This window comes from Alkalimonas cellulosilytica (assembly GCF_036325985.1).
Lineage (GTDB): Bacteria > Pseudomonadota > Gammaproteobacteria > Enterobacterales > Alteromonadaceae > Alkalimonas > Alkalimonas cellulosilytica.
Genome location: NZ_JAUHLI010000007.1, coordinates 1 through 217,645 on the forward strand (window position 1 = coordinate 1; position 217,645 = coordinate 217,645).

Consider the following 217,645-nt stretch of genomic DNA (forward strand, 5'->3'; position numbering starts at 1 on the left):
TTATTAATTTTCTTAGGCATAGGGCTAGAGGCAATAGCGTTTTCACATTTTCCAAACTTCAAGACATTGAAGACACATTAAGAAGACAATGGTCTTCTTTATTTCAAAAATTAATTCAAGAACAGAGAAATAAAGCGTTTGAAGCAAAACGTTTAGATAATCTAACGGAGCAGTTTGAGGATTTGAAGACGGCTATTCTTACATCGATCGGAACAACTAATGAAAGAGATGTTGCAAGAGGAGTAGTAAGATTTAGAAGGTTGATCGATTTCGTCAGATCACTAGGCCTAAAAGATCACAAATTCCTAACAAAAGGGCATCATCCTTGGGATGAACTGCTCCATTATGCCGAAATCGAGAAAATCATAGATGCAGCAGAAATGCCCGAGGAATTTCTTTACCAGAAGCGAAATTTTGGGCCACGACCGAGAATGTTTTTAATCAAAACTGACCGTACATTTTTTGAACTAAGAACTTCTCCAGATTTTTTCCACAGTTTATCTTTAGAGTGGGAGGCGTTTATGGAGCTACCTGAGGATACGCGGGAAATCATAGTAGATGCACTTAGTGAGATGAGACCAGGAATGGGGCCGCTAAGATATATTAGAGAGCCATTTGATTACCACTTGGATAAGTGGCTTCATCAAGAGCGTCTTTTAAAAGATGTTGATGATTTAGATGAAGATCAAAATCATTAATAACAATGCGTTGCACCGAACAAGTCGGTGAAAACGGCGCGATGTTTTCATGGAGGCCAAGTGCGAAAAATAACACGTAGACAGTTCGATGCGTATTGCTATGCCCGGCAGCCATTAATCCGAGTGATAGCAAACGAAGTGGCGTGGTTTGAAGCATTTGATCGAAAAATCCTTGCAGCTGTTACCTTCGATATCACGGATTCTGATTATGGCTATGTAATTCTGGCGCGAGACCTACGGAAGTTGTTTCGCTGCGTAGAGGTAAGCCCCGAATTTTCAGCCACCCAAGAACAGGCCGAAGAGTTCTTGCGGGCTGCCGTTAAAAAATATGAGGACGATGGTCAAGAGGTCTATCCTCAAGGTGATGAAAAAGAAGCACCATACGAAATTTTCGTTCCGGTAGTTGTAGATGACGATCTGCATCCATATTTTCGGGTATTGATTTCGGAGCCTCGGTTTGAAGCTGCGAGAAATTTAATTAGGGAGATTGTGTACAGCTATAAGGATCCTGACGGTCATTACATAAAGGAGTTTCAGACAAACGGGTTCGACGCGCGTCTGTGGGAGCTTTATCTATACGTATATCTTTACGACGAAGGCTTTGAATTCGTCCACGGGAACCCGTCACCCGACTTCCATATATCAAGATTTGGTGATGAATTCTGTATTGAAGCTGTCACCGTAAATCCTGGGCAAGACCCTCGACGCCCCGATGCCGAACCGCCCAAAACCAATGAAGATGCGATCAAGCTCGCAGATGATTATCTTCCGATAAAGTTCGGCAGCTCACTTTATTCAAAGCTACAAAAGAAGTACTGGGAACGAGAGCACGTAAAAGGTAAGCCGCTCATCCTAGCAATTCATGATTACCACATGCCAGGGTCTATGACATGGTCTCGCGTTGGTCTGTCCGAGTATCTATATGGATATCGCACTCGTATTGGTGAAGATGACTATGGACACGGCTTTCCCATAGTCGAGCGTATCGAACAACACGAATGGAATGGCAAGATAATTCCGTCAAACTTCTTCGCTCAGCCCGATGCTGAAAATATCAGTGCGGTTCTCTTCAGTAATGCAGCGACCATTACAAAGTTTAACCGAATGGGTAAGTTAGCAGGCCTTGGCAGCAAAAAAGTAAAGATGGTTAGACAAGGTCTAATGTTTGACCCTGAGCCCAATGCTCTGAAACCAAAAAAATTTACCTTTGATGTTGACGCTGAAGATTATGAAGAGGCTTGGTCCGACAGCATCGTAATGTTCCACAATCTGAACGCGAAAGTTCCGATCAATCCGGAAGCGTTTCCAAACATCACGCACCTGTGGGTTGATGATGAGACAGGCAAATGCTCTGGTATTCATCAACCTTACGGTGTCATTTCGTCGGTAACGATAGTTATAAGCAGTGATGGAACTGGAGACATCGAAGAAAATGGAGAGTGATAATTTGGCATTGATCATTACAATTGGTGGCACCGTTCTTACCGCAATTGGTACTGTAGTCACCCTTTGGCAAGCATCGAAGGTAAAGGCCTATCGTGATCAAATCGCCTTCGATCTAAGAAAGATCCATTTATCTGAGGTTGGCGAATTGCTGAGGCGAGCTCAGGATGAGGGGAGAAAACTCTTATCCCAAGTGCAACAATTAAATCGCGGTAAAAGCATGATAAGTATAGCAGACGACATTCAGTCATACATTGATAAATCGCTCAATCTTCTTCATCTGAATGGGCCTGATACAGACATAAGGAATCAAATCATTGCATCGCAGGAAAAGCTTAGAAACTTTCAGAGCACACATGACGTTAGCAAAAAAAGGCGATTTGTATCGGATATGCACACTCTAATTCAAGATTCCATATCCATGTGTAAAGAACGAATCAGCAATCTTGAATATGGTGACAAAAATGACTGATATAGAAAAAGAAATTGAAAAAATAAAGTTTCAAATTAGCCTAATTGGGGAAACAATTGATCACACAAGCAATCCAATTACTGCACTTGTAATTTCAATGAATTGGAATGCAAAGGACTTAGACTCAGCGCATGATATCTTTGAGAAATATGACAGGCAGCTTGAATCTAGTAAGGAACCGAATTGGCACGAATTTGAGCATGAACTAAGAGAAAAATTCAATATCGGATATCAAACCGTAAAAAGCATTGTGTTAGCGTTTTACAGGAATCACCAATGGACAAGGGTTTGCAAACTCTATGCTCAAGCTTACGAATGTGTGGAGCTTCATGAGATTACTAGGTCAAAGGATTAACTTCTTTTATAACAAAGAAAAAGTTAGCTGCTGACGCCACCGAACTAACTAATGCTCACCGCATTTTGTATGCGTTGCAAAAGAAATAGCATCAAAGTAGGCGCATTCATGGAGATAAAATGAATAAAAAGATTCCATCGTTTTTAAAGTATGCTGCGGTTTTTATGCTAGGTTTTTTAACTAACTTTAGTGGATTTTTAGATAATATTTCCAGCATCCCGGGCTCCTACAAAGAGTTTAAGAAAGTTTATCTATATGATGGGGACTTGCTGGCGGGGAACTGGTCCACGAATAGTGAGTATTTGCTCGGAGCCGGAGAACTAGGGTTGGGTCATAGTCAACCATTACTGATAGTTACGCTCAATGTAAACGAGCACGATGAAGTATCAGGTGAAATTCTCAGTAAAGATATTTGCGACGCACTCCCACTGACATGGGTTATTGCAATACAGAGCTCTGAGCCTACATTGTTTTCTATCTTTTCAAATAGAACGTTTTACGTAAAAAAACTCAAGAATAATCTAATGGAGCCCGTAGCTAAACTGAAGCTTGTTGCTCACGATGACCGAAGAGATACTCTTACGTTCAGACGAATTGATGATAAATATGGAATGCTTCCCGAATACATAATGCTCGCTAAAAACTTACCTGCATTCGAGGCAGATTCTGAGCTTTTATCAGGCTACTGCGCTGACTCGCCCAAACGCTTTAGGGAGGAAATTAGAGAATTGAAGCAAGGCTAAGCGCCTAGCTCAATCGTCTTATGTTGCCTCTTCGGTGTGTTGAGCTTGTTGTAAATCAAGGGCAAAACTAGCGGACTTCGCGAAGCGATCACTTTTTTACTCAAAGAAAGCTGTCATTTCCAGCAAGCCGGTGTTTGAAGTATTAATGCCCGCTTCGCTCTAATAAAACAAAATTGGTAAGCTACCCTGAACATTACTTCTAATGAAAATTTGGCATGCCAAATTTTATCTCAGATAAGTCTCAGTGATTTCAGGCCGAAAATGCCCCATTTCTTGTGAGACAGTTTCCAGCGCAATACCTCGAGTTAGACCCTGCATTTGCAGTTCATACATCCGTTGCTGTGCATAGCTGTGGCGCAAACCATGTGCGCCGCGAGACCAATCGAGAGCGCGCTTTGATGCTGCGCTGAATGAATTAGACCAACGCTGGCCACCAGCAATGTTATACCGGCTTAAATAATTGATATCACGGTCACGAACAGTAACAGGTTGTGCCCTACGGTGCAGTTCTAGCTCGGTTGCTAAATTGGCTGGCAACAATACCTGGCGTATCAAACCGCCCTTCCCTTGCACCGTATAAAGTGTACCGGACCGCCCAGTCCACTTGTGACTATTGGCCGGGCGATTATCAGCTGACCGTTCATCATAACGAGCCAAAGTAAACAGCTCATGTGCTCGTAAACCAGCTGCGTAGCTTATTTGGGTTGCTAAAGCATTTGAGGCTTGCTGTTTAGATGCAACCATCTCGACTTGTCTGTCAGTGTAAGCACGGGATTTCAACACTTGTTGTTGTTCTGATTTAATAACTGGCAAGCGCTGGTTTTCTGGTAGCACCTTACTAACGTGATGCATCATTTTTTGCAGCGCCTGTCGTTCCAGATCCAGTGCTTTCTGGCCTACTAACTGACCGCGCAGCTCCAAGTAAGTAATCGCATCATCTACCTTCATCGCTCGAAGACTTGGCAGCTTCATTTGCCGACAATAGTTTGAAACGGTGGTTAGCGCCTGCTCAAAATTACGAACAGTACCTACAGACTTGATAACAGAGCCCTGCAGCTGTTTCATCACAGCTGCAGCTTGCTTTTCAGGTTTGGCAAATTTAGCCATGGTTGTCTAGCCAGCGTTTAACCGTAGTCCAGGCCACAGAGATTTTTTTGCTTTTAAGCCAACGCTGCAGCTCAGCAATAGAGGCTCCGTGATTACGCAAGTCTACAAGCTCGCCGCGATATAAGTTTAGCTTTGAGTTTTTAAACCGCATTTGGTGGCGATCACGGGTTTCTTTTTTCAACTTGGCCAGCTCTGTTTCAACATCAAATTTTGTCATTGCATCACCTTCCAGGGAATAGAGTTGTAAGAACTACTGACTGGAAACAACCAGTTCAGCGGCAATTAAGCCTATTCGCCCCTGTTCGTTTTAGTAAAAAACCGGCCGGACTGATCTCGCCGAAAATGCAATAGGAAAACGCAGCAATTAAACGCGTTAGATATGAGGATTTACGTGATTGCCCTGAAGGGTGACATATTGAAGGCAGCCAGAAGCGCCTGTTTTGATTTGGGCGTAAGCCCGAGTTACGTTTTAAGTTTAGCGGCTTTGGATTTTCGTTGCAATCTGCAATTAAAAATCTGCGCTTTAGGTGCTCTATGCTCCGCCAGACGCTGTGTACAGCCGTTTTAATGGCGTTGTACACAGCGTCTGGCGGAGCCAGTTAAAGAGGGAGGCCATTGCTCGTGATGCCTCCCTTATGACTTTAGATTGAAAATTTACTGTTATTGATTTTATCTGTAAAGTAAAAGCTACTTGTGCAGCGCTGCGTGCTGCTTACTTATTGATCAGGTGATTATATGGCAGCTCACACTGTTGAATTTCATCCAGTTGGCCAGGGATTGTTTTCCACAGGTACAGTATCGTCTTACGGCAATGGAGAAACATTTCATTATGTATATGACTGCGGTACCAGCAGCTCTAAAAAGTTTTTATCAAACGCCATATCTAGCTACAAAAAAAGTGTTAAGACCTTGGACTTAGTCGTCATATCACACTTCGACAAAGATCATATTAGCGGCCTTATCGAGTTGCTTGAACACCACCCTACTCGAATCCTGATGCTGCCAGCTATTTCACTCTCACAAAAACTAGTAATTGCATTTTCAGAGGGCATCAGCATTGGTAGCCGTTATATGCACTTCATTCTAGATCCTGTCGCCTATCTAACGTCTCATCCAAAGATAAAAGTTCATAATATAATTTTTGTCCCAGCTGACCATGACGAGAAAACTGAGATCATAGAATCTTCAGCAAATGATTTAAGTGAAACAAGAACAAACTGGCCTGAGATGTTGCTCGCTGATCTGAATAAAGCCTCTACGATCGCACGGGATAATTTAACCATCCATACCTTAAAGCAAGGTGGTAGATTAATTCTAAACCAAGTGTTTGAGTTCGTTCCATACAACGATGCACTTTTGAGCACAGTCAGTCGTTCTTTTAAAACTCAAGTAGAGAAAGAAAAAGAAATCCTCTTAAATCAGTCAAGCACCACAACCGATAAAAAGTCTGCATTATCAAAACTCAAGAGTTACTATGACAAACGCTTTGGGAGTGACAGCATAGCTAGGAATATGATTTCTCTTTTCCTTTATACTGGTCCAATAAATGAAACAGTATTATGCAGCGATTTAGAATTTTACAGATATAGATTGAATGACGCTGGTCTAGCATCATGCTTAAAGTCCAAATACATAAAGACCCAACAACCGTCAGTATTATTCACTGGAGATGGCTACTTAAACACACATAAACGGTTGAACAATCTCGCCCAGTATATTGGCACAACCCGACTTAACGATATTGGTTGCTTGCAAGTAATGCACCATGGATCAAAACACAGTTGGCATGATGGGTTAGCCAAAAAGCTGTCTCCTGTCTTGAGTGTGTTTTCATCAGATCCATCGAATCGGCGGCTACAACACCCTCACTTGGAGGTTATTAGGGATTTCCTACCGTACATACCAACTCAAGTTGATAAAGATCACAGGGTGATATTCAGGTCAGAAACTGTTTTTCTACCAAATTTAATAGACTCAGACGGTGCTCCTACTGATAGGACAATATTCTATTAAAAAATATATCATTATTTTGTAAATCAAATAAAAATTAAAAGGGGGGATAAATAGTTTTTACCTGTAGACCAAAACATATAGGTTTTATATCTATACTCTCACTTTATAGTACCAAGCCTATCTATAATACCACTCAGCTTTCTATATTCGACGAATGGCAAAGGTAACTCCCTTGAGCTAGAAATCGCATGCTGATATTTGCTAATTAGCCTTTCTTCAAGTATTGCTGGGGTAAACTGAAGGCCAGCCACTTCTTCAAAAACCATAGGAAAATTTTCATAAATTTTATCCAAGCACACTTTCATAAACTCATTTGCACCAGCTCGAAATTCATAAGCAACACTATTACTTTTCAAAAGATCCTGGTTCGTATCAAAAAGAGATAAAAATTGGCCTATCCGGTCATCTTCCTGTTTTAACTGTTCTTCAATTCTAAGTTCAGATCTCCTCAACGAAGATAAGGTAGCAACCAACATCGAAACACGAGCATGCTTTAAACCCTCTAATGCCTTATCAGCCTCTGCTTTGGCTTCTCTCAGCTTAATAATATTCCCAGCAATCGATACTTCTTGTATATACGGTGCAAACGCTAATGTAAGACTGACAACCGTTGCGGCAACTATTAACGTAACAAACGCAGAGCTCGTTATATAGCTATGTTTTAAAAGCAAGAAACATACCCAGTATGCAACCAGCACAGCAATTACAATCAGAGCCTTCTGAGTTAAAGTTATTTTATTCATTTAAGCACCAAATTTTTAGGCTAAAAATTACTCAATTTAACCAAAGATTTTTTATTCTTGTGTCGCGTATTACGTACAGCATCCCCTGTAACCATCTGATCATAGGGAACATCTAACACGATGTTCATAATGTCAGCTAAAGCATTATGGCTAAACTCAAAATCTCTGGGTAGGTCATTATCGATAGCATCAAATTTCCCATCAAAGGCCAGAACAAAATCTTTAATATCTGAAGCTCTTCCTTGAATCACTTGTTCTGGTAAATCGTAATGCTTTGGCTCTGGCTGTGCTTCTTCAAATGTCGCAATTGCCTCAACAAGATCTGATCTGGTCGGCCAGTATTTCAGATCAAACTGACCTGTCAATCGGCTTAGTTCAGGCTGAATATACAACTTATATAGGTGGTTATCACTGCTTGCCTGGTCTATTAGCTCCCCAATACCTTGATAATCTGCACGCGTAAAGCCTGAACTCTCATAAATTTCACTTTGGCGTCTTAGTTTTTCTGCCAGTTTTCTTGCCAAGGTAACAATATCACTTTGCAAGCCAAGTATTTCTTTGAGTGCAGCCCGTGAATCTGTAATTTGAGCCTTCTGAAAATCTGAGGAAAGCCAAATATGCTCTAAAATAAGCCAGACAGCAGAATTCCCAATCGGCTCACTTAGGCAGTCAGAATAGCCAAAACTCGCTATGATTTCTTCAAATGGTAACTTTAACTCATCAGCTCTATCAATCATGCGCTCCATGACCGGCCAATGCGGCATATGAATTTTCTTTTCCCGATAATCGTTCAGTTCTCGCTGTATGAAGGCTCTACAAAAGCTCGTCGGATTCTCTTTAGGTAATGTCATTTATGCTTCCAAGTCTATGATTCACATACAGCATACCTTGGTTATCTATCGCCTGCCGTATCTGAACAAATAATTTTATCAAACCTTCAGATCGCTCCGATCACCTGAAAAAATTTGGCATGCCAAATTTTTTGCCATTCCGTCCCGACAAAAGGAACCTAAAAACCCCTTCAAACTCACAGGGGTTTTTCGGAGAAATTGTCTGCGTTCTCTGGTTACCATTGTGGCTCATAGTTTCTCATGGGAGTACCTACTATGCCGTCACAACACACCGACCTGATGGATGATGCCGAAGTTGCGTATGCATTGCGGTTTACGAAACGAACGTTACAAAACAGGATCTGCACCCAGCGGAAATACCTGCTCAATGGTATCGATAACGACGAAGTGCGCCGCCTGGCCCCACCATATATGCGGCTTGGCAAACGCAAGAGGTTGTATCTGAGAACAGAGTTCATCAAATGGTTGCAGAAATTTCCTGAAACGGAGTTTAACTAATGCCGGTAGCGAAAAACCCTGCACCATTATTTAAAGCTCCGAGCCACCATAAGCCCAGAACAGCCTTTCAGAAAAAGTGCATTAACTATGCTCGCACAAAAGACCTGGGCCGGTGGGAGGGATTTTACCTGCTGAATAAGGCCGCCATCGGACGGAAGCGAAGATTTAAAAAGATTCTTCGTGATTGCATGCAACAAGTTGCTATTGCCATGCTGCACTACGTCAACGTAGCCGATCTGACGGTCAGAGCCAGTGTAGAGCGTTTGAGTAATGACTGCGGAATAACAACTACATCCAAGGCTGGCAATATTTCGATTAGCCGTGCCAGTCGGTTAATCAAACTGTTGGAAAAGCTGGGCTTTATCATAACGGAGAATTTCCGACCGCCGAATAGCCGCCATTATTTGCCCAAGTTTATAATGCTAACGGCAAGATTTTTTCTGTGGATTGGCATTCGAGAGGATGAACTGCTGAATGCTCAAAATCAGGCAAACCAGAATTTGTCGGCAAGGCCTGATAAGGCCATGCTGATTAAACGTCATTTTAATAATGCTTTATCCGCCAGAGAACAGCAGCTGAAAATCGCAAAGTGGAAGCAGTTGGGACAAAAGCTTAGCGGCCTGAGCGTGGATCAGAAACGACAGCAGATTGCTAAACGCCTGGTTCAGCAAAATGGCCGTGACGCGTATCCATCCGTAGAAAAACTGATCATCGCAGTAAGCCAAAAACTCAGCTACATAGCAAAACTGCTCAAATAACGCCTCTTCTTTACCTCACTGCCCCCCTACTACCAGATTAGCCCTAAATTCAGGCTGCTACGGCACGGTTTCGCGTGGCTACTGCTCAGTTACCAGCCACAGAAGGCTTCTACCCCATCAAAATCGCCCTATTTCACCGATGACTATTCGGCTGATAGCATGAATTGGATGTTATTCACAGTTATCTGCAAGTAGTAAGGGCGGCTAAGTGCGGGAACGACACAGCTAAACTGCATGATCTATTTACTGATCTACAGATAGAATTATTTATGGTTCTACGAAAAAAAATTTCAAGTTGTGGAAAAAAGTTGAAATTCAGGTGCTAGATGAGTGCTATACAGAATGAAACAGAGGAGTTTTATAGCGTATCAGCGATTTAGCTAAGCTGCTAAATCGCTGATATATATTGAATTAGTTGGTCGGTACGAGAGGATTTGAACCTCCGACCCCTGACACCCCATGACAGTGCGCTACCAAGCTGCGCCACGTACCGACTTAGCGCCTATCATACGGATTATCGGGGGAAAATCAATGCTGCAGCGGCTGACTGCAGCAATTTTAGGCAGCTTCAGCCTGCCAGTCGCGGATCGCTGCTGGCAACGCCTGGCTGGTGCTGGTTGGCACTGACAAATTGGGTAAGGGCTGGGAATGCATCCATTGGCCAGAGGTTGCGAAAGGCGATCCAATCCAGTAAGCAATACAGACAAATGGCGGCGTAATTCCAGTCACTGAACGCATCTGCTTGCACCTGTTGCTCCAGCACTGCCAGCACCTCACCCACCCGCTCGCGCTGCAGGTTAAAGAATAGTTTGTCGTCGTTGGTGTCAAAGCCTGAACGCTGGCAAATCAGCAGCTCGACCAATGAGTCATTGGCAGCATTGATCAGAATGATCTGATTCTCTTGCGGCCAGCTCAAAGCCGGCAACGCCAGCTTTTGGCACAAATAGCGGTAGATAAGATTCGAATCGAAAATCACCTGTTCCTGATCCACCAGCATAGGAATTTTGCGAGTGGGGTTTAGCCGGATCAGTGTCGCCCGATCTTGCTCAGAGAAAATATTCAGATTAACGAACTCGTACGATCTATCCGCCAACAGCATACGGATACGGCGCACATACGGGGATGGGATGGATCCAAAAAGTTTCATTGAAAGCTCCTGCGATTACTTGCTGTTAGCAGTTACTGTATACGCTGACTGCGACCGGTTGCAAAAATATGCGTTAAAATGCAAAGTATTTTTCACCTGGCCACTTGCCAGACTATGCAGTTTTATTGCATAATCATCACGCTTCATTTTTGCTTTATTGCTTATCTTTTGGCCCATGCTCTGCATGGGCTTTTTACTTTCTGCATCCTGCTTTAAACAGAACCTAGAAAGCCACGCGCTTGTCGTCTTCACCAATCCGGCTGGCCACAGCACCCGTTTGCTGTTTGTATTTAGCGTCGTCCCGCTTGTTGTAAGGCCGCTCGGCTTCGCCGGTCATCAGCTCAAAATTCAGGGCGCCAATCTTCATATTCGGCCGCAGTGCCAACGGCAATTTGCCGCTGTTGTAAAACTCCAGCACGATATTGCCAGACCAACCCGGATCAATCCGGTGCGCGGTAACATGCACCATCAAACCAAGCCGCGCCAATGAAGAACGTCCATCCAGCCAACCGACAATATCTGCCGGTAAAGTCACTGACTCCAAGGTAACTGCCAAAGCGAGCTCGGCGGGGTGCAGAATAAAAACACCATCGTCGGCAATTTCAATTTCATCACTCATCACCGAGTTCAGTGCTTTATCAACTGCGGCCCGTGGCCCGCTTAAATCGATGTAAGGCGCGGCATGGGCCTGAAACACCCGAAACTTATTGCCCAGGCGAATATCGACACTGACCCCGCTGATCATATCTTTCGCTGGCCTTGGTTCGATGCAAATCCGTCCTTCGTCCAGATAGCGCTCTATATCACGATCACATAATCTCATGCTTGGTTTCCATCGTTTTGGCCTTTGCAGCCAGTCATTATTGCTGTTAATCGTCTCATCAGCTAGTCGTCGCTAAACACGATTTCAGGGCTCTGCTGCTTGCCCGGCAGTGCAGCCAGTTGCTCTATCAATTGCTGCGCCATCTGCAGGTAAGGCAAACACAGGGCATCATCGGCCGGATCCTCGCTTAGCAGCAGCGGTAACCCCTGATCAGCGCACTGCCGAACCCGGCTGTGCAGCGGCAGCTGCGCCAGCACCGGCAGCTGGTAGCGCTGCGCCAACAACTTACCGCCGTCAGTGCCAAAAATAGCCTCCTGATGGCCACAGGCGCTGCATTGATAGTAACTCATATTTTCCACCAAACCGAGCACCGGAATAGACACCTGCTCAAACATGGTAATGGCTTTTTGTGCATCACTCAGTGCCACATCTTGCGGAGTGGTCACAATCACCGCACCGGTGACTGCCAGCTTTTGCGATAAAGTCAGTTGAATATCCCCGGTGCCTGGTGGCATATCGACAATCAGGATATCCAGTTCAGGCCATTGGGTCTCGTGGATCAGCTGCAACAAAGCCTGGCTGGCCATAGGGCCTCGCCAGACGGTGGCTTTTTCCGGCGCAATCAAAAAACCTATCGATTGCACCGCCAAACCACCGATCTGCTGCGGCAACATGGTTTTGCCATCCGGGCTATCGGCTTTGGCCTGCTCAAGCCCCAACATGATTGGAATAGATGGCCCATAAATATCTGCATCCAGAATGCCAGTGCGTAGCCCTTCAGCCTGCAGTGCCATCGCTAAATTGACCGCGGTTGTTGACTTGCCCACCCCCCCCTTGCCGGATGCAACCAGTACCAGGTGACGTACCTGCTGAAAGGCATAGTTCGGTTCACTGTTTTGGGGTGCAGAAGCCGTGGCCGTATTCCTTGCAGCTGGCGCCTGCTCAGCACTGGCTGGCGGTGGCGTTGCCTCATTGTTGGCTTGCTTGGTTGTATTCGTGGGCCCTGGGCGCTTTGAAGAAAACCAGTTGAACATGCAGCTTGTTCCTTTTCTACTTTTTTGTGCCTTGCTTTGGGTGACTTTGTAAAACAAAGCACTTTTTAGGCGGTATCGGCTCCCAATGGGATGCGATTATGCCGCAGGTATTGTATCATCCATCCATTAATTTTCCTGTATTTTGCCAAGAGTTATCATCGATGTCGAAACGCCAGATCCTGATCACCAGTGCTTTGCCTTATGCCAATGGCCCAATCCACCTTGGCCACCTGCTGGAATACATTCAGACCGATATCTGGTCGCGCTTTCAAAAAGGTCGCGGCCATGAGTGCTACTATGTCTGTGCCGACGATGCCCATGGCACCCCCATCATGCTGAAGGCCCAACAGCAAGGCATCAGCCCGGAGCAAATGATTGCCCAAACCAGCATTGAGCACCAGGCAGACTTTCAGGAGTTTGGCGTTGCCTTTGATCAGTACCACTCCACCCACAGCCCGGAGAACCAGGAACTGGCCAACCTGATTTATCAGCGGCTGGATGCAGCAGGTCACATCAAGCGCAAAACCATCAGCCAGTTGTTTGACCCGGAAAAACAAATGTTTTTACCAGATCGTTTTATCAAAGGCGATTGCCCGAAGTGCGGTGCGCTGGATCAAAATGGCGACAGCTGCGATGTCTGCGGCGCCACTTACAGTCCGACGGATGTGAAAAATCCACGCTCGGTGATTTCCGGTGCTACGCCGGTGCTGAAAGACAGCGAGCATTTCTTTTTTGATTTGCCTGCTTTTGAGCAGATGCTGAAAGACTGGACCCGTAGCGGCTCGTTGCAGGAAGAAATGGCCAACAAGCTGCAGGAATGGTTTACCGATGGCTTGCAGATGTGGGATATCAGCCGGGATGCCCCCTATTTTGGCTTTGAAATTCCGGGTGCACCCAACAAGTTCTTTTACGTCTGGCTGGATGCCCCTATCGGCTACCTGGCCAGTTTTAAAGCCTTGTGCCAGCAACAAGGCATCGATTTTGATACGTTCTGGTCCAAAGACTCGACGGCTGAGGTCTACCACTTTATTGGCAAAGACATTATCTATTTCCACAGCCTGTTTTGGCCAGCCATGCTGGAAGGTGCCGGTTTTCGTAAACCGAATGCGGTCTATGCGCACGGCTTTGTCACCGTCAATGGTGCCAAGATGTCCAAGTCCAAGGGCACCTTTATCAAAGCCCGTACTTACCTGGATCACTTAAACCCGGAGTACCTGCGCTATTACTTTGCCTCCAAACTGACCGCTGCCATCACCGATCTGGATTTAAACCTGGATGATTTTGCCCAAAAAGTGAATGCTGATCTGGTGGGCAAAGTGGTCAATATCGCCAGCCGCTGCGCCGGCTTTATCACCAAGCGTTTTGACAGCACCCTGGCCAGCAGTCTGGCTGAGCCTGAGCTGTTCAGCGAGTTCACAGAAGCCGGTGAGCGCATTGCCAGCCATTACGAAAAGCGCGACTACGCCCGCGCCATCCGCGATATTATGGCACTGGCCGATAAGGCCAATCAGTACATCGATGCCAAAGCACCCTGGGTGCTGGTCAAAGATGACAGCAAGCAGCAGGAAGCCCACGATGTTTGCTCGATGGGACTGAACTTGTTCCGGGTGCTGATGCACTATTTAAGCCCGGTATTGCCACAGATGACCGCGCAATCTCAGGCATTTTTGCAGGATAATTTCGGCTGGCACAATTACCAGCAAGCCTTGCTCAGTCATCGGATTGAACCCTTTAAGGCACTGATGCAACGGGTAGAGCCCGCAAAAGTGGCCGCCATGCTGGAAGCCTCGAAAGAAAGCCTGCAACCGCAAGCGGAACAAACTGCGCCGGCAAAGACGGCCACGAAAACAGATACGGCAAAGCCAGTGCAAGCGATTGAACCGATAGCCGACACCATCAGCATTGATGATTTTGCTAAGATTGACTTACGGGTAGCACGTATTGCCCACGCCGAGCCGGTTGAAGGCGCTGATAAGCTAATCCGATTGGAGCTGGATATTGGCAACGAAACACGCCAGGTCTTTGCTGGTATAAAGTCAGCGTACGAGCCGGCGGATTTAATCGGCCGCTATACCGTGATGGTGGCCAACCTGGCACCACGCAAGATGCGCTTTGGCCTGTCTGAGGGCATGGTGCTGGCGGCAGGCCCTGGCGGCAGTGATCTGTTTATTTTATCCCCGGACAGTGGTGCCACCGCCGGCATGCGCGTGAAATAAACCCAATCGCAACAGGGAGTCGTTATGCAGCAAACCGGAACCCTCAGGGCTTTTTCTTCCCTGTATTTCTCCACCTTTTTGATGGTGCTGGGAGCCGGCTTGCTCACCACTTACCTGGGTCTGTTTCTGGCCAAAGAGCAGGTTGATCCGCTATGGATCGGTGCCCTGATGTCTTTTTATTACCTGGGCCTGGTGCTGGGCTCTAAAGTTGGCCATAAACTGATTGCCCGGGTCGGTCATATCCGCGCTTTTGTTGCCAGTGCCGGACTGGTCACCGCATCAGCCCTTGGCCATGGGCTGATCCCTGATTTAACCTTCTGGCTGCTGCTGCGCTTTTTGGTCGGCATGGGCATGATGTGCCAATACATGGTACTGGAAAGCTGGCTGAATGAGCAGGCCGATAACCACCAGCGAGGCACGGTGTTTGCCAGTTACATGATCGTGTCTTATTTTGGCATGGTGGCGGGGCAACTGGTGATTGGCTCTTTCCCGGAGCTCGGCCTGGAGCCCTTACTGCTGGTAGCCATTGGTTTTGCGCTCTCCATTGTGCCAATAGGCATCACCCGGCGCATCCATCCGGCACCTTTGCATTCAGCACCGTTGCAAATCGCTACTTTCTGGCGGCGTATGCCGCAGTCACTGACCACCATCACGGTAGCCGGCATCATTGTGGGTGCCTTTTACGGCCTGGCACCGGCTTACATCAGCAATACCGGCCTGCCGAATGAGAAAGTGGCCTTGTTTATGTCGGTGACCATCATCGCAGGCTTGTTGGCGCAGTGGCCGATGGGCAAGCTGTCTGACCGCATCCCACGTAGCCGGCTGCTGCGCACCAACAGTGCGCTGCTTACGCTGGTAGTGCTGCTGATTGCTTTATTGCCACTTTCTGGCAGCTTTTTGCTGCTTGCTACCTTCTTTTTTGGCTTTCTGGCCTTCTCGCTCTACCCGATCGCAACAGCTCTGGCCAATCAGCATGCAGAGCAGCACGAGCGGGTTTCGCTTTCAGCAGTAATTCTACTCACCTTTGGTGTCGGAGCCTGTTTTGGCCCCATACTGGCATCGGCTTTGATGCAAATGTTGGGTAACTTTATGCTGTATGGCTTTATGGCGTTGTGCAGCTTTGTATTGTTTTTACGCTTGCAGCGGGTCAATTACAGCCAGAAACAAGCCGCCCGCATTGTGGCAGCGCAACTATCCGATGATTATGTGATGGCATCAAGCGATGTGTTCTCCTCCCCTCTGGCCGCAGCTCTGGATCCACGGGTAGATGAACAGATGGTGCAAGAGCAGATGCTGGAACCTAAAACTGAACCGCCACCAAGTGAGCCTGCTGCTGTTGACGAGCAAGACAGCAACCATAATGAGGCGAGCGATGCAACGGAGCCCGCCAATCAGAATGAAGCGGCCCAAGCAGAACCGGCAGAAACGACGGCAGCTGAAGCTACCGACACAAAAATTTCTGAGCATGAAGCTGGTGATGAAAAAAGCCAGACTGAGAGCCTGGCTGCTGAGCAAAACGTCCGCTCTGAAACACAGACAACTGCGCACAACACAGAGGACGATGACGCCGATACCATCGTTACCCGACTGGCAAAACGTCAGCAACAGGACAAGAGCGATTAGATGTTTTGGTTAATGGCTTTATTCCACAAGTTTTGGTTGCGGGCATAGGCAAAGTACTCATCCGGATGCCAGCACTTGGGGATCAGATCCATGTCTTTGCGCTCTTCAAAGTTCGATACCAGTTTCATTAAAATTTCTTTCAGCCGCTCTGGTGTGATCTTTTCCAGTTTTTTTCGTGCCTGCGGAAAAAACAAATTGTTTTCTACCCGCACTGTGCAGCCCATCACAGAAATCTGATACGACAAATTGCGTGTCACCATCCGACACACCGGCACATTCGGGTGGGGTGGATACAAGGAAGTCACGATGGCATACTCATAACGATCCAGATCCTGCCGGTCGGAGTCTTTAGGAATATAGGTAATGCCGTAACCTTGCGGGAAAATACCGGTGATTTGCATCAGGGCATCGGCGGCCTCTTTGCTGCACATGCCTTTTTCCACCGCCTTATCAATCACCAAACCCACTTTGGGCAAGGTTTCGTAACTGTAGTTCTGCTTGGTCGATAACACCACCGAGGTATAAATTTGCGGAATTTTCAATAAATTACCAATACCTTGCTCAGGCTTAACAGAGTTCTTTAGCAAGGTCACCATAAAGCCAAGTTTCTCTTGTTCATTGCGCTCAAACCAGGCCCGCTCATCCTTGCTGTTGCCAATGTAACGATCTTTACCAAGCGCCTGGGTCAGATACTTTAAGCTCTCCTTGTAATTGGTTTGCAGCATGGCTACCCGCTCAGGGTTATCGAGCACCCGAAACTCATTCAGGCTGCCATCCTCACCACAGAGAATACGTTGTGCATCCGGATGCTGCTGGCCAATATCCTGCACCAGGGCGGCCATAATCAAAGGAATTTGCACATCATCACGAAACGGCTGATAACTGCGGCCACCAGTAACTTCAATTTCCTGGCTGCTGTCTTCCTGATAGCGTTTGAGAACATAGCTGTTAGTGATTTGCCCATCCAGCAACAAACGATCGAGTAAACGCAGGGCAAGTACAGCTTTGTACAGGTGTTTGCTTTTCTGATTGCTGCGGGCAATGTTGCTGCCTTCCGTTGGCGATAACAATTGGATGGTTCCCAGCAGCTTCGCCGTCAATAAATTGGTGTCGTCAAAATCATCGCCTTGCACCAGTTCCAGAATGGTGTAGCACAGCTCTTTTAACTGGGTTAACCGCGCCAGACGCAGCTCTTCCAATCCCTGATTCATGCTGCTGAGATTTTTTTCAGCTTGCTGCAGCCGTTGCTCAACTTTAGCTTGATCCGCACCACTGGTTTGCTGCAAACGCTGACGGAATAAATACGCTTCCTGTTCTGCAGCGGTCTGCTGCTCTTGTTGCTTTTCAGCATCGATAAAATACAACAGCGCTTGCTCGTACAGCGAGTCTTTTACTTCAGTTTGATCATAGATTCTGTGAATAAGGGATTGTACAGCTTTGCTGTAACTGGACTTGGCGATTTTTCCCAAGTTCATAGCGGTCGGTTCCTTAGCTTGTGCCAGACGATAGTGTAGCATCCAATGTGGAGCTTGCGATATTCAATACCACCTTACCAATACTCTGGTTGGTCGCCAATAGTTGATGAGCCTGCTCCGCCTCAGACCAAGGCAAGACACTATGCATAACAGGCTGAATCCGGCCAACAGCAAATGCAGCAGCAAAGTCAGCCTGCAGATGCCTGACCAGCTCTGCTTTGTAGTGATCAGAGCGATTACGTAAGGTAGAAAACAGCAGCTGAGCACGCTTTTTGAACCAGGGAGCCATATCAAACTCGGTCTGACGTCCCCCCATTAACGCATAGATTACCACTTTTGCGTCCATCGCCAACAAGGCGGCATCTTTTACCAGATAATCACCAGCTACCGGATCCAATATCAGGTTGACGCCTGTGGGCCATTGCTGCGACAACACAGCAACAAAATCCTGTTGGCGGTAATCAATGGCGAGATCCGCCCCCAGTGCCAGGCAAGCATCGGCTTTTTTCTGGTTTCCAACGGTCACAGCTACTTCAGCGCCGCAGGCTTTGGCCAACTGGATGGCAGCAGTCCCTACACCGCTGGCACCGGCGTGTAACAGAACCCGCTGTCCGGCTTCCAGTTGTCCCAGCTCAAACAGCAATTGATAGGCGGTCAAAAAAACTTCCGGTGCTGCTGCCGCCAGATGCATGCTCCACCCCTTTGGCGTCTGCATCACATGCAAGGCATCTACCCGAACATACTCGGCATAGCCACCTCCCGGCACCAATGCCATCACCGACTTCCCGAGCCAATGGCTAAGATGATCATCGGCCACAGCCACCACCTCCCCACTTGCTTCCAGCCCCAGAATATCGCTTTCATTGGGTTGAGGCGGGTACAAGCCACGACGCTGCATCAAGTCTGCACGATTCACTCCGGCAGCATGCACTTTAAGCAGCAGCTGCCCCGGCAGCAGCGCAGGCAACGACCGGGTCGCAGTGACAAGACAGCTGTTTGCTCCGGGATTCATTACCTCAATGACCTGCATGGAAGGTGGTAAAACCGCAGCCGGATGTATCAATGTTGATGAGGGCATCTATCTCTCCAGAGCTAGTTACAATCTGCAGCCGAACTGAATTCTTAGTGATTTGAACTATACAATCAATAACTTAAAAGCATAGTACACATTAGAAATCCATGTTAGCACATAAAATGCAAGTGCGGAGCACGCATTTTTTTTAGACTTTTTACTAATAAATAAAGAACATTACCTTAAATAAGGCTATTAAAAAACCGGTACCAGGCTGTCATTAAATTAGCAACAACTGAGGAAAAACGAGCCTTTCAGAGGATAAGTTGGGGATAACTCAGGCATAAGCTGGGGACAAAGTTCCTGAAAGCTAGCCAGATGCACGTTGGAACCAAGCAGGAAAAAAGCACTCAAAGTTACTACACTTGAAAACAGTTTCTCCCTGGACATTGTTTTCGATAGCGCACGGCTCATTCCCGATGAGCCATTCCCCTGAGCCCAGAACAGGATTAGTTCTGGGCCTTTTTTTTAGTGTTTTTTTGCCGCGCAGCCTGTGAATAAACGATAAAAATTAGCTGTGGTTTGCTGAGCCAGTTGCTCAATAGAAAGCCCTTTGACATCAGCAATGGCAGCAGCAACATCGGCCACATAAGCGGGCTGATTGGTTTTTCCTCGGTGTGGTACCGGTGCCAGATACGGGGAGTCGGTTTCAATCAAAAGTGCATCCAATGGGATTTTTTTCACCACCTCACGCAGTTCAACGGCATTCTTAAAGGTCATAATGCCGGAAATAGAAATATAAAACCCCATATCAAGAGCAGCCTTCGCCATGTCCCAACTTTCAGTAAAGCAATGCAACACCCCACCAGCCTGATGAGCCTGCTCAGAACGCATCAGTGCCAGAGTATCGGCCCGGGCATCGCGGGTATGGATGATCACAGGCTTGCGTAACTGACAACCGACTTGCAAGTGCTGTATAAAAGCCTCCTGCTGCGACTTTTTACTGTCGGGTGCATAAAAGTAGTCCAGCCCGGTCTCTCCAACAGCCACAACATCTTGCCGTTGGCACAGAGACAATAAAAGCTCTGGGTCCAGTGCATGACTTTGATGCAGCGGGTGCTCTCCACAGGATACAGACACCATCGGATAGGGAGCGACCAATTCTGCCATGGCCTCGAACTCATCCAGGCTGACGGAAACACACAATAAATGCTCAACACCAGCTTGCTGCGCCTTGGCTATCACATCCGGCAGCTCAAGCTTTAATTTATCCCACTCCAGACGGTCCAGATGGCAATGCGAGTCTACAAACACAACAGATCCTGTCACAATTAAAGGGTATAAGTAATTTCCTGACTGGCCTGTAAGCCAGCTACCAATTTGGTAATTTGCTCATTCAGATGGTGCTTATCATCAATAAAAGCCACCCCAACACCAGCCGGGCTGGAGTTCTGCGCACCATGAGGTGTGATCCAGGCCACTTTACCAGTCACCAGAATGGCCTCCAGTGCATCAGGCAGTGTTACACTAAGCGCCAGCGACTGACCCATTTTGTAGGTTTTTGCCGTGCGAACGAACAGCCCGCCCTGCTTTAGAAACGGCATGTAACAACGATACAACTCTTTGATATCCATAAAATCCAGTGGGATTTCTTCCATTGTCCACCTCGATTTAAGCCATGATCCGCTTTAGCTCAATCAGCAAAGCCGTCAGTGCCAGTTGTTTATTTTGCCCTAAAAGCTGTTGTTCGTCACGACACCAATGCTGAAAGCTTTGCAACAACTGCCAATAACGCTGTGGTTGATACCCTCCCAGCCTGGGTAAACGCTCGCGCACAAACCAGCTGAGCAGCATCGGCAACTGTGCTGATTTCATGGCCATTTGCACAGTTTGCGGCAAGCTTGCTTTATCTAGCACATAATACTCCAACTGCAACAGGATGTCAGACGCTTGCTCTACAGATCCCTGCTGCAGCCACTGTAATGCCTCCAATGGTGCGGAGCTAATAAGCGGTCGCAAAAAGTCAGGTAAAACCTGTTCAGTTTGCGCCTGCAACCAGAGCTCAGCTTGCCTCACCTCTGCAACAGCAAGCGGCCATTGCTGGCACCGGCTGAGAATGGTTGGCAACAGCAGTTGAGGCTGATCGCTGGTAAGCAGTAAATAGCCACCACGCGGCGGCTCTTCCAGTGTTTTTAGCAAGGCATTGGCAGCCGCTTCCGTCATCCGCTCCGCCTGGGGCAACACCGCAACCCGGGCCCCGCCTTGTTGGGCATGCTCGTGGAAAAAGCGACTTAATTGACGGATACTGTCGACACCAATACGCCCTTCTGCTTCGGCTGCTTGCCAGTAATCCGGGTGATGCCCTGCCTGAAATAAGTGACAGGCTTTGCACTGACCGCACGGCTTTGGTTGCTGCTCAGAATGACACAGTAAAAATTCAGCCACAGTTTTGGCCAGCGTCTGCTTGCCAAGGCCTCGATTGCCACTGAACAAAATAGCATGCGGAAAACTTTGCTGCTGGTGCAAAGCAGTCAATTGCTGATAACGGCTTTCAAGCCAGGGCAGCATGGCCTTGCTCCCAGTAGGCATCCAGTGCCGCCACAATGCTGTGTTGTACTTCAGCTAAGGGCCTGGAGGCATCAATCACCACGATCCCAGGCTCACTGGCCGCAATCTGCAGGTAGACCTGACGGGTTCGCTGAAAAAAAGCCAGTTGCTCTTGCTCTATACGGTCCAGTTCACCACGCGCCTGAGCCCTGGCCAACCCAATGGCCGCATCAATATCCAGATACAAGGTGAAATCAGGCCTGCAATTGCCAAGCACCGCCTGGCGGATGCCATCAATCAGCTTGTGGTCCAACTGCCGGCCTCCGCCTTGATAAGCGCGGGATGACATGTCATGCCGGTCTGCCAATACCCAGTGACCAGCAGCCAAAGCCGGTTCTATCACATTGCGCAGCAGCTGCACCCGGGCTGCATACATCAGTAACAGCTCGGCTTCCGCCGTCAGTTGCTCTTCATGCACTTGCTTCACCAGAGTACGGATTTGTTCTGCCAGAGGCGTGCCACCAGGCTCACGGGTACACACCACTTGCAGCTGCCTTGCTTCTAGCCATTGCCGGACGGTAGCAACAGCGGTGCTCTTGCCTGCCCCTTCCAGGCCTTCTACCACCAAAAATCGGCCTTTCTCAGTCATTGTTTTGTCCTAAAATATAACGCCGAACTGCCGCATTGTGTTCTTGCAGTGTCTCGGAAAATACATGGGTACCATCCCCCCGGCTGACAAAATAATACAAGGTGGTTTCAGCTGGCTCTGCTGCCGCCCGCAACGAACTACGGCTGACCGAAGCGATAGGCCCGGGCGGTAAACCGTGATGCCGGTAGGTATTGTATGGGTGCGGGTTATTCAAGTCTGCCCGGGTAATGCGGCCACTGAAGTTTTCCAGCCCGTAAATCACCGTTGGATCAGTCTGTAACCGCATATTGCTGCGTAAGCGATTCACAAACACTGAGCTCACCAATGGCTTCTCCGGTTCATGGCCAGCTTCTTTCTCAATGATGGAGGCCAAGATTAACAGTTCATAGGGGTTTTCAAGCGGGTGATCCAAGCTGCGCAGATGCCAGCTTGCTTCCAGCTGTTGCAGCAAGCTCTGATGAGCGCGGCTCAGTAACTGGCTGGCCCGGCTATTGGCGGTGTAATAATAGGTTTCCGGAAAGAACAGTCCTTCAGCTACCTCCGGTGACACCCCCCACTCTTCCGGCCAGCGTAACAGCTGCAGCAGCGACTCTTCGTCGAGATCGTACTGCAGGTAGTCCGCTTGCTGTAAGCGCTCCAGGGTTTGTTGCAACGTTTCCCCTTCACGCCAGGTAAAGGCAAACTGAGCCACCTCCCCCCGCACAAACAGCTCAAGCAGTTGCACCAACGATAAATCGGCGGTTACCCGGTAGGTACCAGCCCGCACTGCAGATAACTCAGGCTGCAGCCAGATGGTGAGCCGCAGCAAATGACAATCTTGTTCATCCAGCAATTGCTGTCGCTGCCACTGCCGGCATAAACCCAGCGCAGAAGCGCCAGCTGGCACGGTGAATAACCTGTCCGTCAGCTGCAATGGCTGCACTGCCAATTGCTGCATTTTATTGTAAATAAGTACAGAGCCAAGAAACAGTAAGGATAAAGCCAATATCACTAAGCGACGTAGCATGCGAGCTCCTGTTGCACCTGCTGCACCGGGGTCAGCTGCAGTGACTTATCTAAAAAAGTGTGAACTGGCAGTACTCCACAAAGCGCATTGCAGCAGAACAAAGCTTCGATCCCCTGCAATTCATCCAATGTCCACTGGACTTGTTCTGCCTGCAATTGCTCCAGCAAAACCTGACGCATCACACCGGCTACACCGGCCTGGTCAAGCGCTGGCGTCAGCCAGCGCCCGGCCCGGTAAAAAAATACATTGGCAGCAATAGCCTCGGTGACAAAACCACGCTGATCCAGCACCAGCAGATCATCCCAGTCGGTAGTCGCCAGCTCTTGCTTTAGTAAAACCTGTTCCAGCCGGTTGTTGTGCTTCAGGCCCGCCAGCAAAGGCTGACAGCCAAGCTGCAATCTGGCCAACCCAAGACGGATTCCCTGTTGCTGTTGCTGCGTGTAATCTGGTAAAGCAGCCGTATTGATATAGATATCCGGGCCTGCAACCCCCAGCGGGCTATAGCCCCGACCGGCGTGGCCGCGAGATAACACCACCTTAAGCACTTGCTCCGGTGCAGAAATGGCTTGCTTCACCTGCTCAGTGAGCTGCTGCCAATCCGGCTCGGTCATGCCAAGGCGCAGCACGCCTTGTTGCAACCGTGCCAGATGCTGAGGCCAAAACTCAGCCACCCCCGCGCGGACCCGGATGGTGGTGAATATGCCGTCACCGAACTGGAAGCTGCGATCGCCTGTGGTAATTCCTGGTTGCACCTGAGAAATCCGTCAAAAAACATACTGCTAGCAAGGTGTATTGCCCTAGAGTATGCATGATCCTGGCACTGAATACCAACCGGAACAGAGGCATCAGAAACCAGCTGCCGAATCATTCAGCAGTCTGCCTTTTTAGCAAATTGATTTGATTCAGGCTGGCACGCAAGGCCGCTGGTTTTATCGGCTTGGCCAAAAACAATAAACCCAACCGCTGCGCCTGTCTGGCCAGATCAGCCTGTGGTGAAGCTGAAACCAGGATACCAGGCACATGCTGCCAGTACACCTGCAACTGCTGATACAAATCCAGGCCATTGCTGTTCTGCCCCAGTTGATAATCTATCAACAGCACATCCGGCGCCGGGTGCTCTGCCGCAAACGCCAGCAGACTTTGTTCATCATAAAACCCCTCTACCTGCTCTATCTGCCACTGCTGCAACAGAACCTTGAGCGCTTCCAGGTTGGTGGCATCGTCATCGACACAAATCACCTTAAGCCCAGCTAAAGCACTGCGCGGCCGGCTGAGCTCCTCGACCGGTCTGGTCATTTGAGTCAGCAGCAATGGCAATGTCAGGCTAAAGACAGTGCCATGACCTGGCCGTGAATGCACCGTGACCCTATGGCCCAGCACCCGTGCCATACGGTGCACCACGGCAAGACCAAGGCCAACCCCTTGCTGGCCTTTGGCCGTAGCATCAATCCGGTAAAAGTCATCAAAGATCCGGGCCAGATCAGGCTCAGCAATGCCTGGGCCGGTATCCCAAACCTGCAACAACAATTGTTCGCCGCGCAACCGGCAGCTCAGTAATACCTTGCCTTTTGGTGTGTACTTGATGGCATTGGACAGCATGTTTTGCACAATACGGCGCAGATAGGTAGCATCACTCAGTACCTGCACATCCTGGCTACGAACTTTGAGCTGCAAGCCTTTTTGCTTGGCCAGTAAACTGTATTCATCGGCGAGATTTGACAGCAGCTCCCCTAAAGCCACCGGCTGCACCGAAGGTTGCAATTTGCCATCATCCAGCTTGGCGATTTCCAGCAAGGTAGATATCAGCTCTTCAGTCGCTTTTAGCGAGTTATCCAGCTGTTGCACGATGTGCTGGTGCTGTTGGTCGTCGTGCCGGCCGGATAAGGCAGCGGTAAATAAGCGCGCGGCATTCAGTGGTTGTAAAATGTCATGGCTGGCCAGTGCCAAAAAGCGGGTTTTTGAAGCGTTAGCTGCTTCAGCTTCCGCTTTGGCCTGCAGCAATTGCTGCTCGGTCAATTTGCGGCGCTCCACTTCGGCCAGCAACTCCTGGTTCATCTCGCTGATGGTCTGCGTCCGCTCCTGCACCCGCTGCTCCAGGTGCTGCTTGGCCTCAGCCAGCGCCTGTACCGCCTGAACATGATCGGTGATATCGGTAAAGCTGGTAACAAAACCACCACCCGGGATTGGATTGCCCCGCATCTCAATCACTTTGCCATCCGGCCGCACCCGCTGGAATACATGCTGGGTGCCATTTTGCATGTGCTGAATGCGTTTATTGACGTGATCTTCAATATCGCCTTTGCCACACAAGCCTCGCTCAGCATTCAGCCGCACAATATCCGCCACTGGCCGGCCTACCCGCACCATGCCATCCGGATAATCGAACATCTCCAGGTAAGCTTTATTCCAGGCCACCAGATTCAAATCACGGTCAACTACACTCACCCCCTGGCTTAAATGCTCCAGGGTAGAAAACAGAATTTTACGCGAAAACTGAATAGCTTGGGTGGTGTCATCAAACAAGGTGACCACATCCTCAAAACCCAGCTGTTTGCCTTCCAACACAGCATTGACCATAGTGGAAGCCGAAGACGCTCCGATGACCCCGGCCAGCTCCCGTTCGACATGCTCGACCAGACGTACACTGGGTTGATCATCCGGGTCCAGCTCCTGCTGCTGACGGCGGCCAAACTCCTGCAAACACTCCAAGGCTCTCTGCTGGCCAACAAAGCGCTCCAGCAAGGTACGTAAATCCGAGTTACGAATTTTAATACGCCGCGCCGGCGTGTCCTGATGATCAATTGGCAGGTTGGGCTTCACAAAAGCCACTGCCTGCAAACGATCTTTTAGTGGCACCCGTGTCAACAAGGATACCAGCACAAAGGCCAGACTATTCAGGCCCAGTGACCAGAACACGCCATGGCTTAAACTATCCGTTTGCAGGCCAAACATCGCTTGTGGATGCAGCCAGCCCAGGCCAAAGGGGCCATTGGCCATGATGTCGGTACGTATCACGCCGGCGCCGACCAGCTGTGGCAACATCAGGGTATAGAACCAGAGCGCAAAGCCGACACCAAGGCCGGCGTAGACCCCACGGGCATTGCCATGGCGCCAGTACAGCCCCCCCACCACAGCTGGTGCCAGCTGAATAGTCAGCGCAAAGGCCAGCAGACCGGTTTCGGCCAGATCGTAATTACGGGCAAAAAACACGTAGTACAGCCAGGACAAAGCCATCACCAGGACGATCATGCTGCGCCGTACCAATAACAGCAGTAAACTGTAATCATGCTGCATACCCTGGCGTTTGGCCCGGCGCAACAAGCCAGGCAATACCACATCGTTACTGATCATGGTACTGAGCGCCAGCGTGGCAATGATAATCATCGAGGTTGCCGCAGAAAAACCACCAATAAATACCAGCGCACTTAAAGTATCCATGCCGGAAGAAGCCGGGATCAGCAGCACAAAGCTATCGGCTTCACTCAAACGCTCCGGGAACATCAGCATGCCGGCCACAGCAATGGGGATCACCACCAGAGTGACCATCAACAGATAACCGGAGAACCAGCGTCTGGCATGGCGCAGGTGTTGGTTGGAGACATTTTCGACAAAGGCGACATGAAATTGGCGTGGTAGCAAAAAGACCGCTGCTGTTGCCAGCAGGGTTTTGGTCAGAAAGCCAACCCAGCCAGTGCCGGCATGTTGCTGTTGCTGCTCATTGGCGTGGCTGACAAAGTGCTGTAAGGCCGAGCGATCGGTATCGAGGAAAAACACATAGACCACTCCGGCCAACAGCAATAAGGCAAAGAGCTTCACCACCGACTCAAAAGCAATGGCCACCATCACGCCGCGGTTTTGCTCAGTCAGATGCACCTTGCGGGTACCAAATAAAATGGCAAAAAAAGCCATCGCCACAGCACTCAGCAAAGCACTGTCCTGATACCAGGCGACAGTGCCGACACTAAAATCCTGTCCCAGCAATACCTGATAGGAGCTGGCAACGGCTTTTAATTGCAAGGAAATATAAGGAATTACCACCACCAGGCACAACAAAGCAACCAACAGCGCTATATTGCGGCGTTTGCCATAGCGGGAGGAAATAAAGTCGGCAATGGAAGTGACGTTGTGTTTTTTCGCCACATACAACAGTTTGAATAAAAACGGCTGGGCGAATACAAACAGCAAAATTGGGCCCAGATAAATCGGAATGTAATCCCAGCCCTGAGTCACAGCGGTGCCAACAGCCCCATAATAAGTCCAGGAGGTGCAATACACCGCCAATGCCAGGCTATAAATTAAGCCCCCATACTTTCGTATCAGACGATCGTCGGCATGCCGCTCACCCCAGTTGGCGATCCAAAACAAGCCGCCTACATACAACAACGCCAGTAATGCTATGGTCCAGGCTGCCACTAGCCGCCCTCCAGTTTATTTTTCTGTTGTTACTTTTGGCCGAACACCGGCCAAAGTCAACCATTTGCCTGGGTTGCTTCGACTAAAGTCGGGCTTTCGCTATTTCTGGCCGCTGCTAGATTAAAACGGATCGGAAGTGAACAAAAAGACAACAATGGGAGCACAACCATGGTAGAGCATAAAAAAAATGCCGCTGCGTACTGGAAGGCCAATCTCAAGCTGATTTGGATCAGCCTGGCGATATGGGCGCTGGTATCCTACGGCTTCGGTATCTTACTCCGCCCGTTACTGAGCGGAATTGCAATCGGTGGCACTGATCTGGGTTTTTGGTTTGCCCAGCAAGGGTCCATTCTCACCTTTATCGCCTTGATCTTCTTCTACGCCTGGAGAATGAACAAGCTGGATAAAGAATTCGGCCTGGACGAGGAGTAAGTCATGAGCCAGTTTGCCATTAACTTAATTTTCGTCGGCGCATCTTTTGCGCTTTATATTGGTATCGCCATCTGGGCACGTGCCGGCTCTACCAAAGAGTTCTACGTGGCCGGTGGTGGTGTGAATCCCATCACCAACGGTATGGCAACCGCCGCCGACTGGATGTCTGCAGCGTCCTTTATTTCCATGGCAGGCCTGATTGCTGCCGGTGGTTACGCCAACTCCAGCTTCCTGATGGGCTGGACCGGTGGCTACGTGCTGCTCGCCATGTTGCTGGCGCCGTACTTACGCAAATTCGGTAAGTTTACTGTACCGGATTTTATCGGTGATCGCTTTTACAGCACTGGTGCCCGCTTAGTAGCTGTCGCTTGTTTGATTATCGCGTCGGTCACCTACGTTATCGGCCAGATGACCGGTGCCGGTGTGGCGTTTTCGCGCTTTTTGGAAGTGGAAAATGATACCGGCCTGCTGATCGCTGCGGTAGTGGTCTTTATGTACGCGGTAATGGGCGGCATGAAAGGCATCACCTACACCCAGGTGGCGCAATACGTGGTGCTGATCATCGCTTACACTATTCCTGCGGTGTTTATTTCACTGCAACTGACCGGTAACCCTATTCCACCACTGGGCCTGTTCTCCACCCATACCGAGTCTGGCATGCCATTGCTGCAAAAGCTGGATGAAGTGGTCCGTGAGCTGGGCTTCCAGGATTACACTGCCGATGTCAGCAACAAACTGAACATGGTGTTATTCACCCTGTCGTTGATGATTGGTACCGCTGGCTTACCACACGTGATCATTCGCTTTTTCACCGTGCCCAAAGTAGCGGATGCACGCTGGTCTGCTGGCTGGGCGCTGGTATTTATTGCCCTGCTGTATCTGACTGCACCAGCAGTTGCTTCCATGGCACGGTTGAACTTGCTGACCACCATTTACCCGGCCGGCCCAACCGCTGAAGCCATCCATTACGATGAGCGTCCGGACTGGATCCGCACCTGGGAAAACACTGGCCTGATCCGCTTTAATGACAAAAACGGTGATGGACGTATCCAGCTGTACAACGATGTACCAGCATTCCAGGAAACGGCTGATGCACGTGGCTGGGCAGGCAATGAGCTGACCGTGAACAACGACATCCTGGTACTGGCCAATCCTGAGATTGCCAACCTGCCAGGCTGGGTCATTGGTCTGATTGCAGCGGGTGGTCTGGCAGCCGCGTTATCCACTGCGGCAGGCTTGTTGCTGGCGATATCCTCAGCCGTCAGTCACGACCTGATCAAGGGCTCCATCAACCCGAACATCAGTGACAAAGGCGAACTGCTGGCCGCACGGATATCGATGGGGGTCGCCATTGTGGTTGCTACCTGGCTCGGTATGAATCCGCCTGGCTTCGCGGCGCAGGTGGTAGCACTGGCCTTTGGTATCGCGGCAGCGTCCATCTTCCCGGCACTGATGATGGGGATCTTCTCCAAGCGGGTCAACAGCAAAGGCGCTATTGCCGGTATGCTGGCGGGTTTAATCAGCACAGTGGTCTACATCTTCCTGTACCTGGGCTGGTTCTTTATCCCTGGCACAGCCACCTTCGCCAATGTGGAAGCCAACTGGGTATTAGGTATCTCCCCGCTGTCGTTCGGTGCTGTCGGTGCTATGATCAACTTTGCCGTTGCTTTCGCAGTCTCTGCGATGACGGAAGAGCCACCGCAAGAAATTCAGGACCTGGTGGAAAGCGTACGCTTCCCGCGTGGTGCCGGTGTCGCTACGGGTCACTAAGCACACTCACTCTGTAATGTTTGGCAGAGTTGTGTAAACTAAACGGGCTTTCCGACAGGAAAGCCCTTTTTTATCCACGAGGTATCTATGTTTTGGGAATTGGTTGCCACAGTATTTGCCGGTCTTGGCGCAGCAGGCCTGGCGTTATCCGCCCGCTGGATCAGCCGGGGGCGATTGGCCCGTTGGTGGATCCCGGTCTCGGCCGGTGTTGGTATGATAGCGTTTCAAATCTACTCAGAATACACCTGGTTCGATCATCAAAAGAGTTTACTTCCTGCTGGCGTTGAAGTCGTGCGCAGCAGCGAGCAAACCGCTTTTTGGCGGCCGTGGAGTTATGTCTTTCCGCAAACCCTGCGTTTTGTCGCCGCTGACTTTACCCGGGCCGATGTGAACCAGATTAATCCTGAGCTGGTGCGGTTGCCGCTGTATTTCTTTGAGCGGCGCATGTCGGCGATTGCTGTCACCACCATCATTCACTGCGGCCAACAAGCCCGGGCAGATGAACATGGCCAGTTGCAGCTACCAGCGCCGGGGGAGACTGTAGCCAATGACTGGTACCGGCTGGAACCGAATGATCCCCTGCTGCAGGCCTGTCGCTAAGGAGTTGCCATCCTGAAGCTTTTTTCCGGGTAACGGCTTAGCTGTTCGACTTCAACTGTTCGACTAAAGTCGTCTGGCGCCCTGGCTGGTCCGTTGCTAGATTAGTAAACGGATAGAAGTCATTGCAGGCACACGATGGAAGTCACTGAAGTTACCAAATTTCTGGCCGAAACCACCCCTTTTGATCAGTTGGATGCTGATCAATTGCAGGTGCTGGCACGGCAGATGTCGGTGTATTACTTCCGTGCTGGTGAAGAAGTCAATACCGATAGCAACCGGCTGATGATAGTGCGCACCGGTGTTTTTTCACTGTACAGCGATCAGCAACAATTGCTGACCAAGCTGCAAAGTGGCGATTTTTATGGCTATCAGCAATTACTCACCGATTTAAGCGATCAGGACACCCTGCTCTGTGATGAAGACGGCCTGGTGTACTGGCTGACCGCCGAAGGCTTTCAGCAAATTCGCTATCAGTTTAAAAACATTGAGCTGTTTTTCCAGCGACTGTTTGGTCGCCGCTTGCATCAGTACAAAGCCCAATCGACCAATCGTTTCACTTTAAAAATCAGCGATGTCGCTAAAGCCCGCAAAGTCAGTATCAGCCCGGATGCAACGGTGCAGCAAGCCGCAGCTCAGATGACCGAACAACGGGTGTCGTCCTTGCTCGTGGAGCAAAACAACAAACTGGTGGGCATTATCACCGACCGGGATCTCCGCAGCCGGGTGGTGGCAGAAGCACTGGCTGCAGATAGCCCTGTCAGTGACGTCATGACCAGCAAGCCACACACCATCGATTTACATGCCTACTTATTTGAAGCTGTGCAGCTGATGAGCCAGCACAACATTCACCATTTGCCCGTGCTCAGGGACGAGCATCTTTTTGGCATGATCACCGCGACCGATGTGATCCGGGCGCAACAAGATCACCCGGTGTATCTGATTGGTGAAATACACCGGCAACACACAGAAGAAGGAATTTTGCAGTGTGCCAGCCAGATTTTGCATTTAAGCCAAAGCCTGAGCAACCAGCAGGTACCGGCCCATGAAGCCAGCCATGTACTGACCACAGTTACCGATGCACTGACCCAAAGCTGGATTAAACTGGCTCTGAAACGCCTGGGGCCTGCCCCATGCGTCTTTACCTGGCTGGGGTTTGGCTCCCAGGCCAGGATGGAGCAAGGCTTAAATGCCGATCAGGACAATGCCCTCTTGTTGGAAAAAGAACCGGAAGGTGAGGTAGCAGCCTACTTTGAGCAACTGGCTAAAATTGTCTGCGATGGTTTGAATGAATGCGGCATTGTCTACTGCCCTGGCAATATCATGGCCAGCAACCCGGAGCTTCGCCTTAGCTTAAAGGGCTGGTCGAAACAGTTTGCCCGTTGGATCCAAACGCCAACCCAGGAGGCTTTGCTCAAATCCAGTATCTTTTTCGATTTACGGCCGATTTATGGCAGCAAAAGCCTGTTTAATGCGCTGCAGCAGGACATCCTGGCCCGCACCAAAGACAAAGCCGTGTTCCTGTACCATTTAAGCCACAATGCACTCAAAGGCACGCCACCGCTCGGCTTTTTCAAAACCTTCACGCTGGAGCGCGATGGCAAACAGAAAAAAGGCCTGGATTTAAAAAAGCGCGGTCTGATCCTGATAACCGATATGGCCCGCATCTACAGCTTAAGCAAGGGCATCAGTGCCATCAATACCCGACAGCGCTTGATCCAACTGGCGCAGCAAAAAGTGATGGATGCCAAAGACAGCCAGAACCTGCTGGACGCTTTCGATGTACTGGCGCAGCTGCGCTGGGACAAGCATCAGCACGATATTTCACAAGGCCATGAGGCATCGAACCTGCTGGACCCAGCTGTGTTATCCGGTCTGCAGCGGCATCAGCTCAAAGATGTGTTTGAAGTAATCAATCAGGCGCAGAGCCAGATGAAATATCGTTTTTGTAGGGAGCTCTGAGAATGTTTGGCTGGTTTAAAAATCCTCCGCTACCGATCAATGAAATCGTACGCAACTATGAGAATAGCCCACTGCCTTCACCGAAAACGTCCTTGTCTGAGGTCAATTTTCTGGTGCTGGATTTGGAACTAACCGGGCTCGACGCCAAAAAAGATCACATCATCAGTGCCGGCTGGGTACCGATTCGCCGCCAGGAAATCATGCTGGGCGACAGCGCCCATTACCTGGTGAAGTCACCGGTTGGGGTCGGCCAGAGCGCCGTGATCCACGGTGTCCACGATCATCAATTAACAACCGGCATCGAGCTGTGCGAGCTAATGAGGTTGCTGCTGCAAACCTACCCGGGCTATGTGCTGGTGGCGCACCATGCCCAGATGGACCTGGCGTTTTTAACCATGGCCTGTGAGCGCTGCTTTGGCCGCAGCCCGAAATTTAAAGCCATTGATACACTGAAAATTGAATGGCAACGCCTCCACAACAAAGGCAAAGTACTGACCCGGGATATGCTGCGCCTTAGCAGCTGCCTGGAGCGGCACAAGTTGCCCAAGGCCCCCCAGCATCATGCACTGGCCGATGCCTTTGCCTGCGCCCAGTTGCTGCTAAGCCAGATTCGTCAGCACAGCAGTAGCATGACGCTGGGCGAGTTGCAGAATTTATCGCGCTAACTGTCGGTCTTGTTCAGCTGAATATCGGCCTCAAAACCAAACAGCTTGCCACTCCAGATAAAAAACAGCCAGACAATCACGCCAAAAGGCAAATAGCCAAAATAACCCAGCAATGGCATTTCCGAAAACAGATGGATCACATTCAGATAAGGAATGTCATAGACCCAGTAATTCGGATTGGTGATGCTGTCGGTAACAAAGTAATTGCTGCCAAAATTCCAGAACTCCCAAAACAAACCATTGAGCATCGACGATACCGCAATCAGCACTCCAGCAGTCCAGTTGCCCTTGGCGATATCGGTAAAAGGCGTCCAGATGTTCAGGCGCTGCAAACAACCGATCAGCACCAGAAAGGGACCTATCCACACTACCCAGAACAGCGGATAAGGCCAGATCACCATCGCTGCCAACAGCAAAAGACCAAGACCAATCAGCACATTGGCATTTAGCGGCATCTTAGGGCCATTCTGGTAACGGGCAACCAGTTTCGGAAAGGTATTGAGCAGGCAATACCATTGAAATAACACCGGCGTCACCGTGCTGTAGGTGAGCAGAAACTCGAAGCTTAGCAGTTGCTGCGACCAGGGTGCTGCCGCCGTATGCGGGTAGTACCAGTTTTCCAACACAAAATAATCGAAAAACTCAAAGTATACCCAACCGACGATAGACACCAAACCAGCTATGGCCAACAACTTGGGCTGGCGGGAAAACAGCGAATTGCCATTATTACGGTGATATACCAGGCCATCCAGCACAAAAATAAAGCCCCACCACAGCGGGGTAAAAGACCAGTACACCAGATTGCCAAACAAGGTGGAATGCGACCACATCAACCACCAGAAAAACAGGGTGACCACAGCGCCAGCCCAGAACCACCAGGGCAATGGCTTTTTCGTCGCAGCAGGGCCAGGTGTCGCCCCTTTAAAACCAAAGACTTTGGGCCAAAGTACCAGTGCGCTGATAAAAACGGCACCAGCGGCAACCAGTAAAAATACCCAAGCATTAAAGCCTGGCGCCTCGCCCTGGAATTGCGGTGGAAAGACGCCAAAACCCGGCGGCAAGTGCTCCGGGTAAACAAACCAAGCCACTGCCAAGGGGACCAGCAGAGTGGCCAGAATAGGCCAGAGTAATTGAATACGCATTGAAGCTCCCTTTATTATCATGGTTTAGGGAGCTTGGCGCACAGCTCAGAACTGGTAACTTAGCTCAATGCCAAGCTGCCTTGCTTCACCACGCAGCTGTGTGTAGGCCCCCAACGCAGCTACAGAGTCAAACTTCAGCTCTGCATATTTCTGATTAAACAGGTTTTTTCCCCACAAAGCCAGCTCCAAATCAGAGCTGAGCTGCCAGCCCAGCCGGCCATGCCAAAGGGCATAACCATCCTGGCGGGCATAGGGATCTTGGTATTGATCGAAATAAATAGCCGATTGGTAGCGAACCCCCAACTGCCAGTGAAGCGCTTGCTCCGCCAACACCAGTTGTTGCTCAATACTGGCTCCAATGGTCCATTTCGGGGTAAAGGGCAAGCGGGTATCAGCCACAAAAACATCGCCCTGTTGGTACTCACCCAATTTGGCCAGCGGAATATAGCCGACACTGAGCTGCAGCTCCGTCTTGGCTGTCGGCCGGTAACGCCAGTCGGACTCAAGTCCGGCAATCCGGCCATCACCGGCATTTTTCAGTACATGGTAAGGCGCTGTGCCACTGCTGATATTGACGAAGGTCTGCTGATCGCGGTAATCGTAGTAAAACAGCGCCAGATCCCAGAATAAACTGGCATCGTTCGAGCGCCAGCGACTGCCCAGCTCCCAGGCGTGCAGGTATTCTGGATCATAGGCTGAGTCGACCGCTTCTTCGGGACTGGAAGAAAAACCAGCATTGTAGCCACCACTTTTATAACCGCGCGAATAACTGTAATACAGGCTGTGCCGTTGGTTCAGCCGCTGGATCAGCGCCAGCTTACCGGTCCACTCGGTATCCGAGACTTTACCGGTCAGATCCCAAAAATCATCCAGGTAAAACGCCACGGTATCCAGATCGGCATTGGCATGATAGCGGGTTTGTTCATCGGTCAAACGCACTCCCGCGGTGAGCTGCCAGTCACTGGAAAGTTGTTGCTCTAGTTGGGCATAAGCCGCTATGGCTTCATTGCGCAAACGGTTACGATAAATGAAAGTAGCAGGCACCGCTGCAAGCTCTGGTACCGCCCTGAAATCACGGAATAAATCCAGCTCATTGTTTTGCACCAGCCGCTCATTCAGGTAAAACAAACCGGCAGTCCAAAAGCGCTCTGGCTGCTGCCAGAACCAGGTGACTTCCTGACTGAAAAACTCGTTATCCGAACCCAATATGCCTTCAATAAACTGGCCCGGTCCATCAGCATCCCAGGAGTGAAAACGGTTAAAGCTTTTGTAGGCCGTGATCGACTTCATGCTGACGCTATCCGATAAAGCACGCTCCAGCTGCAAACTGGTGCCCCAGCTGTCGGTTCGGTTGCGTTTGTCTCCGGTATTAGCACTGGTAGTCCAGTAATCATCACTTGGCACCGCAAAACCAAAGTTATCCACGCAGTCGCGGCTGCCCACTTCGGCCGGACTGCAGCGCTCCCCAGTGGCCAGATCGCGGAAAACACCGGCACTGTAGACCGGCTTGGGCTGACCGGACCAATGCTCGGAATGCAAACGCCACAGCAGCGACCAGCCTTGCCACTCACTGCTTAGCAGCAAGCGGAAGCTGGCCTGCTCCATCCCACCGCCATCAGCGCCGGGAAACAGATTGGTCATGCTGTATTGGTAATCCTGCCAATTAAAAGCAAAACGGGCTGCGGTGTTCTCACTGACAGGGGCATTGACCGCCCCTTGCACACGGTAACTTTGCTGCTCGGCCGCACTGGCACGGATATAGCCAGAAAACTCATGCTCTGGCAGGCGTGATCGCAACAGCACAGCACCACCGGTGGTATTACGACCAAACAAAGTGCCCTGCGGGCCACGCAACACCTCTACCCGCTCCAGGTCGAACAGCTGACCGGTCAGAAAATTTGCACCGCCACTGACTACCTCATCGCTGTATATGGCAATCGGTGAGATGGTCGAGGTGTTGTAATCGAACATACCAACACCGCGCAGGGTAAACGCTGGTGTAGTGCCTTCGGCAGCTGCCTGGCTGGCAATAAAATTCGGTACCAAAGCGGCCAGCTCGACGGCATCTTTAATCTGGCGTTGCTGCAGATAATCGCCATCAATCAGGCTGACAGCCACCGAGACATCGTGCACATCCTGGCTGCGGCGCTGCGCGAACACCTCAATGCGTTCCACCTCATCGGTAGTGGTATTATCGGTAGGCGCAGTTGCGGCTTGAGCAGCCAAAACGGCGGGGCCAAAACAAACCATCGCAACAGCCACTGCCGTTGCAGAAAGGCGAGTTATCATCATAATTTCCTGACTTCGATGCATCCCAGCACAGTCTGTTTGCTGTCGCTACCCCTGCGACAAACGGGCATTTAAGTTATTCGTGAAATAGTATCGGAGTCTTGTTTACAACTCAAACGATAATGCCAGCTGACCATGCAATCTGTCTGCTGCACTTTATTGTTTGCATGAATAGGATTAAGCTTAGGCTGATGAGGTTAAAGGCAGAGACCGATGCACCAACTTGCTGAATTCAGTCCTATCAATGAGCTGGCACCCTTAGGTTCAGAATATCGGCTTTTCGTTGCCGAACACCCACAACTTGGCAAAGTGTTTTTGCTGCAACACCCCAAAGCCTTCGTCAACCAGCAGCAAGCTGAACGACCCGACTTTGTTGCTCCTGTCATCGCGGCCTTTACCGACGATCATTGGCGTTATCTGGTACTATCAGCCACAGCATACCCTCTGAGCTTTAGCCAGTTGCAACAGCGCATTCAGCAAGGTCAGATCAGAGGGTTGAATGCCATCATCAGCCTATCTCAGCTGCTGCAAAAAGCCCATCAAGCCGGCTATATTTTGCGCGAGCTGAATGCTGTGGCGCTGTATTGGTCCGACGATGCCAGTCAGGTGCTACTGCTGCATTGCCCACAGGCCTCAACCATCCAAACCGTCCGACCTGGCTTGAGTAAAACAACACTTGCGTTGCAAAGCTTGCAGACACTGGCCCCTGAGGCAAGCGGCCGGATTAACTGCCCGTTGGATCAGCGGGCTGATTTATACAGCCTTGGAGTGTTGGCTTATGCCCTCTTGGCTGGTGACTTTCCGTTTACCCAGCAAGATGCACTTGCATTAATTCATGCCCATATTGCCAAAGCCCCTCCCCCGCTCACCGAACACCACACAGCCAGGGATGCTCGCTTACAGCAGATTATACAGGCCTTGCTGCAAAAGGATCCTAACCAACGTTATCAATCAGTCACCGCTGTCCTGGCTGACTTTGAGCGCTGCCTTGAGCCCTACAATGAACAAAGCCCATTCGAGCCAGCGCTTTATCAGGGCATGCAACGTTTGCTCTTTCCGGAACACCTTTATGAACGCGAGCAAGATCTGGAAACCCTGGAGCAAGCGTTTCATGAAGCCAGCAGCGGTGCAGGCAGCCAACTGGTGGTGGTACGCGGCTATTCGGGCTCTGGTAAAACCAGCCTGATTGAGCAATTGCCCCCGAAAACCTTGGGCAGTAAAAGCTTTTTTATCCAGGGCAAACAAGATCAATACCTGCAGAGTCGTTTTTACTCGGCGTTAAGTGCTGCTTTGGCACAGCTGGCCGAAGCTATTTTGCAAGAGCCAACGGATGCTTTGCAACGTTGGCGCCACCAACTGCAACAAGCGGCCGGAGAGGACGCCTACCTGTTGTGCGAGCTGGCTCCTGAATGGCAACCAATCCTGCAAGCTGGTCCTAAAGCCACGGCAAGCAATAGCGGCAACACCGAGCTAAGACGCTTTGATCAACTGACTTACCGCTTGCTGCAGGTCGTTGCCAGCCAGGGCTATACGGTGATATTATTTCTGGATGATCTGCAGTGGGCGGATCGGGCGACGCTGCGCTGGCTGGAACAACTGGCCTGCGAGCACGACCAGCAACGACTGTTATTGCTACTCAGTTATCGTGATAATGAGGTGCAGGAGCAGCATCCCTTAAGCTTCACACTGGAAGCACTTACCCGCAGCCCGATGGTTCAACACCAACTGGAGCTAACCCCGTTATCCGCTCAGGCTATTTTGCACTTGTTGGCTGATACCCTCCAAACCAGTACAGAACAGGTTTCGCCTTTGGCTGAGTTGTTGTTGCAAAAAACCAGCGGCAACCCTTTCTATCTCAAACAGCTGATGCAAAAGCTGCACGAAACGCAACTACTACAATACAACGAGACTGCTGGCTGGCATTGGGACAGCAGAGCCATTGCGCAGTTAAACATTACCGACAACCATGCAGCCATTACATCCGAGCGTTTGTCCCGTTATCCAACTAAAATCCAGCGTTTATTTCAATGGATCGCACTCTTGGGTGAAAGTGCCAGTGTCCCTCAACTGGCTGAACTGGCTGAGCTTGGTCTATCGGAACTGGAGCAGCAGCTTTCCGAGGCCATTAACAGCGGCATACTGATTGCGTATACCACAGCGGATGGCAAAACATTGGATGCGATCCGTTTTGCGCATGATCGCCTGCAGCAAGCGGCATTTCAGCTCAGTGATCAAGTCACCTTGCAGCAACTGAACTTGCAGATTGCCCTGCATCAATACGGTAAATTATCCGCAGCACAGCAAGACGCCGACGTTCTGAGTTACATTCATCATTTTAATGCAGCTTTGCCGCTCAGCCTTGAGCATTGTCCTGCCACTCGTCTTGCTGAGCTCAATCTGCTGGCTGGTCAAAAAGCACTTGCCAGCAATGCCTATCACAGCGCGCAGCGTTTGTTGCAACAAGCCAAGGATCTGTTGCAGCAAACATCCAACCAGCTTTTGCAAACAAAGATACTACTTGCACTGGCTCGAAGTGCCTACCTGACGCAGCAGTATGAGCTGGCTTGGGACAATTGCCAGCTGCTAGCCACCATCTGCCAGGATCCGGTGCAGCGTCTGGAAAACTGCCAACAACAAATACTGATTTTGTTTGCAAAGAACCAGCTACACGAAGCCTATCAGCTGGCCAGCCAACAACTAGAGACCGTTGGTGTGCATATTGGTATTGACGAAAGCGTGGTGCAACAGTATCCCCAGCTGCTGCAGGAATACGATGCTGACCATATCCAGGGCTTGCTGCAACAAACCGAAGTCACAGAGCCACTGCAGCTTCAAATCATGGAAATTCTCGGCATGTTGTTCACCGTGGCGTACATTATCAGTCCGCTCCATTACATGACCGTGAGCTATCAGCTGATGGCCATCAGCCTGCGGCAAGGCCATAGCAATGCATCAGCGCTTGGCTATCTCGGTCATGCCATGCATTTGATTGCTCTGTTTGGTCAGTACGACAAAGCCCTGGAGTTTGCTGATCTGGCGCTGCAAGTCGATGCAGGTTTTAGCGGTAAATTCAGGGCTCAGCTGCATTTTCAACGTGCAGCAGCGGTTTTACCCTGGAATGTTTCACTGGCCAGCTCGCTGGCTGCTTTGGATGAAAGTCAGCAACTTGGTTTAAAGGATGGGCAACTCGAGTACGCGGCCCACTCGGTGCTTTTTGCCAGCTTCTACCGGGCTCTGAGTGGTCAACCGCTCCATGACGTTCATCGCTTCGGCGAGCAAAGCATCCAATTTTTGACAGAAAAACAATTCCCATACAACTTGCTCTTTTGTCAGTTATGGCATCAGTCCATTCTGACTCTGCAAGGGCCTGCAGACAGCGGCCACTTGCTGGAAGGCGAGTCCTTCCGGGAGTCTACCCAGTTAGCCGAGCTGCAACAGCCACACAATGTGACCCTGCTGTTTTGTTACCACCTCTTAAAACTGATGCACGCTTACTGGTTTGAAACGGGTCAGGAAGCGGAGCACCTGCAACAAGCAGAGCCGTTAGTTGATGTGGCATTGGCGTTGTACCATCAAACTGAGTTCTATTTTTTCCGGGGATTAACCGCGGCCAGGCAGCTACAGGCAGCCTCTGATGACCCATTGCAGATTTGGCAACAACGGCTGCAAGAGAGCCTGGAAAAACTGCAGAACTGGGCCAGGCAATGCCCGGAGAATTTTCAACATAAGGTGTTGTTATTGCAAGCCGAGCAAGCCGCGTTGATGAATCAACCAGCGGCTTGGCAGCTGTATCAGCAAGCTATCGCAGCGGCTGAGCAGCAGGGGTTTATCCAACACCTGGCGCTGGCTCACGAACGGGCTGCTGCGTATTGGCAAGGGCAACAACAAGCTGCCTATGCCCTTTCACACCGGGCTGCGGCTACCCGCAGCTACCTTAGCTGGCAGTGCCCGGCTAAAGCTGAGCAACTGCAACAAAAATACCCCGAGCTGAATCAACACCCTTTATTGCAGTCTCACCGTGAAAGCCAGGTCAATCAGCAGTTGGATTTGGCATCCGTATTGAAAGCGGCAGAAACCCTGACCGGCCGGGTAGATCTGAATGCTTTTTTACTGCGGATGCTGCAGTTGATGGCTGAAAATGCCGGTGCCGAAGATGCCTGTTTGTTGATGCGAACAGATAAAGAGCAGTTGCAGCTGCAAGCATGCACCATGGCAGAGCCGCCACAGTTGCCCGAAAAGCTGTTGAGTTTGGTGCAGCGCAGCAAAAAAAGCCGCTTGATCAATGATACCCGCCAGAGTCACTTTTTTGCAGCCATGCCCGCCCCGCCAAGCTCCGTTCTTTGTATCCCAATCGTAGTCAATGATAGCTTTCGGGGCCTGCTTTACCTGCAACACCAAAAGTTGAGCGGTGCCTTTCAGCAAGAGCGTATCAAGGTACTGCAACTGCTGGCCAACCAAACGGCCATTTTGTTTGAGAATACCCGTCTATCGCAGCAATTGCTGGAAGCCAATAGAAATCTGGAACAGAAAATTGCCGGCCGTACCCGCGAGCTGGCTCAGGCAAAAATACGGGCTGAAGCCGCTACCGAAGCCAAGTCCGCTTTTCTGGCCAGAATGAGTCATGAAATACGCACACCAATTAATGCGGTGATTGGTTTGAGTCGACTGGCCAGCAAAAACTGTCAGGAGCCGGAGCAACAGGATTACCTGAAAAAAATTCGTGGTTCCGGCGAGATGTTGCTGAGTCTTATCAACGACATTCTGGATTTTTCCAAAGTCGAAGCCGGTAAATTAACGCTGGAAAAAGCACGTTTCTCACTGAGTCAGGTGGTGCAGCAAGCCATTAACATGACCGCTCTCAAAGCCCATAGCAAAGGACTGGAGCTGGTATCGGATTTATCCGCCGAAATTCCGGTTGAACTGATTGGTGACTCGTTGCGGGTCCAGCAGTTATTGGTGAATTTGTTAAATAATGCCATCAAGTTTACTGATACCGGCTCTGTCTGCCTGATGTTACACGGCAACCGCCAACCGGAAGGACGTTACAAGCTGCATGGTTCAGTCACCGATACAGGTATTGGTATGACCATGCAACAGCAACAGAAACTGTTTCAATCCTTCCATCAGGCGGATGAGTCCGTGACCCGTAAATACGGTGGCTCTGGCCTCGGTTTAACCATCTGCAAACAATTGTGCGAGCTGATGCAAGGCGAGATCTGGGTCGAAAGTGAGGCTGGTTACGGTACCACGTTTTACTTCACCATTGAGCTGCAGGCGGCTGCCACACAACCCAGCCAGAAACACAAAGCGCTGGCTAAACGTCAGCTAAAAGCCTTAGTCGTAGACGATATGGCGCTGACGCGAATGGTCTTGCTGAAGCAATTGGATGAGCTGGGAGTGCAAGCTGAGCAATGCAGCAACGGCATGGATGCCATTGAGCGCATAGAAAAAGCCGAAGCCAATCATGCAGCCTATGACTTTATCCTGATGGACTGGCGCATGCCCGGTATGGATGGCATTGAAACAGCGCGCAGCATTCAAAAGCGGCTTGGCTCACGTAGCCCCCATATTCTGATGGTGTCTGCTTACGACAAAGCGCAGGCGAAAGCCAGTATGACGGATGTGCAGATTGAGCAGTTCCTGGAAAAACCGGTCAATTACTCCATGCTGCTGGATGCCATCAGCCCTCTGCTTTACCAGCAGCAAACAGATGGCAGCGAACACAAACCATCCGAGTCGTATCTGGTACCGGATCTCAGCCAGAAGCGTCTGTTGCTGGTGGAGGATCACCTGATAAACCGCCAGGTTGCCCTTGGCTTTTTGCAGGATACCCAAGCGCACATCGACTGCGCGGAAGATGGTTTAGCCGCCTTGCATCTCCTGAAACAGCATCGCTACGATCTGGTTCTGATGGACATTCAGATGCCTCGAATGGATGGCTTAACAGCCTGCCGGAAAATACGCCAGGAATTAAAGCTTACATCTTTGCCGGTGATTGCCATGACAGCGCATGCTTTAGCCGATGATATTGAAAAAAGCCTGGCTGCTGGTATGAATGACCACCTGACCAAACCCATTGAATTGGAAAAACTGTACCAGACGTTACAAAACTACCTGGGTGCCAGACTGATAACACCTCATTCCTCTGTGCAAGACACGTCCAACTCCAGCAGCAACGAGCCAGTGACCACAGAAACCAGCGACCAAGAACCGCTGCTGGATGAACAGAAAGCACGACAGAATCTGAGGCCTCAAGCGAGTATCTACCCTAGCCTGCTGCATATTTTTTATAATGAGCATAAAGACTTGCCAGATAAATTGCATCACCTGCTCCAACATCAGGACGTTGATGCCTTGTTACGGGAAATGCACTCCTTAAAAGCAGCGGCTGCTTACATCGGTGCCTTTGGTATCGCAAGCCAATGCAGTGAGCTCGAAAATCAACTACGGCACCCACCTGCTGAACACGCTGAACTGCCAGCCCTGGTGTTACAACTCGAGCAGCTCTTATCCCTGCTTCGCTCTAAACTGCAGCAGATTGAGCCGCAACCGCAGCAGCAGATCAGCAAGACAGAACTGAAACGTGAGCTTCAGCAACTTCTGCCACTGTTGCAACAATCCGACTTTGCTGCAGAGCAACTGCTTGAACGACTGAAGCCGTTATGCGAGGCATCTGATTTTGCTGCAAAGCTAGCCGAACTAAGCCATACTGTAGCCAATGTTGAATTTGAACAGGCCTGCGAGCAACTCGAGGCTTTGCTCAAGCAACTGCAAGCTGAATAACAAGGATGTGATTGGAATGATGAGTCAAGCAGCCACGTGCAGACAACGCGTCTTGATTATTGACGATCAAAAAACCAACCTGAAAATCCTCGGGGATATCCTGCGCCAGGATGTCGATGTCATACTGGCACAATCCGCCGAGCAAGGTTTGCGTAAAGCCATTGACTACCACCCCGATTTGATTTTGCTCGATGTATTAATGCCGGATATCAGTGGTTTCGAGCTGATTAAAACACTGAAGCATCAAAGTCAGACCAGCAGCATTCCAGTCATCTTTATTACCGCCTTAAATGACAGCAGTCACGAAGAACAAGGCTTGCACCTGGGCGCCTGTGACTACATTTACAAGCCGTTTCATACCGCCATTGTGCAGGCAAGGGTACGTTTGCATTTGCAATTGGCCAGGCAACGGCGGATGTTGGAGCAGTTGGCCCACATCGATCCTCTGACCGGTATCGCTAACCGCCGTAAATACGCCCAGGTGCTTGATCTGTTCTGGCGCAGTGCGGTGCGACAGCAAAGCCCGCTAAGCATCGTGATGCTGGATATTGATCATTTTAAAGAATACAACGACCATTACGGCCACGCAGCAGGTGACAAAATACTGCATCAGGTCGCCAACACTCTTAAAGAAAGCCTGAAGCGGCCCAATGACTTTATCGCCCGTTATGGTGGTGAAGAGTTTGTCATTCTGTTGCCTGAAAGTTCAGAAGAAGGCAGTCGTCAGCTGATTGAGCAGAGCTTGCAACAGGTCACTGATTTGCAAATCCGCCATGACTACTCCCCGGTCAGCGACATCATCACGCTGAGTGCAGGAGGTGTCAGCTGTATGCCTGCTAAGGAGCAACCACTGGAAGCAGCCATCAAACCAGCCGATGACATGCTGTACCAGGCCAAACAACAGGGCAAAAACCGGTTATGTTGGGCATCGTAAGCAGCAAAACAAACAGGGAGCCGAAGCTCCCTGTTGTACTAAACCTAACCGGTGATTAGTTTTTTGCCCGGCTACGGTATTCATCGGTGCGGGTATCGATTTCAATGCGATCACCGGTTTCCACAAAGGCAGGAACCATCAGCTCAAAACCTGTATCCAGCTTGGCTGGCTTCATCACCTTACCTGTGGTATCCCCTTTGGCAGCTGGCTCGGTATAAACCACTTCACGTACCACGATGGTAGGCAAATCAACAGAGATTGGGCGCTCACCGTAAAACACCAGGGTGCACTGCATGCCATCACCTAAGTACTTCAGCGCACTTTCCATGTTTTCCGCTTCAACTTCGTACTGATTGTACTCTTCATCCATAAACACATACATTGGATCAGCATAGTAGGAGTAAGTGACTTCTTTGTTTTCCAGAATCACTTGCTCAAACTTATCATCAGCCCGGTACACAGTTTCAGTTCCCTGGCTATTCAGCAAGTTTTTCAGCTTCATTTTAACCACAGCCGAGTTGCGGCCCGACTTGTTGTATTCCGCTTTTAAAATCACCATTGGCTCACTGGCAACCATAATCACCTGGCCAGCACGCAGCTCTTGAGCAGTTTTCATCATAATAGTAGTTTCTTCTTACTAGGAAAAATTTGGCGTTAGTATAAATTTATTTTCAACAAAACGCACCAGATTCTTTGCCAGATCCTGCTGTTTGCACTGTTCAGTTCGCCAATTCAGGCAATGCTGCTGCCACTGAGGCATGACCTCGACCAGGCGCTGCCAGGGGGGAACAAGTTCACTTTGCTGATTCCAGTGCAACCAAAACTGCCACAGAGCTTGCTGCAAAGATGCAGGCATCTGTTGTGAGAAGAGTTGCCAAAATGCCCTTAACTTATCCAGGTGGGCTTCTTCGGCCTGGCGATACAGTTGCCAAACAAAGGGCTTGCCCGCCCAGATGGCACGTACCAGTGAGTCCTCCCCCCGTACAAAGTTGATATCCGCGCACCAGAGCAATTGATCAAACTGCAACTGACTTATAAAGGGAAGTAGCTGCAGCCTGAGGTTGCCGATGCTGAACGAGCGGTCTTTTGCAAGCTGCGGTATCAAGGTGCGTAGTTCAATTGCCAGGGCCCCTTCAGGCACCAGACAAAGTTGTTCATACTCCTGCTGGCCCCAGGCCGTAAGCAAGGACAGCAATTCGTGATGACTGTAGGCAAAGAGGCAGATCAGTTGCTGGTAACGCTCGGGATGCTGAATGCCCAGCTCAGCTAACAGCTGGCTCTTTCCATCGAGTTCCAGCCAGTTGCTTCTGTTTTCCAGTAAATGATGTTCCCGCAATAAACCACCGGTACCCGGCACAAAGCCGGGAAAGAAAAAGTGTTTTTGCAGCGGCAATTGCGGATGGGGGGATGGCAACGCATGGCAGTCGAGCACCCAATTCTCAGCCGATAAATACTCCAGATTTAACCAGACAGGTTTTGGCTGGGCTGCAGCCATCATGTCTAAATACCATGGTGGCAAATCGCAGGCAAAAGCCTCTATCACGACTTCAGCACAGCCGTTCAGCTTTGCGTACCCAGTCTCATCAGACCCCCAATGCATCACCTCAATGCCGTTACATAATCTCTGCCTGGCGAGCTCGGGCTGAATGTCAGCGCAAATACGCTGAAAGCAGTGCAAATCATCCACCCAAAGCCGAACCTGGCAATGATGCTCTGTGCGCAACTGCTGCGCTAAGCGCCAGCAAATACCAATATCACCAAAGTTATCAATCACCCTGCAAAAAATATCCCAGCGCACCTTCAATGCCCCACGACCAGACGCAGCAAAGCGCCACCAGCAACCCGCAGTGCAAGCACCATAATGGCCAACCAGATCAAGCTGGTCAGCACGGCGAGCAGTGAGTAACCAAAACGGAGCAAACGAATTTTAAGTCGCTGAAAAAAGCCAGACTGGCCATCCAGCACAGGAACCGGCCTGGTAAATAACTTGATGATCAATAAACAGCCAAGCAGCGCCAGCATCAGCAGTAACCAGAACAGCACTGAGCTTTGATGCGGCCGATCTGCCCCTGCCAGCTGCCAGAAAAACAGCAGGCCCGATGCAACTGCCATCAATACAATCAACCAGAAAGCGGGATTGAGAAAGGTAGCAATTCGATGATAGAAATTCAGCATAGTTAAGGTCCTTTCACTAGTGCTAAGCGCGTTGTGTTGGCTGATGCAACGGAGGATACAGAGCCAGTAAACCTGAGTCACCCTGCATATCACCAATCACCCACACCTGTTCAAAAGGATGCGATTTCGGTAAGTGAAGTTTCGGAAAATGCGCCAGCATCTCTTCTTTAGTCCACAACGGGTTAGCATTGCGGATTACCAGCCAGACCCGTTCACTGTCGTAACTTTTCTCGGCTTTGCTGGCCAGTAAGCTGTTTAATGCAGCGACCAGTCTGGCTTCTGCCGGCATCCGCATCAACTGCAGCAACTCGCGGTGGGTATGAGCGCTCAACTCTCGCCCAAGAATATGCATGGCTTCAGCTTCACTGCCATACAGGTGTGCAATTTCTAAATCCAGTTTTTGGTCGTCGTAGTAACAGGAAACATCTGGCCGGCGCGGGGCATTGTGCCAGATGTGGCGCATGGTGATACCAAAACGCCGCTCATACAAACGCATAAAAATGCGGGCTGCCTCGTGTTCCAGCTCTATTTTTTCGTCCCGACCGGACACCATTCACTTGCCTCCATCGCCTCTTGCCTGCCTGGTTACCAGATCAGCTGCGCCAAAGTTTGACTAAGCATTTCAAAATAGTACGCAATTTTCCCTCGCTCGACTAGGCTTAAAGGCAGGTCACCTCACCAAACAACCTTTAACTCTAGCTTGTGAGGTGCCTGTTCAATCCGATCCATACTTGAATCAGGGAGAAAAAGATGCAACGTATTATTGGCATAGCCGCCCTTGTCGCCGGTGCTATTTTACTTTACTTTGCTTACACCGAATACAACTCAACGGCCTCGCAAATCACCGAGGCGATTACTGGTAACCCAACTGACAACACCGTGCTGTACCTGATCGGCGGTGTGGTCGCTGTCATCATCGGTTTGGGATTACTGCTAAGAAAAGGTCGCTAAATAGCCCTACAGGCTGCCGCACCTATTTTTTGCCGAGGTTATGGCTACCAAAACAGAAGGGCCATCCGATGGATGGCCCTTTCTCTTAGGCGTGTCCGCGCTTAAAACGCGTCAGACCAACTGTCCCGCAAACCGACGGTACGGTTAAATACCAACTGTTCTTTGGTTGAGTCTTTACTATCCGCGCAGTAGTACCCTTCCCGCTCAAATTGATAGGCTTGCCCGGCAACAGCATGCTGCAAAGAAGGCTCTACCCAGCCTTGCTTCACCAGCAACGACTCTGGGTTCACAGACAACAAAAAGTCATCTTCAGCGGCAGGATTTGGCACACTGAACAGGCGATCATAGACCCGAAACTCGGCGGCTTTGGCCTGGCTGGCTTCCACCCAATGGATCACACCACGTACTTTGCGACCATCGGCCGGATTTTCACCAAGCGTTTCCGGCAGATAACTACACAATAGTTCTACGACCTCACCATCGGCATTTTTAACCACTTCGTCGGCTTGAATCACATAGGCATTGCGCAGCCGTACACAACCGCCGGTGACCAAACGCTTGTATTTTTTGTTGGCCTCCTCCCGAAAGTCGGCCTGATCAATATACACTACTTTACCAAAGGGTAACTTGCGCTGCCCCAGGCTATCATCATTAGGATGGTTGGCTACATCCAGCCACTGCAGCTCGCCATCCGGGTAATTGGTAATCGTGACTTTCAGCGGTTCCAGCACCGCCATGGCACGAGGTGCCCGCACATTCAAATCATCCCGGATGCACGACTCTAGCGCACTTAGTTCAATGATGTTGTCCTGCTTGGTGACACCAATGCGTTTGGCAAACTCACGAATCGACTCCGGTGTGTAACCGCGACGACGCAAACCGGCAATGGTCGGCATGCGCGGATCATCCCAACCCTGCACCACTTGCTTTTCTACCAGAGTTTGCAGCTTGCGCTTACTCATCACCGTGTATTCCAGATTCAAGCGGGAAAACTCAATCTGCTGCGGATGACAATCAATGCTGATGTTGTCCAGGATCCAGTCGTACAGGCGGCGGTTGTCCTGAAACTCAAGCGTACAGAGCGAGTGCGTAATGCCTTCCAGTGCATCCGAAATGCAGTGGGTAAAATCGTACATCGGGTAGATGCACCATTTATCGCCAGTCTGATGATGATGAGCAAACTTCACCCGGTAAATCACCGGATCGCGCATGCAGATAAAAGGCGAACTCATATCAATCTTGGCCCGCAGTGAGCACTCACCTTCTTTAAAACCACCGGCACGCATTTTTTCAAACAAGGCCAGGTTCTCTTCCGGCGTGGTATCGCGGCTTGGGCTGTGCTTACCCGGCTTGGTGAGACTACCCCGGTACTCCCGCATTTCTTCAGCATTTAAGAAACACACATAAGCCAGGCCTTTTTGAATCAGTTCAACGGCAAAGCCGTACAATTGATCAAAGTAGTCCGACGAATAATGCACCGGCTCTTGCCAGTCAAACCCCAGCCATTTCACATCCTGCTGGATGGAATGAACAAAGTCGATGTTCTCTTTTTCCGGGTTGGTGTCATCAAAGCGCAGATTGCAACTGCCCTGATAATCCGCAGCAATGCCAAAATTTAAACAAATCGATTTTGCATGGCCAATATGCAAAAAACCATTGGGCTCGGGTGGAAAACGGGTATGCACCGAGTTGTGCTTGCCGCTGGCTAAATCTTTATCGATGATTTGACGAATAAAATTACTGGGGCGATGATCTACGTCCGCCATAATGAGTCAGGTCCTCTGAATTGCACTTTATCGTAAGATGCTAAAAATTTTCGCTATTATAGCATTGGAAAACCAAGCTGCTAGCACTCCGGTTAATCTTTATGATAGGCAATAATATTCAATGCCTTACGGGTCATTAGTACAGGATAAAACCCAGGTGTTAACACATATTAGCTACTTTTTAATTTGACCTGTGACTATTGAAGTGGCTAGTATCATAGAGTGTTTGCTTTACACTGCACATCAAATCTTATTTAGAAAAAATTAAAAAAGTCTGTTCACAAGGCTTCCTGGGAGTTACCACATGTTTATCCAAAATAAGACCAATAAAGCCGTGCAGCTTGCGCTAGCTTTTGGTGCAGCTTCGCTGCTCGCTGTGCCAGCTGCAGTCTCAGCTGAAACTGAAGAAAACCAAGAGGCAACCGAAATTCGCCCAGAGCGTATTCAGGTTGTCGGTTCGCGTATCCGTACCGATGGTATTGATAGTGCCACTCCGATTGAGATTATCAGCTCTGAAATTGTTGCTTCGCAAGGTTTAACCACCGTAGGTGAGTTATTGCGAACTGCGACTGTTGCCAGTGGTTCTAACCAGCTGGTTTCTGCCATGTCTGTCGGTTCAGTGACCGAAGGTGGTGCAGGTAACGAGTCGATTTCCATGCGTGGCCTTGGAGCCAACCGTACTCTGGTTCTGTTAAACGGCCGTCGGGCTGGTCCTGCCGGCACCCGTGGTCAGGTCAATGCCTTCGATATGAATGCTTTGCCGGTATCCATTGTTGAGCGCGTTGAAGTCCTCAAAGATGGTGCCTCTTCCCTGTATGGCTCAGATGCAGTTGCCGGTGTAATCAACATCATTACCAAACGTGGTGATGACTCCAGCGTTAACTTCAGCATGAACCAGCCGTTTGAGTCCGGTGGCGAGCGTTTCCGGATTGATGCGACCTATGGCAAAACATTTGATCGTGGCTCATTCCGGGTCGTTGCAGATTACCGGTACGACAAAGAGTTAGCCCGTGGCGACCGTAAACACTTTGATTGCAGCGAGCGCTACATTTTTACCGCAGATGGCAGTGAGCGGCTGGATCCAATCGATCCGCGCACCGGTCAAATCCACTGTAGTGATCTGCCTTACGGCATGTGGCTATGGAATGCCGGTGCGGGTAACTACCTGGCAACCATCAACTCTTTCGATTATGATGGCCTCCATGCAGCTGCTGGTCGTACTCCATACACAGCAGTTAATCCTGGTGATATTTCCACGCCAAATGGCTGGTACCCGGTGGGTTACGATGCCGAATCCGATGGCTGGCTGGATACAAACCATCCGTTTCTTCGTCTGGCGACAATGAACCCGGAGAATAAGGTTGCTTCTGTTTATGGCCAGTTTAATTACGATTTGACTGACAACATTTCTTTTTACTCCGAGTTAATGCACAACCGTCGTCAAACCACCATCAATGGTTATCGCCAGTTCTGGGAACCCTTTATTCCTGCCTGGTTCGGCTTAGTTGACGGTTGGGATGGTGATGTATACCTCGATCCGACCACAGTGACCGATCATTCTGGTAACGTCACCACCATCAATTACACCCGTGGTGTGATTGGTTTTGAAGGCAGCTTGGGCGATTGGGACTGGGACGTCAGTTATCAGCGCAGCCTAAACCGTGGTAACTACGATACCAAGATTATCTTGGAAGATGCGTTGGTGATGGCTTCTGATGCGATCTGGGGCGACCCGTGTGAAGGCGAGTTTACACCTATTTCGAATCGCCCTTGCTACGCAGTACCATTCTTCGATCCAGAATACATTCGTGGTAACCACAACCAGCAAACCAAGGACTTCCTGTACGGGATGGACTATGGCCGTACCATCTACAAACAAGACACCCTGGATGCTTACATCACAGGTGATGTGTTTGAATTGCCCGCGGGCAGCATTGCAACCGCAGTTGGTTTAGCGTATCAAACGGATGAAATCAAAGATACTCCCGGAGAAAATACCCTGGCCAATAACTCCTGGGGTATGACCGGTGCTGGTGTGACAGCTGGTAAATCCAACACCAAAGCGGTGTATGGTGAGGTAAAAATTCCGCTATTGAATGATCTGCCGCTGGTAGAGTTCATGGAACTGACTGCATCTGCCCGTTACACCGATGTTTCTACCTATGGTAGCGGCACGACCTACAAAGCCGGTTTATTCTGGGAAATTGGCCAGGGCTTTAGTTTGCGTGCTGGCCGTGGTACCTCCTTCCGTGCACCAGCCTTGTTTGAGCTGTTCCTGGACAACCAGACCAGTTTCTTTGATCAGCGTAACGATCCATGCTGGAACTGGGGCGCACGGGAAGATGATGGCAGCATCAATCCAAACGTAGCAGCGAACTGTGCTGCCGATGGTGTTCCTCGTGATTATGCGCAGGACTTTGGTTCAGGTACTCAGATCACCGGTGGTGGTGCTGGTGTGCTTGAAGCAGAAACATCCGTATCCAAAAATATCGGCTTAGTCTACACCAGTCGCAACAATGTGTTTGCAGCGTCCATGGATTACTACGATGTCGTCATTGATGATCAAGTATCGGATGTTGGTGGTATCAACGTACTGAACCTGTGTTATGCCTCTGAAAACTTTGGTAATGAGCCATTCTGTGACCAGGTAACTCGTCGTCCGGGTACCGGTGGTGACTGGGGTATCGATACAGTTCGTGGTGGTTACGTGAACGTAGCACAGCAAAAAGTTCGCGGTGTCGACTTCGTGCTGTCCTACAATGACGACACGCCATTTGGTCACCTGCGTATGACACTGAACCACTCACTGCAAATTGAGCGTTCGTTCAAGCAGTTCCCAGACAGTGATCCTATCCAGTACATCGGTCGTTTGGGTAATCCGCGTCATTCAGGTACGCTTTACAACACCTTACGCCGTGATGACTGGACCTTCAACTGGAACATCACCTACTACAGCAAAGTAAACGATTACGATCGCTTTGCAGATGGTCCGTTCTTCAACTACCGTGGCACGCCAGCGCGTCGGGTATTTGAAGCACCAACCACCATCTACCACACCTTCTCAGCCAGCACTGGCTTTGATAATGGTCTGGATCTGACTGTGGGTGTCGCTAACGCCTTCGATAAGAAGCCGCCTGTAACTAGTACTTCATCTGCTATTGCCAACGTTGGTAATGCGCTGTTGTACTCACAGTACGATCAGTTTGGCCGTCGTGTCTTTATGAACTTGTCGTACAACTTCTAAAGGTTGTATAGCAGTAACTATAAAACCAGCCTTCGGGCTGGTTTTTTATTGTTGCTTATAAAATAAACCACGAACAGAAGAGATAAAAAAACCCGCTGCAAGCAGCGGGTTTTTATTCGAGGCAGAAAATCAGCTTACCAGCCGGTCAGTTCGCGCAGTGCTTTACCGATGTCGGCTAAAGAACGGACGGTTTTGACACCCGCGTCTTCCAGAGCACGGAACTTGTCATCCGCTGTACCTTTACCACCAGAAATGATGGCGCCCGCGTGGCCCATACGCTTACCCGGAGGTGCAGTCACACCTGCGATGTAAGATACGACCGGCTTGGTGACGTGGTCTTTGATGTAAGCAGCCGCTTCTTCTTCAGCGGTGCCACCGATTTCACCGATCATCACGATGGCTTCGGTTTTTGGGTCTTCCTGGAACAACTTCAGAATATCAATGAAGTTAGAGCCTGGGATTGGGTCGCCACCAATACCTACACAGGTAGACTGGCCAAAGCCTTCGTCGGTGGTTTGCTTAACCGCTTCATAGGTCAGAGTACCAGAGCGGGAGACGATGCCCACTTTACCGGCTTTGTGGATATGGCCAGGCATAATACCGATTTTGCACTCGTCCGGCGTGATCACGCCCGGGCAGTTTGGACCAATCATCCGCACGCCTTTACGGTCGATGTACTCTTTGGCAAACAGCATATCGATGGTCGGGATACCTTCAGTGATACAGACGATCAGTTCAATACCAGCGTCTGCCGCTTCAATGATGGCATCTTTACAAAACGGTGCAGGCACGTAGATCACAGTCGCAGTAGCGCCAGTCGCTTCTACAGCTTCACGCACGGTGTTGAATACCGGCAAACCCAAATGGGTAGAACCGCCTTTACCTGGGCTGACACCGCCTACCATCTGAGTACCGTACTCAATGGCCTGAGTGGAGTGGAAAGTACCCTGGCTGCCAGTAAAACCCTGACAGATCACCTTGGTGTCTTTGTTAATCAAAATGCTCATTAGTTGCCTCCTGCAGCTTTAACGACCGCCTGAGCCGCTTCGCTCAGCGAGTTGGCTGCAATGATGTTCAAGCCGCTCTCTTGCAGTTTTTTCGCGCCCAGTTCAGCATTGTTGCCTTCTAAGCGAACCACTACAGGAACGTTCACACCCACTTCTTCCACCGCACCGATGATGCCTTCTGCGATCATGTCGCAGCGTACGATGCCACCAAAGATGTTGACGAACACAGCTTTCACAGCAGAGTCAGACAGAATGATTTTGAACGCTTCAGAAACGCGCTCTTTGGTCGCGCCACCACCCACATCCAGGAAGTTGGCTGGCTTGCCGCCGCTTAGCTTCACGATGTCCATGGTACCCATCGCCAGGCCTGCTCCATTGACCATACAGCCGATGTTGCCTTCCAGCGCGACGTAGTTCAGTTCCCACTGGGCTGCACGGGCTTCACGCTCATCTTCTTGCGATGGATCGTGGAAAGCACGCAGTTTAGGTTGACGGTACAGCGCATTGCTATCCACCACCAGTTTGGCATCCAGACAGTGCAGGTTGCCATGGGAAGTAATCACCAATGGATTCACTTCAATCAGTGCGATGTCCAGATCAACAAACATCTGTGCCAGGCCCAGATAGATTTTGGTGAACTGCTTGATTTGCTCTGGTGTCAGGCCCAGTTTAAAGCCAATTTCACGCGCCTGGAACGGCTGAGCGCCCACCAAAGGATCAACCGCCACTTTGATGATTTTTTCTGGCGTTTCTTCCGCCACTTTTTCGATGTCCACACCACCTTCAGTCGATGCCATAAAGACAATACGACGGCTGGCACGGTCTACCACGGCACCAAGATACAGCTCTTTTTCGATATCGGTGCAGGACTCAACCAGGATTTTGCTGACCGGCTGGCCTTTTTCATCAGTTTGGTAGGTCACCAGGTTCTTGCCCAGCCAATGCTGCGCAAAATTACGAATTTCTTCTTTGGAAGAAACCAGTTTCACACCACCCGCTTTACCGCGGCCACCAGCGTGAACCTGTGCTTTAACGACCCAGCGATTGCCACCAATACGGTCTGCAGCTTCAGCAGCGGCTTGAGGAGTTTCCTCCGCAAAGCCTTCAGAGACTGGTAATCCGTACTCGCGGAACAGCTGTTTTGCCTGATACTCGTGCAAATTCATGGCTATTTTCCGTTATTTAAAAATGAAAGCTGGCCTACTGGCGCAGCCTGACCTACAGATCGGCGCATAGTATAGCGCTTCACCGCCTGATTCGAAATGCTACAGACGTCTAACTGCAGCATTATTTCGCAACTTTTTGGCATAATCAGCCAGATCTGAAACAGCGACTGCCATACAGAAATGGCTCTCACCAAGACAAAACGAGCAGCCACCATGGACTGCTCGCAACACGGCAAGGTCAGCAACCTCGCCGGGGCCAACCGCTCTGCGATTAGATATCCAGCAGAATACGGGTTGGATCTTCCAGTAACTCTTTGATGGTTACCAGGAAACCGACCGACTCTTTGCCATCAATAATACGGTGATCGTAAGACAGCGCCAGGTACATCATCGGCAGGATTTCAATCTTGCCATCCACCACCATGGCGCGATCTTGGATCTTATGCATTCCAAGGATAGCAGACTGTGGTGGGTTGATGATTGGCGTCGACATCAGAGAACCAAAAACACCACCGTTGGTGATGGTGAAATTACCACCTTGCAAATCGTCCATCGACAACTTGCCATCACGGCCCTTAATCGCAAGATCTTTAATGGCTTTTTCAATTTCGGCCAGGTTCATCTTGTCACAATCACGCAGTACCGGCGTGACCAAACCGCGTGGTGTAGAGACGGCAATGCTAATATCAAAGTAGTTGTGGTAAACAATATCGTCACCATCAATGCAGGCATTGACTTCAGGGAAACGCTTCAATGCTTCAGTCACCGCCTTGACATAAAAAGACATAAAGCCTAAACGAATGCCGTGACGCTTTTCAAACACATCCTGGTACTGCTTACGCAGATCCATAATCGGCTTCATGTTGACTTCATTGAAGGTAGTCAACATGGCAGTAGAATTCTTCGCTTCCAGCAGACGGTTGGCAATGGTTTTACGCAGCCGCGTCATCGGGACCCGTTTTTGCGTTCGATCACCACTCACGGCAGCAGGCGCTGATGCAGCAGGTTTCGCTGCTTCTTTGCTGCCGGCAGAGGCCAGGTGTTTTTCTACGTCTTCTTTGGTGATACGACCATTTTTGCCACTGCCTTTGATTTTGCTGGCATCCAGACCTTTTTCCGCTATCAGACGGCGCACAGACGGGCTCAACGCATCATCACTGCTGTCATCAGCTTCTGCTTTGCTGTCGGCTTTGTCGTCCGCTTTCGCTTCGGTTTTGCTGTCGCTCTTGGCTGGTGCTGCACCGGCTTCCAGCTTACCAATCACTTGTTCGGCCTGTACGGTCGCACCGGTATCTTCCAGAATGTCGCCCATCACGCCATCGGCTTGAGCGACCACTTCCAGTACCACTTTATCAGTTTCAATGTCGACCAGCACCTGGTCACGGGTCACAGCTTCACCAGGCTTAACATGCCAGGTTGCAATGGTTGCATCAGCAACGGATTCAGGAAGTACGGGTACTTGAATGTCCACTTGTTCACCTTTTGCGGATTGTTCAGATTGAGAAGGTTCTGCTGCATCAGTCTTTTGGCTGGATGACGCAGAGGATTTGGTATCAGCGGCGGATTTGCCGCCAGCACTCAGGGTAGCCAGCACTTGCTCTGCCGTCACAGTGTCGCCTTCCTGGTGCTTAATGGAGTCGATCACACCGTCATCCGGTGCCGCCACTTCCAACACAACTTTATCGGTTTCAATGTCGACCACAATTTGATCACGACTCACGGTGTCGCCTTCCGCGACATGCCACTTGGCAACAGTGGCATCAGCGACGGACTCTGGCAATACAGGTACTTTAATATCTGTCATTGTTTTTCCTCGTGATTCAGTGTCAACGCATCGTTGATCAGCGCTTGCTGCTGCTTATTGTGCACCGACAAATAACCGACGGCTGGCGATGAAGAAGCTTCCCGGCCGGCGTATGTCAGGTAGCCCGCTTTGCCAATGGCAGCACGGAAATGATGCTGACTGCAATACCAGGCGCCCTGGTTTTGCGGCTCTTCCTGACACCAGACATAATCGGTAACATGGCTGTACTGTGACAGGATCTGATCCATTTCTTCGTGCGGGAATGGATACAACTGCTCCACCCGGATAATGGCAATATCGGTGATTTCACGTTTACGACGCTCTTCCAGCAGTTCGTAATAGACTTTACCACTGCAGAACACCACCCGTTTGACATCAGCTGGTTTGATATCGTCGATTTCACCAATCACGTTCAGATAGCGGCCAGATGCCAGCTCTTCCAGCGTCGAAGTAGCTTGTGGATGACGTAGCAAGGATTTTGGTGACATCACAATCAACGGCCGACGCATTGGGCGTACCTGCTGACGGCGCAGCATGTTAAACACCTGAGCCGGCGTGGTGGGTACACAAATTTGCATGTTGTGATCGGCACACAGCTGCAGGAAACGTTCCAAACGCGCTGAAGAGTGTTCCGGGCCCTGCCCTTCGTAGCCGTGCGGCAACAATAAGGTCAAGCCACAAAGCCGGCCCCATTTTTGCTCACCAGAGCTGAGGAATTGGTCAATCACCACCTGAGCACCGTTGGCAAAGTCACCAAACTGACCTTCCCAAATCACCAAAGCACGCGGTTCAGCGGTAGCATAACCATACTCGAACGCCAAGACGGCCTCTTCCGACAAGGCAGAGTCATACACCTGGAACGGGCCTTGCTCGTCGGAAATATGCTCCAACGGCACATAGGTGCTGCCATCGATCTGATTGTGCAATACCGCATGGCGATGGAAGAAGGTGCCACGGCCCGAGTCCTGCCCAACAATACGAATGCGGCTGCCTTCATTCACCACAGAGGCATACGCCAGAATTTCAGCAAAGCCCCAGTCGATTTTCTTTTCACCTTGCAGCATCTTGGCACGGTCTTCGTAGACCCGGCCGACCTGACGCTGCAGCGCATGACTAGCTGGCACCTCAATGGCTTTTTTACCTAGGGCAACCAGAGATTCGACGGTCATACTGGCATCGTAGTGACTATCCCAATCATGATTCAGGAAAGGCGTCCAATCGACCGAGCTGGTGTGATCCATCCGACGCCATTCATCCACCACGCAGTCGCCTTTATCCAACGCATCGCGGTAATTGGCCATCATGGCTTTGACATCATCATCACTCAGCAAGCCCTGTTTGATTAACGTCTCAGCATACAGCTCACGCGGCGTTGGATGTTTTTTAATTTTTTGGTACATCAGCGGCTGTGTTGCATTCGGCTCATCCGCCTCGTTGTGACCATTACGGCGGTAACACACCAGGTCAATCACCACATCGCGCTTGAAGGTATTGCGGTAATCCACGGCCAGTTGCGCCACCAGCACCACGGCTTCCGGATCATCACCGTTCACATGGAAAATCGGTGCCTGTACCATTTTGGCGATATCAGTACAGTAAGCTGTTGAGCGGGTATCTTCCGGGTTGGAGGTGGTAAAACCAACCTGGTTGTTGATCACAATGCGTACGGTACCGCCCACTTTAAAAGCACGGGTTTGCGAAATATTGAAGGTTTCAGCCACCACACCCTGACCGGCAAAGGCAGAGTCACCATGAATGGTAATCGGCAAAGCCAAAGAACCATCGCTGCAACCACGGCGATCCAACCGGGCACGAACAGAGCCCATGACCACCGGATTCACAATCTCCAGGTGCGATGGGTTAAAGGCCAGCGCCAAATGCACGTTGCCGCCTTTGGTAGCAAAATCGGATGAGAAACCCATGTGATACTTCACATCACCGGCACCCACCACCGTGTACTTACCGGCAAACTCATCGAACAAATCCGATGGGTTTTTGCCCAGTACGTTGATCAGAGTATTTAAACGTCCCCGGTGTGCCATGCCTACAACACAGTCTTTAGCGCCATGCTCACCAGCCCGGTGAATCATGGTTTTCAGCATCGGGATCATGGCATCGCCACCCTCCAGACCAAAACGCTTGGCTCCCGGGAACTTAGAGCCCAGATACTTTTCCAGACCATCAGCAGCGATCAAGTCTTTCAAGATCCGGCTTTTGGTGTCTTTATCGAAATCTGGAGTGGAGTGAATGCTTTCCAGCCGCTGTTGGATCCAGCGCTTTTCATCGGTAGACACGATGTGCATGTACTCGGCGCCGATGGAGCCGCAGTAGGTTTTTTCCAGGGCTTTGTGCAAATCGCCCAATTTCATCGTTTCCGGGCCACCGGCGAATGATCCAACATGGAACTCAGTATCGTAATCAGCTTCAGACAGGTCGTGATGCGACAACTCGAGATCACGAACGCGTGGCTGCTTCCACAAATCCAAAGGATCCAACCGGGCATGTTGGTGCCCACGGAAACGATAGGAGTTGATCAATTGCAACACTTTTACCTGACGCAAATCGGCCGACTGACTGCCCTGCACCGTGACGACTTCACGATGTTTATTGCGCGCCAGCTCTGCAAATTGCTGCCGGATGTCCGAGTGTGGCACTTCCAGATCAACACCATCAAGCTTTGGCAACTGAGCGAAAAACTCACGCCACTCGTCCCCTACACTGGTAGGTTCCGCCAAGTAGGATTCATAGAGCTCATCGACATAGGCCATGTTGCCACCGCCCAGATGAGACGACTCTAACCACGCCTTCATCACACCTTCGTGCATTTAGTTTCCCTTATTTCTGCGCACCTGGAAAAACCGCAAAAAAATAACAGTATAGTCTGAATTACTGTTATTTTCGTGCTTGCATCAGTTACTTGCTCAAAAGGGGCGCTTTACAGCGCCCGGCTCAATAACATCGATTTAATCTGACCAATGGCCTTGGTCGGATTCAGTCCTTTCGGACAAACATTGACACAGTTCATAATGCCATGACAGCGGAACACGCTGAAAGCGTCGTCCAGGTCGTTCAGACGCTCTTCTGTTGCGGTATCACGACTGTCGGCCAGGAAGCGGTAGGCATGCAACAGACCGGCCGGGCCAATAAACTTATCCGGATTCCACCAGAACGATGGGCACGAGGTCGAGCAGCAAGCACACAAGATACACTCGTACAAACCATCCAGCTTAGCGCGCTCTTCCGGCGACTGCAAAAACTCACCGGCAGGTGGCAATTTGCTGTCGTTAATTAAGTATGGCTTCACTTTCTCGTACTGGGTGTAGAACTGACTCATATCCACCACCAGATCGCGCACCACCGGCAGTCCTGGTAAAGGACGGATCACAATTTTGCCACCTTTTAAACCAACGGCAGACAAAGGGGTGATACATGCCAGGCCATTTTTGCCATTCATGTTCAAGCCATCGGAGCCACAGACCCCTTCACGGCACGAGCGACGAAACGACAAGGTTGGATCCTGCTCTTTTAGCTTTAACAGCGCATCCAGCACCATCATATCCCGGCCTTCCGGGTTGTCCAGCGTGTAATCCTGCATGCGCGGCGCATTGTCGACATCAGGGTTGTAACGATAGACGGAGAATACTAACTTCTTCATCGCATTGCCCTCTTAGTAAGTACGCGCTTTCGGTGGGAAAGCTTCACGGAACTTCGGCTCCAGATTCACTTTCCGCTTAAACATCGACTCGGTCTCCGGGCTGTACACACTGTGACACAACCAGTTTTCATCGTCACGGTCCGGGAAGTCAAAGCGCGCATGCGCACCACGGCTTTCGGTGCGATAGTTCGCAGCCACCGCAGTGGAGTACGCCGTTTCCATCAGGTTATCCAGCTCCAAGCACTCAATACGCTGGGTATTGAAATCCGAGCTCTTGTCATCCAGGCGGGCAAACTTCAGCCGCTCACGGATGGTTTTCAGTTCTTGCAAACCTTCTGCCATGGCTTCGCCTTCACGGAATACCGAGAAGTTCAGCTGCATGCAGTTCTGCAGGTCTTTCTTAATTTGCACCGGGTCTTCACCCTGACCTGGCTTGCTGTCTTCCCAGCGACGGGTACGCGCTAGCGCAGCATCCAGATCCGACTCGGAAGCCGCGCGGCCTTCGGAGGTAGCAGCCAGTGCTTCACCCAAATGCAGGCCAGTTGCACGACCAAACACCACCAGATCAAGCAGTGAGTTACCACCCAGGCGGTTGGCACCATGCACCGAGACACAGGCAATTTCACCACAAGCAAACAAGCCAGGCACAATGGCGTCATTACCATCGGCGGTCGGCTTAATGACCTGGCCATTCACGTTGGTTGGAATACCACCCATCATGTAGTGGCAGGTTGGGATCACAGGGATCGGCTCTTTGACTGGATCAACGTGGGCAAAAGTCCGCGACAGCTCACAAATACCAGGCAAGCGGCTTTCCAGCACGTCTTCACCCAGGTGGTCCAGTTTCAGTTTAATGTGCACGCCCCAAGGGCCATCGCAACCACGACCTTCACGAATTTCGGTCATCATGGAGCGGGCAACCACATCGCGACCCGCCAAATCTTTGGCGTTTGGCGCGTAACGCTCCATAAAGCGCTCGCCATCTTTGTTGAGTAGGTAACCACCTTCACCGCGGCAACCTTCGGTCACCAGGGTACCGGCACCAGCAATGCCCGTTGGGTGGAACTGCCACATTTCCATATCCTGCAGCGGCACGCCAGCGCGCAGCGCCATACCAACACCATCACCGGTATTGATGTGGGCATTGGTGGTCGATGCATAAATACGGCCGGCACCGCCGGTCGCCAACACAGTGGCACGGGCTTTGAAATAGACGATTTCACCGGTTTCGATATCAATGGCGGTACAACCGACCACAGCACCATCCTGGTTTTTCACCAGATCCAGCGCATACCATTCACTGAACACCTGAGTACGGTTTTTCACGTTTTGCTGGTACAGCAGGTGCAATAAGGCATGACCGGTACGGTCGGCGGCAGCTGCGGTACGGGCCGCTTGCTCACCGCCAAAATTTTTCGACTGACCACCGAACGGACGCTGATAGACCCGGCCGTTTTCAAAACGGGAGAATGGCAGGCCCATGTTCTCTAATTCGGTAATGGCCTCAGGGCCAGTTTTACACATATATTCAATGGCGTCCTGGTCACCGATGTAATCGGAGCCTTTGACGGTGTCGAACATGTGCCATTCCCAGTTGTCCGGGTGGGAGTTGCCCAGCGCAACGGTAATACCACCCTGGGCAGAGACCGTGTGCGAACGGGTAGGAAAAACTTTTGATAACAGCGCACAGGTTAAACCGGACTGGGTAATTTGTAGGGCGGCACGCATACCGGCACCACCAGCGCCAATCACAATGGCATCAAACTCACGAACTGGAATACTCATTTACACACCCCACAACACAAAGAGGCCAGCAGCCACGTAACCGAAAGCCACTACACTGACCAGAAACTGCACTACAGCGCGAATGCGCGAGCTCTTGATGTAATCAGTGACTACCTGCCATAAGCCGATACGGGCGTGAATAGCAACAGAGATAAGCGCAAGTAAAGTAAAGATTTTCATCCACAATTGAGCAAACAGACCTTGCCAGATTTCATAGGTCACTTCCGGCGTGACCAAAAAGAAACCCAGAATAAACAGGACGTACAAACCGAGCACAGTCGCGGTCGCACGAATAGAGACATAATCCTGCACGCCATCGCGTTTCAGGGATGCTTGATTCAGAACCATAACCAACCTCCGGCCAGAACAGCTAATAAAATCCACAAGCCAATGGCCACACGCGCACTGGTGTTGCCAGAAGACAACTCTTCCCAGTAGCCTAAGTCCATCAACATATGGCGGATACCACCAATCACGTGATACAGCAGCACCGTGATGGTGCCCCACGCCAGGAATTTAGCGAAGTGAGAGGTCAACACAGATTTCACCAGCTCAAAGCCTTCAGCAGAAGACAGCGAGACGGCCCAGGCCCATACAACCAGAATCAGGGCAATAAACATTGCCACGCCGGTGACACGGTGCAGGATAGAGGCTTTCGCAGATGCCGGAAGTGAAATTGTGGTCAGGTCGAGATTTACAGGTCTTTGCTTTTTCACAGTTTCTTGTCCATCGACGCCCGTACACGAGCTTTAGTTGTGATTATTGAAGAACTGAATAATCAGTCATCACCCTCAGCATATACTGCAGGAAACCCAGGCTGGTTCAGCTGAAATTACTGAGGAAGGTGAACTGTTTCAGCACCGGCAATAGTATATATTTCATGCCTTGTTATTACAATTTTTGTTTGGTTTTACAGGAAAAAATCCTGTGCCGGCACGTTGCCATAAACAGGCACCAGCTGCAATACGACCAGAGTCGTATACTTATTGTGCAAAATCGGATTAAAATTGACTTTTGGGGTGGATTTGCAGTTAGAATAGCCGCAGCATCCCTCTTCTGATACTTAAACTATTAATAGGAGAAATCCAATGGCAGATAAAAAAGCCGTCGTGCAGATCGATGGGACATCGTTCGAGTTGCCTATCTATTCAGGTACGGCTGGCACCGACGTAATTGACGTTCGCGCCTTGGGTCAGCATGGGTATTTCACCTTTGATCCCGGTTTTATGTCGACCGGATCTTGTGAGTCAAAGATTACCTATATTGACGGTGACAAAGGCGTGCTTCTGCACCGGGGTTACCCTATTGAGCAACTGGCGGAAAAATCCAACTATCTGGAACTGTGCTACTTGCTGCTGGAAGGTGAGTTACCCAATCAACAGCAGTTTGATCACTTTGAAAACACCATTACTCGCCACACCATGGTGCACGAAAAAATTGCCTCTTTCTTCCAGGGTTTCCGGGTTGATGCGCACCCCATGGCCATGCTCTGTGGTGTAGTTGGTGCTTTGTCGTCTTTCTACCATTCAGACCTCGATATCAATGACCCGGAACAACGCAAACGCAGTGCCCACCGTCTGATTGCCAAGTTGCCGACCATTTCGGCGATGGCCTACAAATACACCGTCGGCCAGCCATTTGTGTATCCACGCAATGACTTAAGCTATGCAGAAAACTTCCTGCACATGATGTTCTCAGTACCAGCCGAAGACTACAAAGTCAGCCCGGTACTGGCCAAAGCCATGGACCGCATCTTTATGCTGCATGCCGACCATGAGCAAAACGCCTCAACCTCCACCGTTCGCCTGGCAGGCTCATCTGGCGCGAACCCGTATGCCTGTATTGCAGCTGGTGTGGCGTCCTTGTGGGGACCGGCGCATGGTGGTGCCAACGAAGCTTGCCTGAAGATGTTGCAGGAAATCGGTTCAGTTGAACGTATCCCTGAGTTCGTCGCACGCGCCAAAGACAAAAACGACTCTTTCCGTCTGATGGGCTTCGGTCACCGGGTGTATAAAAACTTCGACCCACGCGCCAAAGTGATGCGGGAAACCTGCCACGAAGTGCTGAAGGAACTGAATATCAAGGATCCGTTGTTGGATGTCGCAATGGAGCTGGAGCGCATCGCGCTGGAAGATCCGTACTTCATCGAGAAAAAACTGTATCCGAATGTCGATTTCTACAGCGGCATTATCTTAAAAGCCATTGGTATTCCAACCAGCATGTTCACCGTCATCTTCGCCATGTCGCGCACGGTTGGCTGGATCTCCCACTGGGATGAAATGCTGAGCGAGAAAGGCCACAAGATTGGTCGTCCACGCCAGTTGTATACCGGTTATACCAGCCGTGATTTAAAGACCATCAACCAGCGCTAAGCTGTTGGTAACTTTATCAAAGCGACCTTAGGGTCGCTTTTTTCATGCCAATTGCACCCAGCCATAAAACAAGGCACAATTGTTAAATCTTGCCACCACGATACGATGCCAGTGATCTTTAACGTCGAGCAGTTTCGCCGCCAGTTCCCATTTTTTGCCCATAATCCGGATTGGGTCTACCTGGACAATGCAGCGACCAGCCAGAAGCCACAGCGGATGCTGGATGTTCTGCACCAGTTTTACCTGGAACAAAACAGCAATATTCACCGGGGAGCTCATCTGCTGGCCGATCGGGCCACCACACGTTTCGAGCAAGCCCGGCAACAAATAGCGGAATTTATTCAAGCACCAACAGCAGCCAATATCGTCTTTACCAGCGGCACCACAGCGGCGTTAAATCAGTTAGCCTTCGGCCTGATGGGCACTGTGCTTCAGCCTGGTGATCGTATTTTACTTACTGCACTGGAGCACCACGCCAATATTGTTTCCTGGCAACTGCACTGCCAGACGTATGGCGTTGAAATTGATGTAGTACCACTGACCGCAGAGCGGCAACTCGATCTTGCTGCTTACCAGCAATTGCTCAAACGCAGCCCGAAACTGGTCAGTTTTTGCCATGTGTCCAATGTGCTGGGGCAAGTGCTGCCAGTGCAGCAAATGGTCGCACTGGCACAGCAAGCCGGTGCCTTAACGGTGATAGATGGTGCTCAGGGCATCAGCTTTCAGCCGGTTGATGTACAGCACTTGGACTGTGATTTTTATGTCTTTTCCGGCCATAAAGTCTATGGTCCTACCGGTATTGGCGTGCTTTATGGCAAAACCACAGCGCTGGATCTGTTGCGCCCTTTATTGGGTGGCGGTGAAATGATAAAAAAAGTCGCTTTTAGCGGCAGTACTTATGCCGACTTGCCACAGCGTCTGGAAGCCGGCACGGCAGCGATTGCCGAAGCCATTGCCCTTGGCGACGTGCTGCTTTGGTTATCGCAGCAAGACCGGGTCGGTATGCAGCAGCACAAAGCAGAGTTAACCCTGTATGCACACCAGCAACTGGCTGCGCTCCCGCAGATTGAATTATTGACTAACGCCAGCCACAATGCCGGCATAATTACCTTTAATGTGCACGGAGAGCACCCATCCGATGTCGCTACCTTACTGAATGAGCAATGCATCGCGTTACGCTCAGGCCAGCACTGCGCCATGCCGCTGTTCGATAGCATGGCTTTGCAGGGTGCACTACGCTGGTCGCTGGCGGCCTATACCACCCAACAAGAGCTGGATACCGCCATTAAAGCTCTGACGAATGCTTTGGAGTTACTATGCCCTTTACCCTAACCAATACCATCAGTGTAACCACAGATGCCCTGCAGCAGGTGCAGCAGGAATTGCCTGTGCTGGCACAACAGGGTCATTGGCAGGAGCGTTATCGACGCCTGATGCAGTTAGCAAAACAACTGCCCGTTATCCCAGAAGAACACCGGCCGGCCAGTACGTTGATTGAAGGCTGTGAAAGCCGGGCCTGGCTGATGCATTACCATGATGGTGCCAGCGATAAACACTATTTCCTGTTTGAATCCGATGCGCGTATTGTCAAAGCCTTGTTGGCTGTCTTGTTATGCCAAATCAATGGCATGGATACAGAATCACTTAAAAACACCAAGCTTGAGCAATGTCTGCAACGCTTGCACCTGACCCAACACCTCAGTCAATCCCGGGCACGGGGCATGACGGCCGTCATTCAAAGGTTAAAAAAGATACAAGCAAGTTAATAGGTTCAGCCAGGATTCAGTAATCCAGCGATACACTTTGCGGTGTTCATTTTGCCCGGAGCACCTGCATGGATCGCCTGCACCAACTCAAACAACGTATTGCCAACCAACAGGACCGAACCTTTAGCTGCAAGCTGGATGGCAGGGTTGTGTGGGTGAAACGTACCGAAACTAATACCGCTCCTCGCTGGCGCTGGCTGAGTGCGCTGCTGGCCAAAATCAACCGTAATCCGCTCTATATCCCTACCCATGCTCCTGCCGGTGCCGCAGCCATTGCTGATGAAGCCAGGCGCTTGCGTCACCTGGCGGCGTTAGGTGTGCCGGTGCCGGAAGTGATTGCAGCCGAAGATGACTGGATCGCTCTGGCCGATGCAGGTACCTCATTGAAAGACTGGCTGCGGGATCCAGGCCGAAGCGAGCATGAGAAGTCACTGGTGCTGAATGAAGCAGCAATTGCCCTGGCACGACTGCATCAGAACGGTCGTTGGCATGGCCGCCCTGCTCTTCGGGACATGGCCTGGGATGGTGAGAGAATCTGCTTTCTGGACTTTGAAGAAGATCCCGCCCGGGTACTGTCACAGGAGCAGTGCCAAATGCGTGATTTGCTGGTGTTCGTACACGGTTTATATCGCTATCTGCCCGCGCAGAGCCCATTGATTGCTCAGGCCATCTGCAACTACAAAGCACAAGCACCAGAGCGCATCTGGCAGCAAAGTGTGCAATTGGTCGACAGCATGTGGGTTGTGTATCGCCTCAGCCAACTGCTTGCGCCTTTTGCCGGCAAGGATGTGCGCCAGGCCTATTATGCGCTGCGCTTTTTACGCAGCCCGGAGGCGCGTCGGCGCAGCCGCATGCGCTGGTTGTTGCTCACGACCTTAGGCCTTTGCTTTACCCTGGCCAATCATATTGACTAAGTGTATTTTGCCTAGACTTTTTAGCCTGCTCTTTTGGTCAGCTCTTTTGGTCAGCTCTTTTGGCCAGTTTTTGCAACAGCCGCGCCACAGCAGCCATGCCAAAACTGGCCGTCACCACCGTGACGGCACCAAAACCACCACTGCAATCCAGCCGCATCGGGCCGTCCGACGTTTGCTTTTGCTGACAGACGGTGCCATCCGGCTGAGGGTACTTCAGTTGCTCGGTCGAATACACACAATCAATGCCAAACCGCCGCTTTGGATTGCGGCTGTAATGGTAATCCCGGCGCAGAGTATTGCGCACCTTGGCCAGTAAAGGATCGTTGGTCGTCTGGGTTAGATCGGCAATGGCAATCTGGGTCGGATCCATCTGCCCTCCCGCACCGCCAGTGCAAATCAACGGAATTTTCTGCCGCTTGCAGTGCGCCACTAAGGCAACTTTCGCCGCGACCGAGTCGATGGCATCGACCACATAGTCCAGCTCAGTTGTGATCAACTCGGCAAGATTGTCTTTACTGACAAAATCCGAAACCTCGTGCACCTGACAACCCGGCCAGATAGCCCGCAAACGCTCCGCCATGACTTCAACTTTATCCCGGCCTATGGTCTCGCTGCTGGTATGCAGCTGGCGGTTGGTGTTGCTGACACAGATATCGTCCAAATCAATCAGCGTAATGCGGCCAATACCGGAGCGCACCAGTGCTTCTGCTGCCCAGCTACCCACTCCACCAATGCCAACCACTGCCACATGAGCTTGCTGAAAGTGTGCCAATGCCTTTCTGCCATACAAACGCGCAATACCGGCAAAGCGTTGTTCATCCCTGATCTCAGCATCAGCTGTATCAAGCTGCTCTTTATGCACCACCATCACTACTCTCATTAGGTTGTTGCCAGGATGGCCAGTTCAGCTGCCAGGGCCTTGGCCAAAGGGCCGCTAATTCATCCTGCAAAGACAAAAAATCCGCGCCGTCACGAGGGACACAGCAGAGCTCTATCGGTTGACCCTGCCAGTCAAAACAGAGCGCATAGGCATGCAGATAACCACGCTCAGCCGGGCTGCCACCATAGAGGCTATCGCCCAAAATCGGGCTGGCCAGGCTTTTCATCGCTACCCGAATTTGATGGGTTTTCCCGGTCCAGGGCTTTAGCAAAAAAGCCCGTAAAGCCGGGCTATCCGCTTGTCTGCCAGCCATGCTCTGACTGATGAAATAGGTCACCGCTGGCTGCTGCTGGCTGGTTTGCAGTTTCCAGGCACCACGCCGGGCTTTGCTCATATCGCCTTTGACCCAGCCCTGCTTGCGTTTTGGCTTGCGATCACTCAGTGCCAGGTAATATTTTTCCATCTGCTGGCGGCGAAACTTTTCTGCCAGCACGGCAGCTGCAGCTGATGATTTAGCCAGCAACAGCACCCCCGAGGTCATTTTATCCAGCCGGTGCACCGGGTAAAGTTTCATGCCAAGCTGCTGCTCAGCGTGCACCACCACACCAGCTCCGGCCTCCGAATGAAAGCTCATGCCGGCAGGTTTATGCAATGCCAACCAATCGGCATGCTCAGAAATGATCGGAAAAGGGTCAATCATTACGTTGCAGGCAATACGCCCGGGCAGCCGCCAGATCGGCCTCGGTATCAACCCCATGGGGTGGCTGTTGCAATGCCGTAGCCACATGGATTTTTTCGCCCTGCCACAGCACCCGCAATTGTTCCAGCGACTCAATTTGCTCCAACACCGACATCGGCCAACGGACATAACGCCGGATAAAACCAGCCCGATAAGCATAAATCCCAATATGCCGGCGATAATGCAGTGCCAGCTGGCTGCTAAACTGACCATCCCGATCGAAAGGGATCGCGGCGCGGCTAAAATACAACGCATAGCCCTGCTGATCGCACACCACCTTCACCGTATTCGGGTTGCTGATGTCCGCGGCATCATCCAAAGCTACTGCCAGTGTTGCCATCTGTGCCAATTGTTGATTGGCCAGATTGGTCGCAACCTGATTAATAATGACCGGAGGTATAAAAGGCTCATCGCCCTGCACATTGACTACCACAGCGTCATCCGAGAGGCCAAGTTGCTCCACCACTTCGGCCAGACGCTCAGTACCCGAGTTGTGTTCAACCCGCGTTAAACAAAGCTCACCACCAAACCCCTCCACCACATCAGCCACCCGCTGATCATCAGTCGCCACGATCACCCGGCTGGCTCCACTGGCCAACGCCTGGCGATACACCCGTTCAATCATTGGCATACCACCAATGTCAGCCAAAGGTTTTGCCGGCAGACGACTGCTGGCATAGCGGGCAGGAATAACTACGATGAAGTCCATGACTGGGTTTCCTCGGCAGTTAAAGCACGGGCTTCAGATTCCAGCATCACAGGCACGCCATCGTGAACTCTGAATGCCAGTTTATCGAAGGTACAAATCAACTCATTCTGCTTGGCAGCATATTTCAGTTTGCCCTTACACAAAGGGCAAGCCAGAATTTCGGTTAATGCAACGGGTAAGCTCATATCAGCTCCGAATGGCCGCCAGCAAGGCGGATAATTGTCGTTCAATGCCTGGCTCAGGAACCGCTTCTACCAGCAATTGATACCAACCGGCTTTGGCAAAAGCATGGCATTTTACCGCATCCTTTTCCGTCATGAGAAGCGGTATTGGTAAATCAGCCAGCTCCTCGCTGGTAAAAGCATGGTGGTCGGGGAAATAAAATCGGTTCAGGATCTGGTAACCGGCGGCTTTTGCCGTCAACTCAAAACGTTGCGGGTTGCCAATTGCGGCCAATAAGTGTACCGCACAGGCGGTAAGTGGCTGCTGATCCAGCAAAGCCGTCGCAGCCGTCACCTGCAGTTGCATCTGGCCATGCGCCAGTGGATGAGGACCGCTGTTGGCGATCACCAGATCAACCTGTTGCAAGCGGCTCACCGGCTCGCGCAAGGGCCCGGCTGGCAACAGCAGACCATTGCCAAGGCCACGCTGGCCATCAATCAATACGATTTCCAGGCTGCGCTGCAGCTTGTAATGCTGCAAACCATCGTCGCTGATAATCAAATCACAGTCGTGATTTGCCAATAAAGCACGGCCAGCCGCCAGCCGATCCGGGCACACCACCACCGGGCAGCCTGAGCGCTTTGCCAGCAGCAAAGGTTCATCCCCCACGTCTTTGGCAGCCGCATCCTGGGAAACCAGCACTGGCTGACGAATGGTAGCGCCATAGCCACGACTGATAATACCTGGTTTATAGCCTTGCTGCTGCAGCCAGCGACAAAGCCAGAGCGTGAACGGGGTTTTGCCGGTGCCCCCGACACTGATGTTCCCCACCACAATCACGGGTACAGGCAAGGCTTCACTGGCGAGCCAACCGCGCCGAAAAGCCAGCCGACGGCAGGCAGCAACTGCAGCGAATAACCAGCTAAGCGGCCAGAGCAGCCAACACCACCAGGCTTTTTGGTACCAGCCGCGCTCCAGCACATTCATGCCGGTTTGGAGCCAAATTGCATCTTGTACAGCTGGGCGTAGGCACCATCTTTAGCCAGCAAGCTTTGATGATTACCACGCTCGATGATTTGCCCTTGCTCCATCACCAGGATCTGATCGGCATTTTCGATGGTCGATAACCGGTGCGCTATCACGATATTGGTGCGACCTTTGAGCAGTTCATCCAGCGCCGCCTGAATTTTGCGTTCCGACTCGGTATCCAGTGCCGACGTCGCTTCATCCAGGATCAAAATCGGCGCCTGGCGCAGCAAGGCCCGGGCTATGGCGATGCGCTGGCGCTGACCGCCACTTAACGACACCCCATTCTCACCAATCAGGGTATTGAGGCCGTCTTTCATCTGACTGGAGAACTCAAGCACATGGGCCTTTTCAGCAACCTCCAACAACCGTTCCTCGCTGACAGGCTCCGCCAGGCCATACATAATATTGTTGGCTATGCTGTCGTTAAACAGGGTGACGTGTTGCGACACAATCGCCATCTGCGAACGTAAGGAGCTTAAGGTACAGCTTTTAATGGAGATATCGTCCAGCAGGATGCGGCCCTTTTCAATTTCATAAAAACGCGGCAACAAACTGGAAATGGTGGTTTTACCGCTGCCAGAGCGTCCCACCAGCGCCAGTGTTTCACCGGGTTTCACCTCAAAACTGATGTCTTTTAGCACCTGCTTTTCTTCATGCCCCGGGTAACTGAAATCGACATGGTCAAAGCGAATATGGCCGGAGATCCGCCCCAGCTCCTTGTTGCCGGTATCCTGCTCTGGTACCTGGTCCAGGATCCTGAAGATGCTTTTGGCGGCAGCCAGACCCCGCTGAAAGTCACCATTGACCGTAGTCAGCTGCTTCAGTGGCCGCAACAGCATCACCATCGACGACACGATTAAGGTAAACTTACCTGCTGTCAGACTGTCCAGCATGGCTGGCTGGCTGGCGAGAAAAATTACAAAAGCCAACGCAAATGACGCAATCAACTGCACCACACCGGTACTCATTGCCTTGGCAGACTCCAGCTTCACATCTTGCTGGCGGGTGGTATTGTTGACGGTGGCAAACCGTTCTTTTTCGATGGCCTGGCCGCCAAAAGACAAAATGACTTTATGGCCGTTCAGCATTTGCTCCGAACAGGTGGTCACCTGCCCCATGGCAGTTTGAATATGGTTGCTGATTTTACGAAAACGCTTAGATACAAAACCAACAATCACCGCAATGATTGGAGCAATGAGCAGGAAAATCAACGATAACTGCCAGCTGTGCCAGAACATCAGGGCAATCAACCCCAGTACAAAAGCGCCTTCCCGGATCAATACAATCAGGGCCTTGGAGGTAGCTTGTTTCAGCTGTTCGGTATCGTAAGTAATCTTGGAAATCAAGTCGCCGGTGGAGTGTTTATCGTGAAATGACACCGGCAAACGCATCAAATGTTCAAACAGTTGCTGACGCATATCCTTAACAATATTGGCCCCGACCCAACTTAAACAATACGTAGCAATAAAATGCGAAGCCCCGCGAAAGACAAACATCACAATGATAAACAAGGGTGCATATTTCAGAAAGTCGGCATCTTTGCCTTCAATACCATCATCGATAAAGGGCTGCAGCATGGAAATGAAACCGACATCCACCAGGGCATAGCCAACCATCCCCAGCAGAGCCACGACAAAGCCAGGACGATAGGGCTTTAAATAGCCAAGCAAACGCCTGGACGTTTTGTTTGAAACATCACTGATATGCAAATTTATGTTCCTGTCTTATTGTTGTGCTTATTCTAGCGCCTAACGGGTGCCGGCACAGCCTCTGACTACATAGAATCCAGCCAAAACGGCAACCGACGGGCGCGTTTGCTATATATTTGCACAGAATCAGGGCCAATGGCTATCTGAATCGTGCCGTGCTCAGCGGTACTGAGTAGCGGGATCTGCAGCGCCTTCAGCCTAGCCTGAATCAAAGCGGCAGGCCGCTGCACCCTATTGGAGTGGGCATGACTGCTGAGCGCCAGCTTGGGTTGCAGCTGCTGCAGATAGTCCAGACTGGTACTGCGGCTGTGGCCAGACTGCGCCAGCAGTACAATATCGGCCTGCAACTTTGGATAGGCGTGCAATAACCGGGCTTCATCCGCTGGTTGCATAGCGCCAGGCAATAAAATGCGCCAACCTGCAACATCCAGCCACAGAACGCATGACGGGTACAGCATATTACCAGCCAGGCTTTTGTCTTGCAGCACCACCAGCTCAGCCTGAAAAAACTGTTGGGGCATCTGAGTGCAAGGCCTTGATGCATGAGCGGTGGGTACATCGGTCACAACGTGCAGCGCAGGGTAATGCTGCCGCAGTACAGGCCAGCTTCCTAATACGTCGGCCTGCGAATGGCTTAATACCAGATAATGCAGCTCTTTAACTCCGGCCTGCTGCAAATAGGGCAGTACCAGCTGTTCGGTGGCACTGCCATGCGCCCAGGCAGGGCCTGCGTTGTACAATAAGCCATGCTGACGATACTGCAGCAATACAGCCTGGCCCTGCCCCACATCCAACAGATGCAAACGCCAGTCTGGCTGCTGCACCAGCAAACCCCCTAAGGGTAAACAACTCAAAGCCGCAAACAACAGCATCAATGGCTTACGAACCAACAGCAGCAACAGCAAGCTTACCGCCACCATAGCCACCAAAACCCAGGGCAACTCAGGCAAACGCCACCAAAACCCTTGCTGGCTGGCAGCTAATTCCAGCCACCAACGCAGGGGTGTAAACAGCCTGTCCACCCAGGGCCAAAGCACGGCAGCCCATGCCGGTAGCAGTGCCTGCAGACAGGCCGTCACCAGTAAGGCAGGAATGGCGACTAAGGAGCACCAGGGCACAAACAGCAGATTCGACAGCAGTGCCAACCAGGAGACACCGCCAAAAAATAGCAGTGTAAATGGCATCATGCACAGGGTAATAAACAGATGAAAGCCAAGCAGGCGCTGCAGCTTGCTCCACCACCGGCTATCCCGGGCCGGGAAACGCCACAAGAAAATAAAGATCAGTCCGACAGCACCAACCGACAACCAAAACCCCGCCGTCAACCCCCACAGCGGTTGGATCAGCAAGAGCAAAGCGACCAACAACAACCAGAATCGGTGGTAACTTAAACGCTGCCAGTGCCAGCTGTACACCACCAACAGGCTCAAACCAAGCAGTGCCCGTACGGTGGGAATGGCGAAGCCCGCCAGCCAGGCATACAAAGCTGCCGCAGCAAAAGCCAGTAGCAATTTTAGCCGTAGCTGCCAGTGCGCTGGCAAACCCAGCAAACGCAATGGCAGCAACAAATAACAACACCAGCCAAACACCAGACCAATATGCAAACCAGAAATGGCCAGCAAATGGCCCAGCGAAGCATGACGCAGCCCCTGCCATTCATTGCTCGTAAATTGCCGCTCCCCCAGTGTCAGGGCCAATAACAGGGATTGACTGGGCAGGCTCTCGGTTGCCTGTTGCATCACCATATACGCACGTTGGCGCAGCAGCGGCTGATTGCCCAGCAATACCGCCGGCTGATCGCTGCGGACACTGGCCCTGGCCAACTGTTGTTGCACCAGCGCCTGGCGCTCGGCCGAAAAACCGTCACGACTGGCCTGGTCCCGTAGTGCACTTAACTGCACCGGCAACTGCCAAACCTGGCCGGCGTACAGCGACTCTTTGGGTTGAAACCAATGCACCTGCACTTTGTAGCCAGCAGCAGGGCCTTGCAGCAGAGTGAACTCAAACTGACTGGAACGTTCGTACTGTTTGGGGATCGAGGTAATTCGCCCTTCCAGCGTGCTCACTGGCGTCTGCAGCAAAGCCGTCATTGCCTGCTGATGGTGAAGCAATGCCGAGTGCCAGCTTAAAAAATACAACGCCAGGCCGACACAAAACCAGCAGCGACGCCAGCTGAAAAATGCTACACTGGCTAGCAACAACCAAAGCACAAAAAAAGGTGGTACTGCCGGTAAAAATAGCGACAATAGGCAACCAAGCAGTACTCCCAGTCCAAGTGCTATCATGTTTACTTTGAGTAAATGAGTTGTAATGCCAAAGAAGACTATTCGAAAATACCTGCCAAATCCAGAGGTAATTCGTCAAAGTAAGGCGCTGCAAATATTCGGCACCCTGCTGCACGATGCCAATCTGTGGCATTTAAACCGCCGCTCGGCGCGCGGAGCTATTGCTATTGGCTTATTCTGGGCCTGGATGCCCATGCCTTTTCAGATGGTGGCCTCTGCCGCAGTTGCTATTCCATTGCGGGTCAATTTACCGCTGGCGGTGGGCTGTGTCTGGTTATCGAATCCGCTCACCATGCCGGTGATGTTTTATCTGAGCTATCTGGTAGGCAGCGCCGTGCTGGCGGCACCGCTGGAACCCTTCGCGTTCGAAGCCAGTATTGAGTGGTTGGCCGGCAGCATGGCGACCATCGGCAAGCCCTTCTTACTGGGCTGCCTGCTAATGGGCACCACCGCCAGTATTGTCGGCTACTTTTTGATTGACTGGCTTTGGGTGCTGTCGATACGGCGGGCGCAACGCGACCGCCGCAATGGCAACGGGAATGGCAGCGGGGTGAAGTAGTGCCCGGTCCTGAAGGACGGGCACTAGCTCAAGCTATTTTTGCCCCAACACCCGGGCCGGTTGCACCCGGCTGGCGCGCCAGGCTGGGTACAAAGTAGCCAGCAGACTTAAACTCAGGGCGATTAAGACCGTCCAGATCAGATCGCGCCACAAAAACAGCGATGGCACGAAGTCGATAAAGTAAATGCTGGGATCCAGGAAGCTTTTGCCGCTGACTTTGGACAGCAGATAAAACAGCGGCTCAATGTAACGACTGAGCAACCAGCCAATCAGAGCGCCGATACTGGTTCCCACCACACCATTGAGCCAACCCAGCCACATAAAGGTGCGGATCACCGCGCCTGGTGCCAGCCCCATGGTCAGTAAAATGGCGATATCGGACTCTTTCTCTCGCACCGCCATCACCAGGGTGGCAACAATATTAAAACAGGCCACAGCGATCACGAGCGCCAGCACCAGATAAATAATGCTGCGCACCATCTGAATATCCTGATACAAATGGCCCTGGGTCCGCATCCAGTCCTGCAGGTACACATAGTCCATCGACAGCATGCCCAGCTCGCGGGCGATTTGTGGCGCAGCAAACACATCATTTAACTGAAAGGCAAAACCATGCACAGTGCCCTCGGGCATCGCCAACCAGTTAGCCAGCGCAGGCAGGGCCACCCAGGCTTGCTGGTAATCCAGCTGACCACCGACCTGAATAATGGCCGATACCGTCAGCACCACCGTCTGGCTGCGGGCCAGCCGGCCATCGGGATGAAACTGTGGCAGCATCAGCTGCAGCTGATCGCCAACCCCGACGCCAATGGCATTCGCCAGGCCACGCCCTAACACAATCTGATCATCGGCCAGGCTCGCCAGATCACCGGCCAGTAAATAACGATCAAAGTTGGTAATACCGAATTCATCTGGCAGCAAAATGCCACGTACTGCGGCGCCCTTCACCTGCTGCCCCTGGCGTAAAATGCCATTGCTTTTAATGTAAGGCGCGGCAGCAGTCACCGCAGGATGCAGCGCCATCGCTGATAAGGTTTCAGGCCAATCGCTGAGCTGGCCTTCGACTGAATGCAGTTCGATGTGCGGGATCACAGCCAGCAGCCGCTCTTTGAGTGCCTGCTCAAACCCATTCATCACCGACAGTGCCAAAATCAGCACCGCCACACCAAGACCAATGCCCAAAGTAGACGACGCCGAGATAAAGCGGATAAAGGCATTGCTATGACGGGTGCGCCGGTAGCGACGGGCCAGTTGCCAGGACAGGGATGAAAACAACTTGCTAGGCATCGGGCTGCTCCAGTAGCCCATCCTGCATCCGGTAAAAACGGTCGCATTTGGCAGCCAACTGCTGGTCGTGCGTCACGATCACAAAGCTGGTACCCAGCTGCTGATTGAGCTCACGCAACAGCGCATAAATCGCCTCGGCGGTCTGGTGATCCAGGTTGCCGGTCGGCTCATCAGCCAGCACCAACGCCGGTTTGGCGACCAATGCCCGGGCAATGGCCACCCGCTGCCGCTCACCGCCACTGAGCTCAGACGGCCGGTGACTGACACGGTGCGATAAACCAACCCGCTCCAGCATGGCCTGCGCAGCCTGCTCTGCCACCGCCTCCATCTCGCCGCGAATACGCAGTGGCATGGCGACATTTTCCAGCGCGGTGAAATCCATCAGCAAATGATGAAACTGATAAATAAACCCCAGATGCTGATTGCGTAACTTAGCTTTGTCACGCTCGGAGGCTTTGGCCAGATCCTGGCCCAGCAGCAGCAAACGGCCGCTGTCTGGTTGCTCTAAGGTCCCCAGCAAATGCAATAAGGTGCTCTTACCCGAGCCGGAGCTACCGACAATGGCGACCATAGCGCCTGCTTCCAGCTCAATATCCACGCCATTGAGTACCGGCGTTTGATAGGCACCATCCCGAAATGCTTTGACCAGTTGCTGGCCTTGTAACAGCTTATTCATCACGCAACACTTCCGCGGGTTGGATCTGCACTGCCCGCCAGGCCGGATACAGGACGGCCAGAAAGGTCAGCAGCAAGGCACTGCAGACAATCATTAAAATTTGTGAACCCTTCATCAGCACCGGCAGCTCAACCCCACCGGCAATTTGCAAGCCAACAATCGCCAGCAGGGTATTGACCGAGCCACTCAGCAACACACCGGCGATGGCCCCGAGCACAGCACCAATCATGCCATTGCTCATGCCCTGCACGGCAAAGATGGTAAAAAGCTGATGGTTCTGCATGCCCTGGGTTTTTAAAATGGCGACTTCGGCTTGCTTTTCCGTCACCATCATCACCAAGGCGGAGACAATATTAAAGGCCGCCACGGCGACAATCAGCAGCAGCAGCAGCCACATCATGGCCTTTTCCATCGCCACTGCGGCAAACAGCTTGCCATGACTTTGCCGCCAGTCCTGTACTGCGGGGAAATACCCAGCGCGCACCAGCCGTTCGCCCAGCGCCGGCGCCACAAAAGGATCCTGCAACTGGATACGCCACTGCACGGCCTCTGCGCTGCCGGAGCCCGGCTGTTGCACCAAGCGTTGCAATTCTTCCAGTTTCACCACCGCCAGTACCTGATCCAACTCAGAGCCGGTTTCCAGCAGACCCACCACCTGGAACAGGCGTTGCCGCGGCATCCAGCCAAGCGGCGTGTAGCTGCCACCTTGCGCCAGTGATAATCGCAGCGAGTCCCCAAGCCCGACTTCCAGTTCTTCGGCCAGTTCACGGCCAAGCACGATGGGAAAACGTTGCTGTGCCAATTGCTGCCACTGGCCCCGCACCAGGCTTTGCGCCATAAAATCAGGCAGTTGCTCTACATCCACGCCTTGCAGTTGCACCGGCATCAGTTGCCTTGGCGATTGCACCAGGGCTTCGGCCTGAATAAAAGGGCTGATTTGCACAATACCGGGGTAACGCTCGGACAACTCGCTTTGCCAGTTCACCGGGGTTTGCGCCACCGGCTGCACAATCAAATGCGGCAGTACACCTAAGATGCGTTTTTTTAATTCGGCTTCAAAACCGTTCATCACCGAGCTCACCAGCGTCAACGCCATCACCCCCAGAAAAATTCCGGCGATGGAAAACAACGTCATGAACGATATAATCGCATTTCCTTTACGGCTCTGGCTGTAGCGCAGGCCGATCCACAAGCTGACTGGTAGCTGCATAGACGGTATCGGATCTTCAGGACAATTTAGTCGTAAAGTGGTAAAGTGAGCGACATAGTAGCAGACAAATCCTTGTTCAGCATCCGCAAAACAGGCAGCCAGATGGAACCAGCACAATTAGCCAGGCTAAAAGAAGACTTTGCCGACTATTTTCAGATAGAGCACAGCATTGCTATCAATGCCCAGCCTTACAACGGTGATGGCGATGCGCTGAGCGAAGACGACTTTCTGGCTCTGATGCCAGAGCCGTTTCGTCTGGCCAGTGAAATGGTGCAACTGAACAGCAGTTCCATCCGTAATTTATCGCGGTTGGGCGATGTTGCCGACGAGCTGAGCAGTTACCTGCAGCAGCTGGCGAAAAAAGTCGATATGATGATGCATTATATTTTGCAGCAACAGGATCAGGCTGAGCATCGCTATCACACCTTTAGTTATGGTGGCTCTGGCCTCTGTTTGCGCAGCAAGCAAGCCTTGCCTGCCGGCGACTGGCTGCAGCTGAAAATATTTCTGGCGCACGGTGAAGGCGCGGTGTTTTGCCTGGGCCAGGTGCTGGAGTCCAGGCAGATAGCCGATAGCGGTGACTGGCAGGTCGATGTGGTGTACCGCCATATCCGCGAGCAGGATCAGGAGTTGATTGTGCGGGCCAGCCTGCACGAGCAAACCCGGCAACTGAAACTAAAAAAAGAACTACGCGACAGATAATTCGTTTACACAAAGGAAAAATCAAGGTGTCCGATTATTCACTACCGGCTGAATGGGCCAAACAAGATGCCATTATGCTGACCTGGCCGCATGCCGACACCGACTGGGCGCCGATGCTGGCCGAAGTCGAACAAGTGTATCGTCAGTTGGCCAGCGAAATAGCCAGCCGCCAATCCTTGGTGATTATCTGCCACGATGCTCAGATCAAGCAACGGGTCGCTGCGATCATGGCCGGGTTGCAACTGCCGGTTGAGCGTATTCATCTGGTAGAAGCCCCCTGCAACGACACCTGGGCGCGTGATCATGGCCCTATTACCGTGCTGGATAAGCATGGCAAGCCCTGCCTGCTGGACTTTACCTTCACCGCCTGGGGCGATAAATTCGCGGCCAAGCTGGATAACGACATCAACCAACAGTTATTTGCAGCCGATTGCATTGCCGATATCCCTAAGCGCACAGTAGATTTGGTGCTGGAAGGTGGCGGCATTGAGTCCGATGGCAACGGCAGTCTGCTGGTCACCAAAAAGTGCCTGCTGAATCCCAACCGCAACCCTGAGCTCAGCCAGGCCGAGATTGAACAGCAACTGTGCCAACACCTGGGCATGCAACGGGTGCTGTGGCTGGAGCATGGCTATCTGGCCGGCGATGATACCGATGCCCACATTGATACCCTGGTACGCTTTGCGCCAAACGATACCCTGGTGTACGTCAGCTGCGACGATCCAAAAGACGAACACTTTCGCGAGCTGCAAGCCATGGCATTTGAGCTGACCGATTTCAAAACGCTGGATGGCAAACCCTACCACCTGATCCCACTGCCCTGGCCTGCCGCCAAGTTCAGCGCCGATGGCGAGCGTTTGCCGGCCAGTTATGCCAACTATCTGATTATGAACGATGCCGTGCTGGTCCCCACCTACCACGACAGTCAGGATACGGTGGCACTGGCACAGATCCAGCGCGCTTATCCGAACCATCAGGTGATAGGGGTGCATTGCCTGCCGCTGATCCACCAATACGGCAGCCTGCATTGCGTCAGCATGCAGCTTCCTGCCGGTGTACTGAAAACCAGCTAATTCAAAGAGACCACGATCACCTGCATGATTACCTCGATATTGAAGTCGTTGCCTGCCGTTAAAAAAGCCGGCGATCTGATCCACTGGGGCCAGCTGCTTGGTGCCGGCCTGCCATTGCTTATCAGCGAACAAGCCCAGCAACAGCCGGGCGTTTATCTGTTGGTAGTACCGGACACTCCGACCGCGCTGCGGTTGGAGCAAGAACTCAAAGTCTTTGCCGGCACGGAATTGACCCTGCTGAGCTTGCCGGACTGGGAAACCCTGCCATACGATGTATTTTCGCCGCATCAGGATATTATTTCGCAGCGGCTACGCACCCTGTATCAGCTGCCGCGCCAGCAACAGGCCATGGTAATCGTGCCCATCAGCACCTTGTTGCTGCGGGTCTGCAGCCCAAGCTACCTCAACCAGCACAGCCTGCTGGTGCAAACCGGTCAGCAGCTGGATTTGGTGCAGTTAAAACAGCAACTGACCGCCGTTGGCTACCGGGCGGTCGAGCAAGTGATGGAGCATGGTGAGTTTTCAGCGCGCGGCTCCTTGCTGGATCTCTACCCGATGGGCAGCGCTTTGCCCTACCGCATCGACTTTTTTGACGATGAAATCGATGGCATCCGCTTGTTCGATCCGGACAGCCAGCGCACCTTAGATAAAGTCAGCCAGATTGAGCTGCTACCAGCCCATGAATTCCCTACTGATCAAGCCGCCATCGAGCGTTTTCGCAGTCAGTACCGCCAGCAGTTTACCGCCCGTACCGAGCCCGAGTCGCTGTACCAGCAAGTCAGTAAAGGCTTGTTTCCGGCTGGTATTGAGTATTATTTTCCACTCTTTAGTGAAGATACCGCCACCCTGTTCGATTATCTGCCGGCAGACACCACCTGTTTGCTGCTCGGCGATTTACAGCACAGCGCCGATAAATTCTGGCGCGAACTGAGTAAACGCTACCACGACAGAGGGGTGGATCCCCTGCGGCCACTGCTGCCACCGGAGCAGCTGTATCAGCCAGCCGATCAGCTGTTTAGCCAGCTGAAACGCTTCGGCCGCATTAAGTTAACGCCGGCCTTTCTGCCAGCCAAAGCCGGCACCGACAACGCCCCTTGCCAGCTACTGCCGGACCTGAGCATAGCGCACCAACAGAAACAGCCACTGCAGCTATTAAAAGACTTTTTACTGACACTCAAGCAACAGCAAGGCCAGGCCCTGTTTTGTGTGGAAAGCGAAGGCCGGCGCGAAAGCCTGCTGCAACTGCTGAAAACCATTCACATCAGTCTGCCGCAGTTTGACAGCCTGGATGCCTTTGTTGCCAGCAAGCAGGATCTGGGCATTCTGGTGGGCCAGCTGGAACAGGGCGTGCTGCTGGAGCTGGCCAGACCGCTGGCGCTGATCAGTGAAAACGAATTGTTTGGCCAGAAAATCAGCCAGCGCCGGCGACAAAAACGCAGCCAGCAGGTCTCGGCAGATACCATTATCCGCAACCTGGCCGAGCTGAGCCCGGGCCAGCCGGTGGTGCATCTGCAGCACGGCATTGGCCGTTATCAGGGCTTGCAGGTGTTGGATGCCGGTGGCATCAGCGCGGAATTTGTCACCATCGAATACGCCGGTGGCAGCAAGCTCTATGTCCCGGTCGCCTCCCTGCACCTGCTTAGCCGTTACAGTGGCTCTGAGCCCGAGCACGCCCCCTGGCACAAACTGGGCACCGATAGCTGGGAGCGGGCGCGTAAAAAAGCCGCGGAAAAAGTGCGGGATGTGGCGGCAGAGCTGCTGGATATCTATGCCCAGCGCGCACTGCAAACCGGCTATGCCTTTCAGCTCGATGCCGCCGAGTATGCCGCCTTTGCCGATAGCTTTCCATTTGAAGAAACCGCCGATCAGGTCGATGCCATCGCCGCCGTGCTGAGCGATATGCAACAAGCCAAAGCCATGGACCGGTTGGTCTGTGGCGACGTTGGTTTTGGCAAAACCGAAGTAGCAATGCGGGCAGCTTTTGTCGCCGTGCACGACCGCCATCAGGTGGCCATTTTGGTACCGACCACCTTGCTGGCTCAGCAGCATTACGAGAACTTCCGTGATCGCTTCGCCAACTGGCCGGTGCGGGTGGAAGTGATCTCACGTTTTATCAGCCCGAAGCAACAGGCACAAATTCTGGCCGATGCCGCGGATGGCAAAGTCGATATCTTAATCGGCACCCACAAACTGCTGCAGGATGATATTCGTTTTGCCAATCTGGGACTGTTGATTGTCGATGAAGAGCACCGTTTTGGCGTGAAACAAAAAGACAAAATCAAAGCACTGCGCGCCAATATCGATATTTTAACCCTGACCGCCACGCCAATACCGCGCACCTTAAATATGTCACTGTCCGGCATGCGGGACTTGTCCATTATCGCCACACCACCGGCCAAGCGGCTGGCGGTGAAAACCTTTGTCCGTGAGTTCGATGACACCCTGATCCGCGAAGCCGTGCTTCGGGAAATCATGCGTGGTGGCCAGGTGTACTTTTTGCACAACGATGTCGCCACCATCGAAAACATGGCCGAAGAGCTGGCAACACTGCTGCCTGAAGCCCGTATCGCTATTGCCCATGGCCAGATGCGCGAGCGGGAGCTGGAGCGCATTATGGCGGATTTTTACCACCAGCGTTTTAACCTGCTGCTGTGCTCCACCATCGTCGAGACCGGCATTGATGTGCCCACCGCCAACACCATGATCATCAACCGGGCCGATAAATTTGGCCTGGCGCAATTGCACCAGCTGCGCGGTCGGGTTGGCCGTTCACACCACCAGGCCTACACCTACCTGCTGACCCCGCCGGTGAAGCGCTTAACACCAGATGCGGTTAAACGGCTGGAAGCCATCGCCAGCCTGGAAGACCTGGGTGCCGGCTTTACCCTGGCCACCCACGATCTGGAAATCCGTGGTGCCGGTGAACTGCTCGGCAGCGAGCAAAGCGGCCAGATTGAGTCGGTTGGTTTTAATCTGTACATGGATATGTTGGAGCAAGCGGTCGAGGCACTGAAAAATGGCAAGGAGCCATCGCTGGATCAACTGCTCAGCCAGCAAAGCGAAATCGAGCTACGCATCCCGGCCCTGTTGCCGGAAGACTACATTCCGGATGTCAGCATGCGGTTGTCCTTTTATAAAAAGCTGGCTTCGGCCAAAAACGAGCGCGAACTCGATGAAGTTCAGGTCGAGTTAATTGATCGTTTTGGATTATTACCCGATGCCAGCAAAAACCTGGTGGCACTCTCGACCTTTAAGCTTCAAGCCCAGGCACTTGGCATCAAACGCATTGAAGCCAGCGCCAAAGGCGGTATAGTAGAGTTTATGGAGCAAACCAGGGTTGCACCGGCTTACATTATTGAGTTGATTCAAACCAAAAGCCGCGAATTTAAACTGGAAGGTGGCCAAAAGCTGCGCTTTAGCAGTGAGCTGACCGATAGCCAGGCCAGGCTCAATTACATCCAGCAATTGCTGGCGAATTTTGCCGGGGCTAGCCCTTCTTACCAAACGGAGCATGCATGAAACGGATCGGATTAGTCAGCGTCATCGTCAGCCTGTGTTTGCTTAAACCGCTGCTTGCCACAGAAATTGCCCCAGAGCGCGTTGCAGGTGGGGATCGCTGGTTCGAAGTTGAATTTGTATTGTTTCAGCGCACCCCGGATGCCGGTCTGATTGAGTCTTTTGACAGCAGTCCTAAAGCCGCCAAACCGGCTCGTTTTTTTGATGTACTCAAGCCTTTTTACCAGCCGGATATCCGGCCACTGCTGGGCCAGCTGGAGCTGTGCCAAAGCAGTGAGCCACAGCCAGTATCGCAGCAAGCTGAACCAGATCTGGCCGATTACCTGCCACGCTTTCGCTGGCCACACCACAATGCACTCTGTGTGTTTGAACCCCAGCCCAAGCTTTGGCAACAGCCGCTGTTTGCGAGGCCAGTGGTGATTGATACCCTGCCCATGCCAAGGGCACTGGCACTGACCCCATCTGGCCAGCGTCAGCACCGCAACGTTCCCTATTTACTGGCCGCCGAGGAATTGCAATTTGGCGAACTCATTCAGCGTTTGCGCCGTCAGGGGGATGTGCAGTTATTGCTGCATGCCGGCTACCGGCAAGCACCAGTTACTGAGCGGCGCAGTATTCCAAGCCGCTGGTATGCTGGCCGGGATTTACGCCCTCAAACCACGGCAGCAGAGCCATTAGCATGGGATCATCAGGCCAGGCCTGGACAAATCAGCTTGCTGCAGCCCAATCTGCTGCAACGCATAGAGCAGCGTTACCAGACGCTTACTACCGACACGGTCGATAGTGACGAGCACAGCCTGCTGATCGATCTGACCACGCTCAATGAACAGCAAAGCAGCGAGCCCTGGTGGCAACTCGATGGCTTTATCCGGCTGCATTTGGATCATTACCTGTTTGTGAATACCGATTTTGTGCTCAGTACTAAGGTCACAGAGCAACAACTGTTACCGCACCGAATCCAATTCAGCCGCAGGGTGATCAGCGGTGAAATGCATTACATCGACCACCCTAAGCTGGGTATGATTCTGCAAATACGGCGTTATCAGCCTCCAACAATCGAAGATCAATAGCTCAAAATTCAAGCGGACCCAGATTGACAACTGATTTACTTTAAGATAACCTTCACGGCGTAACAAAACGTCACATTTTTGGTCTTACATTACTTTTTCTTGCCCTCTAGAATGAATGGACTTTTGAAAGTAACACTGGATGAAGCATGGAGCCACTAGAGTCACAACCTCAATTTTCTGCCTGGCAAATCGTGATCCTGTTGTTGCTGCTGTTGATGACGACGGTCGGACAGTCCATTTTGAGCTGGTTATTTCCAGGCATGCAGCAGCTTTTAAACAACGGCATCATGCAAGTACTTGTGCCATTATCCTGTCTTGGACTGGTCGTTATTTTGTTTGAGCAATGGGGCGTGATTAAGCTCAAACCTAACCTGATAAACTCCGGCCTGACCTTACCCTTACTGGCAAGTTTCGCGCTGTTGTACCCACTGCTTTCCTATTTTTAAACTTTTTAGCGCTTTTGTTGCTGCCAGGACCCAGCTTGGTTTTGCCGGCTCACTATATCCAGTATACTGAATCATCCTGTTTTCTAGCGAACTCATCCTGCTATGTCGATTAATTGGTTCCCGGGCCATATGCACAAAGCCCGTAAAGAAATCGCCGAGGTCATGCCTCAGGTCGATATCATCATTGAAATGCTGGACGCGCGCATCCCCTACTCCAGTGAAAACCCTTTGGTCAGCCAGCTACGCAAAGATACACCTTGTATCAAGGTGCTGAATAAAGCAGACCTGGCCGATCCCAGCCGCACCGAGCTGTGGGTACAACATCTGGAGCAAGAGCGCGGTATTCGTGCCCTGCCAACCAACCAGCAGGAACCTCAGGCCATTAAGCGCTTGCTGGATTTGTGCGAACAACTCTTGCCGGAACGTAATCTGGCTTTAAAAGGGGCCCGCGCCATGATCATGGGCATTCCGAATGTGGGTAAATCAACCTTTATCAATATTCTGGCCGGCCGCACCATCGCCAAAACCGGCAACGAGGCCGGCGTCACCAAAAGCCAGCAACGCATCAAGCTGGAGCAAAACGTGGTTCTGACCGATACTCCGGGCTTCCTGTGGCCTAAACTGAGCCCGGCCAGCTGTGGCTATCGGCTGGCCATTACCGGTGCCATCAAAGATACCGCTTTTGACTACGCAGATATCGCGCTGTTTGCTGCCGATTTTTTGTTGGAGCATTACCCACAGGCGCTCAGGCAGCGCTATGCACTCGATGAATTACCGCAGCAAGGCCTGGAACTAATGGATTGCATCGGTGCCAAACGAGGCTGTATGCGCAAAGGTGGCGTGGTTGACTTGCAAAAAGCCGGCACTATTTTGATTGGTGACTTGCGCACCGGTCAGCTCGGCCCGCTGACCCTGGAAACACCGGGCATGATTGCCGAAGAATGCCAACTAGCAGAACAGGAAGCGGCAGCCAAAGCCAAAGAGAAAGCGGAGCGCGAAAAAATACGCCAACAACGCGCTAAGAAGAAGTATCGCTAATAACCAGAGGCCATGCCTTTTATTATGCTCGCCAAATTAACCAAACTGCTAAAAGCCCGCGCTGTGGTGATGCTGGCCGATAAGATGGTCAAGCTACTGGCCGGCGCCGTGCTGACCATTTTACTGGCTCGCATACTGGGTGCTGCAGAGCTCGGTATCTTTGCCATTGTGATGGCCTGGAGTGCCTTCCTGGTGCCGATCGGCAGCATGGGGCTGAATAACATCGTGGTACGGCGCATGCAGCAGCAGCCCAACAGCGATGCTGCCATGTCTCTGCTTTATACTGCCGTGGCATTGAGGCTTACCACGGCTTTGTTGGCAGCGCTGCTGGCCCTTGGTCTGTTCTGGTGGTTTTACCCCGAGCTGATGCAGGGCCATACCGGCATCGCCATCCCCATGCTGTTTGTGTTGCAAAGCTTTTTTGGCTTGCTGCTGTTTGAATTTTATCTGCACTATCAGGGGACGTTTCGCAGCCTGGCTCTGGTCAAAATTGCCATTACCTGCCTGAGCTTTGCCGCCAAATTACTGTTATTGCTCAGCGGCTTTGGCATCGCCAGCTTGCTCTGGATAACCGCGGTGGAGTTTTTAGTGGTCGGCCTCAGCCAGTATTGGCTTTATCGTCGTAAACAGCAGCCCTGGCAGCAGAGTGAACCATTATGGCCAGGCTTTTCCTGGCGCTATGTGCGCTTAGAGCAAGCCAAAGCCCTGCTTAAACGCTCCAGTTGGCTCTGGTTGTCCGGCATTGTCTCGGTGATTTATCTGAAGATTGATCTGGTGATGCTCGGCGCTATGGCGGGTGCGGAACAAGCAGGCCTTTATGCAGCAGCCAGCCGTTTATCCGAACTTTGGTATGTGTTTCCTGCCACCTTAGCGGCCCGCTACTATCCAGACATGCTCAAAGCCTATCAACACAGCTGGCCACACTATTTAGCACGATTGCGCCGCTTTGCCGGTTTGTTTCTGAGCGCAGCTCTGGTGATCGCTGTAGTGATGACCCTGGCGGCCAGCTGGCTGGTACCTCTACTGTTTGGCAAAGACTTTGCGCCAGCTGTGGCCGTGTTGCAAATTCATATTTGGGCCGGTTGTTTTATCTTTGTGCGCTACCTGATCAGTCAGCATTTGGTGATCACCGAGCAAGAATCACTCTCCTTGCTAAGCCACGGTATTGCCGCTCTGCTGAATGTCGGATTGAACTGGTGGTTGATCCCCATTATGGGCATTCAGGGCGCTGCCTGGGCCACACTGATCGCCTATGCCTATGCTTCATTTTTCTTTTTGTTTTTTTCCGCCACCACACGCAAGCAGCTGTGGCAGCTGCTACGGCTAAAAGCGGTGTCCGCGCCTAAGGAATCCAAATGAGTCAAAAACCTTATCGTATTGAAATCAAAGGGGTGCAGTTTCGCAATAAAGGGGCTTACCTGATGTTGCTGGCCTGCCTGCAGGGTTTACAGCCGGTGAGAAACAGCGAGTTGGTGCTCTCACCAGGCCCGAACCTGCCCTACCCGGAGCGGGCGCGGCTTGGTGCCTGGCAGAAATTATCTTTTCGACGCAAATCGGTTGATCTGACCGACTGGATCAGCCGCTTACCCAGCCCGCTGATCCGGTTGCTCAATCGCTATGGCATGGTGACAGAGCGCCAGGTGGATGCAGTGCTTGAAGCAAGCGGCTTTGCCTATGGCGACCAATGGCCTCTGCAATTTCTGCAAAACACCGCCCGTGAAGTGGAGCGTTTTGCCAAAGCAGGCAAGCCGTTCATTTTTATGCCGCAGGCTTTTGGTCCTTTTGAAAGCCAGGCCAGCAAAGCTGCCATGCGGCAGATTATTCAACACGCCCGACTGATCTTTGTCCGCGATGCCATCTCGAAGCAGCACCTGGAATCCTGCGTATCTCCTTTGCCAGCTCATGTGATCCAATCACCAGATTTTACCATTGGTTTAAGCCCCGAAGCTTTACCACAAGCAGCTGCCCCCTATGCTGCACTAATCCCAAACAACAAAGTGATTTCACCTTTCCATCATGCTAATGCTGAACAGCTTAAGGATGATTACCTGGCTGCCTTTGTGCAGGCAGCAAACCAACTCTATCAAACAGGGTATCAGGTAAAACTAGTCAATCATGAAGGCAAAGAAGACGCCGAGTTGTGTCAGCATATTCAGGCAAGGGCAACACATGCCGAAGTTGTTGAGATGGAAGATCCGCTAGCCGTAAAAGCCTATATAGGCGGAGCCAGTCTGGTAGTCAGCTCACGGTTTCACGGTGCCATTAATGCACTCAGTCAGGGCGTCCCTTGCATCGCCACCAGCTGGAGCCATAAATACCGCCAGATGATGCAGGACTTTGGCATGGAAGACTACTGCATTGAGGCACTCACACCGGAAAGCCTGTTGCAAAATCTGACACAGCTTATTGAAAATCAGCAAAGCATCACTACAAAGCTTCAGACTGCTAAAGAAACACTACACCATCAAAACCAACAAATGTGGCAGCACATTTATCAGCAGTTACCAATCAAATAATTAGCGCCCGCCTTTCAGGACGGAGACTAGTAGTAACTGCTGTAAATTAACCGCCAAAACGAGACCGTCTGCTTGTAATGTCGTACAAATTAACCGGCTTAGCAAGCGGCTGGCCACCATCCCGGGCAATGGGTACCCAAGGGATCATGCCCTGACCACGGGCAGAGCGTAAAGTGAACAGATCAAATGGAATGGAGATGTAAAAACCTTTGGTAAAACTGCCCTCGCCATAATCCGCAGATGACACATTGGTAAATGCCGCATGAGCTCCCACCACAATACCACTGCGGAAACGCTTGGCGAAATCAATTTTTACACCATCATCGCCCGCCAGAAAGCGACCAATATTAAATGTCAGTACAACATCATCCAGGAACTCGGGCTGCCAGTAAATATTGGCGTGACCGGTCACGACATTGTAGTCCATAAAATCAAAATCACTGTCAAACGAGCGCTGGCGCACCCAGTTGATATCAAAACCAAGCGCTAGATTGCTGTCGACTGGCCGGTACAAAACCTCAGTACCTACACCACCAAACATTGACTCCAGATAACCGCCATAGCCCTGAACATACCAATTCGAGGCCGGATTGCCTTGCCAGCTGGCATAAAGGTTTTCCATCGTTAGAGTACTGCGGGTCACGTACTCACGCACATAGGTGCGTACCCGAGGCAAAGGTGTATCCTGACTATCGACAGTAAAATTAAATTTATCGAAATTTTCTAACACCGTTATTTTGGCTGTACCATTGAAAGCAATACCAGATCCAAACTGATAGCCCGCCGAAGCCAATAACCCACCCTGATACATAAAAAAGGTTTCAGGGCTACCAAAGCTTTGGATCCAAAATGCCTCGGCACCATAATAATGGCCCTTAAAACGGGAGCTTGCTTGCCAGACATCTGACGACTCTGGCTCTATACGCCGGTAGCTTGAAGTGATCTCAGGCTGCAAAGTCTGATAGGTGACGGCAGCAATAAAATCACTGGCATCGATCACCGTTTCGACCATTGGACGGTTGCCTTCCAGATCAACAATCCGGTATTGCTGGACAGAACGAGGCAGCTCTGCAGCCAGCACCCGGGCTATCCTCTCTATGGCAACATCCTGATTGCGATAAGCAAGCTGGTTGCCTATCACAACCACTTCATCATCATTCAATGTAATGCTGCGAAGCACAAAACCTGCTTCACTTCGCAACATACCAGCCAGTTGCTGACGGGCAATCTGGTCAGCGGTCTTTGTCGATTGCTCTGGTACCTCACGAGGCGGTGGATCCAATTTAATCTGGCTAAGTGAATGCAGATCAAAGGTATAATTCACACCAAACGCAAAGGTATTCCCACGCTGATAACTGGCATTCAAGTCAAAGTTGCCCCACTGGTAGGTAGCCCCAGCGTTCCAGCGACTGCGCTGAATGATCTCAATCCCCGCTCTGTCACGACTATAATCATTGCCCTCGTATTCAAGTTTTAAACGAAGGGGCTGCCATGGAGTTTGGTATTCCACACCAGCAAACAACGAAGCTGGACCTTTAAAAAACTGTTGATAATCGATCTTACCACCCTGACCAGAAAAACCACTGGGGCGTTGACAAAATGAATCACGCAGATCACAGAAAGGATTACGGGTATTACCAGCGGCACCTAAATACCCCCATCCCATTCCCAGGTGCACATCCAGCGGACCGAAGCGCTTGCTGGCAGCAACAAATTCACTTTCAAAAGTACCGGTCCCACCAAAATCTCGAAAACCAACCGACAGCTCTGGCAACCAGTACGACTCCTGCACTAGACGAAACTTGGCATCAATCCCCTTGTCTTTGTAAGTTTGATCGCCGCTAAAACCAGGAAATGGACTGTACAAACGGTTGCGGATATCGGCATAACGAATCGTCGCCTCCATCCACGGAAACAACGTCAGGCTAGCGGTCCAGAAGCGGTATTCATCATTGTCGCTGTACCCCAAAACCAGCCGGCCTTCCTCCGCCATTCGTGCTGTCGGCACCTGGATCAAGCCAACCCCGCCATGCGAGCCCTGAGTAAAACGAATCGGCTCTGCTTTGCTGGGAAAGCCCTGAAGAGCGAAGCCGGGTGCGGCTGTGATACCAAGCGCCAGAGTTAGTAATGATAAACGAAAGTATGGGTGATGTTTCTTAACAACTACACTCATGGCAAAATCCTGTGCGCGACTAACTGAACAAGTTCCTGATTCAGGCTGCGAAATTCTTTCGGTAAGATGCGGGGATGCAACGGAAGGAAAACCTGACTGCCAGGCTGTAGCTCCTGATGCTGCCGATTCCAGTAACCACGCCCCACTTGCTCAATCTGCCCATTGGCTTGCACTACATAAAGCCAACTGGGGTCTGCGCGTTGCAATGCAGGCAAAGCCGTCAGATACGTATGCACCGAAGCAGCACTTTGATGCGGTAATGTCCGCTCTTCTGCGATAGCACCAACAAAGAGCACCTCATCAGACCTTGGAGCCACTCTGAGAATGTAGTGACCAGCATCCAGCCTGGGATTGGCAGCTTGACTAATCCGAGCCAGATCATAGTCAATACGAACGGCCTGACGCTCAGCAAGCTGCCAGCGACTCAATTGTTGACGAAGTGACTGCACCACCAATACATTTTGAGTATGGTTGCGTAGTTGCCAGTATTGTTCCAATCGCTGCAGGCGGGTCAGCAGTTCCTGCTTTTGCTGCTGCAGTTGCTCTGAATGGCGATAAAGTGCTGCTGCAGGCCAATACTGTTGCTCAGGCTGCGGCACCTTGGCCAGTAACTGACTCAGACGAGGCGGCTCAGCGTAAGCATGCCATAACTCTGTTCCGGCTTTAATCTGCACCACAACAACAGGTTCTGCCGCCACTAACTGAAAACTCAGCAAAGCTGTGGCAGTAAGTAAAAGAGAGCGAACAGAAATCATCATAAGGTGTCCATCGAATCCCTGATTTCGGCGTTGCTTGCCTTGATCAAACGAGCCGCCTGGCTGATGTAAGTGATATGAAATACCGGGCTATGTGGCGCCAGTTGCTGCTGGCTTTGCAACAGCACCCCTGTAGACTCATCAAACCAGAATAGGTTCTCAAAAGTAGCTTTTGTTTGAGCCACAGTAACCTGCTCACGAAGCAAACGGGTACTAAAACGCTGCTCAAATACCGTGATTTCAGCTTGCTGCTGGCTGAAAACCGAGCTTAGCTCATAGCCACTTTGCTGTCGATACTGCCAGTCAGTCACGCGCTTCCACTTTGCATTAGCATCCAGCAAGGCCTTATGTCGCAGCGGATCGGCTACCGTATTACTCACATAGGTTAAATCATTGCTTAGGCCAAGCGAGCGCACAATCCTACCATGCTCCATCACCAACAACACATTATCGGCCGATAACCATTTATGCTGGCCCCGCTCAAGTTCAGCCAGCACCATAGTGGCTCGGGGGCCATTATCAGGTTGGATGTAAATCAGATCAAACTCTGAGGCAGCAACCTCCTCCAGTGTCACGGTCACATCATCAACTGAAGCGAATCCAAGCCGGATGCTATCCAGCAAAGCATTCTGGGTCGAACTGCAGGCAATCAGTAAACAGGCCAGAATCATCATGACAGTAAAACGGAAACAGTAACTCATGGCATCTCTCAGTAGCTTTTTGCACAAAAAAGCCGCCATCAGGCGGCTTTATCAACAACGATACAATTACTGAGCGCTAGGAGCGTAAGTAAAGGTGGCCAGCTGAGTAAAGGTATTAGTACCAGTACCAGTTACAATAGTGGTGCTGCCAACACAAAAGCCATCATCGTTGATTTCATCATCACCCAAACAGCCCAGTGGTGGTGGCGGTGGTGGTGGAACCACTGGCAGTGTAGTACCACGGCTGTTGGAGATAATGGCAGCAGCAACAGCCAAACCAACAGCACCAGCAACAATGTGCTCAGCATTCACATTACCTAAAGCACCAGCACTAGAACCACCAGCTTGCTCTTGAGCAACGGCAGTACCAGAGACAAGCGCAGCCATTGCGGCTGCTACTAAAAGCTTTTTCATAGAAATCCCTCTATTTCCCTTAACAGACTCTCAATGCATGAGGTTAACTGAAGATAGCTTTGCCAGCAAGTACTTTGTGGCAAAATCACGAAACAATTAAAGTGATGGCAGCATCAGGCAGACAACTGATTAACAGCTGCCGCGGTATCCACCACTAACCTGGAGACCGGGGTTGGCTCCACTTCGGTGCGGTTGTTTTGCTGCGCCTCCAGCACCAGATCGCGCAGTTTATCCTGATAGCTAAAGTCAATTGGTGCTTCCTTCATACAGGTTATCAGATCCTGTACCGCAAATGCATCGCAACTAGCCTCCAGTGAGCCCAGTAATTTTAATACCGCCGACCAATCCAGACTGGCTTCGTCACCCGCCATAATTCGGGGGTGCGCTGTTTCCCGGATATTCTGACCAATAATCAATTCCTCAAACAACTTCTCACCCGGCCGTAAACCAGTATAACGAATTTCAATATCCCCCTCCGGATGCTGAGCATCTTTCACTTCCAGCCCCATCAAGTGGATCATACGGCGTGCTAAATCATCAATACGAACCGGCTCCCCCATATCCAATACAAAGACATCCCCACCTTTGCCCATGGCACCAGCCTGGATCACCAACTGAGCAGCCTCGGTAATGGTCATAAAGTAACGAATAATATCTTTGTGCGTGACTGTTACTGGCCCTCCACGACGAATTTGCTCGCGAAACAGAGGCACCACCGATCCCGAAGAGCCCAGCACATTCCCAAAGCGCACCATGCTAAAACAGGTTTTGGCATCGGCCCGTTTCGCGATGGCCTGCAGCACTAGCTCCGCAATACGCTTAGAAGCCCCCATCACATTGGTTGGCCGAACCGCTTTATCGGTCGAAATAAGCACAAAGGTTTCTACTTTTGCAGCAATAGCGGCCTCAGCGGCGTACCAGGTACCAAATACATTGTTGCGAACCCCTTCCACCACATTAAACTCGACCATTGGAACATGCTTATAGGCTGCCGCATGATACACCGTTTGCACACCAAAACTTTGCATCACCGTTCGCATCCGGTGCTGATCCTGGACAGTGCCGAGGATGGTCCGCAACTCCACATCCAGCTTGTCACGCTCTATCAACAATCGCAGCTCTTGTTCCACACTGTATGCAGCAAACTCAGATAACTCAAACAAGACCAGCATCGTTGGCTCATTTTTCAGGATCTGGCGGCAAAGCTCTGAACCAATCGAACCACCAGCACCGGTTACCATAACCACCTTGCCATGAATATTAGCATGCATCAGTTTCAGTTTAGGTGCTTCAGGATCACGACCCAATAGATCTTCGATTTTTACGTCCTGTAACTCATCAATGCGCATATCGCCATTGACCAGTTCATTCATGCCGGGGACCGATTGCACCGGCACCGGTAAGGATTCTAAAGCATCCAGCACTTCACGACGACGCACCCGACTGGCTGAAGGTAAAGCCAGTAAAACCCGTTGAATATTTTGAGTTTTTATAAGCAAAGCAATGTTGTGCGGATTACCGACTGGCATGCCCAGAATGGTGGATCTTTGCAAGGTACTGTCATCATCCACGAACAAAATCGGGTGATACTGATCTCCGTTTAATAAGGCTTGCGCCAGTTGGCGCCCAGAAGAGCCGGCACCGTAAATCAGCACCCGCTCTTTCAATGAGTTATTCATTTGAACAAGAAACATACGCGCCAGCAAACGTGAACCAGCACACAGCAACATGGCCAGCAGCGCGTAGACAAAAATCAGATTGCCTTTATCCTCAACCCCAAACAGGGCAAACAGCACACTAATCACCAAAGCACTACCAACAATGCCAGCCAGCACAGCCCCAAAAGCATGTTGCCCTATGTAACGGATCACGGCCCTGTACAACCCGAGCTTGGTAAAAGTGAGTAATGTCAACGGCACCGTCAGTGCAAAAGCCAGCGCAATTTCAGGTATATGTCCGCGCTCACCATTCTGGGTGAGGAAATAAGCCGATGCCATGGCAAAAATCAGAAAAATAATATCGGCTATGACCGAAAAAACACGCTTTACCGGCCTAGGTAAGGATAGAAGCCAAGCTAACATGAAAATTCCTTAACGAAACTGACCAGAGATACCACAGTCAAATTTGAACCAGTATAGCGCATTCACACGTATTAATTAAGCTTTAAACATGGTGGCCATAGCAGCGTGCTTCCTGAGTTAACAAGGCTGTCCCACCCGTTGCAAAACCTCTGCCAATTGGTAACAGCAACGTTCCATTTGGTGTTCTGTGATACTAGGGTGAACCAATAACATCAAACTGGTCTCACTCAGTTCTTTGGCTTGTGGCAATCGCATTGCTGGCCGAAAAGTGGTGTTTTCAAAAGCCTGCTCCAGGTAGACTTCACCGCAACTTCCCTGATAACAGGGAACCCCCTTCGCCATCAACTGCTGACAGATGCTATCCCTGCTCCAGCCGGCAGCCAACCATTCGTGCCGGATAAAAAAGTAATGCTTGTACTCCGCATGTACCACACCTTCGGGTACCAAAACCCGGCGAAGCACTGGGAAATCGGCGGCGACGGCATCCAGTTGTGCTGCCAATTGCCGACGTCTGGCACTCCATGCTGGCATTCGTTGTAACTGAATACGACCTATGACCGCCTGCACTTCCATCATCCGCCAATTATGGCCAAAACTGTGGTGCAACCAGCGAAACCCCGGCGGATGTTGCTGATGATAAACTGCATCATAGCTTTTACCATGATCCTTTAATGACCAGATCCGCTGCCACAAGGTTTCATCATTGGTGGTAACCATCCCGCCTTCACCACCCGTGGTCATAATTTTATCCTGACAAAATGACCATGCAGCTATATGGCCCAGTGAGCCAACCGAACGGCCATGATAACGAGCTCCATGCGCCTGGGCACAATCCTCAATCACCCACAAACCATGTTGATTCGCCAGCGCCATGATCGCATCCATCTCCGCGGGCATACCGGCCAGATGCACCACTACAATGGCTTTGGTTTTTGTACTCAGACAAGGTGCTATTGTCTCAGCACAAAGTGCCTGGGTGTTCAGATCCACATCAGCAAATACCGGCGTGGCACCCGCATTCACCACCGCCGACACCGTTGCGATAAAAGTACGAGGTGGCACAATCACCTCATCGCCGGGGCCCAACTGTAAGGCTTGTAAGGCAGCATCCAGCGCCAAAGTCCCATTGGCCACAGCCACGGCATAACGGCAGTCGGCAAAAGCGGCAAACTCTTGCTCAAACAAGCGGGTTTGCTCGCCGGTCCAGTAATTCACCCGGTTAGATAGCAACACTTGCTTTACCGCCTCTGCTTCTTCTTCTGAATAGCATGGCCACGGGGCTAATTCGGTATTCAGCATGGCGGGCTCCTGCGTTCGAGTCGGCTGGCGAATGATGGCACCAAGGTAGCCAGCAGGTATCCCAGATCACGCCAGACACTGTAATGATGATAATAGGCCAGATTAATACGCACTTTATCCGGCCAAATCACCCCATCGTTGAATGCTTTGGCATCACTGGCTGCAGCCAGCAAGGCCTCTTCGTTGCAGTATTTGATCGATGCAGGTCCTGTGATACCGGGGCGCAGTTGTAAAATTAACCGCTCCTCGCCCTTTAGGCAATCGGCATAACCGGGCACATCAGGCCTTGGGCCGACAAAGCTCATCTGTCCCCACAGCACATTCCACAACTGGGGTAGCTCATCCAATTTTAACCGGCGAAACAAGCGACCGCTGCGGGTGATCGCTTGCTGGCACTGGGCGGTGATAGAGCTGCGTTCACTGCTGGCATCAAACATGGTTTTAATCTTATACACCCGAAATGGCCTGCCGAAACGGCCAATGCGCTGCTGAGCAAACATACCATTGCTACGGGTTTCAATGCTGGCAATCAGCCAGCACAGCAGAAGTAACCAGCCCAGCAGCAACAGACCCAGCAGGGCCAATAGCAGATCCAAGCTTCGTTTTATCACAGCTTGCCAAAGCGTCAACTGCAGCTACTCCTAAAATTTATTCAATGAAATCAATTTACGAAGCAATACACGCCACCAGGGGGCGGCATCGCCACGTTGCTGGCGTTGCTGCTGCATCTGGGCAATCACCAATTCCGGCGTGGCATAGGCATCGGTCCGATGGCTCAGATAGCACGGATAGAGGATCAATGCAGCGGCCACCAACTCCGCTAAACTGCGCTGCCGCCCCCGGCGGGCAGGTGGATACTTGTCTTCTGTCAGGCCCCAGCCCGCGTAAAATGGCTGGCCATAGCACACCACTTTCCGCAGACGCAGCAATGCTTCAAAACCGGTTAATGAGGTTAGGGTATGCACCTCATCCACTTGTGTCAGTAAATGCGCCATATCTTCAGCAAGGACCACCTCGTTGCAAACCATACCGGCTTGTTGTTCAGCGCTGCCTGCCACCCTAAGCCCTGCCTGCACATCAGGATGTGGCTTATACACCAGCCAGGCATCCGGGTTGGCAGCTCTGACCGCTTTAATCAATGCCAGATTCGTTTTCAGCACCGGTGAACCCAATTGAATGGACGCATCGGACTCGACCTGGCCCGGAATTAAAATCACCCGCAGCTGTCCTTCAGGGCGTTGCCAACAACTTTGCCCCTGATTGTACTTGGTAACCTTACTTTGCAGCAAAATAGCAATCAGTTGCTGTGCTCTTGCCTGCAACCCGGCAGAAAAGTCTTGCTCACGCAGCATGGTCTCCAGAGCCGACGGACGGGTGGCATCGTAATAGATGCCTTCCTCATCCAGCACCCAGGAAGCAGGTCGAATCAAATCAGCACCCAGGCCAACCGAGCGAATAAAACCATCTTCCACATGCAGCAATGGCGCCGCCAGCTGCTGGCTACTCTTTACTCCCCAAACAACCAGAGACTGATTGGCATCACGTTCAGCTGCCTGCGCAATAAAACTCAATTGGCTGCCCTGCAAAAACTGCCTGAGCACAGGCTTTTTCCAGCGAGGCATGCGTAAAGCCTGCAACGACCGTGGAAAGCGCTCGCGCTGAGCGCGCTGCAACGCCAACCAATCCAGCAAAGTCTCCACTTCGCAGGGTTGCGACGTTTCCGGATCAAGATAACGGGGATAATCAATTAAAGCAGCATGGATCAACTGCTGCAACGAGATGGCACAGCGTCGCTTCGGTGCCGGCATAGCGTCCACTGTTAACCCCCAGCCGGCATAAAAGGGCATGCCGAAGGTGTACACGGGCTTCTGCCAAAGTAAAGCCTCAAACCCCATTTGCGATGTGACACAAAAAACGGCCGTAGCTGCCTGCAGCAAACTGGCTGGGTGTGCATCTTCTGCCAGCAATTGCACCCGGTTCCTATCCGTTGCAGACAAGCGCTGCTCCAAGGCATCGAAATGTCCCCGCTTTTTACCTGTCAGTACATCCGGGTGCACTTTCAGCACAATAGGATGATTCGGATACTGCCTCAAGGCAGCGTCCAGCATCTGCCAAAAGCACTCAGCATCGGCCAGGCCAAAACGAATGGACGCATCACCATAGGTTTGATCAACCACCAGCACAAAAGGCACTGCAGGCAGTTTTAGCAAGTCACGGTTATGGTTGTACTTAGATACCCTGCCCTGCTGCCAGGCGTGCATCAGATCACTGGCACGCTTAGCCTGAGCTTTGGAGAGCGGTTGCTGAATCAAGCGCTCCAGCCGCGATGGGGCCGATGCATCGTAGTAAATGCCTTCATCATCCAACACCACGGAATAAGGCGGGCAATGCAAACCCAATCCGAGCGAACGCAAAAAACCGTCTTCAAGTCGCAACACGGCTAACTGGTGCTTAGCAGCATAGCCCTCCCCCTTGGCGGCAGATGGTTTTTTCCCCCAAACCAGCACCGCATCCTCAGACCTGCCCCCTAAACTGAGGCGGCCGCTGTAGCGCACAGAGGCCCCCTGCAAAAACTGCGATAAAAAAGGTAGCTTTGCCAATGCCGGTGATAAAGTCACCAATCGACTGGTCACAGATAATTGCTCTACGGTCAATGCAGGCATCAGTCGTCCCACACCGCACGCTCCAACTGGCTGGATGAACGTAGCGCCTGCTGCTGCAATTGCTGGCGATACTCTGGTTTACGAACCAGATCCACCACAGCATCCGCCCAGAGTTGTGGCTGATTAGGCAACAGCAGGCCATTCTCTCCATGACTGACCACTTCGCTGTAAATGCTGCCTTCGCTATAAAGCCCTACGGCTCCCGCCCGGGTGATATCAAAAAATTTGGTGTAAGAGCGAGCCTGGTTAAATCGCCCGCCAAGCAAAGGAGCTAAACCAATATCCCGCTGCCCCCGGGACAGCAGTGCCTGATAAGCCGGCCAGCTCATCGGATGCAGTACATGCACCCGTGCCAGCCCCCGGTATAACCAGTTCACTTCAGCACCACCAATGATTTCAAAGCTCACCCCCTGCTCTGCCTTAAAAACTTCTTCCACAACCGGCCTAAGCCAATCAATCTCATGGCGATGGGATGCTGAACCATGGTAAAACAACGTCAATTGCTGTGCGGTGGCTGGTGGCAGACAGGCCTGAACCAAACGCGGCCGCCACGCCAGATACTTTTGCTGCAAGTAGGGCGTGGACACCCAGAGTTCGGCCTGGCTTTGTTGCAACCACTTTTTACGGGTATAAGCCATGCGGGCCAGCTTGTAACGGTAGCGCCAGGGCAAGCCATTAAATGCCGATAAATCAAACAGATCATCGTCCATAAAGTAGACCAGACGTTTCACCTGGCTGGCATGCAACCGGATCCAACGCTGCCAGCTCTTGCTGATGTAACGCACAAAAACCACCGCAACCAGTTCGCCGGCTACAAGTTGCGGCAACTGGTTTAGGCCCAAGTGTTCAACATCCAGCTCACTTTGTTTCAATTCCGGCGCCACAAAAAAATCCGTAGACGGATTGGAGCGCTCTTCCACCACAAAAATACGACTGAGTTTCAACGCTGCCATGGTTTGCATACCCGTGGAGCGGCACTTAGGCGGAAATCGGCCGCAGTGCCATTTAAATTTGGATTATAAAAGGGATCCCCTTGCATCTGCAGTGGCCAGCGTACTCGCATATAAGCCGCCTCCTGAGCCGCACGGCGTTGTTTCACCGGGTTATCGTCTTTGCCACGCGATACCGATTCATAATGATACAACAGCGCCAGCGGGGTATACAGTACCCGCCAGCCTGCTTCACGCACTTTTAAACAATAATCCACATCATTAAAGGCTACCGTCAACTCAGTCTCATTCAAACCACCCAACTCAAGATAAAGCGATCGTCTGGTGAGTAAACAAGCCGCAGTGACGGCAGATAAGTCTTGCGACAACACCGCCCTTGCCATGTAACCGGGCTCGCCGGCAGGTAAGCGGAAGTGCAAATGGGCAGCACAGCCCCCAACACCAACCACATCACCAGCATGCTGGACGCGCTCATCCTCAAACAGCAAGCGGGCGCCGACAATGCCCACCCCGGGCTGACTTAACTGACCAACCATCTGCGTCAGCCAGTCAGGGCGAATCACCTCGGTATCATTGTTCAACAGACAGATCAGCTCACCTCGCGCCTGCTGAACAGCAAAATTATTGATGGCCGAGTAATTAAAAGGTTGATCATAGCGCAGCACCCGCACTCGGGGATCCTGCGCTATCTCTGCAAAATAATCTAAAGTAGCCGGCTCACTGCTTTGGTTATCGACAATCAACAACTCCACTCTGGCGTAGTCTGTACCATCAAGCACACTGACCACACATGGCTTCAGTAAATGCAACATATCGCGGGTTGGGATCACCACCGATACCAAAGGTGCCGGACTTGGCGGTGCATAGTGAATATCCAGATACCCATGGGCATTGTACTCAACCCTGGCTGCCACCCCCTGCCGGCTCAGGTGCTGTGCAACCAGATCCGCTCTGAGTGCCGGCCTGGCGGCTACCGCTTCGCCTGCCTGATGCCACAAAATAGCCGGAATATGCGCAACCCTGCAATCCGGCAGCTCCGCCAACTGCAGCACCAACTTCTGCATCGATGGGGGCATAGCTGAGTGCTTAGCCGGGTGCTGCCCCTGTGAATTATCGTCCAGCCAACCGCATTGCCGCAAAGCACCTGCCGTCACCAACAAAGTATCACCGGTATAATGGCTGCAACGAGCCAGTTCAAGACTCCAATCTGGCTTAAAATGTGGGTTGATGCGCTGACCATCTGCATTGAGTTGATCATGATCACTGTACCACCAGGTGGCAGAAGCAGTATCGAAGGCTTCCAGCCACCAACACAGCGCCATGGGTGCTAAAGCCGATCCTGCGCCCACAAACAGCACCGGCTGGTCAGGCTCGAGCGCGGCCAGGCTTTGTTGCAATTGGTCGCGGCTGCATGGTTGTCGTAACAAACGACAGGGCTGATCCACCTCAGGCGAAGCCGCAAGCAACAGACACTGTAATCTGGACACAGCAACGGCATTCAGGCCAAGGCTTTGCTCAATGCTGAGCAGCGTTCGCTGCCAGCACGCCTGGCTTGAACAGCTTTGCTCTGAGATCACCAGCGTCAGCCGGTGCTTAGCGAGCAGCTCAGGCAAACGCTGCTGCACCGCTTTAAGCTGCCGGGCACTCAGGCTTTCAAAGCGCTGCTGCCACTCCGCATAGTCCATCTGCGGCGCACAGGCACGCAATTGACCAATACGACGGTAACACTCGACCGGAGCCGTAACCGCCAATGACCAGTCAATCCCGGCTTGCCGACGTTGTGAGCGGGGCGCTCGCCAACAATACAGGGCTATGCGCCGCCACAAACGCCACTGGTATTGCCAATAATGAAGAGCTCGCCATTCCAGATCGGCCAGCACAAACCGGCCGGGTTGCTTTAGCGGTTGAAGCCAGGCCTGACGGCTCCCCTCAGGCACTGTAAATACTTCAGCCAAGGTCCCTTTTAACGACGTTGGAACCGGCACTTGCACTTCACCTGTCGGTGTCGAAAAGCACAGCTGCAGCTCAGCGGAACCATCCAGTACCTGAATACAACCTGATAACGCCAGCCAGCGGCCGCTCAGCTGACCGGTAAACTCAATCCGGCTAGTGCCGTCCCCCAGCCAGGTGCCACTTCCCGCTTGCCAGCTGGCAGCCTGCACCTGCCAGGCTTTGTCTCCAGGCATGTTCACTGCCGTTTGTATCATAATGCTTCCTGTTGGATAATGCCCTGCGCCACCAGCCAGTTTGCCAGCTGTTGCTGAAGGGCTGCCGGGCTATAAGCAGACACCACCTGCTGAAAAGCGTTTGCAATCAAGCGCTGCCGGAGCTGGTTATCCGCGACCAGCCGGGCAATGGCACTTGCCACGGCCTCAATATCGGCAAAATCTGCCAGCAAACCGGTATGCTCATGTTGCACCAGCTCTGGTAAAGCCCCCCAGCGATAACACACCACCACCCGTCCTGCCGCCATGGCTTCCAACACGGTGCGGCCAAATGATTCCTGAAAGTGCGATAAATTCACCACCATATCCAGCGGTGCCAGCGCAGCTTCGGGCGTTGCGGCATAACCGGCAAAGTGCAGCAAAGCCGGTACGTGGCCAGCGGCTTGCTCTGCTTTTAATTGGGCCGTATGGTCGTTATCCGGCCCAATCAGCCAGCACTCAACAGGCAACTGCCGGGCAGCCAGTAACTGGCTAAGCCGAATAAAATCCTGCAAGCCTTTCTTCGGCAGATTGCTGCTGATCATACCAAGCCGCAGTGGCAAATCCCCAGCTCGCTGCGGGATCTGTGCAAAGCGCTCCACATCCACCACATTGGCAATAACCACTGTGCGCTCAGGTGCTGCCAGATAATCCGCGCTGGCCTGAGAGTTGGCAATAAAACCATCGGCCAGCGCCAGCAAATGGTTGCGGATCTGGCTAGCATCCGCACCAAGCTCAAGGCATAGCGCTTCATCAGCGCCGGGCAATTCCCGTACATGCACCATGCCTGGGATCAATAACTGGCGTGCAGCATGCAAGGGCTCAGACAGCACCAGGGTATTGCAATAGCACAGCACCGGCTTGTACTGCTGCATCAGGTTTTTAAAGCGCTCAATGGTCTGTTCACACTCCTGGCGCCCCTGGTACCACCAACGATAAGGCAACACCGCCAGTTGCTGAACCTCTGCCTGTACCTGTGCAAGATAAGCCTCCGATCGCACACCGGGCAAGGTCAGCAACAGGTTCAACCCCAATGCCTGTAGCGCCTTCAGCACATCCAGCAAGCTGCGCTCAGCACCATACAGATCCGGTCCGGCCGCATGGGCAACGACCAAGAGCCAGGGGCGCTCTGGCCAGATGTTGCGCTCCCCGGCCAGCTGGACAGAACCATAATCCTGCTGACAGCCCTGCTCTTCCAGCCGCTCCAAATAGTGCACCAGCGGATTGACCTTATTGGCGATCCGCTGGTGCAGGCGATAACCGCTGCTGCTGAAGTTTGGCCCCGGATCCCGGTTCTCGCTGCCACCATAGCGCAGATAATGCAGTGCAGGTTCCATACCTGCTTTCGCAACGTCTGAATAAGTCGCCAGGTACCAGTCTGGATCGAGCAAATCACTTTGCTGCAACAGCTGCAATTGGCGTTGCGCTTGCTGCTGTGCCGTGCCACGGCACATAGACGCCGGCACCGCAAAAGGCCGAAGTGTTGGCAGCTTTGGTAGATACAGTTCTTTTGGTTTCGTTGCTGCCTGATGCCATTGGCGTGCTGCCGCCATATAGCGCTGGCGCAAGCCGACAAATTGGGTTCGCAGATGGGTGACACTTTGCTGTGTCAACGAGGTCGCATCACTGCGCCCAAACGACAGCGGCACACCGGGCAACACATCCACAATAGCACGCGCGCCAAAGGCCGCCTGGATCCGTTCCAGATACTCGGTATCGGCATTGACCGACACCCGATCCCAAAAACCAATCTTTTTCAGCACCTGACGCCGAAACAGTAACGATGAGGTATTGCGGTAAATCCAACCAGGCTCTGGCCGCCATCGTTCGAACACCAGCCCAGGCAAAGTGCGTACCCAATGCGAGATAGACGCCATGGCTTTGGGAGTAGCCTGCAGTGCCTGCACCTGCAGCTCAATTTTTTGTGGATGCGACCAGTCATCGCTGTCATGAGTGGTAATAAAGCGTCCGCGGGCCTTTGCCAAACCAGCATTACGGGCAGCGTAAGCGCCCTGATTGTCGGCTTGACGTAGCAAACGGATCCGGCTATCGCTGGCTGAAAATTGCTCAACTACTGCGGCGGAGTGGTCGGTGGAAGCATCATCGACCACCAGAATCTCAAGCGCTGGCCAACTTTGTGCCTGCAGACTTCGCAGCGCTGTTGGTAACGTTTGCGCCGCATTAAAACAGGGGATAATCACCGATACCAAAGGCAAGCGGCCAGGCCAGTAGCGACGCCAGCCGCTCTGTTTCACAACCGATACCACGTCAGTTTGCAGCTGATCCAGCTGCAAGGTGGGCACCGGTCGCAGCGCTGTCAAACCTGCCTGCTGAAATACCCGGTTGATATCCTGCAATTTGGCCGTATCGCTCAGCAGGGACGCTCTGGCCAGCAATAAATCCGGCAGCTCACCCAGCTCAGCCATCGCCTGCCCAATGCGCTCAAGTGCTTGTTCTTGCTCACCGCACTGCTGCAGCGCGCGCACCAAAAGAAGCCAACAGCCATGATGACCGGGCAAAGCCTGACGCCATGCATTGTTTAACCAGGACTGCAACGCCTCCAGCACCTGCGGCCAGCGCTGGTAACTGCCATGCCAGCGCGCCAACACCCAGGCGGCAAAGGCTTGCTCTTTCGCAGCATCGGATTGCAGCAATTGCCGCAACTCCGCCTCAACCTCATGCTCTGGCCGGGTTTGAAACCACAACGACTGCTCCAGTGCGGCCGCTTTTAAATCACAGGGCAAGCGCCCTTCATTGTGACCAAAGCGACAAAAATGCTGCCAGGGGTCCATGCCAGTGGCCGCAACATCCGGGTTGGCTTGCAGGTACCAGGTGGCATCAAACAAGGCACGCATTGCATCCAACATTAATTGGGCTCCCCTGACTGACGCAGGCTCAGCCAGTGACGAAAGCGCAAGCGCCAGGGCATCGCAAAGCGCTGTTTGCAAGCGACAAACAGGTTACGGTACTGCACATTTTTGCCAGCGACATAATACTCCGGCAACATCCGCAGGTAATAACAGTGCAATTCATCCGGGTTGGTCACATACATATTGGGCGTATCACTGAAGGTGTCGTACTCTGTTTTCGGGGTACGCCAGTCGCCGTAGTTTTCCTCTAAGTACCGTTCAGGGTCCGCAGGAATGGCATAGTGCCCACCAAGAAACTCCGTCTCTGTCAGGCTAAAAGGTGTGTTGGTCCAACCGGTTTTCTGGCCACTGTGGTGCAATAAACCATCCTGCAGCCAGTGGGTAAAAATATCAATCAGTACTCCGTTGGCGTGGCGCACCTGCAGTACTTTATCGTGCGCGCTGTGCTGCACTAAAAAACGGCCACTTTGCCGCAGCCTTCGAGCCAGGCGTTCAAGCGGGACATCGTCCATCACCCCCACATCAATGTCTTTATCATGGCCCAGAATACCGCCTTCGCGGATGCAACCAAGCAGGGTACCGCTGATCAGAAAGAACTGCTGGCCCAGGCGCTGAAAATCCTGCTGCAAACACGACAAGGCAACCTGCGCTTTTTGCTGCCAGTCGATTGAGCTTTCGGTAACCACAGGTTTTTTAAACCGTTCAGGGTGGCGCAGCATGGCATGATAGCGTTGAGTTAAAGCTTGCCGGGCCTCGGGGTAAGCCTTAATTTTGCGGGCGGCAATCGCATACAAGAACAGCGCCTGGGCCGCCTGCTCATTGCCTTTTTTTATAAAAGGCCTCAGCAGCTGCCAGTAGCCTGCCAATGCTTTGCGATCATCAATCGCAAAACGGTACAGCTCTACCCCAACCGACCAGTGCTGCAGCTGGTCAAACTGATGCAACACCATTTGGCGGGCCCCTACGAAATCACCCTGCTCAGTTAGGCAAAAGAGCTGATAGCGGCACAGCTCCGTGACCCACTCCGGGTAAGCATAACGATTTATCGTGCTCAGCAACTGTTGGCATAAATGCAGACAACCATTCAGGTCACCCCGGTAAAACAGCAGCCGCGCCTGACGAAACCGGCAAGCAAGTTGCCATTCGGCATCTTGCCGTGGCACCTGCTGCAACAAGTTTCCGGCAGCTTCGTGGTCTCCCAGCAGGAACGCCTGATCACTGGCATCCAAGCTGACATGCCGCAGCTCTGGCCTGGGCTTGCGCCCTTCGTGGATGCCAAATTGCAGATAATGCAGCATGGGGTTCCCCCCGGAAGTGGCCACATCCGGGTACTGCTGAAGATACCAGGCTGTTGCAAAATAACGACTGGGGTCCAGCTGTTGCTGCCAACCCTGTCCATCATAATGCTGCCAGGCAGCGGCTTCATCTACAAACATCAGCCCTGCTTGTTGGCCATACCAATCAGGTTCGAACAAGTGGGTTGCCGTCAGTTTTTCCAGTAGCGTTTTCGTTAGTGTCATCAACCAATCCGTGTCAGAAAATAAGCATCAATTCGACGCACTAAACTCAACATCCACATTCGGCTGATTGCTCATCATGCCGGCGATCACTTCGCGGACTGGAGCCTGATGAAAGACCACTTCGTACAACCCCATCACCAGCGGCATATAAATATCTTTTTCAATGGCCTGCTGCCGCACCTGCTTTAAGGTATTGACCCCTTCAGCCACTTCACCAAGCTCCTCAATTGCCGCTGCTAAGCTTTTACCCTGGCCAAGCGCAAAACCGACCCGGTAATTGCGGCTAAGGGGGGATGAGCAGGTTACAATCAAATCGCCAATGCCAGATAAGCCTAAAAAGGTCATCGGATTGGCCCCTTCCGCCACGGCAAAACGGCTCATCTCAGCCAGGCTGCGGGTAATCAGCATACTGCGGGTATTTTCGCCCACCCCCAGGGCTGCACTTAAACCGGAAGCAATCGCATAAATGTTTTTCAGAGTACCGCCCAACTCTACGCCAAACACATCGTCACTGGCATAAGCCCGGAAGGTTTTACTGCATAAAATCTGTTGCACCCGCTGGCACAAAGCCTCGCTTTTGCTGGCGATGACCGAGGCAGTAATATGGCCGGCGGCAATTTCTTTGGCCAGATTAGGCCCACTGAGCACACCAACAGGATTGTGCGGGAACAATTCAGATAAAATATCGCTCATCAACGCAAAAGTGCTGGCCTCCACCCCCTTGGTGGTACTGATAAGCAATTGCTCTGGCACCACAAAACCCTGTGCTTGCTCAGCTACCTGTCGAAAACTACTGCTGGGGATGGAAACAAAAATCGCTTCAGCACCCTGTACAGCCCACTCTAAGTCAGTGCCCGCGACCAGATTGTCAGACAAAGCGTAACCGGGTAAATAGCGAGTATTTTCTTTGCTCTGATTCATCGCATCAGCCCGCTGCTGATCGCGCAACCACACACGAACCGGATGGCCATTCGCAGCCATGATGTTGGCGATGACGGTACCAAAACTTCCACCACCCAGTACTGCAATATGTTTTCTCATGGTTTGTCCTGTTTTTTTTATTCTGTTAACTCAACTGCATCAGCTGCTCTGGCTTGCCTGCTGGCACTGCGAAGCGAGCCAGCACAGAAACGGCTGAATCGGATGTCGCCACCTCTTCAACCGCAAAAAGTGTCACCTCAGTTTTAGCTGGCGTGATATCAACCAACCCATACCCCCGATATTCGGCATTGGCATACAATAAATGGGGATTGCGGCTCAGATGCCGCCGTATACCAGCTTTGGTCGCCCGGCTTCGTGAAGTAATGCTGGTGCCGGTAAACTCGGTGGCCAGCACCTTAGATTCCTTGTTATAAGGGTCCGCATGCACTTTGGCAACCCAATTCTGGTGAATATCCCCCCCCAGCACCATCAGGTTGTCATGGCGACTTTGCTCAAACAGTTGCAATAACTTCGTTCTGGCCTGTGGGTAACCATCCCAGCTATCACGGTTCATATGTCGCAAGGCTCCGGCATGGTAATTGGCCGGCGTAAAGCGGGTTTGCTGCACCACCAAATGCCAGCTGGCTTGCTTTGCTTGCCCGGAGAGCATCGCCTGTTCCAGCCAGCCTTCCTGCGCCTCACCGAGCATAGAGCGGTAAGGTTCAGCTTCTGCACAGACAGCCGCCACCCCATCCGAAGGCGACTCACCACAATAGGGTGCCGCCCGGTACTGGCGATTATCGAGCAGGTAAAGCCTTGCCAGCGTGCCGATAGTCAACGTCTGATACAGCTGCAAAGAACCGTTTTTTAGTAAACCTTCAATGCCCGCAATCAGGCTATTGGCGCGCAGTGGCATGTGCTCATAGAAGGCTTGATAAGCCGCAGCCCGCAGCCTGGAAATATCGCCCCGCCCCTCGGTTGAGCGCCGGCCAAAATAGTTGTTTTCTACCTCATGATCATCCCAGATGATCAGCCAGGGGCAAGCGGCATGCATTGCCTGCAAATCCGGATCGGACTTGTAAAGTGCATAACGGTCACGATAATCACTCAGATTACGAATACGTCTTAGCGTATGAGGTCTGGCTGCCCCCGCGCGGCTGCGGTACTCATAGATGTAATCGCCGACAAAGCATACCAAATCAGGCTGCTGGCCGCGCATATGACGGTAGGCGGTGTAATAACCATCTTCATAGCGCTGACAGGAGGCATAAGCCAAACGCAATGAAGATAGTGCCTGTCCTTCTGCGGGCATGGTTCTGGCCCGGCCCATCGGGCTCTGGTAGCCTGCCACCCGAAAACGATACTGGTACCAGTGGTTCGATTTCAGACCATCCAGTTCCACATGCACTGAATGCGCCAGTGCAGCCAGCGCCACCGCTTGTCCCTGCCGTACCAGCTTATCCGGCTGGCTGGCATCGAATAGTTCCCACTCGACCATCACATCGTCATCGGTCAGTTGCTCACTGACTAAGCGCGTCCAAAGCACAAAGCCAGTTGCATCTGGCGAGCCACTGGCAACGCCCAACTGAAAAGGATTGCCCCAAAACACCGGCTGGCGCACTTTACCGGCCACATAGGGCAAAGCTGCTGCAGCGGCAACCAGCCCCAGCAGCTTGACAAAATCACGACGACGAAAAGTACGCTTATCAGCCATAGACTACTTTTTTAGTAAAGACTGGTTAGCTTAGCAAATTTCCGGCTTCAGGTAATCAACCTGCAGCGACTTCGCTTACTTTGCCACCACAGCCGCAATGCCCCGCGCTGTAAACTGCTGTTGCAACGCTTGCTTCGCATCCGGATCGCCATGCACAATACGCACCTGCTTCGGCTTGCGCCGCATACGGCATACAAAATTCAATAACCCTTGCTGATCAGCATGGGCAGAATAACCAGCCAGGGACAAAATTTCCGCTCTAAGCGCAACACGCTCGCCATCGATGATGACGTAAGCACCGGGTCTGTTGCCAAAACGCTGCAATTGCGCCCCAAGAGTGCCGCGTGCCTGAAAACCAACAAAGATCACCTGATGCACCGGGTCCGGCAGCATTTGCTTTAAGTAATTCACCACCCGGCCCCCCTGGCACATACCGCTGGCGGCAATCACAATGGCCGGCATTTTGGTTTGGGTCAGCCGCTGCACCAACTGCATGTGCTCCGCCGCCGAGTCCACCGTGATTAATTGCTCAAAACTCAGCGGATGCCTCCCTGCCGCTACTTTGGCTTTAGCTTCATCGTCCCAGCAGTCTTTCAGCTGACGATAGGCCGTCGTAAAACGAGCCGCCAGCGGCGAGTCGACAATCACCTTTAATTCATCCCAGCGCAAGTGCTGGTGAATGGGCTGGCCTTTTAACCGGTGAATTAAGCTTTCCAGCTCGTACAGCAACTCCTGGGTGCGGCCAATACTAAAGGCCGGAAAAATCACCGTGCCGTTATCCTGCAATGAATGCAGCAAGGCTTGCTTTAAGCGTTTAGTACGTGCTTTGCGATTCTCATGGTTTTTATCGCCATAAGTGCTTTCAATCACCACCCAGTCAGCCCCGGCCGGTGGCTTCGGTGCAGGCAATAAAGGCGTATAAGGTGCCCCTAAATCACCCGAAAATACCGTGGTGAACCAACGTCTGGTTGAGGGTGTGCGATGGCGAATTTCCACATAAGCCGAGCCTAGGATATGACCCGCCACCTGAAAGCGACACTGCACCTGCAAACCATCAGCCACAGGCAAATCAAGCCAGGTCTTGTAATCCACTGCCACCATTTGCTGCTGCAACAAGGACAAGAAGGTTTCAATCAGAGCCGGGTCGCGGGTCACGCCCACCTTCAGTGCATCCTCCAGCACCAGTGGCAGCAGCAGTGCTGAGGCTTTGGTACAGTAAATGGGGCCGCGAAAGCCTGCCGCCAGCAAGTACGGAATACGCCCGACATGATCAATATGCACATGGGTGACCAGCAGCCCCTGAATGCCAGTAAGCGGAAAATCAATCGAAGGCTCAGCCGCCGAGCCACCCGGCCCGGTTTCATCGCCCTGAAACAAACCACAATCAACCAGCACACTGTAATCACTGCGCAGCAGGTATTGATGGCAAGAGCCAGTGACGCCATCGACGGCGCCGTGGTGGAGGAACTGCGGAAAACTAGTGGAAGTCGACATCCTGTCTGCCTTTTTGGTGTTGAATGTTGAATGTTGAATGTTGAATGTTGAATGTTGAATGTTGAATCATATGTTAAAATAAATGTGATTTTCAATGTTGCACATGGATTTAATTGCTATGGTTGGAGTTGTGAATGCCGCTGAGTCAAACTGTATCGTGACGATGTCTTTTGATTTTGCTGTCCGTGTTGTTAAGCTTCAGCAGTTCTTGGTCAAGGAACATAAAGAATACGTTCTATCAAAACAACTACTACGCTCTGGCACCTCTATTGGTGCAAACGTGAATGAAGCCCAATCTGGTCAGTCGAAAGCAGACTTTATCGCCAAAATGAGCATAGCCAGTAAAGAAGCGAGAGAAACAAAGTACTGGCTAGAGCTTCTCAGTGAAACCGGCTACCTGGATAAGACTCAACCGCATGTTGTCAGTTTGCTGACGCAAAGCGAAGCACTAATCAAAATCCTCACAAAAATAGTCAAAAGCAGCCAAGCCGGCTCTTAATTCACAATTCACAATTCAACATTCAAAAAAGCTCAACACCCTAGCCAGCTGTTTTAGCTAAACAATCACAACCAAAGTAGTGACAGAAGTCCAGTTGTAGTTGCTGAAATCGTTTTTGATTTAACTCACCATAAGACTTGATAACGACCTGCTTTGAAATAACAAAAGTTTTTCTAACCATAGCTTTAGAGCTTTTTGGCAAAGACCCTGACAAAAAGTCGGCTTGCTCAATCAAAGATTCATCTTCATGAAGAACACCAATTTTGCTACTGACGGGAATGCCAACAAAGTCATCAAATGGCAAGTTGTCTTTAAAAACGATAACAGGTCTTAATTTGATTTCTTGCAAGTCAGAGAAATAAAACTCACAAAGTACAAGCTCTCCTTGCTTTAATTCCATACCTCATCCTCTTGAGCATCCCTCCATTCCTCAACCGTGCCTGCAGAGTGATTTGAAATAGCCTGAAGCTCAATATCAAGATTGTTTTCTTGAATAAGAATAACAACCTTTGCGTGCTTGTTTTGCAATCTCCGGTATTCTTCTGGAATGCGGATAATTCCCCCCTGAATATCAGTTTCAAACTCAATTGCGTACATTTTGATTACCTCTGGCTGCCAATCCTTTTCCAACATTCTATACCCTAATCTCAAGCAAGTCGAAATAGAGGCTTAATTTATGAACAGATCCTTGACAATTGACTGGGCTTTCGCAAAGCGAAGCACTAATCAAAATCCTCACAAAAATAGTCAAAAGCAGCCAAGCCGGCTCTTAACTCACAATTCAACATTCACAATCCAACATTCACCATTACTTTCTCAACTCTTAAGCTTTAGCCGTTGCAACAACCGCTGCAAGGGTTTGAGGCCAGAGGGGGCTTTTATGCCCAGCCGTGTTTGTTGAAACTGCTGCAGCTGCTCACGGCCCATAGCTGCATCGAGCTGCGTTTGTTCCATCTGCCAGTGCAGCAACACCGCCACATAACCACGTTGTTGCAACAGCTTTTGCACGGCTGCATGGTGCTCTGCCGGAATAAAGGAGTCGATCACGCAATCCGTCAAGCCATGTTCGGCCAGCCAGAAATCAACCAACTCGGGCAATAAACCAGCACTGATAATACGCTGTGTCACATCCGCCCAGTCGTACTGGCGCTTGGTTTCCCCGGCAAATTGATACTCCTGATAGCGGGCACAAATCAGGTCCGATAGATGAGCCGGTGCCTGCAATCGGCCACGAGCCACCTTGCTGTACAGCAAGTCACCGGAAATCAACACTGCCCGCGATGGCGAGAAAGCTTGTCGTGCCAGTGTGGTCTTGCCAAAACCTGGCGGTTGCAACAACAAGTAGGCATAGGGCTTTCGTTTTTGTACATGCACCACAAAACGTCTGACTGGATCGGAAGCACGGATCAAACCCGTTCCCTGCAACTTCCAAGCATAAGGCCTGAGCAAAGTCTCCAGACCTTTTTGGCTTGGAAAGCGAAATGCCTGCCCAGCGATAGACAGCGTGCTCCAGCGCCGCCGACCCACTGCAATTCCCTGTTCCAATACCAACATACCGGTGCTGCAAAGACGCTGCATCAACTGCTGAATAAACTGCTTTTTGCCACTGGCATGATGCAAGGATGACAACACAATGATATCAAAGGTTTCATCCGGCAATTGCTGCAACTCGAGCTGCTGAAAATCACAGCCCGGATAATTGGATTGCGCCTGCATGATGTTTTCAGCCGAAGGATCGGTCCCCAGCACACGGGATGCACCGGAAAAATGGGCAAAGCCACACAACAATCCATCGCCGCACATCAGATGCAACACACGCAAGCCTTTCAAATCAGGCAAGCGCAGCAGCTCGATGCGTGGCAGTGAGATACCCGAGTGCAAAAACTCGTATTCAGAAGACGCCAGATCAGGATCCAAGCTCAAAACAACCTCAACCAAAAAGACGATCACCCTCTTTGCCCGCTGGCAGAAGAAACAAACGGCAGCAAGCCAAAGCGGGGGTTACGATAGCACAGGATTCATGTAAAATACCCGCATTGTTGTTGAGATAAGGTCTATTTTATGCGTAACCACGGTGTTCGATCGGGCTTTACCCTGATTGAGTTATTGATAGTGATGGTCATTTTAGGCTTGCTGGCGTCGCTGGTCGCGCCTACGATGTTCTCAAAAGTAGACTCATCCAAGCGCAATACCGCAGAAACCCAGATGCAGATGCTGGCTACATCGCTGGATGCCTACCGGCTGGATGTGGGCCGCTACCCGGAACGGCTGGATGAATTGCTGCGCTCCGATGCCCGCAACTGGGATGGTCCCTACCTGCCACGCGAAGTGCCGCTGGATCCCTGGGATAACCCCTATGTGTATCAGCGCATCAGCAACAATCAGTACAGCTTGAAGAGCCTTGGGGCAGATGGGCGTGAAGGTGGCGAAGGCGACGACGCCGATATTGTGTACCGCTAAGCAGTGACCACTACGCACATGCCAAAAGTTGTTTAAACTTCGGGGCGCTTAGCGCCCCTTAGCATTCATATCATCGCCACAAAAATAAGCCACACCCCATTGCTGCAAGCGCATAATCGCGGACTGTGGCACCACTCCACCAGACCAGGCGCAGAGCAAAATACCGGCTTCCTGACAGGCAGCCACCGTGTGTTCATTCACATCACTAAAATGAACAAACCAACCGCTTCCCCCCTGTTTGGCAATCGACGCCGCCAGCTGCTCTGCGGCCGATCCCGGATACCGCTGTGGATGATGGGCCCCAGGCCAAAGCCCGCCGCCAAGCTTCGCCGCCTCAGTCAGGATCTGTTGCCGGCGAAGGGAGGGCTCCGGGGTTAGCGGGTTGGCCGGCATCAACCCAAGCCAGGGCAATGGATGAGTGGTGTACCAGCGCGGACGGCTGCTGTGCTGGCCCAGCCAGTTGAGCGCATCCCAATGAAAGCTGCAAAACACAGTGTGCGCTGCGGCTTGCTCGTTCGCAATCTCTGCCAAAACCTTGCGCGCCAAAGGCAACCAGGCCTGTGCTTCGCGCTCTGGCACCGGCGTTTTTAGCTCAGCCACACACAAAAAATCGGCCCGCTGCCGGCACAGTGCCAATAACTCGCGAAACAAGGGAATACGGGCATCAGGGATATCGGCTTTTAGCGGATGCGCCTTGGCATACAAGCTGGCCGGCTTTTGCTCACCAATGCGGTACTGTTGCAGCTCGGCATAGCTTAGCTCATGGATAGCAGCAGTCGGGCCCTGCTCAGGCAGCCAGTAACCATCCTGGTGGCGGCAAAAGCCCCGGTTTAGCCGGCCATCGTGGTGCAGCACCAGGGCTCCATCTGCTGTCAGGCGAAGGTCGCACTCAATCCCTGCGCAGCTGGGCTGTTCAAGGGCAAACTGAAAAGCTGCCAGGCTATTTTCCGGCATCAGACCAGCAAAACCCCGGTGGGCAATTAATTGCATTTAAACTCCCGAAATGCGCCTATTAGGTAGCTAATTTTCATCCATCAACGGGCTCCTGCCCTAACACGTTTCGGGATCTGCCCCCGAAGGTTACCAGGGTTCATCCCATTATACTGCCTTAGCAAAAATTTGCAGCTGATGGCTTTGGTGGCAAAGGTCAACACGCCCTAGTTAGTTTCCATCCCGAAACGGCATCCCTGCGCTAGTACCCGCCTTTCAGGACGGGCACTAACGAATTCTAATTCGTGGTGCTTCGGGATCTGACCACGAAGGCTCCTCGTTCCCCGTAGGTTCAATCAAGCCCAACACCTATTATTACGCCATAGCGTATATAAACACAAATTACGCTCTAGCGCATATTGACAAAATTTACGGTAAGGCGTATACATTGGTAATGAAGTACATCCAACAAGGTGGAATGTGTTTGATGCAGATCACTCGTCCAGAACAACTGAGTACACTGATAAAAGCATATCGCAAAAAACACGGTGTGACGCAAGCAGAGATCGCTCAGCTGGTTGGTCTTCGGGTAGCGACGATTTCTGATTTTGAGAACAAGCCTGAATCCTGCAAGTTAGCCACATTTTTCAAAATCCTTGCTGCGTTGCAGCTTCAGCTGGATGTCTCACCCCGTGATAAACCCGCAGAACCAGACCAAAGCAAATGGCAGGAAGGCTGGTAAATGGACACGCTTGATATTTACATGAATGGGATTAGGGTGGGTGCATACCAGCGCGATAGACGGGGTACCAATGTTTTCACTTACGATATTGACTGGCTGAACTCGCCAGGACGACGAAGCTTATCGCTTTCCTTAACGCTTCGGGCAGAACGCTATACAGGGCCGGAAGTCTATAACTTTTTTGACAACTTACTGCCAGACTCTCGCGACATTCGCGAGCGAATGGTGGCACGCTTTCAAGCAAACTCAACCGAACCTTTTGATATCCTTAGCCAGGTCGGAAGGGATTGTGTCGGTGCAATACAACTGGTGCCATCAGGTGCAGATGCGCCCATGATAAAACACATTGAGGCGAGTGCGTTAACGGATACTGAACTAGCAAAGATATTAAATGGCTATCAGTCAAAAAAACCCTTAGGCATGCTAGACGATGCACAAGACTTTCGTATTTCACTGGCCGGTGCGCAGGAAAAAACGGCGCTATTATTCCATCAAGACCAGTGGTACTTACCACATAAGGCGACACCAACAACACACATCATTAAGCTGCCAATAGGCGAGATACGCTCACATGATCGTGTGATTGATATGACACACAGTGTTGAGAATGAGTATCTATGCCTTAAAATCGCCAAAGCCTACGGCTTTGAAACTGCAAACTGTCAGATGATAATGCCGGACGGCGTTAAGGCGCTGGCGGTTGAGCGCTTTGATCGCAAGATGGCGGATGATCAGAGCTGGATCATGCGACTACCCCAAGAGGATTTCTGCCAAGTAAGCGGCACCTCACCCGCCAGAAAATATGAAGCTGATGGCGGCCCTGCCATTTCAACCATCATGCAGAACCTGCTGGGTGCTGCAAATCCCAGGCATGATAGAGAAACATTCATGCGCACCCAGGTTTTATTCTGGCTGCTGGGTGCAACAGATGGTCACGCTAAAAACTTCTTCATTTTTCTTGAACCGCACGATAAGTACCGGCTAACACCGCTCTATGATATCTTGTCCGCATTCCCTGCACTATCGAAAAAAGGTCTACATGAAAAGGACTTACGGTTGGCAATGTCATTAAAAGGCTCTAAAGCAAGAAAAACAGAATGCCGGTTGATAAGTCCTAAACACTTTTTAAACACCGCTAATGAAGTCGGTTTTCCATTATCGGGCATGGAGCGGATACTCCATGAAATGGGAAGCATGACCGCAGCTGTGATCAATCAGGTTGCTGATGGTCTGCCCACTGGTTTTCCTGGTTTTATCGCCGAACCGATCTTTGAAGGAATGCGCAGATACAGTCAACGACTACTTGGTTAGTGCCAATCTGAAAGGCGGGCACTAATGATCATTGAGGGAAGTTCAAGTGAGCCAGCTGGCAACGGCAAACGACATGACCGCCCACGAAGACTCGACTATCGCACGCAACTGCAAGGCAAGTGACAATTCAGGCTACTCTGATCCCGAAGGTTACAAGGTTACCACTTTATCCGCCAGGGCAACATTCAGGAGCGCCAGATGTCGTTTGACGATGCGGTTCATTTGGACTGGGCAACCGCCGGAATATGGCAGGATAGCCGCAAAGCGTATCCGGAAGTACGGTACATCGCCGTAGCTCGCCTACATGTGTTGTGCTTTACAGAGACTGAAGGTGGGATCCGGGTGATCAGTTTCAGAAAGGCAAACCAACGGTGGGCAATCAATTGCATGCGCAAAGCCCTATTCGGTTTCAATGGCAGGAATTAGCTGGTGCTGCTCCAGCCACTGCACCACTCGAGCCGCAGCCTCGTCAATGGATAACGACGCGGTCTGCAAATGAATTTCCGGCGATTCAGGTGCTTCGTAGGGCGCACTGATACCGGTAAAGTCAGCAATCTCCCCAGCCCTGGCCCGACGGTACATGCCTTTGGGATCGCGCTGCTCACAGAGTTCCAGCGGCGTATCGACATAAACTTCCACAAAGTACCCCTTGGACAAAGCGCGGACACGCTGACGCTCAGCCGCATAGGGTGAAATAAAGGCACATCCGACAATAAGACCAGCATCCAGCATCAAAGCGGCCACTTCGCCCACCCGACGAATATTCTCGCTGCGCGAGTCAGGATCAAAGCCCAAATCTGCATTGAGGCCATGGCGCACATTATCACCATCCAACAAATAGGTGGCGCAGCCGCGTTCAAACAATCTACGGTCTACTGCATTGGCAATGCTTGATTTACCGGACGCGGATAAACCGGTATACCACAACAGGCAGGGATGATGTCCATAAAGGTCCCGGCGCTCCCGGCTCTGAACCGCTGTCGGATGCCATACCAGATTCGTTTGCATACAAAGCCTCTATTCGCTTTAAAAAGGAAACAACTGCGGGATCAACAGCAGGCAAACCAGCAAATAGGTCGCAGCTACCGGCAAGCCAGTCAGCACAAAATGCCGCAGGCGGTACGATCCCGCGTTAAAAACCATCAGATTAGTCTGATAACCATAAGGCGTGATAAAACTAGCAGAAGCAGCAAAGGCAACCGCCAGTGCCATCGGCATCACCTCAATGCCCATGCCAAGCGCCAGATTGTAGGCCACAGGAAACATTAATGCTGCCGCCGCATTGTTGGTGATCAGCTCCGTCAACAAATAGGTTAGCAGCAAGACACCGGCAAACGCCAGCCAGGCAGAGCCCTGCCCCAGGTACTGCGCGGCCAACTCACTGATGCCATGTGCCAGCCCGGTGCCCGACAAAGCACTGGCCAGACAAAGCGCCGCTGTCACAATCAGCCAAATGTCTGTCGGGAAACGCCGCTTTATCTCAGCCGTGCTCAGGCAACCAGTGAGTAGCAACGCAGCCAACAACGTAATGGCTGCCGTAAATAACGGCACACCCAGCACTGCCGTGGCAACGACCATGGCGGCAAAGCCCCACCAGGCCAGCTGCTCACGCCAGCCACTGAGCACCGAGTGTGGACGCAGGCCGGAGAGGATAAAGAAATTGCGTGCCAGGTTGTGCCGGCGGGAAAAGTCCGGCCCGGTGGCCAGCAACAGCACATCGCCACCCTTCAGCTCAACCTCACCAAGCCGCCCTTGCAGTGCCACACCATCGCGGCGGATAGCAACCACAGCGGCATCAAAGCGGGCCCGAAAATCGGCGCTTTTTAAGGTATCCCCGACAATGGCGGCGTCCTGCTTTACCATCACTTCGGTCATGGCATCGGCGGATAAGCCGGTTCGCTCAGCATACAACGCCAGGCCATCAAACTGCGACAAAAGCTGCACCTGACGGACATCGCCACTGAACATCAACCGATCACCTGCCGCCAGCACATCGTGCGGAGCCACCGGACAAATCCGCTCCTGAGCGCGGACAATCTCCAGCAGAAACAGATCCTGCAGATGGCGTAAACCAGCCTGTTCGACGGTTTTGCCAGCCAATGCAGAGCCCGGCAATACACGAGCTTCCAGCAGGCTGGCAGGCGCACTCTGTTTTGGCTGGCTCAGTACCGGTAACCAGGGCGCCAGAACAAAGAGCACCAAACCACAGGCAAGCACCAGTGCCAGGCCAATCAGCGTGAAATCAAAGAAAGCAAAACCAGCATGGCCTCTGTCCAACAGCATGCTGTGTACAATCAGGTTGGTGGAGGTGCCAATCAACGTCAGGGTGCCGCCCAAAATAGCGGCATACGACATCGGCAACAGCAGCTTGCTGGCGGGTTGGCGGGTATTGGCCTGAATGGTGCTCAGCATGGCTGCCACCACGGCCGTGTTATTGAGCATCGAAGACGACACCGCAGAAAAGCCCAACACCCGTGCCAGCGAGCCCTTGGCTGAGCCAGTGATTAACCAGCGGGACAATCGGCGCAGCACACTGGTTTTTTCCAGCGCCACCGCAATCAGCAGGAGCAGCACCAGGCTGGCCAGGCCAGGATTGCTGGCACTGTGCAACAAAGTGGTAGCATCTATCAGGCCGCTTAGCAGCAACAACAGCAACGCCACACCAAAAGCCGTCACCGCCCGCTGTGGCCAGCGGATCAGGCTGGCCACCAACAACAGCATCAAGGCCAGCAGCCCATAGGCTGATATGCTCATGGACTCAGGACTTATCCGTTGCGGCAGTGGGCTTGCCCAGCTCGGGATAGTGCTTGCGCAGCAGGGCAATCACCTCTTGCTCGAACGGCGACAGTGCCACCAGCCTGGTGTGCTGTTGCGGCTCATCCGGTTGCAGCAATGCCGACTCCACCATGCCCGCCCCAACGGTTTGGTTGTTTAAACGATCGATCACAATAAAAGCACCGGTCTGCTTGTTGCTGGCATAGGCATCAAACACCACGGTTTCAGACAACTGCACATCCACCTGGCCAATTTCATTCAAGCCCAGGGTACTGGCGGGGGTTTCCTGCAGCGAGTTCACATCCACCCGGTAGTGCACGGTCTCCACCTGGCCACTGGTCAGCTTGCAGCCAAACTTAAACCAGTACTCACGTTCAGGTTCCAATTTCTGCTGGTGCAGCCATACCATGCGGGCCCTTAAACGACTGGCCTGATGTGGCAAGGCATCTTTCGCCACCAGCATGCAGCCCCGGCTGACATCCACTTCATCCGCCAGCGTGATGGTCACTGACTGAGGGGCTTCGGCCACTGCCAGTTCACCGTCAAAGGTAACAATGGATTGCACCCGACTCACGGTGCCGGCCGGCAATACCCGCAGTGTATCCCCTACCCGCACCGAGCCCGAGGCAATACGGCCCTGAAAACCACGAAAATCGGCATGGGGACGGCACACCAACTGCACCGGCAAACGAAAGTCCTGCGGCGCAGCGCTGTTTATTACATCCAGCTGCTCCAGATAGGCCATTAAGGTAGAGCCACGAAACCAGTCCAGTGCCTTGCTCGGGTGCACCACATTGTCGCCCTTCAGCGCCGAAATCGGCACAAAACGAATATCCGGTATATCCAGTGCGCCTGCCAACTGCAGGTAATCCTGCTGAATTTCTTTGTACCGTGCCTGCGAATAGGCCACCAAATCCATTTTATTGATGGCCACAATCACATGCTTAATGCCGAGCAACGAACAAATAAAACTGTGGCGGCGGGTCTGCACCTGCACGCCATGACGCGCATCCACCAGAATAATGGCCAGATCGCAATTGGATGCACCGGTCACCATGTTGCGGGTGTACTGCTCATGGCCCGGTGTATCGGCAATAATAAACTTGCGCTTATCTGTGGAAAAATAACGGTAGGCTACATCAATGGTAATGCCCTGCTCCCGCTCTGCCTGCAGGCCATCGACCAGCAGCGCCAGATCCAGCGCATCGCCCTGAGTACCGGCTTTTTTGCTGTCGGCGCTAAGGGCTGCCAACTGATCATCGAAAATCAGCTGGCTGTCGTGCAGCAAGCGGCCTATCAGGGTGCTTTTACCGTCATCGACACTGCCGCAGGTAATAAAGCGCAGCAGTTGTTTGCGTTCGTGCTGCTGCAGGTAACTGAGAATATCCTGTTCAATCAACGGGGATGCGTGGCTCATCGATGCTTTGAGTACTAAAAGTACCCCTCCATTTTTTTCTTTTCCATGCTGCCACTGCTGTCGCGGTCGATCACCCGGCCCTGGCGCTCGGAGGTTTTGGTCAGCAGCATTTCCTGAATAATGGCCGGCAGCGTATCGGCGTCTGACTCTATAGCGCCGGTCAGCGGGTAGCAACCCAGGGTGCGAAAACGCACGTTTTTCAGTTGTGGGATCTCCCCGGGCAACAGCGGCATCCGCTCGTCGTCCACCATGATCCAGCCGCCATCGCGCGCTACCACCGGCCGCTCTTTGGCAAAATACAGCTCTGGGATCGGGATCTGCTGCTGGTAAATGTACTGCCAGATATCGAGCTCGGTCCAGTTGGATAGCGGAAACACCCGGATGCTCTCGCCTTTATCAACCCTGGTGTTGTAAATAGACCACAGCTCCGGCCGCTGGTTTTTGGGATCCCAGCGCTGCTGCTTGTCGCGAAACGAAAATACCCGCTCCTTGGCGCGGGATTTTTCTTCATCCCGGCGCGCGCCGCCAAAGGCAGCATCAAAACCATACTGCTTTAACGCCTGTTTCAGCGCCTGGGTTTTCATCACATCGGTGTGTTTGGCCGAGCCATGGCTAAAAGGCCCAATGCCCTGCGCCAGCCCATCCGGATTGGTATGCACCAAGAGCTCAAAACCCAGCTCACGCGCCATCCGGTCGCGAAAGGCAATCATCTCCGCAAATTTCCAGGTGGTATCGATGTGCAGCAGCGGGAAAGGGATTTTTGCCGGATAAAAGGCTTTGCGCGCCAGATGCAGCAATACCGACGAGTCCTTGCCCACCGAATACAGCATCACCGGCTTGTCGAATTCGGCCGCCACTTCCCGGAAGATATGGATGGCTTCACTTTCCAGTACCGTCAAATGAGACAGGTTCATGCATCACTACTCAAGGTTCGGTTTCAGTTAAGCGGCTGCAGGCCGCAGTGTTGTTCTGTTTATCTGCCAGGCATTTCCATAAGGGTATCACGAATGCGGTGGCTGCTGTGCTGCAAAAGTTATGATCGTGCTACTCCAAGGCTCACTGAACAGCCAGACTGTTTTCCGGCATCAAGCCAGAAAACCACGGGTTTGTTCTTTTAATTCCTCAGGCTCTGCCCACAAGGTTCGCTAGGCGAGGTGGGCAGGCTATACTACAACCAAATTATGCTACTACAACCCTGTCCGCAAGCGCTTGAAAGTAACTGCATGACCAAATATCCAATTGTTTTGCATCTTGCACAAAAGACACGACATCCCTTCGTGCCGACTCTATATCCAATGTATTGATCCGATGTTGCAACCAATCTTGCACGATGGCTGGCGATAACCTTGTTCCGTTCCAGTCACCACTTTGCCGTGCTCTTTCAGCCAAATGCGCCAGGTTCAGCTGGATACCTTGACGAACATACCATTCAAAATCAAACCAGTCGCGCCCCTTGACCCTATTTTTCCACTGCCGGAATAACAAGGCATGCATTTTTCCGGCATAAAGATCTGGCAGAGAAACACATTTCACGTAGAAAGAGTAGGGTTGCAGCAGGAGCTTTTCTTCGGTGCTGAACCCCATTGGCGGATCAGTATCAACTTCAAATTTAATTTTCAGGATTTTCTGGCCAGCCACACGTATATCGTAAATACAGGAATTATTTTTCAAAAATGCAGAGACAACTGCGGACTCCACCGTCTTCTGGCGCTGAGAGATTTCTACAGTGAAACCGAAAGCCTCGAATTCGTTGATGAGGCTCGCAAAATAAGGTTCCAGTGAAAAAGCAGGATCCGGAGCCAGAAGGGAAAAATCCAGATCTTCAGAAAAACGGGGCAATCCATAAAAAACACGTAAACAGGTACCTCCGTAGAAGGCCGCTTTATCAAAGAACCCCGCACGCTGCAAACCTAACAGCGCCAGCTCCTGCATGACTTCACGTAGTGCATGCGTTTTATCTGCACCATTCACCAGATCGTATTTTTGCAGCATCTGCTCAACAACCTTCATTGCAACCTCTCAAGTACACGAAGCAAGGTAAGCAACTGCCGTGGCTTGAAACCAGATACGGCGTAAACCTCAATCAGCGACAGATCCACTCTGGATAACGTATCTGGGTCTATGCGCAAATCATCGAACAGAAAACGTTGCATGGATGCCACCCCAGAAACCATCAAATGACGCGTGAGTAACACTTTATCACACAACGCTTTCTCAGGCCCTGCCATTAGAAATGAAACACCTTCAGCAGTTGATTCCATCATCATACCCACGCTGTATAGTTTTGCAGGCACTGTGCTGTAGGAAAAACGCCCGATGGGGTTTTCAATCACGCGACTGCGACGCGAAGAAACAGAAGTCACTTCAACAACATGCTCTGGGATCATGCCATGCCAGGCTAATGCATAATCCAAAGAAACACAGGAAGGTCCATATAAATGATTGGCGATCAAAGGCAATGCAACTGTGCCTCTGCGCCATTCTGTTCCAACCAGATACAAGCCACGCCGTAACGGAATCAACACACCTTTTGCCAACCAGTCCGCTATTTTGTCATTGGGGCGCCGATAATCACGCAGCAGCGATATTAGTACACCATGGCTAATAGGAACCGACGCGTAGGCAGACAGCTTTGATTCTAGCATTAGACCAAGCATATTTGTGAGTGGATAATCGGATTATAACCGATTATCCACTCACAAACAAACATACTTGACTCATGCCATCCAATGTTTGGATTCATCCCTCGAGATCAAGCAGCCTCAGGGACTGTCTCTCCATGAAGTAACGTAAAGTTTGGGGTGATCATTCACTCCTCCCCTGCCGATTTGCGAAGCCAATTCAATCAAGGGGCAAAGACGTTGAATTTTCAAGGATAGCCTCTGCCCTACTCCGGTATGCTTGGGTACTGGAGGAGAAGTTGCGATATGGAATTCGCTTCAGGCTCTGACCCCGAAGGTTCCGATCGCGAAAAGCAATCATCTCCGCAAATTTCCAGGTGGTATCGATGTGCAGCAGCGGGAAAGGAATTTTTGCCGGATAAAAGGCTTTGCGCGCCAGATGCAGCAATACCGACGAGTCTTTGCCCACCGAATACAGCATCACCGGCTTGTCGAATTCGGCCGCCACTTCCCGGAATATATGGATGGCCTCACTTTCCAGTACAGCAAGATGGGTTGCATGCATCAGCCGGCACTCAAGGTTCGGTTTAACTGAAAGGCCTGCATGCTATCGCGCAGCTCGTCGCTGGCATCCAGCCCCAGCCAGTGGATAAAAGACGGAATAATATCGCCCTGCTGCTGCATCTGCGCATCGTAATCGATGATGGTGATGGCCTCCGGGCCAAAGGCAGCCGTATAGGCAGCAATTAGCGCATCGTAATCGGTCAGCCAGGTATCGTCTTCGACATAAAGTGCCGACCAATAATCTTTGGATGGCCGCCGGCCCAGTTTTTTCGCCAGCTGCGCCCGGTAGGACGCCAGATACTGCGATTTATCGCGCAGGTACAACACAATCTTAATGTCGCTGGCAACCCCAGCGAGTAGATCTTTTAGCAGCACCAGCTCGTCTTCAAAGCGCAGCAACGATAGCCCCTCGGTGCTGATCACCTTATCCAGCCCCGGTTGTTCGGCGGCAAAAGCAACCAGCCGCTGCTTCACCTGGCTGTAGTAATCGGCCGGAAAAGCTTTAATCGCCTGGCGGGCAAAGGAGTCGCGGTTTGGCCGCATGGTGGCCAGGTAACATTCAATGTGGTTGTTCGGAAAATGCAGGCCACGGTAATAGTGCCGGCCATTGGCCAGCAGCCAGCTGCGCTGTGAATTCAGCCAGCGCTGCAGCGAGGTAGAACCGGTTTTATGGCTGCCAATATGCAGGTACAGCGTCATGCAAAAACCCCGGAAACAGAAAAAGGCTATTGTACGGTGCTTTGCCTTGCTTTTACAGCCTATCGCAGCACTTAAGCGGCAACGGCCAGCCTTGCAGGCATAAAAAAACGCCCCGCAGGGCGTTTTTCACAGCGTATAACCAACCGGCTAAACGTTAAGGTCTGCCGTTAGAATCGTTCACAACAACCAGACGGTCACCGTTGCCACGCTGGTAAGCAGAGTAAACAGTAACGTCGTCAGCTGGTACGTTGGTCACCAGAGTCAGGCCAACAGCGAAGTTGCCTGGGCCAGACAGGTTCACACCTTTGGCAACCATGGCATTACGGATAGCTGAGTTCAGTGAAGTTACTGTACGAGCATTCGATACACCAACTTTACCCAGATCCAGAGTTTGACCATTAACAACCGCAGTTGCAGTGATATCACCAGACTGGGTGCCTTTGTTGGTCAGCTGAATGGTTTGCTCAGCAGTTGGTCCGTACAGCATGTAAGGGATGTAAACTTGCGAACCGTTCAGAGTCCACTGACCAGCAGCAACTGGGCCAACAGTAGTTGTACGAGTTGGGCCACCAACATTATAAGTGAAGTCACCAGTGAAGGTGTAAGAACCAGTTGGCAATGTGCCAGGAGCAACATCAACACCGCCGACCGCAGCCGCACCTTGCTTCACATTAAAGGTGATTGTAACGTCTTGGGTTACACCAGCAGCAGTGCTAGGACAATCAAAAGTCATGCTGCCAGCAGTGAAAGTAACATCAGTACCATCAGTTACACCAGCACAACCAGTGATAGCAACAACATCAGCACGTGCTTGAACACCCGGTACATTGGCATCAGTGTCAACAACCCAAGAGAAGTCACCAGTTACAGTGTGTGTCACTGTAGATGCGGTCACAGGCAGAATGAAGTCAATCCACACCGGATCAGCAGCAGTACCAATATTCAGCTCATCACGCAGACCTTGACGAACAACTAAACGCGACTCGATGTTAGACAACGGCGCTGCAGCAACAAAGTTGCGACGATTGTTGTTCACATCAATGGTAGAGTTCATAGCAGTGCCGATAGCACCAACAAACTCAGATGCTACGTGTACCAGCTTAACTGAAGACTTCTGACCTTGGTCAATGGCTACACCATTAGAAGTTTGTGCAGCGTAAGATGCTGTCAAACCGCCGTTAGACAGAACTTTTGCCGCATTTACCGCGAAGTTCGCACCATTGGCGATGGTGAATTTCTGACCAACAGTAGAAAGAGCACCGTTCACTTCAGTAACACGGTAGGTTACGCTGTTTGCAGTAGTGCTTAACAAACCTAATGCAAGCGTAGAACCACCAACGTTGGGATCTGGCAAACCATCAGCATCCAAAGTATCAGAAGTAGTGATGGTACTGCGGAATTGGTTAGCAGCAATAGCATCAGTATCGAAAGTGATGGTGATGATATCACCAACCGCATACTCGGCACCCAGTTCAACAACAAAGTTTTCACGCGGCAGGTTGAAGTTGGTTGTAGTGTTGCTCAGGCGCTCTGTAGACACAGCAACGCGAGTACTTTCGTCAACCAAGTTCACTGCGGCCATAGCGTTTACTGACAAACCAGCAAGCGCAGCAGCGACTAAAGTTTTTTTAAACATGTTCGTCATGTCTTTCTCCAATTTCATGAAATTTGAGATGTAGGCTTCGTGCCCTTTCTCATTAGTATACCAACCGCTCTAGAACGGCCGAATTTGATTATCATGAATGCCAATTACTATGTCAATCGAATAAAAGGCATTTTTTTGTTCTACAAACAGAAAGTTGCAATAAATGATGGAATTTCCAACAATTACGCTTAAAAAGCTGTTTGCGCATTCCCAACAAAGAATACTCTGTCAAAGAAGCTGACAGTATTCGATGCTCTTTTTAGTCTACAAGCTGGATGCTTGTCAAGCCCTCTGATACGGTCTGGCGAATTAGTTGCCACTCATCGACGGTATCAATTACCCTTGGCGTAATAAAAATAACCAGTTCAGTCTTTTCCCGGCGCTGCTCAGCGCCTTTGAACAACTGGCCGAATAAAGGTACCCGTGATATTCCCGGTACATGGCTGTTGCCATCGGTGTTGCTTTCAGAAATAAGGCCACCCAGCAACACCGTTTGGCCACTTTGTGCCAGTACTTCCGTTTTGATGCTGCGCTCAAAGATGCTTGGGCTACCGGCTACTTGCGGGCCACCACTGCTGGTGTTGGAGATGCTCTGATCGATTTCCAGCACCACCAAGCCCTGGGCATTGATGGTTGGGGTTACCGTAAGGCTAACCCCAGTTTTACGATACACCACACTGGTGCTTTGTGTTTCCGTACCAGGGTTGATTGTGGTGCTGCCAACGGTTGGAATATCATTACCCACCGTAATATTGGCAGATACACCATCACGTACTACCAATGTAGGGTTGGATAAAATATTCACCAGATTGCTACTGGCTGATAAACGTGCCAGCATACTGGAGACGCCATCGGCCCAATTTAAACGAAACCCTCCCATTTCACTAACGCCCAAAGCCCCTAGCGTGCCACCGGCTAAACGGCCACTGCGAAAGGCAAATTCAAATCCCTGGGCAAACTCGTCGGTTAGGGTCACTTCCGCAATGGTTGCATCCAGCAGTATTTGTTTGGGCAATACATCCAGCCGCTGAATAATCGGCAGCAGCGACTGATAAGCAGTGCCGGTGGTATAGAACAACAAGGTGTTGGAGCGCTCATCCACGGTTAAGCGGATATCGCCATCCCCAGATGAGGCAGCACTGACCGTGGTACTTCTGTCAGCCGATTGGGCGCTTTGGGTATCCCGCCTGGTGCTCCCAGCACTGGAAACACTGGCACCGATTAACGGTGCTACCGACTCGCCCAAATCGGATGCTCTGGCATAGCGTGGATGGTAAATAAAAAAGCGTTTGTCATTACCACGGCCTGGTTTATCGATTTGACTGGCCCAATATTCAGCCCTGTCCAGCACAAAGGCATCACCGGCAAAAAGTGCAATCGCACCCATCTGTTTTATCGGCACCATCAATAATGCAGGCCCAGTGGTTGCCCGGGTACTGACATTAAAGCCCTCGGCTTGCATCAGTTCTGCCAACTGAGCACTGAATTCATCAGGCGTTAGGTAGGTAAGTTGCAATAAACCAACATAACGGCCACGGCTGGATGGGATGTCAAGCAGGGCCAATAAATCCAGTGCACGCAACACTTCGGCACGACTGCCTTGAATAAAATAAGCATTTTGCTCAAAATCGGCGGTAATCTGCGCACTGGTTAAACTGCGTAAAGTCCGCTCCACGCTGGTTTTAATACCATAGCGTAGCGGCACCACTTGCAGCACCTGCTGAATAGTATCGGGCACATCGCTGGCCCGGCGGCCAAAGCCTATCACCACATTGGCGGTGCTCTGGCGATCTTTGGGGTGGATGTAAAACACATCTTCGCGCTGGGAAACCTGCAGGTTTTGCTCATCCAGCAGCTGGCTGGTCAGTAAAAATAAACGGCGTGAGCTGATGGGTTCCTGCACATTCAGGTTCAGTCGTTTGCTGCTGGCTGCCTGATCGGCAATCACATAATTGACTTTAAGGACTTCGCCAAACACCTGCTGGATAAATTCCGGCATCGGCAATTGGTTTAATGCCAGCTGATGCTGATCGCGGCTGGAAAATTGCTGTGCTAAATCGGTTTGCTGCTGCAACGCCCTGGCATCAGCCGGCAATGGCGTTAAGCGGGTAAAGCCAGCAGTTGCATCCACCGTATCGGACTCCGGCAGTTCCTCCGCCTGGTATGCCGGTGCCGGCGCCGCCATACGGGATGGATTGACCGGGTAGTTGACCGACTGGGTAGCACAGCCGGTGAGCGCCAGCAGGCAATAGCCAGCCAGCAATGAAAAAGCACGGTTAGTTCTCGGATGCATTGTTCGATCCTTGTTGCAAAGTAGAGGCACCGGCAAAAACCGGGGCAATGATGGCGGCTTGATCGGGCTTTGCCGGATCGGTAAAGCGCAGTTGATGCACGCCTATCTGCGTTAATTGAAAACGGCCAAAGCTATCCTGCTCACGGGCGGTGATAAGCCGGGGTGGCGTATCGCCTTGTTGCAGCTCTATCAAGGCCAGCCGCTGATTGAGCGAGCTGGATATAAAAGTGGCCCGAACCAGCAAACGGCTATCATCCAGCTCGGTAGCACCGGGCAGCGTACCCTGGCTGCTGTTGGCCTCTGCCGTGCTTTCTGCCTCTGCTGCTTGCTGAGCACGCTGGTCGCTGCTTTGTGCCAGCCAGCGCTTTATGGGCTCACTCTGGCGTGGCGCAGTGGCAGTCGCTGGCAATTGCAGCGACGCAAAGCCCTGCTGATGGCTCCGATCAATCGGGGTGTATAAACGGCTGCGAAAATCGCTGCCAAGCAGCAGCAACGTAAGCAGCAGCACCAGTGTGGTTTTGGCCGGCTGCGCCCTAAGGCTTTGCCAGGCCTGCCTGAGTACAGCGCCCATTAGTCAACTCCTTGCGGCAAGGCTGCATCCAGCGCCGCTGGTTGCAGCACAATGGCTTGTACCAATAAGGTTAAAGTGGCCTCGGGCTGGCTACGACGCCCACCAGTTGCGGTAGTGCGCAGCTCTGCGTGCTGAACGGACAACCCGTTTTGGCCACTGAACAAAGCAAGATACCCCTGCATCAGTTGGGCGGGCTGGCCGCGCACCAGCAGCCTGGCCTGGTTCAGCTCCAGCCCTAAATCCGCTTCGCTGCGCTGCCCCACCCAGTCAAAGACGGTGAGCTCCAACTGATGGCTGGCCAGTTGCTGCTGCAACTGCTGCTGTAAATTCAGCCGCACCTGCCCCATCGACTGGCCGGCTTGTTGCTGCGGGTAGCGATTGGCCAACTGCTGCTGCAGGCCAGGCAATTCTGCCAGCGCCCGCTGTAGCTCGGCTTCACTGGCCACCATCGCCTGCACCCTGGCCAGCTGCTGGCTAACCTGGCTGAGCTCTTGCTGCAACTGGTTCTGTTGCTGGATCTTGGGTACCACCACAAATTGCAGCAGGGCCAGTACGGCGGCGATAGCCAGTAACGCCTGTTGTTTGCTGCTGGTCATGGCGCCTCCTCCGGTGCTTGCGGGCTCAGGTCAGCGCTGCTGTTAACACCGTCTTCTGCAGGCAGCGCCAGCACCGGCTTTAACTCCAGCACAATGGAAAATTGCTCCCGGCCCTGGGTATCACGGCGCACCGGTGCGAAAAAGTCGGCACTTTGCACTTCTTCGGTGCTTAACAGCAATTGCAACCAATCGGTCGCACTGGCAGCATGCCCCTGCAGGCGCAAGGCTTCGCTGTCGCCTTCAACCAGAGTCAGGTTGACGTTGTTGAGTTGCGCCAGGGCAACAAGGGTCCAGAGCCCTTCACCGGACAGGTTATCTTGCTGGTAGCGGCTCAGTGCCTGCACCAGCGCTTCGGCCTGCTGCAAGGACGAGCGGGCATCCAGCACACTGGCCACCTCGGTGTTCAGCCGGTTTAATTGCTGTTGGCGGCTCTCAAGCTGCTGCGATAGCAAGGCGGTGCTGCCATAAAGATACATCAGTGCCAACACCGCACTTAACCCGGCAAAAGGCAGCCAGGCACGCAATGACTGATTGCCCGCCCGGCTATTGCTGCAATCGAGCCAGCTACTGGCAGGCAGCCGCAAGACAAACTGCCAAAGCCTGGCCAGCCCGGGCCCGGCCCACAGGTATTTGGGCACGGCACTGTGGCCACCCAGCAGCTGCAAAGCCCGCTCTTCGGTAGCAACCAGGGCATTGGCTGGCAAGGAACTGAATTCGTGATTGGTTTGGTTGAACTGATAAAAATGGCCATCGGGCATAGCCAGGCTGTGCAAGCCTGGCTGGCGGCTGGCAAACACCAGCAGACTAATGGGGAGCACCAACCGGGCTTGTCGGCAGCTATCGGCCAGCTCTGCTTTGGGCGTAAAACTAATCACCCGGCGCTGACCCTGGTGCAAATCACCGATCAGATGATAACAAAGCCGGCCCTGATCACGCTGCTGCAGAATTTTTTTCAAAGCGCTGCGAGAGGCGATCTGAAAGCTTTCGTGTTGCTCGTCGTAGCCATGGCGCGATAACACCAGCACAGAGCCAACCGGTCGCTGCACTGGCTGCAGCTGGCCTTGTTGCCAGCTGTAACGCTGACCATCCCGGGCCAGGTACTGCAGCTGACTTTGCAGCCAGGCCGGAGCTTTTAGCACATAGGCAGGGGTCGTGGCAGTGTGCGTTTCAGGCATACGGTTGGCTCCCGGCCATAATGGTTCCCGTTGGATTCACGTGTTGCTCTCTCCTGTGTACTGAGCTGGCCATTGCGCCGGTTGCCGGGGCTGCATTACCGGGCCCCACGGTGCTGCTGACGGATAAGCACCGGGATATCGGCCCCGGCATCAATACGCAGTTGCAGTTGGCGTTGTTGCTGGCCCAAGCGCAGCACCATGATCAATTCGCGGCTTGCAAAAAATGTGGCTCCTTCATCCGGTTCGATGCCGGTAAGTTCGCTAAAGCGAAACCTATCCACCCTGCCCTGCTGTCGCCACTGGCGGAGTATATCGAACTGTGCAGGTGGGAGCAACGCAGCCAGAATGGGATCGGGTGCCGTCAGGTAGTTGAACTCGTCGCCTAGCACCCGGGTGAACTGCCACAGCTGGCTGTCGGCCATGGGTTGCCAGCCGGGTAAGGCCATGGCTTCACTGGCATGTTGCAGGTGAAAGCCTGGTGCAGCAAACGGCAAACGGGCGGCCGGCTCTGGCCGCTGGGCATCGCGCAGGGTGGTTACCATCTGACTGGCAGACAGACTGTCGATGCCTTGTTGTTGCAACCATTGTTGATGCAGCGGGGATGGAAAGCGCAAATCCAGCAAGCCATTCAGATCCTGCAACCGGGCTTCTACCGCTACCGCAGCCTGGCTGTGATTGTCCTGGCTATCCTCTGAGCTCACCGGAACCAACCAGTCGAATGGATAGCTGTAAAAACTCCAGCCATACGCCTGCTCGCCGCTGTCCGGCCCCTGCCATTCTTCGGTCAGTAAGGCAAAGCTGAGCGTATTGGCGGCTGAGTACAGCGCCAGTTGCTGCGTACTGGCATCCAGCAGCTGTTGCACCTGGCGCTGGTGTTGCTGCACACTGGCCACCATCAGCAATAACAGCATGCTGAAAATCGCCGTCATCAGCAACACCTGAAACAGGGCGATGCCCCTTTGGGCACTTGCTCTGGCCATGCTCATAAGCCGCCATCCAGTTGCGACAACTGCTCATTGCCGCTGTGATCAAATCTTTGCTGCCATTGCCAGCTATCGCTGTTGATGCGTAATTGCTCAGGCTGCAACAGTGCTTGCATGCCGTCGTATTCGCTTTGCCAGGATAAAGACGCTGCTGTCTCATCCTGCGCCTGCAGTTTTTGTTGCAACGAGGCATACCCCCGATAGGCAAACACCAGCTGCTGCTGGCCTGCCAGCAACACCCGGCGAAAGGCAAACGGCAGTTCCTGCTCGGCGTAAGCCAGCAACTGTTCATGCAGCAAGGCTTCTTCGTACACCAGCTGCCATAAACCTGGCTCGGCCGGATCCGGCTCTTTAAACAAGCGATACACTGCTGCGCTGGCTGGGTCCTGCATGCTGGTGGCCGTAACGGCGGTAAAGCCATTATCACGGCCCAAAAAGTAAAAACCGACCTGACCGCTGTCACCACGCTGGCTTTGCAGCGATTGCTGCCGCACCAGCTTAGGATACGTATTCACCAACACATCGTACAACAACTGCCACTGCGCATGGTGCTGCTGGCTGCGCTGCTGGCTGGCCTGGTTGCGCTGCCAGTTCTGCTGCATAAAGTCGTAGGCCATCACGGCAGAGAGCATTAACAGGCTGAGCAGGGTGATGGCCAGCAGTACTTCAATCAGGGTAAAACCACGCTGTGCCCTGACTGCTCTGGTGGCACTGTATGCCCGGCTTGCTGTGGGGCTGCATGGGCCAGGATTTACTCGATCCATGTCAGCTCCTGATAAGAAAAAGTCCGCACTTGCTGCTGGTAGCTAAGCTCCAGCTCAATGTGATGCAGGCGAAAACGCGGCCGGTTTGGTTCCGCCCCCATCTCCAGCTCATCGGCAAATTCAGGGGCAGCGGTTAGCTCGCCAGCCTGATTGCGAAAGCGGTAGCCCACCTGCAGCATGCTGCCCTCACCCTGGCTTTGGGTTGGCTGCTGCAGCAAGTCGCTGCGGATCTGTTGCTGAATAAAGGGTAAGGCGGTCAGCAGCACCGTGGTTTGATTGGCGCGATCACTGGCATTCAGGGCGGTCTGGTAGGCGATAAAACCGCTGGTGACCACACTGAATAAGATGGTCATTGCTACCAGGATTTCAATCAGGGTAAAGCCGGCCAAAGTTTGCAAACGGCCACAGCGCTGCTTCATGGCCTGTTTCCGTTTTGCATGGGCAAGCGCTCAGCGGCTGGCCGGTTGACCAGCAGCTGGTGCTGGATCGACGATGGATTCAGCTGCAGACGCCAGGGCTGATCGTGTTCGCTCCAGTACAAGGCCGGTTGTTGCCAGAAGCCGTTGCCGTTGACCCGCAATTGCTGGGGTTCAAACAGCAGGTGCTCAAACTGCCATTCGCGGTTGTTATCGCCATCCAGCAGCGCTACCCGGTTGTCTTCGAGCAGCAACTGGCGCGGGCTGCGCGAAAGCCGGGCTTCGAACTGACTGTGATCGAGAATGCGGTACAGCTGCTCGCGCTCTTTGAGCTGCTGGCTGCGCTGATACTGGTGAAAACCGACCGGGCCGACAAAGCTCAGCAAGACGGCGCCTATCACCATCACAATCAACAACTCGATCAGAGTAAAACCGCGCTTTCTCATGGCAACTTCATAGTGGCATATCGGTGACGGCGGTAATGCTGAGCATCATCACCACCACGATGCTGCCCACCACCAGGCCCATAAACATGATCAGCAAGGGTTCAAGCAAATTGGTAAAGCGGGTGACCCATTCGTAGAACACCTTGCGCGAGCGCTCAGCGATTTCCGCAAACACACCGGCCAGAGCGCCGCTTTCTTCACCAATAGCCAATAAAGCAGCGTAATACGGCGGGTAGAGCCGGGTTTCGCTGAGGCTTTTCGCCAGGCCATTGCCACGGCGGATTTGCTCCTGGGCACTCTGGACTTCGTATTGCAGGCTGCGGGTGCGCAAAGTCTGGCAGGCAAAACGCAGCGCCCGGTCGATGGCCACGCCCGAAGCCAGCATGGTGCCCAGGGCAGCATTAAAGCGAATGCGCTCGACCAGCAAATTGGCACTGGCAAACACCGGTGCTTTTTCGCGCAGCCCCTCTAACAGCTGCTGCACCCAGGGGGACTGGCGTTGTTGCCACAGCAGGTAACCGCCCAGCAGCAGCGCCACCAGCAGATACCATTGGTAGTTTTGCATAAAGTGGGTGATGCTCAGCAGCGCCTGGGTGTAGCCCGGCAGCTCCTGCCCTTCGCGGAACATGCTGCTGAGGTTGGGAATGACAAAGTTAAAAATAAACGCCAGTGCCAACAGGCAGACCACCAGGATCACCGACGGGTACACCAACGCCTGCTTGATTTTACCGCTGAGTTCGAGCTGGTATTTGAGTTCGCCGGACAGGCGCTCGAACACGCCGGTGAGATCGCCGGTTTCCTCGGCAATTTTCACCAGGCCAACGTACAGGCTGCTAAAGCCGGCTTCGCCATCCAAGGCAGCCGACAGTTGCTCGCCTTGCTTAAGCTTTTGCAATAAGCGGCTGAGCAGGTCGCGCAGGGCCGGTTTTTGCACATTGTGCCGCAAAATCGCCAGGCCTTTATCCAGCTTTAAGCCAGAGCGCAGCAGCAGCGCCAGTTCGCTGGTAAAAAACTCGATGTCTGCAGTGGTTAAACGGCTGCTGCCAAGCATGGGCGTACCGGCGCTGCTTTGCTGCAGGCTGAGCTCTGCAATCAGCAATTGGTCATCCAGCAGACGCTGCCGTGCCTCGGCTTCGCTGGCAGCTTCCAGCGTGCCTTGCTGTTTAACCCCAGAGCGGTTGTAGGCTGTATAGACAAAGCGCTGCATCAGCCAGCCACCCTGAGCACTTCTTCTAAGCTGGTTTGGCCGCGCATGGCTTTGAGCGCACCATCTTCGAGTAAATTACGAAAACCACGTTCACGGTTTAACCGGGCCGCTTCGCTTAAAAAGTTGCTGTGGCCAAGCAAGGCGCGCAAGTCATTGTCGCAGCGCAGATACTCAATAATGGCGACCCGGCCACGGTAGCCGGTATGATTGCAGTGCTCACAGCCATGGGCTTTGCGGTAATCCGGGCTGATGCCTTGCTGAGTGGCTAGCCAGTCGAGACCCAGCAGCGCCGCTTTTTCGGCGGCCGCAGCGTCCGGCACACTGCAGTGCGAGCAAAGCTGACGGACCAACCGCTGTGCCAGCACCACTTTGACGGCGGCACTTAGCAGGAAAGGCTCTACCCCTAAATCCAGCAAGCGGGTATAAGCGGAGGGGGCATCGTTGGTGTGCAGGGTACTGAACACCAGATGGCCGGTTAAGGCCGATTGCAACGCGATACCGGCGGTTTCTTTATCGCGGATCTCCCCCACCATGATGATGTCCGGATCCTGGCGTACCACGCTGCGCAGCGCATTGGCAAAGGTAAAGCCAATCTCGCTTTGCACATGCACCTGATTGATGCCATCGAGCTGGTATTCGACCGGATCTTCGATGGTGATGATTTTGACGCCAGGCTCGTTGCGGCGCGATAAAAACGAGTACAGGCTGGTGGTTTTGCCCGAGCCGGTGGGCCCGGTCATTAAAATCACGCCCGAGGTTGCCTGCAAGTCCTGCAGCAGCAGTTGCTCAATATCGGGCTCGATGCCTAAAGTGCCAATGTCGTACGACAGGGCATCCTGCAACAGGAAACGCATCACCACGCTTTCGCCCTCGCCGACCGGCAAGGCCGATACCCGGATATCCACGCTGCGGCCATCGACCCGCATTTCGATTTTGCCATCCTGTGGCCGGCGTTTTTCGGCAATGTCCATTTTGGACAGCAGCTTTAAGCGGGTGACCACCGGCAACAGCAGGTTCATCGGGATGCTGTCGGCTTCTTGCAACACACCGTCGATACGGTAGCGTACCCGCCCCTTACCTTTCCACGGCTCGATGTGCATGTCGGAAGCGCGGCGGCGCAGGCCTTTGGCAATCAGGTTATTCAGCAGGTTGACGGTAGGCGCTTCGCTGGCCAACTCTCTGAGCCGGTCTTCTTCCAGCAGGCTCAGATCGCCATCGCTGCTTTGGCTGGGTTCATCCTGCAGCCGTTGCTGCAATTGCAGACATTGCTCTTCGGTGGCTACCAGCATGGCTGGCAGGTCATCGCCAAACAGCAGGCTGACACGCTCCAGGCCATCGATTTCTGCCGGGCTGGCACTTAACAGCGTTAAGGTTGTATCACCATTCAGGCAGCTGGCGTACACCGGCAGCCAGTGCTTTTCCAGCAGTGCGTGAAGTTGCTGCGACGACAACTGCTGGCGGGTACGTGCCGGCCAGTCGGTATCGTCCAATAACTGCTGGTACTGACTATCGCTTAGCAAGGACAGCTGCAACAAACGGGCATAATAGGCAGGCAGCAGCTCGGTGGAAAAAGCGCCCATCCGCACCAGAATTTGTTCCAGCCGGCCGCCATTGCGCTGCTGGTATTGCAGCGCTTTTTGCACATCCTCGGCCGGGATATGAAAGCTTTCCATCAGTGTTGCTGTTAATTCAGACATGCAGACTGTATCTCATTGCGTTCGTCAATTTGTCGGTTACAAACCAATATCTGCCAGTGTAAACCTTGGCTGCTCGTCAAGGAAGTCAAAAAACTCCTGGTACACGGCCGGGTTCTCTTTGGCCCATTTAATGGCGTTGTTCAGCTGCCTTGGGTTATCGCACACAGGCACCGGTAATTTCGACATGCTGACAAAACCAGAAATTTTATGGGTGTTGCTCTCCAGTGCGACAAAAGGCAACCTGGCTTTGCAGGCCGCAAAGACCGCATGATGGCGGCCGGTGACCAGTAAGCTGGCGGTTTGCATGGAGCGCACCAGCTCACTCCAGCTAAATTTTTTCATGTCTATGTAGGGCGAGCGGGCTTTGCCTGCCCCCCCTGCAGTGAACTTGACCCAACCGCCAAAATCCTTTGAGTAGAAATCGGTGATCAACTGAGCACCGGCGTAATCGGTCACTGTGGCGGTTTGATCCACCGCTGCCGCATAGGATAAATCCAGCCGCACCCGACTTTCAATGCCATGATTTAAGCGCAAATCACGCTGACTGGCTGCTTCTCTGACCACAATAGACGGAATTTGTTGCAGCACTTTGTTGTAGCTTTTGTTGTTGTTTTGCCAAACGCTGTTGATCAAAAACGCCTGTTTGCCTTCATCCTGTGCGGCTTTGATGGCATTGAGCTTGGTTTTGTGATCTTTGGCGTTGTCGTGCATGGAGCCTTCGCCATTGACCAGCAGGATATCGTAGTCCTCACCGTCCGCGACCCGCTGATAACGGCCATCCAGCAGTTGGTGCAAATACGCCATTACCGCCTGGCAACCACAGTGCAAATTGGAATGATCGCCTAAAATACGTATTTTTTTCATAAAGCTTCCTGAGCCTGGATCACGGCATCCAGTTGTTGAATGTAATCGGATTCATCTTGTTGCAGAATGCGGCTTAACACCGGATCGGCCTGAATGTAGCCATGCTGCCAGCAGCATTGTAAAAACCGGAAGTTGCTGGCCGGATCATGCCAGATAAAACGGGACACCTGGTTGCGCTTGTGGCCGGTATGATAGCCGGCAATGGTGCTGTCGGCCAGCCACAGGTTGGTGTTAAACACGCGAATGCTGGCCGGCTGATGCAGCAGTAAATCCAGTATCACTTTCTGGATGGCATTGACATAGCCTTTGTAAGCCGGGTTGCAATCACGATATGGCAACTGGCAGCGGGCGCGGGCCAGTTGTACGCCGGCAGGCAGACTGGTTTGGGTATCGAAGACCACCCACTGCAATTGCTGCATGCCCTGCACCAGAGCAGTATCGGTGTCTTCGCCTTTGATCAGGTCATTGGCGTAATAACTGATGTCGGTGCGACTACCAGCCTGCGCCGGGTCCCAGTAGGCTGGCAACTGGTAATTCAGTCGGATCACCAAATCGTGTTGGTCAATCAGCTCACCTTGCAGCTCGCCTACATCCACCGGCCCTACCAGGGCAATGCGCTTGCCGGCAATGGCGGCAGCAAAGGCCGGATCACGCAGGTAAGCAAAGCTTTGCCGGAATGGCGCGGGCTGGCCGCGCAGCAATTGCGCCAGTGCATGCTGTTGCTGCTGCTTGCGATCACAGCCGGCTGGCAAGGCACTGACCGGACTGGTGGACTCCAGCACCAAGGATGCCAGCCCCTGTTGCTGTTTTTCCTGCTGATGGCAAGCCAATGCCAGCTGACGCAGACGATAAGCGGCGGCTATCTGAAAACGCAACAGCAAAATATTGCTGAGGATCAACCAGGCTTGCTCCGGTAGCCAGTGCGCCTGCAGCTGGCTGGCTGTGGCTGGTAGTAATGCCTCAACCGTTGCCATCACCTCTGGCTTTTGACTGGCATCACCAGTACAAAGGTTGATTAAAGCGCGTTTGGCAACGCCTTGCAGCGGTTCAATGGCCTGCAACACCGCCTGGTAGAATGGCCGGGCGTTAGCATCCGATAACTGTTCCAGCAACACCGTCAGGCTGGCGATATCCTGCGGCATCAGCCGGGTTGGCTTGTCGGTTTTAAGCAGCTCGTTCCAGGCCGCTGGCTGCTGAGGCAACTGTGGATTTTGCAGCAAGGCCTGGCGTAAACGCAGCTGCTGCAATTGGTACAGGTGTGGCACACCGTACTGGTACAGAAAATTCGACGCCTGCATGGCACTGAGTTTGTCGATGGCAGTCGCTAAAGCTTCATCCGGCACCTGATGAGTCACTAAGAAATAGGAAAAATACGCCGAAAAATACGGGTTGCTGTGCGCTGTGCTGCTGGCTTTATAAAACGCTTTGGCAAACCAGGGCCGCTGTTCGGTACTCATGATGATGGCTTTGGTTAAGCGCTGATAACTCATTACCGAGAAACCTTCCGCGATATGAAAAGCTTTGTACCAATAATTGAGCGCCTGGCTCCAGTTTTCGCGCTGATTTTCCAGAGCGGCCAGCTCAATGTACAAATTGTGATGGTGCGGATAAGCTTTCAAGCCAAGTTGCAGCACCTGCTCCGATTCGTTAAAGCGCTGTTCCCGTCGTAGTGCAATGGCCAGGCGATACACCAGCTCAAAATGGCAGCGCGCCTGGCTGCTTTGCACTATTGGCAGAAAACTATCGATCACCGCTTGCCATTTTTTTTTCTCGAGGCAAGCTTTACCAAAAGCAACCAGTTCACGACACTTTGCTGTTGCCAGATGGCTGTAACTAAAGGGGCTGTCGCTAACCACGGCATAAGCTGCTGTGTTCGCGAGCAGTTGGCAGATCTCTGGCTGGTGCTGCTGCTCGGTCCAAAGGGCGACATCGGACGCATCAGACAGATACGGCAAGGCGGTGTGATGGCAGTACAAACGCCAGCCTCGGCCTTTCGCCTGCGCAATCAAATCATGGTAATCCACGGGGCTTAGCCCATCCAGCCAAGGCAGCTGCTGCTGGTGCCAGCCTTGCTGCACCAGCAGTGCCTGCGACTGTGGTTCGCTTAACGAAACGGGCTGCCCCCAGTCCGGATGATACCAGGCTGGGGGATGCAGCCGGTACCAACAGATTTGCGCTGGCTCGGCTTGTTTGATCAATGCCAGCAATCGCCAATCGTAGCTGGTGAATATAATGTGCAGACGGGTGCGATAATCAAGCACCTGCTGCAGCACCGCCCGGATAAGGGCAGGCTCCACCGCGATTTCATCCAGCGACGAAGGCAAGTGGATTAACAGTTGCAAGGGCTGGCCGCTGGACTGCTGGCTTAGCTGGCTCAGCATGTCACTGAGTAACGGGATCGGATGCGCCAATGCCATTTGCCGGCGTGGTTTGCGCTGGTCTTGCCGCTCGGGATTGAGCTCGCCAAGACGAAACTCCATCAGCTCGGCATAGCTAAGCTGCCCGATTGGCCATTGCTCGGCCTGGTTCAGCCAACAGCCATCCGGCGAGCGGGTAAATGCCGGGTCCAGTCGCTGATGCTGGTGACAAACCAACTGCTGGTCGCGCGTCCACTGCACGCTAATCTCAATGCCATCGACGCCAAGGGCCGTACTAAAAGCAGCGGCTTCCAGGCTGTTTTGCGGGTAGTAGCCGACACCGGCCTGGCCAGCAAAGATCAGGGATTTGCTAGTCATGGCTCACTCCGAAGCATCGCTATCTTCAGCGATGGTGCGGTAAAACATAGCGAGTGCTTCCTGCTGATAATGCTGAATATCGAACAGCTCCTGCTGATCCTGACCGGTTAAAAAACGCTCCATGCCCTGCAACAGGCCAGCCACGGAGTTTTCTACCAGGGTGCCGGTACGGCCTTGCAGCGCACTGCGCGAACCGGTGATATCGGTGGAGAGTATTGGCTTTTGCAGGATCATGGCTTCAAACAACACCATGGGCTGGCCTTCGTGGTTGGACGATAACACAAAGCAGTCCGCTGCTTTGAGCAGTGGAAATGGATTTTTCCGCTGCCCCAGCAAATGCACCGATCCTTGCAGTTTCTTCGCCAGGATCTGCTGCGACAACTCGCTTTGCAAAGGACCACTGCCAAGAATGATCAGCTGGGTAGCTGGATAACGGGCGTGCAGCTGGCTAAAAGCTTCGATCAACTTGTGGTGGTCTTTTTCGACCGATAAGCGCCCCATGGTGATAAAGGTCGTGCAGCCGGGGCGGAACAGCGCCTGATCACTGGCCTGTTCAAACGGTTCCGCTGCCAGGCGCTTGACGCGCTCTGGATCTTGCAGGTTGTTGCTAAAGCAAAAACGCGCCGCATCCAGCCCAAAGGCTTCGGCCAGATTTTGTTGGTTTAACGCGCTGGTTTGCTCGGATACGGAGACCAGTTTGTGATAAAAGCGGTACAAATGGAAAATGTTTTGCAGGTAGGGAAAGCGCGCCTGCCACTCAGCATGCAAATCGTTATGCAAATAAATCACCCGCTGCTTAATCTGTTGACCAAAAGCAAACAAATTCGCCCAGAGCAAATCGTAGCCAGAGAAGTGGATGGCCACATCAATGGGGCGTGGACCAAAGATACGGGTAAAGTCGCGGGCATACATGCCGGCCAGAATGCGCCATTCCTGCTCGGTCAGGTGCTGATAATACTGTTTTTCTGCCCGTAAACGAACTTCGCGCTCCTGCAGGGTCATCACCACGCTGCCATAGCGGGGGACATAAGGGAGCGTCTGCGGAAACTCATAAAACTTCTCCAGGTTGGCCGGTACCGACTCAATGGAGTGTGGCAAAAATGGGATCACCAGCTGGTACTCTGAATCCCGGGTGGCAGCGAGCAGGTTTTGAAACGAACTGGTAATGCCATTGGGGGCAAAAGATCCCGGGCAAATCAGTGCAATTTTTTGCGACGATTGTGCCCCATCGTACTGCACTGCCTGATGCTGATCGCGCATAAAGAAGTCAATGACCCTGGCGGCAGCCCGGCCATCTTCATGCGGGCAGAATTCGGCGTTGGCGGCAGCAAAGGCGGCTTGCTTGCCAGCCAGCCCCTGCGTTAACGCCTGCTGCAGCGCTGTACTTAGCTCATCAATACTTTGGCACACAGAGCCTGGCATTTGTTCCATGCTAAAATACAGGCCCCGCTCTTGCTCGTATTCTGCCAGATCATAGGCGTAGTAAAGGATTGGTTTTTGTCTGGGCAGGAAGTCGAAGAAGATGCTGGAGTAATCGGTAATGAGCACATCGACAATAGCCAGCAACTCATTGGTATCGATAGACTCCGGCACGACCTGACAATTGAGCGCTGACTCTGCCAGCAAGGCTTCCATCAGGCTGTGTCCGCGAAACAGCAATTGGCACGGCTGCTGGCTCAGTACGGTCATGTCATCGGCCAGCTTGTCGGTATCGAAACGCACATCGGTCAGGGTGCCACGCCAGGTGGGAGCATAGAGCACTACCGGCAGCTCCGGCTGCAATCCCAGACTGGTTTTTAGCTGCTGTTTTTCCTGCTCCGTCAGATTGAGAGTGCGATCAATGCGCGGGTAGCCTGTTTCTGCCAGCTTGCCCTGAAACAACGGCTTTAAGTCGTAGCTGTTGATGGTGATGCCGGTGGTGTGAGGATTAGGCGTGATCAGATGCGTCGCTTGCAGGAAGTTACGCTGCGTTCGCTTGTGATCAAAAAACTTGTACTTTTGTTCTTTGCCAAGGGTCTTTAATGGCGTGCCGTGCCAGGTGGCAAGATAACGCTGATCCGGCCGGGTAGAGAAGTACGGCGGGAAGCCACTGTTGTTGATCAAATAAGCGGCGCTGGCAATGTAACGTAAATACAAATCGCTGGCTTTGGGCACAAAGACAATGTTCGGCTGCTGCCGGTATTGCTGCGGGATCCGCGCCAGGTCGTTGATCACCCAGACATGGGTGTAATGGGCAAAGTCTTCGCTTTGCAACAGCTCGACAAAGAGGCCGTACGGATTGCACGACATGCCATTGCCGTTAAAGCTTTCATACACAATGCAGCGCGGCTGCAGCGGCAAGGTTTCCCGGTAATGGGCATAACGCGCCAGCAACGAGACGGTGGCACTGAGTGGGGTGCTGGCTGGCTCATCGCCAAAAGGCGGCTCCAGATGATAACATTGCAGGTAGCTGTGGCAGGCCTGCTGCTGCAGCCCCTGCTTCGCCTGGCAGGCTGCCAGCAACTCAAAATAAAGCGGCTGGTGCTCTGCCGAACGGGCGATGGCCTGTGCTGCCGCTTCGGCGGCCTCTGGCCATTCGGCCAAAACGGCATGGGCCTGCGCCAAACCAAACCAGACTTCAGCCGACACCGTATCCTGCTGCAGTTGCTGGCGCAATAGATCACGAGCGGCACTGGCTTTTTGCTGCCAGGCCGGGTTGGCCGGCATGGATAACAGATGCTGGTTGGCGGGCAGCTGGCGGGCGGGCGATACGGCGGCCAGTACCAAGGGGGCGGTAGCTTTATCTTCGGTGGTTGTTAGCACTGCAGCCGGCATGGCTGCAAACACCTGCAGGGCTTCTTGCCAACGCTGCTGAGCGGTTAAACAACGGGCATAACGATAATGCCAGTACCGCTGCTCTGGCTTTAACGCAACAGCCAGTGCAAAGGCATCGGCAGCCTCAGCCAAGCTGGCCAATTGTTCATAGCTAATGGCCAGACGGTAGTGCCATTCGGCTTGAGTGGGCTGCATGGCTAATGCCAATTGCCAATGTTGTACCGCTTCTGTCCATTGATAACTGCGCATGGCACAGTAAGCCGCATGCGCATGCAACACAGCATGGCCTGGCTTGTCTGAGATTTCGGCAACAAAAGCCTGATAGCCTTCGTGCCAACGCTCTAAGGCCTGGTATAAGATCCCCAGCCCCAGCTCTGCGCTGTTGAGCATTTTATCACTGGCGATAGCCTGCGCCTGTAATTGCCTGATCTGCATTCCGTCAGCTGCCTTACCGCATTGCTGCAAAGCAGCGGCTTGCTGAAAATACCACAAACTGACATCCTGATGCTTAGGATCCAGCTCAATGGCTTTGGCAAAGGATTGTGCTGCCTCGCGGTAACGCCGCATTTTTTCCTGTGCCTGGGCAAGCTGAATATTCAGCAACGCATCCAGATTTTCAATGGCCAGGGCCGCGGTTAAAGCTTCGACTTCCTGCCAGGTTTTGTTTTGCCGGTTCAGACACAGGGCAAGTTGCCGATAGTAGTCGGCCTGCCCTAAGGATTGCTCTATAAGCTGGCGGTAAGCTTGCTCCGCTTGCAGCCACTCTTTTTGCCGCAGCAAACTGGTAGCGGTTGCTTCCAGAGTAGCACGCCCTGCTTTGCTGTCGGCATCGGCAAGATTGATGACATGCTGCGCTATGATTTGCCCGGCACTCAGGTGGTCGTCCTGATAAATGTATTCTTCAATAAACTGCTGGGTGCGCTCGCAAATGACTGGCCCCTGTTGCAGAATCTGAATCAGTTCCTCCATGCTCTGAGGATGATAGCCAAGACCTTCAGCGAAAATATAGGCCTCGGCCGAAGTGGGGGCACGCTTTAATACCTTATCACCAAGCAGCCAACGCGGGAAAATCACCGGCTTACCCAGTGCCCAGGCTTCATAGATCACCGAGCTGAAATCTGAAATCACCACATCGGCTTGCAACAAAGCTTCGGTAATGGCGGTTTTGTCTTTGCGGTTGCGGGGGTGTACTACCGAGGTCACCTCAAAGTCCCGCCTCAGTTTATCCAGATAGCCCTGAAATTGTGGGTAGCTGCCCATGGCCGAGCCATCTTTGTCTTTCCAGTTATCATGCCCCGGTGCCCACAAGACTCGCAGCTTGCCGGATACTGCGGGCATTTGTGACTGCAGGCGCTTTAAGTAGTCCACCCGGGGGGAGCCTGCCACTACAATCTGACTGGGGTGCAAACGCACAGTTTTACTTTGCAGCAGACGCTTTTTCAGCCAGGCCCCGGGGACAAACACCAGCTCAAACTGATTGATAAAGCGATCACCGGTGTCTGTTTTCGACCAAAGGTAGTTTTTGTCTGCCAGATTATGGCCTACATAGACCTCGGCGGGATGGCGTACAAAGAGACTGATATTGACCGCTCCCGGACGGTTATAATTGATGGAGCGGCTGGTGTTTTCACCATCTGGAAGATAACCACAAATCTCATCAACCACCTGTTGCTGAATACTGTGGTAATTCTTGGTATCGTTGATATTGATATGAATTTTTTTCATCAGATGTTTGCTTCGCCTGTAGAATGATTGAATGAAAGCACCCGTTTAAAACTTCAAGTCCTAGTAAAGCTCGTCTGAGAACTGCCTTGCTGTGGCACGCATCATGCACTTTTCTGTAATAAAGGGCATGCATCTAATAAAGCCTCATAATCAAAATCAATGAATTTACAGTCAAAATCAAATGCTGTTAATAAATCAATCAGTTCAACAGGCCCATCGAACAGATCATAACTCTGTGCATGCCTCACTTTATTTACAGTAAGGAAATAGTCGTAGAATTTAAACTCCCCGCCCTTCGGCGTGTGCGAGTTTAACCAGGCACTTGGAATGCCGTAGGCATCTGAGATAATGAGACCATGCAATGAGGAGGTGATAATACGCTTACAGCTGAGCATATCATCGAGCACGCCTTCGATATTGGTAGTTTTCAGATAAATCTTTTTAACGCCGGGACCAAAGTCTCTGTTGACCCATTTTTTTTCAGACCAACGCAGAACGATACCTAACTCATACTTTTTCTCTACTTCGGGCCAGTAATACATGGGGGTGAGTAAAGCCGGATCACCGTATACAGCAGGGCATTCGACGCCTGCATTTTTTATCCTGGCACGCGTAAGCGGGCCTCTTACGGCTAAATAGGTAGCCTTGGCAGCGACTTGCTTGCGGGGCTCAGTGCCGAAGGAGCCTGTCCCCCAGGCGATACTATGATCGGTTGTGCGTTTAAGAATTGAACCAATACCAATGTATGAAGGACAGTCACCAGGACTGTACTCGACCGGAAGCCCAGTCATTTTCTCGTACAACCAGGGAGACAATAAGTCACCGAAGTTTTCCGTATTGATCCAATACGTCAGTGGAATTTTGCCATCATTGGTAATGATATCGTCTCGTACCTGATAGTTACTTTTTAGTGCAGCCAACTCACGTTTATGCCGCTCAATATAAAAACTCATAAAAACCTCATAACCGTAAAATTATTTATCCAAAGCTAAAAGCAAGTCAGCAATCCGCTTGCCACTGCAACCTAAGTACTTCGGATCTAAGTAGTATTCAAAGAACTCTTTGGTACGAGTATCCATTGCCGGTGATTCTGCAATCACATCCTTCATATGCTCAATGCTTGAAGCGTGAAGCCCATAGTCCTCGGCAAAAATCCGCCATTCTGCGGAATTCTTTTTATGCTTGAGCATTCTTTCTTTGATAATCCAATCCGGAAAAATAAGCGTTTTTCCTAAGGCCCAGGCTTCCCAAACCATGGTGCCAAGATCTGAAATCACCACATCGGCTTCCAGCAACTGTTGGTAGGTAGGCTTTTTGTCTTTGCGGTTGCGTGGATGCAGAGAAACGTTCACATCGTAGTGCACGGCAAGCTGTTCCATATAAGGTTCAAAATCAGGATAGGAAGATATAACATCTGCATTCGCACCTTTTCGGTTGTAGTCATGCGTTGGTGCCCAAAGGACATTTTTCTTTCCTGTGGCAGGTTTAACTTTATCGTACTCATTTTGCAAAGCAATCAACGCATCCAGCCGCGGCCAGCCTACGCTGTGAACGTTCGTTCGATTGAAGCTGGGTAATTTCCTGGACTGGCTGATCCGGTCAACGAGCAGATTTCCCGGCACAAACAAGTGCTTCCTACGCGTTTGCTCGTTCACAAAGCTCTTGTTGGCGTACTTCTTCCAATGGTAATTCTTATCAGCAGCCCCATGCGACATCAATACATCGGCCTGCTGCATGACAAACATTGTAAAATTAAGCGCACCTTCGACATACTCCAGAGTTGTTTCCGTGTATGAACCTGCTGGTAAGTGCTTCTGAATCAGTGTATTAAGCTGTGATTGAACACCTAAGTAGTTCTTTGAAGTTGTTAGGTTAAAATTTATCATAAAGATTCCATCGTTGCAGTGTACTTAAGAAGCACTTGAGGTAACCACCTGATCAAATGCTGCCAATGCTCCATTTGGATAACTGCCTAGTGAATAATTTTTAAGCGCTCTGCGTTTTTCAAACTTAACGTCATCTACCATGATGGCGTCAACAAGTCCTAGAATGTCGTTTGCATTGTTTACGACGTACGCGGATGCTGTTGAGGGAAACTCTGCGTCCAATCTTTGCTGAGTGAACTGACGTGAGTTGGTAAGTACAATTGGTTTCAGGGTATAAAGGTAGTCATTCAGGACGCTTGAAATGTCGGTGATAAGAAGATCCGAACGATTCATTAAGTCGTGGATATCTGTCTCAGAACCAAATAAGTCTATCTGACTATTTGACTGCGCAAGTTCACACATTTTTTCCAGAAACAGTTTAGCCTGCCCCGATGGATCATAGCCCGTGTATGGATGAGGCTTGAATAATACTTTAAAACGTCTGCTGGCAGCTAATGTCTGCAGCAACTCCATGCCAGTGCTATTGATTGAGCAATAATTCGCTTCATCATTAAAGCCTTCCCAGGTTGGAGCGTAAAGAATGGTTCGGACTGAAATGCATGCTGATGATACTTGTTGCAATTTCATTTCTACTTGCGGGCGTCCAACCTGAACCACCTGGTCGGCTCGAACAGGCAGGCCAGCATCGCGAATACGCTGCTCAGCAAGCGGGCCAGCAACCAAAAGTTTATCATAAGCCATTAAAAACTTGCTTTGATTGACCACCTTATCACTTTCACCATGATTAATAAAAAAGTGATTCAAACGATGGAAACGCAGCATTTGTGTTGCTTTTTGTGAATTGCCCGGATACAGCACAGTTCGAACACCAGCCTGCTCAAGCACTTCAAGATCATTCATACTCTGTAAAAAATACACTGGTAAGCTGGTTGGTAACAGCTCACTGGCAGTGCGCTTTTCCCTGATGACAATAGCGCAGGGCACCGACAGAGACTCGAGCACCGGGATCCACATATTGGCCTGATAGCCAACACTTTCAATACCTGAGACGAAAAGTACAACTTTAACGCCGGCATTTTGAATTTCTTTTGCCGTAGGAATACTGTAATTGCTGGCAACCAACTGCTGATAGCTTTGCTTACTTTCATAGCGACTGAGTTCGCGCAACATCAGTACTTCTGTCTGTAAGTCCTGTGCAATCAACGCTGACAGCAGACGTTGATAGCAATAAATACTGTATTGATCCTGATGAAGCACTTGGCGGTTGCCACTTTGCACGACATAGTCAAATCCTGGCTGGGCCCAGTCTTTACTGAACTGTGCCAGGTAGTCTTTGCCGGCGGCAGGAATACCCAAGGTAGTGCCAGCCCAGCAAAATGTCTCGACCATGACAGGCGCTGTAAACCAACGAACGCCATGATCGCTGTAGATCCAACCGCTATCTTGTTGCTGATGGCAATACAGCTGCAGTGAAATGCCGTTGCAATGCTTAATACGCAGCTGTTGGCTGTTGTGCTGCACCACCTGAAAAAGCGGACTGCTTTGCAACGCATCTACCAAAGCGGCTTTATCGGCTGCCGGTGCCAGGCCAAGTGTCAACAACCGGCTGGGATCAAAGTCAGTATCAAGCATGACAGCTTGCAAACTATGCTGCATTAAAAAAGGTTGATGCGCCTGCGGCTCCGTCACCCGAAAAAGATCATGCAAAGCCAGTTGCATTCGACGCTGGCAATTAAGCGCTTTGCCAGCAGGCAATTGCTGGAAAGGCTGTGGCCATAACGGGAGATGTGGATGAGCACTGAAACTGATCAGTAATTGCCGAAGCTGCGCAAAGCCATGTTTGCGGTTTTGGTGAAAGGCAATGCAGTCGTGCAGTACTTGCTTTGCCAGTACCAGATTGCCAGCCTGGCTGCACGCTGTTGCCGTGGCAACCGTAACTTCAGGTTCATACTTGGCGTTAGGCTTTTTTAAACACCATTGTCGAAGCGTGGTCAAATAGCCATCCAGCGAGGACGGCGTTTGTACCAGCTGCGCCAAATGCTGAAAGCTTCGAGCTCTGTTGGTGTGGGCAATGGATTGATTGATACTTTGCCAGACTTGCTCCGGTTCATTCAGACCAACGGCCGCATCGGCCAGCAGATAAAAACCCTCATCCACGATAGGTTGCTGATACAGAAAGCTCTGAGCGGCCTTTAAAGCGGCCTGATAATCACCAGCAAACAACTGTAGCTTGGCCTGATAAAACCAGTAAAAGTCATGATTTTGATGCTTCTCTAACCAGGAAGTGCATGCTGCGACATCTGCTGTAGCCAGCCAACGCTCCAACTGAAGTTGCTGCAATGCTAATGCATGATTGGGTTGGTCGGTAAGCTGATTGAGCTGCAATTGTGCCATCAGTGCATCGAAATCGGCATAATTGCCTTGCAGCAATAGCAGCTGCAGTAATTGCAGGCCGCAATCGATCTGCTCATTATCTACGGCAACCTCGGTTTTGTTTACATCCGAAGCAGACAACGGTTCCCTGTTTTCTTCTGCCCCACTTTGTATGAAATGCAGTAAGGGGTTCATGCCGCTTTCTGCCACATCCTCGTACTTCTGCAAGTAGAACTCTGGATCAAAGCGCTCACTGGGCTTTCGGCCTTCAAAGCCACCAAATTTCAGGAAGTGTTCAACTGGATCTATTCCTGCTTCAGCTACATCCGGGTTGTGTTCCAGATAGTAGTTGGCATCAAAGTAATCGCTGTTGGCAATAAGATCGAGCTGCTGCTGCAGCTTCTTTTTTTCATAATTATTCTTCAGCAGGTGCTTGAGTACTTTCATCATTCGTTCCTGCAACTATTAGTTTAAGTCGGCTTTTAGCATTTCCAGAATTTCAAAAGCCCGCATAAATTCTTCTTTATTAATGCTGGAAAAAGCACTGAGTGCTTTTTTGAGCTGGGTGGTGGAAATCCCTTCCGTTCTCGGCAAGTAAACCACTTCACAGTATTCTTTTAGAAAGTCGAACTTGCCCTGCCAGTCGTCACCTATCACAAAGGTATCGATATGGTAGGTTTGAATATCATTAATTTTTTGCTCCCAGCTGCTTTCCGGGATCGCCTGGTGCACATAACGACAACCACGAACAATTTCGATGCGCTGTTCAAAAGGGATGATGGTCTTTTTACCTTTGCCTTCGTTAAACTCATCGGTCGATACAGCCACTGTTAACTGACCCATTTCTGAAAGGCGCTTTAGCAAGTTTAAGTGGCCAATGTGAAAAAGGTCGAAAGTGCCATACGTAATGATGTTTTTCATGCCTGAGTTCCTGACTGCGATCCGAGTGCCTGTGCTGACAATTGAAAAACCGGAATGAATTCCGGTTGCCATCGAATTGTAACATAGCCCTGTTGGCTTGGTCTGTTAAAGTTCGTGCTTCATGGATGTTTCATCGATAAGACTCAGCACTTGCAAAGCTTATCGCCTGTTGATCTTTTTTTGATAAGTCTGGCAAAGCTTCATACTGCCAGTCGATGGCCAGGTCCGGGTCGTCCCAGCGAATGGCTCGCTCAAACTCAGGGGCATAATAATCCGTAGCCTTGTAAACAAATTCGGCGGTATCACTAAGCACAATAAAGCCATGCGCAAAGCCTGCCGGCAGCCACATCTGCATTTTATTTTCTGCGGACAAACGCGCACTGACCCAGCGCCCAAAGGTGGGCGATGAACAGCGAAGGTCCACAGCGACATCCAGCACTTCGCCCTGCACAACCCTTACCAACTTGCCCTGTGGCTGCTTTATCTGGTAATGCAAACCACGCAGTACACCTTTTTTGGACCTGGAGTGATTATCCTGCACAAAGCTCACCTGCTTGCCTAAGGCGTGCTCGAACTGACGCTGATTAAAGCTTTCCAGAAAAAAACCCCGTTCATCTTCAAATACCCTGGGCTTTATCAACAATACCTCAGGAATGGCTGTTTTCTCTATCTGCATAGCTTAGCGATCCGCTTAGTTTTTTGGGTATCTGGCCATGAGTTCGTGCATAGCCGCATTGAAATCGCTGCCAAGAACCTGACTGCGCAAACCGAACTCAACAAAAGTCTTCATGTAGCCCAGCTTATTGCCACAATCGTGGCTACGCCCTTTAATATGATAGGCATTGACCGGCTGTTGCTTCATTAAAATGGCAATGCCATCGGTTAGCTGCACTTCATCGCCTGCCCCAATCGGGGTATATTGCAAAGCTTCCCAGAGATCAGCGGAGAAAACATAACGCCCAACGACCGATAAATTGGAAGGTGCATCTTCGACTGCAGGTTTTTCAACAATAGCGGTCATTTTCACCGACTCACCACTTTGCATCTGATGCCCTTCAACATCGGCTACGCCGTAGCTGCTTACCTGCTCCATTGGTACCGGTTCAACCATGACCTGGCTGACGCCATCGTGCTCGAATAGTGTGATCATTTCAGCCAGGTTATCCTGCTTAGGATTGCAGTCGTAATGATCAATCAACACATCCGGCAGCACCACAGCAAAAGGGTTATCTCCAATCAATGGATAAGCGCAAAGCACCGCATGGCCCAGGCCCTTGGCCTCCCCCTGACGAACATGCATGATGGTGACATCTTTCGGGCAAATGGCCTGAACTTCATCAAGCAGCTGGCGTTTGACCCGCTTTTCCAGCATGGACTCGAGTTCAAAGCTTTTATCGAAATGGTTTTCAATGGAGTTTTTTGATGAGTGCGTCACAAGCACAATTTCTTTGATACCAGCTGCGATGCATTCATTCACTACATACTGAATCAATGGCTTATCCACCACCGGCAGCATCTCTTTCGGAATGGCTTTGGTGGCTGGCAACATGCGGGTGCCAAGCCCGGCAACCGGAATAACTGCTTTAGTGACTTTCATACGAATTCCTTAGTTTCTTCCTGAAATAGGGATTAATCAACTAAATGACGCAAATAGGCGCCATAGCCGGTTTTGGCAAAGGCGCGGGCACGCTTCAGCAAATGCTTATCGTCCACCCACCCCTGTCGCCAGGCGATTTCTTCCAGACAAGCCACTTTTAACCCCTGACGCTGCTCGATGGTTTGCACGTAATGCGCTGCATCCAACAAGCTGTCGTGGGTGCCGGTATCGAGCCAGGCAAAGCCACGGCCAAAACGTTCTACTTGCAGCTGGCCCTGCTCCAGGTAAAGGTTGTTTAAGCAGGTGATTTCCAGCTCCCCACGTGCAGAGGGTGTTAAAGTACGCGCCAGCTCGCTGACTTTACCATCGTAAAAATAGAGGCCCGTCACCGCAACGCTGGATTTAGGCTGTTTGGGCTTCTCTTCAATCGACAAGGCCTTACCGCTGTCGTTGAATTCGACCACACCAAAACGCTCGGGATCTTTGACCTGATACCCAAAGATGGTTGCCCCCTGCTGCTGGGCACTGGCCCGCTTTAATTGCTCACTAAAACTTTGGCCATGAAAGATATTATCGCCCAGCACCATGCAAACGGGTGCTTGCTGCAAAAAGTCTTCGGCTAGAATAAAGGCCTGTGCTAACCCTTCGGGTTTTTGCTGAATGCAGTACTCAAAACGCACACCAAACTGCTCGCCTGTGCCTAGCAGGCGCTTAAAGGCAGGTTGATCGTCTGGTGTGGTGATAATGAGAATATCGCGGATCCCGGCCAGCATCAGCACCGAGATGGGGTAATAAATCATGGGTTTGTCGTAAATGGGCAGCAACTGCTTGGAAATCCCAAGCGTGATAGGATGCAAGCGTGTACCAGAGCCTCCTGCCAGTACGATACCTTTGCGCAAAACGATGCCCTCTGCCCACAGAAAAAGCGGGAAAAAATTAAAAAGGCAGTTTAGGTTTTTTGGGGGGAAAGAGCAAGCGCGACTTTGTCGCGGTGACCGTTACCGCAGGCAAATAATGACCGCCGTGAAACGGCTTGTGACCGGCCTGAAGGGCTTGGTTACCAGTCGCATAGCGACGTCATGCGATACCGGACGGCGGCCACAGTCGAGCAGCGTGAAGAATTCGAAGCACGCGAACTTGCTCCCCGACCACGTCATAAACGATAACATAGTTTTGATGAGCAACCAGCTCACGGGTATCTGTCACTCGGCCAAGACGACCGAGGTTAGGATACTCGGCTAAGCGCAAAGCTTTTTCTGACAATAGCTCATCGAGAGCCAAGGCTGCTGTGGGGTTATTGGCTTCTATGTAGTCATAAATTGCATCGCGGTCTTGTATTGCCTCTGGCGTCCAAAGCAATTCCATCATTTAGATGTTTTGAGCCTACGACGTGTTGAAGCACGACGAGCCGCAAATTTAGCTTCTACTTCAGCGGCAGGTACCAAATTGCCTGTATTAGCCGAATTCAGGCCGATCTGTACTTGGCTGCGAAACCAATCATCGTGCTCTGCGGCTAGATGCTGTTGCTGTACGAACTCCCGCATGAAATCCCGAAGCAGCTGCGCCCCGCTACGATCGCGAGATTTGGCTGCTTGGGCAAACTGGCTCTTCAACGCTTCATCGACCCGGAAGGTAAAGGTTGCGTCACTCATGGCTACGCCTCATGTGTTACAAATTAAGTACAATGTAGCACCTTGTCTGTTTTCTGTCTATTACAGACTAGACCGTTGCCGCAGGCAACTAGTGACCGGCCCGAAGATCCTGGTTACCGCTCGCTTGGCGAGCTAGTGACCGCTGGCTCTGCCAGCAACTTATAAGCAGCTGGTAAAATGACACTCGAAAAAAAGTGGCTATCAACCCCCATACCTACAGCAGCTTCTGCATACACCGTTGTATTTTGGGTTAGTTGCAGCAAACTTTTCTGTAATGATTGGTCAATCACTTTCTTGCTGTAGTGGCTATACGCTTCGTCCAGTGCGGCTTGCGGGATTTCCCCTAAATGAGCACACATCACAAGAATATCTAAAATATCCTTGTATGGCTTCACACCAACTCTATCCGCATTGGCCAGTAACTTGGTAACAAAACAAGATGCATGATTGATGTAAGGCACCGGGAATAAAGTGCCTGCTTTATCTGTCTCTAATTGGTAATTATCGAAGGCGACAAACTCAAGTTTAATCGGAACCCCTGACGCAACAATAAAAGTACGCACACCATAGCGGTCAAAGATGATATCCCGGCTGTAATGGAAATCTTGCTGCACAAGCTTGCCCAGTGATTGGTTGGTGACCTGTTGACGAACCGCTCGATACGCCGCTTTATCCGGGCACAAAAAATCAATATCAACCGATTCTCTGTACTCGCCAAACTCCAACGCAATACGGGTGCCGCCACCAAACAAAATAGTATGCTGACTCAGGAAGTCGCTGTTAAAGTTTTCCAGGCAAGCTGCTATCCGTTGATGCTGAAGGCGCTTGTAAGCTGACATAGGATGGATTAGCCCCCAGCAGGCAGAAAACCACCGGCACGCTGGGCAAGTTGTTGAATCAGAGTACGCTCGGCTGCCACCAACTTGCTTTTATCGACAAAAGACCAACGGCGCTCATAGACATCCAAGGCATCTTTTTCGGTTAAAAATCGAGCTTGAGTATCCCACAACAACTGATCCAGCTCGGGATATTGCTTACGATCAATGGTGTTCATGTTTCCTCTGACATGCATGGTGCGCTTCATTCACTTTACAATAGGCCTTTGGGGCTGTCTAGTTGTTGAGCGTTGCTGCAGGCAACTTGTGACCGCCGTGAAACGGCTAGTTACCGGCCTGAAAGGCCTGGTTACCGCTGGCAGAACCAGCTAGTGACTGCCGTTGGGCATAACCACTGACTTTTTCGACCAGTTCCAACAGCGTTTTTGTGTGAGCTAACACTTCCTGCTGCAATGCTTGCAAGTCTTCAACCACGTATTCATGCACAATTTCATTGCGGATATCTTTGAGTGTCCGAGCCAATTCCGCACTTTCAATCAAATCACGTTTCACCGCCCGATTGATGGTATCAATCAAGCTGCCTGGTTCCATTAGCTCCACCAGATCAAGTGCCCGATAGGTTTTACTCAGAAGTAAATCGGTCACTCTGGCAAAACGGCTGCTTAAGTTTTCTAAGGAGTCAAATTGCGCTTCAGTCAGCTTCGCATTCAGCTGAAACGCAACACACTGATGGTAGGAGCGCTCTAGCCAACGACTGGCGTTGTGCAGTTGGTCTAAACACTCCTGAAAGTACTGCAACGAGCTTTTCTTGCTGGTCATGCCAACTCCTGCGCTTGCGGCTGTATCAGTTGAACGAAGCTTTCGTGACCATCTTTGGTTGTCACAATATCGATTTTTTGCTCTCCAAGTTGTTCCTGAATGCGCCAGCGGGTATTGCGAACATTTTGTTTTGTGAAGTTTTTGGACACAATCAGCAGATCGATATCCCCTCCTTTGCTGGAGTCATTCGCCCTGGAACCAAACACAAAAACACGCGCCGTGGCATCTTCAGCAGCAACAGCCTCCAGAATGATGTGTTTTTCGTGGTCAGAAAGTCGCATGGAATCGCTCTTAACACCCTGTATGGCTTGAGTATAACAGGAAGTGTCGCGAAGCGACTAGTGACCGCAAGCAGAGCCAGCTAGTCACAGCGTCTTCGACGCAAGCAGCTCCTGCCATAAAGGCAAACGAATACCAAGGGCGCGCTCCAGTTTATCGACACAAAGCCGCGAGTTTAACGGGCGTTTGGCCGGTGTTGGATAAGCACTGCTGGGTATGGGGTGAATCGCACTAGCATTCAAGGTGAGGCTCTGCCCTTGCTGCTCAGCCTGCTGCACAATTATCTTGGCAAAATCGTACCAGCTGCAGTAGCTGCGTGGGGCCAGATGATAGACCCCGCCAGCGATGGGCTGGCCCTGCTGGTAGCGCTGCAGTGTCTGCACACTGATGGCGGCAATCAGGCTGGCGGGGGTGGGCGCGCCGATTTGATCGGCGACAATGCTTAATTCGGTTTTTTCTTTGGCCAAGCGAATGATGGTGTTGCGGAAGTTTTTACCGTGATCCGAGTACACCCAACTGGTGCGAAAAATCACCGCCGATGGGCACTGCGCCAGCACCGCTAGATCGCCTTGCAGTTTGCTGTGGCCATAATAATTCAGCGGGGCTGTTGGGCTGTCTTCTTGCCAGGGCTCGGTACCCGTGCCCGGGTAGACGTAATCGGTGGAGTAATGCAGCAAATAAGCCCCGCTGTGGGCGCAGTAGCGGGCTAACAGCTCTGGCAGCTTTGCATTCACTGCCAGGGCTGCTTTTTGCTCGGTCTCGGCCAGATCCACTGCGGTATAAGCGGCCGCATTGATAATCGCCTGCGGCTGATGCTGTGCCAGATAGGCGTGCACAGCCGACGCATTGGCCAAATCCAGCTCGGCCCGGGATGGCGTCAATAGCTCAGCTATCTCTGCCAGTTGCTGCTTTAGCTCGGTGCCAACCTGGCCTTTGCTGCCGGTTATCAGTAGTTTCATAAGTTTCCTGGATACCGCCGCGAAGCGGCTAGCGACCGCTGGCCAAGCTAGCTAGTCGCTGCCAAACAAATCACGGGTATAAACTTTGTCTGCAACATCTGCCAGCGCTTCTGTCCGGCGATTGGCGACGATGACATCAGAAATTTGCTTAAACTCTTGTAAATCCTTAATCACCCGTGAGCGAAAGAAGTGCGTTTCTTTAAGCTCAGGCTCGTACACCACCACCTCAATCCCTTTGGCTTTTATTCGCTTCATAATGCCCTGGATGGCAGAAGCCCGGAAGTTATCCGACCCTGCTTTCATCACCAGGCGGAAGATCCCTACCACTTTGGGATCTTTGTTGACTATAGAGCTGGCGATAAAGTCTTTACGTGTTTGGTTGGCATCCACAATGGCCTGGATGATGTTGTTGGGCACTTGCTGGTAATTGGCCAGCAATTGCTTGGTATCTTTGGGTAAACAATACCCGCCGTAGCCGAAGCTGGGGTTGTTGTAGTGATTGCCGATGCGTGGATCCAGCCCTACCCCCTCAATAATTTGGCGACTATTGAGTCCATGGCTTTCTGCATAGGAGTCCAGCTCGTTAAAGAAAGCAACCCGCATCGCTAAATAGGTATTGGAGAACAGCTTGATCGCTTCAGCTTCGGTGCTATCGGTAAAAAGTACCGGAATGTTTTGCTTGACAGCTCCTTGCTGCAACAAAGCAGCGAATACACTGGCACGCTCTGAGCGCTCACCAACGATGATACGCGATGGGTGTAAATTGTCATACAGGGCCTTGCCTTCGCGCAGGAACTCGGGTGAAAACAACAGGTTTTTAAGGCCAAGCTTTGCTTTTATCGAGGCGGTGTAACCCACCGGGACTGTTGATTTAATCACCATCACTGCCTTTGGATTTATGGCCGAGACATCGGCGATGACGGCTTCTACACTGCTGGTGTTAAAATAATTGGTTTGAGGATCGTAGTCGGTGGGCGTAGCAATGACCACAAAGTCCGCATCTTGATAGGCCTGAAGTTTATCTGTCGTCGCGGTAAAATTCAGTGTTTTTCGGCTTAGAAAATCTGCGACTTCCCGGTCTTCTATCGGTGAGCGACCGGCATTAAGCATGGCTACTTTTTCCGGCAGGATATCCAAAGCTACAACCTGATGATGCTGCGCCAGCAACATCGCATTGGATAAGCCCACATAGCCGGTACCGGCAATGGCAATTTTAAATTGCGACATGGTATTCATTCCCTGCGTTATTTGCGGTTTTATCATACGTGGAGCCCATCAAAAATGCCACTAGCCCGGCGACTTTGTCGCTGTTACCGCTGGCGGGGCCAGCTAGCGACCGTTGCCGCAGGCAACTAGTGACCGCCGCGAAGCGGCTCCCACCAATCCCGACGAGCCAGATACCACTGCACCGTTTTGCGCAACCCCGTTTCAAAGGTTTCCTGAGGCACCCAGCCCAGTTCGCGTTCTAGTTTGGAGGCGTCGATGGCATAGCGTCGATCGTGGCCGGGACGGTCTTGAACGAAAGTTAGCAAACTTTCGTAGTGTTGAATGTTGAGTTTTGAATGTTGAATGGGGGCCAATTCTTCCAGAATTGTACAGATGGAACAGACTACTTCGATGTTTTGTTTTTCGTTGTGGCCGCCGATGTTGTAGGTTTCGCCTACCTGGCCTTTGGTTGCCACGCATAGCAAGGCTCGGGCGTGATCCTCGACGTAGAGCCAGTCGCGGATTTGCTGGCCGTTGCCATACACTGGTAAGGGTTTCCCTGCCATGGCATTTAAAATAGTCAGTGGGATCAGCTTTTCCGGAAAGTGGTAAGGGCCGTAGTTATTGGAGCAATTGGTGATTAAGATCGGCAAGCCATAGGTACGCTGCCAGGCCCGTACCAGATGGTCTGAACTGGCTTTGCTGGCCGAGTACGGCGAACTTGGGGCATAGGGTGTGGTTTCGGTGAATAAATCATCTGTGCCTGCCAGGTCGCCGTAGACTTCGTCGGTCGAGATATGATGAAAGCGAAAGCTCTGCCGCTTCTCCAAAGGCAGACTTTGCCAATACTGGCGGCTGGCCTCCAGCAAGCTGTAAGTACCCACAATGTTGGTTTGAATAAAGGCCGCCGGGCCATCGATGGAACGATCGACATGACTTTCTGCTGCCAGATGCATGATGACATCGGGTTGAAACTGCTGGATGCATTGCTGCATTCTGGCCTGATCGCAAATATCGGCCTGCACAAACTGATAGCCGGGATGGTCGGCCACTTCAGCCAGAGATGCCAGATTACCGGCATAGGTAAGCTTATCGATCACCAATACCTGGTGCGGCGTGGAGGTTAGCAGGTAACGGACCAGCGCCGAGCCAATAAAGCCGGCACCACCGGTGACAATCAGACGTAAACTCATGTGGGCTGCTCGCTGTGTTGCTTGCTGACATCGGGGCGATTCGAGGTTAGCCTCAGTGCAGCGATAATTTGCTGGTTAATTTTTACCACATCAAACTTTTGCTCAGCCAGTTGCCGGCTGCACTGTCCCATAATTTCAATTTGCTCTGGGTGATGGATGAAGTACAGCATTTGCTCGGTCAATGCATCGACGTTATGCGGAGGGATTAAAAAGCCATTCTTGCCCTGCTCGACCGTTTCCCGGCAACCCGGCATATCGGTGGTGATGACAGGCAAGCCAACCGCCATGGCCTCCTGCGTGCTGCGCGGCACGCCTTCCCGGTAATAGGACGGCAGGACAAACACACTGGCCTCCGCCAGATAGTCTACCACATTATTGACCAGGCCCGGATACACCAGCAGGCCAGTGTCTACCGCTTCTTTCAGTTCATCTTTACTGATGGATCCCTTGGCAGTATCCGGCTGGCCAACCACCACAAATTCAACCGCTGGGTGGCTGGCTTTAATGCGTTTGGCGGCCTGCAGAAAGTAACGAATGCCCTTTTCTTGCAGCAAACGGCCAACAAAAATAAAGCGGATTGGATCCAACTGAGGCGGGTGATAGGGGTAGCGCGCCAGGCAGGTACCAATGCCGTTTAGCATGGTGAGCTTACTGATTGGGATCTGGTAGTGATGAATCAGATCCTGGTAGTCATCCGGGTTCAGCAGAAATACCTGCTGGGCTTTGGGCAGCACAAAGCGGTACAAAGCCACTTGTACCCGACGCACCAGGCGGCAGCGAAGCCCGGCACCTTCGGGCGGCTCAATAAAAGCACGGCCCAGCCCTTCTATTTTGGCTACCCGGTACGGCACCTTGGCTAGCCAGGCTGCCAGGGTGCCAAAAATCACTGGTTTGACGAAGTAACAAAAGCTGATGTCAATGCGCAGTTGCTTGAACAACCGATACAACTGCCAACTGGTAGCCAGGTCTTTAAAGGGGTTGTGGCTAAAGCGGTTCAGGTGATACGGCACAGGAATGGCGCCAAGCTCTCGCACCAGGGCTTCGCTCTGTTCGGTGTAATCGGTGGCAAAGGCATACACCTGATGGCCAGCTGCCACCATCTCGCGGATCAAATCACTGCGGAAGTTCAACATCGCCTGCGTCAAAGAGCCTACTACCGCGACGCGCTTGCATCCACTGCCTGCGGCCATGTTGTTGTCGCTTTGCTGCATTTACTTTTTCCCAAACAACAGATTAAGCACCCATCGCACCCTTTTACGTACCCACAACAAGGCCTTATCAGCCAGTGTTGGGTTTTGCTGCCTGCGTTGTTCCAGTTCGGTTAATACTTGCTCCGGTGTGCTAAAACCGCCGGTTACATCACTGATGTAGCGCGGATAAGCAATGAGGGTAGCGTACACCAGGGTCGCTATATCTAGCGGCCTGCCCCGCCGTGGTGGGGCGAACCTATCCTCCGTTAACCCCCAACCGGCGTAAAATGGCCAGCCGTAACACACCACTTTTTTCCCTCGGAGCAGGGCTTCAAAGCCGGTTAATGAGGTCATCAGATGCACTTCATCCACCTGCTGCAGTAATTCGGCCATGCTGACATCGAGCACCAGCTCATCACAGAAACGAATGGCTTCATCTTCGCCGGCTCCCTTTGCTCTGGCACCGGAATACACATCTGGATGCGGTTTATAGATGACCCAGGCATCCGGGTTATTCGTTCGTACCTGTTGCAGTAGTTGCAGGTTACTGCGAACCTGATGCGCACCAAACTCAATGGAGGCATCGGTTTCAACCTGCCCAGGCACCAGCAACACCGGCTTGTTGGTATCCGGGCGTTGCCAGCCGGTCTGACCCACATTGTATTTGGTGACACCTTGTTGGCAAATGCGTTGCCGCAGTGCTTCTGCCCGCTCACGCTGTTGGTCGGTGAGAGTCAGTGTTTGCAGCAATTGCTCCAAATCCGATGGCTGGGTTGCATCAAAATACAGACCTTGCTGATCAAAAATCCACGACATCGGCTGGGCAAACTCGGCCCCGAGACCTACCGAACGGATAAAGCCATCTTCTAACCGAATGAGCCTTAAGCCTGGCTGAACAACGGGCAAGGCTCTGCGCCCCCACACCAGCACCGTGCCCTGGGCTGGTAATTCAGCTTCCTGGTGCACAAAACGAATGGCACTGCCTTGGCTAAAGCGTTGCAAAGTTTTGCGCCAAAAGCGGGAAAAGCCATAGGCATAAAGCTGCTGCGGCAGGCTCAGTCGCATGCGTTGCTGCAATCCTGCCCAGTTCAATAACTCGATGGGCGAACAAGCTTGTTGCCGCTCCGGGTGCAGTGCCTGCTCGCCTGCCAGGATGGCATGATGGATAAAAACCGGCAATACAACTTTAGCTGCAATCTGCTGACTAAAAAGTCCATGGCTTAGCTCGCAACTGACCAAGGGTGAGTCTTGTCCGCAGTGCAGTGGCTTTTGCCACAGTAAGGCTTCCAGCGCTAGCAGAGAACGGCTACAAAACACCCGGCTGGCGGCTTGCATTAAACTGGCGGTATGACAAGCCGGCTGGAACTGCAGGCGTTCCCGTATCTCCGGGCTTATCACAGCAGTCTGTTGCAGTTGTTGCAGTCGCAGTTGATCAGCCGGGCTAGTTGCCGCAAGGCAGATAATGGGCTCAGGAAACTCTGCTGCTTGTTGTAGCAGCTGGCTAAATAGCTTTTCACTTAACTGATGGTCTATCAGCAGCAATTGGCATGTCAGGCCAGCGGTATTTACTGGCCGTAAATAGTTGCAACAAGCCAGCTCCAGCTGTTGCCACTGCTGAATGAATGCCAGGCTTTCATCCAGCGCTATCTTGCTTAAAGGCTTGGCGACGATCTGGCGCCAATGCAACAGAGCCTGAGCTTCGCCACCAAGTGCTGCCAAAAAATCTGCAGATGCAGTCAGCAAAGCCCAGTCGCTTTGAGCGGTTTTTTCCTGCAAAACAGCAGCTAGTGTACTCAACGGCTGTCTACCACTAGTCCAGGTGATCGCGAATAATGGCACGGGTCAATTGCGCAATACCAGCCAGAACAATCGCGAAAAAACAAACAACGATAAAGTTGTAGCTGCGGCGAGGCTCTACCGAGTATTGTGGCAAGGTGGGGTATTGCAACACTGAGACTTGCTTCAGTTTGCGTGCGGCTTCTACCCGGGTGCTTTCCAACATCAATAACGAGTTGGAGTACAATTCCAGGGCAAATTGTGCCTGTAAGGTCAGGGTTTCAAATTCGGCAGAAATACGATTCAGGGCATCACCATCCGAGGTGGCCATTTTACTTCGTTCCAGGTTAATTTGCGTATTTAAGGCTTGGATCTGACTGTCAAGCCGTTGCATTTCCGGTGAGCTTGGGCTCTGAAAGCTACTGCTGGCTTTACGCTGAGCCTCGAGTAAGGCTTTTTGCGCTTCGAGCTGAGCGACAATCATCATGATGCTTTCCACCGAGCCTGTCGGGGAGACCAGGCCATGGGTATTCTGAAAAGAAAGCAGTGCTTCACGTGCACTGTACAAGCGTTTTTCCAGCACTTCGACCTGGCCTTCAATAAAAGCCACTTGTTCTTCAGCCAGTCGCTGCCCCATACGGTTCATATGCAGCTCACCTTCCTGCAGCAATGTTTGTGCAATTTGCTGAGCCATTTCCGGGCTATAGGCCTGAACCCTCAAACGCAGGACATTGGCGTAGTCGTCAAAGTGAATGTTAATGCGATTGAGCATGTAGCTGTGAAACTTCTCCATCGGCGCATCCTCACTGCTAAGGCGCGACCATCGATCGATGTCTTTATTGGCAAAGTGCTGACGAATCTGCAGCTGCTGCTCCAGCACATTCAGCATATCGACCGATAACAAGTGATCCCGTAGCAGCAGCAAGTCACCGGCACCCGAGGTGCCGGACAATAACGATGAAAAATTCAGGCTAGCAGGCGAAATCTCCGGGCTTTTAAGCACAATGTTCGCTTCAGAAACATAGCGATCGGTGGCTAGTAGCATCCAGTAAAAAAATGCCACGATAATGACGACCAGCGCAACGGCCCACTGTGGATGCTGTTGTAATTTATTCATTTACTAATACTCTCGTTGTATGCTGCTAAGGCATCGTCCAGTTTGTCAAACCAAATGGCTTGCCCCTGATGCAACCAAATCCCGGCCTGACATAAGTCCTGCAAAATACCAACACTGTGCGATACCATAATCAAACTTGACTTACCGATACGATCACGGAACGCCTTCTTGGCTTTTTTCTTAAATGCTGTATCCCCTACCGCGGTGGCTTCATCGGAGATGTACACATCGAAATCGAAAGCCAACGATAAGCCAAAAGCCAACCGGCTGCGCATGCCGCTGGAGTAGGTTTTCATCGGCTGATCGAAGGCTTTACCTATTTCGGCAAAGTCTTGCACATAGTCGATAATTTGCTGCATTCGGTCTTCACCACCATGAATACGAGCGACAAATTTCACATTCTGTCGGCCAGTCATGCTGCCTTGAAAGCCGCCTTTTAAACCAATTGGCCAGGAGATCTTGCTATTGGTAATGATGTCGCCCTTATCCGGCGTGTCCATCCGAGCCAATAGTTTGAGCAACGTGGACTTTCCGGCACCATTACGGCCAATCAAACCAACGCTCACCCCTTGCGGGATCACAAAATTGACATCTTGAAGTACCCAGTCGCCACCAAAAGGGCCATGATAGCGTTTATAGAGATTACGAACCTCAATCATCGGGCCATCAACTTCGTTTTAAGACGAATTTGCAGCATTAATCCCAGCAGGATTAAGCTCAGAGCAACCGCCAATGGATACATCAGTTCAATCCCCTGTACACTGCGGTAGGAAGGGAAAAAACCATAACGCATGGACTCCAGCGCGTGCAACACAGGGTTGTAGATAAGGACTTGCTGTACACTGTAGGGCATGAGTTGAACAGGAATAATAACACCGGATAAAAAGTATAAAGGAAACATCATCATGCGAATGATTTTTTCAGTCTCCTGCACCAAAGTAACGGCTATGGAAAAAATTAACCCCAAGCCAAAGCCAAGACACCAGAGCGTAAGCCAGCCAGCGACAACCTGCATCGGGTTGTGTGGAACGATGTTCATGCCGATAAAAGCGGCTCCGCAAACCAGAATCAAAAACACGGTGGTCTTTAGTACGCCTTCCAGTGCCGCACGAACAATGACGGTATCTACTGGATGAAGCTGGCGATAGGCAAACAGGCCGCTGTTTGCATTGATGGCCGACATGGAGCGGGTTACGGCATCCCGGAATACAAAGAATCCCATCAAACCAACGATTAGGTAAGGGATGAAGTCTGCCCCGGGAATAAAACGTATCCGCCCCATAAACTCCCGCACCGCTATCATGATCATGATATGCGCTATCGGCTCCAGCAACATCCAGGTCCAGCCAAAGCGATCCCCTGACATCCTGGCCATCGCTTCCCGCATAAAGAGCGCGTACCATACATGCAAAGTGACCTGTATTGAGCTGCGCTCTTTCATCCGTTCAGTGCCCTACTTCGCTTAGATATCAATGGCCACTTTGGCAGCAATGGCGATTTGATAAATAATTTGCGTCAGTGTGGATGCCAGCTGCAGATTCTTGGTGGTAACGGCTGGTAATACCAAAATTTCATCGCCTGGCCGTAACTCGACATCACGGGCATTTCGCACTTCGCCATTTTGCCGCACAATCAGAATACGGCGTTTGTCGGCATGCTGGCTAAAACCGCCTGCGGCTTCGATGTAGTTCCAGGCACTCATGCCGGGGACAAAGATCGAGGCTTGCGGGATGTACACTTCGCCACTGACCAAGATGGAGTCTGAGCGTTCAGGGATGGTGATCACATCGCCATCTTGCAGCCGTAAATCCAGCAATTGATCCCGATGACTCACCACCAGACGACCATTGGGCTCGACTTCACGAGCACGCGCGACAAAAGCACTGATAAGCTCAGCTTCACGCACCCGGATGGCGGACTCTTCGACCGTTGCCGACGAAGCCCCCAGGTAGGTGGTTTCTAAGCGCCGTAACGACTCAAGCAAGGATTCACGCTGACGTTCGGCCACACTGACCCGACGAATGGAGATGCTGCGGGTTTCCGCGATCACCTGATCGACCGGGATGTTATCCAGTAGCTGGTGCAAGGTCGCATTTTTCGGCAAAATAAAGAAAGAGGGTCCGTAGTAACTGCCTTCCAGTTGCACCACAATGGTATCGGCATGGCGATCGGCCACAAACACCACTTCATCACCATTGGCGATAGCCAGTTCAGCGAAAGGTTCCAGCGGTTGATAATTGGCGTAAGGCCCACTGGCGCGCTGACCGCGGACTAAGGCGTGCGATACACCGGCATCCAGCTGTGCCAGTTGCATCAAGGTTTTACCATAGAGTACGTCATCGTTGAGTTCGTAAAAATAAGCCCGGCCAACCTCACCATGGACGGCAATTTGCGGCCCGCGGCGCTCAACCAAAATGGTATCACCATTTTGCAATTGCGCATGATTCAGCTTGCCTTCCAGCAGAAAATCGTACAAATCCATTTCAGCCAGGGTTTCGCCATTACGCAGCAAACGAATGCGGCGATAGCTGCCCTGCTCTTCATCAATGCCACTGGCCTGATCTAAAAAATACAGCACAGAGTCACTGGGAACACCGGCGTAGCGGCCCGGTTTATTGACAAAGCCAGTGACGAAAACTGCTACTGGCTGAACGCCTTGCAAGTTAGTGTAGACATAGACGTTATCCGGGTACACTTTGCGCACAGCATTGCGCACAATGGTATCCAGCTGACTGTGGCTGACCCCTTGCACCTGCACCGGGCCAATGCTGGGAATAAAGATGTTCCCTTGCGCATCTACCGGTAAGATACGGTCAATATCGACGGCACCCCATACCCGCAAAGTGACCTGATCCCCCGGCAAAATCCGATAATCAGGGTTCAGGCCATCGGCCCGGGTGCCACGAAAGCCACCGCTGAACAGTTCAGCACCGAAAGGTCGCATGTCTCTGACTATGCCCTGCTCCATGGTGGGGATAGGGCCATAACCGCCTTGCTGCCAATTGACATTGGATCGAGGCTCTTGCAAAGCTGCTTGTTGCTGCGCCTGCATGGCTCGGGCTTGTTGTGCCTGAGTTTGTTGCGACTGATCTGTAAAAGGATTTGCCAGTGCGGTCGAGGCACAGCACAGCAATCCGAACAAAGCTGTTGCCAGTAGTCGACCTTGGCGCATGGAAATTCGCTTCATGATGTAATCCGTCTTTTGCATGGCCCTGTCTGGGCCTGTGCGTTTGTTATTCGCTTAAAAAGCCAGTGCGCGGCCCTGATACCATTGCCGGGCTTCATTTTGGCACACCAAGGCAGACTGATTCTGTTGTTCTGGGGCAACTTGCAGTGCCAGACAAAGGCGATTACTGGCGGAGACGTAACGATCTTTCACCCGCACTTGCACCGGGTTCCCCCAAGGCGACTCGGCGAGCTCAACCAGATCGCCACTATTCGCGTTGGCCAACGAAGGAAAACTGCTCTCTGGTAGCAGGGGCATGGCGGTGATGGAGTCGGCGGCAAGTAAACTCTGATTCTGCGAGTTGGTACTAACACAAGCACTGCTTAAGGTGACGGCTACACTGAGCAGCAGCAGACGAAGAAAATTGATTCGGGTGTTGAGCATAAAGTCCATCTTCTTACGCACCGTTGCTGTCGCCTAAAGCCACAGTTTAGTGCTTCTTTGAGTGTTTATCTGGTGTCCAGAACCGTGCAAAAATAGTATCACTTCAACCTGAGTGACGCCAGCATCAAATCCAGTTACCAGCACAGATGCAACAATTATAAACAAATTACACGGCACCCTGTCACTAGCTGGTTTTCATCCTGAAACGGCATCCCTGCCGTTTCGCGGAGTCGCAGACAGGACAGCCCCCATCCATTCTGATAAACTAACCACGTCAATGCTCCGCTAGCTTATCACTCTAAATGAGGTGCCAGATGTTTTTTAACAGCCAACGTATTCCAGAACTTGAAGGGCTGAACTTTGCCGAGCGGATGCAGGTGATGCGCACCGCAGCCGACCGTTTGCCGGTACCGAAGAAGTTGCTACTGAACCTTATCAAACTGGTGATTTTGTTTGTGTTCTTTCTGATGATGGCCCAGGCCAATGACTGGCGCATTATTCCTTATGTCATTGCACTGATTGTGGTGTACCCGGCGGTGACCCGGCCATTGACGTACTTGTTGTGCCGGCCGGATTTACCGGCCATTCGTAAAGAGTTGGAGCAAGAGGCAGCTAAGCAGCAGTGAGCGGCCCAGAGGGCCTGGTGACCGCTGGCATCGCCAGCTAGTCGCCGGCCACAGGCGGCACCACCAGGGTAATTTTCTCATTCAATGACATCGCCAGGTTGTTGTCGTAATAGGCGGCTTCGTTGATAAAGCTTGGGTAAACGTCGCTCTCCCCTTCATAAAGCAGCTCCTTACCATCGAACAGTTTAAAGATCGGGTCGCCTGGCTTGATCGGCTTAAAATCCTGATCCTGCACATGGCTGTGCACCATCCCCAATCGCTCGCCCTGCTCATTAAGCGGCAAGGTGATGCTGTGCAAATAGCGGTAGGCTGCTACTTCGGCAGGCAACGGCGGCAATTGCTGGCGGTTGTATAAATCGGCAAAGTCCAGAATGTGTTGGGTCATGCTGTGCATTTGCTCCAGCACGTCTTGGCGAAGTACCGACTGAGGTTGGGGCCCTACTTCGACAATCACCCCATAGCGGCCTGTGGTGCAAAGCAGCTTGTGCGCTTCGGCCGGCAGATGATCTTCGTCGCAGCTAATCACCGCTTCGGGCATCTTCATTTTGACGTAACCGGCCAGTTGATTGTAAAAATCACCGGCCTGGGTCAGGATCAGCACCGGCCCCATATTGCTGGTGGTGTTGTGCAAGTCAATCACCAGATCCACCTTCGGATTGCCTTTGGGTCCAAGTACCGCATCAATCACTTTGGCCCGGCTTTGTTCGTAATTGCTAAGCGCAGGGTTATCCAGGTCTTCACGGCGGAACTGGCGGTTTAAATCGGCATCCAGGTAGCGCTTGTTGGCGCTGTGCGCCTGCGGGTTGGCAAACAAAGTCCAGGCATGAAAGCTTTGGCGCTGCAGGAATTCGGGCTGACGCTGGTACTGGCGGATTAAGTAGATGCCGGAAAATTCATTGCCATGGGTGCCACCCACGATGGCGACTTGCTGGATAGGCTGCATAAAAAACTCCGTTTCAAATGGATGCCATCCAGTATGCCGTAAAAGCACTGAGTTGAGAACCAGCGCCAGACAAAAAGAATAAAAATGCGGAAAATAAGAATTTTAAGTCAGAGATGAAACTGGCGTTCAGGCAACTTCGTGAGCTAACTCAAAATCTTGCTGAGAATGCAGCAAAGTCTCATTATGCAGGATCTGACTGGCCTGACAGGTACACTGACCGCACTGGCTGCCTAAACCGCTGCAGGCACGCAGTTCACGCATTGAGCGCACACCATTGGCAACATGTTGCTTAATGGCTTTATCGGTCACAGCTTTGCACAGACATACGTACATAGGATCACCTCTCAGTTGATAGGGTGATCCTAATCTAATTAATAATTATTATCAATAGTATTTATTGATTAAAGACGGCAACCAGGTCCCAGGGACCGGTCACTAGCCGCAAAGCGGCGGTCACCAGTTGGCTTTGCCAGCGGTAACCGCCGCTTCGCTGCCTAGCGAAACAACACCTTCTCCTGCTGGAACCAGTGCACACAAAACGCCACCAGCGCGCCAGCCAGTACCACCGTAGAAGCAAAGATCATCATCAACAAGCCATAATCTACCGTGCCTTTTACCAGCTCTTTGATTGCCAGCGCCACATTGGTCAGCGGGATCATGGCGGTGGTGGTAGTCAGGTTTACTCCAGGCAAAATGGCAGCGACCAGCGGCATCAGCACCACAAAAGACAATGGGCTCATGTAATTTTGCGCTTCCTTGAAGGTTTTGGCATAAATGGAAATCGCCAGCAACAGGGAGGCAAAAATAGCGGAGATCGGCAACAGCATCAGGAAGATCAACAGCAAATCGGTGATGGAAATGCTCGACATCACATTGGCGACCACATCCAGGCCAGCAAACGAGCTGATCAGTGCTGTCCAGACCCCTAAACTGACCACCGTAATCAGAGTCGTCGCAAGGCCGGTGGTTAAGACCGTCAGAAACTTGCCCAGCACAATAGCGGTGCGGCTCACCGGGCAAATTAATAAAGTTTCCAAAGTGCCCCGCTCTTTTTCGCCGGCTCCCATATCAATGGCCGGATACGAAGCTCCCATCAGACAAATCGGGATCAGAATATAGGCAATAAAGGCACCGATTTTCTCACCGATATTCTCACGGATGTCGGCGGTATCAATACGGCGTACTTCCACCGGTTTTAAAATGGCTTGCAGCCGCTGTGGGTCGACCCCTAACTGGCTGAGGCTGGTCATTTGCAAGTCTTCGGTAAATTTACGCATCAGTTCATTGAAGTACTGAAACATAAAATCCAGCTGCGAGGACTGGTTGTAAATCAGCTGCCACTCGCTCTGCTCGACCGCCGACTGGCGCTGTTGAAAATCCGCCGGGATCACCAGCGCCATATCAAAATCGCCAGCCCGGATCCCTGCAATCAGTTGCTGGGTGTCCGTTAGATCAGAATCGATGCGGCGAAAGTTCTTATGATAAAACAACGCTTCGGCAAACTGCGGGGCCTGCTCGGCATTGACAATCACATACCGGTGTTCTTCCTGCATCGCTTTGCTGGTGGTGGTACTCAGTACCAATCCCATCACACCAAACAACACCGGGAAAATAAGAATGGGCAGTAAAATAACAAAAATCAGCGTTTTCTTGTCACGCATTAGCTCGGTGAGTTCTTTAAAATACACTTGCCACATCAGGCTGCTCCCTGTGCCATGGTCGTCTCAGGCTGGTTGATGACCGATAAGAAAGCTTCACGCAGATCGCCACTTTCGGTACACTGCCTAAAGTCGGCAATGCTGCCAGCAAAGGTGCTGATGCCTTTATCAATCACCACCACCCGATCGCACAAGGCCGCCACTTCATCCAGGTGATGGGTGGAGAAGATAACCGGTGTTTTCAGGGCTTTGAGCGATTGAATAAAGTCCAGCACGGTTTGCACCGTCATAATATCCAGGCCGGTGGTTGGCTCATCCAAAATCACGACCTTGGGGCTATGCACCACGGCCCTGGCTATGGCCGTTTTTTGCTTCATGCCGGTGGACATATTGTCGGCGCGGCGATTGGCAAAATCGTGCATGTTCAGTAAGGTGAACAGCTCATCGATGCGCTGACGCAAAGCGGACTCTTTCATGCCATGCAAGCGGCCAAAGTAAGCAATATTCTCAAAGGCCGTTAACTTGCCATAGAGGCCGGTATCCGCGGATAAGAAACCAATTTGCTGGCGCGCTTTCAGCGGTTGTTTCAGCACATCAACGCCGTTAATCAGTACCGTACCGCCATCTGGTTTTAAGGCGGTGGAGAGCATGCGCAAGGTGGTGGTTTTACCGGCGCCATTGGGGCCCAGCAAGCCCAGCACTTCGCCCTGATCACAGTGAAAGCTGACATCCCGCACCGAATGAAAAGCGTTCTTGCTGTAGCGCACATCCTGCTTTTCGCTTTCAGACAATTTGGAGCCCTTGCCTATGGCGAATGCCTTGGCCAGGTTATTAATTTCTATCATCCACGAGTCCTTCTGGGTTGAAGCTTTGATTAAAAATCATCGAGCAGCGCTGAGCGATCTTCATTTTCATAGCAATCGTGCTCGAACTTATCCTGATAATGAAGCCGTATTATTAAAGACAGGCGGGTGAATAGCAATTTGCTTTGGATGTTTTCCACCTGCAAAAATGTAAGCAGATTTTAGAGGCTGCCTTTTCCGGAGTTAAAAGGTTTTGCTCTGATAATGTAGCCTTGCTTATCTGTTCCAGAGTATGGTGTTAATTTGCCAGTTATCATCGCCATCATAATCAAAAAAAGTGCAGCTGGCAGACAGGCGGCTTTGAGGGTTATCGGCACTGTGTGCTTCATATCGGAGCGTTGCATAACGTTTTGCATTAAGCTGGCTGTATATTTTTGGTATTTCATGGGTATCGTAAAAGCGAACTTGAGCCAGCTGATAACTGATATTGCCATGCTTTTGCCTGGCCCGCTCAAAGATCAGGGCACGATCGGCAAGGAATAGCTCAGTCGTCTCTGCTTTTCGTTCTTCAGGCCAATCATCAGGTAAGTAATCCCGCCATAAAGGAGCAATCAAGCTGATATTCTGCGTATGGTAAGCAGTCCAGCCAATTTCGCACATGGCTTCCAGTTTCGCCTGTTCAGCAACCAACATAGGCGTGGCACCTAGCAGCATGATTACGAAGATACTATTTTTCATGGTATTCCCTTGTTCCAAAATACAAAACCCGCCCAATCACAAGATCAACTGCCAATCGCCTGAAGCTGTTCGCTCAAAGCCACAACTTATGCCAATATGCCCCTTCTCGTAGCTATAATCGACATTCACGTTGGCGAAGAGCGGGCAGGACAGATCCGTACCGTTTTTCAGGCTTGCCAGCAGCGCCTGCTGGCTGTCGACAAACCAGAGATCCGTCTCTTTGTCTTTTACTTTGGCACCGTGCAAGGTTTTGAGCCATTCACCAGATACCGGGTCGAAGAGTGCATTCAAGTAGCTATCACCGACGGAAATGGCGGTATTGATTCGCTGGTGGATCACCAGAACCAGCAGCTCCTGCTGGCAGATGTGGCTGTAAAATGCTTCCGTCAGCGTTACGGGTTCATTGCCGGGGTGCTGACCAATCCAGCTATCTACTTCGACACCAGCGCTGTTTTGCAGCCGCACATAAATATCCGTTTCATCACCCTGAATGGATTCGCCCAGTTTTTGCAGCGTGGCTTGCGTTAGCATCGGTTTTTGGTCATAGGCATTGAAAACAGTGACTTCCGGCAGCACCTTACCGAACAAAAAATCATCGTGCAAAAAATCGCTCTGCGACTCTGCACATGCAGCGGTAATGCAAAGAAAAATAACAATAAACATCATGTACTTTGCCATCAAAATACCGCTCTTCCTGCCCCACGATATCTTCCGGGTATTGAGGAAGAAAAAGTCTACGGCTGAATAACCAGCGTGGAGAACCCCAACAAAAAAACGACTTTATTGCATTAAAACACCTTTAGCAACACTATTAACAAATTTTTCAGTTGGGCACAGCATAGCGGCTAAAGAAGGATTTCCGGCTTAGGTAATTCGTCCCTCAGGCTTGCCTTTTGGGGCGAAAATAGTCTTGGTTTTGGTAAAATGCCAGCTGTGCGTTGCTCTCGTGCCAACCAGGTACCCCCAATAGAGGCAACGGCGTCAGCTGTATCTTTTGCAGTAAGCATTTAGGCTGTTGACTGATGAGCTGGCACAACTGCTGATCCAAAAATACATAGCTTTTGGCAACTGACCAGCTAAAAAAGTCTTCTGGCACCTCAATAAACCAGCATTTGGCCGTAAGTCCGATAAAAGGCTGAGTGGCCATTTCATAAATCGCATGGCCAAACACCACTGGGCGGATCTGCTGCCACCAGGCGTCTCGTTGTTGCCAAAATACCTGCTGCCATTGGTGCTGCTGCAGGTGCTGTACCATGGACTCTTGGCCTGCGGTGTAAGCAATCAGCACACCACATTCATCCAGCAAGGTAATTTTATTGCGCAGTACCGTGCGCGGGCTAAGCCCTGCCCGCTCTATATCCTGAATATGCAGCTGATTGAGCAATGCCTTGGTCTTGGGGAACAGGCACCAGATAAAGGCACCGAACAAATCGTGCCAGTTTTCAGCCCGGGTTGGGATTTGCCGGGTTGCATAAATATAGTCTTCGTAATAACGGCCATCCTGCTCCAACACGGCATTGGCGACAAATTCAAAGCGGCTATCGGTGCGCTGTTGACTCAGCCAATCAGGCGTCGGCCAGTCGTGACAGCTGGCCGGTTGAAACAGCTGCTGTAAATCCTGAAAAATTGGGTTGTTGTGAAACAGCTCCGCTTGCCAGTCGGCGGGCGGGCTAAAACGGGGTTTTATTCGATTCGGCTGCATAAGCTCACTTGATTGTCGTTTGCCTTGAAAGTTTACCATGAAGCGTCCGGTTTGCGGTCACTGGCGAATTACCGAAAAAAGCACTTGCTTTTTCTACTGGGCATGGCACATTCAGGGGGTACGGATAGACGTACATACTGCCAAACGCTAACTAATTTAATTCTACAGAGGTGAACATGTGTTCGATATTTGGGGTGCTTGACATCAAAACTGATGTGAAAGCATTGCGCCAGCAGGCGCTGCAGTTATCTAAGTTGTTACGTCATCGTGGTCCGGACTGGTCTGGGATCTGGAATGACAATAATGCCATCCTCGCGCACGAGCGCCTGGCGATTGTAGATACTGAAAATGGTGCCCAACCTCTGATTAATGACCAACGAAATCACATTCTGGCAGTGAATGGTGAGATCTACAATCATAAGCAGCTGGAAAAGGAGCTGGTATCGTCGTATCCGTTCAAAACTAAATCGGATTGCGAAGTCATTCTGCCATTGTATTTAGAGCATGGCGTGAATTTTGTCGATAAACTGCACGGCATGTTTGCCTTTGTGCTGTACGATGCCGAGCAGGAGCGCTATCTGATCGCCCGTGATCACATTGGCATTATTCCGCTGTATTACGGCTACGATGAGCATGGCCAGCTGTTTGTATCTTCCGAGCTGAAAGCCTTGGTGCCGGTCTGCAAACAGATCAAAGAATTCCCGCCAGGGCATATCTTTGACAGCAAGGTCGGTAAGCTCGAGTCCTACTACCAGCGTGACTGGCAAAGCTTCGATGCAGTGAAAGACAACCCAGCCGATGAAGCCGAGCTGCGTAAAGCGCTGGAGCAAAGCGTGAAAAGCCACCTGATGTCGGATGTACCATACGGCGTGCTGTTATCGGGCGGCCTGGACTCCTCACTGATTTCCGCCATTGCTCAGCAATTTGCCAAGCGCCGGGTGGAAGACGACGACCAAACCGAAGCCTGGTGGCCACGCCTGCACTCTTTTGCCGTGGGTTTGCCTGGCTCACCGGACCTGGTAGCCGCGCAAAAAGTGGCCGATGCCATTGGCACCGTGCATCACAATGTGCACTTTACCGTGCAGGAAGGCATGGATGCGATCCGCGATGTGATCTATTTTCTGGAAACTTACGATGTCACCACCATCCGGGCTTCGACCCCGATGTATCTGATGGCCCGGAAAATCAAAGCCATGGGCATTAAGATGGTGCTGTCGGGCGAAGGCTCGGATGAAATCTTTGGTGGTTACCTGTACTTCCATAAGGCGCCGAATGCCAAAGAGTTTCATGAAGAAACCTTGCGTAAAATCAGCCGCCTGCATATGTTCGACTGCAACCGCGCCAATAAGGCCATGTCGGCCTGGGGTATTGAAGCCCGGGTACCGTTTTTGGACAAAACCTTTATGGATGTAGCGATGCGCCTGAATCCGGAAGCCAAAATGTGTGGCAACGGCAAAATGGAAAAACATATTTTGCGTCAGGCCTTTGATGGCTTGCTGCCGGATGAAATTTTATGGCGGCAAAAAGAGCAGTTCTCGGATGGGGTTGGCTACAGCTGGATTGACAGCTTAAAAGCTCATGCCGAGCGCGAAATCAGTGATCAGCAAATGGCAACTGCCAGCTTCCGTTTCCCGGTCAATACCCCGGACACCAAAGAAGGCTATTACTACCGGGTGATCTTTGAAGAGCATTTCCCTCATGCCGGCGCCATTGCCTGCGTGCCGGGCGGCAAGTCGGTGGCCTGCTCTACACCGGAAGCTTTGGCCTGGGATGCTAAAATGGCCGAAATGACCGATCCATCCGGTCGTGCGGTTCGTGATGTGCATACCGAAGCCTATTAAGCAGCGGCACAGATACAACAAGGGCGCTCAACACAGCGCCCTTTTTTTATGACCAAGATTTAGATCCTAGCTTTACTCAGTGGTAAAACGCTTCATCCAGTCGAACACTTCATTGTACCAACGTACCCGGTTCTCTGGTTTTTGGATCCAGTGATTCTCGTCGGGGAAAATCACCAGCCGCGACTCGATACCTTTACGCTGCAGATTGGTAAAGGCACCCAGACCTTGGGCGTATGGCACCCGGTAGTCTTTTAAGCCGTGGATCACCAACATCGGCGTTTGCCAGTTGTCGGCATAAGCCGCCGGGTTAAATTTGGCGTAATCCGAATCCTCATCCCAGGCGGTGCCGCCCAGATCAAATTCCGGGAAAAACAACTCTTCGGTGCTGCCGTAAAAGCTTGGCATATCGTACAAACCAGCGTGGTTGACGAGGCAGCGGAAAGCATCCGGCCATTTGCCGGCAAACCAGTTCATCATGTAACCGCCATAGGAAGCCCCCAAGGCACAGGCTCGGTTGCCATCAATCCATGGGTAAGCTTTTTGAATGTACTCAAAGCCTTTTTGCAAATCAACCAGCGGCTTTCCGCCCCAGTCGCGGCTGATGGAGTCGGTAAAAGCCTGGCCATAGCCGGTAGAGCCATGGAAATCGACCATCACCACCGCATAGCCCTGCGCTGCCCACAGCTGGGCATTCCAGCGGTAATGGAACATATTGCCAAAGCTGCCTTGCGGGCCACCATGCACCAGATAGGCCAGTGGGTAGCGTCGGTTGGCGTTGAAGTTGACCGGTTTCACCAGATAGCCATAGACGGTATTGCCATCCCAGCCGGAAAAACTAAACTGCTCAAACTCACCAAAGGCGATGCCTTCCAGCAAGGGGCCGTTGACATTGGTCAGCTGCTGCAAGCGGCTGCCATCGGTCTGGATCTGGTAGATTTCAGTAGGCTGATTCAGCCGGTGATTGCTAAACACAATCCGCTCACCTGCCACATTCAAGTGGCCAGCGCTGCCATCACCATAGACTTTACGCACATCACCAAAGCTGGTGTTGATGGCGTAAATACTGACCTGACCTACATCCTGGGTGGTGACATAAATGGTGCGGTTGTCCGAGCCAAACTGATAAGAATAAATCGAGCGATCCCAGTCTTCGCTTAACACCGTGCGCTGATTGGTGACCTGATCAAGCAGCACCAACCGGCGCCGGTCGGATTCGGCTTGCGGTGTTTGCATCGCCAGATACGCCATAAAGCGGCCATCTGGTGAGAACGATGGATGCGAGTCCCAGGCCGGGTTGTCGGCGGTGAGGTTTTTCTTCTCGCCCCCTTCAATACTGACTTCAAAAATATCAAAATTGGTGTGCCAGCTTTCGTCCACGCCAGGCATTTTGGCGCTGAACACCAGATGCTGCTGATCCGGCGTAAAAGCTACTTCGTTGATGCCGGCAATATCGCTGTTCCAGTCCGGCATCAGGTTTAGCGCATCGGTGACCGGCTTGTCACCCAAAGCAGCCACAAACAAATGACTGCGGTAACCATCCAGCCAGCGATCCCAGTGTCGTACCATCAACTGATCGTACACCATGGCGGTATCTTTACGGGCGGCATCGTCCGCTTTCGCTTTCACCGTGCAGGCAATATCACCACAGCCTGGTTTGTGTGGTAGCGCCAGCGCCAGCTTTTGGCCGTTGTTTGATACCTGAAAGCCCTGCACCGGCAGCGGCAAGTCGGTAAGCTGCATCGCTTCGCCACCGCTGAGATTTAAACGCCATACCTGATTGGAGCCGGTACGGTCAGCCAAAAAGTAAATGGCACTGCCATCGGCAGCCCAGCGCACCTGATGCTCACGACTGCTGTTTTGCGTTAAGCGGCGGATAGCATTGTTATTGCTTAAATCCATTAAGTACAGATCGTGGCTGCTATCGGCAGGCTTCACGCCGCCATTTTTTTGGGCAAACACCAACTGATTGCCACCCGGTGCCAGTACAATATCGCTCAGTTGATTGAGCTGAGACAAATGCTCCACCTGCAGCGGCGTTTTGGCGCTGGCGTGAACGCCTAGCCCTGCCACCAGCATGGCTGAGACGGTTAAGAAACTAATTTTCATCGCATGCTTCCCCTGGTTAAAAAAAGCCTGCAAGCAAGGCTTACAGGCTTTGCTGCGCTTTACTTTGCGCCAGCCATTTCTTCGATTTTTACTTTCCAGATGGCCGGGCCCTGTTTGTGTACGTTATTGCCCTGACTATCTACCGCGACGGTGACCGGCATGTCTTCGACTTCAAACTCGTAGATGGCTTCCATCCCTAAGTCTTCAAACGCGACGACCCGGGCTTTTTTGATGGCTTTGGATACCAGGTAAGCGGCACCACCAACGGCCATTAAGTAGACCGCTTTATGCTGTTTGATGCTTTCCACGGTAGCATCGCCGCGCTCGGATTTACCAATCATGCCCAGCAACCCGGTTTGCGACAGCATCATCTCGGTGAATTTATCCATCCGGGTGGCGGTGGTTGGGCCTGCCGGGCCAACCACTTCGTCGCCCACCGCATCGACCGGTCCAACGTAGTAGATAAACTTGTTTTTCAAGTCGACGCCTTCCGGCAGGCCTTCGCCTTTATTTAAGCGATCAGCAATGCGCTTGTGGGCGGCATCGCGGCCGGTCAGCATCTTACCGCTTAGCAGCACAGTTTCACCGGCCTGCCAGCTTTGCACGTCTTCCGGCGTAACCGTATCCAGATTCACCCGGCGCACATTGCTGCCAAGCTCCCAGGTGACCTGTGGCCAGTCTTCCAGTTTGGGCGGCTTGATATCGGCCGGGCCACTGCCATCCAGATGGAAATGCACATGGCGGGTAGCGGCGCAGTTGGGGATCATCACCACCGGCAAGGAAGCGGCATGGGTGGGCACGCTTTTGATTTTGATATCCACGACGGTGGTTAAACCACCAAGGCCCTGCGCACCAATACCCAGCTGGTTGACTTTCTCGTACAGCTCCAACCGCAGCTTTTCTTCGGCCGTTTCGGCACCTTTATCGATCAGTTGCTGAATATCTACCGGATCCATCAAGGATTCTTTGGCCAGCACAGCGGCTTTTTCGGCGGTGCCGCCAATGCCAATGCCGAGCATTCCCGGCGGGCACCAGCCAGCGCCCATTTTCGGCAAGGATTCCAGCACCCAGTCGACGATGGAGTCGGACGGGTTTAACATCGCCATTTTGGTTTTATTCTCAGAGCCACCGCCTTTGGCAGCAATCATCACTTCCACTTCTGCGCCTGGCACCAAATCCAGGTGCACTACCGCCGGGGTGTTGTCGCGGGTGTTTTTGCGGGCACCGGCCGGATCGGCCACTATGGATGCGCGCAGCGGGTTATCCGGGTTGTTGTAGGCACGGCGGGTACCTTCGTCCACCATTTGCTGCACCGTCAAGTCGGTTTTATCCCACTTAACATCCATCCCTACTTTGACAAAACAGGTGACAATGCCGGTATCCTGGCAAATCGGCCGGTGGCCTTCGGCCGACATCCGCGAGTTGATCAGAATTTGCGCGATGGCATCTTTGGCCGCCTTGTTCTGCTCTTTGTGATAAGCTTTTTCCAGCGCCTGGATAAAATCCAGCGGGTGGTAATAAGAGATGTACTGCAACGCATCTTCAATGCTGTCGATAAAATCTTGCTGGCGGATGACGGTCATCTGAAATCTGTCCTCTGTCGTAATCACTGCATTAGAGTGCGCCCTAAGCAGTCGTTCAATCTTTGTTGTCCGGCTAATATACCCAAGTGACCTCAAGATGCAGGCTTCAGCGGGAGATAAAAGCGCTTTAGGCAAGGCAGTTGTTGGAAGGTTTGGTGGTTCCAAATCGACAACAGCTAACGCCGCATAAAGCGCTTTTAGCCCCGCCCTGCGGGAGCCTCTGGGCGCCTCCACTGCGGTGTTACCCTAGCTAGCAAGGTGGTCGACATTGCGTCGCCAGGGTGCCTTGCATTGAAAGCGCCCAAAGGCTCTGAAACTCGCATCTTGAGGTTACTTGGGTATATCATACAACGCATCAAAAACAGCGGCCAGAGTTTCATACATACAACCTTGGTCGTGCAATTGGATATTGGCATGCAGCACTATCATATCATTGGCGACGCCCCAACTGACTTGCTGGATTTTTTTGCCCCACTGGCAGAGCAGCCCTGGGCGATGTTACTGGACTCAGCCGGCCCTGTTAGTAAGAACAACCGTTTTGATATCTTAGCGGCCGAGCCGGTTTGCACCATTGAGGCCAAAGATGGCCATACGGTGCTGACCGATGCACAAGGTGTCCATCACTATCAGCAACATCCACTGACCGTGGTCAAGGCCGCCTTAAAGTGCTATTTCCCGCAGCCTGCTGCCAAGCTTGACCTGCCCTTTCAGGGCGGTGCTTTGGGTTATTTTGGCTATGATCTTGGCCGCTACAGTGAGCAGATACCGGCTACAGCAAGCAAAGATCTGCCACTGCCGGATATGGCCATCGGCATTTACCTCTGGGCTTTGGTGCTGGATAAAGAAAAGCAGCAACTGTGGTATCTGGATTATCGTGGTGATGCCGAACAGAACTGGAGCAAGCTCAATAACCGGCTTAGTCAGTATCGGGAGCAAGCCGCTCCCTTTGCATTAACCAGTGACTGGCAGGCCAATATGGACAAAGCCTGCTACCAGGCTCGCTTTGAGCAGGTGCATGAACACCTGCTGGCCGGTGATTGCTATCAGATTAATCTGGCGCAGCGTTTTAGCGCCAGCTACCAGGGCAGTGAATGGCAAGCCTACCGGAAGCTGCGCGCTGCCAATGCAGCGCCTTTCTCTGCCTTTATGCGCTTACCCGAGGGCTGCGTGCTGAGTATTTCACCGGAGCGCTTTTTGCAGCTGCATGACCGAGAGATAGAAACCAAGCCGATTAAAGGCACCAAACCGCGCCACAGCGATACCAGACTGGATGCTGAGGCGGCTGAGGCACTGCGCAAATCGCCAAAAGATCGCGCCGAAAACGTGATGATTGTTGATTTGCTGCGCAATGACTTAGGCCGGGTGGCGGAGCCTGGCAGTGTGCGGGTACCGGATTTGTTTGCCATTGAAAGTTATCCGGCGGTGCATCATCTGGTGAGCACCGTTACCGCTACCCTGCGCGCCGATCTCGATGCCACCGATTTGCTGCAAGCCGCCTTTCCGGGTGGTTCCATCACCGGAGCGCCAAAAATCAGCGCCATGACCATTATTGAGCAACTGGAGCCACACCGCCGCTCGGTATACTGCGGCTCCATCGGTTACATCGACCAGAGCGGTGATATGGACACCAACATCGCCATCCGCACCCTGGTAGCCTGCAACGGCCAACTGCACTGCTGGGCCGGCGGCGGCATCGTGGCCGACTCGGAAGTGAACAGCGAGTACCAGGAAACGCTGGATAAAGTGCACAAAATTCTGCCGGTACTGCAAAATACAGCTGAAGACTTAACATGAGTTGGGATACCGACTGGCTACTCGCCCGCTTTAACACCCATGTGCCGCCCATGGCAGCACCTACCTTGCAGAACCAGAGCGGTACACAACGGGCTGCGGTGCTGCTGCCTTTTTTGCAAGGCCCTAAAGGATTGGAATTAGTGCTGACCAAGCGCGCTGAGCATTTAAAGCATCATCCCGGCCAAATCAGTTTTCCTGGTGGCCGCATTGAAGCCGGTGAAAGCAGCAAGATGGCGGCGCTGCGCGAAGCCGAAGAAGAAGTGGGGCTATCACCTGCTGATGTCACCATTGTGGGTCAGCTGCCGCCACAAGCCACCAGCACCGGCTTTGTGATAGAGCCCTGGCTGGGACTGGTGCATGCCCCACCCCGCTGGCAACTGCAACTGGATGAAGTGGCCGATATCTTTCATGCACCTTTGGCAGAACTATGGCAAGAAGAGCGCTGGCAACAATGGAACTGGCAGCATCAGGGCCGGCAGTACCCAGTGTACTTTTTGCATTGGCGCCAGCAACTGATATGGGGCGCGACTGCCGCTATTTTGCATCGGTTAAAGCAACAGCTGGGGCAACCTTAAGCTGGCACTACCAGGTCCGCTAACACTGAGCCCGGCAAACCAAAGCAATGTTCGAGCTGTACAAGGAACCAAGTCGTGTTGGCACGTTCAAATCTGGCAGCTTATTCATCCTTTACTTGAGGAAACGGCATGGAAAAATTACTGCAAAGTAGTCGCATTCTGGTGATTCTGACTATTATCGTCTGCGCGGCCTCGGCTTGCCTGCTCTATGCTGCCAGTGTGTCCATTGTCTATGGCATCATTGTCGATACTGTGATGGCGATTCCGGTCAAAGCAGATGAAGGCAAACGCCTGGCGGTGAAGTTACTTAAGGTACTGGATACCCTGTTAATCGCCCTGACTTTTCAGATCATTGCTTCTGCCTTGTACCGGTTGTTTCTTACCAGGACAGTTGAACGGGATAAAGGCCTGTTAAAAGCGCTCGATATCAAAAGTTTTCATGACTTAAAAATCACCCTGATGCAGGTGGCATCGGTGATTCTGGTGATTTTGTTTCTGGAGCAAGCGGTGGAAGTGGGTGCCACGCTGGAGACGCTGTACTTTGGCCTGGCTATCGGCTTTGTTGTGCTGGCTTCCATGATTGCCGCCCGCTTGATGAACCATTAACGCTTGCTGTTAATGCCGTGATTCCGAGGATAAAGAGGATGGCACTTTAAGCCCGGGACCGTTATCCTGTTGGCGCACTTATACTAAAAAATCACCTCAGGAACAGGAGCATCCTATGTCAAAACTCTTCAGCGCCTTAGCGGCCAGTACCTTGCTGCTAATGGGCTCAGCCCTGGCAGAGCGCCAGCCGCGCGATGTCAGCGAACGTGAAGCCTGGCAGCTGCACTCCCGCGTGATCACGCTCGATACCCATGTCGATATTGCCCGCGGTTACGCTACGCATCAAATGGATCCGGGCGTGATGACCCGGGCCCAGGTCGATTTGCCCAAGATGCGCGCCGGTGGCCTGGATGCCGCTTTTTTCATTGTCTATGTAGGCCAGGGCTCGATGACGGAGCAAGGCTATGCCGCAGCCAGAGCCCGTGCCGAAGAAAGTTATCAGGCCATTAAACGCATGACCAGGGCTTACCGTGATCAAATTGGTCTGGCCCGCACGGCCGATGAGGTGGAAGCCTTGCATGCACAAGGCAAGCTGGTGGCGCTGATTGGTATGGAAAATGCCTATCCGCTGGGCACCAGTGTCGATGAAATTCCACTGTGGGCCGAGCGCGGTGTCCGCTATGTCGGCATTACCCATATGGGCAATAACCAGTTTGGTGGCAGCTCCAATCCGCGATTGGATCAGGGCGATAAACCGGATCAGGGCTTAACCGATTTGGGCCGTCAGCTGGTTAAAAAGCTGAATGACTACGGCATTATGGTCGATATTTCGCACGTGGGTAAACGCAGCTCACTGGAAGCCATCGCCCTGTCACGCGCACCGGTGATTGCCTCCCACTCCGGGGTCTCCGGCGTGCACCCCAACCTGCGGAATCTGGATGATGAGCAGTTGGATGCGATTAAAGCCAATGGCGGTGTTGCCCAGATGGTGGCCTTTCGCAGCTATGTCGCCAATGTCGATCCCCGCATTCAGCGCGGCCAGGATGAACTGCGTCAGCAGTATCTGTCGGCCGGCTGGGGCGGCGCCAGCGATGCTGAGATCAAAGCCTATATGGATGGCCTGACTGAGCTGCGTCGTACCTACCAGGATGTAACCTTAGCGCAGTTTATCGATCATATCGATTATGCGGTGGATCGCATTGGCATTGAGCATGTCGGCATCGTATCCGATTTTGATGGCGGCGGCGGCGTGGAAGGCTGGGACGATGCCACTGAAACCATCAATGTGACCTGGGAGCTGATGCGACGTGGCTACAGTGAGGATGAGATCCGGGCCCTTTGGTCGGGTAATGTGCTGCGGGTGATGCGCGCAGTGGAAGCTGCAGCGAAGCATTAACCATTTCCCCCATGCTAAAACGGCCGCCCTGCTCCAGCCGGGCGGCTTTCATTTGCCTTAGAAAATTTCATGTAAATCTTGAGATACAGCACTGACAGGGGGTACAGCTGTAACCAGACCTGACCAGTTCCAACAGCACTTACAGCCTACCCGGCTTTGAGTTACAATCCAGCTATCTTGGTTCTAATTCGTTTATATAACTTATGATTATCAGCGCTTTTGATATGTTCAGCATTGGCATAGGCCCTTCCAGCTCACATACCGTCGGGCCGATGCGGGCTGCGCATCAGTTTACCGAACAGCTGAAACAACTGGGTCAGCTTGAGTCCGTCAATCGTATTAAGGTTGAGCTCTATGGCTCGCTGGGGCAGACCGGTATTGGCCATGGCACCGGCAAAGCGGTTATTCTTGGGCTTAGTGGCTACCTGCCGGAGAGCATCGACCCGGATCTGATCCCAGAACTGCTGCATCAGGTACACACAGAGCAATCACTGCTGCTGGCGCAACAACAGCCGGTGAAATTCCCGCGGGAAGGCGCCATTACCTTTCATCGGCGCAAGACCCTCAAAGAGCACTCCAATGGCATGGAGCTGGTCGCCTGGAACGGCGATACCGAGCTATTGCGAGAAGTCTATTTCTCCATTGGTGGTGGCTTTATTGTCAAAGCCGAAGATTTTGCCAAAGAAAAAGAAGCGGCCAGTCAGTTTGCTGCTGATAACCCGCCGCCCTACCCGTTTGAAAGTGCGGCAGAGCTGCTGGCGCTTTGCAAAGAGCATGGTTTATCGATTTCCAGCCTGATGCTGGAAAACGAGCAGGTATTGCGTAAGCCCAGTCAGGTGAAAGATGAATTGTTTCATATCTGGCAGACCATGCGCGATTGTGTCGAGCGAGGTATTCGCACCGAGGGTGTCTTGCCGGGTGGTCTGAAAGTAAAACGACGGGCACCGGCGCTGTACCGCCGGCTCAGTGTGGAGAAAAGCTCGGATCCTTTGCAGGTGATGGACTGGGTGAACCTGTTTGCTCTGGCTGTGAATGAAGAAAATGCCGCCGGTGGCCGGGTGGTCACTGCCCCAACCAATGGTGCAGCCGGTATTATCCCGGCAGTACTGATGTACTACGACAAGTTTATCCAGCCGGTTACGCCGGATATAGCTATGCGTTATCTGTTAACGGCTGCCGCCATTGGCATTTTGTACAAAAAGAATGCGTCTATTTCGGGTGCCGAAGTCGGTTGTCAGGGCGAAGTGGGTGTCGCTTGTTCAATGGCCGCCGGCGCCTTAACGGAAATTCTGGGTGGCTCAGCCAGCCATGTAGAAAATGCAGCAGAAATTGGCATGGAACACAATTTAGGCCTAACCTGCGATCCGGTCGGTGGCCTGGTACAGGTGCCTTGCATTGAGCGCAATGCCATGGGGGCGGTGAAAGCCATCAATGCGTCACGACTGGCGCTGCGGGGCAGCGGCGATCACAAGGTGTCGCTGGATAAAGTGATTAAAACCATGTGGGACACCGGCAAGGACATGCAAACCAAGTACAAAGAAACCTCGCGCGGTGGCCTCGCCGTGAATATTATTGAGTGTTAAGAGAAAGCCCCTGACATCAGGGGCTTTTTTATAGTGCATTGATTCAGCTAAGTTCGCCTAAGCGGGTATCGATTTTTTGCTCCTTGCTGCGAAACAGGTTCTTCACGTCTTCCAGGATGACATAAAGCGCCGGGATCAGGATCAAAGTAATCACAGTCGCAAACAAAATACCAAAGGCTAGCGATACTGCCATCGGCACCACGATTTGCGCCTGCAAACTACGCTCCAGCACGATGGGCGTTAAGCCCAAAAAGGTGGTCATCGAGGTCAGTACGATGGCACGAAAACGCATGGTACCGGCCTCTTCCACCGCCTGACGGATGCTGTGCCCGGCCGCTCTGGCTTTATTGACAAAATCCACCATGATCAAACTGTCATTCACCACCACCCCGGCCAACGCTATCAGGCCAAACACCGACATAATGCTCATGCTAAGCCCCAGGACCATATGGCCAACCACAGCCCCAATCAGGCCAAAGGGGATCACGCTCATAATAATCAGCGGCTGGCTGTAGGATTTCAGTGGAATGGCCATTAAGGCATAAATCAAAAACAGCGCCAGCACGGCGGCTTTGAACATATCGCGCTGCGCATCCATTTCATCCTGGCTGCTGCCTTCCAGCGCTGTGGTGACACCAGGGTATTGCTTAGGCAGTTCTTTCATAATGCCCTGGCGAACTTCCCGCACCACCCGGCCCGGCTCGATGCGATCTTTATCTGCCGCCGCAGTAATGGTGACCGCCCGCTCACCATTGACCCGGTTAATGGCATTAAAGGCCGGCTGCAACTGATAGCTGGCGACCATACTAAAGGGCACCTCACCACCATCGGCAGTGCGGATCCGCATCTGCTCTAAATTACCCAGTGAGTTGCGCTCATCTTTCGGGTAGCGCACCATCACTTTCACTTCTTCGCCATCGCGCTGTACCCGCTGCGCTTCGGCACCATAGAAGCCATAACGTACCTGGCGTGCTACATCGGCCAGCGTTAACCCAAGCAAGTCCGCCTCAGGTTTCAGTGTCAGCACCACCTCGTCATTGCCACCACTCAGGTTATCCTGAATATCGTACACGCCTTCGTATTGCTCCAGCGCTCGCTTAAGCTCTTCGGCAGCCGCTTCCAGCATCTGCAAATTATCACCACGAATTTGCAGCGCTATATCAGCACCGCCGCCACCAGCGCCGGTAGAGGCATTGATATTAAATGAACGCATGCCGGCAATCTCTGGCATTTCTTCACGCCAGATACGGGCAATTTCAAAGCCATCAATTTCACGGCCTTCGCTTTTTTCCAACTCCAGTACCATCTGCCCACGGGTATCGCTGTTTAAGAACACCAGCCGGTGCTGAATCACATCGGCATTGTATTCGGATTTCAGCCGCTCATTGGTGCGCATTAATGCGGCTTCCATCTCATCCAGTGCCTGCTGCGTTTGCTGACTGGACGAGCCTTCTTCCATCAAGATACTGGCCTGAATAAAGTCGCTTGGGATATCCGGGAAAAACACCCAACGGACAAAGCCCCCGCCCAGCAAACCTATCATCAGTAGCATCATTGAGAAAAAGCTAACCAGTGTCAGATAGCGAAACTCAATGCAGCGTCGAATAAAGGGCCGGTAGTGTTGATGAATGAGGTGCTGCAGTTTAGCGGCCACCCATTCCCGGATACTGCGTAAGAAATTACTGGTGCCGCGGCCACTGGCATAAAACAAGCCATGCCGGTTTGGATCCCAGGGTTTCATGTCGATATGGGCAATGTGGGTAGGCAGAATCAGCTTGGACTCGACGATAGAGAATGCCAGACACAGTATCACCACCCAGGCAATCGACTCCCAAATCGGCCCCATGGCGCCGCCCACCATCAGCATGGGTAGAAAGGCGGCGATGGTGGTCAGCACACCGAAGGTCGCTGGCATGGCCACTTTCTTGGCCCCGGCGATGACCGAGTCCATCGACTTGCCTTTTTTCTCGATTTCGCTAAAAGCACTCTCACCAATAATGATGGCATCATCCACCACAATACCGAGCACCAGAATAAAGCCAAACAAGCTGATCATGTTGATGGAAACACCGAACATCGGCAGTGGCATCAGTGCCAGGGCACCTAGAAAACAGACCGGGATCCCGACCATAACCCAAAAAGCAATCCGAAACTCCAGAAACAAGGTGAGTGCCAGCAGCACCAGCAAGACACCGTACAGCAGATTGCTGGTCATCAGTTCGATGCGGCCCTGCAGGTAGTAACTGCTGTCGCCCCAATGATCCAGATAAATACCCGCCGGCAGGATCTCACGCTGCTCTTCGACATAACGCTTCACGTTTGCTGAAATTTGCAGGCTGTTGTCATCGCCAACTGCATCTACCCGGATGGAGATCGAGGGCATCCCATCAAAGGTAGCCTCGCCCTCGCGCTCGATAAAGCCATCATTGATGTAAGCAATATCGCCCAGTCTGAGCCGGGTGCCATCGTTAAAGCGCAGCAGGATAATATCGGCAAACTCATGGCCGCGGTACGCCTGGCCCTTGGTTCGCAGTAAGATATTGCCAGCCTCGGAGCGGATAGAGCCGCCCGGAATATCTACCGAGCTGCCGCGAATGGCTTGCACTACCTGATCAAACGTTAATTGATACTCCCGCAGCACCGCCTCGGATAACTCAATGGAGATTTCGTAGTCGCGGGCACCGACCACCTCGACCTGGCTGATGCTGTAGCGTTTTTTTAAGTCATCGCGGATTTGTTTGGCCAGCTCTTTCATGCTGCGCTCATCGGCATCGCCGTAGAGTGAGAGCCAAATCACCGTACTCTGAAACCGTTGCCGGTACACCACAGGGCGCTCTGCCTGCTCCGGAAAGGTTGCAATAGCGGCTACCTGAGTTTTGATTTCATCCATTACTTCCATGATGTCGTAACTGGATGAGATTTCAGCCCGTACCGTGCCCAAACCTTCGACGGCGGTTGAGCGAATGCGCTTAATGCCATTGATGGAACGCAGCCGCTCTTCAATTTTATCAATTACCGCGCTTTCGACCTCCTGCGGCGCAGCGCCCAGATAAGGCACCCGAATGGTGACTTCATCCAGCGCAATTTCCGGGAAGATCTGTTTCTTGATGGTCATTAACGAAGCGGCGCCAGCAATAATCAGCACCACCATCAACAAGTTGGCGGCAACACTATTGCGGGCAAACCAGGCAATAATGCCTTTATGCGTATCCATGCTTAGTCTCCCGCTTGTTCAGTGCCAGCGTCTGCCGGACTTTCCAGCCATTCACCATCCACTCGGCCAAGCCGCACCTGCATGCCCGCTAAGGGATTGGGCAAGGCAGAAACGGCCAAATGCTCACCAGCGGCAAGCCCTGCTACCACGTAGGCATAACGCTCATCGGTACGCTGTACCTGGACCGTACGAAACTCCAGTTGCTGCTCGCTGTTTACCAGCAATAGCTGATTGCCAGGCCGCAATAAATTACGGGGCACCGGGATCACTTGCTCGGAAGAGATCCCATCGATGCTGGCATGGACAAAGCGGCCAAAGCGCAGAGGTTGCTTTCCATCAGCCTGCAGACGATAAGGATCGTCTACCTGCACCACGCCATAAATGACCCGGCTACGCTCATCCAACACGCCTTCGGTGCGCACCAGTTTGCCTTGCCATTGCTGTGGCTGCCCCGCCACCAGAGCGCTGAGCTCAACCGATGGAAACTGTGGCTGTGCTGCCGTTGGGAGCTGCATAAAGGCCAAGTCGTTATCGCTTAGCGGAAGCCTGATTTCGGCCAGATCGGTACCAAAAATGCTGCCAAGCACAGTACCACGGCTGATAAACTGCCCTAAATTCACCGCTCTGCTTTGCAGCAAACCTGCGTAAGGAGCGCGGATCTCTGTTCGGCTAAGATCCCGCGCAGCACGCTCCAGCTCCGCTTCTGCCGAGCGAACATTGGCAAGCTCACGCGCTAATTGCGGCCGGCGTAAACCCAGTTCAGGCGCCTCCCCTTCGGTAAAAGAGGCCCACTCTTCTTCGGCCACCCGCACCCGGGCTAACTCTTCCTGCAGCGCAGCGGTCGCGCGCGCCAAATTGGCTTCGGCTGCTTTGAGTGCGGTTAAGTAATCATCCTGTTCTACCGTCACCAATACTTCGCCGGCAGCAAAAAATCCACCTTCGACAAAGTTGGGCGAAACGTCAATAATGCGGCCATTGACTTCAGAAATCAGACTGGTCATTAATTTAGGCCGGACCGTGCCTTGAGAAGCAATGCGGTAAGTCAGTGTTTGCGGCTGTGCCGTAATGGTGTCGACCAGGACCCCTACCGGCAAGTCCTGGCGCTGCTCGGCTGGTTGCCGTCCTTTCATCAAGACCATCATTAATGCGATCGCCAACAACAGGATCAGTACTGGCAAGATAATTTTTAGTTTTTGCTTTGCCATGGAACTCACTTTAGAAATAAGTTTAATTGGTTCTATACTAACGAAATTTGCTGCCAGATGGATGCTAAAAATATCTATTGATGCACGTTCATTTGCAGGCTGATAGTTGTTGGGCGAGATGGAGGGTAGTCAATTAGTTATTTAAATCAAAAACTTAAAAAAGCCTCATCGTGCTATAAGGCCTGCAGCAACGGCTGCAACCGACATACTTTGTTACAAAGCATTGGAGACAACACGCGTTGGAACGGCTTCCTTGCCGTTCAACCGGCGTATCAGAACGACGCCTGCTCTAACACCAGACAACCGATGGAATAGCCTGCACCAAAGGAGCACAGAATGGCTTTATCGCCTGCTTGCAAACCGGTTTTGTGCTGATGAAATGCGATAATGGAACCGGCTGACGCCGTGTTGGCGTAGCGGTCCAGTACCAGAGGGGCTTCTTCCGGTAATGGATCCCTGCCGAGAATTTTTTTGGCGGCAAAGATATTCATATTGATATTGGCCTGGTGCAGCCATAAGCGCTTTAACTGATCCGGTGTGACCTGCTGCGCTGCCATCTCAGTCGCAATCACATCGGCCACCAATGGCAGCAGCTCTTTAAACACTTTACGGCCTTGCTGGCGGAAAAAGGCAATCTCTGGCTCCGATGTTTCGAAACAATGCTCGGTGTAGCCAATATCGCAGCGAATGTTGTTGGAAAACTCGGTTTTAAGTCGCATGCCTAAAATGCGAAACGCCAGCGGTGAACGACAGGTGTCTTCGGCTTCGATAATGGTCGCCGTGCAAACATCACCGAAAATAAAGTGGCTATCGCGGCTGCGGTAATTGACCTGCGGAGAGGCAAACTCAGGGTTGACTACCAGTACCACTTTGGCAGTGCCGCCCCGAATGGCATTGACGGCATTGCTGATGGCAAAGGTAGCCGACGAGCAAGCCACATTCATATCAAAAGCATAACCGGCGGCCCCCAATTGCTGCTGCAATTCTACCGATAAGGCTGGATATGGTCGCTGCATGTTGGAGGCTGCACAGATGATCAAGTCGATATCTGCTGCGGTTTTACCGGCTTCGGCCATGGCTTCTTTGGCTGCGATCAGTGCCATCTCGACCATTTCGGGGATTTCATCTTCACCGCGGCGCGGAAATACCGGGTGCATCACCGCAGGATCCAGGATGCCATCTTTGTACAACACATGGCGTGATTTGATGCCGGAGGCTTTTTCGATAAACTCACAACTGGAATGCCCTAAAGCTTCCAGTTCGCCCCGTTCAATCTCAGCGGCATGCTGCTGATTGAAATTATCAACATACTGATTGAAGCTGGCGACCAGCTCCTCGTTGGAAATACTATCGGCCGGTGTAAACACACCTGAGCCACTGATCACAACATTTTTCATAGCCTAACCTTGTTTGGATCGATCTGTGCAGTCAGATCTGCTCGTTATAAACCGATTATAGCGCTGTCAGCAAAAGCTGACACGTCAAATCTTTTGTGACATTGCGCTTGATGCTACCAGCTCAGTAGGTCAACCGCAGAAGTGCGGCGCCCCACTAGCTCAGTAAGGTGCGCATGGCTTGTTGTAAACCATCCAGGGTGAGTGGATACATGCGTTTAGCCATAATCTGCTGGATTAAGCCGATCGACTGATAGTGCGGCCACCAGGTCTCGGGTTGTGGGTTTAGCCACACAGCTTTCGGATACTGCGCCAGCAGGCGCTTTAACCAGACTTCGCCTGGCTCTTCGTTGTAATGCTCCACACTGCCACCGGGCCAGGCGATTTCATAAGGGCCCATGGTGGCATCGCCGACAAAGATCACTTTGTAATCTGAACCGTAGGTATGAATTAAATCCATCACCCTGGTTTGTTGCTCGCGCCGGCGCTGGTTGTGTTTCCAAACGCCTTCGTACACGCAGTTGTGAAAGTAAAAAAACTCCAACTGCTTAAACTCGCTGCGAGCGGCGGCAAACAGCTGCTCGCACTCGTGGATGTAATCGTCCATCGAGCCGCCCACATCCAACAGCAGCAGTACTTTGATGGCATTGTGCCGTTCGGGTTGCCATTGCAAATCCAACAGTCCCCCCTGCTGCGAGGTCGCGCGAATGGTTTCCGGTAAGTCCAGCTCCTGGCTGGCACCGGTTCGGGCAAAGCGGCGTAACTGACGCAGCGCCAGCTTGATGCTGCGGTTGTTGAGCTCGGCATCGCTGTCGAGATCGCGAAATTCGCGCTTGTCCCAGACTTTGACGGCCCGACGGGCGCCGGAGCCCTCCTGCCCCAACCGGATCCCTTCAGGGTTGTAGCCATAAGCTCCAAAGGGCGAGGTGCCACCGGTGCCAATCCATTTGTTACCACCGGCATGACGTTTTTGCTGCTCGGCTAAACGCTCTTTAAATTGCTTGAGCAGCTCATCCAGACTGCCAAGGCCTTTCAACGCTTGCTTTTGCGCGTCAGTCAGCTGACGGATCACATCGGGCTTTAGCCAGTCATCCGGAATGGAGCTTGCGATATCGACCGCCGCCACCCCTTCAAAGTACTCGGCAAAGGCGCGGTCAAACTTGTCGTAGTTGCGCTCGTCTTTTACCAGCACCAAACGCGCCAAATGGTAAAATGCCTCGGTGTCGGCAAAGATCACCTGCTGCTTTAAAGCGGCCAGCAAATCCAGCAGCTCCGTCAGGCTAACACTCAGACCATGCTTGCGCAGGGTTTGAAAAAACTGAACCAGCATCAGCGGCGACGCGCCATAAAGGCCAGTTTTTCCACCAGGGCAACGTCTTGCTCGTTTTTCAGCAAGGCACCAAACATCGGCATCAAACCGCCCTTTTGTTGTTTGTCGCGCAATACCTCGGCCGGTATCTCTTCCGCCAGCAGCAGCTTCAACCAATCCAGCAGCTCCGAAGTAGAAGGTTTCTTTTTCAGGCTGGGCAACTCACGCAGCTCAAAGAAGACCTCCAGTGCTGTGCTAAGCAGCTCGGACTGAATGGCCGGGAAATGCACCGAAACAATGCCACGCAATAAGGCCTCATCCGGGAAGCGAATGTAATGGAAAAAGCAGCGGCGCAAAAAGGCATCCGGCAGCTCTTTTTCATTGTTCGAGGTAATGATCACGATAGGCCGCTGTTTAGCAGCCACTTCTTCACCGGTTTCATGCACGTAAAAGGCCATGCGATCCAGCTCGTACAGCAAATCGTTTGGAAACTCGATGTCGGCTTTGTCGATTTCATCAATCAGCAGCACCGGACGCTGTTCTGCGGTAAAGGCCTGCCACAGCTTGCCGGGGCGAATGTAGTTGCTGATGTCCTGCACCTTATCACTGCCAAGCTGACTGTCACGCAAACGCGAGACCGCATCGTACTCGTACAGACCATGCTGGGCTTTGGTGGTGGATTTAATCGGCCAGCTAATCAGTTCAGCTCCCAGGGCCCCAGCCAGCTCTTCCGCCAGGCGGGTTTTGCCGGTACCCGGCTCGCCTTTGATTAACAGGGGCTTTTCCAGTGTAACCGCCGCATTGACCGCCAGTGCCAACTCATCGGAAACGATATAGTGTTCGGTACTTTGAAACGACATAAACAGACCTTTATTACTCGCAAGCTGCTACTTTACCTTGTTGGCGCTGGTCGTGCCAGTGCTGACAAAGGCAACTGTGGTGCAAGCGGAATAACATATAGCAAAACGCTTCTTTGCTTTTGGCCATCCAGGCGTTAATTTAACGAAAATCTGCTAGCAAACCGGAGCATGCTGTTATGGCAAACATCTTTGAAGACAATTCCTTATCCATTGGCCGTACCCCCCTGGTCAAACTCAATCGCGTGACCGGCGGTAATGTCTACGCAAAAATCGAAGCGCGCAACCCAAGTTTCAGTGTGAAATGCCGTCTTGGTGCCGCTATGATCTGGGATGCCGAGCAAAAAGGTTTACTAGGTGAAGGTAAAGAGTTGATTGAACCCACCTCGGGCAACACCGGTATTGCGCTGGCCTTCGTTGCCGCCAGCCGCGGCTACAAACTGACCCTGACCATGCCGGCGACCATGAGTCTGGAGCGCCGTAAGCTGTTGAAAGCTTTGGGTGCCAACCTGGTACTGACCGAAGGTCCGAAAGGCATGAAAGGCGCTATTGATAAGGCGAAAGAAATTCAGGCGTCCAATCCGGAAAAGTATGTGTTGTTGCAGCAGTTCGACAACCCGGCCAACCCGCAAATTCATTTTGAAACCACAGGCCCTGAGATTTGGAACGATACCGATGGCAAGGTGGATGTCTTTGTCGCTGGTGTTGGTACCGGCGGTACCATTACCGGGGTTAGTCGTTTTATCAAGCTGGAGAAAAAGCATCCTCTGGTGAGTGTCGCCGTTGAGCCGGTCGACTCCCCGGTGATCAGCCAAAAACGTGCCGGCGAAGAGTTAAAGCCTGGCCCACACAAAATTCAGGGCATTGGTGCTGGCTTTATCCCAGGCAACCTGGATCTGGAGATGATTGACCGCGTTGAGCAAGTCAGCAACGACGAAGCCATTGCCATGGCACATAGACTAATGAAGGAAGAAGGCATTCTGGCGGGTATTTCCTCCGGTGCCGCTGTAGTTGCAGCCAAGCGACTGGCCGAGCTGCCTGAATATGCCGACAAAAACATCGTGGTGATATTGCCAAGCTCTGCTGAGCGCTATCTGTCCAGCCCACTGTTCGCGGATGTCTTTACCGAGCAAGAGCTGCAAGCGTAAGTTTCAGACAGTTTTTTGCTTTATAAGGTCGCTGCGGCGGCCTTTTTTTGTGACCGGTATTTAGCCTTGTATAAAGTTGGCACTTTACAGATTGGATTTCTAAGCCCAAACTTGGGTTCTGTATTGACTTTTAAAAGCCTAATCCTTCATGCCAATACGCTTATTCGTTGCTGTTTTTTTGCTGCTGTTGTTGACTGCTTGCTCTGAACAAAATGAAGCTTTGTCTGGTACGTTTCATGCCCCTGAACATGCTGCTGCTGAGTTCTTTGATGCCATCTACAACAAAAGTGACCTGGAGTTAGCGAAAAACCTGAGTACGCCGGAGCTTGCTGAGCTCATTGCTCATTATGGCACCACCCGTCAGGTTGCCCGTACCTTAATCAATATGTCGTACGATGAAGTCACGATTAATGTGAACCGGGCTGGCCAGAACCTGCGTGAACAATACGGCAATGAAACCGATGTGATGCTGGTATTTAGCGGCCCTTTTGATGGCCGCATCGTCAATGAAATGCGGGTGGTACGGATGGTACGGGTGCGTGGCCGTTGGCTGGTGGCCGAAATCAAGAATGATCCGTTTAGCAACGGCCGCAACTAACGGCCGCTGCTCTGCTTAGCTATTTTTTCTGAAAGAACTGCTGCACAGCTTGCTGACAGGCATCGCTTTGCAGCAGTTGCTGAAACTCGTTCAACTCTTCGCGCAAAGTATACTGCAGAGCTTCCCGCTGACTAGCCTTTAATAAACGTTTGCTGCTTTGAATCGCCTGCGTTGGCATCGCAGCGAGCTGACGGGCTTTTTGCCAGGCAAAATTAAGCAGCTCTGCTTCTGGTAGTAGGCGATTGACCAACCCCATCCGCTCTGCTTCCAGCCCATCGAATGGCTCTGCCAACAGTAAATACTCACAGGCCCGGTGATACCCAATCAACTGCGGTAATAGCAAGCTGGACGCAGCCTCCGGGCAAAGTCCAAGCTTGGTAAAGGGCAACTGAAAACGCGTATCTGCGGTAGCATACACCAGCTCACAATGCAGCAAGGCGGTCGTGCCAATACCAATGGCCAGGCCAGCTACCGCTGCCACTATGGGTTTAGGGAACTCAGCCAACTGATACAAAAAACGGACCGTTGGGTGTTGTTGATTCAGCTCGCCGCCGCCCATAAAATCCTGCAAATCATTGCCTGCGGTAAAACAATTATCCTGTCCTTGCAGCAACACCACTTTTACCTGGTCATCTTGAGCCGCCTGCTTGAGTGCATCGGCCAGTTGCTGATACATCCGCTGATTTAACGCATTTTTTTTATCAGGACGCAAAAGCGTTAAGCTGAGTACCCCATCCTGCAGTTGCTGCTCCACCCCTGTCATGGTTTCTTCCTTCATTTAATGCCCCAGTACCTGACCTTCACGACGAGGATCGGCGCCGCCCTGCAAGCCGGTATCCAGTATCACGATGCCATGCAAGCCGCTGTTTAAATCAATTACCCGCACCTGATGGCCCATTTGTTCCAAAGCGGATTGATGATGTTCAATCGCGGTGCCTTTTTCCAGCGCCAAAAAATCATTGCGATGCGTGACACGGGGTAAACTAATGGCAGACTGAATATCCAAGTGCCAATCAATCAAAGCGACCAGCGTCTGAGCCACGTAGTTAATAATACGGCTACCGCCTGGTGAGCCCAATACAATGCGCAGCGTTCCAGCCTCGTCGAATACCATCACAGGCGACATCGACGAACGTGGTCGTTTACCTCCTTGCACCCGGTTTGCCACCAGCTCACCATGGAGCTTAGGCGAGAGCGAGAAATCGGTCAGCTGGTTATTTAATAAATACCCATTGACCATCAGGCCAGAACCAAACACATTTTCAATGCTTGAGGTCATGCTAACTGCGTTGCCTTTGGCATCGACGATGGACAGATGCGTGGTATTGCTCAGCTCAGGGCTTGAAGTGCTGAGCCTTGCTAACTCTGTGACCGGTGAACCTGGGCTGACTTCAGCCAGGGCTTTGTCTGTTTGGATCAGTTGGCTGCGGCTTGCCAAATAAGCAGGCTCAATCAATTGCTGGATGGGGACTTCAACAAAGTCGCTGTCGGCCACATAATGATCGCGGTCGGCAAAAGCCAGTTGCGAAGCCACCCCAAACAGGTGAATTGCTTCAACACTATCCGGGGCTAACTGCCCAACTTCAAAACGCTCCAGCAGGCCAAGAATTTGCACCACAGCGATACCACCAGAACTGGGTGGCGGCATACCGCAAATAGTGTAACTGCGATACGAACCACAGACTGGTTTACGCTCTACCGCTTGATAGGCGGCTAAATCGGTTAAGGCCAAAGCACCAGCATTCACACTGGCTTGTTGTACCGCCTTGACCATAGCGGCCGCATTCTCACCTTGATAAAAAGCCTGAGGGCCCTGCTCAGCAACCTGACGTAAAATATCGGCGTAGGATTGATTGGTAATGACAGCGCCAGCTTGCAATGGCTCACCATCCGGATAGAAATACTGACTGGCTTCGGGACTGTGTTGGATCCCCTGGTTCCAACCAACAGCCAACTGCCTCGCCATACGGTCAGAGACCGGAAAACCTTCACTGGCAAGCTGAATCGCATCCTCAAACAACTGCTCCCAGACCAGCTTGCCATAACGCTGATGAGCCTGGTACATCACGGCAAATAAACCTGGCACCCCAACCGATTTTCCACCAACATAAGCTTCGCGCCAGGGCATGGCGGTATCGCCTTGCATAAATAACTGTTCGGTGGCGGCTTTAGGTGCGGTTTCCCGGCCATCAAAGGCGGTCATCTGTTGCCCCTCTTGATCCCAGTGCAGGATAAAAGCGCCCCCACCAATCCCAGAGCTTTGCGCCTCTACCAGGCCCAACACCAATTGTACGGCAATGGCGGCATCCATGGCGCTGCCTCCTTGCTCCAGTACCCGGAGCCCAGCTTGGGTGGCCAGTGGATGGGCTGCTGATACCATAAAATGCTGAGCCTCTACCAGCTGTTGTTGGTAATAACCGGTTGCCGCTTCTGGCTCACGGTCGGCTTGTACGGGAGTTGACGCCAGCACCAGCGGCGAACTGCATAGTAAGAATAACGAAGAAAGAAGAAACTTCATAAGGACCTGCTACTGGACTTTGTACCGAACTTTACCCTACCGAGAAGCGCTGCAAAGATCAATCCAGATTCTTCATGACAGCACAAAAGACTCTGGCTAGACTAGCCAGATGAAACGATTACTTCGATACAAGCAGCCGCTTTGCTGGCAGACGATGCTGCAGACTGGCATAGTCCTGCTGATGCTGACTCTGCTGTTAGGGCTACCTCAGTCTTGGCAGCAGCAGTTGAATTATCAGCCGGATGCGGTACTAGCTGGTGAATGGTGGCGTTTGCTGACCGCCAATTTGCTCCACACCAATCACTGGCATCTGTTACTGAACCTTGCCGGGCTTAGCTTACTTTGGCTGTTGCATCAACGACATTTCAACAGCAATCGCTATTTGCTGTGGTTATTCAGTGCGGGAATGCTCACCAATCTGCTGCTCTTGCTGTTCGTGCCGCAATTGGACCGAATGGTAGGATTATCGGGTGCTTTGCATGCCATGGTGGTACTGGGTGCTCTGGCTGATGTCTGGCGCAAAGACACTACAGGCTGGCTTTTGCTTGCGCTGGTGCTGGCTAAAGTTGTCTTTGAGCAGATCAAAGGCCCCGATGAAGGGCTGGCAGAACTGATAGCGGCTCAGGTTGCAGTCGATGCCCACTTGGCTGGTGTAGTGGCGGGAACCTTACTATTTCCACTTTGGTGGTACCAGACAAAAAAATAAAGGCAGACATTGCTGCCTGCCTTGTAGAACTTCAATTGAAATTGTTATTTCTTGCGTCGGGCCAAACGGGCACCCAGCAGACCCAAACCTAACAAGCCCAGCGTTGCTGGTGCTGGTACCGGTGTGGTATCACCGATAGGGGTGCCACCTACAGTGATGCCATCAAACGCCATACCAGATTGATAAGCTGTATCTGACCAATTCACAACGCCAAACTCCAGGAAATAATTGCCAGTCGCTGCAATGTTGTAACTGGAGCTGATCCATCCAGTGTAACCACAACCAGTAGACCAACAAGTACCAGAGCTATCACCCAGTCCAGACCAAACTGGTGCGCCCGGATTCATCAAGACTTCATCCGGATTTAATGTAGCAGTTGGATCTGGCATATCAAAACCTGGGACGATACTGCCACTTGGCGTGGTGCGGGCGGTGAATAAAATCGCTACTTCGTTGTTTAACTCATCCAACAAACGTGCCCAGGCATAATCGGCATAACCAGCGCCATCGGATGAAATGTAGTTGAAGAAGAAATTCAGTTCATCACCAGCCTGAGCGGAAAACAGAGCCGAAGTCAGAGTAGAACCAGTAGTAGCACCTGAAGTTAAACCCGGAAGGCCCACTCCAGTTACGCCATTGCTTGTAGTCACATAACCATATTGCGCTGAACCGGTTGGCGCTAAAGTGACATCGCCATCAGCACCCATGGCGTCGCAAGCACCGACACAATTCCAGCCCGCTGGCAAACCGCTGTCAAATAAAGAAGCGCTGGCAGTCGAGCTAAAAGCTAATGCGCTGAGTAAAACACCACTGTAAATAATTGCTTTTGATTTTTTTGTTAACATGACATGTCCTTATCATATTTAAGTTGTCGCCTTCAATAAGCAAGCAGCATGCCAAATATATAAACCATTTGGAATCAAGTATTTATATAAATTTATCATATTTTTATCTGAGCAGTGTTAATTTTTCTGACACAAAAAAACCAGCACTAGCTGGTTTTTTCATTTTTTACTCAATGATCACTTAAATGTTGCCACCAATCGGGCTGGTCTTTTAAGTGCTTATCAAACCAGGCCAACAAATGATCCCACCAAACATAACGTTTTTCCCGGTCAATGATGTGGTGATCCTCCCCCGGAATTTCGACCAAGGCCACCTCGCGCCCTAACAATTTCAGCGCTGTAAACATCTGTTGCGACTCGCCAGCCGGTACATTGACATCGGAGTCACCGGTGATCAGCAGTAATGGCGTGTTGATTCTATCCGCCATATACAGCGGGCTTTGACCCACATAGAGCTCATGATTGTTCCAGGGAAAGCTATCCCGGCTGGCAATACCAGAGTACAGGAACCCCCACCAGCCCTGCCCCCAATAGGAGCTCAGCGCACTGATGCCGGCATGCGAGGTCGAAGCTGCAAACAAGTCGGTTTGAGTCGCCAGATACATGGTCATAAAGCCACCGTAGGAAGCACCAATATTGCCCAGCCGCTTGCCGTCGACAAAGGCATGCTCAGCTACGAAACGCTCGGTGGCATAAATAATGTCATCCGCTGTGTATTTGCCCCAAGCGTTAACATGCAGCGCGGAAAAGCGCTGGCCATAACCAATGGTGCCGCGCGGTTGCACCACATACACGATGTAACCATTGGCAGCCCAGTGATGGAACGGGTAACGCCCGGTAAACTGACGGTTGACGGTGGTGGTGCCGCCATAGTAATAGACGATAGCAGGGTATTTTTTACTGGCATCAAAATCCGGTGGCAGGTAATAACGGCCTTCAATCCGATCGCCTTGTGGATTCTCGACATGAAAATCACGCACCTCACCAAACCGGATATGCTGATACAAGGCTGCACTATCATGCAATACGGTTGGGCGGCGCTGACCAGGCCGAACCATTTCTAATTGTTGTGGTGTTGCTACGCCAGAGCCTACCGCAAGCACAGTCGCTCCCCGATCATTGGCCAATGCAAACCGCTCTATCACATCCAGCGACAAGGCCAGTTTCTGAAAACGCTGCCGGTTGGTATCGACGCTGTATAAGGCTGAGCGATCGCCTTCGCTCACCTGGGCAATCACCTGGCCACGGGCATTAATCGCAACCGAGCTGATGGCTGGATGAAAGTCCTTCGACAAAGGCTGAATATGTTCACCTTTTTGATCCATCAAATAAAGCTGACCATCGTAATCATTCGCTACGTATTCATCGGATGGCAGATTCACCCCTGCGCCACCGGCAAAGTTCGGGCCGGCTACCACTAGCAATTGATCCCGATAGTACTGCACTTGATTCAGATGCGAAAAAGTACCAACTTCACGACGTTGCAGGGTGGTTAAATCCAGCTCAAACAAAGCGGTGCTGGCATGAGGTGCTGAAGTGCGATCATTCACCCGCTGGGTATACAGCAGGGCCTTGCTATCCGCACGTATATCGCTCAGTGAGCTGCTTTGCTTATCGGCGGTCAACACGCGTACCAGACCGCTGGCAATATCCAGCTGAAACAACCGGCTGATATCACGGTAACCCCGCCAACGATCTTCCAGTGCCCGGTACATTTTTGCCCTGGATTGCTGCAAGCTGGTATCCGACTCCGTCCATTGCAGCACGATGCTGTTGCTATCGGGTGCCCACTGGTAGGCCCCAAGGCCAGTCTGATTCTCCAGCAGGGATCGCAACTCACCCGTGTTCAGGTTCATCAGCCACAGTGTGTTGTTGGCGATGTAGCTCAGCCACTGATTGTCTGGGCTAAAGGCTGCCCGGCTCAGCGCCGGACCACTCCAGCTACGCTGCACCTGATTGCGACTGACATCACGCAACTCGGTGCGCTGCAGCTGGGTATCGCTGACATCGGAGCGGCCACTAAAGCTGAGCAGCATCCAATTGGTATCCGGTGATAGCGCCAACTGAGTGATGGTTTCAGCATTGGTCAGTAACCGATTATTGACCGGCTCTTGTGCTGCTAATCGAAATGCAACGTCTACCCCATTCTCACTGGTCACTTGCAACCGTACATCTGCATCGTCATGGCGCCCATCGGTAAAGATCAGCAGTTGCTGCCAACCGGTTGCCAGCACCAGCTCGGTACTGCTGCCATTTTTCGGCTGAAAATTCAGATACAACTGAGGCTTTTTTAAACCGGTCACTTCCAGTTTCCCTCTGAAAAACGCCTCCTGCTGCAACTGCGTAAACCAGATACCAGGGCCGGATTCTGAAGCTTCAGTTGGTGTCAGTTGACGCCATTGCAAGCGCTGACCAAACAGCTCGACGGAGCGGCCTGCGACCGGAACAGGTTGCCGCTCCAATAAACGCAGCAGTTGCTGACGCTGTTCTTTGGCTTTGCCACTTTGTTGCAGCGTTTCAGAAGCAAAAGCAGGTAAAGGGCCAAGAAAAAGTACCTGCTCCGCTTGCACAGCAGCCGCTTCGCTCTGGGCAAAACCTGGCAGAACACATAGCAACAGGGTAAATACGACAAAAACTCGAATCATTGGGGGTGCTCTCATTTTAAGTAACACAATGCAAAGCCATGCTAACAAGCTCTTGCCCTTGCGACAATGTGATGAAGGTCAAAGGCGACTTCTTTGCGACCAGCAGGCTTCAAGGTCCATAGCTTGGCTGGCTGTAGCCGTTAAAAATCCGGGGGCGCTTCAAAGCTTAGCGCTTGTTGGCTCACAGGATGCAGCAAAGTCAGGGTTGCGGCATGCAACAACAAGCGATCACTTTGGTCCTGAACAGCCTGCGGTGCATAGAATGGGTCTCCCAGGATCGGATGCCCCAATGCTGATGTATGCAGTCGCAATTGATGGGAACGTCCAGTGACGGGAGAAAGTCGGATGCGGCTGGTATGGGTAGTCGTGTCATACGACAACAGTTCGAAATCCGTCACTGATGCCTTGCCTTGCGGGCAAATTTTATATCGCGGCCGGTTTTCAGCATCCGGGGCAATTGCTAAATCAATGCGCCCCTGGGCTTGCAACCACTTCCCTGAAACCACCGCCAGGTAGGTTTTTTTTACAGTGCGGGCCTGAAATTGCTTACTAATTGCCGACAGAGCAGCGGGGGTCAGTGGCAGTACCACAAGCCCGCTGGTGTCATAATCCAACCGGTGCACGACGCTGGCAGAAGGAAATGGCTGTTGCACCCGTTTGATTAAACAATCCTGATTATCAGGATGCCGGCCAGGCACCGTGAGTAAGTGACAGGGTTTATTCACCACCACCAGGTGTTCATCCTGAAACAGCAATTGGTATGCCTGGCTGGTGGCAGGTAAAACAGCAAGTTCGGTCGCAGCGGGGGTCATAAATTTTTCGCAAAATAATAGCGGCATCAGCCGCTATTATTGCAAAAAATAAGCTCGGTTAGAAATCTTTACCTGGCTTTAAAAGTCATATTTGGCCATAAACTGCAGCCGGTTTAAATCACCATCGGTACCGGACTCCAATTTACGGGTGGCATGACGAAACTCCAGACCAAACTGCAAATGACGGGAAGCCTGATAAATCATATTGGCCGCCAAACTCTCGGTACTTTTGGTGGCACCGACACCGGTTAATGCGGTGTCATTATCAACCCGCAAGGTGGCGTAAATCAGATTGGTACGCCAGTTGGCATCCCAGACATGACGATAGGCCGCGGTAAAGCCGGTTGATTTAATCGCGTGCAACTCGCCATTGGCATCCAGCACAGCGCCATTGGCAGTGTTCAAACCGATATAGCGACCCAAACCTTTGCCGGTATTGAAGGTAAAGCGAATATCATTGGTCTCGGACACCATCACTTTACCGGTTACCGACAAACCGTACCCCATCACGCTGTCATCAATTTGCAAAGCTCTGTCTTCATAAGCCAGTTGGCGCACTAAGCCGGACACCGACAGGCTGCCCCAATCGGCTCTGTGGTTGTAACGCGCGACCAGATCCGGCATGGTGTTATCGTCACTCACCACCCGGCCACCGGTTGGTCCCGGTGTAATGGTGCTTTCCGGGTTTTCAATGGCAAACTGGAAGTTGCCATGGGTGTAGCGAATTTGCGGTTGGCGTACGAAAATCTGGCCATCGGTATTGCCAACAAAGTCCACACTTTCTGGTAGCGAAGTCAGGTCCATAAAGGTGGACCAGGTTTGTCCAAACAGCCACTTATCGTAGGTAAAAAACGCGTGGCGAATGCCTGGGGAATAGCCATTGGAAATGCGCTGATCACCTCCAGGGGTTGACATCATATCAAACTCAAGGCGCGCGCCCAGCGTTTTACCATTGTCCAGTTGCGTGCTGGTAGTAAAAAAGAAGCGTGACTGGCGGGCATGCATATCAAATTTGGTGCTTTCACCGTCACCGCCCACCGGAGTTAACGAAGGCACGTAAAAGTCGCGACCTATGCCGGTAGCCAAATTACCATCCGGTGTATCGTTTAGCATCACGTCCAGCTTAATAAAGCCGCCAAAACTGATGTCGGTATTGCCTACGGTAAAGGATGCCTGGGCCTGACTTAAGCCAAGCGTCATACTGGCTGCCAGTAAGGTACTAGCAAATGGTAGTTGTTTCATGCAGTGCTCCCTGGTTTTCTTGTTGTATGGTCTCTGGTTATTTTCTGAGCTACTCTCACCGACAAGGTTGGTTCAGGGACACCGTTTACGCAATTAGCCTTTAGTCGCATCAACTGCTACAGTCAATCCAACTGATTTCAGCTGCATTTTAACCGAGCGCGAGCACAGAGCTAGACAATGGTCTAATTTCTTTCCGCTCTGTAATTGGTTAGAACATAACTACTTTATTTGCATTGAAACCTATGGGGACACAGTGATGACACAGCCAGGCCTTTACCCGGTTCCAGCTGCCGCCGAAGCGCGCTGTTTGATTGATAACGAAGCCTACCAACGCATGTATCAGCAGTCGGTGCAGGATCCTCAGTCCTTTTGGGCAGAGCATGGTAAGCGAATTGACTGGTTTACTCCCTACACCAAGGTGAAAAACACCAGTTATCAGCCAGGCAATATCAACATCAAGTGGTTTGAAGATGGTGTGCTGAATGCCAGCTACAACTGCCTGGATCGCCACCTGCCACACAAAGCCAATGACATCGCTTACTACTGGGAAGGCGATGAACCCGGCGTGCAGAAGAATGTAACTTATCAGGAGCTGTATGAGCAGGTGTGTCAGCTTGCGAACGGCATGAAATCGCTGGGGGTGGGTAAAGGGGATCGGGTCACCATCTATATGCCAATGATCCCGGAAGCCGTTATCTCTATTTTAGCCTGTGCGCGCATTGGTGCTGTCCATTCGGTGGTGTTTGCCGGCTTTTCGCCAGATGCTTTAGGTAGCCGGGTCCAGGATTGCGACTCCAAGCTGATCATCACTGCCGATCAGGCTCCACGCGGTAGTCGTTTGACTGCACTAAAAGACAACACGGATTTGGCTCTGGGCCATTTGGGAAAAAATAGCCCGGTCCAACATGTCATCGTGGTGAAGCATGTGGGGGAGAATGTGGATGAACACCCAGGCCGCGATGTCTGGTACCACGAGCTCCTGGCCAAACAACCGAAAACCTGCGAACCGGAGCCGATGAGTGCTGAAGATCCGCTCTTCATTTTGTATACCTCTGGCTCAACCGGCAAGCCCAAAGGGGTGCTTCACACCACCGGTGGTTACATGGTCTGGGCCTCGATGACTCATCAGTATGTGTTCGACTATCACCCGGGCGATATTTACTGGTGTGCCGCCGATGTCGGCTGGGTCACCGGCCATACCTACATCGTGTATGGACCCCTAGCCAATGGCGCCTGCAGTGTCTTGTTTGAAGGGGTGCCCACCTATCCTTCCGTCAAACGGATGGCACAGATTGTTGATAAGTATCAGGTCAATATTTTGTACACGGCACCTACTGCCATCCGGGCACTGATGGCGCATGGCGATACACCGGTGGAAGGAAGCTCACTGAGCTCGTTACGGACTCTGGGCAGTGTAGGTGAACCTATTAACCCTGAGGCCTGGAGCTGGTACCACGAGAAATTTGGTCATGGCAATTGCCCGATTGTCGATACCTGGTGGCAAACCGAGACCGGTGGCATTCTGATTACACCGCTGCCTGGCGCTACCGATTTAAAGCCAGGCTCGGCCACCCGCCCATTCTTTGGTGTTAAACCAGCCATTGTCGATAACGAAGGAACATTGCAGGAAGGCGCCGCTGAGGGCAACCTGGTGATCCTGGATAGCTGGCCAGGCCAGATGCGCACTGTTTTTGGCGATCACGAGCGCTTTGAGCAAACCTATTTTAGTACCTACAAAGGCACCTACTTCACCGGCGATGGCGCCCGCCGCGATGAAGATGGCTACTACTGGCTGACCGGCCGGGTCGATGATGTGCTGAATATCTCCGGCCACCGTCTGGGCACCGCGGAGATTGAAAGCTGCCTGGTAGCACACGATGCGATCGCAGAGGCTGCTGTGGTGGGCTATCCGCACGATATCAAAGGTCAGGGTATTTATGTCTACGTCACTCCACGGGTTGGTGTTGAGCCTTCGGATGAACTAACCAAAGCAGTTCGGGCCTGGGTTCGTCAGGAGATCTCGCCCATCGCATCCCCTGATATTATTCAGTGGGCACCACAAGGCTTACCGAAAACCCGCTCAGGTAAAATTATGCGACGCATTCTGCGTAAAATTGCCGCCAATGAGCACGATCAACTGGGCGATATTTCTACCCTGGCCGATCCATCAGTGGTTGATCAATTGATTGAAAAGAGGTTAAATCGTTAGCAGGTACAGCTTGCTGTCCACTGGATAACTGAACTAAGGCCGCATACTGCGGCCTTTCGTTCTATACTACGCCATAGTGCACATAATAAGAATGACGAGGAAATATGGCCAAATTGATCGTAGCTGACGACCACCCACTGTTTCGCAATGCGCTGATCAATGCCATCAGCAACACCTTCAGTACCAAAGCCACCATCGAAACCGACTCATTTGAATCAACCTGTCAGGCATTGGAGCAACACCCGGATACCGATTTACTGCTATTGGATTTACACATGCCTGGCAATTGCGGTTTTTTAGGGTTAATTCAGTTACGCAAGAACTATCCCAGCCTACCTATTGTGGTGATTTCAGCCAGTGAAGAACTGGATGTGGTCAAGCGGGTGATCTCGTTTGGAGCCTCGGCTTATATTCCCAAATCGGCCAACCCGGCACAAATCAGTGAAGCATTAAAAGAAGTGCTGGCTGGCGAGCTTTGGGTACCGGCTTCGATGCAAAAAGCGTTGCAAGAGCAAGCCAGCCAGGACGAAGATCTGGATTTAGCAGCCCGGGTGGCACAGCTAACCAATCAACAGTACAAGGTGCTCTATTATCTGACCGAAGGCTGGCTCAACAAACAAATTGCGTACGATCTGAATATTTCTGAGGCTACAGTCAAAGCCCACATTACCGCTATTTTTCGTAAACTGGGGTGCACCAACCGCACCCAGGTGGTGATTCAGGCGCAACGTTTAACGCTGGAACCACCGGTAAATAAAGCATTGTCTGGCCATGAGCAGGATTGACTCCCCTTGCATTGCCTGCTGCAAGCTTGATCAGCACAAAGTTTGTATTGGTTGCTACCGGCATATCGCCGAAATTGCCAACTGGAACAAAAAATCCGATGAGGAGCTTGTGGCCATTATGCAGCAGGTAGCCATGCGCAAACAACAGTATGCCGGTTTAAACCACCACAGCATTGCAACCAGCCCTATCACCCAGGCAGAATGGCATGCGGCGAAAATCAAAGCCCGATTAAGCTGAAAGCTCTAACAGGCAGAGACAACAAAGCCCGCATGAAGCGGGCTTTGTCTTAGCAAGGTGGCCGTTATACTTTCTTAAACAAAATAGAACCGTTGGTCCCACCAAAGCCGAAAGAATTACACAAAGCGTAGTCCAATTTGGCATCACGGGCCGTATGCGGTACATAATCCAGATCACAACCTTCATCCGGATTATCCAGGTTGATGGTCGGTGTCACCAGTTGATCGCGCAAAGATAAAATGGTGATGATCGACTCAACCGCACCAGCCGCGCCCAGCAAATGGCCAATCATCGACTTGGATGAACTTACCATAATGCTGTCTTTGTTGGCAGCAAATACCGACTTAATCGCACAGGTTTCTGCCAGGTCGCCCGCATTGGTCGAGGTACCATGGGCATTAATGTAGCCGACCTGCTCCGGGTTCACACCAGCATCATTCAGCGCATTTTGCATCGCCATAGCACCACCACGGCCATTTTCTGGCGGTGATGTCATATGAAAAGCATCACCGCTCATACCAAAACCAGCCAGCTCGGCATAAATTTTGGCACCGCGGGCTTTGGCATGCTCGTATTCTTCCAGTACCACCACACCAGCACCATCACCCAACACAAAGCCATCACGGTCTTTGTCCCAGGGACGACTGGCTTGCTCCGGTGCATCATTGCGGGTAGACAGAGCCCGGGCTGCACCAAAGCCCCCCATGCCAAGTGGGGTTGAGCCTTTTTCAGCACCGCCAGCCAGCATTACATCGGCATCGCCATAGGCAATCATCCGGGCGGCTTGACCTATGTTGTGCACACCTGTGGTACAGGCAGTGACAATGCTAATGTTTGGCCCTTGCAAACCAAGCATGATAGATAGCTGCCCGGAGATCATATTGATGATGGTTGAAGGGACGAAAAACGGTGACAACCGGCGCGGGCCGCTGTTGAGTAACTTGGTGTGATTTTCTTCAATCAGACCCAAGCCGCCGATGCCAGAACCGATGGCAGCGCCAATACGACCTGCATTTTGTTCAGTAACCTCAATGCCAGCATCACGGAACGCCTGAATACCAGCCGCAACACCGTACTGAATAAACAAATCCATCTTCTTGGCTTCTTTCGCCGGAAAGTATGGTTCGACATCAAAGTCTTTGACCATCGCAGCAAATTTAGTGCTGTAGGCTTCGGTATCAAAGTGCTGGATCAAACCAGCACCACTTTTACCTTGTTGCAGGGCTTGCCAGCTGGTGGTTACATCATTACCAACCGGGGTGAGTAAACCCAGCCCCGTCACTACGACTCGACGTTTAGACACTGCATCCTCCAATGGAGCTGATGAAAATAAATTCTACTGCAGCATCGGTCTGGGATGCTGCAGTAGAATTTATTTTGGACCGACACTGTGCCTGAGGCAAGATTGGCCAGATAAAAAGGCCCAACAAAAAACGGGTAGCCAGGCTACCCGTTTTGAGCCAAAGCGGCTTATTCTGCGTTGGCTTTGACGTAGTCAATAGCAGATTGTACCGTGGTGATTTTCTCTGCTTCTTCATCAGGAATTTCAGTATCGAACTCTTCTTCCAAAGCCATCACCAGCTCTACTGTATCCAGAGAGTCTGCACCAAGGTCGTCAACAAAGGAAGCTTCAGGCTTGACTTCTTCCTCTTTAACACCCAGTTGTTCAACAATAATTTTCTTAACGCGTTCTTCGATGTTGCTCATCTTTTCTTCCTTTTTTCATTTAAATCGCAACAGTTCGTGCAATTTTATGTGGCGCTAGTTTATGCGTAAGCCTGCGTTGTTGCAAGTCGTCCTACCGGCATTTTTTTGCTGGTCTGACATGCAAGCCTTACACCATGTACATACCGCCGTTGACATGAATCGTTTCGCCTGTAATGTAGGCTGCTGGTTCTGATGCCAAAAAAGCAACAGTTGCAGCAATTTCAGCCGGTTGCCCTAAACGATTAGCAGGCACCTGGCCAAAAATAGCTTCTTTTTGGTCATCCGATAACTCTTTGGTCATGTCCGTATCAATAAAGCCCGGAGCCACTGCATTCACCGTCACACCGCGCGAAGCAACTTCGCGAGCCAGTGACTTGGTGAAACCCAATACACCAGCCTTGGCAGCTGCATAATTGGTTTGGCCCGCGTTGCCCATACTCCCTACCACCGAACCTATGGTGATAATACGACCATAACGCTTTTTCATCATGCTACGCAATACCGCCTTGCTCAGACGAAACACCGACGTAAGATTGGTTTGCATGATATCAAACCATTCATCATCTTTCATGCGCATCAGCAGATTATCGCGGGTAATACCGGCATTATTGACCAGAATATCGATATCACCAAAATTATTTTTAATGCTGGCAAGGCAAGCCTCAATCGAGTCAGTATCGGTCACATTGAGTACCAGGCCAGTATTGGGTTGACCAAGGTACTCAGCAATGGCTGCCGCCCCTTTTTCACTGGTAGCTGTGCCCACCACGGTGGCACCCTGCGCTTTTAATTGCTCAGCAATCGCCCGGCCAATGCCGCGGCTGGCGCCAGTCACTAGTGCAACCTTGCCTTCTAAAGAAAATAAAGCTGTCATAAATAAACCTTTGTTGTGTTATTCGCCAGTCAGTGCCTGTGCAAGAGAAGCACTATCATTCACCGAAGTCGTTGTCAGCGATTTATCAATACGTTTCACTAGTCCTGCCAAAACTTTACCAGGGCCGAGCTCAACCACATCAGTTACCCCCTGTTGCACCAGCCACTCAATGGTCTCAGTCCAGCGCACCGGGCTATACAGCTGGCGCACCAACGCATCCTGAATTGCCGCAGCTTCACCACAAACGGCAACATCAACATTATTGACGACCGCCAGCTCTGCTGGCTGAAAGTTCATCGCCGCCATATCACGGGCCAAAGTGGCCGCGGCTGGTTTCATCAAAGCACAATGCGAAGGCACACTGACAGACAGTGGTAGTGCACGCTTTGCACCTGCCGCCTTACAGGCTTCCCCGGCACGCTCAACGGCGGCTTTGTGACCTGCAATCACCACCTGGCCCGGCGAGTTGTAATTGACCGGGGCAACCACTTCGTCATTGGCAACCTGGGCGCAGCACTCAGCCACACTCTGATCATCCAGGCCGATAATGGCATACATGGCACCGGTACCGGCTGGGACCGCTTGTTGCATGTAGCGGCCACGATTAGCAACCAGCACCACTGCATCAGCCAGTGACAATACACCGGAACAGACCAGAGCGGAGTATTCACCCAGTGAGTGACCAGCCAGATAAGCAGGCACGGTTCCACCTTGCTGCAGCCATAAACGCCAGCATGCCACTGAACTGGTTAATAGCGCAGGCTGGGTTTTATCGGTTTCATTCAGCTGTGCTTCCGGCCCCTCTGCCACCAACTGCCATAAATCATAGCCTAAGGCAGCCGACGCCTCAGCAAAGGTATCACGCACTACGTCATGGGCAGCATAGAGTTCACTGAGCATACCGAGACTTTGTGAGCCTTGCCCCGGAAAAACAATTGCTAATTTTTTTGTCATGGTATGAGTCCTGTCTAAAAACAGTGGTTGGTCGGCAGCTGTTAATACTTCACTAAAGCAGATGCCCAGGCAAAACCACCACCAAAAGCTTCCAATAATAAGGTTTGGCCACGCTTAATCCGACCATCCCGTATGGCCTCATCCAGGGCCGTTGGGACCGTTGCTGCCGATGTATTGCCATAGCGATCCAAATTGATCACCACTTGCTCCATCGGCAGATTGAGTTTGCGCGCAACAGCGGAAATAATACGTAAGTTGGCCTGATGGGGTACTAGCCAGTCAATTTCAGATTTGTCCATCTGGTTGGCTGCCAGCGTCTGCTCCACCACTTCCGATAGCTTAGTGACGGCGACTTTAAAGACATCGTTCCCCTTCATCGAGCCCCAGGAGTTGTGAACGGACTCTACATCGCCACGGATCGGGTTATCCACATACAGCAACTCAGAATACTTGCCATCGGCATGAATATGAGTAGATAAAATACCTGGTTGCTCAGACGCTTCTAAAATAACAGCACCGGCAGCATCACCAAACAGGATTACCATGCTGCGATCTTCCGGGCTAATCAACTGCGACAAACAATCAGAGCCAATCACCAGAATGCGTTTCGCCATGCCACTTTTGATGTATTGATCTGCCACACTGAGTGCATAACAAAAACCTGCGCAGGCCGCGGCCACATCAAAGGCAGGGATGGCTGGAATATCCAGCTCCCGCTGCACTTCACAGGCAGAGCTTGGTAAGGAGCGCGCACCACTGGTGGTGGCGACAATGATCATATCCAGAGTATTCTTGTCAATATCTGCGGCTTCGATGGCCTGACGGGCAGCAGCTGCTCCCATGGTGGCGACGCTTTCATCTTTGCCAATGATACGACGCTCACGAATGCCGGTACGTTCGATGATCCACTCATCGGTGGTTTCGACCATGGTTTCCAGATCGGTGTTGGTTCTTACTTGAGACGGGAAATAACTTCCGGTTCCGATAATGCGAGAATACATGGCAACCTACGCTTTTCCAATTAATACCTGTTCCAGCCGATCTTTAATTTTGGCCGGTACCTGACGTTCAACCTCTCGAACTGCTTGCCGGATAGCGCTTAGGAAAGCCTCTTTGGAAGCATTTCCATGACTTTTCACGACAATTCCGCGCAATCCTATCAGACTTGCGCCATTATACTGGTCGGGGTTCACCCCTTTGACGATGCTTTTCAGCCAAGGTTGCGCTACTTTGCCGATGATTCGTCCAATCAGACTGCTTAACAAGGTGGTGCGGATTTGATTGATGATGAGTTTAGCCACGCCCTCACAGGTTTTCAGCGCCACATTGCCGACAAAACCATCGCAAATGATGACATCGGCTTTGCCGGAAAAAATATCGTTGCCCTCAATGAAACCGATGTAATTCAGTTCTTCGCATTCACTAAGCAACACCGCGGCTTGTTTGATTTGATCAGTGCCTTTGATCTCTTCTTCACCCATATTGAGCAGTGCAAGCCGTGGAGCCTGCAATCCCTCGACCTCTTCGGCCATCACTGAGCCCATCACCGCAAACTGAAATAAGGTATCGGCATCGCAATTGACGGTAGCCCCCAAATCGAGCATATAGACCGGCTGCGCGGCGGTGGAAGGCAGTGTGCTAATCAGCGCTGGCCGCTCAACACCAGACAGCATTTTTAACACAAAATGCGCCATCGCGATTAAAGCGCCGGTATTGCCAGCACTGACACAGGCTGATGCCTGGCCCTGCTCTACCAGCTCCAACGCAACCCGCATCGATGAGTCGCGTTTATTGCGAAGCGCTGAGCTGGGTTTTTCGCACATACTCACTTGTTGCGAGCAGGCTTGAATGCGTAAACGGGGGTGGTTACCACAACCGGCCTGACTAAGCCCGCGTTGCAATAAGGTGGCATCGCCGCAAAGGGTAAGTAACAGATGTGGGATTTCCTGCACGGCCTGAATAGCGGCAGGTAAAGTAATAAGGGGGCCGTGATCGCCCCCCATCATATCTAACGCGATATGTATTTGTGTTGGTTGCACCAGGTGCATCCGAACTTACTTGACTTTACGGCCTTTGAAGAAGCCGCTATCAGTCATATGGTGACGACGGTGCGTTTCACCAGTGGTAGCGTCGACAGACAGCGTAGGGCCTGTCAGAGCGTCGTGTGAGCGACGCATATCACGCCGTGAACGAGATTTTTTGTTTTGCTGAACAGCCATGGCTTTCTCCTAATAAATCACTTTTTCTTTAATTCTTGCAATACTGCAAATGGGTTTGGTTTTTCCGGCTCATCAATCACCACGCCAAAGCTATTAAGCTGATCCGATGCTGAGCAAAAGCTTTCGTCATGCACCGGATACATTGGCAGGGTCAGGATCAACTCATCCTCTACCATTTGCTGCAAATTCACTTCACCGTGTTCGTCCGGGACGACCACGTCATAGCGCTCAGGAATATGATCCAGCGCTGTATTATCGCTGCGAACCGGCGTAAACGCAAACTGACAATGCAATGACAGATTCATCGGTTGTTGACAACGCTCGCAGCTCAGCTGCACGTCGCAATGCGCCTCACCTGATAGCACCACCAGTTTTTGTTCGTCGATATCGCAATCAATTCGTACAGTTACCTCACCACTGGTATCCAGCAGTTGCTCTGATAGCCGGCTTAAGTTTTTGAGCGGCACAATACCGTCATACGACGATCGTTTCTGAGCCGCCCGCACCGGGTCTAAGGTAACAGGAATTTTTACTTTTTGCATAAGGCGCGCATCATATAGATCCACCGCAAAGCTGTCAAAGGATTCTGCATGGTTTTCGGCTATTTTATCGCATTTGTAAGGCCAGATCCGTATAGTGACCGCTCATAATGTTGTTTTATTGAAGGTAGATGTATGAGCGTCCCTATTCAAGCTGAGCTGTGGCTGGCCTCCACCTCGCGTTACCGCCAGCAATTACTGCAAAAAACCGGTTTACCATTTCAGGTCGCCGCCCCGGCTATTGATGAAACCCCGATAGCAGGTGAAGCACCAGCAAAACTGGTACAGCGGCTGGCCCTGGCCAAAGCAACTAAGGTGGCAAGTACAGTGAAGCATGGGCTGGTGATAGGCTCAGATCAGGTCGCAGTTTTTAATGGCGACATTCTTGGCAAGCCGCATACCGCGGAACGCGCCATGGCGCAGTTGCAGGCATTCAGCGGTAACGTCGTTACTTTTTTAACCGGGCTGGCGTTGGTTGATGCCGCCACAGGGCAAAGCCAGCTGTGCTGCGAGCCCTTTCATGTGCACTTTCGCCACTTAAGCCATGCTGAAATTGCCAATTATGTGGCTATAGAGCAGCCGCTTGATTGCGCCGGTAGCTTTAAAAGTGAAGGTCTTGGTATTAGCTTGTTTGACAAACTCGAAGGCAACGACCCCAATAGCTTGGTTGGCTTACCACTGATCCGTTTGTTGGCGATGTTGCGCCAGCATGGCATCAACCCGCTGGCTTAACTGGTTTAAACTGGCAGCGCCTCTGCGGGTTGAGTGAATAACCGCTGCAGCTGTGGTAAATCATCGACGATGGCCAGCGGTTGAAACTGTGACAGAACGTCAACGCCATGCACACCATGCGTCACACCAATGCGCGGTATACCGGCCTGCTGCGCCATCAACATATCGTGGCTGGTATCCCCCACCATCAGCGCTTGCTCCGGTTGCAAACGGGTTTCCGCCAAAATTTGCAGCAGCATATCGGGATCAGGCTTGGACTTAGCATCATCGGCGCAGCGGGTGGTATCAAAGTAGTGCGCCAGGCCGGTTTCGGCAAAAATACGGTCCAGACCTTTGCGCGCCTTGCCGGTTGCTACCGCCAGGCGTTTTTGCTGTTGACGCAATTGCAAAAACAGCGCTTCGGCACCGGTAAACATCGGTGTTGGGGTCGGGTCGCGTTCCACGTATTGTTCGCGATAATGCTCAAACAAGCGCTGGTGCTGGGCTGCGGTCATGGCAGGGAACAAGGTGCTAAAGGCCAGATCCAAACTCAAACCAATAATTTGTTTCACGCTATGATCAGATGGTACCGGCAATTCAGTCAACTGCGCGGCGCTTTGCATGGCAGAGACAATACGGCCGACCGAGTCCATCACAGTGCCATCCCAGTCAAAAATAACCAATTCGATACGTTCTATCTCAAACGACATACTAAACCCTCTGCAACTGCTGAAGCAGCATGGCAAGATCATCATCCAACGGTGCTTCGATACTTAAGGTGGTTTCTGTGATCGGGTGTAGCACCCGTAAGCTAAAAGCATGCAAAAATAATCGCGACAGCCCCAGCGCTTTCATCTGCTGAGTAAAATCGCTATCGCCATATTTATCATCACAGGCGATCGGGTGGCCCTTACAAGCCGTGTGCACCCGGATTTGGTGAGTACGACCGGTCACCGGAAAGGCTTCGATTAACGTGCCTTGTTGATAGCGCTGCAAAATCCGGAAGCGGGTTTCAGACTCTTTGCCTTCCACTGCATCGACCCGCACAACCCGCTCACCGGATTGCAGGGTGTTTTTGCGCAGTGGCTCTGTCACTTTCCTTAACTTGGCTGGCCAATCGCCAGCGACCAATGCCTGGTACTTTTTTTCTACGGTTTTATCACGCAGCTGTTGATGCAGATGCCGCAGCACTGAGCGTTTTTTGGCGATCATCAGGCAGCCAGAAGTGTCCCGATCCAGCCGGTGAACCAACTCCAGATGCCGCGCATCCGGGCGCAGCGCACGCAGCGCTTCAATCACACCAAAATTCAAGCCACTGCCGCCATGCACCGCCATACCGGATGGTTTGTTGATGATCAACAGGTGCTCATCTTCAAACAGAATTTTGTGCTCCAGCTGTTTCACCACAGCCAATTGGGTAGAAACCGCATCGGGCTCTTTGCGTACAGAGATTGGTGGGATACGGAGCAAATCACCTGCTTGCAATTTGTACTCAGGTTTGACCCGCTTTTTGTTTATTCGGACCTCACCTTTACGTAACACCCGATAAATCACACTTTTAGGGACGCCTTTCAGCCTGGCGATCAGGAAGTTGTCTACCCGTTGACCAGAAAATTCTGATTCGATTTCAACAACTTGCACACCTAACTTAATGTCTTCTGTCATGAAGGCCTTGAACTCTGCTAAAATTACATTTAAGTTGCTATTACTGGTTGATTAGTGGGATAATGCCCGGGCTAATTCAGCCAGAATGATGGCAATTAGGGCGCTCTGAGCGACATAAGAGATGCTGTGCGGCACCGCTACCTGGGCGGATCATACCGAAATCGTGGTGAAAACCAACGTTTTTCCTCCCCCAGCGCAAATTAATCGCCACTTTGTCTGAGGCAATGCTGAGTAATTTATTGCCAACACCGACAAAACACAGGATCCGGTCAGCAGAGCAAACATTGAATAAAAATGCTATAACGCAGCGCAGCGAAATGCGGTGTGTGTCAGATTTGATGAATTACAGCGATAACTGTCAATTTTAACAATAGGTTTCCTCAAGCATTCCAGTCGGGAGACTGCACCATTTGATGTTTGAAAGCGTCTGAGCACCCGCTGATCGGAGTTCTTGCGTTGTGGCTTGATTACAGAGTCACTACACAATGAAAAGAATGCTAATTAATGCAACGCAGGAAGAAGAAATCCGCGTTGCGCTGGTCGATGGCCAGCGTCTGTTTGATCTGGATATCGAAAGCCCTGGTCACGAACAAAAAAAAGCCAACATCTACAAAGGCAAAATCACCCGGGTTGAACCCAGCCTTGAGGCCGCTTTTGTTGATTACGGCGCCGATCGCCATGGCTTCCTGCCACTAAAAGAAATCTCCCGCGAATACTTCCCTTCTGGTTATAAATTTGACGGCCGTCCCAACATCAAAGAAGTAGTGAAAGAAGGCCAGGAAGTTATTATCCAGATTGACAAAGAAGAGCGTGGCCAAAAAGGTGCTGCCTTAACGACGTTTGTCAGCCTGGCTGGTTCCTACCTGGTATTAATGCCAAACAACCCTCGTGCCGGTGGTATTTCCCGCCGCATTGAAGGCGATGAGCGTCAGGATTTAAAAGATGCATTAAGTCAGTTAACCATGCCCGATGGCATGGGATTGATTGTGCGTACTGCCGGGGTTGGCAAATCGTTTGAAGAACTGGATTACGACTTAAAGTCCTTGCTGAAACATTGGGCTGCTATCAGCGATGCTGCGGCCAACCGTCCGGCTCCGTTTTTGATCCACCAGGAAAGCAATGTGGTATTTCGCGCCATCCGCGATTACCTGCGCCGTGATATTGGTGAGATCCTGATCGACAGTCAGAAAATTTTCGACGAAGCACGCCTCTACATCCAGCAATTCCGGCCGGACTTTGCTCATCGGGTGAAATTATACACCGGTGATGTGCCACTTTTTATGCACTTCCAGATTGAAAACCAGATTGAATCGGCTTTCCACCGCGAAGTACGCTTGCCATCCGGCGGCTCCATCGTGATTGACAGCACCGAAGCGCTGACCGCGATTGATATCAACTCGGCCAAAGCCACCAAAGGTGGTGATATCGAAGAAACCGCTTTTAATACCAACCTGGAAGCGGCCGATGAAATTGCCCGCCAATTGCGTCTGCGTGACTTGGGCGGCCTGATTGTGATCGACTTTATCGACATGACGCCGGTGCGGCATCAGCGTGAAGTGGAAAACCGTTTAAAAGATGCGGTCAAACAAGACCGGGCCCGGGTTCAGATTGGCCGGATTTCGCGTTTCGGCTTGCTGGAAATGTCGCGGCAACGTCTGCGTCCGTCACTGGGCGAGTCGGCCGGCCACCTGTGTCCACGGTGTCATGGCCGCGGTACCATTCGTAGCACTGAATCATCCGCACTGTCGATTCTGCGACTGATTGAAGAAGAGTCCATTAAAGATAATACCAGCCAAATCCAGGCTCAGGTGCCTATTTCAGTAGCCACCTTCCTGATGAATGAAAAGCGTGATGCCGTTCGCCGCATTGAAAAGCGTCATGGTATTGATGTGTTTATTATTCCAAATGAACACATGGAAACACCACACTTTGAAGTGATCCGGGTTCGGATTGATGAAGAGCTGGATGAAAGCAGCTACAAAATGGTGAAAACACCGGATCTGAGTAAAGATCTGTATCAGCCACTGACTCAGGACAGTGTCGCCAGGGAGAAGCCTGCTCTGTCAGCGATCAGCATTCCGGATTCAGCCGCACCAGCAGCCGCAGCCGCTCCTTCACCAGAGGCCGCAGTCAGTAAAGCAGATGCAGCACCTGGCTTACTTGCACGCTTGTCAAACTGGGTGAGCCAATTGTTTGGCAGCAGCGAGAGCAAGGAAACCAAGCCAGCTGAAAAGCCTGCAACCGATCAGCGCAACGAGCAAAATCGCCGCTCCAATCAAAACAACAACCGCCGTCGCAACAACAACCGTCGTCGTGGTGGTCAGGATAGTCGTGGCGGTCAGGATAACCGTCGCGCCGCCGAGCAAGAACAAACGCAGCAAACGGCTCCGCAGCAAAAACAAGCCAGCAAACCAAGCCGGGCAGCAGAGCAACCTAGAAAGCAAGAGCCAAAAGCAGACGCAAAGCAAGAAAGCAGACCGGACAACAAAGCTGCAACCGAGCGTACTGAGGATAAACCAGCTCAGCCGCGTAAAGCTGCTGAACGTCGTCAGCGTCGTCAGCTGCAAAAGTCTGTGCGCTTAGAAAAAGCAGCCACAGAGCCACAGCAGCAAGCTGCAGCAGCCGAAGGCCAGGAAACAGCGGTTACCAAACCTGTGGTTGCCAACAATACTGCGGCTGATACGGCACTCACTGCAAATACAGCTGTGGAAACGACTTCGCAGCAGCCGGTAGCAAGCACTGAAGTAGTGGAGCAAGCTGAAGCAACTGAAGCGAATGCCAAAACTGCAAAGAAAGTACAGCCGGTTAACGAGACAGCAGAGGCTGAGCAGTCCAAACATAGCGATACAACTGACAACGTTACAGTTGCAAGCGATGCAACCGAGAGCGAAGCAGAAGACAAAGAGCAAAGCGATCAGCGCAAGCGCGCCCGCCGCTCACCACGTCATTTGCGTGCTGCCGGTCAAAAGCGCAAGAAAGAGCAAAATGGCGAAGCAGAAGAAACGCTAGCAGAGCCAGCCACCGAGCAGCTTGATTTACTGGCCAGCCCACAAGTTGATGCGGTTGATACGACTGCATCTGCTGAGCCAGCGATCACCACCGAAGATGCGGTGGTTAAAGCTGACGCGGCTAGTGACTCTGAAGTCGTGGATGCAACAACTGCGGACAAGACACCGGATGAAGCGCCGGCAAAAAAACCACGTAAACGTGCGCCGGCCCGTAAAGCCAAGGCAAAACCAGCTGATGCTGCTGAAGCTACTGAACCAAAAGCAGTGAAGGCGGATAAGTCTGAAACCGGACAAGTAGAAGCAGCACCTGCTACAGCCGCAGAAACGGCGGTGAAACCAGAAAAGGCTGAGAAGGTTGAAATAGCCGAGGTGACAAAACCGGTCACTGAATCAGCACAGGAAGCCAAGGCTGAGGTAAAAGCAACTGAAGAAGCCGCTCCTGCACCAGCAGCAGAGCAAGCTGCTCCGGTAGCCAGTACACCAGCCGCGGCAGCACTAGCCCGAGCCAATCGCTACCAACAAATGGTGGTATCGCAAATGGCCAAACCGGTAAAGGTGACTGACGAGCCAGCTGCTGAGCTGCCCACAGCGATGCCAGCTGAAGCACGCCCAGCGGTTCAAAGCTCAGAGCGTAAAGCAGGCACCGGCTCTGCCCGTCAGGCAGCTACAGCGCCGATGAGTAAAACCAAAGCCGATTAAGCTTAGCGTTTAGCTCAGAATAGAAAAGGTGTCCTGCGGGACACCTTTTTATTGTCAATCTTAAACCACCTCCTGTGGAGGTGGTTTAAGATTGACAATAAAAAACCCCAGCCGAAG

General features: G+C 51.9%; 185 protein-coding genes, 1 tRNA gene and 2 pseudogenes. 52 read left to right on the forward strand and 136 right to left on the reverse strand.

Annotated elements, in window-relative coordinates:
* From QWY20_RS08055 to QWY20_RS08075, 5 genes and pseudogenes are all read left to right on the forward strand, one after another.
* Nucleotides 1-698: pseudogene (locus QWY20_RS08055) on the forward strand (DUF4062 domain-containing protein); the annotation flags it as partial.
* Nucleotides 699-758: 60 nt separating this feature from the next.
* Nucleotides 759-2,141, forward strand: coding sequence for a hypothetical protein (locus QWY20_RS08060; protein ID WP_330128508.1), 1,383 nt, complete (start codon nucleotides 759-761; stop codon nucleotides 2,139-2,141).
* 4 nt (nucleotides 2,142-2,145) lie between these two features.
* A complete protein-coding gene (locus QWY20_RS08065; RefSeq protein ID WP_330128509.1) occupies nucleotides 2,146-2,613 on the forward strand; it encodes a hypothetical protein in 468 nt (155 codons plus the stop codon).
* Entirely contained in the window at nucleotides 2,606-2,968 is a 363-nt protein-coding gene (locus tag QWY20_RS08070; RefSeq protein WP_330128510.1) for a DUF1878 family protein, read from the forward strand. The genes QWY20_RS08065 and QWY20_RS08070 overlap by 8 nt, the downstream gene beginning before the upstream one ends.
* Before the next feature lie 119 nt (nucleotides 2,969-3,087).
* Nucleotides 3,088-3,711: a hypothetical protein gene (locus QWY20_RS08075; protein WP_330128511.1), complete on the forward strand. Its 624-nt coding sequence runs from the start codon at nucleotides 3,088-3,090 to the stop codon at nucleotides 3,709-3,711.
* Nucleotides 3,712-3,936: 225 nt separating this feature from the next.
* Here QWY20_RS08075 and QWY20_RS08080 read toward each other — a convergent pair whose 3' ends face one another.
* Both QWY20_RS08080 and QWY20_RS08085 read right to left on the reverse strand, forming a co-directional pair.
* A complete protein-coding gene (locus tag QWY20_RS08080) occupies nucleotides 3,937-4,818 on the reverse strand; it encodes a site-specific integrase (protein ID WP_330128512.1) in 882 nt (293 codons plus the stop codon).
* Complete coding sequence (locus QWY20_RS08085) at nucleotides 4,811-5,035, reverse strand: hypothetical protein (RefSeq protein ID WP_330128513.1); 225 nt, start codon at nucleotides 5,033-5,035, stop codon at nucleotides 4,811-4,813. Before QWY20_RS08085 ends, QWY20_RS08080 begins: the two co-directional genes overlap by 8 nt.
* Nucleotides 5,036-5,553: 518 nt before the next feature.
* Here QWY20_RS08085 and QWY20_RS08090 point away from each other — a divergent pair.
* Nucleotides 5,554-6,831 (forward strand): MBL fold metallo-hydrolase, encoded by a 1,278-nt coding sequence (locus QWY20_RS08090; protein WP_330128514.1) that lies wholly within the window; start codon nucleotides 5,554-5,556, stop codon nucleotides 6,829-6,831.
* 98 nt (nucleotides 6,832-6,929) lie between these two features.
* Here the strand turns inward: QWY20_RS08090 and QWY20_RS08095 are convergent, their stop codons facing one another.
* Nucleotides 6,930-7,574 carry a hypothetical protein gene (locus QWY20_RS08095; RefSeq protein WP_330128515.1) on the reverse strand — a complete coding sequence of 215 codons (645 nt, stop codon included), beginning with the start codon at nucleotides 7,572-7,574 and terminating at the stop codon, nucleotides 6,930-6,932.
* Between the two features lie 20 nt (nucleotides 7,575-7,594).
* A complete protein-coding gene (locus QWY20_RS08100) occupies nucleotides 7,595-8,425 on the reverse strand; it encodes a hypothetical protein (RefSeq protein ID WP_330128516.1) in 831 nt (276 codons plus the stop codon).
* A gap of 255 nt (nucleotides 8,426-8,680) precedes the next feature.
* Between QWY20_RS08100 and QWY20_RS08105 the strand changes: the two genes are divergently transcribed.
* A complete protein-coding gene (locus tag QWY20_RS08105) occupies nucleotides 8,681-8,923 on the forward strand; it encodes a hypothetical protein (protein WP_330128517.1) in 243 nt (80 codons plus the stop codon).
* Nucleotides 8,923-9,681 carry a plasmid replication initiator RepA gene (gene repA, locus QWY20_RS08110; protein WP_330128518.1) on the forward strand — a complete coding sequence of 253 codons (759 nt, stop codon included), beginning with the start codon at nucleotides 8,923-8,925 and terminating at the stop codon, nucleotides 9,679-9,681. The genes QWY20_RS08105 and repA overlap by 1 nt, the downstream gene beginning before the upstream one ends.
* Before the next feature lie 416 nt (nucleotides 9,682-10,097).
* Here the strand turns inward: repA and QWY20_RS08115 are convergent.
* From QWY20_RS08115 to apbC, 4 genes are all read right to left on the reverse strand, one after another.
* A tRNA-Pro gene (locus QWY20_RS08115) sits at nucleotides 10,098-10,174 on the reverse strand.
* Nucleotides 10,175-10,249: 75 nt separating this feature from the next.
* On the reverse strand, nucleotides 10,250-10,828 hold the full coding sequence (locus tag QWY20_RS08120; protein ID WP_330128519.1) for a glutathione S-transferase family protein: 579 nt from the start codon (nucleotides 10,826-10,828) through the stop codon (nucleotides 10,250-10,252).
* A 223-nt stretch (nucleotides 10,829-11,051) separates the two neighbouring features.
* Nucleotides 11,052-11,651: a dCTP deaminase gene (gene dcd, locus QWY20_RS08125; RefSeq protein WP_330128520.1), complete on the reverse strand. Its 600-nt coding sequence runs from the start codon at nucleotides 11,649-11,651 to the stop codon at nucleotides 11,052-11,054.
* A 62-nt stretch (nucleotides 11,652-11,713) separates the two neighbouring features.
* Nucleotides 11,714-12,685: an iron-sulfur cluster carrier protein ApbC gene (gene apbC / locus QWY20_RS08130; RefSeq protein ID WP_330128521.1), complete on the reverse strand. Its 972-nt coding sequence runs from the start codon at nucleotides 12,683-12,685 to the stop codon at nucleotides 11,714-11,716.
* Nucleotides 12,686-12,846: 161 nt separating this feature from the next.
* Here apbC and metG point away from each other — a divergent pair, with 161 nt between their 5' ends.
* Nucleotides 12,847-14,901 (forward strand): methionine--tRNA ligase, encoded by a 2,055-nt coding sequence (gene metG / locus QWY20_RS08135; RefSeq protein ID WP_330128522.1) that lies wholly within the window; start codon nucleotides 12,847-12,849, stop codon nucleotides 14,899-14,901.
* Nucleotides 14,902-14,925: 24 nt separating this feature from the next.
* Entirely contained in the window at nucleotides 14,926-16,524 is a 1,599-nt protein-coding gene (locus tag QWY20_RS08140; RefSeq protein ID WP_330128523.1) for an MFS transporter, read from the forward strand.
* Here QWY20_RS08140 and QWY20_RS08145 read toward each other — a convergent pair.
* The 9 genes from QWY20_RS08145 to QWY20_RS08185 all read right to left on the reverse strand — a co-directional run bounded on the left by QWY20_RS08145 (nucleotide 16,521) and on the right by QWY20_RS08185 (nucleotide 27,626).
* Nucleotides 16,521-17,999 carry a hypothetical protein gene (locus QWY20_RS08145; RefSeq protein ID WP_330128524.1) on the reverse strand — a complete coding sequence of 493 codons (1,479 nt, stop codon included), beginning with the start codon at nucleotides 17,997-17,999 and terminating at the stop codon, nucleotides 16,521-16,523. The genes QWY20_RS08140 and QWY20_RS08145 overlap by 4 nt on opposite strands.
* Nucleotides 18,000-18,012: 13 nt before the next feature.
* Complete coding sequence (locus QWY20_RS08150) at nucleotides 18,013-19,077, reverse strand: NAD(P)H-quinone oxidoreductase (protein WP_330128525.1); 1,065 nt, start codon at nucleotides 19,075-19,077, stop codon at nucleotides 18,013-18,015.
* Nucleotides 19,078-19,539: 462 nt separating this feature from the next.
* Complete coding sequence (locus QWY20_RS08155) at nucleotides 19,540-20,325, reverse strand: TatD family hydrolase (RefSeq protein ID WP_330128526.1); 786 nt, start codon at nucleotides 20,323-20,325, stop codon at nucleotides 19,540-19,542.
* 17 nt (nucleotides 20,326-20,342) lie between these two features.
* Nucleotides 20,343-20,669 (reverse strand): PilZ domain-containing protein, encoded by a 327-nt coding sequence (locus tag QWY20_RS08160; protein ID WP_330128527.1) that lies wholly within the window; start codon nucleotides 20,667-20,669, stop codon nucleotides 20,343-20,345.
* Between the two features lie 13 nt (nucleotides 20,670-20,682).
* Nucleotides 20,683-21,579 (reverse strand): DNA polymerase III subunit delta', encoded by an 897-nt coding sequence (gene holB / locus QWY20_RS08165; RefSeq protein ID WP_330128528.1) that lies wholly within the window; start codon nucleotides 21,577-21,579, stop codon nucleotides 20,683-20,685.
* Nucleotides 21,563-22,207, reverse strand: a complete 645-nt coding sequence (tmk, locus tag QWY20_RS08170) for a dTMP kinase (RefSeq protein WP_330128529.1) — start codon at nucleotides 22,205-22,207, stop codon at nucleotides 21,563-21,565. The genes holB and tmk overlap by 17 nt, the downstream gene beginning before the upstream one ends.
* Nucleotides 22,200-23,213 (reverse strand): endolytic transglycosylase MltG, encoded by a 1,014-nt coding sequence (gene mltG, locus QWY20_RS08175; RefSeq protein ID WP_330128530.1) that lies wholly within the window; start codon nucleotides 23,211-23,213, stop codon nucleotides 22,200-22,202. Before mltG ends, tmk begins: the two co-directional genes overlap by 8 nt.
* Nucleotides 23,198-23,965, reverse strand: a complete 768-nt coding sequence (gene pabC, locus QWY20_RS08180) for an aminodeoxychorismate lyase (RefSeq protein WP_330128531.1) — start codon at nucleotides 23,963-23,965, stop codon at nucleotides 23,198-23,200. The genes mltG and pabC overlap by 16 nt, the downstream gene beginning before the upstream one ends.
* Nucleotides 23,966-24,077: 112 nt before the next feature.
* Complete coding sequence (locus QWY20_RS08185) at nucleotides 24,078-27,626, reverse strand: PAS domain-containing hybrid sensor histidine kinase/response regulator (protein WP_330128532.1); 3,549 nt, start codon at nucleotides 27,624-27,626, stop codon at nucleotides 24,078-24,080.
* Nucleotides 27,627-27,794: 168 nt separating this feature from the next.
* Here QWY20_RS08185 and QWY20_RS08190 point away from each other — a divergent pair, with 168 nt between their 5' ends.
* From QWY20_RS08190 to QWY20_RS08210, 5 genes are all read left to right on the forward strand, one after another.
* Complete coding sequence (locus tag QWY20_RS08190) at nucleotides 27,795-28,058, forward strand: DUF4212 domain-containing protein (RefSeq protein ID WP_330128533.1); 264 nt, start codon at nucleotides 27,795-27,797, stop codon at nucleotides 28,056-28,058.
* A 3-nt stretch (nucleotides 28,059-28,061) separates the two neighbouring features.
* Nucleotides 28,062-29,828, forward strand: coding sequence for a sodium:solute symporter family protein (locus QWY20_RS08195; RefSeq protein ID WP_330128534.1), 1,767 nt, complete (start codon nucleotides 28,062-28,064; stop codon nucleotides 29,826-29,828).
* Nucleotides 29,829-29,915: 87 nt separating this feature from the next.
* On the forward strand, nucleotides 29,916-30,428 hold the full coding sequence (locus QWY20_RS08200; protein ID WP_330128535.1) for a hypothetical protein: 513 nt from the start codon (nucleotides 29,916-29,918) through the stop codon (nucleotides 30,426-30,428).
* Nucleotides 30,429-30,563: 135 nt separating this feature from the next.
* On the forward strand, nucleotides 30,564-32,387 hold the full coding sequence (locus QWY20_RS08205) for a putative nucleotidyltransferase substrate binding domain-containing protein (RefSeq protein WP_330128536.1): 1,824 nt from the start codon (nucleotides 30,564-30,566) through the stop codon (nucleotides 32,385-32,387).
* Nucleotides 32,388-32,389: 2 nt separating this feature from the next.
* Nucleotides 32,390-33,052: a 3'-5' exonuclease gene (locus tag QWY20_RS08210; protein ID WP_330128537.1), complete on the forward strand. Its 663-nt coding sequence runs from the start codon at nucleotides 32,390-32,392 to the stop codon at nucleotides 33,050-33,052.
* Here QWY20_RS08210 and QWY20_RS08215 read toward each other — a convergent pair.
* Both QWY20_RS08215 and QWY20_RS08220 read right to left on the reverse strand, forming a co-directional pair.
* The gene (locus QWY20_RS08215; RefSeq protein ID WP_330128538.1) at nucleotides 33,049-34,194 is read right to left on the reverse strand and encodes a mechanosensitive ion channel protein MscS; all 1,146 of its coding nucleotides are present in this window, start codon (nucleotides 34,192-34,194) and stop codon (nucleotides 33,049-33,051) included. The genes QWY20_RS08210 and QWY20_RS08215 overlap by 4 nt on opposite strands.
* Nucleotides 34,195-34,239: 45 nt before the next feature.
* The gene (locus QWY20_RS08220; RefSeq protein ID WP_330128539.1) at nucleotides 34,240-36,486 is read right to left on the reverse strand and encodes a TonB-dependent receptor; all 2,247 of its coding nucleotides are present in this window, start codon (nucleotides 36,484-36,486) and stop codon (nucleotides 34,240-34,242) included.
* Nucleotides 36,487-36,696: 210 nt separating this feature from the next.
* On the opposite strand from QWY20_RS08220, the gene QWY20_RS08225 reads away from it, so the two are divergent.
* Nucleotides 36,697-43,266 (forward strand): response regulator, encoded by a 6,570-nt coding sequence (locus tag QWY20_RS08225; RefSeq protein WP_330128540.1) that lies wholly within the window; start codon nucleotides 36,697-36,699, stop codon nucleotides 43,264-43,266.
* 16 nt (nucleotides 43,267-43,282) lie between these two features.
* The gene (locus QWY20_RS08230; RefSeq protein WP_330128541.1) at nucleotides 43,283-44,200 is read left to right on the forward strand and encodes a GGDEF domain-containing response regulator; all 918 of its coding nucleotides are present in this window, start codon (nucleotides 43,283-43,285) and stop codon (nucleotides 44,198-44,200) included.
* 55 nt (nucleotides 44,201-44,255) lie between these two features.
* On the opposite strand, the gene efp is transcribed toward QWY20_RS08230, so the two are convergent.
* Genes efp through QWY20_RS08250 form a run of 4 tightly spaced genes read right to left on the reverse strand, consistent with a single transcriptional unit; the run spans nucleotide 44,256 to nucleotide 46,928 of the window.
* Nucleotides 44,256-44,816 (reverse strand): elongation factor P, encoded by a 561-nt coding sequence (efp, locus tag QWY20_RS08235; RefSeq protein ID WP_330128685.1) that lies wholly within the window; start codon nucleotides 44,814-44,816, stop codon nucleotides 44,256-44,258.
* 21 nt (nucleotides 44,817-44,837) lie between these two features.
* Complete coding sequence (gene earP, locus QWY20_RS08240) at nucleotides 44,838-45,998, reverse strand: elongation factor P maturation arginine rhamnosyltransferase EarP (RefSeq protein WP_330128542.1); 1,161 nt, start codon at nucleotides 45,996-45,998, stop codon at nucleotides 44,838-44,840.
* Between the two features lie 2 nt (nucleotides 45,999-46,000).
* A complete protein-coding gene (locus QWY20_RS08245; protein ID WP_330128543.1) occupies nucleotides 46,001-46,375 on the reverse strand; it encodes a hypothetical protein in 375 nt (124 codons plus the stop codon).
* Nucleotides 46,376-46,397: 22 nt separating this feature from the next.
* Nucleotides 46,398-46,928 carry a hypothetical protein gene (locus tag QWY20_RS08250; RefSeq protein WP_330128544.1) on the reverse strand — a complete coding sequence of 177 codons (531 nt, stop codon included), beginning with the start codon at nucleotides 46,926-46,928 and terminating at the stop codon, nucleotides 46,398-46,400.
* A gap of 197 nt (nucleotides 46,929-47,125) precedes the next feature.
* Between QWY20_RS08250 and QWY20_RS08255 the strand changes: the two genes are divergently transcribed.
* On the forward strand, nucleotides 47,126-47,326 hold the full coding sequence (locus tag QWY20_RS08255) for a DUF3185 family protein (RefSeq protein WP_330128545.1): 201 nt from the start codon (nucleotides 47,126-47,128) through the stop codon (nucleotides 47,324-47,326).
* A gap of 101 nt (nucleotides 47,327-47,427) precedes the next feature.
* Here QWY20_RS08255 and glnS read toward each other — a convergent pair whose 3' ends face one another.
* Complete coding sequence (glnS, locus tag QWY20_RS08260; RefSeq protein ID WP_330128546.1) at nucleotides 47,428-49,092, reverse strand: glutamine--tRNA ligase; 1,665 nt, start codon at nucleotides 49,090-49,092, stop codon at nucleotides 47,428-47,430.
* A 304-nt stretch (nucleotides 49,093-49,396) separates the two neighbouring features.
* Between glnS and QWY20_RS08265 the strand changes: the two genes are divergently transcribed.
* Entirely contained in the window at nucleotides 49,397-52,336 is a 2,940-nt protein-coding gene (locus QWY20_RS08265) for a TonB-dependent receptor domain-containing protein (RefSeq protein ID WP_330128547.1), read from the forward strand.
* Between the two features lie 134 nt (nucleotides 52,337-52,470).
* Here QWY20_RS08265 and sucD read toward each other — a convergent pair whose 3' ends face one another.
* From sucD to sdhC, 8 genes are all read right to left on the reverse strand, one after another.
* Nucleotides 52,471-53,343 (reverse strand): succinate--CoA ligase subunit alpha, encoded by an 873-nt coding sequence (gene sucD / locus QWY20_RS08270; protein ID WP_330128548.1) that lies wholly within the window; start codon nucleotides 53,341-53,343, stop codon nucleotides 52,471-52,473.
* Nucleotides 53,343-54,509, reverse strand: a complete 1,167-nt coding sequence (gene sucC / locus QWY20_RS08275; RefSeq protein ID WP_330128549.1) for an ADP-forming succinate--CoA ligase subunit beta — start codon at nucleotides 54,507-54,509, stop codon at nucleotides 53,343-53,345. The genes sucD and sucC overlap by 1 nt, the downstream gene beginning before the upstream one ends.
* A gap of 271 nt (nucleotides 54,510-54,780) precedes the next feature.
* Nucleotides 54,781-56,313, reverse strand: a complete 1,533-nt coding sequence (gene odhB, locus QWY20_RS08280; RefSeq protein WP_330128550.1) for a 2-oxoglutarate dehydrogenase complex dihydrolipoyllysine-residue succinyltransferase — start codon at nucleotides 56,311-56,313, stop codon at nucleotides 54,781-54,783.
* Nucleotides 56,310-59,138 carry a 2-oxoglutarate dehydrogenase E1 component gene (locus tag QWY20_RS08285; protein WP_330128551.1) on the reverse strand — a complete coding sequence of 943 codons (2,829 nt, stop codon included), beginning with the start codon at nucleotides 59,136-59,138 and terminating at the stop codon, nucleotides 56,310-56,312. Before QWY20_RS08285 ends, odhB begins: the two co-directional genes overlap by 4 nt.
* A gap of 110 nt (nucleotides 59,139-59,248) precedes the next feature.
* Nucleotides 59,249-59,968, reverse strand: coding sequence for a succinate dehydrogenase iron-sulfur subunit (locus tag QWY20_RS08290; protein ID WP_228590679.1), 720 nt, complete (start codon nucleotides 59,966-59,968; stop codon nucleotides 59,249-59,251).
* A gap of 12 nt (nucleotides 59,969-59,980) precedes the next feature.
* Nucleotides 59,981-61,753 (reverse strand): succinate dehydrogenase flavoprotein subunit, encoded by a 1,773-nt coding sequence (gene sdhA, locus QWY20_RS08295; protein WP_330128552.1) that lies wholly within the window; start codon nucleotides 61,751-61,753, stop codon nucleotides 59,981-59,983.
* Nucleotides 61,754-62,101: a succinate dehydrogenase, hydrophobic membrane anchor protein gene (gene sdhD, locus QWY20_RS08300; RefSeq protein WP_330128553.1), complete on the reverse strand. Its 348-nt coding sequence runs from the start codon at nucleotides 62,099-62,101 to the stop codon at nucleotides 61,754-61,756.
* A complete protein-coding gene (sdhC, locus tag QWY20_RS08305) occupies nucleotides 62,092-62,469 on the reverse strand; it encodes a succinate dehydrogenase, cytochrome b556 subunit (RefSeq protein ID WP_330128554.1) in 378 nt (125 codons plus the stop codon). Before sdhC ends, sdhD begins: the two co-directional genes overlap by 10 nt.
* 372 nt (nucleotides 62,470-62,841) lie before the next feature.
* Here sdhC and gltA point away from each other — a divergent pair, with 372 nt between their 5' ends.
* The 4 genes from gltA to QWY20_RS08325 all read left to right on the forward strand — a co-directional run bounded on the left by gltA (nucleotide 62,842) and on the right by QWY20_RS08325 (nucleotide 66,805).
* Nucleotides 62,842-64,125 (forward strand): citrate synthase, encoded by a 1,284-nt coding sequence (gene gltA, locus QWY20_RS08310; RefSeq protein ID WP_330128555.1) that lies wholly within the window; start codon nucleotides 62,842-62,844, stop codon nucleotides 64,123-64,125.
* Nucleotides 64,126-64,230: 105 nt separating this feature from the next.
* Complete coding sequence (locus QWY20_RS08315) at nucleotides 64,231-65,457, forward strand: aminotransferase class V-fold PLP-dependent enzyme (protein ID WP_330128556.1); 1,227 nt, start codon at nucleotides 64,231-64,233, stop codon at nucleotides 65,455-65,457.
* The gene (locus tag QWY20_RS08320; protein WP_330128557.1) at nucleotides 65,442-65,891 is read left to right on the forward strand and encodes a SufE family protein; all 450 of its coding nucleotides are present in this window, start codon (nucleotides 65,442-65,444) and stop codon (nucleotides 65,889-65,891) included. Before QWY20_RS08315 ends, QWY20_RS08320 begins: the two co-directional genes overlap by 16 nt.
* 68 nt (nucleotides 65,892-65,959) lie before the next feature.
* Nucleotides 65,960-66,805 (forward strand): lipopolysaccharide kinase InaA family protein, encoded by an 846-nt coding sequence (locus tag QWY20_RS08325; RefSeq protein WP_330128558.1) that lies wholly within the window; start codon nucleotides 65,960-65,962, stop codon nucleotides 66,803-66,805.
* A 37-nt stretch (nucleotides 66,806-66,842) separates the two neighbouring features.
* Here the strand turns inward: QWY20_RS08325 and tcdA are convergent, their stop codons facing one another.
* From tcdA to QWY20_RS08360, 7 genes are all read right to left on the reverse strand, one after another.
* A complete protein-coding gene (gene tcdA / locus QWY20_RS08330; protein WP_330128559.1) occupies nucleotides 66,843-67,673 on the reverse strand; it encodes a tRNA cyclic N6-threonylcarbamoyladenosine(37) synthase TcdA in 831 nt (276 codons plus the stop codon).
* Nucleotides 67,660-68,385 (reverse strand): TIGR01621 family pseudouridine synthase, encoded by a 726-nt coding sequence (locus tag QWY20_RS08335; RefSeq protein ID WP_330128560.1) that lies wholly within the window; start codon nucleotides 68,383-68,385, stop codon nucleotides 67,660-67,662. The genes tcdA and QWY20_RS08335 overlap by 14 nt, the downstream gene beginning before the upstream one ends.
* Nucleotides 68,378-69,133 (reverse strand): 3-deoxy-manno-octulosonate cytidylyltransferase, encoded by a 756-nt coding sequence (gene kdsB, locus QWY20_RS08340; protein ID WP_330128561.1) that lies wholly within the window; start codon nucleotides 69,131-69,133, stop codon nucleotides 68,378-68,380. The genes QWY20_RS08335 and kdsB overlap by 8 nt, the downstream gene beginning before the upstream one ends.
* Nucleotides 69,118-69,318 carry a Trm112 family protein gene (locus QWY20_RS08345; RefSeq protein ID WP_330128562.1) on the reverse strand — a complete coding sequence of 67 codons (201 nt, stop codon included), beginning with the start codon at nucleotides 69,316-69,318 and terminating at the stop codon, nucleotides 69,118-69,120. The genes kdsB and QWY20_RS08345 overlap by 16 nt, the downstream gene beginning before the upstream one ends.
* A gap of 1 nt (nucleotide 69,319) precedes the next feature.
* Nucleotides 69,320-70,282, reverse strand: coding sequence for a tetraacyldisaccharide 4'-kinase (lpxK, locus tag QWY20_RS08350; protein ID WP_330128563.1), 963 nt, complete (start codon nucleotides 70,280-70,282; stop codon nucleotides 69,320-69,322).
* Nucleotides 70,279-72,027 carry a lipid A export permease/ATP-binding protein MsbA gene (gene msbA, locus QWY20_RS08355; protein WP_407935415.1) on the reverse strand — a complete coding sequence of 583 codons (1,749 nt, stop codon included), beginning with the start codon at nucleotides 72,025-72,027 and terminating at the stop codon, nucleotides 70,279-70,281. Before msbA ends, lpxK begins: the two co-directional genes overlap by 4 nt.
* A 71-nt stretch (nucleotides 72,028-72,098) precedes the next feature.
* Entirely contained in the window at nucleotides 72,099-74,279 is a 2,181-nt protein-coding gene (locus QWY20_RS08360) for a DNA internalization-related competence protein ComEC/Rec2 (protein ID WP_330128565.1), read from the reverse strand.
* Nucleotides 74,280-74,343: 64 nt separating this feature from the next.
* Between QWY20_RS08360 and QWY20_RS08365 the strand changes: the two genes are divergently transcribed.
* On the forward strand, nucleotides 74,344-74,877 hold the full coding sequence (locus QWY20_RS08365) for a DUF2062 domain-containing protein (RefSeq protein ID WP_330128566.1): 534 nt from the start codon (nucleotides 74,344-74,346) through the stop codon (nucleotides 74,875-74,877).
* Between the two features lie 33 nt (nucleotides 74,878-74,910).
* On the opposite strand, the gene QWY20_RS08370 is transcribed toward QWY20_RS08365, so the two are convergent.
* From QWY20_RS08370 to QWY20_RS08380, 3 genes are read right to left on the reverse strand one after another with little or no spacing between them, the layout of a single operon-like run.
* The gene (locus QWY20_RS08370) at nucleotides 74,911-76,164 is read right to left on the reverse strand and encodes a lipoprotein-releasing ABC transporter permease subunit (protein ID WP_330128567.1); all 1,254 of its coding nucleotides are present in this window, start codon (nucleotides 76,162-76,164) and stop codon (nucleotides 74,911-74,913) included.
* Nucleotides 76,157-76,840, reverse strand: coding sequence for a lipoprotein-releasing ABC transporter ATP-binding protein LolD (gene lolD / locus QWY20_RS08375; RefSeq protein WP_330128568.1), 684 nt, complete (start codon nucleotides 76,838-76,840; stop codon nucleotides 76,157-76,159). Before lolD ends, QWY20_RS08370 begins: the two co-directional genes overlap by 8 nt.
* On the reverse strand, nucleotides 76,833-78,050 hold the full coding sequence (locus tag QWY20_RS08380) for a lipoprotein-releasing ABC transporter permease subunit (protein WP_330128569.1): 1,218 nt from the start codon (nucleotides 78,048-78,050) through the stop codon (nucleotides 76,833-76,835). Before QWY20_RS08380 ends, lolD begins: the two co-directional genes overlap by 8 nt.
* Before the next feature lie 45 nt (nucleotides 78,051-78,095).
* Between QWY20_RS08380 and QWY20_RS08385 the strand changes: the two genes are divergently transcribed.
* The 8 genes from QWY20_RS08385 to QWY20_RS08420 all read left to right on the forward strand — a co-directional run bounded on the left by QWY20_RS08385 (nucleotide 78,096) and on the right by QWY20_RS08420 (nucleotide 88,411).
* Nucleotides 78,096-78,752, forward strand: a complete 657-nt coding sequence (locus QWY20_RS08385) for a PilZ domain-containing protein (RefSeq protein ID WP_330128570.1) — start codon at nucleotides 78,096-78,098, stop codon at nucleotides 78,750-78,752.
* Between the two features lie 26 nt (nucleotides 78,753-78,778).
* Complete coding sequence (locus QWY20_RS08390; RefSeq protein WP_330128571.1) at nucleotides 78,779-79,825, forward strand: agmatine deiminase family protein; 1,047 nt, start codon at nucleotides 78,779-78,781, stop codon at nucleotides 79,823-79,825.
* 24 nt (nucleotides 79,826-79,849) lie between these two features.
* A complete protein-coding gene (mfd, locus tag QWY20_RS08395) occupies nucleotides 79,850-83,344 on the forward strand; it encodes a transcription-repair coupling factor (RefSeq protein WP_330128572.1) in 3,495 nt (1,164 codons plus the stop codon).
* Nucleotides 83,341-84,411: a CsiV family protein gene (locus QWY20_RS08400; RefSeq protein WP_330128573.1), complete on the forward strand. Its 1,071-nt coding sequence runs from the start codon at nucleotides 83,341-83,343 to the stop codon at nucleotides 84,409-84,411. The genes mfd and QWY20_RS08400 overlap by 4 nt, the downstream gene beginning before the upstream one ends.
* 146 nt (nucleotides 84,412-84,557) lie before the next feature.
* Complete coding sequence (locus tag QWY20_RS08405) at nucleotides 84,558-84,857, forward strand: hypothetical protein (RefSeq protein WP_330128574.1); 300 nt, start codon at nucleotides 84,558-84,560, stop codon at nucleotides 84,855-84,857.
* A 102-nt stretch (nucleotides 84,858-84,959) separates the two neighbouring features.
* On the forward strand, nucleotides 84,960-85,895 hold the full coding sequence (gene ylqF, locus QWY20_RS08410; RefSeq protein WP_330128575.1) for a ribosome biogenesis GTPase YlqF: 936 nt from the start codon (nucleotides 84,960-84,962) through the stop codon (nucleotides 85,893-85,895).
* 12 nt (nucleotides 85,896-85,907) lie between these two features.
* The gene (locus QWY20_RS08415; RefSeq protein ID WP_330128576.1) at nucleotides 85,908-87,254 is read left to right on the forward strand and encodes a flippase; all 1,347 of its coding nucleotides are present in this window, start codon (nucleotides 85,908-85,910) and stop codon (nucleotides 87,252-87,254) included.
* Nucleotides 87,251-88,411, forward strand: a complete 1,161-nt coding sequence (locus tag QWY20_RS08420; protein ID WP_330128577.1) for a polysaccharide pyruvyl transferase family protein — start codon at nucleotides 87,251-87,253, stop codon at nucleotides 88,409-88,411. Before QWY20_RS08415 ends, QWY20_RS08420 begins: the two co-directional genes overlap by 4 nt.
* Before the next feature lie 46 nt (nucleotides 88,412-88,457).
* Here the strand turns inward: QWY20_RS08420 and QWY20_RS08425 are convergent, their stop codons facing one another.
* The 15 genes from QWY20_RS08425 to QWY20_RS08495 all read right to left on the reverse strand — a co-directional run bounded on the left by QWY20_RS08425 (nucleotide 88,458) and on the right by QWY20_RS08495 (nucleotide 110,170).
* Nucleotides 88,458-90,584 carry a YjbH domain-containing protein gene (locus QWY20_RS08425; protein WP_330128578.1) on the reverse strand — a complete coding sequence of 709 codons (2,127 nt, stop codon included), beginning with the start codon at nucleotides 90,582-90,584 and terminating at the stop codon, nucleotides 88,458-88,460.
* On the reverse strand, nucleotides 90,581-91,342 hold the full coding sequence (locus QWY20_RS08430) for a capsule biosynthesis GfcC family protein (RefSeq protein WP_330128579.1): 762 nt from the start codon (nucleotides 91,340-91,342) through the stop codon (nucleotides 90,581-90,583). The genes QWY20_RS08425 and QWY20_RS08430 overlap by 4 nt, the downstream gene beginning before the upstream one ends.
* Nucleotides 91,339-92,040 carry a YjbF family lipoprotein gene (locus tag QWY20_RS08435; RefSeq protein WP_330128580.1) on the reverse strand — a complete coding sequence of 234 codons (702 nt, stop codon included), beginning with the start codon at nucleotides 92,038-92,040 and terminating at the stop codon, nucleotides 91,339-91,341. Before QWY20_RS08435 ends, QWY20_RS08430 begins: the two co-directional genes overlap by 4 nt.
* A 66-nt stretch (nucleotides 92,041-92,106) precedes the next feature.
* Nucleotides 92,107-92,454, reverse strand: a complete 348-nt coding sequence (locus tag QWY20_RS08440) for a hypothetical protein (RefSeq protein ID WP_330128581.1) — start codon at nucleotides 92,452-92,454, stop codon at nucleotides 92,107-92,109.
* 113 nt (nucleotides 92,455-92,567) lie between these two features.
* Nucleotides 92,568-94,535 (reverse strand): nucleoside-diphosphate sugar epimerase/dehydratase, encoded by a 1,968-nt coding sequence (locus tag QWY20_RS08445; RefSeq protein WP_330128582.1) that lies wholly within the window; start codon nucleotides 94,533-94,535, stop codon nucleotides 92,568-92,570.
* Nucleotides 94,536-94,652: 117 nt separating this feature from the next.
* Nucleotides 94,653-95,834, reverse strand: a complete 1,182-nt coding sequence (locus QWY20_RS08450) for a DegT/DnrJ/EryC1/StrS family aminotransferase (protein ID WP_330128583.1) — start codon at nucleotides 95,832-95,834, stop codon at nucleotides 94,653-94,655.
* Nucleotides 95,828-96,463: a sugar transferase gene (locus QWY20_RS08455; RefSeq protein ID WP_330128584.1), complete on the reverse strand. Its 636-nt coding sequence runs from the start codon at nucleotides 96,461-96,463 to the stop codon at nucleotides 95,828-95,830. The genes QWY20_RS08450 and QWY20_RS08455 overlap by 7 nt, the downstream gene beginning before the upstream one ends.
* Nucleotides 96,464-96,475: 12 nt before the next feature.
* Nucleotides 96,476-98,497 (reverse strand): capsular polysaccharide biosynthesis protein, encoded by a 2,022-nt coding sequence (locus tag QWY20_RS08460; RefSeq protein WP_330128585.1) that lies wholly within the window; start codon nucleotides 98,495-98,497, stop codon nucleotides 96,476-96,478.
* Nucleotides 98,497-99,450, reverse strand: a complete 954-nt coding sequence (locus tag QWY20_RS08465; RefSeq protein WP_330128586.1) for a glycosyltransferase family protein — start codon at nucleotides 99,448-99,450, stop codon at nucleotides 98,497-98,499. Before QWY20_RS08465 ends, QWY20_RS08460 begins: the two co-directional genes overlap by 1 nt.
* Nucleotides 99,438-101,654: a glycosyltransferase family 2 protein gene (locus QWY20_RS08470; protein WP_330128587.1), complete on the reverse strand. Its 2,217-nt coding sequence runs from the start codon at nucleotides 101,652-101,654 to the stop codon at nucleotides 99,438-99,440. Before QWY20_RS08470 ends, QWY20_RS08465 begins: the two co-directional genes overlap by 13 nt.
* Nucleotides 101,651-104,518: a glycosyltransferase gene (locus tag QWY20_RS08475; protein WP_330128588.1), complete on the reverse strand. Its 2,868-nt coding sequence runs from the start codon at nucleotides 104,516-104,518 to the stop codon at nucleotides 101,651-101,653. Before QWY20_RS08475 ends, QWY20_RS08470 begins: the two co-directional genes overlap by 4 nt.
* Nucleotides 104,518-106,041, reverse strand: coding sequence for a hypothetical protein (locus tag QWY20_RS08480; RefSeq protein ID WP_330128589.1), 1,524 nt, complete (start codon nucleotides 106,039-106,041; stop codon nucleotides 104,518-104,520). The genes QWY20_RS08475 and QWY20_RS08480 overlap by 1 nt, the downstream gene beginning before the upstream one ends.
* A gap of 27 nt (nucleotides 106,042-106,068) precedes the next feature.
* Entirely contained in the window at nucleotides 106,069-107,082 is a 1,014-nt protein-coding gene (locus QWY20_RS08485) for an NAD(P)H-dependent glycerol-3-phosphate dehydrogenase (RefSeq protein WP_330128590.1), read from the reverse strand.
* Between the two features lie 25 nt (nucleotides 107,083-107,107).
* Nucleotides 107,108-108,676, reverse strand: a complete 1,569-nt coding sequence (locus QWY20_RS08490) for an alkaline phosphatase D family protein (RefSeq protein WP_330128591.1) — start codon at nucleotides 108,674-108,676, stop codon at nucleotides 107,108-107,110.
* 75 nt (nucleotides 108,677-108,751) lie between these two features.
* Nucleotides 108,752-110,170 carry an MBL fold metallo-hydrolase gene (locus tag QWY20_RS08495; RefSeq protein WP_330128592.1) on the reverse strand — a complete coding sequence of 473 codons (1,419 nt, stop codon included), beginning with the start codon at nucleotides 110,168-110,170 and terminating at the stop codon, nucleotides 108,752-108,754.
* A 103-nt stretch (nucleotides 110,171-110,273) separates the two neighbouring features.
* Here QWY20_RS08495 and QWY20_RS08500 point away from each other — a divergent pair, with 103 nt between their 5' ends.
* On the forward strand, nucleotides 110,274-110,669 hold the full coding sequence (locus tag QWY20_RS08500) for a four helix bundle protein (protein WP_407935416.1): 396 nt from the start codon (nucleotides 110,274-110,276) through the stop codon (nucleotides 110,667-110,669).
* A gap of 40 nt (nucleotides 110,670-110,709) precedes the next feature.
* Here QWY20_RS08500 and QWY20_RS08505 read toward each other — a convergent pair whose 3' ends face one another.
* From QWY20_RS08505 to QWY20_RS08515, 3 genes are all read right to left on the reverse strand, one after another.
* Nucleotides 110,710-111,069 (reverse strand): type II toxin-antitoxin system PemK/MazF family toxin, encoded by a 360-nt coding sequence (locus QWY20_RS08505; protein ID WP_330128593.1) that lies wholly within the window; start codon nucleotides 111,067-111,069, stop codon nucleotides 110,710-110,712.
* Nucleotides 111,060-111,302, reverse strand: a complete 243-nt coding sequence (locus QWY20_RS08510) for a hypothetical protein (protein WP_330128594.1) — start codon at nucleotides 111,300-111,302, stop codon at nucleotides 111,060-111,062. Before QWY20_RS08510 ends, QWY20_RS08505 begins: the two co-directional genes overlap by 10 nt.
* A 183-nt stretch (nucleotides 111,303-111,485) precedes the next feature.
* A complete protein-coding gene (locus tag QWY20_RS08515; protein WP_330128595.1) occupies nucleotides 111,486-112,592 on the reverse strand; it encodes a class I SAM-dependent methyltransferase in 1,107 nt (368 codons plus the stop codon).
* Between the two features lie 138 nt (nucleotides 112,593-112,730).
* Between QWY20_RS08515 and gspG the strand changes: the two genes are divergently transcribed.
* Complete coding sequence (gene gspG, locus QWY20_RS08520; RefSeq protein WP_330128596.1) at nucleotides 112,731-113,129, forward strand: type II secretion system major pseudopilin GspG; 399 nt, start codon at nucleotides 112,731-112,733, stop codon at nucleotides 113,127-113,129.
* 48 nt (nucleotides 113,130-113,177) lie between these two features.
* Here gspG and QWY20_RS08525 read toward each other — a convergent pair whose 3' ends face one another.
* A complete protein-coding gene (locus QWY20_RS08525) occupies nucleotides 113,178-114,119 on the reverse strand; it encodes a glycerophosphodiester phosphodiesterase (protein WP_330128597.1) in 942 nt (313 codons plus the stop codon).
* 394 nt (nucleotides 114,120-114,513) lie between these two features.
* Here QWY20_RS08525 and QWY20_RS08530 point away from each other — a divergent pair, with 394 nt between their 5' ends.
* From QWY20_RS08530 to QWY20_RS08540, 3 genes are all read left to right on the forward strand, one after another.
* Nucleotides 114,514-114,801, forward strand: coding sequence for a helix-turn-helix domain-containing protein (locus QWY20_RS08530; RefSeq protein WP_330128598.1), 288 nt, complete (start codon nucleotides 114,514-114,516; stop codon nucleotides 114,799-114,801).
* On the forward strand, nucleotides 114,802-116,112 hold the full coding sequence (locus QWY20_RS08535; protein ID WP_330128599.1) for a type II toxin-antitoxin system HipA family toxin: 1,311 nt from the start codon (nucleotides 114,802-114,804) through the stop codon (nucleotides 116,110-116,112).
* A 183-nt stretch (nucleotides 116,113-116,295) separates the two neighbouring features.
* Entirely contained in the window at nucleotides 116,296-116,538 is a 243-nt protein-coding gene (locus QWY20_RS08540; RefSeq protein ID WP_330128687.1) for a BrnT family toxin, read from the forward strand.
* On the opposite strand, the gene cysC is transcribed toward QWY20_RS08540, so the two are convergent.
* From cysC to QWY20_RS08765, 45 genes and pseudogenes are all read right to left on the reverse strand, one after another.
* Complete coding sequence (gene cysC / locus QWY20_RS08545; protein WP_330128600.1) at nucleotides 116,512-117,120, reverse strand: adenylyl-sulfate kinase; 609 nt, start codon at nucleotides 117,118-117,120, stop codon at nucleotides 116,512-116,514. The genes QWY20_RS08540 and cysC overlap by 27 nt on opposite strands.
* A gap of 18 nt (nucleotides 117,121-117,138) precedes the next feature.
* Nucleotides 117,139-118,866 (reverse strand): SLC13 family permease, encoded by a 1,728-nt coding sequence (locus QWY20_RS08550; RefSeq protein WP_330128601.1) that lies wholly within the window; start codon nucleotides 118,864-118,866, stop codon nucleotides 117,139-117,141.
* 4 nt (nucleotides 118,867-118,870) lie between these two features.
* Nucleotides 118,871-120,304, reverse strand: a complete 1,434-nt coding sequence (gene cysN / locus QWY20_RS08555) for a sulfate adenylyltransferase subunit CysN (RefSeq protein ID WP_330128602.1) — start codon at nucleotides 120,302-120,304, stop codon at nucleotides 118,871-118,873.
* Nucleotides 120,305-120,318: 14 nt separating this feature from the next.
* Nucleotides 120,319-121,218: a sulfate adenylyltransferase subunit CysD gene (gene cysD / locus QWY20_RS08560; RefSeq protein WP_330128603.1), complete on the reverse strand. Its 900-nt coding sequence runs from the start codon at nucleotides 121,216-121,218 to the stop codon at nucleotides 120,319-120,321.
* A 265-nt stretch (nucleotides 121,219-121,483) separates the two neighbouring features.
* Nucleotides 121,484-122,314: a nucleotidyl transferase AbiEii/AbiGii toxin family protein gene (locus QWY20_RS08565; protein ID WP_330128604.1), complete on the reverse strand. Its 831-nt coding sequence runs from the start codon at nucleotides 122,312-122,314 to the stop codon at nucleotides 121,484-121,486.
* Nucleotides 122,311-122,949 (reverse strand): type IV toxin-antitoxin system AbiEi family antitoxin domain-containing protein, encoded by a 639-nt coding sequence (locus QWY20_RS08570; protein WP_330128605.1) that lies wholly within the window; start codon nucleotides 122,947-122,949, stop codon nucleotides 122,311-122,313. Before QWY20_RS08570 ends, QWY20_RS08565 begins: the two co-directional genes overlap by 4 nt.
* Nucleotides 122,950-123,265: 316 nt before the next feature.
* A pseudogene (locus tag QWY20_RS08575) lies at nucleotides 123,266-123,490 on the reverse strand (phosphoadenosine phosphosulfate reductase domain-containing protein); the annotation flags it as partial.
* Nucleotides 123,490-124,188: a hypothetical protein gene (locus QWY20_RS08580; protein ID WP_330128606.1), complete on the reverse strand. Its 699-nt coding sequence runs from the start codon at nucleotides 124,186-124,188 to the stop codon at nucleotides 123,490-123,492. The gene QWY20_RS08580 and the pseudogene QWY20_RS08575, both read right to left, overlap by 1 nt.
* A gap of 154 nt (nucleotides 124,189-124,342) precedes the next feature.
* The gene (locus tag QWY20_RS08585) at nucleotides 124,343-125,833 is read right to left on the reverse strand and encodes a hypothetical protein (RefSeq protein ID WP_330128607.1); all 1,491 of its coding nucleotides are present in this window, start codon (nucleotides 125,831-125,833) and stop codon (nucleotides 124,343-124,345) included.
* 259 nt (nucleotides 125,834-126,092) lie between these two features.
* Nucleotides 126,093-128,126, reverse strand: coding sequence for a type II secretion system protein GspD (locus QWY20_RS08590; RefSeq protein ID WP_330128608.1), 2,034 nt, complete (start codon nucleotides 128,124-128,126; stop codon nucleotides 126,093-126,095).
* A complete protein-coding gene (locus tag QWY20_RS08595) occupies nucleotides 128,110-128,697 on the reverse strand; it encodes a hypothetical protein (RefSeq protein ID WP_330128609.1) in 588 nt (195 codons plus the stop codon). Before QWY20_RS08595 ends, QWY20_RS08590 begins: the two co-directional genes overlap by 17 nt.
* Nucleotides 128,697-129,293 carry a hypothetical protein gene (locus QWY20_RS08600; protein ID WP_330128610.1) on the reverse strand — a complete coding sequence of 199 codons (597 nt, stop codon included), beginning with the start codon at nucleotides 129,291-129,293 and terminating at the stop codon, nucleotides 128,697-128,699. Before QWY20_RS08600 ends, QWY20_RS08595 begins: the two co-directional genes overlap by 1 nt.
* Nucleotides 129,290-130,468 carry a hypothetical protein gene (locus QWY20_RS08605; RefSeq protein WP_330128611.1) on the reverse strand — a complete coding sequence of 393 codons (1,179 nt, stop codon included), beginning with the start codon at nucleotides 130,466-130,468 and terminating at the stop codon, nucleotides 129,290-129,292. Before QWY20_RS08605 ends, QWY20_RS08600 begins: the two co-directional genes overlap by 4 nt.
* Before the next feature lie 95 nt (nucleotides 130,469-130,563).
* Nucleotides 130,564-131,454: a hypothetical protein gene (locus QWY20_RS08610; RefSeq protein WP_330128612.1), complete on the reverse strand. Its 891-nt coding sequence runs from the start codon at nucleotides 131,452-131,454 to the stop codon at nucleotides 130,564-130,566.
* Complete coding sequence (locus QWY20_RS08615; protein WP_330128613.1) at nucleotides 131,451-132,215, reverse strand: prepilin-type N-terminal cleavage/methylation domain-containing protein; 765 nt, start codon at nucleotides 132,213-132,215, stop codon at nucleotides 131,451-131,453. The genes QWY20_RS08610 and QWY20_RS08615 overlap by 4 nt, the downstream gene beginning before the upstream one ends.
* A complete protein-coding gene (locus QWY20_RS08620; RefSeq protein ID WP_330128614.1) occupies nucleotides 132,203-132,634 on the reverse strand; it encodes a PulJ/GspJ family protein in 432 nt (143 codons plus the stop codon). Before QWY20_RS08620 ends, QWY20_RS08615 begins: the two co-directional genes overlap by 13 nt.
* Nucleotides 132,631-133,077, reverse strand: coding sequence for a type II secretion system protein (locus QWY20_RS08625; protein WP_330128615.1), 447 nt, complete (start codon nucleotides 133,075-133,077; stop codon nucleotides 132,631-132,633). The genes QWY20_RS08620 and QWY20_RS08625 overlap by 4 nt, the downstream gene beginning before the upstream one ends.
* Nucleotides 133,078-133,084: 7 nt before the next feature.
* Nucleotides 133,085-134,284 (reverse strand): type II secretion system F family protein, encoded by a 1,200-nt coding sequence (locus QWY20_RS08630; protein WP_330128616.1) that lies wholly within the window; start codon nucleotides 134,282-134,284, stop codon nucleotides 133,085-133,087.
* On the reverse strand, nucleotides 134,284-135,981 hold the full coding sequence (locus tag QWY20_RS08635; protein ID WP_330128617.1) for a GspE/PulE family protein: 1,698 nt from the start codon (nucleotides 135,979-135,981) through the stop codon (nucleotides 134,284-134,286). The genes QWY20_RS08630 and QWY20_RS08635 overlap by 1 nt, the downstream gene beginning before the upstream one ends.
* Nucleotides 135,982-136,017: 36 nt before the next feature.
* On the reverse strand, nucleotides 136,018-136,845 hold the full coding sequence (locus tag QWY20_RS08640) for a polysaccharide pyruvyl transferase family protein (protein WP_330128618.1): 828 nt from the start codon (nucleotides 136,843-136,845) through the stop codon (nucleotides 136,018-136,020).
* Nucleotides 136,842-139,580 (reverse strand): glycerophosphodiester phosphodiesterase family protein, encoded by a 2,739-nt coding sequence (locus QWY20_RS08645; protein ID WP_330128619.1) that lies wholly within the window; start codon nucleotides 139,578-139,580, stop codon nucleotides 136,842-136,844. The genes QWY20_RS08640 and QWY20_RS08645 overlap by 4 nt, the downstream gene beginning before the upstream one ends.
* A gap of 3 nt (nucleotides 139,581-139,583) precedes the next feature.
* Nucleotides 139,584-144,119 (reverse strand): CDP-glycerol glycerophosphotransferase family protein, encoded by a 4,536-nt coding sequence (locus QWY20_RS08650; RefSeq protein ID WP_330128620.1) that lies wholly within the window; start codon nucleotides 144,117-144,119, stop codon nucleotides 139,584-139,586.
* 101 nt (nucleotides 144,120-144,220) lie between these two features.
* Complete coding sequence (locus QWY20_RS08655; protein WP_330128621.1) at nucleotides 144,221-145,072, reverse strand: polysaccharide pyruvyl transferase family protein; 852 nt, start codon at nucleotides 145,070-145,072, stop codon at nucleotides 144,221-144,223.
* Between the two features lie 21 nt (nucleotides 145,073-145,093).
* On the reverse strand, nucleotides 145,094-146,005 hold the full coding sequence (locus QWY20_RS08660; RefSeq protein ID WP_330128622.1) for a CDP-glycerol glycerophosphotransferase family protein: 912 nt from the start codon (nucleotides 146,003-146,005) through the stop codon (nucleotides 145,094-145,096).
* 24 nt (nucleotides 146,006-146,029) lie between these two features.
* A complete protein-coding gene (locus QWY20_RS08665) occupies nucleotides 146,030-148,825 on the reverse strand; it encodes a CDP-glycerol glycerophosphotransferase family protein (protein ID WP_330128623.1) in 2,796 nt (931 codons plus the stop codon).
* 18 nt (nucleotides 148,826-148,843) lie between these two features.
* Complete coding sequence (locus QWY20_RS08670) at nucleotides 148,844-149,299, reverse strand: adenylyltransferase/cytidyltransferase family protein (RefSeq protein WP_330128624.1); 456 nt, start codon at nucleotides 149,297-149,299, stop codon at nucleotides 148,844-148,846.
* A 130-nt stretch (nucleotides 149,300-149,429) separates the two neighbouring features.
* Complete coding sequence (gene rfbC, locus QWY20_RS08675; RefSeq protein WP_330128625.1) at nucleotides 149,430-149,975, reverse strand: dTDP-4-dehydrorhamnose 3,5-epimerase; 546 nt, start codon at nucleotides 149,973-149,975, stop codon at nucleotides 149,430-149,432.
* A gap of 15 nt (nucleotides 149,976-149,990) precedes the next feature.
* Nucleotides 149,991-150,896, reverse strand: coding sequence for a UTP--glucose-1-phosphate uridylyltransferase GalU (gene galU, locus QWY20_RS08680; protein ID WP_330128626.1), 906 nt, complete (start codon nucleotides 150,894-150,896; stop codon nucleotides 149,991-149,993).
* A 32-nt stretch (nucleotides 150,897-150,928) separates the two neighbouring features.
* Complete coding sequence (gene rfbA / locus QWY20_RS08685; RefSeq protein WP_330128627.1) at nucleotides 150,929-151,795, reverse strand: glucose-1-phosphate thymidylyltransferase RfbA; 867 nt, start codon at nucleotides 151,793-151,795, stop codon at nucleotides 150,929-150,931.
* 178 nt (nucleotides 151,796-151,973) lie between these two features.
* A complete protein-coding gene (locus QWY20_RS08690) occupies nucleotides 151,974-152,261 on the reverse strand; it encodes a type II toxin-antitoxin system RelE/ParE family toxin (protein ID WP_330128688.1) in 288 nt (95 codons plus the stop codon).
* Nucleotides 152,261-152,548 carry a CopG family ribbon-helix-helix protein gene (locus tag QWY20_RS08695; RefSeq protein WP_330128629.1) on the reverse strand — a complete coding sequence of 96 codons (288 nt, stop codon included), beginning with the start codon at nucleotides 152,546-152,548 and terminating at the stop codon, nucleotides 152,261-152,263. Before QWY20_RS08695 ends, QWY20_RS08690 begins: the two co-directional genes overlap by 1 nt.
* A 113-nt stretch (nucleotides 152,549-152,661) precedes the next feature.
* Nucleotides 152,662-153,387, reverse strand: a complete 726-nt coding sequence (locus tag QWY20_RS08700; protein ID WP_330128630.1) for a nucleotidyl transferase AbiEii/AbiGii toxin family protein — start codon at nucleotides 153,385-153,387, stop codon at nucleotides 152,662-152,664.
* A gap of 8 nt (nucleotides 153,388-153,395) precedes the next feature.
* Nucleotides 153,396-153,602, reverse strand: coding sequence for a hypothetical protein (locus QWY20_RS08705; RefSeq protein ID WP_305945087.1), 207 nt, complete (start codon nucleotides 153,600-153,602; stop codon nucleotides 153,396-153,398).
* Between the two features lie 106 nt (nucleotides 153,603-153,708).
* Nucleotides 153,709-154,203 (reverse strand): hypothetical protein, encoded by a 495-nt coding sequence (locus QWY20_RS08710; protein WP_330128631.1) that lies wholly within the window; start codon nucleotides 154,201-154,203, stop codon nucleotides 153,709-153,711.
* Nucleotides 154,200-154,484, reverse strand: coding sequence for a nucleotidyltransferase domain-containing protein (locus tag QWY20_RS08715; protein ID WP_330128632.1), 285 nt, complete (start codon nucleotides 154,482-154,484; stop codon nucleotides 154,200-154,202). Before QWY20_RS08715 ends, QWY20_RS08710 begins: the two co-directional genes overlap by 4 nt.
* Before the next feature lie 84 nt (nucleotides 154,485-154,568).
* The gene (gene rfbD, locus QWY20_RS08720) at nucleotides 154,569-155,441 is read right to left on the reverse strand and encodes a dTDP-4-dehydrorhamnose reductase (protein WP_330128633.1); all 873 of its coding nucleotides are present in this window, start codon (nucleotides 155,439-155,441) and stop codon (nucleotides 154,569-154,571) included.
* Between the two features lie 51 nt (nucleotides 155,442-155,492).
* A complete protein-coding gene (locus QWY20_RS08725; RefSeq protein ID WP_330128634.1) occupies nucleotides 155,493-156,668 on the reverse strand; it encodes a nucleotide sugar dehydrogenase in 1,176 nt (391 codons plus the stop codon).
* 125 nt (nucleotides 156,669-156,793) lie between these two features.
* Complete coding sequence (gene rfbB / locus QWY20_RS08730) at nucleotides 156,794-157,840, reverse strand: dTDP-glucose 4,6-dehydratase (protein WP_330128635.1); 1,047 nt, start codon at nucleotides 157,838-157,840, stop codon at nucleotides 156,794-156,796.
* Nucleotides 157,837-159,051 carry a glycosyltransferase family 4 protein gene (locus QWY20_RS08735; RefSeq protein ID WP_330128636.1) on the reverse strand — a complete coding sequence of 405 codons (1,215 nt, stop codon included), beginning with the start codon at nucleotides 159,049-159,051 and terminating at the stop codon, nucleotides 157,837-157,839. Before QWY20_RS08735 ends, rfbB begins: the two co-directional genes overlap by 4 nt.
* The gene (locus tag QWY20_RS08740) at nucleotides 159,052-160,827 is read right to left on the reverse strand and encodes a capsular polysaccharide export protein, LipB/KpsS family (protein WP_330128637.1); all 1,776 of its coding nucleotides are present in this window, start codon (nucleotides 160,825-160,827) and stop codon (nucleotides 159,052-159,054) included.
* A gap of 13 nt (nucleotides 160,828-160,840) precedes the next feature.
* Nucleotides 160,841-161,923, reverse strand: a complete 1,083-nt coding sequence (locus QWY20_RS08745; protein ID WP_330128638.1) for a chain-length determining protein — start codon at nucleotides 161,921-161,923, stop codon at nucleotides 160,841-160,843.
* Nucleotides 161,920-162,582 (reverse strand): ABC transporter ATP-binding protein, encoded by a 663-nt coding sequence (locus QWY20_RS08750; RefSeq protein WP_330128639.1) that lies wholly within the window; start codon nucleotides 162,580-162,582, stop codon nucleotides 161,920-161,922. Before QWY20_RS08750 ends, QWY20_RS08745 begins: the two co-directional genes overlap by 4 nt.
* Nucleotides 162,579-163,364, reverse strand: coding sequence for an ABC transporter permease (locus QWY20_RS08755; protein WP_330128640.1), 786 nt, complete (start codon nucleotides 163,362-163,364; stop codon nucleotides 162,579-162,581). The genes QWY20_RS08750 and QWY20_RS08755 overlap by 4 nt, the downstream gene beginning before the upstream one ends.
* A gap of 21 nt (nucleotides 163,365-163,385) precedes the next feature.
* Nucleotides 163,386-165,110 carry a polysaccharide biosynthesis/export family protein gene (locus QWY20_RS08760; protein WP_330128641.1) on the reverse strand — a complete coding sequence of 575 codons (1,725 nt, stop codon included), beginning with the start codon at nucleotides 165,108-165,110 and terminating at the stop codon, nucleotides 163,386-163,388.
* Nucleotides 165,111-165,164: 54 nt separating this feature from the next.
* Nucleotides 165,165-165,554: a DVU3141 family protein gene (locus tag QWY20_RS08765; RefSeq protein WP_330128642.1), complete on the reverse strand. Its 390-nt coding sequence runs from the start codon at nucleotides 165,552-165,554 to the stop codon at nucleotides 165,165-165,167.
* Between the two features lie 293 nt (nucleotides 165,555-165,847).
* On the opposite strand from QWY20_RS08765, the gene QWY20_RS08770 reads away from it, so the two are divergent.
* Entirely contained in the window at nucleotides 165,848-166,159 is a 312-nt protein-coding gene (locus tag QWY20_RS08770) for a DUF6170 family protein (RefSeq protein ID WP_330128643.1), read from the forward strand.
* Nucleotides 166,160-166,196: 37 nt separating this feature from the next.
* Here the strand turns inward: QWY20_RS08770 and QWY20_RS08775 are convergent, their stop codons facing one another.
* The 7 genes from QWY20_RS08775 to QWY20_RS08805 all read right to left on the reverse strand — a co-directional run bounded on the left by QWY20_RS08775 (nucleotide 166,197) and on the right by QWY20_RS08805 (nucleotide 172,003).
* Nucleotides 166,197-167,102, reverse strand: a complete 906-nt coding sequence (locus QWY20_RS08775; RefSeq protein ID WP_330128644.1) for an aspartoacylase — start codon at nucleotides 167,100-167,102, stop codon at nucleotides 166,197-166,199.
* Between the two features lie 126 nt (nucleotides 167,103-167,228).
* A complete protein-coding gene (locus tag QWY20_RS08780; RefSeq protein ID WP_330128645.1) occupies nucleotides 167,229-167,435 on the reverse strand; it encodes a bacterioferritin-associated ferredoxin in 207 nt (68 codons plus the stop codon).
* Nucleotides 167,436-167,596: 161 nt separating this feature from the next.
* Nucleotides 167,597-168,799, reverse strand: a complete 1,203-nt coding sequence (locus QWY20_RS08785; RefSeq protein WP_330128646.1) for an ABC transporter permease — start codon at nucleotides 168,797-168,799, stop codon at nucleotides 167,597-167,599.
* On the reverse strand, nucleotides 168,799-169,605 hold the full coding sequence (locus QWY20_RS08790) for an ABC transporter ATP-binding protein (RefSeq protein ID WP_330128647.1): 807 nt from the start codon (nucleotides 169,603-169,605) through the stop codon (nucleotides 168,799-168,801). Before QWY20_RS08790 ends, QWY20_RS08785 begins: the two co-directional genes overlap by 1 nt.
* Nucleotides 169,606-169,839: 234 nt before the next feature.
* A complete protein-coding gene (locus tag QWY20_RS08795) occupies nucleotides 169,840-170,301 on the reverse strand; it encodes a hypothetical protein (protein ID WP_330128648.1) in 462 nt (153 codons plus the stop codon).
* Nucleotides 170,302-170,337: 36 nt separating this feature from the next.
* On the reverse strand, nucleotides 170,338-170,967 hold the full coding sequence (locus QWY20_RS08800; protein ID WP_330128649.1) for a hypothetical protein: 630 nt from the start codon (nucleotides 170,965-170,967) through the stop codon (nucleotides 170,338-170,340).
* A gap of 214 nt (nucleotides 170,968-171,181) precedes the next feature.
* Nucleotides 171,182-172,003, reverse strand: coding sequence for a DUF3025 domain-containing protein (locus QWY20_RS08805; protein ID WP_330128650.1), 822 nt, complete (start codon nucleotides 172,001-172,003; stop codon nucleotides 171,182-171,184).
* 176 nt (nucleotides 172,004-172,179) lie between these two features.
* Between QWY20_RS08805 and asnB the strand changes: the two genes are divergently transcribed.
* A complete protein-coding gene (gene asnB / locus QWY20_RS08810) occupies nucleotides 172,180-173,844 on the forward strand; it encodes an asparagine synthase B (RefSeq protein WP_330128651.1) in 1,665 nt (554 codons plus the stop codon).
* A 72-nt stretch (nucleotides 173,845-173,916) separates the two neighbouring features.
* Here asnB and QWY20_RS08815 read toward each other — a convergent pair whose 3' ends face one another.
* Nucleotides 173,917-175,950, reverse strand: a complete 2,034-nt coding sequence (locus QWY20_RS08815; protein WP_330128652.1) for a dipeptidyl-peptidase 5 — start codon at nucleotides 175,948-175,950, stop codon at nucleotides 173,917-173,919.
* A 59-nt stretch (nucleotides 175,951-176,009) separates the two neighbouring features.
* A complete protein-coding gene (locus tag QWY20_RS08820) occupies nucleotides 176,010-177,533 on the reverse strand; it encodes a fumarate hydratase (RefSeq protein WP_330128653.1) in 1,524 nt (507 codons plus the stop codon).
* Nucleotides 177,534-177,947: 414 nt separating this feature from the next.
* Between QWY20_RS08820 and pabB the strand changes: the two genes are divergently transcribed.
* The 5 genes from pabB (at nucleotide 177,948) to QWY20_RS08845 (ending at nucleotide 183,427) form a co-directional block, all read left to right on the forward strand.
* A complete protein-coding gene (gene pabB, locus QWY20_RS08825; protein WP_330128654.1) occupies nucleotides 177,948-179,327 on the forward strand; it encodes an aminodeoxychorismate synthase component I in 1,380 nt (459 codons plus the stop codon).
* Entirely contained in the window at nucleotides 179,324-179,902 is a 579-nt protein-coding gene (locus QWY20_RS08830; RefSeq protein ID WP_330128655.1) for a CoA pyrophosphatase, read from the forward strand. The genes pabB and QWY20_RS08830 overlap by 4 nt, the downstream gene beginning before the upstream one ends.
* 129 nt (nucleotides 179,903-180,031) lie before the next feature.
* A complete protein-coding gene (locus tag QWY20_RS08835) occupies nucleotides 180,032-180,508 on the forward strand; it encodes a YqhA family protein (RefSeq protein ID WP_330128656.1) in 477 nt (158 codons plus the stop codon).
* A 115-nt stretch (nucleotides 180,509-180,623) separates the two neighbouring features.
* On the forward strand, nucleotides 180,624-181,844 hold the full coding sequence (locus QWY20_RS08840; protein ID WP_330128657.1) for a dipeptidase: 1,221 nt from the start codon (nucleotides 180,624-180,626) through the stop codon (nucleotides 181,842-181,844).
* A gap of 206 nt (nucleotides 181,845-182,050) precedes the next feature.
* Nucleotides 182,051-183,427, forward strand: coding sequence for an L-serine ammonia-lyase (locus QWY20_RS08845; protein ID WP_330128689.1), 1,377 nt, complete (start codon nucleotides 182,051-182,053; stop codon nucleotides 183,425-183,427).
* Between the two features lie 43 nt (nucleotides 183,428-183,470).
* Here the strand turns inward: QWY20_RS08845 and QWY20_RS08850 are convergent, their stop codons facing one another.
* The 5 genes from QWY20_RS08850 to QWY20_RS08870 all read right to left on the reverse strand — a co-directional run bounded on the left by QWY20_RS08850 (nucleotide 183,471) and on the right by QWY20_RS08870 (nucleotide 191,409).
* A complete protein-coding gene (locus tag QWY20_RS08850) occupies nucleotides 183,471-186,641 on the reverse strand; it encodes an efflux RND transporter permease subunit (RefSeq protein WP_330128658.1) in 3,171 nt (1,056 codons plus the stop codon).
* Nucleotides 186,642-186,643: 2 nt separating this feature from the next.
* On the reverse strand, nucleotides 186,644-187,846 hold the full coding sequence (locus QWY20_RS08855; RefSeq protein ID WP_330128659.1) for an efflux RND transporter periplasmic adaptor subunit: 1,203 nt from the start codon (nucleotides 187,844-187,846) through the stop codon (nucleotides 186,644-186,646).
* 272 nt (nucleotides 187,847-188,118) lie between these two features.
* Nucleotides 188,119-189,243, reverse strand: coding sequence for a beta-ketoacyl-ACP synthase III (locus QWY20_RS08860; RefSeq protein ID WP_330128660.1), 1,125 nt, complete (start codon nucleotides 189,241-189,243; stop codon nucleotides 188,119-188,121).
* Nucleotides 189,244-189,397: 154 nt separating this feature from the next.
* Nucleotides 189,398-190,570 (reverse strand): vWA domain-containing protein, encoded by a 1,173-nt coding sequence (locus QWY20_RS08865; RefSeq protein WP_330128661.1) that lies wholly within the window; start codon nucleotides 190,568-190,570, stop codon nucleotides 189,398-189,400.
* Nucleotides 190,570-191,409: an AAA family ATPase gene (locus QWY20_RS08870; protein WP_330128662.1), complete on the reverse strand. Its 840-nt coding sequence runs from the start codon at nucleotides 191,407-191,409 to the stop codon at nucleotides 190,570-190,572. Before QWY20_RS08870 ends, QWY20_RS08865 begins: the two co-directional genes overlap by 1 nt.
* 176 nt (nucleotides 191,410-191,585) lie before the next feature.
* Here QWY20_RS08870 and cysK point away from each other — a divergent pair, with 176 nt between their 5' ends.
* Together cysK and QWY20_RS08880 are read left to right on the forward strand one after the other, a co-directional pair.
* Nucleotides 191,586-192,554, forward strand: a complete 969-nt coding sequence (gene cysK, locus QWY20_RS08875; RefSeq protein ID WP_330128663.1) for a cysteine synthase A — start codon at nucleotides 191,586-191,588, stop codon at nucleotides 192,552-192,554.
* 148 nt (nucleotides 192,555-192,702) lie between these two features.
* The gene (locus QWY20_RS08880; protein ID WP_330128664.1) at nucleotides 192,703-193,152 is read left to right on the forward strand and encodes a hypothetical protein; all 450 of its coding nucleotides are present in this window, start codon (nucleotides 192,703-192,705) and stop codon (nucleotides 193,150-193,152) included.
* A 19-nt stretch (nucleotides 193,153-193,171) separates the two neighbouring features.
* Here the strand turns inward: QWY20_RS08880 and QWY20_RS08885 are convergent, their stop codons facing one another.
* Complete coding sequence (locus tag QWY20_RS08885; protein WP_330128665.1) at nucleotides 193,172-193,930, reverse strand: enoyl-CoA hydratase; 759 nt, start codon at nucleotides 193,928-193,930, stop codon at nucleotides 193,172-193,174.
* On the reverse strand, nucleotides 193,931-195,670 hold the full coding sequence (gene ggt, locus QWY20_RS08890) for a gamma-glutamyltransferase (RefSeq protein ID WP_330128666.1): 1,740 nt from the start codon (nucleotides 195,668-195,670) through the stop codon (nucleotides 193,931-193,933).
* Between the two features lie 109 nt (nucleotides 195,671-195,779).
* Between ggt and rrtA the strand changes: the two genes are divergently transcribed.
* Complete coding sequence (gene rrtA, locus QWY20_RS08895) at nucleotides 195,780-196,376, forward strand: rhombosortase (RefSeq protein WP_330128667.1); 597 nt, start codon at nucleotides 195,780-195,782, stop codon at nucleotides 196,374-196,376.
* Between the two features lie 44 nt (nucleotides 196,377-196,420).
* On the opposite strand, the gene QWY20_RS08900 is transcribed toward rrtA, so the two are convergent.
* The 4 genes from QWY20_RS08900 to QWY20_RS08915 form a co-directional block, all read right to left on the reverse strand.
* The gene (locus tag QWY20_RS08900) at nucleotides 196,421-197,221 is read right to left on the reverse strand and encodes an NF038132 family protein (RefSeq protein WP_330128668.1); all 801 of its coding nucleotides are present in this window, start codon (nucleotides 197,219-197,221) and stop codon (nucleotides 196,421-196,423) included.
* A gap of 170 nt (nucleotides 197,222-197,391) precedes the next feature.
* Nucleotides 197,392-199,866, reverse strand: a complete 2,475-nt coding sequence (locus QWY20_RS08905) for a S9 family peptidase (RefSeq protein WP_330128669.1) — start codon at nucleotides 199,864-199,866, stop codon at nucleotides 197,392-197,394.
* Between the two features lie 140 nt (nucleotides 199,867-200,006).
* Nucleotides 200,007-200,678: an RluA family pseudouridine synthase gene (locus QWY20_RS08910; protein WP_330128670.1), complete on the reverse strand. Its 672-nt coding sequence runs from the start codon at nucleotides 200,676-200,678 to the stop codon at nucleotides 200,007-200,009.
* Nucleotides 200,679-200,756: 78 nt separating this feature from the next.
* Nucleotides 200,757-201,920, reverse strand: coding sequence for a DcaP family trimeric outer membrane transporter (locus QWY20_RS08915; protein ID WP_330128671.1), 1,164 nt, complete (start codon nucleotides 201,918-201,920; stop codon nucleotides 200,757-200,759).
* A gap of 256 nt (nucleotides 201,921-202,176) precedes the next feature.
* Here QWY20_RS08915 and acs point away from each other — a divergent pair, with 256 nt between their 5' ends.
* The 3 genes from acs (at nucleotide 202,177) to QWY20_RS08930 (ending at nucleotide 205,152) form a co-directional block, all read left to right on the forward strand.
* Entirely contained in the window at nucleotides 202,177-204,129 is a 1,953-nt protein-coding gene (acs, locus tag QWY20_RS08920; RefSeq protein ID WP_330128672.1) for an acetate--CoA ligase, read from the forward strand.
* A 104-nt stretch (nucleotides 204,130-204,233) separates the two neighbouring features.
* Nucleotides 204,234-204,914 (forward strand): response regulator transcription factor, encoded by a 681-nt coding sequence (locus QWY20_RS08925; RefSeq protein ID WP_330128673.1) that lies wholly within the window; start codon nucleotides 204,234-204,236, stop codon nucleotides 204,912-204,914.
* A complete protein-coding gene (locus QWY20_RS08930; RefSeq protein WP_330128674.1) occupies nucleotides 204,901-205,152 on the forward strand; it encodes a DUF1289 domain-containing protein in 252 nt (83 codons plus the stop codon). The genes QWY20_RS08925 and QWY20_RS08930 overlap by 14 nt, the downstream gene beginning before the upstream one ends.
* A 64-nt stretch (nucleotides 205,153-205,216) precedes the next feature.
* Here the strand turns inward: QWY20_RS08930 and fabF are convergent, their stop codons facing one another.
* The 8 genes from fabF to yceD form a co-directional block, all read right to left on the reverse strand.
* Nucleotides 205,217-206,455, reverse strand: a complete 1,239-nt coding sequence (gene fabF / locus QWY20_RS08935; RefSeq protein WP_330128675.1) for a beta-ketoacyl-ACP synthase II — start codon at nucleotides 206,453-206,455, stop codon at nucleotides 205,217-205,219.
* 167 nt (nucleotides 206,456-206,622) lie between these two features.
* On the reverse strand, nucleotides 206,623-206,859 hold the full coding sequence (gene acpP, locus QWY20_RS08940) for an acyl carrier protein (RefSeq protein WP_228590370.1): 237 nt from the start codon (nucleotides 206,857-206,859) through the stop codon (nucleotides 206,623-206,625).
* A gap of 127 nt (nucleotides 206,860-206,986) precedes the next feature.
* Nucleotides 206,987-207,733, reverse strand: coding sequence for a 3-oxoacyl-ACP reductase FabG (gene fabG / locus QWY20_RS08945; RefSeq protein ID WP_330128676.1), 747 nt, complete (start codon nucleotides 207,731-207,733; stop codon nucleotides 206,987-206,989).
* Nucleotides 207,734-207,751: 18 nt separating this feature from the next.
* The gene (fabD, locus tag QWY20_RS08950) at nucleotides 207,752-208,687 is read right to left on the reverse strand and encodes an ACP S-malonyltransferase (protein ID WP_330128677.1); all 936 of its coding nucleotides are present in this window, start codon (nucleotides 208,685-208,687) and stop codon (nucleotides 207,752-207,754) included.
* A 41-nt stretch (nucleotides 208,688-208,728) separates the two neighbouring features.
* A complete protein-coding gene (locus tag QWY20_RS08955; RefSeq protein WP_330128678.1) occupies nucleotides 208,729-209,688 on the reverse strand; it encodes a beta-ketoacyl-ACP synthase III in 960 nt (319 codons plus the stop codon).
* A gap of 6 nt (nucleotides 209,689-209,694) precedes the next feature.
* Complete coding sequence (gene plsX / locus QWY20_RS08960) at nucleotides 209,695-210,735, reverse strand: phosphate acyltransferase PlsX (protein WP_330128679.1); 1,041 nt, start codon at nucleotides 210,733-210,735, stop codon at nucleotides 209,695-209,697.
* Nucleotides 210,736-210,741: 6 nt separating this feature from the next.
* Nucleotides 210,742-210,906, reverse strand: coding sequence for a 50S ribosomal protein L32 (gene rpmF, locus QWY20_RS08965; protein ID WP_091340992.1), 165 nt, complete (start codon nucleotides 210,904-210,906; stop codon nucleotides 210,742-210,744).
* A 17-nt stretch (nucleotides 210,907-210,923) separates the two neighbouring features.
* Nucleotides 210,924-211,448 carry a 23S rRNA accumulation protein YceD gene (gene yceD, locus QWY20_RS08970; protein ID WP_330128680.1) on the reverse strand — a complete coding sequence of 175 codons (525 nt, stop codon included), beginning with the start codon at nucleotides 211,446-211,448 and terminating at the stop codon, nucleotides 210,924-210,926.
* A gap of 132 nt (nucleotides 211,449-211,580) precedes the next feature.
* On the opposite strand from yceD, the gene QWY20_RS08975 reads away from it, so the two are divergent.
* Nucleotides 211,581-212,177, forward strand: coding sequence for a Maf family protein (locus tag QWY20_RS08975; RefSeq protein WP_330128681.1), 597 nt, complete (start codon nucleotides 211,581-211,583; stop codon nucleotides 212,175-212,177).
* A 5-nt stretch (nucleotides 212,178-212,182) separates the two neighbouring features.
* Here QWY20_RS08975 and QWY20_RS08980 read toward each other — a convergent pair whose 3' ends face one another.
* Entirely contained in the window at nucleotides 212,183-212,854 is a 672-nt protein-coding gene (locus QWY20_RS08980) for an HAD-IA family hydrolase (RefSeq protein WP_407935417.1), read from the reverse strand.
* Between the two features lie 13 nt (nucleotides 212,855-212,867).
* Complete coding sequence (gene rluC / locus QWY20_RS08985; protein ID WP_330128683.1) at nucleotides 212,868-213,821, reverse strand: 23S rRNA pseudouridine(955/2504/2580) synthase RluC; 954 nt, start codon at nucleotides 213,819-213,821, stop codon at nucleotides 212,868-212,870.
* 485 nt (nucleotides 213,822-214,306) lie between these two features.
* Here rluC and rne point away from each other — a divergent pair, with 485 nt between their 5' ends.
* Nucleotides 214,307-217,528 carry a ribonuclease E gene (gene rne, locus QWY20_RS08990; RefSeq protein WP_330128684.1) on the forward strand — a complete coding sequence of 1,074 codons (3,222 nt, stop codon included), beginning with the start codon at nucleotides 214,307-214,309 and terminating at the stop codon, nucleotides 217,526-217,528.
* Nucleotides 217,529-217,645 lie beyond the last annotated feature (117 nt).

Coding starts and splice junctions, on each gene's coding strand:
- QWY20_RS08070 (WP_330128510.1), top strand. CDS start 2,606: ATGACTGATATAGAAAAAGAAATTGAAAAAATAAAGTTTCAAATTAGC.
- QWY20_RS08075 (WP_330128511.1), top strand. CDS start 3,088: ATGAATAAAAAGATTCCATCGTTTTTAAAGTATGCTGCGGTTTTTATG.
- QWY20_RS08080 (WP_330128512.1), bottom strand. CDS start 4,818: ATGGCTAAATTTGCCAAACCTGAAAAGCAAGCTGCAGCTGTGATGAAA.
- QWY20_RS08085 (WP_330128513.1), bottom strand. CDS start 5,035: ATGACAAAATTTGATGTTGAAACAGAGCTGGCCAAGTTGAAAAAAGAA.
- QWY20_RS08090 (WP_330128514.1), top strand. CDS start 5,554: ATGGCAGCTCACACTGTTGAATTTCATCCAGTTGGCCAGGGATTGTTT.
- QWY20_RS08095 (WP_330128515.1), bottom strand. CDS start 7,574: ATGAATAAAATAACTTTAACTCAGAAGGCTCTGATTGTAATTGCTGTG.
- QWY20_RS08100 (WP_330128516.1), bottom strand. CDS start 8,425: ATGACATTACCTAAAGAGAATCCGACGAGCTTTTGTAGAGCCTTCATA.
- QWY20_RS08105 (WP_330128517.1), top strand. CDS start 8,681: ATGCCGTCACAACACACCGACCTGATGGATGATGCCGAAGTTGCGTAT.
- repA (WP_330128518.1), top strand. CDS start 8,923: ATGCCGGTAGCGAAAAACCCTGCACCATTATTTAAAGCTCCGAGCCAC.
- QWY20_RS08120 (WP_330128519.1), bottom strand. CDS start 10,828: ATGAAACTTTTTGGATCCATCCCATCCCCGTATGTGCGCCGTATCCGT.
- dcd (WP_330128520.1), bottom strand. CDS start 11,651: ATGAGATTATGTGATCGTGATATAGAGCGCTATCTGGACGAAGGACGG.
- apbC (WP_330128521.1), bottom strand. CDS start 12,685: ATGTTCAACTGGTTTTCTTCAAAGCGCCCAGGGCCCACGAATACAACC.
- metG (WP_330128522.1), top strand. CDS start 12,847: ATGTCGAAACGCCAGATCCTGATCACCAGTGCTTTGCCTTATGCCAAT.
- QWY20_RS08140 (WP_330128523.1), top strand. CDS start 14,926: ATGCAGCAAACCGGAACCCTCAGGGCTTTTTCTTCCCTGTATTTCTCC.
- QWY20_RS08145 (WP_330128524.1), bottom strand. CDS start 17,999: ATGAACTTGGGAAAAATCGCCAAGTCCAGTTACAGCAAAGCTGTACAA.
- QWY20_RS08150 (WP_330128525.1), bottom strand. CDS start 19,077: ATGCCCTCATCAACATTGATACATCCGGCTGCGGTTTTACCACCTTCC.
- QWY20_RS08160 (WP_330128527.1), bottom strand. CDS start 20,669: ATGGAAGAAATCCCACTGGATTTTATGGATATCAAAGAGTTGTATCGT.
- holB (WP_330128528.1), bottom strand. CDS start 21,579: ATGCTGCCCTGGCTTGAAAGCCGTTATCAGCAATTGACTGCTTTGCAC.
- tmk (WP_330128529.1), bottom strand. CDS start 22,207: ATGACTGAGAAAGGCCGATTTTTGGTGGTAGAAGGCCTGGAAGGGGCA.
- mltG (WP_330128530.1), bottom strand. CDS start 23,213: ATGCTACGTCGCTTAGTGATATTGGCTTTATCCTTACTGTTTCTTGGC.
- QWY20_RS08190 (WP_330128533.1), top strand. CDS start 27,795: ATGGTAGAGCATAAAAAAAATGCCGCTGCGTACTGGAAGGCCAATCTC.
- QWY20_RS08195 (WP_330128534.1), top strand. CDS start 28,062: ATGAGCCAGTTTGCCATTAACTTAATTTTCGTCGGCGCATCTTTTGCG.
- QWY20_RS08200 (WP_330128535.1), top strand. CDS start 29,916: ATGTTTTGGGAATTGGTTGCCACAGTATTTGCCGGTCTTGGCGCAGCA.
- QWY20_RS08205 (WP_330128536.1), top strand. CDS start 30,564: ATGGAAGTCACTGAAGTTACCAAATTTCTGGCCGAAACCACCCCTTTT.
- QWY20_RS08210 (WP_330128537.1), top strand. CDS start 32,390: ATGTTTGGCTGGTTTAAAAATCCTCCGCTACCGATCAATGAAATCGTA.
- QWY20_RS08215 (WP_330128538.1), bottom strand. CDS start 34,194: ATGCGTATTCAATTACTCTGGCCTATTCTGGCCACTCTGCTGGTCCCC.
- QWY20_RS08220 (WP_330128539.1), bottom strand. CDS start 36,486: ATGATGATAACTCGCCTTTCTGCAACGGCAGTGGCTGTTGCGATGGTT.
- QWY20_RS08225 (WP_330128540.1), top strand. CDS start 36,697: ATGCACCAACTTGCTGAATTCAGTCCTATCAATGAGCTGGCACCCTTA.
- QWY20_RS08230 (WP_330128541.1), top strand. CDS start 43,283: ATGATGAGTCAAGCAGCCACGTGCAGACAACGCGTCTTGATTATTGAC.
- efp (WP_330128685.1), bottom strand. CDS start 44,816: ATGAAAACTGCTCAAGAGCTGCGTGCTGGCCAGGTGATTATGGTTGCC.
- QWY20_RS08245 (WP_330128543.1), bottom strand. CDS start 46,375: ATGCTGAATTTCTATCATCGAATTGCTACCTTTCTCAATCCCGCTTTC.
- QWY20_RS08250 (WP_330128544.1), bottom strand. CDS start 46,928: ATGGTGTCCGGTCGGGACGAAAAAATAGAGCTGGAACACGAGGCAGCC.
- QWY20_RS08255 (WP_330128545.1), top strand. CDS start 47,126: ATGCAACGTATTATTGGCATAGCCGCCCTTGTCGCCGGTGCTATTTTA.
- glnS (WP_330128546.1), bottom strand. CDS start 49,092: ATGGCGGACGTAGATCATCGCCCCAGTAATTTTATTCGTCAAATCATC.
- QWY20_RS08265 (WP_330128547.1), top strand. CDS start 49,397: ATGTTTATCCAAAATAAGACCAATAAAGCCGTGCAGCTTGCGCTAGCT.
- sucD (WP_330128548.1), bottom strand. CDS start 53,343: ATGAGCATTTTGATTAACAAAGACACCAAGGTGATCTGTCAGGGTTTT.
- sucC (WP_330128549.1), bottom strand. CDS start 54,509: ATGAATTTGCACGAGTATCAGGCAAAACAGCTGTTCCGCGAGTACGGA.
- odhB (WP_330128550.1), bottom strand. CDS start 56,313: ATGACAGATATTAAAGTACCTGTATTGCCAGAGTCCGTCGCTGATGCC.
- QWY20_RS08285 (WP_330128551.1), bottom strand. CDS start 59,138: ATGCACGAAGGTGTGATGAAGGCGTGGTTAGAGTCGTCTCATCTGGGC.
- QWY20_RS08290 (WP_228590679.1), bottom strand. CDS start 59,968: ATGAAGAAGTTAGTATTCTCCGTCTATCGTTACAACCCTGATGTCGAC.
- sdhA (WP_330128552.1), bottom strand. CDS start 61,753: ATGAGTATTCCAGTTCGTGAGTTTGATGCCATTGTGATTGGCGCTGGT.
- sdhD (WP_330128553.1), bottom strand. CDS start 62,101: ATGGTTCTGAATCAAGCATCCCTGAAACGCGATGGCGTGCAGGATTAT.
- gltA (WP_330128555.1), top strand. CDS start 62,842: ATGGCAGATAAAAAAGCCGTCGTGCAGATCGATGGGACATCGTTCGAG.
- QWY20_RS08315 (WP_330128556.1), top strand. CDS start 64,231: ATGCCAGTGATCTTTAACGTCGAGCAGTTTCGCCGCCAGTTCCCATTT.
- QWY20_RS08320 (WP_330128557.1), top strand. CDS start 65,442: ATGCCCTTTACCCTAACCAATACCATCAGTGTAACCACAGATGCCCTG.
- QWY20_RS08325 (WP_330128558.1), top strand. CDS start 65,960: ATGGATCGCCTGCACCAACTCAAACAACGTATTGCCAACCAACAGGAC.
- tcdA (WP_330128559.1), bottom strand. CDS start 67,673: ATGGTGGTGCATAAAGAGCAGCTTGATACAGCTGATGCTGAGATCAGG.
- QWY20_RS08335 (WP_330128560.1), bottom strand. CDS start 68,385: ATGATTGACCCTTTTCCGATCATTTCTGAGCATGCCGATTGGTTGGCA.
- kdsB (WP_330128561.1), bottom strand. CDS start 69,133: ATGGACTTCATCGTAGTTATTCCTGCCCGCTATGCCAGCAGTCGTCTG.
- QWY20_RS08345 (WP_330128562.1), bottom strand. CDS start 69,318: ATGAGCTTACCCGTTGCATTAACCGAAATTCTGGCTTGCCCTTTGTGT.
- lpxK (WP_330128563.1), bottom strand. CDS start 70,282: ATGAATGTGCTGGAGCGCGGCTGGTACCAAAAAGCCTGGTGGTGTTGG.
- QWY20_RS08365 (WP_330128566.1), top strand. CDS start 74,344: ATGCCAAAGAAGACTATTCGAAAATACCTGCCAAATCCAGAGGTAATT.
- QWY20_RS08370 (WP_330128567.1), bottom strand. CDS start 76,164: ATGCCTAGCAAGTTGTTTTCATCCCTGTCCTGGCAACTGGCCCGTCGC.
- lolD (WP_330128568.1), bottom strand. CDS start 76,840: ATGAATAAGCTGTTACAAGGCCAGCAACTGGTCAAAGCATTTCGGGAT.
- QWY20_RS08380 (WP_330128569.1), bottom strand. CDS start 78,050: ATGCAGCTACCAGTCAGCTTGTGGATCGGCCTGCGCTACAGCCAGAGC.
- mfd (WP_330128572.1), top strand. CDS start 79,850: ATGATTACCTCGATATTGAAGTCGTTGCCTGCCGTTAAAAAAGCCGGC.
- QWY20_RS08400 (WP_330128573.1), top strand. CDS start 83,341: ATGAAACGGATCGGATTAGTCAGCGTCATCGTCAGCCTGTGTTTGCTT.
- QWY20_RS08405 (WP_330128574.1), top strand. CDS start 84,558: ATGGAGCCACTAGAGTCACAACCTCAATTTTCTGCCTGGCAAATCGTG.
- ylqF (WP_330128575.1), top strand. CDS start 84,960: ATGTCGATTAATTGGTTCCCGGGCCATATGCACAAAGCCCGTAAAGAA.
- QWY20_RS08415 (WP_330128576.1), top strand. CDS start 85,908: ATGCCTTTTATTATGCTCGCCAAATTAACCAAACTGCTAAAAGCCCGC.
- QWY20_RS08420 (WP_330128577.1), top strand. CDS start 87,251: ATGAGTCAAAAACCTTATCGTATTGAAATCAAAGGGGTGCAGTTTCGC.
- QWY20_RS08425 (WP_330128578.1), bottom strand. CDS start 90,584: ATGAGTGTAGTTGTTAAGAAACATCACCCATACTTTCGTTTATCATTA.
- QWY20_RS08430 (WP_330128579.1), bottom strand. CDS start 91,342: ATGATGATTTCTGTTCGCTCTCTTTTACTTACTGCCACAGCTTTGCTG.
- QWY20_RS08435 (WP_330128580.1), bottom strand. CDS start 92,040: ATGAGTTACTGTTTCCGTTTTACTGTCATGATGATTCTGGCCTGTTTA.
- QWY20_RS08440 (WP_330128581.1), bottom strand. CDS start 92,454: ATGAAAAAGCTTTTAGTAGCAGCCGCAATGGCTGCGCTTGTCTCTGGT.
- QWY20_RS08445 (WP_330128582.1), bottom strand. CDS start 94,535: ATGTTAGCTTGGCTTCTATCCTTACCTAGGCCGGTAAAGCGTGTTTTT.
- QWY20_RS08450 (WP_330128583.1), bottom strand. CDS start 95,834: ATGCTGAATACCGAATTAGCCCCGTGGCCATGCTATTCAGAAGAAGAA.
- QWY20_RS08460 (WP_330128585.1), bottom strand. CDS start 98,497: ATGCCTGCATTGACCGTAGAGCAATTATCTGTGACCAGTCGATTGGTG.
- QWY20_RS08465 (WP_330128586.1), bottom strand. CDS start 99,450: ATGGCAGCGTTGAAACTCAGTCGTATTTTTGTGGTGGAAGAGCGCTCC.
- QWY20_RS08470 (WP_330128587.1), bottom strand. CDS start 101,654: ATGATACAAACGGCAGTGAACATGCCTGGAGACAAAGCCTGGCAGGTG.
- QWY20_RS08475 (WP_330128588.1), bottom strand. CDS start 104,518: ATGTTGGATGCAATGCGTGCCTTGTTTGATGCCACCTGGTACCTGCAA.
- QWY20_RS08480 (WP_330128589.1), bottom strand. CDS start 106,041: ATGACACTAACGAAAACGCTACTGGAAAAACTGACGGCAACCCACTTG.
- QWY20_RS08485 (WP_330128590.1), bottom strand. CDS start 107,082: ATGAGAAAACATATTGCAGTACTGGGTGGTGGAAGTTTTGGTACCGTC.
- QWY20_RS08490 (WP_330128591.1), bottom strand. CDS start 108,676: ATGGCTGATAAGCGTACTTTTCGTCGTCGTGATTTTGTCAAGCTGCTG.
- QWY20_RS08495 (WP_330128592.1), bottom strand. CDS start 110,170: ATGTCGACTTCCACTAGTTTTCCGCAGTTCCTCCACCACGGCGCCGTC.
- QWY20_RS08500 (WP_407935416.1), top strand. CDS start 110,274: ATGGATTTAATTGCTATGGTTGGAGTTGTGAATGCCGCTGAGTCAAAC.
- QWY20_RS08505 (WP_330128593.1), bottom strand. CDS start 111,069: ATGGAATTAAAGCAAGGAGAGCTTGTACTTTGTGAGTTTTATTTCTCT.
- QWY20_RS08510 (WP_330128594.1), bottom strand. CDS start 111,302: ATGTTGGAAAAGGATTGGCAGCCAGAGGTAATCAAAATGTACGCAATT.
- gspG (WP_330128596.1), top strand. CDS start 112,731: ATGCGTAACCACGGTGTTCGATCGGGCTTTACCCTGATTGAGTTATTG.
- QWY20_RS08525 (WP_330128597.1), bottom strand. CDS start 114,119: ATGCAATTAATTGCCCACCGGGGTTTTGCTGGTCTGATGCCGGAAAAT.
- QWY20_RS08530 (WP_330128598.1), top strand. CDS start 114,514: ATGAAGTACATCCAACAAGGTGGAATGTGTTTGATGCAGATCACTCGT.
- QWY20_RS08535 (WP_330128599.1), top strand. CDS start 114,802: ATGGACACGCTTGATATTTACATGAATGGGATTAGGGTGGGTGCATAC.
- cysC (WP_330128600.1), bottom strand. CDS start 117,120: ATGCAAACGAATCTGGTATGGCATCCGACAGCGGTTCAGAGCCGGGAG.
- QWY20_RS08550 (WP_330128601.1), bottom strand. CDS start 118,866: ATGAGCATATCAGCCTATGGGCTGCTGGCCTTGATGCTGTTGTTGGTG.
- cysN (WP_330128602.1), bottom strand. CDS start 120,304: ATGAGCCACGCATCCCCGTTGATTGAACAGGATATTCTCAGTTACCTG.
- cysD (WP_330128603.1), bottom strand. CDS start 121,218: ATGAACCTGTCTCATTTGACGGTACTGGAAAGTGAAGCCATCCATATC.
- QWY20_RS08565 (WP_330128604.1), bottom strand. CDS start 122,314: ATGAAGGTTGTTGAGCAGATGCTGCAAAAATACGATCTGGTGAATGGT.
- QWY20_RS08570 (WP_330128605.1), bottom strand. CDS start 122,949: ATGCTAGAATCAAAGCTGTCTGCCTACGCGTCGGTTCCTATTAGCCAT.
- QWY20_RS08580 (WP_330128606.1), bottom strand. CDS start 124,188: ATGACGCTGTACCTGCATATTGGCAGCCATAAAACCGGTTCTACCTCG.
- QWY20_RS08585 (WP_330128607.1), bottom strand. CDS start 125,833: ATGACGAACATGTTTAAAAAAACTTTAGTCGCTGCTGCGCTTGCTGGT.
- QWY20_RS08590 (WP_330128608.1), bottom strand. CDS start 128,126: ATGCATCCGAGAACTAACCGTGCTTTTTCATTGCTGGCTGGCTATTGC.
- QWY20_RS08595 (WP_330128609.1), bottom strand. CDS start 128,697: ATGGGCGCTGTACTCAGGCAGGCCTGGCAAAGCCTTAGGGCGCAGCCG.
- QWY20_RS08600 (WP_330128610.1), bottom strand. CDS start 129,293: ATGACCAGCAGCAAACAACAGGCGTTACTGGCTATCGCCGCCGTACTG.
- QWY20_RS08605 (WP_330128611.1), bottom strand. CDS start 130,468: ATGCCTGAAACGCACACTGCCACGACCCCTGCCTATGTGCTAAAAGCT.
- QWY20_RS08610 (WP_330128612.1), bottom strand. CDS start 131,454: ATGAGCATGGCCAGAGCAAGTGCCCAAAGGGGCATCGCCCTGTTTCAG.
- QWY20_RS08615 (WP_330128613.1), bottom strand. CDS start 132,215: ATGGATCGAGTAAATCCTGGCCCATGCAGCCCCACAGCAAGCCGGGCA.
- QWY20_RS08620 (WP_330128614.1), bottom strand. CDS start 132,634: ATGAAGCAGCGCTGTGGCCGTTTGCAAACTTTGGCCGGCTTTACCCTG.
- QWY20_RS08625 (WP_330128615.1), bottom strand. CDS start 133,077: ATGAGAAAGCGCGGTTTTACTCTGATCGAGTTGTTGATTGTGATGGTG.
- QWY20_RS08630 (WP_330128616.1), bottom strand. CDS start 134,284: ATGCAGCGCTTTGTCTATACAGCCTACAACCGCTCTGGGGTTAAACAG.
- QWY20_RS08635 (WP_330128617.1), bottom strand. CDS start 135,981: ATGTCTGAATTAACAGCAACACTGATGGAAAGCTTTCATATCCCGGCC.
- QWY20_RS08640 (WP_330128618.1), bottom strand. CDS start 136,845: ATGAAAAAAATACGTATTTTAGGCGATCATTCCAATTTGCACTGTGGT.
- QWY20_RS08645 (WP_330128619.1), bottom strand. CDS start 139,580: ATGACTAGCAAATCCCTGATCTTTGCTGGCCAGGCCGGTGTCGGCTAC.
- QWY20_RS08650 (WP_330128620.1), bottom strand. CDS start 144,119: ATGAAAAAAATTCATATCAATATCAACGATACCAAGAATTACCACAGT.
- QWY20_RS08655 (WP_330128621.1), bottom strand. CDS start 145,072: ATGAGTTTTTATATTGAGCGGCATAAACGTGAGTTGGCTGCACTAAAA.
- QWY20_RS08660 (WP_330128622.1), bottom strand. CDS start 146,005: ATGATAAATTTTAACCTAACAACTTCAAAGAACTACTTAGGTGTTCAA.
- QWY20_RS08665 (WP_330128623.1), bottom strand. CDS start 148,825: ATGAAAGTACTCAAGCACCTGCTGAAGAATAATTATGAAAAAAAGAAG.
- QWY20_RS08670 (WP_330128624.1), bottom strand. CDS start 149,299: ATGAAAAACATCATTACGTATGGCACTTTCGACCTTTTTCACATTGGC.
- rfbC (WP_330128625.1), bottom strand. CDS start 149,975: ATGCAGATAGAGAAAACAGCCATTCCTGAGGTATTGTTGATAAAGCCC.
- galU (WP_330128626.1), bottom strand. CDS start 150,896: ATGAAAGTCACTAAAGCAGTTATTCCGGTTGCCGGGCTTGGCACCCGC.
- QWY20_RS08690 (WP_330128688.1), bottom strand. CDS start 152,261: ATGGAATTGCTTTGGACGCCAGAGGCAATACAAGACCGCGATGCAATT.
- QWY20_RS08695 (WP_330128629.1), bottom strand. CDS start 152,548: ATGAGTGACGCAACCTTTACCTTCCGGGTCGATGAAGCGTTGAAGAGC.
- QWY20_RS08700 (WP_330128630.1), bottom strand. CDS start 153,387: ATGTCAGCTTACAAGCGCCTTCAGCATCAACGGATAGCAGCTTGCCTG.
- QWY20_RS08705 (WP_305945087.1), bottom strand. CDS start 153,602: ATGAACACCATTGATCGTAAGCAATATCCCGAGCTGGATCAGTTGTTG.
- QWY20_RS08710 (WP_330128631.1), bottom strand. CDS start 154,203: ATGACCAGCAAGAAAAGCTCGTTGCAGTACTTTCAGGAGTGTTTAGAC.
- QWY20_RS08715 (WP_330128632.1), bottom strand. CDS start 154,484: ATGCGACTTTCTGACCACGAAAAACACATCATTCTGGAGGCTGTTGCT.
- rfbD (WP_330128633.1), bottom strand. CDS start 155,441: ATGAAACTACTGATAACCGGCAGCAAAGGCCAGGTTGGCACCGAGCTA.
- QWY20_RS08725 (WP_330128634.1), bottom strand. CDS start 156,668: ATGTCGCAATTTAAAATTGCCATTGCCGGTACCGGCTATGTGGGCTTA.
- rfbB (WP_330128635.1), bottom strand. CDS start 157,840: ATGAGTTTACGTCTGATTGTCACCGGTGGTGCCGGCTTTATTGGCTCG.
- QWY20_RS08735 (WP_330128636.1), bottom strand. CDS start 159,051: ATGCAGCAAAGCGACAACAACATGGCCGCAGGCAGTGGATGCAAGCGC.
- QWY20_RS08745 (WP_330128638.1), bottom strand. CDS start 161,923: ATGAATAAATTACAACAGCATCCACAGTGGGCCGTTGCGCTGGTCGTC.
- QWY20_RS08750 (WP_330128639.1), bottom strand. CDS start 162,582: ATGATTGAGGTTCGTAATCTCTATAAACGCTATCATGGCCCTTTTGGT.
- QWY20_RS08755 (WP_330128640.1), bottom strand. CDS start 163,364: ATGAAAGAGCGCAGCTCAATACAGGTCACTTTGCATGTATGGTACGCG.
- QWY20_RS08760 (WP_330128641.1), bottom strand. CDS start 165,110: ATGAAGCGAATTTCCATGCGCCAAGGTCGACTACTGGCAACAGCTTTG.
- QWY20_RS08770 (WP_330128643.1), top strand. CDS start 165,848: ATGTTTTTTAACAGCCAACGTATTCCAGAACTTGAAGGGCTGAACTTT.
- QWY20_RS08775 (WP_330128644.1), bottom strand. CDS start 167,102: ATGCAGCCTATCCAGCAAGTCGCCATCGTGGGTGGCACCCATGGCAAT.
- QWY20_RS08780 (WP_330128645.1), bottom strand. CDS start 167,435: ATGTACGTATGTCTGTGCAAAGCTGTGACCGATAAAGCCATTAAGCAA.
- QWY20_RS08785 (WP_330128646.1), bottom strand. CDS start 168,799: ATGTGGCAAGTGTATTTTAAAGAACTCACCGAGCTAATGCGTGACAAG.
- QWY20_RS08790 (WP_330128647.1), bottom strand. CDS start 169,605: ATGATAGAAATTAATAACCTGGCCAAGGCATTCGCCATAGGCAAGGGC.
- QWY20_RS08795 (WP_330128648.1), bottom strand. CDS start 170,301: ATGAAAAATAGTATCTTCGTAATCATGCTGCTAGGTGCCACGCCTATG.
- QWY20_RS08800 (WP_330128649.1), bottom strand. CDS start 170,967: ATGATGTTTATTGTTATTTTTCTTTGCATTACCGCTGCATGTGCAGAG.
- QWY20_RS08805 (WP_330128650.1), bottom strand. CDS start 172,003: ATGCAGCCGAATCGAATAAAACCCCGTTTTAGCCCGCCCGCCGACTGG.
- asnB (WP_330128651.1), top strand. CDS start 172,180: ATGTGTTCGATATTTGGGGTGCTTGACATCAAAACTGATGTGAAAGCA.
- QWY20_RS08815 (WP_330128652.1), bottom strand. CDS start 175,950: ATGAAAATTAGTTTCTTAACCGTCTCAGCCATGCTGGTGGCAGGGCTA.
- QWY20_RS08820 (WP_330128653.1), bottom strand. CDS start 177,533: ATGACCGTCATCCGCCAGCAAGATTTTATCGACAGCATTGAAGATGCG.
- pabB (WP_330128654.1), top strand. CDS start 177,948: ATGCAGCACTATCATATCATTGGCGACGCCCCAACTGACTTGCTGGAT.
- QWY20_RS08830 (WP_330128655.1), top strand. CDS start 179,324: ATGAGTTGGGATACCGACTGGCTACTCGCCCGCTTTAACACCCATGTG.
- QWY20_RS08835 (WP_330128656.1), top strand. CDS start 180,032: ATGGAAAAATTACTGCAAAGTAGTCGCATTCTGGTGATTCTGACTATT.
- QWY20_RS08840 (WP_330128657.1), top strand. CDS start 180,624: ATGTCAAAACTCTTCAGCGCCTTAGCGGCCAGTACCTTGCTGCTAATG.
- QWY20_RS08850 (WP_330128658.1), bottom strand. CDS start 186,641: ATGGATACGCATAAAGGCATTATTGCCTGGTTTGCCCGCAATAGTGTT.
- QWY20_RS08855 (WP_330128659.1), bottom strand. CDS start 187,846: ATGGCAAAGCAAAAACTAAAAATTATCTTGCCAGTACTGATCCTGTTG.
- QWY20_RS08860 (WP_330128660.1), bottom strand. CDS start 189,243: ATGAAAAATGTTGTGATCAGTGGCTCAGGTGTGTTTACACCGGCCGAT.
- QWY20_RS08865 (WP_330128661.1), bottom strand. CDS start 190,570: ATGCTGGTTCAGTTTTTTCAAACCCTGCGCAAGCATGGTCTGAGTGTT.
- QWY20_RS08870 (WP_330128662.1), bottom strand. CDS start 191,409: ATGTCGTTTCAAAGTACCGAACACTATATCGTTTCCGATGAGTTGGCA.
- cysK (WP_330128663.1), top strand. CDS start 191,586: ATGGCAAACATCTTTGAAGACAATTCCTTATCCATTGGCCGTACCCCC.
- QWY20_RS08880 (WP_330128664.1), top strand. CDS start 192,703: ATGCCAATACGCTTATTCGTTGCTGTTTTTTTGCTGCTGTTGTTGACT.
- QWY20_RS08885 (WP_330128665.1), bottom strand. CDS start 193,930: ATGAAGGAAGAAACCATGACAGGGGTGGAGCAGCAACTGCAGGATGGG.
- ggt (WP_330128666.1), bottom strand. CDS start 195,670: ATGAAGTTTCTTCTTTCTTCGTTATTCTTACTATGCAGTTCGCCGCTG.
- rrtA (WP_330128667.1), top strand. CDS start 195,780: ATGAAACGATTACTTCGATACAAGCAGCCGCTTTGCTGGCAGACGATG.
- QWY20_RS08900 (WP_330128668.1), bottom strand. CDS start 197,221: ATGTTAACAAAAAAATCAAAAGCAATTATTTACAGTGGTGTTTTACTC.
- QWY20_RS08905 (WP_330128669.1), bottom strand. CDS start 199,866: ATGATTCGAGTTTTTGTCGTATTTACCCTGTTGCTATGTGTTCTGCCA.
- QWY20_RS08910 (WP_330128670.1), bottom strand. CDS start 200,678: ATGACCCCCGCTGCGACCGAACTTGCTGTTTTACCTGCCACCAGCCAG.
- QWY20_RS08915 (WP_330128671.1), bottom strand. CDS start 201,920: ATGAAACAACTACCATTTGCTAGTACCTTACTGGCAGCCAGTATGACG.
- acs (WP_330128672.1), top strand. CDS start 202,177: ATGACACAGCCAGGCCTTTACCCGGTTCCAGCTGCCGCCGAAGCGCGC.
- QWY20_RS08925 (WP_330128673.1), top strand. CDS start 204,234: ATGGCCAAATTGATCGTAGCTGACGACCACCCACTGTTTCGCAATGCG.
- QWY20_RS08930 (WP_330128674.1), top strand. CDS start 204,901: ATGAGCAGGATTGACTCCCCTTGCATTGCCTGCTGCAAGCTTGATCAG.
- acpP (WP_228590370.1), bottom strand. CDS start 206,859: ATGAGCAACATCGAAGAACGCGTTAAGAAAATTATTGTTGAACAACTG.
- fabG (WP_330128676.1), bottom strand. CDS start 207,733: ATGACAGCTTTATTTTCTTTAGAAGGCAAGGTTGCACTAGTGACTGGC.
- fabD (WP_330128677.1), bottom strand. CDS start 208,687: ATGACAAAAAAATTAGCAATTGTTTTTCCGGGGCAAGGCTCACAAAGT.
- QWY20_RS08955 (WP_330128678.1), bottom strand. CDS start 209,688: ATGTATTCTCGCATTATCGGAACCGGAAGTTATTTCCCGTCTCAAGTA.
- plsX (WP_330128679.1), bottom strand. CDS start 210,735: ATGCACCTGGTGCAACCAACACAAATACATATCGCGTTAGATATGATG.
- rpmF (WP_091340992.1), bottom strand. CDS start 210,906: ATGGCTGTTCAGCAAAACAAAAAATCTCGTTCACGGCGTGATATGCGT.
- yceD (WP_330128680.1), bottom strand. CDS start 211,448: ATGCAAAAAGTAAAAATTCCTGTTACCTTAGACCCGGTGCGGGCGGCT.
- QWY20_RS08975 (WP_330128681.1), top strand. CDS start 211,581: ATGAGCGTCCCTATTCAAGCTGAGCTGTGGCTGGCCTCCACCTCGCGT.
- rluC (WP_330128683.1), bottom strand. CDS start 213,821: ATGACAGAAGACATTAAGTTAGGTGTGCAAGTTGTTGAAATCGAATCA.
- rne (WP_330128684.1), top strand. CDS start 214,307: ATGAAAAGAATGCTAATTAATGCAACGCAGGAAGAAGAAATCCGCGTT.